Source organism: Halalkalicoccus sp. NIPERK01 (assembly GCF_030287405.1).
GTDB lineage: Archaea > Halobacteriota > Halobacteria > Halobacteriales > Halalkalicoccaceae > Halalkalicoccus.
The window spans coordinates 110583-331482 of the sequence record NZ_JASVVV010000001.1 but is presented as its reverse complement, the minus strand read 5'-3'; the positions used below and the strand labels follow the sequence as shown (position 1 = coordinate 331482).

General features: G+C 67.0%; 222 protein-coding genes, 2 tRNA genes and 3 pseudogenes (1 of these 227 running past the window's edge). 102 read left to right on the top strand and 125 right to left on the bottom strand.

What is annotated here, in order from left to right; genetic code table 11:
* The 3 genes from QRT08_RS01705 to QRT08_RS01695 form a co-directional block, all read right to left on the bottom strand.
* Positions 1-775: the 5' portion of an acyl-CoA dehydrogenase family protein gene (locus tag QRT08_RS01705; RefSeq protein ID WP_286043909.1), read on the bottom strand. It extends 371 nt beyond the left edge of the window; only the first 775 of its 1146 coding nucleotides appear in the window; it begins with the start codon at positions 773-775; its stop codon lies beyond the left edge, outside the window.
* Positions 776-894: 119 nt separating this feature from the next.
* Positions 895-1230 (bottom strand): hypothetical protein, encoded by a 336-nt coding sequence (locus QRT08_RS01700; RefSeq protein WP_286043908.1) that lies wholly within the window; start codon positions 1228-1230, stop codon positions 895-897.
* Positions 1231-1235: 5 nt separating this feature from the next.
* Positions 1236-1937 (bottom strand): O-methyltransferase, encoded by a 702-nt coding sequence (locus tag QRT08_RS01695; RefSeq protein ID WP_286043906.1) that lies wholly within the window; start codon positions 1935-1937, stop codon positions 1236-1238.
* 129 nt (positions 1938-2066) lie between these two features.
* Between QRT08_RS01695 and QRT08_RS01690 the strand changes: the two genes are divergently transcribed.
* Positions 2067-3047, top strand: a complete 981-nt coding sequence (locus QRT08_RS01690; protein WP_286043905.1) for an arsenic resistance protein — start codon at positions 2067-2069, stop codon at positions 3045-3047.
* An 11-nt stretch (positions 3048-3058) separates the two neighbouring features.
* On the opposite strand, the gene QRT08_RS01685 is transcribed toward QRT08_RS01690, so the two are convergent.
* Both QRT08_RS01685 and QRT08_RS01680 read right to left on the bottom strand, forming a co-directional pair.
* A complete protein-coding gene (locus QRT08_RS01685; protein ID WP_286043904.1) occupies positions 3059-4330 on the bottom strand; it encodes a Zn-dependent hydrolase in 1272 nt (423 codons plus the stop codon).
* Between the two features lie 37 nt (positions 4331-4367).
* Positions 4368-5405 carry an NAD(P)-dependent alcohol dehydrogenase gene (locus QRT08_RS01680; protein ID WP_286043902.1) on the bottom strand — a complete coding sequence of 346 codons (1038 nt, stop codon included), beginning with the start codon at positions 5403-5405 and terminating at the stop codon, positions 4368-4370.
* 109 nt (positions 5406-5514) lie between these two features.
* On the opposite strand from QRT08_RS01680, the gene QRT08_RS01675 reads away from it, so the two are divergent.
* Positions 5515-6573 carry an amidohydrolase family protein gene (locus QRT08_RS01675; protein ID WP_286043901.1) on the top strand — a complete coding sequence of 353 codons (1059 nt, stop codon included), beginning with the start codon at positions 5515-5517 and terminating at the stop codon, positions 6571-6573.
* 3 nt (positions 6574-6576) lie between these two features.
* Positions 6577-7338, top strand: coding sequence for a metal-sulfur cluster assembly factor (locus QRT08_RS01670; protein WP_286043899.1), 762 nt, complete (start codon positions 6577-6579; stop codon positions 7336-7338).
* On the opposite strand, the gene QRT08_RS01665 is transcribed toward QRT08_RS01670, so the two are convergent.
* Positions 7325-7507 (bottom strand): SIR2 family protein, encoded by a 183-nt coding sequence (locus QRT08_RS01665; protein WP_286043898.1) that lies wholly within the window; start codon positions 7505-7507, stop codon positions 7325-7327. The genes QRT08_RS01670 and QRT08_RS01665 overlap by 14 nt on opposite strands.
* 57 nt (positions 7508-7564) lie before the next feature.
* Positions 7565-8866: a hypothetical protein gene (locus QRT08_RS01660; RefSeq protein ID WP_286043897.1), complete on the bottom strand. Its 1302-nt coding sequence runs from the start codon at positions 8864-8866 to the stop codon at positions 7565-7567.
* A gap of 378 nt (positions 8867-9244) precedes the next feature.
* Here QRT08_RS01660 and QRT08_RS01655 point away from each other — a divergent pair, with 378 nt between their 5' ends.
* The gene (locus tag QRT08_RS01655) at positions 9245-9652 is read left to right on the top strand and encodes an SHOCT domain-containing protein (RefSeq protein WP_286043895.1); all 408 of its coding nucleotides are present in this window, start codon (positions 9245-9247) and stop codon (positions 9650-9652) included.
* A 30-nt stretch (positions 9653-9682) separates the two neighbouring features.
* Here QRT08_RS01655 and QRT08_RS01650 read toward each other — a convergent pair whose 3' ends face one another.
* The 8 genes from QRT08_RS01650 to pfkB form a co-directional block, all read right to left on the bottom strand.
* Complete coding sequence (locus QRT08_RS01650) at positions 9683-11284, bottom strand: Coenzyme F420 hydrogenase/dehydrogenase, beta subunit C-terminal domain (RefSeq protein WP_286043893.1); 1602 nt, start codon at positions 11282-11284, stop codon at positions 9683-9685.
* Positions 11277-12971: a nitrite/sulfite reductase gene (locus QRT08_RS01645; RefSeq protein WP_286043891.1), complete on the bottom strand. Its 1695-nt coding sequence runs from the start codon at positions 12969-12971 to the stop codon at positions 11277-11279. Before QRT08_RS01645 ends, QRT08_RS01650 begins: the two co-directional genes overlap by 8 nt.
* Before the next feature lie 487 nt (positions 12972-13458).
* The gene (locus QRT08_RS01640; RefSeq protein WP_286043889.1) at positions 13459-13905 is read right to left on the bottom strand and encodes a PTS fructose transporter subunit IIB; all 447 of its coding nucleotides are present in this window, start codon (positions 13903-13905) and stop codon (positions 13459-13461) included.
* Positions 13902-15596 (bottom strand): phosphoenolpyruvate--protein phosphotransferase, encoded by a 1695-nt coding sequence (ptsP, locus tag QRT08_RS01635; RefSeq protein WP_286043887.1) that lies wholly within the window; start codon positions 15594-15596, stop codon positions 13902-13904. Before ptsP ends, QRT08_RS01640 begins: the two co-directional genes overlap by 4 nt.
* On the bottom strand, positions 15593-15880 hold the full coding sequence (locus QRT08_RS01630) for an HPr family phosphocarrier protein (RefSeq protein ID WP_286043885.1): 288 nt from the start codon (positions 15878-15880) through the stop codon (positions 15593-15595). The genes ptsP and QRT08_RS01630 overlap by 4 nt, the downstream gene beginning before the upstream one ends.
* Positions 15881-16046: 166 nt before the next feature.
* Positions 16047-16523 carry a PTS sugar transporter subunit IIA gene (locus QRT08_RS01625; protein ID WP_286043883.1) on the bottom strand — a complete coding sequence of 159 codons (477 nt, stop codon included), beginning with the start codon at positions 16521-16523 and terminating at the stop codon, positions 16047-16049.
* A 7-nt stretch (positions 16524-16530) separates the two neighbouring features.
* Positions 16531-17670 carry a PTS fructose transporter subunit IIC gene (locus tag QRT08_RS01620; protein ID WP_286043881.1) on the bottom strand — a complete coding sequence of 380 codons (1140 nt, stop codon included), beginning with the start codon at positions 17668-17670 and terminating at the stop codon, positions 16531-16533.
* A gap of 108 nt (positions 17671-17778) precedes the next feature.
* The gene (gene pfkB / locus QRT08_RS01615; RefSeq protein WP_286043879.1) at positions 17779-18699 is read right to left on the bottom strand and encodes a 1-phosphofructokinase; all 921 of its coding nucleotides are present in this window, start codon (positions 18697-18699) and stop codon (positions 17779-17781) included.
* Between the two features lie 254 nt (positions 18700-18953).
* Here pfkB and glpR point away from each other — a divergent pair, with 254 nt between their 5' ends.
* From glpR to QRT08_RS01600, 3 genes are all read left to right on the top strand, one after another.
* A complete protein-coding gene (gene glpR, locus QRT08_RS01610) occupies positions 18954-19718 on the top strand; it encodes an HTH-type transcriptional regulator GlpR (RefSeq protein WP_286043877.1) in 765 nt (254 codons plus the stop codon).
* Positions 19719-20055: 337 nt separating this feature from the next.
* Positions 20056-20736 (top strand): CHRD domain-containing protein, encoded by a 681-nt coding sequence (locus QRT08_RS01605; RefSeq protein ID WP_286043875.1) that lies wholly within the window; start codon positions 20056-20058, stop codon positions 20734-20736.
* Positions 20737-21557: 821 nt separating this feature from the next.
* Complete coding sequence (locus QRT08_RS01600; protein ID WP_286043873.1) at positions 21558-22424, top strand: universal stress protein; 867 nt, start codon at positions 21558-21560, stop codon at positions 22422-22424.
* Between the two features lie 326 nt (positions 22425-22750).
* Here QRT08_RS01600 and solA read toward each other — a convergent pair whose 3' ends face one another.
* Both solA and QRT08_RS01590 read right to left on the bottom strand, forming a co-directional pair.
* Positions 22751-23881, bottom strand: a complete 1131-nt coding sequence (solA, locus tag QRT08_RS01595) for an N-methyl-L-tryptophan oxidase (RefSeq protein WP_286043871.1) — start codon at positions 23879-23881, stop codon at positions 22751-22753.
* 43 nt (positions 23882-23924) lie between these two features.
* On the bottom strand, positions 23925-24305 hold the full coding sequence (locus tag QRT08_RS01590; protein ID WP_286043869.1) for a Rid family detoxifying hydrolase: 381 nt from the start codon (positions 24303-24305) through the stop codon (positions 23925-23927).
* A gap of 120 nt (positions 24306-24425) precedes the next feature.
* On the opposite strand from QRT08_RS01590, the gene QRT08_RS01585 reads away from it, so the two are divergent.
* The gene (locus QRT08_RS01585; protein ID WP_286043867.1) at positions 24426-25676 is read left to right on the top strand and encodes a serine hydroxymethyltransferase; all 1251 of its coding nucleotides are present in this window, start codon (positions 24426-24428) and stop codon (positions 25674-25676) included.
* Positions 25677-25730: 54 nt separating this feature from the next.
* Positions 25731-26171 (top strand): universal stress protein, encoded by a 441-nt coding sequence (locus QRT08_RS01580; RefSeq protein ID WP_286043865.1) that lies wholly within the window; start codon positions 25731-25733, stop codon positions 26169-26171.
* Positions 26172-26177: 6 nt separating this feature from the next.
* Here the strand turns inward: QRT08_RS01580 and QRT08_RS01575 are convergent, their stop codons facing one another.
* The 4 genes from QRT08_RS01575 to QRT08_RS01560 all read right to left on the bottom strand — a co-directional run bounded on the left by QRT08_RS01575 (position 26178) and on the right by QRT08_RS01560 (position 32567).
* Positions 26178-27794 carry a BCCT family transporter gene (locus QRT08_RS01575; protein WP_286043863.1) on the bottom strand — a complete coding sequence of 539 codons (1617 nt, stop codon included), beginning with the start codon at positions 27792-27794 and terminating at the stop codon, positions 26178-26180.
* A 175-nt stretch (positions 27795-27969) separates the two neighbouring features.
* Positions 27970-29193 carry a threonine ammonia-lyase gene (gene ilvA / locus QRT08_RS01570; protein ID WP_286043861.1) on the bottom strand — a complete coding sequence of 408 codons (1224 nt, stop codon included), beginning with the start codon at positions 29191-29193 and terminating at the stop codon, positions 27970-27972.
* A gap of 2 nt (positions 29194-29195) precedes the next feature.
* Positions 29196-31697, bottom strand: coding sequence for a GcvT family protein (locus tag QRT08_RS01565; protein WP_286043859.1), 2502 nt, complete (start codon positions 31695-31697; stop codon positions 29196-29198).
* A gap of 54 nt (positions 31698-31751) precedes the next feature.
* On the bottom strand, positions 31752-32567 hold the full coding sequence (locus tag QRT08_RS01560; RefSeq protein WP_286043857.1) for an IclR family transcriptional regulator: 816 nt from the start codon (positions 32565-32567) through the stop codon (positions 31752-31754).
* Between the two features lie 405 nt (positions 32568-32972).
* On the opposite strand from QRT08_RS01560, the gene QRT08_RS01555 reads away from it, so the two are divergent.
* The 3 genes from QRT08_RS01555 to QRT08_RS01545 all read left to right on the top strand — a co-directional run bounded on the left by QRT08_RS01555 (position 32973) and on the right by QRT08_RS01545 (position 35362).
* Positions 32973-34109, top strand: coding sequence for an aromatic ring-hydroxylating oxygenase subunit alpha (locus QRT08_RS01555; protein WP_286043855.1), 1137 nt, complete (start codon positions 32973-32975; stop codon positions 34107-34109).
* Between the two features lie 4 nt (positions 34110-34113).
* The gene (locus tag QRT08_RS01550; protein ID WP_286043853.1) at positions 34114-34470 is read left to right on the top strand and encodes a hypothetical protein; all 357 of its coding nucleotides are present in this window, start codon (positions 34114-34116) and stop codon (positions 34468-34470) included.
* Between the two features lie 472 nt (positions 34471-34942).
* On the top strand, positions 34943-35362 hold the full coding sequence (locus tag QRT08_RS01545) for a universal stress protein (protein WP_286043851.1): 420 nt from the start codon (positions 34943-34945) through the stop codon (positions 35360-35362).
* A gap of 56 nt (positions 35363-35418) precedes the next feature.
* On the opposite strand, the gene QRT08_RS01540 is transcribed toward QRT08_RS01545, so the two are convergent.
* Positions 35419-35838: a universal stress protein gene (locus QRT08_RS01540; RefSeq protein ID WP_286043849.1), complete on the bottom strand. Its 420-nt coding sequence runs from the start codon at positions 35836-35838 to the stop codon at positions 35419-35421.
* A gap of 109 nt (positions 35839-35947) precedes the next feature.
* On the opposite strand from QRT08_RS01540, the gene QRT08_RS01535 reads away from it, so the two are divergent.
* From QRT08_RS01535 to QRT08_RS01525, 3 genes are all read left to right on the top strand, one after another.
* A complete protein-coding gene (locus QRT08_RS01535; protein ID WP_286043847.1) occupies positions 35948-36592 on the top strand; it encodes a DUF2238 domain-containing protein in 645 nt (214 codons plus the stop codon).
* Between the two features lie 66 nt (positions 36593-36658).
* A complete protein-coding gene (locus QRT08_RS01530) occupies positions 36659-37060 on the top strand; it encodes a universal stress protein (RefSeq protein WP_286043845.1) in 402 nt (133 codons plus the stop codon).
* A gap of 53 nt (positions 37061-37113) precedes the next feature.
* Positions 37114-37557: a pyridoxamine 5'-phosphate oxidase family protein gene (locus tag QRT08_RS01525; protein WP_286043843.1), complete on the top strand. Its 444-nt coding sequence runs from the start codon at positions 37114-37116 to the stop codon at positions 37555-37557.
* A gap of 69 nt (positions 37558-37626) precedes the next feature.
* On the opposite strand, the gene QRT08_RS01520 is transcribed toward QRT08_RS01525, so the two are convergent.
* Positions 37627-37869, bottom strand: a complete 243-nt coding sequence (locus QRT08_RS01520; RefSeq protein ID WP_286043841.1) for a helix-turn-helix domain-containing protein — start codon at positions 37867-37869, stop codon at positions 37627-37629.
* Between the two features lie 238 nt (positions 37870-38107).
* On the opposite strand from QRT08_RS01520, the gene QRT08_RS01515 reads away from it, so the two are divergent.
* Positions 38108-38602, top strand: coding sequence for an HTH domain-containing protein (locus tag QRT08_RS01515; RefSeq protein WP_286043839.1), 495 nt, complete (start codon positions 38108-38110; stop codon positions 38600-38602).
* Between the two features lie 42 nt (positions 38603-38644).
* Here QRT08_RS01515 and QRT08_RS01510 read toward each other — a convergent pair whose 3' ends face one another.
* Both QRT08_RS01510 and QRT08_RS01505 read right to left on the bottom strand, forming a co-directional pair.
* On the bottom strand, positions 38645-39127 hold the full coding sequence (locus QRT08_RS01510) for a hypothetical protein (RefSeq protein ID WP_286043837.1): 483 nt from the start codon (positions 39125-39127) through the stop codon (positions 38645-38647).
* The gene (locus QRT08_RS01505; RefSeq protein ID WP_286043835.1) at positions 39124-39624 is read right to left on the bottom strand and encodes a hypothetical protein; all 501 of its coding nucleotides are present in this window, start codon (positions 39622-39624) and stop codon (positions 39124-39126) included. Before QRT08_RS01505 ends, QRT08_RS01510 begins: the two co-directional genes overlap by 4 nt.
* 740 nt (positions 39625-40364) lie before the next feature.
* Here QRT08_RS01505 and QRT08_RS01500 point away from each other — a divergent pair.
* Positions 40365-41156, top strand: a complete 792-nt coding sequence (locus QRT08_RS01500; RefSeq protein WP_286043833.1) for a DUF7282 domain-containing protein — start codon at positions 40365-40367, stop codon at positions 41154-41156.
* 220 nt (positions 41157-41376) lie between these two features.
* Here the strand turns inward: QRT08_RS01500 and QRT08_RS01495 are convergent, their stop codons facing one another.
* Positions 41377-42543, bottom strand: coding sequence for a copper resistance D family protein (locus tag QRT08_RS01495; protein WP_286043831.1), 1167 nt, complete (start codon positions 42541-42543; stop codon positions 41377-41379).
* Positions 42544-43143: 600 nt separating this feature from the next.
* Between QRT08_RS01495 and QRT08_RS01490 the strand changes: the two genes are divergently transcribed.
* Complete coding sequence (locus tag QRT08_RS01490; RefSeq protein WP_286043829.1) at positions 43144-44208, top strand: polysaccharide deacetylase family protein; 1065 nt, start codon at positions 43144-43146, stop codon at positions 44206-44208.
* Here QRT08_RS01490 and QRT08_RS01485 read toward each other — a convergent pair.
* Complete coding sequence (locus QRT08_RS01485) at positions 44205-44819, bottom strand: metal-dependent hydrolase (protein ID WP_286043827.1); 615 nt, start codon at positions 44817-44819, stop codon at positions 44205-44207. The two genes, QRT08_RS01490 and QRT08_RS01485, sit on opposite strands and share 4 nt — an antisense overlap.
* A 40-nt stretch (positions 44820-44859) precedes the next feature.
* Positions 44860-45843, bottom strand: a complete 984-nt coding sequence (locus tag QRT08_RS01480) for a DUF1616 domain-containing protein (RefSeq protein WP_286043825.1) — start codon at positions 45841-45843, stop codon at positions 44860-44862.
* A 213-nt stretch (positions 45844-46056) separates the two neighbouring features.
* Between QRT08_RS01480 and gvpA the strand changes: the two genes are divergently transcribed.
* Positions 46057-46320, top strand: a complete 264-nt coding sequence (gene gvpA / locus QRT08_RS01475) for a gas vesicle protein GvpA (protein ID WP_286043823.1) — start codon at positions 46057-46059, stop codon at positions 46318-46320.
* Between the two features lie 38 nt (positions 46321-46358).
* Here the strand turns inward: gvpA and QRT08_RS01470 are convergent, their stop codons facing one another.
* The 3 genes from QRT08_RS01470 to QRT08_RS01460 all read right to left on the bottom strand — a co-directional run bounded on the left by QRT08_RS01470 (position 46359) and on the right by QRT08_RS01460 (position 49512).
* Positions 46359-47282 (bottom strand): alkaline phosphatase family protein, encoded by a 924-nt coding sequence (locus QRT08_RS01470; RefSeq protein ID WP_286043820.1) that lies wholly within the window; start codon positions 47280-47282, stop codon positions 46359-46361.
* Positions 47283-47602: 320 nt separating this feature from the next.
* Entirely contained in the window at positions 47603-48871 is a 1269-nt protein-coding gene (locus QRT08_RS01465) for a polysaccharide deacetylase family protein (protein ID WP_286043818.1), read from the bottom strand.
* Between the two features lie 176 nt (positions 48872-49047).
* Positions 49048-49512: a helix-turn-helix domain-containing protein gene (locus tag QRT08_RS01460; RefSeq protein ID WP_286043816.1), complete on the bottom strand. Its 465-nt coding sequence runs from the start codon at positions 49510-49512 to the stop codon at positions 49048-49050.
* Between the two features lie 376 nt (positions 49513-49888).
* Between QRT08_RS01460 and QRT08_RS01455 the strand changes: the two genes are divergently transcribed.
* Positions 49889-51502, top strand: coding sequence for an alkaline phosphatase family protein (locus QRT08_RS01455; protein WP_286043814.1), 1614 nt, complete (start codon positions 49889-49891; stop codon positions 51500-51502).
* Between the two features lie 7 nt (positions 51503-51509).
* On the opposite strand, the gene QRT08_RS01450 is transcribed toward QRT08_RS01455, so the two are convergent.
* The gene (locus tag QRT08_RS01450) at positions 51510-52244 is read right to left on the bottom strand and encodes a hypothetical protein (RefSeq protein WP_286043813.1); all 735 of its coding nucleotides are present in this window, start codon (positions 52242-52244) and stop codon (positions 51510-51512) included.
* Positions 52245-52519: 275 nt separating this feature from the next.
* Here QRT08_RS01450 and glmS point away from each other — a divergent pair, with 275 nt between their 5' ends.
* Together glmS and QRT08_RS01440 are read left to right on the top strand one after the other, a co-directional pair.
* Positions 52520-54301, top strand: coding sequence for a glutamine--fructose-6-phosphate transaminase (isomerizing) (gene glmS / locus QRT08_RS01445; RefSeq protein WP_286043811.1), 1782 nt, complete (start codon positions 52520-52522; stop codon positions 54299-54301).
* A 143-nt stretch (positions 54302-54444) separates the two neighbouring features.
* Positions 54445-56010 (top strand): CARDB domain-containing protein, encoded by a 1566-nt coding sequence (locus QRT08_RS01440; RefSeq protein WP_286043809.1) that lies wholly within the window; start codon positions 54445-54447, stop codon positions 56008-56010.
* Here the strand turns inward: QRT08_RS01440 and QRT08_RS01435 are convergent.
* Positions 55999-56997, bottom strand: coding sequence for a GNAT family N-acetyltransferase (locus tag QRT08_RS01435; protein ID WP_286043807.1), 999 nt, complete (start codon positions 56995-56997; stop codon positions 55999-56001). The two genes, QRT08_RS01440 and QRT08_RS01435, sit on opposite strands and share 12 nt — an antisense overlap.
* A 133-nt stretch (positions 56998-57130) precedes the next feature.
* Here QRT08_RS01435 and QRT08_RS01430 point away from each other — a divergent pair, with 133 nt between their 5' ends.
* Entirely contained in the window at positions 57131-57817 is a 687-nt protein-coding gene (locus QRT08_RS01430) for a CDGSH iron-sulfur domain-containing protein (protein WP_286043805.1), read from the top strand.
* A gap of 26 nt (positions 57818-57843) precedes the next feature.
* Here the strand turns inward: QRT08_RS01430 and QRT08_RS01425 are convergent, their stop codons facing one another.
* From QRT08_RS01425 to QRT08_RS01415, 3 genes are read right to left on the bottom strand one after another with little or no spacing between them, the layout of a single operon-like run.
* On the bottom strand, positions 57844-58707 hold the full coding sequence (locus QRT08_RS01425) for a polysaccharide deacetylase family protein (protein ID WP_286043803.1): 864 nt from the start codon (positions 58705-58707) through the stop codon (positions 57844-57846).
* Positions 58700-59770 carry a non-hydrolyzing UDP-N-acetylglucosamine 2-epimerase gene (gene wecB, locus QRT08_RS01420; RefSeq protein ID WP_286043802.1) on the bottom strand — a complete coding sequence of 357 codons (1071 nt, stop codon included), beginning with the start codon at positions 59768-59770 and terminating at the stop codon, positions 58700-58702. The genes QRT08_RS01425 and wecB overlap by 8 nt, the downstream gene beginning before the upstream one ends.
* 25 nt (positions 59771-59795) lie before the next feature.
* A complete protein-coding gene (locus QRT08_RS01415) occupies positions 59796-60800 on the bottom strand; it encodes a glycosyltransferase family 2 protein (protein WP_286043800.1) in 1005 nt (334 codons plus the stop codon).
* A gap of 231 nt (positions 60801-61031) precedes the next feature.
* Between QRT08_RS01415 and QRT08_RS01410 the strand changes: the two genes are divergently transcribed.
* Complete coding sequence (locus tag QRT08_RS01410; protein WP_286043798.1) at positions 61032-61628, top strand: DUF7344 domain-containing protein; 597 nt, start codon at positions 61032-61034, stop codon at positions 61626-61628.
* Here QRT08_RS01410 and QRT08_RS01405 read toward each other — a convergent pair whose 3' ends face one another.
* Positions 61629-62735: a hypothetical protein gene (locus QRT08_RS01405; RefSeq protein ID WP_286043796.1), complete on the bottom strand. Its 1107-nt coding sequence runs from the start codon at positions 62733-62735 to the stop codon at positions 61629-61631.
* 120 nt (positions 62736-62855) lie between these two features.
* On the opposite strand from QRT08_RS01405, the gene QRT08_RS01400 reads away from it, so the two are divergent.
* The 4 genes from QRT08_RS01400 to QRT08_RS01385 all read left to right on the top strand — a co-directional run bounded on the left by QRT08_RS01400 (position 62856) and on the right by QRT08_RS01385 (position 67932).
* Complete coding sequence (locus QRT08_RS01400) at positions 62856-64076, top strand: prenyltransferase/squalene oxidase repeat-containing protein (RefSeq protein ID WP_286043793.1); 1221 nt, start codon at positions 62856-62858, stop codon at positions 64074-64076.
* Positions 64073-65242, top strand: coding sequence for a beta propeller repeat protein (locus QRT08_RS01395; RefSeq protein ID WP_286043791.1), 1170 nt, complete (start codon positions 64073-64075; stop codon positions 65240-65242). Before QRT08_RS01400 ends, QRT08_RS01395 begins: the two co-directional genes overlap by 4 nt.
* Before the next feature lie 76 nt (positions 65243-65318).
* Positions 65319-66410, top strand: coding sequence for a Gfo/Idh/MocA family protein (locus tag QRT08_RS01390; protein WP_286043789.1), 1092 nt, complete (start codon positions 65319-65321; stop codon positions 66408-66410).
* 55 nt (positions 66411-66465) lie between these two features.
* Complete coding sequence (locus QRT08_RS01385; protein ID WP_286043788.1) at positions 66466-67932, top strand: flippase; 1467 nt, start codon at positions 66466-66468, stop codon at positions 67930-67932.
* An 81-nt stretch (positions 67933-68013) separates the two neighbouring features.
* Here the strand turns inward: QRT08_RS01385 and QRT08_RS01380 are convergent, their stop codons facing one another.
* Complete coding sequence (locus tag QRT08_RS01380; protein WP_286043787.1) at positions 68014-68955, bottom strand: polysaccharide deacetylase family protein; 942 nt, start codon at positions 68953-68955, stop codon at positions 68014-68016.
* 165 nt (positions 68956-69120) lie between these two features.
* Here QRT08_RS01380 and QRT08_RS01375 point away from each other — a divergent pair, with 165 nt between their 5' ends.
* The gene (locus QRT08_RS01375; protein WP_286043785.1) at positions 69121-70245 is read left to right on the top strand and encodes a GNAT family N-acetyltransferase; all 1125 of its coding nucleotides are present in this window, start codon (positions 69121-69123) and stop codon (positions 70243-70245) included.
* On the opposite strand, the gene QRT08_RS01370 is transcribed toward QRT08_RS01375, so the two are convergent.
* The gene (locus QRT08_RS01370) at positions 70242-70436 is read right to left on the bottom strand and encodes a hypothetical protein (protein WP_286043783.1); all 195 of its coding nucleotides are present in this window, start codon (positions 70434-70436) and stop codon (positions 70242-70244) included. The two genes, QRT08_RS01375 and QRT08_RS01370, sit on opposite strands and share 4 nt — an antisense overlap.
* 48 nt (positions 70437-70484) lie before the next feature.
* Entirely contained in the window at positions 70485-71321 is an 837-nt protein-coding gene (locus tag QRT08_RS01365) for a beta-keto acid cleavage family enzyme (RefSeq protein WP_286043781.1), read from the bottom strand.
* A 194-nt stretch (positions 71322-71515) separates the two neighbouring features.
* On the opposite strand from QRT08_RS01365, the gene QRT08_RS01360 reads away from it, so the two are divergent.
* Together QRT08_RS01360 and QRT08_RS18775 are read left to right on the top strand one after the other, a co-directional pair.
* Positions 71516-72097: an arsenate reductase/protein-tyrosine-phosphatase family protein gene (locus QRT08_RS01360; RefSeq protein WP_286043779.1), complete on the top strand. Its 582-nt coding sequence runs from the start codon at positions 71516-71518 to the stop codon at positions 72095-72097.
* Entirely contained in the window at positions 72094-73257 is a 1164-nt protein-coding gene (locus QRT08_RS18775; protein ID WP_286043777.1) for a carboxylate--amine ligase, read from the top strand. The genes QRT08_RS01360 and QRT08_RS18775 overlap by 4 nt, the downstream gene beginning before the upstream one ends.
* Positions 73258-73587: 330 nt before the next feature.
* Here the strand turns inward: QRT08_RS18775 and QRT08_RS01350 are convergent, their stop codons facing one another.
* The 4 genes from QRT08_RS01350 to QRT08_RS01335 all read right to left on the bottom strand — a co-directional run bounded on the left by QRT08_RS01350 (position 73588) and on the right by QRT08_RS01335 (position 78433).
* Positions 73588-74604 carry an FkbM family methyltransferase gene (locus tag QRT08_RS01350; RefSeq protein ID WP_286043776.1) on the bottom strand — a complete coding sequence of 339 codons (1017 nt, stop codon included), beginning with the start codon at positions 74602-74604 and terminating at the stop codon, positions 73588-73590.
* Positions 74601-75704: a DUF354 domain-containing protein gene (locus tag QRT08_RS01345; RefSeq protein ID WP_286043775.1), complete on the bottom strand. Its 1104-nt coding sequence runs from the start codon at positions 75702-75704 to the stop codon at positions 74601-74603. The genes QRT08_RS01350 and QRT08_RS01345 overlap by 4 nt, the downstream gene beginning before the upstream one ends.
* A gap of 29 nt (positions 75705-75733) precedes the next feature.
* Entirely contained in the window at positions 75734-76933 is a 1200-nt protein-coding gene (locus tag QRT08_RS01340; protein WP_286043774.1) for a hypothetical protein, read from the bottom strand.
* 432 nt (positions 76934-77365) lie between these two features.
* A complete protein-coding gene (locus QRT08_RS01335; protein WP_286043773.1) occupies positions 77366-78433 on the bottom strand; it encodes a glycosyltransferase in 1068 nt (355 codons plus the stop codon).
* 466 nt (positions 78434-78899) lie between these two features.
* Here QRT08_RS01335 and QRT08_RS01330 point away from each other — a divergent pair, with 466 nt between their 5' ends.
* Entirely contained in the window at positions 78900-79562 is a 663-nt protein-coding gene (locus QRT08_RS01330) for a DUF7344 domain-containing protein (RefSeq protein ID WP_286043771.1), read from the top strand.
* A gap of 304 nt (positions 79563-79866) precedes the next feature.
* Here the strand turns inward: QRT08_RS01330 and QRT08_RS01325 are convergent, their stop codons facing one another.
* The 3 genes from QRT08_RS01325 to QRT08_RS01315 form a co-directional block, all read right to left on the bottom strand.
* Positions 79867-80166 (bottom strand): PadR family transcriptional regulator, encoded by a 300-nt coding sequence (locus QRT08_RS01325; protein WP_286043770.1) that lies wholly within the window; start codon positions 80164-80166, stop codon positions 79867-79869.
* Between the two features lie 140 nt (positions 80167-80306).
* Positions 80307-80468 carry a hypothetical protein gene (locus QRT08_RS01320; RefSeq protein ID WP_286043769.1) on the bottom strand — a complete coding sequence of 54 codons (162 nt, stop codon included), beginning with the start codon at positions 80466-80468 and terminating at the stop codon, positions 80307-80309.
* Between the two features lie 91 nt (positions 80469-80559).
* Positions 80560-81801, bottom strand: coding sequence for a polysaccharide deacetylase family protein (locus QRT08_RS01315; protein WP_286043768.1), 1242 nt, complete (start codon positions 81799-81801; stop codon positions 80560-80562).
* Between the two features lie 268 nt (positions 81802-82069).
* On the opposite strand from QRT08_RS01315, the gene QRT08_RS01310 reads away from it, so the two are divergent.
* Positions 82070-82555, top strand: a complete 486-nt coding sequence (locus QRT08_RS01310) for a hypothetical protein (RefSeq protein ID WP_286043767.1) — start codon at positions 82070-82072, stop codon at positions 82553-82555.
* A 122-nt stretch (positions 82556-82677) separates the two neighbouring features.
* Here QRT08_RS01310 and QRT08_RS01305 read toward each other — a convergent pair whose 3' ends face one another.
* Positions 82678-82917, bottom strand: a complete 240-nt coding sequence (locus QRT08_RS01305) for a DUF8151 family protein (protein WP_286043766.1) — start codon at positions 82915-82917, stop codon at positions 82678-82680.
* A gap of 324 nt (positions 82918-83241) precedes the next feature.
* On the opposite strand from QRT08_RS01305, the gene QRT08_RS01300 reads away from it, so the two are divergent.
* Positions 83242-84705, top strand: a complete 1464-nt coding sequence (locus QRT08_RS01300) for a lipase maturation factor family protein (protein ID WP_286043765.1) — start codon at positions 83242-83244, stop codon at positions 84703-84705.
* Between the two features lie 30 nt (positions 84706-84735).
* On the opposite strand, the gene QRT08_RS01295 is transcribed toward QRT08_RS01300, so the two are convergent.
* Positions 84736-85125 (bottom strand): DCC1-like thiol-disulfide oxidoreductase family protein, encoded by a 390-nt coding sequence (locus QRT08_RS01295; RefSeq protein WP_286043764.1) that lies wholly within the window; start codon positions 85123-85125, stop codon positions 84736-84738.
* 114 nt (positions 85126-85239) lie between these two features.
* Between QRT08_RS01295 and QRT08_RS01290 the strand changes: the two genes are divergently transcribed.
* Positions 85240-85410 carry a hypothetical protein gene (locus QRT08_RS01290; protein ID WP_286043763.1) on the top strand — a complete coding sequence of 57 codons (171 nt, stop codon included), beginning with the start codon at positions 85240-85242 and terminating at the stop codon, positions 85408-85410.
* A 5-nt stretch (positions 85411-85415) separates the two neighbouring features.
* Here the strand turns inward: QRT08_RS01290 and QRT08_RS01285 are convergent, their stop codons facing one another.
* Complete coding sequence (locus QRT08_RS01285) at positions 85416-85703, bottom strand: PadR family transcriptional regulator (RefSeq protein WP_286043762.1); 288 nt, start codon at positions 85701-85703, stop codon at positions 85416-85418.
* A gap of 482 nt (positions 85704-86185) precedes the next feature.
* Between QRT08_RS01285 and QRT08_RS01280 the strand changes: the two genes are divergently transcribed.
* Entirely contained in the window at positions 86186-87583 is a 1398-nt protein-coding gene (locus QRT08_RS01280) for an FAD-binding oxidoreductase (RefSeq protein ID WP_286043761.1), read from the top strand.
* 20 nt (positions 87584-87603) lie between these two features.
* Here QRT08_RS01280 and QRT08_RS01275 read toward each other — a convergent pair whose 3' ends face one another.
* Positions 87604-88026: a universal stress protein gene (locus QRT08_RS01275; protein WP_286043760.1), complete on the bottom strand. Its 423-nt coding sequence runs from the start codon at positions 88024-88026 to the stop codon at positions 87604-87606.
* Between the two features lie 154 nt (positions 88027-88180).
* Between QRT08_RS01275 and QRT08_RS01270 the strand changes: the two genes are divergently transcribed.
* On the top strand, positions 88181-88480 hold the full coding sequence (locus QRT08_RS01270) for a DUF7577 domain-containing protein (protein ID WP_286043759.1): 300 nt from the start codon (positions 88181-88183) through the stop codon (positions 88478-88480).
* A 17-nt stretch (positions 88481-88497) separates the two neighbouring features.
* Here QRT08_RS01270 and QRT08_RS01265 read toward each other — a convergent pair whose 3' ends face one another.
* The 4 genes from QRT08_RS01265 to QRT08_RS01250 form a co-directional block, all read right to left on the bottom strand.
* Positions 88498-88797 carry a PadR family transcriptional regulator gene (locus QRT08_RS01265; RefSeq protein ID WP_286043758.1) on the bottom strand — a complete coding sequence of 100 codons (300 nt, stop codon included), beginning with the start codon at positions 88795-88797 and terminating at the stop codon, positions 88498-88500.
* A gap of 540 nt (positions 88798-89337) precedes the next feature.
* The gene (locus QRT08_RS01260; RefSeq protein WP_286043757.1) at positions 89338-91158 is read right to left on the bottom strand and encodes a hypothetical protein; all 1821 of its coding nucleotides are present in this window, start codon (positions 91156-91158) and stop codon (positions 89338-89340) included.
* Positions 91159-91284: 126 nt separating this feature from the next.
* Positions 91285-91860: a DUF7344 domain-containing protein gene (locus tag QRT08_RS01255; RefSeq protein ID WP_286043756.1), complete on the bottom strand. Its 576-nt coding sequence runs from the start codon at positions 91858-91860 to the stop codon at positions 91285-91287.
* Positions 91861-92233: 373 nt separating this feature from the next.
* Positions 92234-92968, bottom strand: a complete 735-nt coding sequence (locus tag QRT08_RS01250; protein ID WP_286043755.1) for a lamin tail domain-containing protein — start codon at positions 92966-92968, stop codon at positions 92234-92236.
* 248 nt (positions 92969-93216) lie between these two features.
* Here QRT08_RS01250 and QRT08_RS01245 point away from each other — a divergent pair, with 248 nt between their 5' ends.
* Positions 93217-94467, top strand: a complete 1251-nt coding sequence (locus tag QRT08_RS01245; protein WP_286043754.1) for an RNA-guided endonuclease InsQ/TnpB family protein — start codon at positions 93217-93219, stop codon at positions 94465-94467.
* 77 nt (positions 94468-94544) lie between these two features.
* Here the strand turns inward: QRT08_RS01245 and QRT08_RS01240 are convergent, their stop codons facing one another.
* Complete coding sequence (locus QRT08_RS01240; protein ID WP_286043753.1) at positions 94545-95543, bottom strand: lipid II:glycine glycyltransferase FemX; 999 nt, start codon at positions 95541-95543, stop codon at positions 94545-94547.
* Between the two features lie 593 nt (positions 95544-96136).
* Between QRT08_RS01240 and QRT08_RS01235 the strand changes: the two genes are divergently transcribed.
* Both QRT08_RS01235 and QRT08_RS01230 read left to right on the top strand, forming a co-directional pair.
* Positions 96137-96622 (top strand): winged helix-turn-helix domain-containing protein, encoded by a 486-nt coding sequence (locus QRT08_RS01235; RefSeq protein WP_286043752.1) that lies wholly within the window; start codon positions 96137-96139, stop codon positions 96620-96622.
* Positions 96623-97344: 722 nt separating this feature from the next.
* Positions 97345-101505, top strand: a complete 4161-nt coding sequence (locus QRT08_RS01230) for a multicopper oxidase domain-containing protein (RefSeq protein ID WP_286043751.1) — start codon at positions 97345-97347, stop codon at positions 101503-101505.
* 184 nt (positions 101506-101689) lie between these two features.
* Here QRT08_RS01230 and QRT08_RS01225 read toward each other — a convergent pair whose 3' ends face one another.
* The 8 genes from QRT08_RS01225 to QRT08_RS01190 all read right to left on the bottom strand — a co-directional run bounded on the left by QRT08_RS01225 (position 101690) and on the right by QRT08_RS01190 (position 110128).
* Positions 101690-102667, bottom strand: coding sequence for an isocitrate/isopropylmalate dehydrogenase family protein (locus QRT08_RS01225; RefSeq protein ID WP_286043750.1), 978 nt, complete (start codon positions 102665-102667; stop codon positions 101690-101692).
* Positions 102660-103289 carry a 3-isopropylmalate dehydratase small subunit gene (leuD, locus tag QRT08_RS01220; protein WP_286043749.1) on the bottom strand — a complete coding sequence of 210 codons (630 nt, stop codon included), beginning with the start codon at positions 103287-103289 and terminating at the stop codon, positions 102660-102662. Before leuD ends, QRT08_RS01225 begins: the two co-directional genes overlap by 8 nt.
* Before the next feature lie 97 nt (positions 103290-103386).
* Positions 103387-104808 (bottom strand): 3-isopropylmalate dehydratase large subunit, encoded by a 1422-nt coding sequence (gene leuC, locus QRT08_RS01215; RefSeq protein WP_286043748.1) that lies wholly within the window; start codon positions 104806-104808, stop codon positions 103387-103389.
* Entirely contained in the window at positions 104805-105068 is a 264-nt protein-coding gene (locus QRT08_RS01210; RefSeq protein WP_286043747.1) for a DUF7989 family protein, read from the bottom strand. Before QRT08_RS01210 ends, leuC begins: the two co-directional genes overlap by 4 nt.
* Positions 105061-106104 (bottom strand): ketol-acid reductoisomerase, encoded by a 1044-nt coding sequence (gene ilvC / locus QRT08_RS01205; RefSeq protein ID WP_286043746.1) that lies wholly within the window; start codon positions 106102-106104, stop codon positions 105061-105063. Before ilvC ends, QRT08_RS01210 begins: the two co-directional genes overlap by 8 nt.
* Positions 106101-106775, bottom strand: a complete 675-nt coding sequence (gene ilvN, locus QRT08_RS01200; protein ID WP_286043745.1) for an acetolactate synthase small subunit — start codon at positions 106773-106775, stop codon at positions 106101-106103. The genes ilvC and ilvN overlap by 4 nt, the downstream gene beginning before the upstream one ends.
* Complete coding sequence (gene ilvB, locus QRT08_RS01195) at positions 106772-108538, bottom strand: biosynthetic-type acetolactate synthase large subunit (RefSeq protein WP_286043744.1); 1767 nt, start codon at positions 108536-108538, stop codon at positions 106772-106774. The genes ilvN and ilvB overlap by 4 nt, the downstream gene beginning before the upstream one ends.
* A 315-nt stretch (positions 108539-108853) precedes the next feature.
* Positions 108854-110128 carry a LeuA family protein gene (locus QRT08_RS01190; protein ID WP_303650203.1) on the bottom strand — a complete coding sequence of 425 codons (1275 nt, stop codon included), beginning with the start codon at positions 110126-110128 and terminating at the stop codon, positions 108854-108856.
* Between the two features lie 259 nt (positions 110129-110387).
* On the opposite strand from QRT08_RS01190, the gene QRT08_RS01185 reads away from it, so the two are divergent.
* The 3 genes from QRT08_RS01185 (at position 110388) to QRT08_RS01175 (ending at position 112491) form a co-directional block, all read left to right on the top strand.
* Positions 110388-110840 (top strand): ferritin-like domain-containing protein, encoded by a 453-nt coding sequence (locus QRT08_RS01185; protein WP_286043743.1) that lies wholly within the window; start codon positions 110388-110390, stop codon positions 110838-110840.
* Between the two features lie 120 nt (positions 110841-110960).
* Complete coding sequence (locus tag QRT08_RS01180; protein WP_286043742.1) at positions 110961-111254, top strand: DUF5779 family protein; 294 nt, start codon at positions 110961-110963, stop codon at positions 111252-111254.
* A 61-nt stretch (positions 111255-111315) separates the two neighbouring features.
* Positions 111316-112491 carry a pyridoxal-phosphate-dependent aminotransferase family protein gene (locus QRT08_RS01175; protein ID WP_286043741.1) on the top strand — a complete coding sequence of 392 codons (1176 nt, stop codon included), beginning with the start codon at positions 111316-111318 and terminating at the stop codon, positions 112489-112491.
* An 18-nt stretch (positions 112492-112509) separates the two neighbouring features.
* Here the strand turns inward: QRT08_RS01175 and QRT08_RS01170 are convergent.
* Positions 112510-113786: pseudogene (locus QRT08_RS01170) on the bottom strand (MFS transporter).
* 128 nt (positions 113787-113914) lie between these two features.
* Between QRT08_RS01170 and QRT08_RS01165 the strand changes: the two are divergent.
* On the top strand, positions 113915-114259 hold the full coding sequence (locus tag QRT08_RS01165) for a MoaD-like domain-containing protein (protein ID WP_286043740.1): 345 nt from the start codon (positions 113915-113917) through the stop codon (positions 114257-114259).
* Between the two features lie 36 nt (positions 114260-114295).
* Here QRT08_RS01165 and QRT08_RS01160 read toward each other — a convergent pair whose 3' ends face one another.
* Positions 114296-114970 carry a VOC family protein gene (locus QRT08_RS01160; protein ID WP_286043739.1) on the bottom strand — a complete coding sequence of 225 codons (675 nt, stop codon included), beginning with the start codon at positions 114968-114970 and terminating at the stop codon, positions 114296-114298.
* A gap of 299 nt (positions 114971-115269) precedes the next feature.
* Positions 115270-116496 (bottom strand): MFS transporter, encoded by a 1227-nt coding sequence (locus tag QRT08_RS01155; RefSeq protein WP_286043738.1) that lies wholly within the window; start codon positions 116494-116496, stop codon positions 115270-115272.
* A 141-nt stretch (positions 116497-116637) separates the two neighbouring features.
* Here QRT08_RS01155 and QRT08_RS01150 point away from each other — a divergent pair, with 141 nt between their 5' ends.
* Genes QRT08_RS01150 through QRT08_RS01140 form a run of 3 tightly spaced genes read left to right on the top strand, consistent with a single transcriptional unit; the run spans position 116638 to position 118671 of the window.
* Positions 116638-117504, top strand: coding sequence for a helix-turn-helix transcriptional regulator (locus QRT08_RS01150; protein WP_286043737.1), 867 nt, complete (start codon positions 116638-116640; stop codon positions 117502-117504).
* Between the two features lie 33 nt (positions 117505-117537).
* A complete protein-coding gene (locus QRT08_RS01145) occupies positions 117538-118218 on the top strand; it encodes a hypothetical protein (protein WP_286043736.1) in 681 nt (226 codons plus the stop codon).
* 42 nt (positions 118219-118260) lie between these two features.
* Complete coding sequence (locus tag QRT08_RS01140) at positions 118261-118671, top strand: JAB/MPN domain protein-containing protein (RefSeq protein WP_286043735.1); 411 nt, start codon at positions 118261-118263, stop codon at positions 118669-118671.
* Here the strand turns inward: QRT08_RS01140 and QRT08_RS01135 are convergent, their stop codons facing one another.
* The 3 genes from QRT08_RS01135 to QRT08_RS01125 all read right to left on the bottom strand — a co-directional run bounded on the left by QRT08_RS01135 (position 118672) and on the right by QRT08_RS01125 (position 121451).
* Positions 118672-118881, bottom strand: a complete 210-nt coding sequence (locus QRT08_RS01135; protein ID WP_066383217.1) for a ribbon-helix-helix domain-containing protein — start codon at positions 118879-118881, stop codon at positions 118672-118674.
* A gap of 31 nt (positions 118882-118912) precedes the next feature.
* Positions 118913-119866: an S-layer glycoprotein N-glycosyltransferase AglJ gene (aglJ, locus tag QRT08_RS01130; RefSeq protein ID WP_286043734.1), complete on the bottom strand. Its 954-nt coding sequence runs from the start codon at positions 119864-119866 to the stop codon at positions 118913-118915.
* Positions 119867-120008: 142 nt separating this feature from the next.
* On the bottom strand, positions 120009-121451 hold the full coding sequence (locus QRT08_RS01125) for an oligosaccharide flippase family protein (RefSeq protein ID WP_286043733.1): 1443 nt from the start codon (positions 121449-121451) through the stop codon (positions 120009-120011).
* A 124-nt stretch (positions 121452-121575) separates the two neighbouring features.
* On the opposite strand from QRT08_RS01125, the gene QRT08_RS01120 reads away from it, so the two are divergent.
* On the top strand, positions 121576-122556 hold the full coding sequence (locus tag QRT08_RS01120) for an alkaline phosphatase family protein (RefSeq protein WP_286043732.1): 981 nt from the start codon (positions 121576-121578) through the stop codon (positions 122554-122556).
* A gap of 275 nt (positions 122557-122831) precedes the next feature.
* On the opposite strand, the gene QRT08_RS01115 is transcribed toward QRT08_RS01120, so the two are convergent.
* Both QRT08_RS01115 and QRT08_RS18770 read right to left on the bottom strand, forming a co-directional pair.
* Positions 122832-124172 (bottom strand): polysaccharide pyruvyl transferase family protein, encoded by a 1341-nt coding sequence (locus QRT08_RS01115; protein WP_286043731.1) that lies wholly within the window; start codon positions 124170-124172, stop codon positions 122832-122834.
* Positions 124173-124480: 308 nt separating this feature from the next.
* Entirely contained in the window at positions 124481-125671 is a 1191-nt protein-coding gene (locus QRT08_RS18770) for a glycosyltransferase (protein WP_286043730.1), read from the bottom strand.
* Positions 125672-125925: 254 nt separating this feature from the next.
* On the opposite strand from QRT08_RS18770, the gene QRT08_RS01105 reads away from it, so the two are divergent.
* The gene (locus QRT08_RS01105) at positions 125926-126816 is read left to right on the top strand and encodes a glycosyltransferase family 2 protein (protein WP_286043729.1); all 891 of its coding nucleotides are present in this window, start codon (positions 125926-125928) and stop codon (positions 126814-126816) included.
* Here QRT08_RS01105 and aglG read toward each other — a convergent pair.
* Entirely contained in the window at positions 126808-127767 is a 960-nt protein-coding gene (gene aglG / locus QRT08_RS01100; RefSeq protein ID WP_286043728.1) for a glucosyl-dolichyl phosphate glucuronosyltransferase, read from the bottom strand. The genes QRT08_RS01105 and aglG overlap by 9 nt on opposite strands.
* Positions 127768-127864: 97 nt before the next feature.
* On the opposite strand from aglG, the gene QRT08_RS01095 reads away from it, so the two are divergent.
* From QRT08_RS01095 to QRT08_RS01085, 3 genes are read left to right on the top strand one after another with little or no spacing between them, the layout of a single operon-like run.
* Positions 127865-130594, top strand: a complete 2730-nt coding sequence (locus tag QRT08_RS01095) for an oligosaccharyl transferase, archaeosortase A system-associated (protein ID WP_286043727.1) — start codon at positions 127865-127867, stop codon at positions 130592-130594.
* 38 nt (positions 130595-130632) lie between these two features.
* Complete coding sequence (locus QRT08_RS01090) at positions 130633-131577, top strand: DUF368 domain-containing protein (protein ID WP_286043726.1); 945 nt, start codon at positions 130633-130635, stop codon at positions 131575-131577.
* A gap of 53 nt (positions 131578-131630) precedes the next feature.
* A complete protein-coding gene (locus QRT08_RS01085) occupies positions 131631-131888 on the top strand; it encodes a hypothetical protein (RefSeq protein ID WP_286043725.1) in 258 nt (85 codons plus the stop codon).
* Here the strand turns inward: QRT08_RS01085 and QRT08_RS01080 are convergent.
* Genes QRT08_RS01080 through glpA form a run of 3 tightly spaced genes read right to left on the bottom strand, consistent with a single transcriptional unit; the run spans position 131885 to position 136171 of the window.
* The gene (locus QRT08_RS01080; protein WP_286043724.1) at positions 131885-133219 is read right to left on the bottom strand and encodes an anaerobic glycerol-3-phosphate dehydrogenase subunit C; all 1335 of its coding nucleotides are present in this window, start codon (positions 133217-133219) and stop codon (positions 131885-131887) included. The two genes, QRT08_RS01085 and QRT08_RS01080, sit on opposite strands and share 4 nt — an antisense overlap.
* Entirely contained in the window at positions 133216-134487 is a 1272-nt protein-coding gene (gene glpB / locus QRT08_RS01075) for a glycerol-3-phosphate dehydrogenase subunit GlpB (RefSeq protein ID WP_286043723.1), read from the bottom strand. Before glpB ends, QRT08_RS01080 begins: the two co-directional genes overlap by 4 nt.
* On the bottom strand, positions 134477-136171 hold the full coding sequence (gene glpA / locus QRT08_RS01070; protein ID WP_286043722.1) for an anaerobic glycerol-3-phosphate dehydrogenase subunit GlpA: 1695 nt from the start codon (positions 136169-136171) through the stop codon (positions 134477-134479). Before glpA ends, glpB begins: the two co-directional genes overlap by 11 nt.
* Before the next feature lie 92 nt (positions 136172-136263).
* Between glpA and QRT08_RS01065 the strand changes: the two genes are divergently transcribed.
* From QRT08_RS01065 to QRT08_RS01050, 4 genes are all read left to right on the top strand, one after another.
* Positions 136264-137610: an AAA family ATPase gene (locus QRT08_RS01065; RefSeq protein WP_286043721.1), complete on the top strand. Its 1347-nt coding sequence runs from the start codon at positions 136264-136266 to the stop codon at positions 137608-137610.
* Positions 137611-137712: 102 nt separating this feature from the next.
* The gene (gene glpK, locus QRT08_RS01060) at positions 137713-139248 is read left to right on the top strand and encodes a glycerol kinase GlpK (protein WP_286043720.1); all 1536 of its coding nucleotides are present in this window, start codon (positions 137713-137715) and stop codon (positions 139246-139248) included.
* A gap of 3 nt (positions 139249-139251) precedes the next feature.
* Positions 139252-140298 carry a DUF7973 family transport facilitator gene (locus QRT08_RS01055; protein ID WP_286043719.1) on the top strand — a complete coding sequence of 349 codons (1047 nt, stop codon included), beginning with the start codon at positions 139252-139254 and terminating at the stop codon, positions 140296-140298.
* 72 nt (positions 140299-140370) lie between these two features.
* On the top strand, positions 140371-140556 hold the full coding sequence (locus tag QRT08_RS01050; protein ID WP_286043718.1) for a hypothetical protein: 186 nt from the start codon (positions 140371-140373) through the stop codon (positions 140554-140556).
* A gap of 86 nt (positions 140557-140642) precedes the next feature.
* On the opposite strand, the gene QRT08_RS01045 is transcribed toward QRT08_RS01050, so the two are convergent.
* From QRT08_RS01045 to QRT08_RS01030, 4 genes are read right to left on the bottom strand one after another with little or no spacing between them, the layout of a single operon-like run.
* Positions 140643-142310: an AMP-binding protein gene (locus tag QRT08_RS01045; protein WP_286043717.1), complete on the bottom strand. Its 1668-nt coding sequence runs from the start codon at positions 142308-142310 to the stop codon at positions 140643-140645.
* Positions 142307-142747, bottom strand: a complete 441-nt coding sequence (locus QRT08_RS01040) for a hypothetical protein (RefSeq protein WP_286043716.1) — start codon at positions 142745-142747, stop codon at positions 142307-142309. Before QRT08_RS01040 ends, QRT08_RS01045 begins: the two co-directional genes overlap by 4 nt.
* Entirely contained in the window at positions 142744-144312 is a 1569-nt protein-coding gene (locus QRT08_RS01035) for a sodium/proline symporter (protein ID WP_286043715.1), read from the bottom strand. Before QRT08_RS01035 ends, QRT08_RS01040 begins: the two co-directional genes overlap by 4 nt.
* Positions 144305-144805: a hypothetical protein gene (locus QRT08_RS01030; protein WP_286043714.1), complete on the bottom strand. Its 501-nt coding sequence runs from the start codon at positions 144803-144805 to the stop codon at positions 144305-144307. Before QRT08_RS01030 ends, QRT08_RS01035 begins: the two co-directional genes overlap by 8 nt.
* A gap of 93 nt (positions 144806-144898) precedes the next feature.
* Between QRT08_RS01030 and QRT08_RS01025 the strand changes: the two genes are divergently transcribed.
* Positions 144899-145570 carry an HAD hydrolase family protein gene (locus QRT08_RS01025; protein ID WP_286043713.1) on the top strand — a complete coding sequence of 224 codons (672 nt, stop codon included), beginning with the start codon at positions 144899-144901 and terminating at the stop codon, positions 145568-145570.
* Here QRT08_RS01025 and cutA read toward each other — a convergent pair.
* Both cutA and QRT08_RS01015 read right to left on the bottom strand, forming a co-directional pair.
* Positions 145528-145866 carry a divalent-cation tolerance protein CutA gene (cutA, locus tag QRT08_RS01020; protein WP_286043712.1) on the bottom strand — a complete coding sequence of 113 codons (339 nt, stop codon included), beginning with the start codon at positions 145864-145866 and terminating at the stop codon, positions 145528-145530. The two genes, QRT08_RS01025 and cutA, sit on opposite strands and share 43 nt — an antisense overlap.
* Positions 145867-146055, bottom strand: coding sequence for an HEWD family protein (locus QRT08_RS01015; RefSeq protein ID WP_286043711.1), 189 nt, complete (start codon positions 146053-146055; stop codon positions 145867-145869).
* A gap of 79 nt (positions 146056-146134) precedes the next feature.
* On the opposite strand from QRT08_RS01015, the gene QRT08_RS01010 reads away from it, so the two are divergent.
* The gene (locus tag QRT08_RS01010) at positions 146135-146458 is read left to right on the top strand and encodes an EthD domain-containing protein (RefSeq protein WP_286043710.1); all 324 of its coding nucleotides are present in this window, start codon (positions 146135-146137) and stop codon (positions 146456-146458) included.
* On the opposite strand, the gene QRT08_RS01005 is transcribed toward QRT08_RS01010, so the two are convergent.
* The gene (locus tag QRT08_RS01005; protein WP_286043709.1) at positions 146446-146802 is read right to left on the bottom strand and encodes a cupin domain-containing protein; all 357 of its coding nucleotides are present in this window, start codon (positions 146800-146802) and stop codon (positions 146446-146448) included. The genes QRT08_RS01010 and QRT08_RS01005 overlap by 13 nt on opposite strands.
* A 101-nt stretch (positions 146803-146903) precedes the next feature.
* Here QRT08_RS01005 and QRT08_RS01000 point away from each other — a divergent pair, with 101 nt between their 5' ends.
* Positions 146904-147116: a hypothetical protein gene (locus tag QRT08_RS01000; RefSeq protein WP_286043708.1), complete on the top strand. Its 213-nt coding sequence runs from the start codon at positions 146904-146906 to the stop codon at positions 147114-147116.
* The gene (locus tag QRT08_RS00995; protein ID WP_286043707.1) at positions 147116-147460 is read left to right on the top strand and encodes a hypothetical protein; all 345 of its coding nucleotides are present in this window, start codon (positions 147116-147118) and stop codon (positions 147458-147460) included. Before QRT08_RS01000 ends, QRT08_RS00995 begins: the two co-directional genes overlap by 1 nt.
* Here QRT08_RS00995 and QRT08_RS00990 read toward each other — a convergent pair.
* Positions 147450-147935, bottom strand: a complete 486-nt coding sequence (locus QRT08_RS00990) for a GNAT family N-acetyltransferase (RefSeq protein ID WP_286043706.1) — start codon at positions 147933-147935, stop codon at positions 147450-147452. The genes QRT08_RS00995 and QRT08_RS00990 overlap by 11 nt on opposite strands.
* A gap of 128 nt (positions 147936-148063) precedes the next feature.
* Here QRT08_RS00990 and QRT08_RS00985 point away from each other — a divergent pair, with 128 nt between their 5' ends.
* The gene (locus QRT08_RS00985; protein ID WP_286045014.1) at positions 148064-148621 is read left to right on the top strand and encodes a class I SAM-dependent methyltransferase; all 558 of its coding nucleotides are present in this window, start codon (positions 148064-148066) and stop codon (positions 148619-148621) included.
* 61 nt (positions 148622-148682) lie between these two features.
* Positions 148683-148817: pseudogene (locus QRT08_RS19010) on the top strand (DUF7129 domain-containing putative zinc-binding protein); the annotation flags it as partial.
* 30 nt (positions 148818-148847) lie between these two features.
* Here the strand turns inward: QRT08_RS19010 and QRT08_RS00980 are convergent.
* Positions 148848-149303, bottom strand: coding sequence for a DUF7992 family protein (locus QRT08_RS00980; protein ID WP_286043705.1), 456 nt, complete (start codon positions 149301-149303; stop codon positions 148848-148850).
* Positions 149304-149391: 88 nt separating this feature from the next.
* Here QRT08_RS00980 and QRT08_RS00975 point away from each other — a divergent pair, with 88 nt between their 5' ends.
* The gene (locus QRT08_RS00975; RefSeq protein WP_286043704.1) at positions 149392-149835 is read left to right on the top strand and encodes an acyl-CoA thioesterase; all 444 of its coding nucleotides are present in this window, start codon (positions 149392-149394) and stop codon (positions 149833-149835) included.
* A gap of 112 nt (positions 149836-149947) precedes the next feature.
* Here the strand turns inward: QRT08_RS00975 and QRT08_RS00970 are convergent, their stop codons facing one another.
* Positions 149948-150931, bottom strand: coding sequence for a TackOD1 domain-containing metal-binding protein (locus tag QRT08_RS00970; RefSeq protein WP_286043703.1), 984 nt, complete (start codon positions 150929-150931; stop codon positions 149948-149950).
* A 113-nt stretch (positions 150932-151044) separates the two neighbouring features.
* Here QRT08_RS00970 and QRT08_RS00965 point away from each other — a divergent pair, with 113 nt between their 5' ends.
* Together QRT08_RS00965 and QRT08_RS00960 are read left to right on the top strand one after the other, a co-directional pair.
* Complete coding sequence (locus tag QRT08_RS00965; protein WP_286043702.1) at positions 151045-152334, top strand: TraB/GumN family protein; 1290 nt, start codon at positions 151045-151047, stop codon at positions 152332-152334.
* Positions 152331-152942: a zinc metalloprotease gene (locus QRT08_RS00960; RefSeq protein ID WP_286043701.1), complete on the top strand. Its 612-nt coding sequence runs from the start codon at positions 152331-152333 to the stop codon at positions 152940-152942. Before QRT08_RS00965 ends, QRT08_RS00960 begins: the two co-directional genes overlap by 4 nt.
* 18 nt (positions 152943-152960) lie before the next feature.
* Here QRT08_RS00960 and QRT08_RS00955 read toward each other — a convergent pair whose 3' ends face one another.
* Positions 152961-153869 carry a M48 family metallopeptidase gene (locus QRT08_RS00955; RefSeq protein ID WP_286043700.1) on the bottom strand — a complete coding sequence of 303 codons (909 nt, stop codon included), beginning with the start codon at positions 153867-153869 and terminating at the stop codon, positions 152961-152963.
* An 84-nt stretch (positions 153870-153953) separates the two neighbouring features.
* On the opposite strand from QRT08_RS00955, the gene purM reads away from it, so the two are divergent.
* Complete coding sequence (gene purM / locus QRT08_RS00950; RefSeq protein ID WP_286043699.1) at positions 153954-154940, top strand: phosphoribosylformylglycinamidine cyclo-ligase; 987 nt, start codon at positions 153954-153956, stop codon at positions 154938-154940.
* On the opposite strand, the gene QRT08_RS00945 is transcribed toward purM, so the two are convergent.
* Positions 154937-155113, bottom strand: coding sequence for a hypothetical protein (locus tag QRT08_RS00945; protein WP_286043698.1), 177 nt, complete (start codon positions 155111-155113; stop codon positions 154937-154939). The genes purM and QRT08_RS00945 overlap by 4 nt on opposite strands.
* 211 nt (positions 155114-155324) lie before the next feature.
* Between QRT08_RS00945 and QRT08_RS00940 the strand changes: the two genes are divergently transcribed.
* Entirely contained in the window at positions 155325-155906 is a 582-nt protein-coding gene (locus tag QRT08_RS00940; RefSeq protein ID WP_286043697.1) for a DUF2238 domain-containing protein, read from the top strand.
* Positions 155907-155977: 71 nt separating this feature from the next.
* On the opposite strand, the gene QRT08_RS00935 is transcribed toward QRT08_RS00940, so the two are convergent.
* Together QRT08_RS00935 and QRT08_RS00930 are read right to left on the bottom strand one after the other, a co-directional pair.
* The gene (locus QRT08_RS00935) at positions 155978-156406 is read right to left on the bottom strand and encodes an FAD synthase family protein (RefSeq protein ID WP_286043696.1); all 429 of its coding nucleotides are present in this window, start codon (positions 156404-156406) and stop codon (positions 155978-155980) included.
* Positions 156400-156912 (bottom strand): Mov34/MPN/PAD-1 family protein, encoded by a 513-nt coding sequence (locus QRT08_RS00930; RefSeq protein ID WP_286043695.1) that lies wholly within the window; start codon positions 156910-156912, stop codon positions 156400-156402. Before QRT08_RS00930 ends, QRT08_RS00935 begins: the two co-directional genes overlap by 7 nt.
* 90 nt (positions 156913-157002) lie before the next feature.
* Between QRT08_RS00930 and han the strand changes: the two genes are divergently transcribed.
* Entirely contained in the window at positions 157003-158892 is a 1890-nt protein-coding gene (gene han, locus QRT08_RS00925; RefSeq protein ID WP_286043694.1) for a Hef-associated nuclease, read from the top strand.
* Here han and QRT08_RS00920 read toward each other — a convergent pair.
* The 3 genes from QRT08_RS00920 to QRT08_RS00910 are packed head-to-tail and all read right to left on the bottom strand — an operon-like array spanning position 158879 to position 162748.
* Positions 158879-160477, bottom strand: a complete 1599-nt coding sequence (locus QRT08_RS00920; protein ID WP_286043693.1) for a phospholipase D-like domain-containing protein — start codon at positions 160475-160477, stop codon at positions 158879-158881. The two genes, han and QRT08_RS00920, sit on opposite strands and share 14 nt — an antisense overlap.
* 43 nt (positions 160478-160520) lie before the next feature.
* On the bottom strand, positions 160521-162017 hold the full coding sequence (locus tag QRT08_RS00915) for a HEAT repeat domain-containing protein (RefSeq protein WP_286043692.1): 1497 nt from the start codon (positions 162015-162017) through the stop codon (positions 160521-160523).
* A gap of 23 nt (positions 162018-162040) precedes the next feature.
* Complete coding sequence (locus QRT08_RS00910; protein ID WP_286043691.1) at positions 162041-162748, bottom strand: protein sorting system archaetidylserine synthase; 708 nt, start codon at positions 162746-162748, stop codon at positions 162041-162043.
* A 158-nt stretch (positions 162749-162906) separates the two neighbouring features.
* Between QRT08_RS00910 and QRT08_RS00905 the strand changes: the two genes are divergently transcribed.
* Positions 162907-163323, top strand: a complete 417-nt coding sequence (locus tag QRT08_RS00905) for a cupredoxin domain-containing protein (protein ID WP_286043690.1) — start codon at positions 162907-162909, stop codon at positions 163321-163323.
* 17 nt (positions 163324-163340) lie between these two features.
* Here QRT08_RS00905 and QRT08_RS00900 read toward each other — a convergent pair whose 3' ends face one another.
* The 4 genes from QRT08_RS00900 to QRT08_RS00885 are packed head-to-tail and all read right to left on the bottom strand — an operon-like array spanning position 163341 to position 165728.
* A complete protein-coding gene (locus QRT08_RS00900; RefSeq protein WP_286043689.1) occupies positions 163341-163991 on the bottom strand; it encodes a 30S ribosomal protein S3ae in 651 nt (216 codons plus the stop codon).
* Positions 163988-164224 carry a KEOPS complex subunit Pcc1 gene (locus QRT08_RS00895; RefSeq protein WP_286043688.1) on the bottom strand — a complete coding sequence of 79 codons (237 nt, stop codon included), beginning with the start codon at positions 164222-164224 and terminating at the stop codon, positions 163988-163990. Before QRT08_RS00895 ends, QRT08_RS00900 begins: the two co-directional genes overlap by 4 nt.
* On the bottom strand, positions 164221-165264 hold the full coding sequence (locus QRT08_RS00890) for an exonuclease RecJ (RefSeq protein ID WP_286043687.1): 1044 nt from the start codon (positions 165262-165264) through the stop codon (positions 164221-164223). The genes QRT08_RS00895 and QRT08_RS00890 overlap by 4 nt, the downstream gene beginning before the upstream one ends.
* Positions 165264-165728, bottom strand: coding sequence for a 30S ribosomal protein S15 (locus QRT08_RS00885; protein ID WP_286043686.1), 465 nt, complete (start codon positions 165726-165728; stop codon positions 165264-165266). Before QRT08_RS00885 ends, QRT08_RS00890 begins: the two co-directional genes overlap by 1 nt.
* A gap of 225 nt (positions 165729-165953) precedes the next feature.
* On the opposite strand from QRT08_RS00885, the gene QRT08_RS00880 reads away from it, so the two are divergent.
* From QRT08_RS00880 to QRT08_RS00870, 3 genes are all read left to right on the top strand, one after another.
* A tRNA-Ala gene (locus tag QRT08_RS00880) sits at positions 165954-166025 on the top strand.
* Positions 166026-166191: 166 nt separating this feature from the next.
* Entirely contained in the window at positions 166192-166539 is a 348-nt protein-coding gene (locus tag QRT08_RS00875) for a hypothetical protein (protein ID WP_286043685.1), read from the top strand.
* Positions 166540-166837: 298 nt separating this feature from the next.
* Entirely contained in the window at positions 166838-168370 is a 1533-nt protein-coding gene (locus QRT08_RS00870) for a TrkH family potassium uptake protein (protein WP_286045013.1), read from the top strand.
* A gap of 19 nt (positions 168371-168389) precedes the next feature.
* On the opposite strand, the gene QRT08_RS00865 is transcribed toward QRT08_RS00870, so the two are convergent.
* Positions 168390-168587 carry a hypothetical protein gene (locus QRT08_RS00865; RefSeq protein WP_286043684.1) on the bottom strand — a complete coding sequence of 66 codons (198 nt, stop codon included), beginning with the start codon at positions 168585-168587 and terminating at the stop codon, positions 168390-168392.
* 369 nt (positions 168588-168956) lie between these two features.
* On the opposite strand from QRT08_RS00865, the gene QRT08_RS00860 reads away from it, so the two are divergent.
* Both QRT08_RS00860 and QRT08_RS00855 read left to right on the top strand, forming a co-directional pair.
* Positions 168957-169361 (top strand): helix-turn-helix domain-containing protein, encoded by a 405-nt coding sequence (locus QRT08_RS00860; protein WP_286043683.1) that lies wholly within the window; start codon positions 168957-168959, stop codon positions 169359-169361.
* 87 nt (positions 169362-169448) lie between these two features.
* Positions 169449-170180, top strand: a complete 732-nt coding sequence (locus QRT08_RS00855; RefSeq protein ID WP_286043682.1) for a competence/damage-inducible protein A — start codon at positions 169449-169451, stop codon at positions 170178-170180.
* 1 nt (position 170181) lies between these two features.
* On the opposite strand, the gene QRT08_RS00850 is transcribed toward QRT08_RS00855, so the two are convergent.
* Positions 170182-170358, bottom strand: coding sequence for a hypothetical protein (locus tag QRT08_RS00850; protein ID WP_286043681.1), 177 nt, complete (start codon positions 170356-170358; stop codon positions 170182-170184).
* A gap of 712 nt (positions 170359-171070) precedes the next feature.
* Here QRT08_RS00850 and QRT08_RS00845 point away from each other — a divergent pair.
* From QRT08_RS00845 to QRT08_RS00830, 4 genes are read left to right on the top strand one after another with little or no spacing between them, the layout of a single operon-like run.
* Positions 171071-171571, top strand: coding sequence for a hypothetical protein (locus tag QRT08_RS00845; protein WP_286043680.1), 501 nt, complete (start codon positions 171071-171073; stop codon positions 171569-171571).
* Positions 171568-173064 carry a UbiD family decarboxylase gene (locus QRT08_RS00840; protein WP_286043679.1) on the top strand — a complete coding sequence of 499 codons (1497 nt, stop codon included), beginning with the start codon at positions 171568-171570 and terminating at the stop codon, positions 173062-173064. The genes QRT08_RS00845 and QRT08_RS00840 overlap by 4 nt, the downstream gene beginning before the upstream one ends.
* A complete protein-coding gene (locus QRT08_RS00835) occupies positions 173061-174452 on the top strand; it encodes a UbiD family decarboxylase (RefSeq protein WP_286043678.1) in 1392 nt (463 codons plus the stop codon). Before QRT08_RS00840 ends, QRT08_RS00835 begins: the two co-directional genes overlap by 4 nt.
* Positions 174445-175383: an MBL fold metallo-hydrolase gene (locus QRT08_RS00830; RefSeq protein WP_286043677.1), complete on the top strand. Its 939-nt coding sequence runs from the start codon at positions 174445-174447 to the stop codon at positions 175381-175383. The genes QRT08_RS00835 and QRT08_RS00830 overlap by 8 nt, the downstream gene beginning before the upstream one ends.
* Here QRT08_RS00830 and QRT08_RS00825 read toward each other — a convergent pair.
* The 3 genes from QRT08_RS00825 to QRT08_RS00815 form a co-directional block, all read right to left on the bottom strand.
* Entirely contained in the window at positions 175353-176759 is a 1407-nt protein-coding gene (locus tag QRT08_RS00825) for an OB-fold domain-containing protein (RefSeq protein ID WP_286043676.1), read from the bottom strand. The genes QRT08_RS00830 and QRT08_RS00825 overlap by 31 nt on opposite strands.
* Positions 176756-177925 carry a thiolase domain-containing protein gene (locus QRT08_RS00820; RefSeq protein ID WP_286043675.1) on the bottom strand — a complete coding sequence of 390 codons (1170 nt, stop codon included), beginning with the start codon at positions 177923-177925 and terminating at the stop codon, positions 176756-176758. Before QRT08_RS00820 ends, QRT08_RS00825 begins: the two co-directional genes overlap by 4 nt.
* A gap of 63 nt (positions 177926-177988) precedes the next feature.
* Positions 177989-179098, bottom strand: coding sequence for an NAD(P)-dependent alcohol dehydrogenase (locus QRT08_RS00815; protein WP_286043674.1), 1110 nt, complete (start codon positions 179096-179098; stop codon positions 177989-177991).
* Between the two features lie 140 nt (positions 179099-179238).
* Here QRT08_RS00815 and QRT08_RS00810 point away from each other — a divergent pair, with 140 nt between their 5' ends.
* Positions 179239-180690 carry an aldehyde dehydrogenase family protein gene (locus QRT08_RS00810; protein ID WP_286043673.1) on the top strand — a complete coding sequence of 484 codons (1452 nt, stop codon included), beginning with the start codon at positions 179239-179241 and terminating at the stop codon, positions 180688-180690.
* A gap of 76 nt (positions 180691-180766) precedes the next feature.
* Entirely contained in the window at positions 180767-181921 is a 1155-nt protein-coding gene (locus QRT08_RS00805; protein WP_286043672.1) for an acyl-CoA dehydrogenase family protein, read from the top strand.
* Here the strand turns inward: QRT08_RS00805 and QRT08_RS00800 are convergent.
* The 6 genes from QRT08_RS00800 to QRT08_RS00775 form a co-directional block, all read right to left on the bottom strand.
* Positions 181918-182760, bottom strand: a complete 843-nt coding sequence (locus QRT08_RS00800; protein ID WP_286043671.1) for an enoyl-CoA hydratase/isomerase family protein — start codon at positions 182758-182760, stop codon at positions 181918-181920. The genes QRT08_RS00805 and QRT08_RS00800 overlap by 4 nt on opposite strands.
* A 122-nt stretch (positions 182761-182882) precedes the next feature.
* Positions 182883-183056 (bottom strand): PaaD-like zinc ribbon domain-containing protein, encoded by a 174-nt coding sequence (locus QRT08_RS00795; protein WP_286043670.1) that lies wholly within the window; start codon positions 183054-183056, stop codon positions 182883-182885.
* A 5-nt stretch (positions 183057-183061) separates the two neighbouring features.
* The gene (locus QRT08_RS00790) at positions 183062-183826 is read right to left on the bottom strand and encodes a Phenylacetic acid catabolic protein (RefSeq protein ID WP_286043669.1); all 765 of its coding nucleotides are present in this window, start codon (positions 183824-183826) and stop codon (positions 183062-183064) included.
* Positions 183819-184028 carry a phenylacetic acid degradation PaaB family protein gene (locus tag QRT08_RS00785; RefSeq protein WP_286043668.1) on the bottom strand — a complete coding sequence of 70 codons (210 nt, stop codon included), beginning with the start codon at positions 184026-184028 and terminating at the stop codon, positions 183819-183821. The genes QRT08_RS00790 and QRT08_RS00785 overlap by 8 nt, the downstream gene beginning before the upstream one ends.
* 3 nt (positions 184029-184031) lie before the next feature.
* On the bottom strand, positions 184032-184427 hold the full coding sequence (locus QRT08_RS00780; RefSeq protein ID WP_286043667.1) for a metal-sulfur cluster assembly factor: 396 nt from the start codon (positions 184425-184427) through the stop codon (positions 184032-184034).
* 1 nt (position 184428) lies between these two features.
* Entirely contained in the window at positions 184429-185349 is a 921-nt protein-coding gene (locus QRT08_RS00775) for a Phenylacetic acid catabolic protein (protein WP_286043666.1), read from the bottom strand.
* Between the two features lie 252 nt (positions 185350-185601).
* On the opposite strand from QRT08_RS00775, the gene QRT08_RS00770 reads away from it, so the two are divergent.
* Complete coding sequence (locus QRT08_RS00770; RefSeq protein ID WP_286043665.1) at positions 185602-186096, top strand: GNAT family N-acetyltransferase; 495 nt, start codon at positions 185602-185604, stop codon at positions 186094-186096.
* A 5-nt stretch (positions 186097-186101) separates the two neighbouring features.
* Positions 186102-186383, top strand: a complete 282-nt coding sequence (locus tag QRT08_RS00765) for a 2Fe-2S iron-sulfur cluster-binding protein (RefSeq protein ID WP_286043664.1) — start codon at positions 186102-186104, stop codon at positions 186381-186383.
* Positions 186384-186970: 587 nt separating this feature from the next.
* On the opposite strand, the gene QRT08_RS00760 is transcribed toward QRT08_RS00765, so the two are convergent.
* The 4 genes from QRT08_RS00760 to QRT08_RS00745 all read right to left on the bottom strand — a co-directional run bounded on the left by QRT08_RS00760 (position 186971) and on the right by QRT08_RS00745 (position 190920).
* A complete protein-coding gene (locus QRT08_RS00760; protein WP_286043663.1) occupies positions 186971-188629 on the bottom strand; it encodes an acetate--CoA ligase in 1659 nt (552 codons plus the stop codon).
* A 143-nt stretch (positions 188630-188772) separates the two neighbouring features.
* A complete protein-coding gene (locus tag QRT08_RS00755; protein WP_286043662.1) occupies positions 188773-189126 on the bottom strand; it encodes a hypothetical protein in 354 nt (117 codons plus the stop codon).
* Between the two features lie 137 nt (positions 189127-189263).
* Positions 189264-190034 carry a CoA-transferase subunit beta gene (locus QRT08_RS00750; RefSeq protein ID WP_286043661.1) on the bottom strand — a complete coding sequence of 257 codons (771 nt, stop codon included), beginning with the start codon at positions 190032-190034 and terminating at the stop codon, positions 189264-189266.
* Positions 190024-190920 carry a CoA transferase subunit A gene (locus tag QRT08_RS00745; protein ID WP_286043660.1) on the bottom strand — a complete coding sequence of 299 codons (897 nt, stop codon included), beginning with the start codon at positions 190918-190920 and terminating at the stop codon, positions 190024-190026. The genes QRT08_RS00750 and QRT08_RS00745 overlap by 11 nt, the downstream gene beginning before the upstream one ends.
* Positions 190921-191036: 116 nt before the next feature.
* On the opposite strand from QRT08_RS00745, the gene QRT08_RS00740 reads away from it, so the two are divergent.
* From QRT08_RS00740 to QRT08_RS00705, 8 genes are all read left to right on the top strand, one after another.
* A complete protein-coding gene (locus tag QRT08_RS00740; protein ID WP_286043659.1) occupies positions 191037-192284 on the top strand; it encodes an ABC transporter substrate-binding protein in 1248 nt (415 codons plus the stop codon).
* 48 nt (positions 192285-192332) lie between these two features.
* Positions 192333-193202 (top strand): branched-chain amino acid ABC transporter permease, encoded by an 870-nt coding sequence (locus QRT08_RS00735; RefSeq protein ID WP_286043658.1) that lies wholly within the window; start codon positions 192333-192335, stop codon positions 193200-193202.
* Position 193203: 1 nt separating this feature from the next.
* Entirely contained in the window at positions 193204-194307 is a 1104-nt protein-coding gene (locus QRT08_RS00730) for a branched-chain amino acid ABC transporter permease (RefSeq protein WP_286043657.1), read from the top strand.
* The gene (locus tag QRT08_RS00725; RefSeq protein WP_286043656.1) at positions 194304-195104 is read left to right on the top strand and encodes an ABC transporter ATP-binding protein; all 801 of its coding nucleotides are present in this window, start codon (positions 194304-194306) and stop codon (positions 195102-195104) included. Before QRT08_RS00730 ends, QRT08_RS00725 begins: the two co-directional genes overlap by 4 nt.
* A gap of 1 nt (position 195105) precedes the next feature.
* A complete protein-coding gene (locus QRT08_RS00720) occupies positions 195106-195873 on the top strand; it encodes an ABC transporter ATP-binding protein (RefSeq protein WP_286043655.1) in 768 nt (255 codons plus the stop codon).
* Positions 195874-195950: 77 nt separating this feature from the next.
* On the top strand, positions 195951-196754 hold the full coding sequence (locus QRT08_RS00715) for an enoyl-CoA hydratase/isomerase family protein (RefSeq protein ID WP_286043654.1): 804 nt from the start codon (positions 195951-195953) through the stop codon (positions 196752-196754).
* A 30-nt stretch (positions 196755-196784) separates the two neighbouring features.
* Entirely contained in the window at positions 196785-197564 is a 780-nt protein-coding gene (locus tag QRT08_RS00710) for an enoyl-CoA hydratase/isomerase family protein (RefSeq protein WP_286043653.1), read from the top strand.
* A 92-nt stretch (positions 197565-197656) separates the two neighbouring features.
* The gene (locus QRT08_RS00705) at positions 197657-198502 is read left to right on the top strand and encodes an acyl-CoA thioesterase (RefSeq protein WP_286043652.1); all 846 of its coding nucleotides are present in this window, start codon (positions 197657-197659) and stop codon (positions 198500-198502) included.
* Positions 198503-198519: 17 nt separating this feature from the next.
* On the opposite strand, the gene QRT08_RS00700 is transcribed toward QRT08_RS00705, so the two are convergent.
* The 3 genes from QRT08_RS00700 to QRT08_RS00690 all read right to left on the bottom strand — a co-directional run bounded on the left by QRT08_RS00700 (position 198520) and on the right by QRT08_RS00690 (position 201105).
* Entirely contained in the window at positions 198520-199347 is an 828-nt protein-coding gene (locus QRT08_RS00700; protein WP_286043651.1) for an enoyl-CoA hydratase/isomerase family protein, read from the bottom strand.
* On the bottom strand, positions 199344-200231 hold the full coding sequence (locus tag QRT08_RS00695; protein ID WP_286043650.1) for a 3-hydroxyacyl-CoA dehydrogenase family protein: 888 nt from the start codon (positions 200229-200231) through the stop codon (positions 199344-199346). The genes QRT08_RS00700 and QRT08_RS00695 overlap by 4 nt, the downstream gene beginning before the upstream one ends.
* A gap of 241 nt (positions 200232-200472) precedes the next feature.
* The gene (locus QRT08_RS00690; protein WP_286045012.1) at positions 200473-201105 is read right to left on the bottom strand and encodes a trimeric intracellular cation channel family protein; all 633 of its coding nucleotides are present in this window, start codon (positions 201103-201105) and stop codon (positions 200473-200475) included.
* A 203-nt stretch (positions 201106-201308) separates the two neighbouring features.
* Between QRT08_RS00690 and QRT08_RS18765 the strand changes: the two are divergent.
* Together QRT08_RS18765 and QRT08_RS00685 are read left to right on the top strand one after the other, a co-directional pair.
* Positions 201309-201571, top strand: a pseudogene (locus tag QRT08_RS18765) (DUF5058 family protein).
* A gap of 77 nt (positions 201572-201648) precedes the next feature.
* Positions 201649-202107 (top strand): MaoC family dehydratase, encoded by a 459-nt coding sequence (locus QRT08_RS00685; RefSeq protein WP_286043649.1) that lies wholly within the window; start codon positions 201649-201651, stop codon positions 202105-202107.
* A gap of 87 nt (positions 202108-202194) precedes the next feature.
* Here QRT08_RS00685 and QRT08_RS00680 read toward each other — a convergent pair whose 3' ends face one another.
* From QRT08_RS00680 to QRT08_RS00670, 3 genes are all read right to left on the bottom strand, one after another.
* Positions 202195-202599: a universal stress protein gene (locus QRT08_RS00680; RefSeq protein WP_286043648.1), complete on the bottom strand. Its 405-nt coding sequence runs from the start codon at positions 202597-202599 to the stop codon at positions 202195-202197.
* Positions 202600-203022: 423 nt separating this feature from the next.
* A complete protein-coding gene (locus QRT08_RS00675) occupies positions 203023-204327 on the bottom strand; it encodes a PQQ-dependent sugar dehydrogenase (RefSeq protein WP_286043647.1) in 1305 nt (434 codons plus the stop codon).
* Positions 204328-204529: 202 nt separating this feature from the next.
* On the bottom strand, positions 204530-207298 hold the full coding sequence (locus QRT08_RS00670) for a PEP/pyruvate-binding domain-containing protein (RefSeq protein WP_286043646.1): 2769 nt from the start codon (positions 207296-207298) through the stop codon (positions 204530-204532).
* 298 nt (positions 207299-207596) lie between these two features.
* Here QRT08_RS00670 and QRT08_RS00665 point away from each other — a divergent pair, with 298 nt between their 5' ends.
* Positions 207597-207878: a DUF7545 family protein gene (locus QRT08_RS00665; RefSeq protein WP_286043645.1), complete on the top strand. Its 282-nt coding sequence runs from the start codon at positions 207597-207599 to the stop codon at positions 207876-207878.
* Between the two features lie 56 nt (positions 207879-207934).
* Entirely contained in the window at positions 207935-208777 is an 843-nt protein-coding gene (locus QRT08_RS00660) for a M55 family metallopeptidase (protein ID WP_286043644.1), read from the top strand.
* Positions 208778-208810: 33 nt separating this feature from the next.
* Here the strand turns inward: QRT08_RS00660 and QRT08_RS00655 are convergent, their stop codons facing one another.
* Positions 208811-209209 (bottom strand): hypothetical protein, encoded by a 399-nt coding sequence (locus QRT08_RS00655; RefSeq protein WP_286043643.1) that lies wholly within the window; start codon positions 209207-209209, stop codon positions 208811-208813.
* 241 nt (positions 209210-209450) lie between these two features.
* On the opposite strand from QRT08_RS00655, the gene QRT08_RS00650 reads away from it, so the two are divergent.
* From QRT08_RS00650 to QRT08_RS00640, 3 genes are all read left to right on the top strand, one after another.
* Positions 209451-209589, top strand: a tRNA-OTHER gene (locus QRT08_RS00650).
* Positions 209590-209755: 166 nt separating this feature from the next.
* Positions 209756-210499, top strand: coding sequence for an MBL fold metallo-hydrolase (locus QRT08_RS00645; RefSeq protein ID WP_286043642.1), 744 nt, complete (start codon positions 209756-209758; stop codon positions 210497-210499).
* 93 nt (positions 210500-210592) lie between these two features.
* Positions 210593-211834, top strand: coding sequence for a digeranylgeranylglycerophospholipid reductase (locus QRT08_RS00640; protein WP_286043641.1), 1242 nt, complete (start codon positions 210593-210595; stop codon positions 211832-211834).
* A gap of 294 nt (positions 211835-212128) precedes the next feature.
* Here the strand turns inward: QRT08_RS00640 and QRT08_RS00635 are convergent, their stop codons facing one another.
* The 6 genes from QRT08_RS00635 to QRT08_RS00610 form a co-directional block, all read right to left on the bottom strand.
* Complete coding sequence (locus QRT08_RS00635; RefSeq protein ID WP_286043640.1) at positions 212129-213253, bottom strand: MBL fold metallo-hydrolase; 1125 nt, start codon at positions 213251-213253, stop codon at positions 212129-212131.
* 176 nt (positions 213254-213429) lie between these two features.
* Complete coding sequence (locus QRT08_RS00630) at positions 213430-214395, bottom strand: sulfite exporter TauE/SafE family protein (RefSeq protein WP_286045011.1); 966 nt, start codon at positions 214393-214395, stop codon at positions 213430-213432.
* 29 nt (positions 214396-214424) lie between these two features.
* Entirely contained in the window at positions 214425-214574 is a 150-nt protein-coding gene (locus QRT08_RS00625) for a DUF7512 family protein (RefSeq protein WP_286043639.1), read from the bottom strand.
* Between the two features lie 89 nt (positions 214575-214663).
* The gene (locus tag QRT08_RS00620) at positions 214664-215134 is read right to left on the bottom strand and encodes a YeeE/YedE family protein (protein ID WP_286043638.1); all 471 of its coding nucleotides are present in this window, start codon (positions 215132-215134) and stop codon (positions 214664-214666) included.
* Positions 215131-215625, bottom strand: a complete 495-nt coding sequence (locus QRT08_RS00615; protein WP_286043637.1) for a YeeE/YedE family protein — start codon at positions 215623-215625, stop codon at positions 215131-215133. The genes QRT08_RS00620 and QRT08_RS00615 overlap by 4 nt, the downstream gene beginning before the upstream one ends.
* A gap of 1 nt (position 215626) precedes the next feature.
* Positions 215627-216796 carry an MBL fold metallo-hydrolase gene (locus tag QRT08_RS00610; protein WP_286043636.1) on the bottom strand — a complete coding sequence of 390 codons (1170 nt, stop codon included), beginning with the start codon at positions 216794-216796 and terminating at the stop codon, positions 215627-215629.
* Positions 216797-216998: 202 nt separating this feature from the next.
* On the opposite strand from QRT08_RS00610, the gene QRT08_RS00605 reads away from it, so the two are divergent.
* The 5 genes from QRT08_RS00605 to QRT08_RS00585 all read left to right on the top strand — a co-directional run bounded on the left by QRT08_RS00605 (position 216999) and on the right by QRT08_RS00585 (position 220894).
* The gene (locus QRT08_RS00605) at positions 216999-217241 is read left to right on the top strand and encodes a sulfurtransferase TusA family protein (RefSeq protein ID WP_286043635.1); all 243 of its coding nucleotides are present in this window, start codon (positions 216999-217001) and stop codon (positions 217239-217241) included.
* Positions 217242-217243: 2 nt separating this feature from the next.
* A complete protein-coding gene (locus QRT08_RS00600; protein WP_286043634.1) occupies positions 217244-217816 on the top strand; it encodes a DsrE/DsrF/DrsH-like family protein in 573 nt (190 codons plus the stop codon).
* Positions 217817-217898: 82 nt separating this feature from the next.
* The gene (locus tag QRT08_RS00595) at positions 217899-218597 is read left to right on the top strand and encodes a DUF2270 domain-containing protein (RefSeq protein WP_286043633.1); all 699 of its coding nucleotides are present in this window, start codon (positions 217899-217901) and stop codon (positions 218595-218597) included.
* Between the two features lie 44 nt (positions 218598-218641).
* Positions 218642-220051, top strand: coding sequence for an FAD-dependent oxidoreductase (locus QRT08_RS00590; protein ID WP_286043632.1), 1410 nt, complete (start codon positions 218642-218644; stop codon positions 220049-220051).
* Positions 220052-220123: 72 nt separating this feature from the next.
* The gene (locus tag QRT08_RS00585) at positions 220124-220894 is read left to right on the top strand and encodes a hypothetical protein (RefSeq protein WP_286043631.1); all 771 of its coding nucleotides are present in this window, start codon (positions 220124-220126) and stop codon (positions 220892-220894) included.
* Positions 220895-220900: the final 6 nt, after the last annotated feature.

Genomic DNA, 220900 nt, shown 5'->3' with positions numbered 1-220900 from the left:
CGGCCATCCCCAGTCCGTGGCCGCCGACGACGACCCGACCGTGGTTGAAGAAATCGGCGAGCATGAAGAAGCCGCCGTTCTCGTAGCCCACGAGGTTTTCCTCGGGGACGCGGACGTCCTCGAAGGTGATGTGGGCCTGTTTCGAGGCGCGCATCCCCATCTTCTCGGGGATGTGTTCGGCCTCGTAGCCCTCGGCGTCGGTGGGGACGATGATCAGCGAGTGGTTCGAGTAGCGGTCGTTCTCCTCGCTGGTCCGGACGAAGGCGGTGATCCAGTCGGCCTCGACGCCGTTGCCGATCCAGTACTTCTCGCCGTTGATGACGTACTCGTCGCCGTCCTTTTCTGCAGTCGTGGTCATCCCCGCGAGATCGCTTCCCGTGTCGGGTTCCGAGACCGCCAGCCCGGTGATCTGATCGCCCGCGGCGACGGGTCGGAGGTACTCCTCTCTCTGCTCTTCGCTCCCGTACTCGTAGACCATCTCCGCGCCGAAACTCGCCAGTTGGAGGGTCAGTGCGATACCGGCGTCCGCTCGGTAAAACTCCTCGGCGATGGCGAGCATCTCGACGAGATCGAGGCCGCGCCCGCCGAGTTCCTCGGGGATGTCCTGGGCGACCAGCCCCGCCTCCTGTCCGGCCTCGAGGATCTCCCACGGATACTCGCCCTCCCGGAAACACTCCTCAGCGTTCGGGGCGATGTGTTCTTCGGCGAAGTCACGAGCCTCCGCCTTCACCTCGCGAGCGTACTCGGGGACGACGTCCTCGGTGAGCAGTTCCATACCCCGTCATCGGATCCGGGGGACAAATACCTCGTGGAACTGTGATAACCGAAAAACAGTTTATCGTTTGTTTTCCGGAGCGCGATACGGCGTTCGGCAGTCGGGTCCGATGGCGGGGATCACCGCTGACGGTCGCCGGAAGCGACGATCCGATAGTAGATGACGATCTCGCCGTCGGCCTCGAAGGCGCGTTTCTCGGCCCGCCCCTCGTGGACCAGTCGTTCGAGGGAGGCCTCGACGACCGCCTTCGAGCGTTCGCGGGAGAACTGCCAGCGCACGGCGCCGGTGACCGCCTTCAGCAACCCCTCCTCCGTGGGATCGGTGTCGCCGGCGTCCCGGAGGAAGTCGTCCACGCGCAGCGCCTCGGGTGCGCTCTCTCTGAGCGTCCCCTCGATCACCGTGAGGAGATCCGTCTCGGGCCGTGCCGCCTCCCAGTCCGCCTCGCTCAGTGGCATACCGACTACCGACGGGACCCGAGGGCTTCAGTGTTGTCGGCCTTCCCCTCGAAGCGACTGACCGCGATCCCCTCGCCCAGCGGGAGCACCTGCGTCTCGAAGGCCGGATCGGAGCGGACGGCATCGAGGTAGTCGGCGATCCCGCGTGTCCCCTCGTTCATCTCTACGGACTGGCCCTCGACGTGGGCGAGCAGGTCCTCGAACACCACCACGTCCTCCGCGCTCATCGCGTTGTCCGCGATCACGACCGCGCCGGGCGCGAGTTTCCCGCGAACGGCTTCGAGAGCCTCGACGTAGCGCTCCTTCTGGTGGTCGATCAACACGGCGTCGAACGGGCCGTCGTAGCGCTCGATCGTGTCGAGGGCATCGCCCAGTTCGTAGCTCGCCAGTTCGTCGTACCCGCCGCGGGCGAGGTACTCGCGGGCCATCTCCAACTCGCCCTCGTCGACCTCGGTGAGGACGATCTCGCCGTTTTCAGGTAACGCCTCCGCGAACCAGTACGCCGAATAGCCGTAGCCCGAGCCGAACTCGAAAATCGAGCGCGCGCCCGAGAGGCGGGCAGTTAGTTGAAGAAAACCGCCGACCTCGGGGCCGACGTGGGGAAACCCGTTCTCCTCGGCGTAGGCGTCCATCTCCTCCAATAGTTCGTCGGGCCGTGGGCCGGTCGCTCGGACGAACCGGAGCACGTCGTCGGCGAGGTGTGCCATACCCGCTCTACAGAGGCCGGGAGCAAAAAGACACCCCGCTGGTCGAATGCTGTGCCGACACATGCCCCTTGGGACGGCCCCTTCGGAAAGCCACAGTCTTACTGTGGCTCGGAGACTACGTCCGCCCGGATGGATTTCGTCGAGAAGTACCAGACAGTGTTCGTTCTCGTCGCCATCGTCGGCGGGCTTGCGCTCGGACAGCTCTCCGGCGTTCCCGCCATTGCGGACCGACTCATCCTCCCCTTCCTAATGGTCATGCTCTTTGCCGCCTTCGCCGGGATCTCCTTTTCACGCCTCCGTGATTCGTTCGGAAACCGTCGGGTCGTCGGGTCGAGCCTCCTGATTAACTTCGTCTGGAGTCCGCTACTGGCGGTGTTCCTCGGCGCGGTCTTCCTCCGGGATCATCCCGCGCTCTGGGTCGGGCTGATCATGCTGATGGTCACGCCGTGTACCGACTGGTACCTCATTTTCACCGACATCGCCGACGGGGACGTCCCGCTTGCGACCTCGATCCTTCCCTACAATCTCGTCCTTCAGTTGGTTCTGCTCCCGGTGTATCTGTACGTGTTTGCGGGCGCGCTGGTCGACCTGCCGCTGGGCGTCCTGCTCGAAAGCGTGGTGCTCGTGCTCGTCGTCCCGCTCGTCCTCGGCGGGATCGCCCGCTGGGGACTGACCCGGATAAAGGGAGAACGGTGGTTTACTCACAGGTTTCTCCCGAAGCTGAGTCCGCTCCAGATCGTCTTTCTGAGCCTCGCCATCGGCGCGATGTTCGCCTCACAGGGCGAAGTGATCCTCGAGAACCCGGAACTGCTGGCCCTGCTCGCGATCCCGGTCATCGCCTTCTATGCGATCAACCTCGGTGTCGGGTTCGGCGTCGGCAGCGTGCTGTCCTTTTCCTACCGGGAGATGGTCTGCTTCAACAACACGATCCTCTCGCGTAACTCCCCGACGGCGCTGGCGATTGCCGTCGTCGCGTTCCCGAACGAACCACTCATTCCGCTGGCGCTGGTCATCGGCCCGCTGCTCGAACTCCCGTTGCTGGGGATCATCGCACAGGTCCACGTCGCGATCAGGGACCACGGCCGGTGGCCGTTCGATCTCGCCGGGTAGCTCGGCCGGAACTAGCGAGTCTCCTCCGAAATCGTCGTCCCCGCGAGCCGCGCCATTCCGCCCGCGAGCACCTGCGTCGCGGTCGCACAGTCGGCCCAGTCGGTCCACTCCTTCGGCGTGTGGGAGTAGCCGCCCCGCGAGGGCGCAAAGAGCAGGCCGGCGTCGGTCACGCGCGCGACCTGCATCGTGTCGTGGGCCGCCCCCGAGTGCATCGCCATCGTCGCGATCCCGGCCGCCTCGCCGGCCTCGCGGGCGGCCGTCCGACAGCGTTCGGCCATCGGGACGGGTTCGACGTCGAACTCCCGTTCGAGCGAGGTTTCGACCCCCCGATCGGCCTCGAGGCGCGCGAGGCTGGATCGCGCTCGTTTCACGAGTTCGTTCATCGAGTCGTACTCGACGTCGCGGATGTCGACGCCGCACTCCACGCGGCCGGGGACGACGTTGGTCGCGTTCGGCTCTACGGAGAGGCTTCCCACGGTGCCGACCGCCGTCTCGCTCTCGCTCGCGACCACCTCCCGTGCTGCGCGCTCGACGTCGAGGACGAACTCGCTGGCCGCGGCCAGCGCGTCGGTCCGGTCGTTCATGGGTGTGGCCCCCGCGTGGTTGGCCTCTCCGACGATGGTCACGTCACAGTGGGTGATCCCGGTGATGTCGGTGACGATCCCGACGGGGACGCCGACGGTCTCCAGTCGCTCGGACTGCTCGACGTGGAGTTCGAGCCACGCCTCCCAACCCGCGGCGTTGACCCGTCCCTCTCCCCTGAAACCGATCGATTCGAGCGCGTCTTCCAGGGAGGTTCCCTCCTCGTCTTCGAGTGCCAGCGCCTCCTCGACGCTTCGATCGCCCGCGGCAACCGAGGAACCGAGCATCCCCGACCCGAACCGGCCGCCCTCCTCCTCGGTGAAGCAGACGACGGCGATCGGGCGCTCGGGCCGTGCGCCCGCCTCCTTCATGGTGCGGACGGCTTCTAAGGCGGCGTAGGTCCCCAGTGGACCGTCGAAGATGCCGCCCTCGGGCACCGAGTCGAGGTGGCTGCCCGCGGCGACGGGGGGGCGGTCGGGATCGGCGCTCTCGGGGACCCATCGGCCGACGACGTTGCCGACGGCGTCGATCCTGACCTCCAGACCGGCGTCCTCGAGTCTCCCGACGAAGTACTCGCGGGCCTCGCCGTTTTCCTCGCTCGCCGCCCGAACCGTCCGCCCGCGTCCCTCCTCGCTCTCGATGCGTCCGAACTCGGCGGTCCGTTCGATGTCCTCGCGGAGCCGTTCCTGATCGACCTGCATGCCCCGACCCTCGGCCCCCCGGAAAAAGGTCGTTACGTTAGGGGACGATCACGGCCCGGCCCTCGATCTCGTTGTGTTCGAGCGCCTCGGCCACGTCGTTGATCTCCTCCAGGGGATACTGGGACGTCTCGAGGTGCATCTCGCCACCCTCGACCAGCGCGACGAGTTCCTGAAGCTCGGTGTACTTCCCGACGATGTTGCCGACGAACGAGAACTCGCCGTTGACCAGCGCCTGCGAGGGCTCGTGGATGTGCCCGCCGTAGCCGATGATGTGGTGGTCGCCGCCCGGCGCGACGACCTCGGGTGCGAGCGCGGTCGTCTCGTCGGCCCCGACGAAGTCGAGCACCTGTTCGGCGCCCGCGCCGTCGGTGATCGCCTCGACCGCCTCCGCGACGTCCTCCTCGCTGGAGTTGACCGTGTGGTCCGCGCCCAGACGATCGGCGAGCGAGAGCGCCTCGTCCTTGATGTCGACGGCGATGGTGGTCGTGGCGCTCATCGCCTCGAGCGCCTGCAGCCCGATGTGGCCGAGTCCGCCGATCCCGATCACGACCGCGTGGCTCCCCGGATGGAGGTGGGGCACCGCCTTCCGCGCGGCGTGGTAGGCGGTGATGCCGGCGTCGGCGTGGGGGGCGATCTCGACCGGGTCCACCGAATCGAGTTTGATGGTCGAGCGCTCGGAGGTCAGCAGGTACTCGGCGAACCCGCCGTCCGTGTTCAACCCCGGGAACTGTCCGTTCTCGCAGTGCATGTCCTCGCCGAGCCGACAGGCGCGACACTGCCCGCAGGTCATCAGCGGGTGACAGATCACCTTGTCGCCGACCTCCACGGTCGAGACCTCGTCGCCGATCTCTACCACCTCCCCGGCGTTCTCGTGGCCCAGCGTCATCGGGAGGTCCTGTTCGACGTAGTCGGTCCACATCCCCTCGATGATGTGGTTGTCCGTCTGACACCATCCCGCCCCCTCGACCTCGATGACGACGTGATCCGACCTCGACGGGGAGGGCCGATCCACCTCGTCGATCGAGAGCGCCTCGCCCATCTCCTCGGTGTACTCGTGGAGTCTCGCGGCGTCCATAATACGGCTCGGTAGACGACGGATACCGCCAAAAAGATTGTGTAGGAGACGGGGAGGACTGATCGATGTACGAAATTATAATTACAATCGGGGCGTAGCTTCCCACGAAATGTACCAGTACGAGGGCGAGGACGTGTTCGTGATCGACGGGCACGTCCACTGGTGGGACGCGAGCAAGGAGAACATCAAACACGAGGGTGGCGAGCAGTTCATCCGGTGTTTCTACGACTACCACACGGGGTTCACGCCCGAGGAGCGCCAGTGGAGCTTAGAGGAGTACCGCAAGTACGACAAAGAGCGGATGGTCCGGGACGTGTTCGGCGACGGCCACGCTGACATGGGGATCTTCCAGCCGACGTACCTCAACGAGTTCTACAAGGAGGGGTTCAACACGATCGACCGGTGTGCGGAACTCGCCGAGGAGCACCCCTCCCGGTTCATCGTCAACGGCCGGTTCGACCCGCGCGAGGGCGAGGCCGGGCTTCGGGAGCTCGAACGACAGAAGGAGGAGTACGACGTCGACGGCGTGAAGGTCTACACCGCCGAGTGGCGCGGCGACTCGAAGGGGTGGCGACTCGACTCCGACGAGGCGTTCGAGTACCTCGAGAAGTGCGTCGAACTCGGGATCAGGAACGTCCACCCGCACAAGGGGCCGACGATCAGGCCGCTGAACCGCGACGCCTTCGACGTGGCGGACGTCGACGACGCGGCCACCTCCTTCCCGGAACTCAACTTCGTCGTCGAGCACGTCGGCCTCCCCCGCCTCGACGACTTCTGCTGGATCGCCGCCCAGGAGCCGAACGTCTACGGCGGGCTGGCGGTCGCCGCTCCCCTCGCCAAAAGCAGGCCGCGGAAGTTCGGAGAGATCATGGGCGAACTGCTCTACTGGCTCGGCGAGGACCGGATCCTCTTCGGCAGCGACTACGCGCTCTGGGAGCCAGAGTGGCTGATCGAGGCGGTCATGGAGGCCGAGATGACGCCCGAACAGCGCGACGAGTACGGCGTCGAACTCGATCTCGAGGTCAAGAAGAAGATCATGGGCGAGAACGCCGCCCGCCTCTACGACATCGACATCGAGCGCCAGAAGGAGATCCTCCGCGACGACGGGGTCAGCGAGCAGTTCGGGCTGGCCGACCAGTACGGCGAGGGCGCGGCCGCGGACGACTGATCCATGAGCCAACATCGACCCCGGCGGATCGACCGGGAGGCCGTTCGCGAGCGGTTGGACCGCGTCACCGATCCCGAACTCGACCGCTCGATCGTCGACCTCGACTACGTCGAGGAGATCGAGATCGACGGCGAGCGCGTCGAGGTGTCGCTCACCCTTCCGACGGCGTGGTGTTCCCCGGCGTTCGCGTGGATGATGGTCGCCGACGCCCGCGACGCGCTCTTCGCCCACCCGGCGATCGCGGAGGCGACGGTCCGCCTCCGGGACCACATGCACGCGGACGAGATCAACGAGGGCGTGAACTCCGACGAACCGTTCGAGAGCGCCTTCGGGGACGCGGACGGCGACATCGAGGAGGTCCGACGGACCCTCGACGGGAAGGCCCGACTGGCCCGCCAGTACCGGGCGGTCTCGACCCTGCTCGACGGCGGGCTGACGTCGGAGCAGATCGTCGGACTCACCCGTGGCGACGTCGCCATCGGGGGCGATCTGGCGACCGTACGCATCGACGACACGCTGTCGGTCTGCGTCGAGGCCGATCCGATCCGGCGCTACCTCGAGAAGGCGACCGAGACGGGGGTGGTGGACGCCCCGGACGACGGGCTGTTTCGCACGCCCGAGGGCGGGGCGATTCCCCTCGCCGAGTTCGAGACGGTCCACCGCCGTGGCCGGCTGGCCCGGACCAACATGAGCAGCCAGGGCCACGTCTGCGAGCGCCTCGGCGATGCCCGCATCGGCGGTCCGACCAGGGTCACGACCGACTGAGACCGTAGCGGCCCCCGCGTACCCACTCGGACTTGTCCCAGCCACACTCCGGGCAGACCTCCTCGGTCCACTCGAACTCGGCGCCACAGCGCTGACAGAGCGCCGTGTGGGGCTCGGTCCCGTGGGCTAGCTTCGGTTCGTCCTCGTCGGATGTGCTCTCATCGCTCATGTGCGTTCCGTTGGCAGGGATCGATAGTAAATGATGGGGTCGTCGCGGAGGCCGGGTCTACAGATAGCCGAACAGCGCCATCGCGAGCCCGACGGTCCAGCCGAGGAGCCCGAGCGCGAGGAGGCCCCGACCCCGGGCGTCGCTGCGGGCCGCCCCCGCCGCGATCAGCCCGAGGGCGAACGTCAGCCCGAGCCGGTGGAGCAGCAGCTCGATCGGGACCGCGGCGACCCCGAGGCCGGCGAAGTCCATCACGAACGCCGTCCCGAGGCCGACGACGGCGAAACCGAAGGCGGGCAGGGGTTCGAGCGACCGCCCCAGCAGGTTCACGACCCACTGGAGGCGCACGAACCGGGTGGCGGCCTCGAACGGCTGTGCGAGGACGACCGCCACGATCGGCAGGCCGACGACCAGAACGGGATAGAGCACGGCGACGAACGCCTTCGGCGGGACCCAGGGGACCGTCGTTTCTAGAAAGAGCCCCGCGCTCCGAACCCCGAGGTACAGCGCCCCGAGCGCCGCCGCGAGGACGAACCCCCGCGTGTTCGCGAGCGTCCACCCGAGCAGGCGGCGGCTCTCGCGCCACACCGCCCGGTGGGTCTCCCGGGTGAGGATTCCGATCAGTCCGAGAACCGCCACGCCGGTGCCCGGCGGGACGCTCTCCAGTTCGATCACCGACAGCCAGCCGTCGTTGCCACCCTCGTCGACCCCGTGGTGCTCGCGGCGGACCTCCTCGACGAAGGGCTGGCCGATGAACTCCGATTCGAGGTCGTTGCGCGCGCCCTGCGTGCCGGTCACGGTGTGACGGAGGCGAAACCAGTCCCAGTACTCCTTGTGGGCCTGGATCGCGGTCCAGTCGTCCGTCGGCGTCGTGTACGCGCGGATGTGGTGGCGGCTGCCGAGGTAGGTCCCCGCGTGGAGCTGGTAGCTCTCGTCCATCCAGACGCCCCCGCCGCCGTGGGGCCCCGTGTCGACGTAGGTGTACCGGGTCGACCCATGGGCGTCGTCCCAGTCGACCCCGTTCTCCTCGACGCTCACCTCGTAGGTGTCGGCCTCGACCTCCTCCTCCTCCGGGTCGGTCTCCTCCCACTCGAGTTCGGTTCGGTCGTCGAGCGCCTGACGGACCTGCTCGTCGGAGCCGTGAACGATCAGGTTGATCGCCAGCGTCTGCCCGTCGGCGCTCCGCTCGCGGCTGGTGTACGGCCAGAGGTAGCTCCCCTCCTCCTCGGGCTGGACGAGCCGCTCGCGGTCGAGCGTGTCCCGGTCGGTCGGCCCGCCCGTCAGGGCCCCGAACCCGCCGGCCACGAGGTAGCTGGCGGCGAGCACGACCAGCCCGAGCAGAAGGAGCCGTCGCCGGTCCATTGACGCTCCGTCCAATATCCAACGGGACGTATAACCTTTGCGGCTCGTTTCCGTACGTCAATCCCGGTAAAGGCGGGCCACGACGTGCGAGCGAGGGTGCTCGGCGCTTCTCCGGGGTAGCACGGCTTCGGGGTATCGGGTCGGTGTAGAAGGGTTGACCAGGAGGCTGGAGGGCCGAGGAACGGCCAGAGACCGCTCCCCATCGCCTGCCAGCTGCCGGCGTCAGTACCTCGACGCACGACGATGGTGGGCCTTCCGGTAGATTATTTCGCTCAATGAAACAAGTGAATGATAACAGATCCACCGCGCTCCTCGCGGGCTGACGGCCCGTTCGACGGTGGCGACACCGCTATACCGGACGGGGCGCAATGGGTGTGCATGTCACTCGAATCGCGCATCGAGGCGGGCGGTCGACGCGCCCTGCGTTCGCCGCTGTGGGTCGGTCTGCTGATCACCGCCTTCCTCGTCGTCCCGACGTTCCTCGTCCCCGGGATACCGCTGTGGATCGCGCTCGTCTCGCTGGTCACCCTCGCACCGCTGGTCCTGCTCGGGACCTACGCGGTGTACCACCTCTACTGGTGGGTGACCGGGTCGAACGGCGAGGCCGGAGACGCCGGGGTCGTCGAACCGGACGGGGAGTCGCCGCTCGAACGACTCCGCTATCGGTACGCGACGGGCGAGATCGACGAGGCGACCTTCGAGCGGACGCTCGAACGCCTCCTCGAAACCGAGCCCCGAAAGGGGCGCACCGCCGCCTACAACGATCCCGACCTCCTGAGGGAGTGATCGCGTCGGTCGCGGACCGGCCGGCGGTTCTCAGTGGCCGCTCTCGTGGGGATTCAGTTCGACGCCGTAGTTCTCGGCGTGCTCGGTGTACTCGATGAACCGCGGCGCGTCGGGATCGAACGGCCGTTCGAGCGACTCGAAGGCGTTCTTCTTGTCCCAGCCCTGCAGTTTGCCGATCGCCGAGCGGTCCTCCAGGTCGTGGTAATCGAGGTCCGGTTCCGTGAGTTCCCAGGCGTCCATCCCGCGCTCGGTGCGGACGATCACGCTCGAGTACTCGTCGCTCGATCCCACGGAGCCGACGGTGAGATCGGCACAGTAGCCCGTGAAGTCCGCACACTCGTTGCAGCCCTTGAGGGTGGCGTCGTGGAACTCCGTGACGTCCTCGCGCAGGACCTCCTCGCCCTCGTGGTCGTAGACGATCATGTCGCCGTGGAGCACGTCCATCTTCCCGATTTCATCCGTGCTGATCCCACGCTTTTCCTCCAACTGCTCGCCGATGAGCCGGTGGTAGTTGAAGTTCTTCGTACACATGAGCGCGATCGTGTAGTCGATCGCGCGGACCCCCTCCTCCTGACCTCCGTACTCCCATTCGAAGTCCTGTAAGGCGCGGATCCCCTCGATCTCGCAGGGCGTCCCCACCACGGCGAGGCTGATATCTTCTGCGGGCTTGTCGGGGAGTTTGTGCTCCCACCGATCCAGATCGAGGTTGCCGAGCGCCATCGTCTGGTTGTAGAAACTGCCCGCGTTCGCGACCAGTTCCTCGTGGGTGGTCGCGAGGAAGCTCTCGGCCTTCCAGGGCTCCTCCTCCGACTCGGTCGCGATCAGCGCGCCGTCGATCTCGCCGGCCTCCAAGAGATGCGAGAGCACGCTCGTGACGACGCCACCGTCCTGTGCGTTTCGCTGCCAGGACTCGCCGACCCTCGCGGAGAACTCGGTGATCGGGTCGCCCGCGCCCTTGACGTTGTCCTCGCCGCCGGTGATCTTCCACTGGCGCTCGTATCGGAGCCCTCCGCGGGGACAGAAGTCCCAGCACAGCGAACAGCCGGTACACATCTTCACCAACTCGGGCAGATCGTCCTCGCCGATCCCGATCGAATCGGAGGGACACGCGGCGACGCAGGTCCCACACTGGATACATCGACCCTCGTCGATGACGGCGGTATCGAGTTCCATGAACCACGTCTTCTCGTCGGGCGTCTCGATGTCGTTCATCTCCGAGCGGATCTCGTAGGACGGGGTGTCGAGGTCGACGCCCTCCGGGACGTTCACGCGCTCGGCCGGATCGCTCTCTAGATTCTGGCTCGTCCCCTCGCTCGGCGTCGTGAACCGCAGGTCGCCGAGGCTTCCATCGGGTTCGACGTTGACCGCGCCGCCGCTGCCGTCGGCGGCGACGTTCGATCCCTCCGGTGCGGTATCACAGCCACAGCTCCCGCATCCGCAGTCCTCGCTCCCCGCGTCCGTAGTCGTCTCGTCCTCGCTCCCGTCGGCCCGCCGGTAGCGAATCGGCTTCGCGTCGGGGTCCACACCGCTGGGATCGCGCGCCCCGCTCGTCGGCGGGACGCCCGTTCCGTCCGCCCCGGAATCGGGGACGTGGGGGAGCGAACCGGTCGGGTCGCGTTCGCGATCAGTCATCGGCGGCGACCCCCTTCGAGACGGGCGCGTCGGCCCCCCGCATCACCGTCCGCAGGCGGGCGTTGTCGACCCGCCGGGTCCACTCGTAGAAGCGTTCGTCCTCCTGGCGCTCCTCGGCGTAGGTCCCGAAGAGCTGTTCGAGCGCCGGAATGACCGAATCGGCGGGGACCGCCGTCTCGACCCAGTCGAGAAACGCGTTGTCGGTCCCGAGGCTCCCGCCGAGGCCGAAGTCCATCCCCTCGACGATATCGTCCTCGGCGTTGCCCTCGGTCTCGACCTTCACAGTCTCGCCCCGGAAGCCGATGTCGGCGATCTGGGGCTGGGCACACGAGGCCGAACAGCCGCTCATGTGCATCCGGACCACTTCGAGGCCCTCGGGCGTCTCGATGCGCTCGTCGAGTTCGCGCGCCCACCGCTTCACTCGATCCTTCGTCTCGATGATCCCGTAGTTGCAGAACTCGCTGCCGGTGCAGCCGACCGCCCCCCGCGAGAAGGGACCGGGGTCGGGCTGGTAGTCGGCGGCGAAGGGCTCCGCGAGGAGGTCCTCGACGCGCCCTTCCGGAACGTGCGTGATCAGGAAGTTCTGGTCGGTCGCGAGCCGGATAGAACTCTCCTCGGTGCCGTACTCGCGGGCGGCGCGGGCGGCCTCGGCGAACTCCTCGCCGCCCATCCGGCCCGCGATCACGTTGAAGCCGACGTAGTTCAGCCCCTCCTCGCGCTGGTCGTGGACGCCGACGTGGTCGCCCCGGTAGCCCTCGGTGAGGCCCTCGCCGCGCGTCGGGAGGTCGACCGAACACCGGTCGCGGATGGCCTCCTCGAACGTTTCGGGGCCCAGTTGCTCGACGAGATACCGCATCCGGCAGACGCCGCGGTTGTGGCGGTCGCCCAACTCCTTGAACGTCTGTGCGATCGCCCGGCAGAACTCGACTGCGTCCTCCGGGGGGACGAAGACGTCGAGTTCGGAGGCCATCCGCGGGCCGTCCGAGAGGCCACCGCCGACGCGGGCGTGAAAGCCGTAGTGGGGCTCTCCCTCTAGCTCTTTTTCCGCGGGCACCAGTCCCACGTCGTTGATCTGCGACTGGGCGCAGTCGTGCTTGCAGCCCGTGATCGTCATCTTGAACTTTCTGGGTAAGTTCGCGTACTCGCGGTTGCCGGTGAAAAAGTCCGAGACCGCGTCGACGACGGGCTGGGCGTCGAAACACCCGTGGTCGTCGAGGCCGGCGGCCGGGCATCCGAGGACGTTTCGCGCGCCGTCGCCACAGCCCTGGATCGTCGTCAGCCCCACGTCGTCGTAGCGCTCCCAGATCTCGGGGACGTCCTCGATCTCGATCCAGTGGGTCTGGACGTCCTGGCGGGTCGTGATGTCGAGGAAGGCGTCGCCCCACAGTTCGTTCTGCTCGCTGCCACCGTACTCCTCGGGGGCGGTGGCGAAGTCGCGCGCGACCTCGCCGATCGTTTCTGCCTGGTCGGGCGTGAGATACCCGCCGGGGACCTTCGTGCGCATCATCAGGTAGCCCCGCTGGCGGCCGTGGGTGTACATCCCCGTCCACTTCATGCGTTCCCAGACGCCCTCGCCCGCGCGCTCCTCGATCTCGTCGAACGACAGGCCCTCGGCGGCGTACTCGTGGACGTCCTCGACGACGTCGAGCGGGTGTTTCTCCTGTTTCCACTGCTCGACTGTGTTCACGGCGACCACCTCCCGTGGTCGCCGTGAGCCAGACGAATCTTCGATTCGTCGCTGTTCACGCGAGGTCACCTCCGTGACCGAGCGTGAGCTCGTCGGAGCGTGCTCCGACGCTGGTCATGCGAGCCACCTCGTCGCGGGCGTCGGCTCTACAGATGTCGGCCTCCCGGCCACCGGATCCGATTTCGTCGGTCGTCTACGTGGTTGTGTCACGATCACATTACTCATAGAACGGTTAACGCTGCCGCTCACATAGGCGTCGTCGTTGGGGCGAACTCTGTTGGGGGTTGGCGCTACCGGCGAAATCTACGGCTATCGACGACGTACCGGTCCTCGATGCGTCCGAACCGTCGGCTCGCCGAGCGATACGTCCCGAACGGCGACTCTTTCCGTTAATTATTGCCGGTATCTGCGTGCGGGTAGGATCCGCGTTAGTCTTCCGCGATACGCCCCGTTCTGCGTACGGCCTCTCATCGGCGATCGGCGGGAACTACCCGAGGAACCGCTTGAGACGCGCGAACAGCCCCTTCGACGGGTCGCCGCCGAGTTGCTGTTGCTCGTCGGCCGCCTCCGGTTCGCTCTCGGGTGGCGTGTCCCCGCCGGTCTCGGCCTCGACGTCGGCGGTCGACCCGCTCCCGGCCAGTTCGACGGCCTGTCGGATCAGTCCCTCGGCGTCGTTCACGCCGTCCTTGACGGTCCCCTTCACGACGGGTGTGTCCTCGAATCGGTCCCGATTGACCGAGGTGTCGGCGGCGATGATCACCGCGTCGGCGGCCTCTATCTCGTCGGCCGTGAGTTCGTCCTGGGTCCCCATCGCCCCCTGCACCTCGACGGAGACGGTGTGGCCCAGTTCCTCGGCGGTGGTGCGGAGGTTCTCGGCGGCCATCTGGCTGTGTGCGATGCCTGTCGGACACGAGGTGATTGCGACGATGTTCATTGGTCGGTGAGTAGGTTCGTGACGTCGGTTCTTGTAGCTGTGGTCAGTGCTCGCGACGCGAGGTCGCCCGCGCTCTCGGTCTCGATCCCCTCGACGTTGGCCTTGACCGCGGGGATGGTGACCGCGCTCATGCTGAGTTCGTCGAGGCCCAGTCCGACCAACAGTTCGGTCAGGTCGGGGTCGCCGGCCATCTCGCCGCACATCCCGATCCACGCGTCGTTCTCGTGGGCGGCCTCGACGCTCCGACGGATCGCCCGCAACACGGGCGGGTGAAGCGGGTCGTGGAGGTCCGCCACCCGCTCGTTCTCGCGGGCGGCGGCCATGACGTACTGTGCGAGGTCGTTCGTCCCGATGCTGAGGAAGTCGACGCGGGAAGCGAGTTCCTCGGCCATGAACACTGCCCCCGGCGTCTCGATCATGACCCCGAGTTCGGGGGTCGCGTACTCCAGACCCTCCGCCTCCAGCGAGTCGGCGACTTCCTCGACCCGGTCGAGAGCGGCGTCGAGTTCCTCGACGGTCGAGACCAGCGGGAACATCACGGCCAGGTCGCCCTCTGCCGCTCCGGCCCGAAGCAGCGCACGGAGTTGGGTCTCGAAGAGTTCTTCATCCGAACTCAGCGACCGGCGGATCCCCCGCTCGCCGAGGAAGGGGTTCTCCTCGTCGGGCAGGTCGAGGTACGGGATCCGCTTGTCGCCGCCGATGTCGAGCGTTCGGACCACGACCCGACCATCCGGGAAGGCTTCGAGGGCCTCGACGTAGCGCTCGTACTGTTCTGCCTCCGCGGGGGGCTCCTCGCGGTCGAGAAAGAGGAACTCCGTCCGGTAGAGCCCGATCCCGTCGGCGCCCTGCGTGAGGGCCCCCTCCAGATCGGCGGCCCGGCCGACGTTCGCGGCGACCTCGATCCCCCGGCCGTCGACCGTCGCGACCCGCCCGTCGATCACCTCGTCGGCGGTGTCGCGACGGGCCGAAGCCACCCGTTCGTCGGTCGGGTCGGCGACGACGATACCCTCGTCGCCGTCGACGACGATCCGCTCGCCCTCATCGATCGATTCGAGGTCGGTGCCGACCCCGAGGACCGCCGGAATGGCGAGCGAACGGGCGAAGATGGCGGCGTGCGAGGTCCGGCCCCCAGTGCTGGTCGCGAAGCCGGCCACGCGCTCGGGGTCGAGTTGGGCGGTGTCGCTGGGCGTGAGCCGTTCGGCCAGCAGGATTGATCCTTCGGGGAGCTCGGCGAGGTCGACCCGCTCGCCGCCGACGAGCAGGCGGACGAGCCGGTCGCGCACGTCCCGCAGGTCGTCGGCGCGCTCGGCCATCCGCCCGTCCATCCCCTCGAACTGCGTGATGGGGTCGGCGAAGGCCTCCCGGACGGCACTCGCCGCAGGAGCCCCCTCCCCGATGGACTCGGTGACCTCCTCCTCGATCTGCGGGTCGTCGAGGAACTGGCGGTGGGCGTCGAAGACCGCCGCCTCCTCCTCGCCGACGCGTTCGGCGGTCCGCTCGCGCTCGGATTCGAGTTCCTCGCGGGCGCGCTCGCGGGCGGCCTCGAAGCGTTCTTGTTCCGACTCGCGGTCGGACTCCGGGACCGGCTCCTCGGATTCCTCGGCCCCGGTTTCGGCCGGCCGGTACCAGACGACGCTTCCCACGCCGGTTCGAGGGGTCGCGCCGATTCCCTCGATGACGCGCTCGCTCATGACTCGCCTTCGGGCGTCGAGAGCACCCTCTCGAGGGCGTCGAGGGCCTCCTCGCTATCCTCGCCCTCGGCGACGATCCGGAGGCGCTCGCCCTGCTTGACCCCGAGGCTCGTCACCGCGATCATGCTGCCGGCGTCGATGAGGTTATCGTCGTCGGCCCCGGCCTCCCCGATCCGTACCGTCGCGTCGTGTTCGTTCGCCGTCTCGACGAACTTCGCGGCGGGACGGGCGTGCAAGCCGGCCTCGGGGACGATCTCGACGGTCCGCTCGTGGGTCTCGCTCATGCGACTACCTCCGAAACTCCGTTCCGGCCTACTCGCATTCGCTCACTTCGTTCACTCATGCGACCACCTCCGAATCTTCGATCCGGCGTAGTCGCGCTCACTTCGTTCACGCGACCACCGCTGAATCGGAGTTTCAGCGTATTCGCATTCGTTCGCTTACGCTCACTCATGCGACCGCCTCCTCGAGGACCGATTGGACATCCGCGGGAGTCTCGGCGGCGTAGAGCCCGTCGCGGACCTCCTCGTGCATCAGCGCCCGCGAGAGCGCGCTCAGGATCTCGAGGTGGTCCTCGCCGCCCGAGGCGGGGACGAGAATCAGGAAGAGCAGTTTCGCGGGCTCGTCGTCCATCGACCCGAAGTCGACGCCGGCCGACGAGCGCGTGAAGGCCAGCGACGGGCGCTCGACGGCGTCGGTCTGGGCGTGGGGGATCCCGATCCCCATCCCGACGCCGGTCGTGGTCTGTTCCTCGCGGGCCAACAGCGCATCGAGCGCCCGTTCCCGATCCGAGACGCGGCCCGTCTCCACCACGAGATCGAGCAGGTACTCGATACAGTCGTCCTTCTCGGCGGGTGGCTCCTCGAGCGAGATCTGTTCCTCGGAGAGGAGGTCATCGACGTCCTCGCGTGTGATGGTCGAACTCATGATCGTGTTAGTCGGTGGTCCGGGTTACGGTTTGCGTCTCGGTCGATCCGACGGTCTTCTCGAAGTCCTCTTTCAGCAGCGTGGCGATCGTGGCGGTGACGACCGTCCCGAGGAGGATACAGGCCAGAAACAGGAGGACGCTGCTCGAGAGGAAGACGACGAATATCCCGCCGTGGGGGGCGGGCATCGTCACGCCCAGCGAGAGCGCGGCCGCCCCGGCGACTGCGCTGCCCGCGATGGCGCTCGGGATCACGCGAAGGGGATCGGCCGCGGCGTAGGGAATCGCCCCCTCGGTGATGAACGCCAGTCCCAGCGGGACGGCGGCCTTCGCGTTCTCGTACATCTCGGCGGGGTACTTCTGGGGGGCGATGAAGTTCGAGAGCGCCAGCCCCAGCGGCGGGGTCATGCCGGCGATCATCACCGCCGCCATCGGCCCGTAGATCTGATCGGCGACCAGCACCGTTCCGAAGACGTACGCCACCTTGTTGATCGGCCCGCCCATGTCGGTGGCCATCATCGCCCCGAGGATCGCCCCGAGCAACAGCGCGTTCGCACCCTCCAGCCCGGAGAGGAACGCCGTCAGCGCGCTGTCGACGAGCGCGATCGGAACCCCGAGGCCGACGATGACGACCGGCGCGAGCACGAGCGTCGTCACGACGGGGATGATCAACACCGGCATCATCGGCTCGATGAAGCCGGGGACGTTCCGCCCTTTCAGCCAGCGCGCGACGAAGCCCGCGAGCAAGCCGGCGACGATCGCGCCCAGGAAGCCGGCGACCGCGCCCTGGGCGTCGAAGCCGACGAGCTGGCCGGCGGCCGCGATGATCGGCTCCTGCTGGATCGCGTACGAGAGGACGAACCCCGGCGCGAGGCCGGGCCGATCCGCCATCGCGTACGCGATATACCCCCCTAGTACGGGGATCATCAGCGTCAGCCCGAGCGAGCCGATCTGTGCGAAGTACCACCCGACCGTCCCCGTCTGCTCGAACACCCGTTCGGTGTCGCCGAGCGCGAACCCGATCGCGAGGAAGATCCCGCCGATCGTCACGAACGGGATCATGAACGACACCCCCGTCATGAGGTGTTCCTTGACGGAGGTGAGGTGCGTCCGGGCACCCTCCTCCAGCGTTGCAGTATCCGTTGCCATATCCATCACCATCGTTCATACTAATGTTCAAAAGCGTTTTCGAATATGATCATTTCCGAGTATTAGTTAGGAAATAATTTCCTCGCGTGCAGACTGGCGTCGGATCGGCTACCCGGTCGGCCGGTAGACGGTGACGGGCCGGTCGTCGAGATCCGAGAGCACGCCGTCGAACGACGGAACGCCGGTTCCGGGGACGGCGACCACCCGCGTGGCGACCGCGACGCCGGCACAAAGGGCGTCCTCGTCGGATCCGCCGCGGTGGCGCTCGGAGAGCACGCCCGCCAGAAGCGCGTCGCCGGTGCCGACCGTGTCGGCCACGTCGACGTCGAGCGCCGGAACGTGGAGGCTTCGTTCCTCGGTCACCAGGATCGCACCGTCCGCGCCGAGCGAGGCGACGACGCGGTCGAACCCCCGCTCTCGAAGGTTTCGGGCGGCCGAGACGCAGTCCTCGACGGTCGTCGTCGCCTCGCCCGTCGCCGCCGCGAGCTCCGCACGGTTGGGTTTACAGAGGGCGTACTCGGCGTCGAGTTCGGACAGAAGGCGGCCCTCGACGTCAACGACGGTCCCCCACGGCCCCGCCGCCGCGACCTCGTCGATGGCCCCGGCGTCGAGCCCCGGCGGGAGGCTCCCCGCGACGACGACCGTCTTCGGGTCGTACCGGCGTATCGTCTCGACGATCGTTTCGATCGCGTCGTCGCCGACGGTCGGTCCACCGTGGTTGATCTTGTACTCGGCCTCGGGCGTCAGGATCGTCGTGTTGAGGCGGGTCCCGTCGCCGATCTCGACGAAGTCGTCCGGGATCCCCCGATCGGCCAGTTCGGCCGTCAGGAACCGGCCGAGAAAGCCGCCGACGAGGCCCGTCGCGAGCGTTTCGGTCCCCAGTCCGACGAGGTACTTCGAGACGTTGATCCCCTTCCCGCCGGGGTCGAACGTCGCGGCGTCCGTCCGGGCCACGGAGGCGGGGACGAGCGCCTCGTCGAGTTCGAGCGTGTGATCGACGGCCGGGTTGAGCGTGACTGTCAGGATCATGGGTGGTGTCCTCCCCGTCGGGATCGGCGGGGAGCGGTCCTCTCGATGGATGCCCCGGCCATTCGATCGACGAACCCTCTCCGCCACCGACAGCGGAGACCGCCGACCGCCCCGCGGGGTGCGTTCCTCCGTAGCAGCATCGATCGTATCTGTGCAGCAGTAGCGACTAAACGATTCCTAATACGATCGTTTTTGATTGTTATTCCTGAATTTATACGCAAACAGTTATCAATCATGCCGGTGTGTGGACGACCATGCTGCCTGCAGCCCGCCAGCGCCGCATCGTCGACGTCGTCTCCGAGCGCGGGGAGTGTTCGGTCGAGGAACTCGCGGAGGAGATGAACTGCTCGAAGGCGACCATCCGCCGGGACCTGCGCACGCTGTCGGACAAGCGGCTGATCGAACGCTCCCACGGCGGGGCCGTTCCCGCGAGCGCGATCGGTCGGGAGGAGACGTACGGACAAAAGGAGGTGCAGAACCTGGAGGCCAAGGAGGCGATCGCGGAGGCCGCAGTCGAGGAGATCCAGGCGAACCAGGTGGTCTTTTTCGACTCGGGATCCACGACGATGGAGGTCGTAAAGCGCGCACCGACCGACGAGCCGTTCGTCGCCGTCACGAACTCGCCGCTTCTGGCCCTCGAGATCGGCGAGGAGGACGTGGACGTGAAGCTCACCGGCGGCTCGCTTCGACGCCCGACGCGCGCGCTCGTCGGCCCCAGCGCCGAGCGGTTCATGGACCGGATGACGTTCGACCTCCTGTTTCTCGGGACGAACGCGATCGACACCGAGACGGGGCTGACGACGCCGAACGAGGACGAGGCGAGGCTGAAGGAGCTGATGATCGGGAAGGCACAGCGCACGGTGTTGGTCGCCGACGGCTCGAAACTCGGCGAACGGAGCTTCATCCGGTTCGCCCGCCTCGGGGACGTCGACGCGTTCTACACGGACGTGCGGGTCCCCTCCGAGAGCCGCGAACCGTTCGAGGCGGCCGGCGTGGAACTGGTCGACGGGCTAGGGTGAGACAGAACACGACGCGGTCCGAGATGGGGAGGACGCCGCTAGTACGGAACATCGAACCCTCATTGGCAGTATCAACCGTCGTCGTCCGCGAACCTCAACGACTCCTGTCGGTCGTGAGAAATATGAACGTCGGTCGCTTTGTTCGCCGGCAACAGCCCAATTTCCGTCCGTCCGTGCTACTGCCGATAGACGTATTCATGTAAAACAGCACAGAGCACCGGGAGGGAAAACGCGGAGTAGCCCGCTGTACGACTGATTTGAGGCCTTCATTTGTGGCTTCTTACAACCCATATGGACTCCATACTGATTGACACGTCCGACAATCATCTTGTTGGCTATGCCACACGACCCAGACCGGCACAGCACTCGGCGAACGTACCTCGCTCGTACTGGAGCCCTGCTCGGTACCACCGGCCTCGGCATGAGCGCGGTCGGAAGCGCGGGTGCGCACGACAGTACTGAAAAAGACCACGACATGAAAGAGAAGGAAGAGAACAAAGACGGCGACTACAACGAAGACGGAAAAAAGGAGAAAGACGGGAAAGACCACCTGTTCCTGACGCACTTCGCCCACCTCGACGGCAAGAACGAAGTCCCGTCGGTCAAGACCGACGCGAAGGGTGCAGTCGGCTTCGTCGTCGACAAGTGCGACGAGAAGGTCCGCTTCATCATCCACGTCAAGGACCTCTGCAACATCACGGCGGCCCACATCCACCTCGGGAAGAAAGGCGAGAACGGTCCGATCGTCGTCGGGCACGATCTGGAAGAGGAAAAAACGAAGAACGGGCGCTTTGATGGGGTGCTTGCCCAAGGCGTCGTGAAAAAGGAGGACTTCGCCGAGGATTTCAAGGAGAAGGACTTCAAGAAGTTCCTCAAGAAGATGGACAACAAGGAACTGTACGTAAACGTCCACACGAAGAAGAACCCCGATGGCGAGATTCGCGGGCAGATTAAGCGTGCGAAAAAAGAGGATATGAAGAAAGACGGAGAGGGTGGATTCGGAGGTCCCAGAATCTAACCGCTGACTGCACAGTAGCTCTCCTACTTTTATCGACGAGTCGTAGCAGATAGTGGGGTAGCGTGTACTGTTGTCCACTCCAGTAATCGCAAGACGGCGTCTACCTCAGTTGATCCCCAGTAGACTATATAAAGAATGTCCGGCCTTGTGCAACAATCGGTGAGGTTTACAGAACACGATGTCGGGTTGAGATGGAGAGAACAACGATAGCAGAGGACCGTCGATAGTTGTTGGCGGTATCGACCTCTGTAGTCCGTAAACCTCGAGGACGACGGAAAGACCGCTCGCGATCGCTCGGGGTGCACGGCCGACGTGACACGACAGCGGCCGTGACCGAGCGGCGGTTCGGGGGTACGGCCCACGGGACGTTTCATCCCCTTCATCGGTCGTTAGCGCCGTCGGGCGGCCCGTTCGATCCGTATTTCGGAACCCCGTCGGAGCCGGGCGGCGTTCCGGACGGACGGATAAGGCGTCGGTTACGGCTCGCGGTCGCCGAAAGCCGGCGACCGGGCTTCTTTTCCCCCAGCATAACAATGTCCCGTCTGGTCAACTGTAAGATAGCTGGTCGGCTTAAACCAGCGTCACCATCCATGTATGAATGCGATCGCTGCGGCAAACGGTTCCTCACCGCCCGGGCGGAACACGGCCACCGACCGATGTGTCCGGAGAACCCGGACAGAACCGTCCGTGAGCACTGGTCCGGCCCCGTCCACGGGCGGTGGGGGAGCGACGAACAGTGAGGGAACCATCCGTTTTCCGCGGGCGGAGCGGGTACGTCTTCGCACGAGAGCGATGGCAGTCGGCGCCGTAGGGGGGACGGGATGTTCGAAGACATACTCGTCCCGACGGACGGGAGCGAGAGCGCCCGCCGGGCCGAGGGCTACGCGATCGACATGGCGGGCGAGTACCGCTCGACCGTCCACGTCCTCCACGTCGTCGACCCCGCCGGCCTCGGGACGGCCTCGGGGATCGAACCACGCGGAGAGGAGGCCCGAGGGATCGTCGACGCGGCCGTCGAACGTATCGCCGACGGCGGCGTTCGGGCGATCCCGGTGGTTCGAACCGGCGTCGTTCCCGCCACCGTTCTGGAGTACGTCGACGAGGCCGCCATCGGCCTGATACTCATGGGAACACACGGGCGAAGCGGTCTCGAACGCTCCCTCCTCGGGAGCGTCACGAAGCGGATCGTCCGCGCCTCGCACGTACCGGTCGTCACGGTCGGGGACGACGAGGGGACCCCTGCTCGGTATCCGTACCGGCGTCTGCTGGTGGCGACCGACGGAAGCGAGGCGGCGGCCGGTGCTGCCGAGGTCGGCATCGACGTCGCACGGACGTACGGTGCCGGCGTCCACGTTCTCTCGGTCGTCCATAGCCGGGGGTCGAGGGACGCCGCCGAGCGGATCGCGGCGGCACACGCCGCGGTGGCCGACGTCGAGCGGATGGCCGCCGCCGCCGGCGTCGAGGACGTCTCTACGGCCGTCGAATACGGACTCCCCCACGCGGCCGTCCTCGCGTACGCCGGACGCAACGGAATCGACCTCGTCGTAATGGGTGCCTACGGCCGGACCGGTGTGCGCCGGTACGTCCTCGGGAGCGTGGCGGAACGGGTCGTTCGTACGTCCCCGATCCCCGTACTGACGGTTCGACCGCGGGATTCCACATCTAGACACAAGAGAAACAATAAATAATACCTATGTAGTTTTTACCTAAAATAAATTTCCAGGGAATTTACAACCATCCCGTTCGATGTGGGAAGTGCCGGCGGCCGGCGAGCGGGCGGATGAAACCCATCCGCGCCGCGCAGATGGGAGTCTATGGCCCCAGCGCGACCGTCTCCGAGATCGCCCCTGTAGCCCTCCCGGTTCGTTTTTCGCCCGGGGGATGCCGAGGAGGGATCCCCGCAACCACCACCCGCGGCGACAGCTCACCGTCCGACCGACACGATCCGACGGTAGCCGATCCGTACGTCCACATTCTCGGGAGGACGGACGTAGGAGAACCCTACCGACCGGCGCTACTCGAACCGGTCCAGGGCGAACGGTTCGATCGGGTGGTCGGTCCGCCCCTCGCTCGCGAGGTCGGCCAGTACCTCCCCGATGACGCTCGCGAACTTGTAGCCGTGGCCGGTGAACCCCGCGCCGAAGACGACCTGCGGGTACTCGGGGTGGCGATCGATGACGAAGTGGCCGTCGGGGGTGTTGGTGAACATGCAGGTCGCCAGCCCCATCGTCGGGCCGGTCCCCTCCGGGAAGTGGTTCTCCGCGAACTTCCGCAGCAGTCGCTCGTCGGCGGGTTCGGGTTCGCGGTTCATCGCGTCGGGGTCGACGTCCTCCTCTCGGTGCATGTAGCGGCCGAACTTGAATCCCGGCACCTTCACGACCGGCAGCCCGTAAAAGCGCCCCTCCTCGACCTGCAGGTTCCAGACGGGGAAGTTCTCGGGGACGAACCGCTCGGGCCGCTGGGGCTGGAGCCAGGCGAGCACCTGGCGCTGGGGGACCGCGATCCCGTCGAGCGCGTCGACGTGCTCCGCGGCCCACGCGCCCGAGGCGATCACGAGGTTCTCCCCGCGGTACTCGCCGCGGTCGGTCGTGACGCGCACCCCGTCGCCCTCCGGTTCCCAGCCGGTGACGCGCTCGCGCGCCTGAATGCGCGCGCCCTCCGCTTGGGCCTCCATCGCGTGGGCGACGATGGCGCGCTCGGAGAGGACGTACCCCCCGTTCGGCTGGTAGACCGCCATGTGGTCCTCGGGGATGTCGTAGCCGGGATACCGCTCGTTGACCTCGCTCCCCGTTAGCACCTCGTGGTTGATGTCGTGCTCCTCACAGGAGCGCCGCGATCCCTTGAAAAGAGGGTCCTCGGCGGGCGCGGCGTCGATCGAACCCGTCTCGAACAGCAACTGCTCGCCGTGGCGCGTCTGGATCTCGTCCCAGAGGTCGTAGGCGCGGCGAACGAGCGGCACGTAGGAGGGGTCCTCGTAGTACGCCAGCCGGATGATCCGCGAGACGCCGTGCGAGGAACCCATCGAGTGGGGCACGTCGAACCGTTCGAGTCCGAGGACATCCCGGCCCCGCTTTGCCAACTGGTAGCAGGTCGCACTTCCCATGCCGCCGACGCCGACGACGATGTCGTCGTACCGACGGGTCATTCCGCCCTCCCGTCGTGTGAACACACGTGATCCATCCCGGCGATCACCCGCTGGCGGCGATGGCCTCGATCTCAAGTGCCGCGCCCTTGGGGACGTGCCCGACCTCGAGGGCGCTTCTCGCCGGCGGCTCCTCGTCGAAGTAGCCCGAATACACCTCGTTCATCTCCTCGAAGTCCCCGATGTCGTCGAGGAAGACGCTCACCTTGAGCACGTCCGAAAGCGAGAGCCCCTCGCTCTCGAGGATCGCCCGGACGTTCTCGAGACACTGTTCGGTCTGTTCGGCGACCGGTCGGTCGTCGAGCAACTCCCCCTCCGGCGTCAGCGGTAACTGGCCCGCCGTGAAGACGAGGTCGCCGTTCGTCGTCGCCTGACTGTACGCGCCGACGGCCGCCGGCGCATCGCCCGTGCTAATCGTGCGGGGCATACGCGTACCGATTCGGGAGAGTACCATAACGCGTGTGGTACCGGCAGTTCTCGCCCGCCGTCGTGCTTCGTGTTGGACCACCCCAAGATTCATGTGGCCCTTCGACGAACTACGCCCGCCATGTCACGAGCGGATCCGCTCGCAGAGCGAGCGCCAGCGGTCGCCGACGCGATCGACGCCGAGCGCGACCGACAGGAATCGACGCTGGGGATGATCGCCTCGGAGAACCACGTCTCGGAGGCGGTCCTCGCCGCACAGGGGAGCTGTCTCACCAACAAGTACGCGGAGGGCTACTCCGGCAAGCGCTACTACGGCGGCTGTGAACACGTCGATCGCGTCGAGGAACTCGCCATCGAGCGCGCGAAGGAACTCTGGGGCGCCGAGCACGTCAACGTCCAGCCCCACTCGGGGACGCAGGCCAACCAGGCGGTCTACTACGCCGTGCTGGAGCCGGGCGATCGGATCCTCTCGCTGGATCTGACCCACGGCGGGCACCTCTCGCACGGGCACCACGTCAACTTCTCGGGTCAACTCTACGAGGTCGAGCAGTACGAGGTCGACCCCGAGACGGGCTACATCGACTACGAGGGGCTCGAAGAGCGGGCCGCGGAGTTCGACCCCGACGTGATCGTCAGCGGCTCCTCCGCGTACCCCCGCGAGTTCGACTGGGAGCGCGTCGGGGAGGTCGCCGACGAGGTCGGGGCCTATCACCTCGCGGACATCGCCCACATCACCGGCCTCGTCGCGGCGGGCGTTCACTCCTCGCCGGTCGACCACGCCGACTTCGTCACCGGTTCGACGCACAAGACCATCCGGGCGGGTCGGGGCGGGATCGTCATGTGCAGCGAGGAGCACGCCGAGGCGGTCGACAAGGCCGTCTTCCCGGGCGGGCAGGGCGGCCCGCTGATGCACAACGTCGCGGGCAAGGCCGCCGGCTTCGGCGAGGCGCTGACCGACGAGTTCGAAGAGTACGCGGAACAGGTCGTCGAGAACGCCAAGACGCTCGCGGACGTGTTCCGGGAGAACGGCCTCTCGCTGGTCTCGGGCGGCACCGACAAGCACCTCCTGCTCGTCGACCTCCGGGAGTCACACCCCGACCTCACCGGCAAGGACGCCGAGGCGGCCCTCGAAACGGTCGACGTGATCGTGAACAAGAACACCGTGCCGGGCGAGACGCGCTCGCCCTTTGTCACCAGCGGGATCCGGATCGGCACGCCCTGCGTGACCACACGGGGGTTCGAACGCGAGGAAATGGAGGCCGTCGGCGAGGGGATCGTCCGGGTGCTCGACGCGCCGGAGGACGAGGCCGTCCGCGAGGAGGTCGCAGACGACGTCGCCCGGCTCTGCGAGGACCACCCGGTCTATCGGTGAGTCGGGCGGAAGCTATTTTGCCGAACCGTGCGAACCGCTGAGGCGTGCTAACGCATGTACGACCGAATACTGATTCCGACCGACGGGAGCGAGGAGGCGCGCAAGGCGGTCGATCACGGGATCGACCTCGCGGCGGCGGTCAACGCGAGCGTTCACGCGCTGTTCGTCGTCGAATCGCGGCTCTCGGCGCTCCCCTCCGACTCGATGCGGCAGGTGACCGAGCGCGAGGAGTGGGTGCGATACGGCGAGGAGGTGACCGAGGAGGTGGTGGCCGACGCCGAGGCGCGCGGCGTCTCGGGCGTCGCCGCCGTCGAGCACGGGAAGGCCCACAAGGAGATCGTCGAGTACGCCGAGGAGAACGGCATCGACTGTATCGTCATGGGAACCCACGGCCGTGACGGGGTTCAGGACGTGATCCTCGGTAACGTGACCGAGCGGGTCGTCCGGACCGCGAACGTCCCCGTTCTCACCGTTCGTCGCGGGAAACTCGAATAGATCGGTTCAGTCGTCGTCCTGTGCCCCGCCCTCGATGACGTCCGCAGACGCCGGGACGTCGACCTCGTCCTCCTCGCGGAGGAACAGCGCGCGCTGCTTGCCGAACGTGAGGATCATCGACGCCACCGCCAGCAGCGTGACGAGCGCGAACGGCCCGCCCGTGATGATGGCGGCCGCCTGCAGCGCGTCGACCCCGCCGATGACCATCAGGAGCGAGGCCAGCGCGCCGATCAGGAAGCCCCAGATGACGCGGTTGATCGTCGAGGGGCGCTCCGCGCCGCCGGTGGTGAGCATGCCGAGCGCCAGCGTCGAGGAGTCCGCGGAGGTGACGAGAAACGTCGTCACGAGCACGAGAAACAGCACGGTCAACAGCCCGCCCAGCGGCAGGGCCTCGAACAGCGGGTAGCCCGAGGCGGCCTCGCCGAGATTGCTGACGACCGTGAGGATGTCCGCCCGGCCGTTCTCCTGCAGGAAGATGGCGGTCCCGCCCATCGTGGCGAACCACGGGATCGTGATGCCCGTCGAGGCGATCACGCCCGTGACGGCGACCTGTCTGACCGTCCGACCGCGGGAGATCCGGGCGATGAACAGGCCGACGAACGGCGTCCACGAGAACCACCACGCCCAGTAGAAGATCGTCCAACTCCCGACCCACTCGGCGACGCCCGCGCTTCCTGTGGCCGCCGCGCCCGTGTAGAAGCTCATCGTGATGAACTGGTTGATGTACCCCCCGAGGGCCTCGGTGCCGACCGCCATGATGTAGCCCGTCGGCCCGAGGACGAACGTCGCGACGGTGACGACCGCGAACAGCGCCATGTTGAAGTAGGAGATCCGTCGGATCCCCTTCTCGACGCCGAGCGCCACCGAGACCGTGAAGGCGACGGTCAGCCCGGTGATCACGAGAATCGTCCCGAGGTCGCCGACGCTCGCGCCGGTCATCCACTCGATCCCGACGAGGAACTGGCTGCCGACCAGCCCGAGCGTGGTCGCGACGCCGCCGATGGTCGCGAACACGGCGAGGATGTCGACGACCTTCGCCACCGCGCCGTCGAGGTTGTCGAGGCCGACCCACGGCGCGATCACCGTCGAGATGCGAAGCGGCGCGTCGTGGCGGTAGGCGAAGTAGGCGATCGGCAGCCCCATCACGACGTAGGCGGTCCACGCCGAGAGCCCCCAGTGGAAGAAGGTGTACTGGACGGCGCCGACCGCGGCGGCGGGCGACTGGGATTCGGCGCCGACGAACGGCGAGACGGCGTCGTAGTGGAAGATCGCCTCCGCGGGCCCCCAGAAGACGATGCCGGCGGCGATCCCCGCCGAGTACAGCATCGCGAAGTACGCGAGGAACGTGAACTCCGGTTCCTCGTCGTCGTCGCCGAGTTTGATGTTGCCCCACGGCCCGAAGATCAGAAAGAGGACGAACGCGACGAGGACGAACATCGCGAGCAGGTACGCCCACCCGAGGTTCGTCCAGAGGAACGTGTTGACGCCGGTCATCGCCTGGGTAGCCGCGTCCTCGGCCAGCACGAACGCGAGGACCGCGAGTCCGGCCACGCCCGCCCCGACGACGAACACGGGCACGTCGAGTTCCTCGCGGAACTCCGTCAGCGCCGATCGGCTACTCATCGCGCCCGTCCCCCCGTCGCGCCGGGGACGCCCCTCCGAACTCGCCCCCTATCGGCGACACCACGCCCCGCGTCCCCGTCGGCACGTCCGTCGGTCGGTCCGATGATGGATCGTATCATGACATCCGTTGACAATCATGGCGAATCGGACCATAAACGTTTCGCTGTTCGGACGGTCAGCGGGCGTTGACGATCTCGACGTCGTAGCCGCGGTCCTCGATCGCCTCCGTGATCGCCCGCGAGTGGCCCGACCCGCTGGTGACCAGCCGGAAGACGAGGTAGGCGTCGCCGACGCGGAGGCCCTCTACCGCCCGCTCGTGGCGCACGTCCCGGATGTTCGCGTCGTGGTCGGCGATCACCCGGGAGATCTCGGCCATCCGTCCGGGCTGGTCGTCGATGTGGACCCGCAGGTGCAACAGCTGCTCACGGTCGGTCATCGCGTGGACGAGCACCGTCTGGAGCATCGGCATGTCGAGGTTCCCGCCACAAAGCAGGGGCATGACGGACTCGCCACGCACGTCGAGGTCGTCGCTCAACAGCGCCGCAACCCCCGCCGCGCCCGCGCCCTCGACGAGCTGTTTCGCGCGTTCGAGCAACAGCAGTATCGCCCGGGCGATCTCGTCGTCCGAGACGGTGACGACCTCGTCGACGTGCTTCTCGATGATTCCCAGCGTGAGTTCGGAGACGCCGCCCGTGGCGATCCCGTCGGCGATCGTATCGACCGAATCGAGCGTCTGGGGAATCCCCTTGTCGAGGCTCTCGGGGACGGTCGCGGCCTCCTCGGCCTGGACGCCGACGACCCGGACCTCGGGGGCGAGTTCGGCGAAGGCGAGGGCGATCCCCGAGATGAGGCCGCCCCCGCCGATGGGAACGATCACGGTGTCGACCTCGGGGCAGTCCTCGACCATCTCCACTCCCAGCGTACCCTGCCCGGCGACGATGTCGGGGTCGTCGTAGGCGTGGACGAACGTCGTCTCACTCCCTCCCGCGAGCTCTTTCGCGTGGGCCATCGCCTCCTGGAAGTCCTTGCCGTGGAGTTCGACCGTCGCGCCGTACCCGCGGGTGGCGTCGATCTTCGTCTGGGGTGCGGTCCGGGGCATGACGATCGTCGAGTCCACCCCGAGGGTGGTGGCCGCGAGCGCGACCCCCTGGGCGTGGTTGCCCGCGCTCGCCGCCACCGCGTGTTCGACCCCGCCCTCGGCGACCGCCTGCGAGAGCTTGTTGTACGCGCCCCGCGTCTTGAACGAGCCCGTCCACTGGAGGTGCTCCATCTTCAGGCGGACGTCGGCGTCGACCATCGCACCCAGGGAGGTGCTTCGCTCGACGGGCGTGCGCTTGACGACGCTCTCGTCGTCGAGTCGTTTCCCGGCCGCCTCGATGTCGGCGAAGGTAACGGACATGGCTATCGGATGATCTTCTCCCGGTCGGGGTCGAACAGCGGCTCCTCGGCGACCGTGACCGGGTAGCGCTCGCCCTCGAACTCGATTTCGAGCGAGACGCCGGGTTCGGCGCGCTCCGTGTGAAGGTAGCCGTAGGCGATCCCCGCGTCGATGCTGTAGCCGTAGTCGGCGGCCTTCACGTGGCCGACGACCTCCTCGCCGTCGAGGATCGGCTTGCCGCCGTCGACGACGGCACCCGCGTCGTCAACGGTCATCGGAACGATCTCCCGATCGGGGCCCGACTCCTTCGCCTCCAGCAGTGCGTCCCGGCCGATGAACTCCTCTTTGTCGGTATCGACCGCGAAACCGATCCCCGCCTCGTAGGGGTCGTGCTCGGGCGTGAGGTCGGTCCCCCACAGCCGGTAGCCCTTCTCCAATCGAAGTGACCCGAGGAACGCGCCGTTGCCGAGCGCGATCATGTCGTGCTCTCGACCTTGCTCCCAGATCAGGTCCCAGAGCCGCCCGCCGTACTCCGTGGGCGCGTAGAGTTCCCAGCCGAGTTCGCCGACGTACGAGACTCGTAGTCCAAGAACCGGTATGGAGTCGAGGTAGAACTCCTTGGCGCGGAAATACCCGAAGGCATCGTTCGAGAGGTCCTCGTCGGTGAGCGGCTGGAGCACCTCCCTCGCCTTCGGCCCCCAGACGCCGAGCCCGCACTGATCGGAGACGTGGGCGTCGATCGTCACTCCCTGATCGGGCGCGTGATCGCGGATCCAGCGGGTGTGCTCGGTCGCCGAGGCGCCGCCGCCGGTGGTCGCGACGAATCGGTCTTCTCCGAGGCGGGTGACCGCCATGTCCGCCAGCACCCCGCCGTCCTCGTCGAGCATCGGGGTGTAGCGCACCTGTCCTATCGAGCTCTCGAGGTCGTTCGCGAACAGCCGCTGGACGAATTCGAGCGCCCCTTCTCCTTCGATCTCGATACCGGTGTAGCGCGAGAGGTCGTAGATCCCGACGTTCTCCCGCACCGCCTGATGCTCGGCCCCCTGAATCGGCGACCAGCCCTCCGCGAGCCAGCCCGACCGTTCGGGCACGTCGTACTCCTCGAGCAGGGACTCGTTGTCCTCGTACCACTGGGGTACCTCCCAGCCGCCCGACTCGTAGAACTCCGCACCGAGCTCCTTCTGGCGCTCGTAGAACGGGCTCCGTCTAAGCCCGCGCTGGTTCTGCGGTTGCTCGTTCGGATGGATCAGCTGGTAGACCTCCTGGTACTGTTGACCGCCGCGGGCGTACGAGAAGGCCCGGCTGCCCGAATGTGGCTGGAACCGCTCGACGTGCGCGCCGCTGACGTCGATCTTTTCGTTCTCGAGTCGGGGAACGCCCTCGTCCATCCACGAGGCGACGACGCTGCCGACGCCGCCCGACTGGGTCACCCAGACCGCCAGCGCCCACCACAGCCCGTCGATGTCCTCGGTCTCGCCGAGGATCGGCATTCCATCAGGAGTGAACGAGAACATCCCGTTGAACGCGCGCTCGAACCCGCAGTCCTCGAAGGCGGGGACGAGTTCGCGGGCGGCGTCGTAGGCGGACTTGTCGATGTCCGGGTGGGTTGGCTCGTAGAAGTGTTCCTCGGTGAACTCCCGGATCGAGGGCATCTCCTCCGACTCCTCGGGCGCGCGGATGTCCTCGGGGTCCACGAGCAGGGGTTCGTGGTCGTACGAGCCGATGCCGTACGAATCGTGATGCTGGCGGAAATAGAGGGAGTAGTCCTGGTGGCGCAGTATCGGCTGTTCGAGTTCCGCGCTCGCGCCCGCGAGTTCGTCGAGGGGTTCGCTCACGAGGTACTGGTGGGCGCAGGGGACGAGGGGAACGTCGACGTCGACCATCTCGCCGAACAGCGGCCCCCAGATGTTCGTCGCCACGAGTACCTCCTCGCACTCGATCCGCCCGTTGTCGGTGACGACCGCCCGGATCTCGCCGCCCTCCGTCTCGATGTCGGTGACGGTGGTGTGGCCGTGGAACTCCGCGGCCCCTCGATCCTCGGCCGCGTGGGCCATCGCCGCCGAGGCGTCGACCGCGTGAGCCTTGCCGTCGCTGGGAACGTGGTAGCCGCCGTGGATCACTGAGGAATCGATCTGGGGGATCCGCTCGGCGACCTCTGCGGGCGAGAGTAACTCACCTCCTTCGATCCCCCACGAGCGGCCGTACTCGCGCTTTCGTTGCAGGTAGTCCCAGCGATCCTCGGTGTAAGCGACCTCGATGCCGCCGCAGTCGGCGAAACTGTCGAACTCGCCGTAGAGGTCGACGGTGTACTGGGCGAGCCGGCTCATCAGTTCGTTCTCGGTCGTCTGAAAGACGAGCCCGGGGGCGTGGGAGGTCGACCCGCCCGTCTCGAAGAGCGGGCCCTGATCGACGACGACGATCTCCTCACGTCCCTGCTCGGCGAGGTGGTAGGCGGCGCTACAGCCGACACAGCCGGCCCCGACGACGACGGTCTCCGCTTCCTGTGGGAGTGTCTCGGCGCTCATGTGGTTCGTACTGGGGTCGTCGGACCAGCACATTAAGTGTCACGGTCACACGCGTCACGACTCCGCCTCGGCGCCCTCGCCCTCCCGGAGCGCGGCTTCGAGGTCGCGGGCGGCCTCCACGACGATCCCGGCGAGGTCCGTCTCGAAGGCGTCGCTCTCGCGGCGGTACGTCGGGACCGACATCCCCAGCGCGCCGAGCGTCGACCCGTCGGGGTTCGAGACGGCGACGCCCACCGCGCGCAGGCCGTCGACGTACTCCTCGTCGGCGACCGCGTACCCGCGCTCTCGCGTACGCGCGAGGTCGTCCCGAAGGGCGGCGCGGTCGGTGATCGTGTTCTCCGTGCGCGCGGGCAGCCCCCAGCGGTCGAGTATCGCCGCAACCCGCTCGTCGGGCAGTTCCGCCAGCAGCGCCTTCCCGGCGGCCGTACAGTGCATGTGGTAGTACGTCCCCGAGTGCGAGAGGTCGCTGGTGGTGGCGAAGAGGTCCTCGCGGTAGCTGTTCTGGGGGTGGTAGGACTCGTAGACCGTGATCGTCCGGCCGTCGTTCTCGACGACGAAGTCGGCCTCCTCGCTGGTCCGCTCGGCGAGGTCCCGGACCGTCCGTCCGGCGAGTCGATACCCCCGCTTTCTGAGGCGGGCGTACTCGCCGTGGTGGTGGAACTTCAGGCCGACGTGGTACTGCTCGCCCTCCTTTTCGAGGTAGCCGTGGGATTCGAGGGTGGAGAGATGCTTGTAGACGGTGCTCTTTGCGAGGCCGAACTCCGCGACGAGTTCCGAGAGCGTCGCCCCGTCCCGGCGCTGGATGTGCTCGACGAACGCGAACGACCGCTCGGTCGTCTTCACCCCACCCCGTGCGCGATCCGTTGGCATACTCCCCCTCTCTACGCCACGAGCATAAAACAGTTCGGACGCGCCGAACAGGTTCCAGGCGGGGGCCGACGGCACCGATCCGAACCCCGATCCGGTGGTCGGGTGCGCCGGACGCCCGCCTGTCGGTTCGGCATATCCGAACGATCCGGGGTTCCGCGACCGGCCCGCCCGATTCCGGCGTCGTGTGCCGTCGGTCCATTACAGGAATACCGATGTAATCCGGCTGTTCGATCACGAACTATCGCTCGGTATTCGCCGGGAGGGTCGGGCGATGTCAGTTCGACATATCGAAACCCAATTGGAGTCCGGACGCGTTCGCGGCCGACTACGGCGATCCCGGCTGCCCCTGGGAGGCGCTATCGTGCCACCAACTTTTTTATGGGTGGGTGATCTACTGGTGGCCGTATGACGCGGTGGAACGACGGGACAGACGCGACTGCATCGGTCAGCCCCGACATAACCGACGAGACGAACGCGCTGCCGGCGAAGTACTTCACGGACCCGGCGGTCCACGAGATGGAAAAGGAGAAGGTGTTCTCCCGGTACTGGGTGTACGCGGGCCACGCGAACGCCATCGAGGAGCCGGGGGAGTACTTCACCCGGACGATCGGGGACAGAAACGTCATCGTCCTCAGAGACAAGGACCGCGAGGTACGGGCGTTCTACAACGTCTGTGCCCACCGGGGCTCGAAGATGGTCGACGACACGCCGATGACGGACCCGGGCAGCGCGAACGGGATCCGGTGTCCGTACCACCTCTGGACGTACGACCTCGACGGGACGCTTCGCAGCACGCCCCGGAGCTTCGAGACCGCGGGGATGAACCCCGATCTGGAGGACGAGGACGTCCCGAAGCTCGATCGGGAGGACAACGGGTTGATGGAGATCCACCTCGACTCGATCGGCCCGCTGTTGTTCGTCAACTTCGACGCCGACCCAATGCCGCTCGAGGAGCAGGCCGGCACGCTCAAGGAGGAGCTCGAGTCGTTCCCCCTGGAGGAGTACGAACTCGCGCGCCGGTACGTCTCGGAGGTCGAGTGCAACTGGAAGACGTTTAGTGGAAATTACTCGGAGTGCGATCACTGTCAGGCCAACCACCAGGACTGGATCAAGGGGATCTCGCTTGCCGAATCGGAACTCGTCGTCGACGACCACTACTGGGTGCTCCACTACACCCACGACGAGGGCGTCGAGGCCGCCGAATCGCTCATCGAGGGCGAGGCGCGCTTCTACTACTTCTGGCCGAACTTCACGCTCAACATGTACGGCAACGCCGACGGCTACGGCACCTACATCATCGACCCCATCGACGAGGGCCGGTTCCAGCTCATCGCCGACTACTACTTCAAGGACTCGGAGTTGAGCGAGGAGGAACAGGAGTTCGTCAAACTGAGCCGGAAGCTCCAGGAGGAGGACTTCGAACTGGTCGAGCGCCAGTACCAGGGGATGAAGTCCGGCGCGCTCGCACAGGGCCAACTCGGGCCGAACGAACACACCGTCCACCGCCTCCACCGCCTCGCCCAGGAGGCCTACGAGGCCTGAGGGAATGAGCCAACGAGAACGGCGGTCGTTCGTCGTCTGCGAGGCGTGCGACGTCTCGAAGGAGGTCGATGACCCCAACGAGGCGGTCGCCTTCTATCGGCGACACCGCTCGATCACCGGCCACGACGTCGCGTGGGGCTGGGCGGACTTCGACGGTCTCGAATCCTCCTCGGAGGACGACCTCGCGTCGGTGATCGCCGGACTCGAGGATCGCTTCGAGGACGGCGTTCCCCTGGGGATCGTCAGCGCGGCGATGGCGGACGCGGGGCGGACGATCGGGGAGACCCTGGAGGCGATCCGATCGCTTCGAATGGACGGCGAACTGTACGAACCGCGCGACGATCACATCCGAGTCACGTGAGCCGGCGACCCCTACGGACCGACCCGGTTCGCGACTCTCCGATCGCCACGAATTATCAGGACGACTGTCGAATCGGCGGTCGCTCGGATTACCGACCAGTCGATTCGAGCCACGTTCCCGACCGCGGCCGGGCCGTCCGCTCGGAGCGGTTCGATGGTACGTTCACTAATGACGAGTAAATAAGTCATCCGTACAGGAATCACCGGAATATGAGCACGAGAGTCGATCACCGGCGGCGGACGCGGGTTCGCCCCGTTTCGACCCGTTCGGAGACGTGTCCATCGCGGATAATAGTTGGATACATGACTGCTTCTCCACGGTCCGCGAATCGGCACCGATTCGAACCATTCGATATCGTCCGGTCCGACGGACTCCCTCGAATCGACCGTGGAATCCGAAACCGGCCCCGGAAGCTATCGGTCGAGTAACTATTTGTCGATTCGAATCCGTGTAGTAGACGCGGAGGACACCGATGTACAAGACGATACTCGTACCGACGGACGGCAGCGAATCCGCCAATCGAGCGGTCGAACACGCGCTCGACCTCGCGGAGAACTACGGGGCGACGGTCCATACGCTCCACGTCGTGGACACGGCACGCTACGGGGAGCCGACGCTGAGCAGCGCCGAGGTGGTCCTCAACGAACTCGAAGAGCGCGGCTACGGCCTTCTGGAGGAGGTCGCGGACCTGGCGGACGATCGGGAGCTATCGGTCGAGACGAGGCTCTGTCGCGGTCGACCCCATCAGGAGATCATCGACTACGCCGACGCGATCGACGCGGACCTCATCGTTCTCGGGTGCCAGGGGCAGTCCCACCGGATAGACGGCCACGTGGGGAGCGTGGCCGATCGCGTCGTTCGAACCGCCGCGCGTCCCGTCCTCACCACGTAACGGGATCAGCCCGTCGGCCCACGGGTCGATACGGGACGAGAGTGGCGAGCGCCGCGTCATTCCAGTGTATCGGAGACGAGGAGCGTCGGCCGGAACGTCGTCGCGAGCACGCGTGCCGGGGTGCTCCCCAGCAGGCAGTCGCGCAGATCGCCCCCGTCGTGGCGGCCGATGACGATCAGGTCGGCGTCGACCTCGTCGGCGAACTCGACGATCCGCTCGGCGGGGCCGCCCCGGCGGAGCGCGCTGTGGACGGTCGCGTCCCCGTCGAACCGTTCCGAGACGATCCCGGCGAGGCGTTCCTCGGCGGCGTTGAGGTCGTCGACCTCCTCGATGCCGAACGAGAGCGGGTTGTCCACCCGGACGACGTGCAGGACGTAGACGACTGCGTCCGCCGACTCCGCGAGGGCGCGGGCGTGGCGGACGGCCTCCCTCGACGCCGGCCCGTCGTCGATCGCCACGAGGATGCGCTCGTACATACCGAGGTGGACGACGCGCGCGGATATACTTCCCTCGGGGACGGCGCCGATTTATCCCCGCGGGCCACCTAAGGTGGACACCGGGTCGCGTCCGTCCCGGCCCCGTCCGATGAGACACGCTCACCGACACCTCGACCGGTGCCTGCGCCTCGCCGTCGCCGCGGCGGTAGCGATCGGGCTCCATCGGCGGGACGCGAGCGTGGTCGCCAACGGGGTGGCGGCGCTCGCCATCGCACACGTGCCGGGCGGCCTCGAGCATCGGTACGCCCTCGACCTCCGCCCGTGGCAGCGGCTCTGGATCTCGGCGACGACGTTCACCCACGCGGTCGGGATGCTCGGCACGTACGACCGGGTCTGGTGGTGGGACCACGTCGCGCACGTCCTCTCGGCGAGTTCCGTCGGCGGGGTCGCCTACGTGGTCGCCCGGACGAACCCGGAGTGCGACCGGCGGTTCGCGCCGACGGGCCACGTCCCGGGGTTCGTCCTCGGGTCGACCCTGGGCCTGGGGCTGCTCTGGGAACTCCTCGAATACGTCGTCCACGCGCTCGGGGACCGCCTCGGGATCGCGCCGCTTCTCATCTCCTACGGCCGCCTCGACACGGCGCTGGACCTCGTCTTCGACGCCATCGGCGGCGGTCTCGTCGTCCTGTTGGGGCCGTACGCGCTGGAAAACGTCGTCCGGTCGGTCGACGCCGGTCGGTCGGGGGGCGCGTCGGCGTCCGACGAGCGAGGCGGCTCCCGACCCCGCTCGTGACGGCCTCGACGGGGTGATTTTTGGTGCTCCGGGCCGTCAGTAGGGGTACGCGCTTCGGGAGAGCAGATGTACCAGGACATACTCGTTCCGACAGACGGTCACGAGAACACGGAGCGGGCGATCGGGGAGGCCGTCGCGCTCGCGGACGAACACGGGGCGACGCTCCACGCGCTGTACGTGGTCAACTCCGCCGCGATCGCCCCCGGCGTCGATTTCGACGACCTCCGACGGGTCGGCCGACAGGCGGTCGACCACGTCGCCGACCTCGCGGGAGAGCGAGGCGTCGAGCGCGTCGAGCGGACGGTGACCCACGGGCTCCGACACGAGGCGATCCTGACGTACGCCGAGGAACACGGGATCGACCTGATCGTGATGGGGCGACACCGGGAACTCGATCACTTCCTCCGGGGCAGCGTCTCGGATCGCGTCTCGAAGGGGGCGTCCGCGCCGGTCCTGATCGTCGAGTGACCGTCGTCCGGCGGCGCCCGAGGCCTTTTTTACTGGCAAATCGTAAACGGGTCATGGGATCCCTACGCTGGGTGCAGATGACCGACGAGGAACTGAACGCGTTTCTCGGCCGGGGCGGGACGGGCGTGATCTCGTTTTCGACCGAGGCCGACGAACCGCCGTTCTCGATCCCGGTGTCGTACGGCTACACCGCCGACTCGATGGCCTTCTACTACCGGCTCGCGTTCCCGCCAGGGAGCGGCAAGGAGGCGGTTCTCGACGGCCCCGTCTCGTTCGTGACCCACGACCGGACCGACGAGGGGTGGCGGAGCGTGGTCGCCTCGGGCCGCCTCGAGGAGATCGAGGGACAGCCCTACGAGTCGGCCGCCGTCCAGGAGATGTGGGCGGTCCGGATCCCGTCGGTCGACATCTTCGACCGGCCGCCCGAGGACGTCACGTTCCGGCACTTCCGGCTCGTCCCCGAGACGCTCCAGGGCAGAAAGGAGTTCACGTCCTGACGGCGATCCGGCTCCGATCGCGTCGCCTCCCGCTAAAGCGAACTCCCGGTTCGCAGGCGTGGCCCCGACTCAGGTGTTTCGCGTCTCCGTACAGACGTATCTGGTGTCGACCTTCTCGACGAGGCCGTTGCGCGTCAGCGTCTGGAGGAGCGGGTACAGCGTGACCTTGCGCATCCCGAGGATCGCCTGCAGTTCGTCGATCGTCGCCTCGTTCTCGACGGCCAGATAGAGGTAGACGAGTTTCGCGCCGGCCGAGCGCAGTTCCTCCGGGAGTGCGGCGACTGGTCGGGGCTGGTCTGTCTGGGGATCCATTGGGGGACTAGTTGACGCGCTGTCACCTAAACGTACCGCCTGCGTTCCCAACCCCCGCTCGTGGCGACCCCGTCCGGATCGCGGTCGTAACGTGGACGCGACTCTAGACCGGCGTGGCATCCCCCCGAAATCCCGGCTCCATCGGGGGCGAGGGCAGGGATATCGTCCTGTTCTCGCCTCGACCTATCTAGTCAACTGGATCACGTTTAACTACGTCCCCGTCATCGGTGGGGTCGCTATGGAGAGCCACGAATCGCTTGAGGCGGTCTTACGGCTTCGCACGCTCGCACCCTACGGAATCGACCGGACACAGAAGGAGATAATCGATCGCCTCCGCGACCTCGTCAAGGACGGTCCGCTGACCGACCTCGACGTCGACGCGTGGGGCGCGTCGGTCAGGGCGACAGGCGGAAACGACGTCGCGGCGGTCCGGGAGACGGTCGACGAGTTCGCCCGCTGGGCGGGACGGAACGACTGTTCGCTCACGCCCGCCTTCGAGTGGCGGGCCACCGACTCGTTTCTCGACGAGGAATCCGAACGCGGAAGCGTCGTCGTCGTCCTCCCGCTGCTCTGTCTCGCCGTCTACGACGACGGGACGCTCGAAGCGGTCTACCCGCACCGCGACGACGACGAGGTCCACACGATCCACGACGGCGTCGAGGCGCTCGAATCGCTCCGATCGTCGCCCGAGGCCGCCGCGAAATCGGGCGAACCGCTCTCCTCTCGGCTGTAGTCGGGATACCGTCCCAGCCCGTGCGCTACCCGTCGGGCGCGCTCAGTCGTCCGCGCCGACCAGCCCGCCGACGGTCATCACGGCGCCCAGCAGCACCCAGTCCTTGATGATGTAGACGCCCTCGAACGACGGTCCGTACGGGAAGTACGAGAACGTCTGGGCCGGGAACACCGCAAGCGGCAGCATGACGACCGCCGCGTGGGACGCCAGCAGGATCACCGCGAGTCGGAGCGTCCGCCGGGACAACAGCGCGAGGCCGACCGCGACCTCCCAGCCGCCGAGCACCACCTGGAAGAGGGTCGGCGGCACGAACGGGAACATCTCGGCGATGAGCCCCGCGGTCGGGCTCGTGCCGGTCACCGTCAGCAGGCCGAACCAGACGTAGACGGCGACCAGCGCGTAGCGAAGCATCGTGAGGCTGTGGTCCTCGACGAACGCGAGGAACGTCCGTTCGATCCCCGCTCCGAACGCGGCCATGTTCCGTCGTGGCGTCCACTTCACGGGGTCGTCGGATCGCAGGCTCATCGGTCGTCCTCTAGATCGACTTTGGCTAACACGACGAGACCGCTACTCAACAGCACCCAGTTCTTGATGATGTACGCCCCGATCGCCGTCGGAATGAACGGGAACTGCGAGAACGTCATCGACGGGGCGCTGAACAGGGGGATCATCGTCCCGAGCATCTGGAACACCATCAGGTAGACGGCGAACCTGATGGTCCGTTTGAACAGGAGGCCGACGCCGACGACGGCCTCCCACCAGCCGAGGACGGGGAAGAAGATGTCGAACGGGAGGAAGAAGATCCCGGTCTCGACGACTGGGTTGGCGGGGCTGACGCCGAACGGCTTGACGATCCCGAACCAGAAGAACACCATCGCGAGTGCGTATCTGAGGAACGTGACGCCGTGGGCTGCGAGCCACGACTCCAGGGCACGATCCACGCTCCGGAGTTTGTTCTGTATCGACACGGCGAACGGCGCTCCGGCGTCCGCCGGTTGATCGGTCTTCACATCTGCGCTCATGGTCGAGTGGGAATCAGTCGATGGACGGATATAAACCCCGGGGCTGGATTTTTCGGCTCCACACCACCTAGTATAGGAAACCTGTTCTGTCGTAATCGCTGGAGAGCACCGTGATATCGGCGGAAATATAATTGCATGTCCGGTGACGAATGTGACGGTTCGAGAAGGAAAGCCCCCTCGAGAAGGCGTCAACGAGCCTGAACTGTCCCGTTACGGTCACTTTCGAGTCGTCCTCCCGGGGCTCAGCCGACTCACACTCCCGTTTATCGGTCCGGATCGCCCGTCGTCAAGACGCACGTTCCCTGCCGTGTCGAGGGCCGAGGAGGCGAGGCACTGGAGGCCGCGTCGGTCCACCGGGTCGAACGACACGGCCCCCGACCGTGACGGGCGAACGGCCCCGCGCGAACCCGCGAACGTCCCGTTCGAATGAAACGATACGAGGGAACGTGGCAGATAATCGTGGGGTTTTCGTCGGGCCCGATCGGAGCAGCGCCACGAGACCGGCCGGGTCGGGAGCCCTCCCCGGGGCCGACACCGTCGCCGTCACGCAGCGGTTTCGTCGCGTCCGGCGATCGGTAGGTACGGCTTGACGACACTTCGTGGAGGCCCGATCTCGCACGAACGCCGGTAAGCACCCGCTACGGACGCCGAGGCCGGGTGGCCCTGCTAGGCGACCAATTACAATCGGCCATCCCCGTGAGGGTACGAGCGCTGGAAGCGGTCCAGTATCGGAGGACACAATGTCAGACGACCCACAGAGGATCACGGCAAACGGAACAGAATCGCAGCGAACCACGACCCACTCGTCCTCGCGCCGACGCGTGCTGCAGGCCCTCGGCGGGACCGCCGCCGCCCTCGGGTTCGCGGGCAGCGTCAGCGCGTCCGTCGACGACGGCGACGTCGAGTACACGCCCAACGAGGACCAGCGCCCAGAAGGCCCGCTCGGCGAGGGCCGAGGGCTATCGTACAGTCGCTTCTCGGACCAGGTCACCGACGGCACGTACGTGATCGTTGACGAGGTCAACATCACCACCGAGGAGGGCGGGTTCATGTCCGTCCACATCGCGCGTCCCGAGGAGGGGATCGCGGACGTGGGCTTCATCAATCCCGAGGACGGCTCGGCGCAGAACGCCGCCGCGACGATCATCGGCTACTCGGAGCACCTCGAACAGGGCCTCCACCAGAACGTCAAGGTTCCGATCTTCCAAGTCAAGGAGCTGCAGGCGGTCCCGGACGACATGGACCGTCTCGAGGAGCCGACCGTGTTGGTCTCGCTGCCCCACATCGACAGCAACGAGAACGAGGAGTGGGACTTCTTCGACGATGACGACGAGGACCCCGCGTACGGCCCCGGGGTCGGCGAACCGACCGACGGGACGTTCGCCCCGCCCGGACCCGACCGTCCGACCGACATCGCGGCGGTCGTCCCGCTCGAGGAGAACGAGGAGGACTTCCACATCTTCCGGCGCGAGGACGGCCTCCACAACGGCGAGGTCGAGGACGACGACAACAAACACGACGACGACGACTGAACCCATACCACCGTTCGATCACTGCATTTTTCGGGCGGGTTCGGGTGGACGCCCGAGGTCCACCGGATCACGATCCGATTTCGATCCGTCGCCGAGACGGTCGTAATCCCGGTTCGCGGGTGGCGGTGGAGCGTGACACTGCCATTCTAACCGACCTACGGTGCGTCGCCCGTCGACGATCGCCGCACGCGGTCGGAGTCGCGAAGCGACCGCGGTTCGGTCACTCGCGAGCGGGATCGAACTTGCCCAGTTCGTAGCCCAGCGCGAGCGACCCGGCGAGACCGATACTGATCGCTCCGGATTTGAGGAGGGTCGCGAACCCGATGGGAACGACCCCCCAAACGATCCCACTGGACGCCCCCACCGCGGGTTCGAGCAGTTCGTACGACGGCGTCACGACGGTGGTGAGCGCGGCCGACAGCCCTATCGCGACGACCAGTACCGCCAGTTCTAGCCGGATCGACCGAGTGATCGTCGAGACGGCGTCCTCCACCGTGATCCGTGGCTCGACGACCGCCAACAGCCCCGGAAGGACGGCGGCGTCAGTCGACTCGCGTACGGAATAGGCGATCTGCTCGTGGAGGACGAGCCGATTGAACCCACCCATCGTGGCCGCGACCACGACCAGCCCCACCTTCGCCGAGAGGAGGACACCGTACGGGGTCGTGGCAAGCGCTGTGAGCGTCGGGACGTGCCACGCGGCGATGACGACGCCGGTAGCGAAGGCGACGGTGACTCCCGTAACGGCAACGATCGAGAACCGTCGGACGACCGCGAGAACGAGCCGTGCCATGTCGGTATCGGCGTCGGAGTCGACGTCACGCGGGACCAGTCTGGGGAGCACGGCGAGCACGGCGAGACCACCGACCCACAGCGCGGCACCCGTCATGTGCCCGAGCTTGACGAGGATGGCCACGGCAGGAATGTCGACGGCGGTCGAGAAGCGCGTCCAGCAGAACGTGACGAGCATCGCGAACGCGCCGAGGAACACCGTCCCGAGCCAGAGGCGCCACGATATGTTGCCGGGGATCACGTACCATCCTGTTGTCAGCCCACCCAAAACGACGGCGACGGCGACGAATACCAGCCACGCCTGGCCCGCCGAGGTTGACCCTGTCCACGCGAGAAACGAAGCGATATCGGCCGTCTGTGCGTTCTCGATAGCGAGCGCGGTCCCCGCGAAGGTCGCGCCGATGAGCGATACTCCCATGATGGGAAGGGGGACTTGGTGGGCTCGTGTCGTGTCAAGGCCGCGACGCTCCAGTTCGGGGAGGACGACGAACGAGAGGGTCGGTGGAGCGCCAATGAGGAGCATCAGCGCCCCCACCAGCACCCCTCGGAACGCTGGGTTCCCTAGCTCCATCAGTTGCATCAGTCCTGCGCTCATGGTCTGGCCAATAGCGATCAGCGGTCGCATTAACCGTTGTGATGGCTTATTCCGGGCGAGAACGGTGTTCCGACTTCGCTGGAGACAGGCCGCATCTAAGACAGATAGACACGACGATACTACCGGGAGGACGATGTGACTAGCGAGCGACTCGTCTTAGCGGTTTATTACCCCTAAAGAACCCACTGAGTCGATACGTCGAGAAGTATCCGCGTTCACCGGCGAGTCGGTCAATCGAGATATCTGTCCCCGTTCGGAACGGTACTCGAAACACGTCTGACACGGGATACCGGATGCGCGACCCTCGATCCGATGCGTCCGGGGATCGATCCGCCGCCGACCCGAATGCCCGGGATGATGCCCCCCGCCTCGGGACGGCCGAGGGATCGAACCCGCCGTTCGCGGCACGCGCCACGTCTCTCGTCCGATCGGGCGATTCCCGAACCGACGGGGTGATCCAGCGTGAGACGCCACGACGGCGGTCGATCGTTCGCCGATTCGCGGGGTAGCTCCGAACCCGACATCGACGAGAGCGCTCGGCGGTCGGGGGGCGACGTCAAGCGTCCCATACTAACGTCACATGACATGTTTTATGGACGTGTGTCGACCGACCCATCTATCAGCCGGCGGCGAATCCTCCGGTGTGGCGTCCTTGCGGGCGCGCTCTCGCTTGCGGGCTGTTTCGCCGACGAACGCGCGGGAGTGACGTCCGACGACGACCCGCCCGAGGAGTCGGCGGGCGGGAGTGGCGAGGAGAGGAGGGACGATGGCGAGAAACACCGATCCCCGGAACTTCCCGAGGGCGGGGCGGTGGTGTTCGTCTACGACGACGGCCCCCTCGAAGACTACACCCAGGCGTTCCCCGCCCATCAGGCGTTCGACGCCCCTGCGACCGTCGGCGTCGTCAGCGACTGGCTCGGCCGGCCGGACTATCAAACAAACGGGTGTATGGACGTCGCGCACCTCGAGGAGTTGGTCGAGGCGGGCTGGGAGGTCGCCTCGCACACCACCGAGCACACGACACTGGGCACGTTCGAACTGCTCGAGGACGCCTACCCCGGCGACGAGCGCATCTACCCCGAAGAGATTCGCCACGGCTATCATCGGGGGAAGACCCTGGAAATCGCCGACGACGAACACACGCTCCACCGGACGGTGGCCGACTACGGTAGCGACGGTATCGGCCGCTACATCGAGTTGGCCGAGCCGGTAGGCGAGGCCTGCGCGGCGGGCGAGACGAGAGTTAGGTATCCGGCCGAGCAGATGCGCGCCTCGCTTCGGGACTCGAAGCGTGCGCTCGAACGCGCGGGCTTTGCGGTCGACACCCTGCTGGCGCCGTACGACAACTTCGACGATTACTCCCGCGAGTTCGTCGCCGAGTACTACTCGGGGGTCGCGAACGCGCGCCACGGCTCGCGCGTGAACGATCCCGAGGGGTTCGATCCCTTTTATACCAGACGCGATTACTTCATCGAGTTCACCTCGCCTGAGAGGGTCAAGGCCGATCTCGACGAGATCGCCGAGCGGGGTGCGCTCGGGGTGATCGGCGCGCACACGTTCAAGGAGGAGGTGACCGAGGAGCGGATCCACGAGACGCTGTCGTGGGTTCACGAGCGGGGGATCAGCGTTCTGACGCTGCGCGACGCCATCGAACGGTGTGCCTAGTCCACGGTTCGCGCGGGGTCGGGCGCGAGGCGGGCGCGCAGTTTCAGGTAGCCCTCCCGGAGGACGGGCATGCCGTCGAGCAGCCAGAGGAAGACGGCGAGTCCGGCGATCCCGAACTGGAGCAGGGTGTACGCCGAGAACTCCATCGAGAGGAACTCCGTCCAGAACTCCTCGGAGTAGGGGACGAACAGTTCGAGAAATCGATCGAGAAAGCCCTGGCTGTGATCCGTCGTCGAGCGCTCGCCGAGCGGCCAGATGACCGGGTCGAGCGATAGCTCACCCTCCTCGGCGTAGATCGGGATCAGGTCGCCGACGAGGTGTGAGAGGTAGCCCACGCCGAAGGCGAGGCCGACGCCGGGTCGGCCGTAGCCCCACGCCAGGAGGCCGACGAACACCGCGAGGGGGACGGCGAAGAAGACGGAGTGACCGAGGGCGTACCCGCTCGAGAAGACCCCGAACTGCCACGCCAGGGGCTTGTCGATCAGGTCGGGACCGCTCGACGCGACGACCAGCACCAGCACCGGGAGCGCCGACGGCGTTCGGCGCAGCCAGATCCGGCTGATGACCGAGTACAGTATGTACGCGAAAAGCGCGTGTTCCCATGGCCACATACGCGGATCGTCGGCCGGTGTCGGGTTAGTTATCGAGCGCTTACGCCCCGGTCGGTTCGGTTCCCGGCTCGTAGACGTCGACCCAGAGGTGGAGTTCGCGGTACGGGTCGTCGATCGGCGACGCGTTCGTATAGAGCATGTACGCCAGCCTGAGGTTCTCCGCGACGATGTCGGGGGTGACCCCCTGTTCGAGGTAGGCCGACTCGCCGGGGGCGACCGAGACCGTTCGTTCGGTGCGGTCGCCGCGCTCGAGGAGTCGCGCCGAGTCGCCCTCGGTGTCGACCCGCTGGAGTTCGGCGACGACCGTGTAGGTGGTCCGGACGTGTTCGTGGTTCTCGATCCCGACGATCTGTGACTGGGGCTCGCCCGCCGTGAGGACCGTCCGGTAGTCGCCCGCGACGTACTCGCCGCCGCCCGTCCGCGAGAGGAGTTGGAACTCGGTGAAGCGCTCGCCGTCGCCGGGGTCGCTGATCGCGTACGCGAGGCTCCCGACGGCGGCCACGACCGCCCCTCCGAGGGCGATATCGGCGAGAAAGCCGCGCCGATCGGTTCGCCGGTCGGCCACCTCGGGTGCGATCGCCCCGCGTGCGGGCAGGTCGAACCGGCGCGCCGGGGACAGCTCCTTGCGTCGGACCACCCCGAGGAGCATGGCGAGGACGACGAAGCCGTTGAGCACGCCGAACAGCATGAGCGTCGAGGGCGGGTTCAGCCGACCGAACAGGTAGGCGATCAGGTAGAGCAGCGGCACCAGCGCGACGCTCAGCCCGAACGAGAGGGCGACCCGCTCCACCCCGTCGATCCCGCCGACGATCGAGTGGTCGGCGTCCGGTCGGCCCGGAAAGAGGACGGTCAAGAGGGCGTACCCCGGAACGAACAACAGGAGCACCAGGCCCGGAACGACGTGGAGGGCCTGCCACGGCGCGAACGCGATGATCCCGTTCGCGAGCAGGAGGAACGCCGCGACGATCGGCACGTCCGCCGGAACCCGGCGATCCGGAGGCCTCGCTCGCTTCGCGCGCGTCATGGTCGGATCGTCCCGCTCGTCGCTCGGACGGTTCGGTACATGGCCGGGAGCAGGCGACCGACGTGATTCGTTATTGATCCCTTACCGGTGGTATGCCCGCCGTACCACGCGGGTCGTCGGTACGAACCGCCACGAACGAACCGCCGACCACCTCCTTGCTAGGGATGGGCAAACAGTAAGGAGGGGAGCCGTCGTATCGGGTGGGGAGAAACCATGAGTTCGAACAGACCACACACGTCGAGTCTCGCGGAGGTGCTCGATCGCATCCTCGATAAGGGCGTCGTCATCGACATCTGGATACGGGTCTCGCTCGTCGGAATAGAGATCCTCACGATCGAGGCCCGCGTCGTGATCGCCTCCGTCGACACCTTCCTCCACTACGCGAGGGAGATATCGAAGATCGAACGAGCCGAGGAGGAGGGGACCCTCGAGGCCCTCGAGGAGATCGAGATCACGCCCCGCGAGGAGCAGGTGTAGCCGGGGTCGGCCCGGCGAGTCGGCCCGGCGAGCCGTGATCAGACGTAGCCGAGGGCTTCGAGGCGGCCCTCCATTACGTCCTCCGAGACGGTTCGGCCCTCCGAGACGGGGGCATCCGCGACGACCTCCTTTCGGTTTCCGGTCTCGTGGACCAGCCACGGCACCTTCACCAGGTCCTCGACGTGGATCCCCTTCGGGTGGCCCCAGACGCGCATGGGCAGCGGGAAGACGCGCTCGTCGAGCAGGTTCCCGTGATCCGAGGTGACGACCGTCCGGCCCTCGAACGCCTCCACGAGCGACTCGACGTGCGGGAGCGCGAGGTCGAGGTTCCTCGCGTAGGCGTCCCACACCGTCTCGCGGTCGACGTCGAGTCGCCCGTCCATGAGGCGGATCCAGAAGACGTCTTCGCCCCCGTCGGGGTCCTCGACGTGGCCCTTGTCGAAGGTCGTCTCCGAGCCGACGAACGGGTAGTGGGGCTGGAGGTAGTGGACGAGCAGTCGCTTATCGGGGTAGCGCTCGGCCGCCTCCAGCGCGTACCGCGTCGTCGTCTCGGGCAGGACGGTCCCGTACTCCTCGTCCCAGCCCTCCTCCATCCAGACGTGGATCACGTCGTGGAACGTCGCGTCGAGGTCCTCGCGGTACCGATACAGCTGCGGGTTCGCCGTCACGTACACCGTATCCAGGAGGTCGCGGCCGGCGACGTTTCCCCGGAGGAACTCGGCGGTGCCCGACCCGCGCGAGGTGCGCGATTCGAGCGTTCCGGGCAGCGTCGAGCGTCGCTCGAAGAGGTCGTACCGACACGCGTCGAGGAGGATCATCGAGTCCCAGTCCTCGGCGAAGACGTCCACGCCCGCGTGGTTGTACGCCCGCCGATAGCCCCGCCGGTGGTACAGTCGGTTGCACTCGAGGCCGATCCGCACCGGGTTCGCGAGCGCCCGGCGGATCTCGAAGCGGGAGTACATCAGCACGCCCCTCCGGTCGCGGCGATCGCGCCACCGCCACGGTCCCGGTCGATCGATACGTACCGGAGGTCGTATCCCCCCTCGGATCGTTCGGTCCGTTCCGTACCCGCGGCCAGTATGATCACTCCAGTCCCCACCGCGAGGAGGAGTGTCGCTGATCGGTATCTCATCTCGCCGTTCGCGGCTACGACGAACCGTGTTATAGCCCTTGCTAGGAGGGATATATATCTCGCGGCACCGGTATGCAGCCCGTCGTGTCGCTCGATAGCCGACTGGAGGGCGACCTCGTGCGCGAGCGACGATTCCGCGATCGGCGGGTCCTACTCGGCCATCAGCCGTTCGAGGTCGCCGAGCGTGATGACGTCGATCTCGCCCGCGGCCTCGCGGTCGTGGACGTGGCGCATGATCGCGTCGAACTCCTCGATCGGCGTCTCGTCCGGGATCGCGTGCCAGAACAGCCCGCCGAACCCGCCCCAGTGGGTGAGGTGATCGAGGTACGCGCGCACGCCCGCGAGGGTTCGCTCGGACGACCGGCCGACGTGCGCGCCGTTGACGGGAAGCCCGTATCCGGGTTCGCCGCCGACCATCGCGATCGTGTGGTGTTCGCTCACCAGTTCGTAGCTCGACTGGTCGTACTCGCCGTAGGGGTACGCGAGGTACTCCGCGCTCTCCTCGAAGCCGTTGTCGATCAACCACCGTTTCGCGCCGGTGATCTGGCGTTCCTGTTCGGCGGGGTCGGTCTCGGCGAGGTGGACGTGGTCCATCAGGTGGCTCCCGAACTCCCAGCCCGCCTCGCGCATCTCGTGCATCTGCTCGACGTCGAGCCGTTCGTCCGCCCCGATGCTGTTCGTGTTCACGAACGAGGTCGACGGGATCCCGTAGCGCGACTGGATCTCGAACGCCTCGGTGTACTGCGACTCGTGGCCGTCGTCCCACTGGATCACGAGCTTCGGCGTCTCGGGGAGCGCGAGCGCCTCCAGTCGGTCCAGCCAGAGCGTCGCCTCCGGTACCCTCTCGAACCCCGCCTGGATCCGGATGCGCTCGATCTCCCCCAGATCGGGGGCCTCGGCGGTGCGCAGGTCGTACGTGCCGGCGTGGAGCCGGTAGAACCCCGCCTCGGACCCGGTCTCGAACACCCGCGTGCGGAACCGGAGGCTGTGTTCGGCCGCGTCCTCCACGATGACGTCGACCGACTGGGAGGGCGCGCCCCCCGCGTCAACCCGACAGGTGATCGCGAGGCGGTGTTCCGAGAGGTCGAGTTCGAGCGGGCGCTCGATCCGGGCCCGCTCCTCGCCGGGACCGACGTCGATCCGCGCCGACCCCGACCCCGGTTCCGCCCCGGCGTCGGCAGACAGGTCGCCCGCGGTCGCCTCCCACGGGTCGAGGTCCTCGAACTCCAGCAGGGACTCCACACCCGAGTCGCGTTCGTCGTGGTCGTCGTCCGTGGGTCCGTCCCCCGGCGGCGACGACGGGTCGTCGTCCCCGCTCGGCTCGCCCTCGTCGGGTCCGATGTCGAAGAGGTGGCCCGTACAGCCCGCGAGACCGGCGACGCCGGACGCGACGAGGAACCGACGGCGGTTCACCCCCATCCGTGCTCGCCCCCGTCGCGTGCATCGTACCGCCGCCCTCGCTCGCCCGTGGGCCGGTGACGGTCGGATCGTCTCGCTGTTCGTTCGTCGCCACGTCGATGCGGTAGTCGGGACACGGTCGCGTTTCCAGCCCTGTCAGTATCGGTATATGTGTCTTGAACGGAACAATCGGTGCGTTACTCGGTCGCGTCGTCGCTGCTCGCCGTCTCGATCTCGAAGCGAACGTCCTTCCCGCTGAGCGCGATCTGGAGGACGGACTCGTCGAGCAGGAGTTCGTCGAACGGGGTGAGCGACCCGTCCGAACCGAGGCGCGCTTCGAGTCCGTTCTCGCCGACGTGGAGGGAGATCCAGTTACACGCCGTCCGGAACCGGCGCTGGCGCTTCCTGTCCTCGGTGAACGTGATGGACTCCTCGAGCAGGCCGAGTTCGACGAGTTCGTTGACCCGGCGGTAGATCGTCGTCCGGGAGACGTCACAGGCCGAGAGGAGGTCCTCGATGGTGACGGGCCCCCGGGCTCCCGCCCTGATGATCGCCCGCGCGGACTCGTCGCCCAGCGCGTCGAGGAGGTCCGAGCAGCCGGTCGGTGTCGCGGTGTTCGTCGACGATTCTGCCGATCCGTAGATGAGGTCGTTCTCGGTCATTGATGGTCTCGTTCGGCGGCGTGGTCACTGGGCGGTTCGTCCATCGGCCGCCGCCATCGCCGGGCAGCGACGACCGATACCGGGTGGTGGGAGTCGGTTCGCCGTGAACCGCGTCTCGCGGCCGGGTTCGTCACGGAACGCCGACGGCCGGTACCGTCGGAGCGGTCCGAGATCCGACCCATCACCGCGCGTCCACATAGCCCTATCACCAGTTGATTAATTAACTCTTTCCCCTCTCCATCGAAACCGACGTCCTTCGACGACGCCCCGTCCGGCGGATTCCGATCGCCCGGAGTATGTGCGATCTACCCCGCGTACACCGGCCATAACAATGCCCGCGGACCCCCCAGCGTGCGAGGAGAGTTGATCACAACGCATGAAGACGCTCGTCATCGGACTGGACGCCGCCTGCTCGCGGGTCGTCGACCCGCTGATCGAACGGGGGGCGCTTCCCCACCTCGCCGGACTGATCGGGGCGGGCGCGAGCGGGCCCCTCGAATCGCAGATCCCGCCGTGGACGCCCAGCGCGTGGCCCTCGCTGTACACCGGCGTGAACCCCGGCAAACACGGCGTCTTCGACTTCCTCGCGTTCGACGGCTACGACTGGGACGTGATCAACGCCACGCACGTCCGGTTTCCCGCGATCTGGGAGGTGCTCTCCGAGCGGGGCCTGCGCAGCGTCGTCGTGAACGTGCCGGTCACCCACCCGCCGGGCGAGATCGACGGCGCGATCGTGCCGGGCTACACCGCCCCCGAGGAGCCCGCGTGTCACCCCGAGGGGATCCTCGAGGAGATCCGCGAGGCGATCGGGGAGTACCGCGTCTACCCGCCCCACGGAAGCGGCGTCGACCCCGAGGAGGCGATCGCGAACTACCGCGACCTGATCGCCTCGCGCGGGGCCGCGTTCCGGTATCTCTGTCGGGAGTTCGACCCCGAGTTCGGCTTCGTCGAGTTCCAGTCGACCGACACGGTCTTCCACGAACTCGCGGGCGATTCCCGCGGTGTGGAGGCGGTCTACCGCGCGGTCGACCGGGAGGTCGGATCGGTCCTCGGGGCTACCGACCCCGATACCGTCTTCCTCGTCAGCGACCACGGGATGGGGCCCTACGAGGAGTACGAGTTCCGCGTCAACGAGTTCCTCCGCCGCGAGGGCTACGTCGAGGCCGTCTCGGGGCGCGAGGGCGGGATGCCCTCGTGGGGGACGATCCACGAGCACGAGCGGGCGCGAACGGAGTCCCCGGGGACCGGCGCGCTGGTGGAGAGCGCCCTCTCGCGGGCCGTGCTGGCGGGCGCGCGCGTCGGGTTGACCAGCCAGCGGGCCCATCGACTGCTCGACCGGGTGGGGCTCGCCGAGTCCGTCGCGCGGGTCGTCCCCGCCGACCTGATACGGGCCGCGACCGAGCAGGTCGACTTCGCCGGGTCGGCGGCGTACATGCGCTCGCGGACGGAACTGGGCGTCCGGATCAACCTCGCGGGACGGGAGCCGGAGGGGGTCGTCGCCCCCGAGGAGTACGAGTCGGTCCGGGAGGACCTCGTCGAGAAACTCTCGGCCGTGCGGACGCCAGACGGCGACCCCGTCTTCGAGACGGTCGCGCCCCGCGAGGAGGTCTTCTCGGGGCCCTATGTGGAACACGCCGTCGACGTCGTCGCCGTCCCGCAGGACTACGAACAGTTCATCTCGGCGCGCCTGCTGGGCGAGCCGTTCGGCGATCCCGAGGAGCCCTGGAACCACAAGCGCGACGGGCTGTTCGCCGCGACGGGCGAAGGGATCGATTCCGGCGCGGATCTCACGGACGCGCACCTGTTCGACGTCGCGCCGACCGTTCTGGCCTCGCTCGGGGTCCCCCGCGACGAGCGGATGGACGGGCGGGTCCTCCCCGTGGTCGAGGCCGTCGGCACCGAGCGGTACGCCGATATTGAAGGGGATCGCCGCCGGACGGACTCGCGGGCGGTCGAGGATCGCCTCTCGCAACTGGGATATCTGGAGTGAGGCGCGCTCAGGAGCGACACTCCTCCGTCTCGCCGGCGAGAACGACCCGACCGTCCGTGACCGTCGCCGGCGCGTCGAGGGTGCGGGTCAGAAACGCCGCCAGCGCGCGGCGAAACGCCGGCGAGTTTCGCTCGGGGGCCGGCGGCTCCGCCGACGACCGGCGGTTGTGCAGGTAGGTGTACGCGAACGCCCGCCGGAGTGGCTCGGGACACTCGGCGAGGTACGCCGGCAGCGTCGTCAGCGCGCTGGGCTCTTCGATTGGCACGCCGAGGGTGACGAGCACCCGTCCGAGCGTCGTCGCCGCCTCGCGGGGCCGGACGCGGGGTGTCGACGCCGACCCGCCGACCGCCTCGTAGTCACAGCCGATCCGCTCGAACGCACGATCCAGCCGTTCGTAGTCGACCCCGTGGCCCACCTCGAAGAAGGGCGTGTAGTCGGATTCGACGCCGCCCGCCGAGAGCGCCCACGCGACCAGCTTGTTGAGCCCCTGAAACGCCGGCGACTCGTACGGGAGGTCGACCCACCCCCGCCGTGCGGCCCGCTGTATCTCCGCGAGCATCGCGGCCGGGGCGATGGCGTCCGGTTCGTTCCTCCCGTCCGCCTCGGGTAGCGTGACCATCGACGCGATCGAGTCGGGATCGACGTCGGGGTGCGCGACGGCGAGTTCGATGCCCCGGCGGTAGCCCTCGGTTTCGAGCCAGACCGAAGCGCCGGTCCGGGTCGCGATGTCGACTGCCCTCACGGCCGGTGGTGACACGTCACACTCGTGAATCATACTCACCCTCAGGACCCCCCGCGGCCAAGTAATTCCCTTCTTTCCGCTCGGCCGTGGCCCGGTACGGCGGGCCTATTCGTTCTGCACCCCCTGTCGGCGTATAATCACACGATACCAATGGCCCCTCGACCGGAACCGGGGACGTATCGACCGATGAGACCCGCTAGTTCCCCGCAGACGATCGAGCCCTCCCGACCGCGAACCGAGCCACGGCCGACGTGGGTGTCAGGACGTGAGAACTGATGTGTGGAATCATCGCCCGCGTCGGGACCGGGAACGCCGTCCCGAGCCTCCTGAAGGGGCTCTCGAACCTCGAATACCGGGGCTACGACTCGGCCGGGATCGCGCTGTGTAACGGCCACGGGGTCGAGGTGGTGAAGCGCGAGGGCGAGATCGACCGACTCGTCGACCACGTCGCCCGCCGCGCACTCAGCGCCGGGGTCGGGATCGGCCACACCCGCTGGAGCACCCACGGCCCGCCGACCGACGTCAACGCCCACCCGCACACCGACTGTACGGGCTCGCTCGCGGTCGTCCACAACGGCATCATCGAGAACCACGACGAGCTGCGCGCGCGCCTGCAGGAGTCGGGCCACGAGTTCAGAAGCGACACCGACACCGAGGTCGTCCCGCACCTGATCGAGGAGTACCTCTCGACCGGCCGCTCGCCCGAGGAGGCCTTCCACGCGGCGGTCGACGACCTCTCGGGGAGCTACGCGCTCGCGATGGTCCACGAGGGGGAGCGGGCCATCTACGCCGCTCGAAACGGCTCCCCGATGGTGCTCGGGATCGCCGACGGCGCGCTGTTCGTCGCGAGCGACGTGCCCGCGTTCCTCGAGTTCACCGACCGCGTTGTCTACCTGGAGGACGGCCACGCCGTGCGGGCCACGCCCGACGGCTACACGATCACCGACGACGGCGAGGTCGTCCACCGGCCCGTCCGGACCGTCGACTGGACCGCGGAGGCCGCCGAGAAGGGCGGCTACGACCACTACATGCTCAAGGAGATCCACGAACAGCCCACCGCGATCCGCCAGATACTGGAGTGTCACGCCTCCGGCGACGGGTTGGCCGACCTCGACCCGGAACTCCTCGACGGGGTCGACGAGGTCCAGTTCGTCGCCTGTGGCACCTCGTATCACGCCGCGCTGTACGGCAGTTACGTCTTCGCCGAGCGCGGCATCCCCGCCTCGACGCACCTCGCGAGCGAGTACGCCACCCACGAGCGCCCGGTCGGCGAGGGGACGCTGGTGGTCGCGGTCACTCAGAGCGGCGAGACCGCCGACACCCTCGCGGCGATCGAGACCGCCCAGCGGGCGGGCGCGCGCACCCTCGCGGTGACGAACGTCGTGGGTTCGTCGGCCTCGCGGGTCTGTGACGACGCGCTGTACATCCGCGCGGGCCCGGAGATCGGCGTCGCCGCCACCAAGACGTTCTCCTCGCAGGTCGTCGCGCTCTCGCTGTTCGCGGATCACCTCGCGGGCGAGGACTCGCCCGGCGAGCCCGTCGCCTTCGACTCGCTTCCCGAGGGCATCCAGCGGATCCTCGACACCTCCCGGAGCCGCGACGTCGCCGAGCGCTACCGGGGTCGGGACGCCTTCTTCTTCATCGGGCGCGGCGTGGGCTATCCGGTCGCGCTCGAGGGCGCGCTGAAGTTCAAGGAGATCTCCTACGAGCACGCCGAGGGCTTCGCGGCGGGCGAGCTCAAACACGGCCCGCTCGCGCTGGTCACCCCGGCGAGCGTCGTCTTCGCGGTCTTCACCGGCCGAAACGACGAGAAGCTCCTTGGTAACGTCCGGGAGGCCCAGACCCGCGGCGCGACCGTCGTCGCGATCACCGACGGTTCGAACGAGGAGGTTCTCAGACAGGCCGACGACGTCCTCTTCGTTCCCGAGTCCTCGCCGATCGTCGCCGGCCTGCTCGCGAACGTCCAGCTCCAACTGGTCTCGTACCACGCGGCGGCGCTCCTGGGTCGTCCGATCGACAAGCCGCGCAACCTCGCGAAGAGCGTCACCGTCGAGTAGGCGGCGCTTGCACGCGCCCGCTCGGGCGGTAGGTGACGGATAACAATCCCCCGGCACGGATACGTCAGTACGATGACGTCAGAACCACCCTCGCGTATCGACAGGAGCGACGACCGCCGTGAGCGCCCCGCGTCGCGCTCGCCATGACCGCGAGACCGGTCGGCGCGACGCTGCTGGCGCTCGCGCTCGTCGCGACGGTCGTCCTCGCGGGGGCGGTGCCCGCGAGCCAGCCGGTCGCCGCCCAGCAGGGCTCGTACGTCGTCGAGCAGGGCGCACAGTGCGAGGTCATCACCCCGCTGTCGGGCGGGCAGACGGCCGCGGAACTGTACGACTACCGGAGCCACGCCAGCCACGACGCGGACTACGCCTACAGCTCCCACGGCACGACCGACCTCCAGCGAAACGACGTGAGCTCGATCTTCCTCTACGAGGGGCCGGACGGGCTGAGCCTCGTGATCGTCCACGACCGACTCGGCGGCGGCACCGACGGCGGCGCGGCCGAGTTCGAGATCGTCGGCCTGCCGGCGGGCGGCGAGTGGACCGTCGAGGACGACGACTACAGCGAGAACATCGACGACGTCTGGAACCACGGCGACGTCTGGAGCGAGGTCGCCTGGCTCTGGGGGCCCGACAGGACCGACGGCGGGGTCTACACCGGCCTCGGCGACGACTTCGAGGTGACGATCGACCCCGCGTTCAACGCCCAACAGAGCACCTTCCAGCCGGAGGGACGCGTCGCCGAGATGCACGTCCTCTCGGGGAACGCTGACCGGCCCGACAGGGTGGCGATGGGGAGCCTCGATCAGCCGCTCGTGATCCGGTCCGGTACCTGCGGGGACCCGACGGTCAGCTACGCCCTGACCGACGGCGGCATCCTCGCCACCGTCGAGGACACCGGCGGCGAGACGGTCTCGCTTCGCCCGCCCGCGAACGTCGGCAACGGCATCCAGTACGAGCGGTTGTCGCTCGCCGCGACCGGGCAGAACACGCTCACCGGCCCGTCGAACGTGGACGTCGAGATGAGCGCCGGCGAGGGCGGCCCCGAGATCGACGGGAACGCCACGGCGCTCTCGACGCTGACGGTCGACGACACCGGCTCGCAGGGGAGCGTGAGCGACCTCACGTTCTCGTTCAGCGTCGAGAAGGCGACGCTCGCGGGCCACGACGCCACCGCCAGCAACGTCACTGTCTACGAGCGAACCGGGGACGGCTGGGAGCGAACCGCCACCGAACCGGCCGGGGAGACGGAGGTCGCTCACTCCTTCGAGAGCACCACCGACGGCGGCGGGGAGTTCGCGGTCGTGCTCGACGAGTCGCCGATCCAGGCGACCGAACTCTCGCTCGATCGCGAGCGGATCGACGCCGGCGAGAACGTCGAGGTCACGGCGACCGTCGAGAACACCGCCGACGTCACCGAGACGCGGCCGGTCGAACTGCTGGTCTTCGGCGAGGTGACCGACTCACAGGAGGTGACGCTCGGACCCGGCGAGACGACGACCGTCACGTTCACCCAGCGCGTCGACTCGCCCGGCACCCACACCGTCGAGGTCGCCGGCGAGACCCAGCAGTTGGAGGTCGAGGGCGACGAATCCGCCGTGCCCGGCGGAGTCGGATCGGAAGGGAGTTCATCGAACGGCTACCTCGCCGTCGGGGTCGGCGTGATCGTCCTCGTCGGGCTGGCGCTGTGGTGGCGCCGGTCACCGGAGTAGCGAGTAGGCCGTCTTCGCGAGCGTCATGGCCGCCCCGTTCGACTCGACGACGTAGTAGGGAACGAGGTCCGCGGAGAACTTCGCCTTGTACCGACAGAGCCGCTCGGTGTTCGCGCCCATCAGGTCGTACTTCTTCACGCCGTCGAGGTCGGGATCGGTCGCGAGGTCCTCGACGATCCGCCAGTGGAGCGCGCTGTTGACGCTCACGCCGTCGTAGGTCGCGCGGGCACCCCCCTGCCAGAAGTACGCCATGTCGTTCGAGTAGAGGACGGTGATCCCGCTCAAAAACTCCCCGTCGGGATCGCGGGCGACGTAGACGCGCGCGCGCTCGTCCAGCGCCTCGACGAGGTCCCGGACGTAGGGCCACTCGAGGGGGAACGGCTCGTCCTGTTCGACGTAGCGCGCGCGGGTGTCCTCGTAGACCGCCCGTGCGCCCGCCGTCTCCTCGATGTCGATTTCGATCGGGAGGTCCATCGCGTCCCGAACCTCCCGGCGGAGGCTCTTGCTGAACGACGAGAGCAGCGCGTCGGAGTCGCCGTCGACTTCGAGGACGTAGGTGAAGGCGTTGCTCACCTCGAAGTCGGCCCAGAGATACGGTCGTGGGTCGTCGTAGCCCGCGGGGCACTCCATGCGAAACAGGGTTCGCGAGCCGTCGCCCACGAGCTGCTCGACGACCGCCGCGGTGAACTCTCGGTTGAGCTTCTCGCGTTTGCGGCGCTTGGGGCTGGTCGGCATGAGGATCGGGCCGAGGCGGGGGACGCCCATCCCGGGCGGCGGCGAGAACACCGTCGTCCCGAGCGCGTTCCGCCGGACGAAGGCGGCCAGAAGCGCCAGCGGTTGCTCGCCCTTTCTCGCGCCGAGCAGGTGGAGGTCGCCCTCGGCGTGGTCGTCGAGCACGGCGAGCGCCTCGGGTGTGTGAAAGACCTCGACCCCCTCGTTCGGGAGCATCGCCCCCCACTCCGATAGGTCGATACGTTCGACGTTCATCCTACCCGTATCTCCGCCGACCGGGGGATTGTTATCCGGGTCTTACCCCGTTTTCGCGGCGTTCTCGACCGAGGCGAGACTTCGGAACGCCGAACGGGTGGGTATATGTCGCTCCCCGTGGAACCCGTACCCGATGGAAGAGGACGTCCACCGATACGCCGGCGAGGAGGTCGACGTGACCTACGACGTGAACCGCTGTATCCACGTCAAGGCGTGCGTCGAGGGGCTCTCCGAGGTGTTCGACCCCGAGGAGCGCCCGTGGATCCAGCCCGACAACGCCGATTCCGAGGAGGTGGCGTCGGTGGTCTTCGACTGTCCGACCGGCGCGTTGCACGTCGAAACCGACGGCGTCGACGAGCCGATCCCGGAAGTAAACCGCATCGGCGTCGTTCCCGACGGCCCGCTCTACCTCCACGGGAAGATCGAGATCGAAACCCCCGAGGGCGAGCCCCTGCTTTCGGACACGCGGGTCGCGCTGTGTCGGTGCGGGGCCTCCGGAAACAAGCCGCTCTGTGACGACAGCCACGCGGAGATCGACTTCGCGGACGATGGCACGATCGACGACGGAGAGGCGGTGACCGACGAGGACGCGCCGAACGACACCCTCCGCCTGACGCCGGTCCCCTCGGGCCCGTGTACGGTCAGCGGGTCGTTCGAGATCGAGGGTGCCGACGGGGAGAGCCACACCGGCACCGAGACCGCGCTGTGTCGGTGCGGGTCCTCTAGCTCGAAGCCCTTCTGTGACGGCACCCACAGCGAGGTCGGTTTCACCGGCGAGGACACTGGCGAAGTGAACCGAACCGGCGAGGAGCGCCTCTGATTCCGATCCGCGCCTGCCGCCGCGGACTACGGCGCGGCCGTGTCGGCTCGCAACCGGTCGTAGTATTCACCCGGCGGGCCCACCCACGCGCCCATCTCTATGGCGCGCTCGACCAGTCGTTCGTAGAGCTCCCGGTAGCCGGGGAACTCCCGGTCGTCGAAGTACCGCGGGTGCCAGAGGACGGTCATCACGGCGTCGTTCTCGCGGGCCTCCTCGAGGAGGTATTCGCACTCGTCCCACGCCTCGTCCGTGTCCGCGGGCAGGCCGACCTCCATGATCGTCAGCGGGAAGACCAGAAAGTCGTCGTCGAACGGCCGGATCGGGCGGTACCCGTGTGAGAACCCGCAGGTGGTGCTCGATCCCAGACTCGTGTCGTAGGAGAGGCCCATCGCCGCGTGGATCCGCCACGTCTCGGGGGGGTCGAGCCGGAGGTGGTGCTGGCGCACCCCTCGAATCGGGTGGCCCAGCACGCCCTCCAACACGCCCTTCTCGTGGCGCAGACGCTCCTCGTCGCGTGCGGAGTCGTACGAGCCGTGGAGGCCGACCTCCCAGCCCCCCCGATCGAGCCGGCGGATCACCTCCCGAATTTCGGGAGCCGTGACGTCGTAGCGCCCGAGGTGTTCGAGCCACCGACTCGGGCCGGCCCACTGACGCGGGGGCTTTTCGAACAGCGAGGGCTCGTTCAGGAAGTAAAACGCCGAGCGAACGCCCAGACGTTCCTCGAGGCCCATCAGCTCCTCGAACTTCCAGTAGGGGTTCTCCCCGGCGAGCGCGCGTCCTACGTGGGAGGGGTCGCGCTCCGTGATCGCGTCGTGGAGCCACTGGTAGGTCTTGTACGGCCGGTCCACGTCGTGGGTGAGACAGACCGCGAACTCCCCCGGGTCAGTCATCGTCGAGGGCGGCGACGATGCGTTCCGCGGCCCGGCCGTCGCCGAAGGGGTCGGGCTGGGGCGGGCGCTCGCCGTTCTCCCTGAGCGCCTCGCGGATCAGGTCGGGGTCCGCGCCGACCAGTCGGTTCCAGCCACACTCGACGGTCTCGTCCCACTCGGTCTCCTCGCGCAGGGTGACACACGGCGTCTCGAGCATGAACGCCTCCTTCTGGGCGCCCCCCGAGTCCGTCGCGACCCGTTCGGCCCCGTCGAGCAGGCGGACGAAATCGAGGTAGCCGACGGGTTCGATGAGGTGGAAGTCCTCGCCCAACTCGGCGTCGAGACCCAGTTCGGCCATCCGCTTTCGGACCCGCGGGTGGGCCGGAAAGACGACCGGAAGCGGGTGTTCGTCGAGGGCCGCGAGGATTCGCCGGAGGCGCTCGCCGTCGTCGGTGTTCCGGGGTCGGTGGACCGTCGCGAGGACGAACCCGCCGGACTCTACGGGAAGGTCCGCGAGGACGCCCCGATCCGGGCGATCGGCGACGTACTCGCGGGCCCACCGGATCGCGTCGTACATCACGTCGCCGGTCAGCACGACGCCGTCGGTGATCCCCTCGTGCGCGAGGTTCTCGACGGCCTGTTCGGTCGGGGCGTAGAGCACGTCCGAGATGTGATCCGTCATCACCCGGTTGAGCTCCTCGGGCATCGACCGGTTGTAGCTTCGAGTTCCGGACTCGACGTGCGTGAGCCGTGGCGGGAGCTTCGCGGTGGCGATCGCCGCCGCGAGCGTCGAGTTCGTATCGCCGTAGACGATCACGGCGTCGGGCGATTCGGCCTCGACGATGTCCTCGATCTCGGCGAGCATTCGCCCCGTCTGCTCGCCGTGCGATCCCGAGCGAACGTCGAGGTCGTAGTCGACGCCGGGGATGTCGAGTTCCTCGAGGAACACGCCCGAGAGCGTCTCGTCGTAGTGCTGGCCGGTGTCGACGATGACGTTCTCGTAGCCGTTCCCCTTGAGCTCCCGACAGACGGGAAAGAGTTTGATGTACTGTGGCCGCGTTCCGATGACGTTGAGTACTTTCATTCGAAGTCGAATCCGTATTCGCGTCTCATTCGTGGATCTGTTCCTCGAGGTGCTCGTTCTCGCGCATGTCGACGGTCATCGCGGCGACGAGCATCGCCGCGCCGCCGAAGAACAACGACAGCGACGCGAGCAGGCGGTCGAACGCCCCGTCGCGTCGGGCGCTCCGGGCCGACTGGGCGAGCGCCGCGAGGCCGAGCGCGCTCGCGAGCGCCCCCAACCCGTACAGGAGGACGAACGGGTGGAAGTCGAAGACGAGGTACTTGACCTTGAGCCGCCAGAGGAAGCGATGGGCGAGGAGCTTCGAGAGGCGCGGAACGAACCGCGAGTAGACGATCGTGCTCCGCTCGTCGCCGTAGCGCGCCGGCATCGCCACGTCCGCGACGCGCATCCCCCGGACGTTGAGCGCGATCAGCATGTCGTTACAGAAGCCGTAGTCCTCGTAGAGGCGCTCGTACTCGATGGTCTCGAGCGTCTCCGCGGAGATGGCGGTGTAGCCGTTCTGGGGGTCCATCGTCTTCCAGTAGCCGCTGGCGACCTTCGTCAGCAGCGTGAGGATCGAGTTGCCGAAGAATCGCCAGCGCGACATCCCCTCGCGGAACTCCCGAAAGAGGAGGCGATTCCCCTTCGCGAAGTCCGCGCGCCCCTCGACGACCGGGTCGACGATCCGGTCGAGGATCGCCGGGTCCATCTGCCCGTCGCCGTTCATCACCGCCACCACGTCGATGTCGTCCTGGAGCGCGCGGGCGTAGCCGTGTTTGATGCTCCCGCCGACGCCGCGGTTCTTCTCGTTTCGCAGCGGGACGACCGGCCGCTCGAAGACGGCCGTCCCGCCGCTGGTCATCGCCCGGGTGTGGGCGTCGTTCTCCCGGCGGGCCGCCTCGCGGATCTCCCGCCAGGTGCCGTCGGTCGAGCCGTCGTCGATGACGTACACCCGGTCGACGAACGACGGCACCGTCTCGATCACCCCGCCGACGAACCCCTCCTCCTCGTAGGCCGGAACCACCACGCCGATCTTCTTTCCCTTGTACATGGTCACCTCCGCACAGCGAGCGGGGCGCGCTCGGTCGGCGGCCGGCGTCCTCCGCCGGAACCGCCGACAGTTCCCCTGTCGCATGCGCCTCGTTGCCGGCGACGGACCGTTGTTATCCACCCCTTGTCCGCGTGCCGGGGTCGGCGTCGAGCCCCGGCGGATCTAGCGCGGCGTTACTCCGCGTGTATCGGTGGCATAACAAGGTGTAGATCGGCTGTTACGTACGCCGAGATGATCGGGAAAACGCTCTCCTCGGAGGAGGAGTCGGACGAACGGATCGACGGCGAGGAGCGTCTCCCGTCGGTTCCGGCACCGCTGTCGCGGTTCCTGCTCTCGACGAACCGGCTGAGCGACGAGGACGTCTTCGAGATCCTCTACAACCCGCGGCGGCGCTACACGATGGAGTTCCTCCACCGCCGCGACCGACCCTGTTCGATGGAGGAACTCGTCGAGCACATCGCGGCGACGGAGAACGGCGTCCCGATCGGGGAACTCGACAACCAGCAGTGTCGCCGAGTGTACGTCTCGCTGTACCAGACGCACCTCCCGATGCTCGACGAGGCGGACGCGATCGAGTACGACCAGGAGGCCCAGCGGATCGCACCCGGCCCCGCCGCGACGGAGTTGCTGCCGTATCTCGACACGCCCACCGAACGGGAGGTCCCGTGGCGGACGTACTACCTCCGGCTGTTTCTCGCCTACGCCGCCGTCGGCGGGGCGGTCGCGGTGGGGCTGGTCCCCGCCCCGTCGTTGCTCTCGCTGACGTTTCTGGGCGCGGTCCTGTTTCTCGCGGTCGCGTTCCTCCACGGAACCCAGCGACGGACGTGATCAGCCGTTCGTCGGGTGTCGGGCCGTTTCCGAGAGCGATCCCGGTTTCGAGACCTGCCCCACCCGCGCGACGTTCCCCCCCTTTTCGGCCACGTCGACGATCACGTCCGTGAGGTTGACCTTCGTGGAGAGGTACTCGCGGCGGCGCTCGGCCATCCGCTCGGGGACGGCCGGATCGGAGAGCAGGTCGCGCGCCCGATCGAGGACCGCCTCGAACTCGGCGACGTTCTCGATCAGGCCGGCGCGTTCGAGCTCGATGAAGTTGCCCATGTCGTTCTCGCCGACGAAGGAGTTCGAACGGATCGCGGGCGTCCCGAGCAGGCCGGCCTCCGTGACGATGGTCTGGGAGTCCGCGACGAGCAGTCGCGCCTCCGCGAGCGCGTCGTGGAGCAGCGCGGGGTGGGCGTCGAACGGCCTGCCCGCCGTTCGATCGAGGTCGAGCGTGCCGCCCTCGTCGGAGACGAACACCGTCGCGTGCCTCGCGAGGCGGTCGATGAGTCGGTATCGCTCCCGCGGGGTGAACCCCGAGTGGCTCACGTCGTGGTGCGAGCCGAAGGCGTTGAACCGCAGGATGACGTAGGGTTCGTCCGCTTCGACGCCGAGTTCCTTTCTGATGGCCGGGTCCGGCGTGAACACGTCGGGGTGGAGGTACGCACACTCCTTGTAGCCCGCGAATCGGTAGTGGTTCTTCCCCAGTTCCTTCCGGAAGGCGTCGGGGGTGAGGATCGCCCGCGCGAACGGCCGGGAGATGAGGTGATCGAGCGACGTCGGCTCGGAGTCGAGCAGGAGGACGGTCGGCGTGCGCGAGAGCGCCCCGCTGTGGGCCGCATACGCCCCCATCCCAAAGATTAGGTCCGGGTCGAACCGCCGGACGAACGGGAGGATCCGCGCGTAGTGGCCCGGCAGGTTCCGCGCCAACGAGTACTTCGTCGTCCCGCAGGAGCCGTAGACCCGATACGGCAGGTCGTAGTACTCCAGCAGGTCGATGGTACAGCCGTAATCGCGCGCCAGCACGCGGACGCGATGGCCCGCCCGGGCGAGACGCTCGACGGCGTGTTTGTACAGGTGGACGTGGGCCGGCGTGTTGGTGAAGAAGACGTACTTCATGCCGTTCGGTCGTGATTTGGCGTCGGATCACCGTAATTAGAGCCACCTTTCCTCCCGGGAACGTTCCACCCCGGGAGTAGGGACGGCATAACAAGCCCGTTCGTCACCGAGTTCCCAGCCATGCTACAGGAAGGGACGTTGGAGCGTTCGCGCGGTCGGTCGACCGATCTCGGTTCGCAGTTGCTCGAGGAGACGCTCCGGTACTCGCGGGTCCGTGACTACCGGGGCTGGGACTACTGTGACGGGATGAGCAGTCTCGTCCTCCGTGGGATCCCCGTCGAGAACAAGTGGCTCAACCTCGCGGTCCAGGAGACGGTGAAGCGCGCGCCCGTGAACATCCGGCCGTACCTGCTGGTCGAACAGCGCCGTAACTACAAGGGGACGGCGCTGTTCGCGATGGCGAACCGCAACGCCGCCCGCCTGTTCGACGAGGAACGCTACGAGGCCGAGGCTATCGACCTGCTGGACTGGCTGATCGACAACCGGCTCGAGGGCTACAGCGGGTTTTGCGGCGGACACCGCCACTACATCCAGCACCTGGATCGGGTCGGCCGCCCCGAGGACCCCGACGTCGTCTCGACGAGCTACGCGGTCCAGGCGCTGCTCTCGGCGGCGGATCTCGACGAGCGGTACCCCGAGGCGGTGCGGACGACCCCCGAGTGGGTCCGAAACGAACTCGAATACACCACGCGCGAGGACGGCACCGCCCGCATGAAGTACGTCCCGACCCACGGCGACGACTACTACACGCTCAACGCGGTGGCGCTCGGCGCGCGGACGCTCACCGACCTGGGCGATCACTTCGGGGACGACGAGCTACTGGAGATGGCGCGGCGACTGTTCGACTACGTCGTGAGCTGTCAGGCGGAGATCGGCGGCTGGATGTACCGCGACCCGCCCGAGAGCTCGCACCTCTCGATGGACGGCCACCACAACGGGTTCATCATCGAGTGTCTGCTCCGGTACGCGGCGGCGACCGGGTCCGAGCGGTACCGGGAGTCGATCGACCGCTCGAGCGAGTTCTACCGCGAGGTCCTGTTCAACGAGGACGGCTCGCCCAACTGGGACGAGACCCGGACGTACCCACAGGACATCCACGCCGTCTCGCAGGGGATCCTCGTGTTCACCGCGCTCGACGACCTCGAGTTCGCCGGGCGGATCATCGACTGGGCGCTCGGAAACCTCTACGCCGGGGGCGGGCGCTTTTACTACCGGAAACAGCGCTTTTACACCCGGCGGATCACGCTGATGCGCTGGTGTCAGGCGTGGATGGCCTACGCCATCTCGTCGTACCTCCTGAAGCGCGAGGTCCCCGACAGTACGCCCGTCTGCGGGCTATGACCCGCGTCAAACTCGAGGGGATCTCCGACGGACGGATCGACGCCACCGCGAACGGGACGCTCCTGCGGGAGGGCTCGGAGGGGCGTGGGAAATTCGATCGAGTCGGTCGAATCCCGAACCCGGCGGCCGGAACGGAGCGCCTCCGACACGGACTCGTGAGCAGCGAGCCGTGGAAGCCGCTGCTCGAACGGGTCGTCGGGGCCTTTTCGGCCGGAAACGTCTGGCGGCTCTCGGAGACGGCACTGCTCTCGACGACCGGGCGGTGGCTGCTGGCCTCGCACGATGGAGGAAGGTCGTGGTCGGTTCGCCGAACGCTTCCCGACTCCTCGGGGCCGAAGGGCGTCCTCCCGACGGCCGTGTGTCGCCACGCGGGTGAGGTCTACCTCGGGGAGTACCCCCTCGATCACGGGACGGTTCCAAAACTACTTCGCTCGCGGGACGACGGCTGGACGTGGGAGATAGTAGGAGAATTTCCCGGCGTGCGCCACCTCCATTCCGTCCGGTCCGACCCCTACACCGACGACCTCTGGATCACGACCGGCGACCGCGACGAGGCGTGTCGAATCGGCCGCTTTCGCGAGGGGGTCTTCGAGGTCGTGGGCGGCGGCAGCCAGCGCTGGCGCGCGGTCGAACTGGCCTTCACTCCTACCCACGTCCTCTGGGGGATGGACAGCGTCTACTCGCCCGAGAACCACGTTCTGAGGCTCGATAGAACCGAGGTCGGGAGGTCGAACCCGGAGCCCGAAACTGTCCACACGCTCGGCGAGTCGGTGTTCTACAGCGCGGCGCTCGACGTCGACGACGAGCGCTGGGTCGTCCTCTCGACGAGCGTCGAACCGGGGAGCGACTCGACGGCTCCACCGGGGAGTCCGAGAAACGACGCCTCGGGACGCGCGCGGGTCGTCGCCGCGTCATCGGCGTCGAACTTTGCCGAGTGGCACGAACTCGCCGCCTACCGCCGTCGCCGGACCCTCGGCGAGTTCTGGAATCCCTGTGGTGTCTTCCCCCGGTCGAGCGCGTACGTCCACCTCGCGGCCGACCCCGAGCGCGGCGTGGTGCTGAACCCGTACAACACGGCCAGTGCGGACGGCTCGCTGGTCGTGATTCCGCCCTCGCGGTTCGCCGCGCTGTCGGCGGCGACGACCGACCCCGTCGTCGGCGAGTGAGAAACCGGGAGTCGACGCCCGGTGCGGGGTAAGTCGCCCATAACAATGCGCGAAACCGGTGATGGTGCGAGCGACCATGGCCGTCGACACAGCGGTGATCGGTGCGGGCGAAGTCTCGGACAGCCACCTCTCGGCGTTGAAGGGCAACCCCCGGACGAACCTCGTCGGGGTCTGTGACATCGACGAGGGACGGGCGAGGACCGCCGCGGAGAAGTACGACACGGACCCGTATTTCGACCTCGATGACCTCCTCGAATCGGTCGATCTCGACTGGGTCCACGTCTGTACGTCGGTCCAGACCCACCTCCCGCTCGCGGAGAAGGCGATCCGTGCCGGCGTTCCGGTGCTGGTCGAGAAACCGACCACCGAGACGGTCGCGGAACTCGACGAACTCGCGGCGCTCTCCGAGGAACACGGCGTCCCCGTCTCGCCGGTCCACCAGCACCTGTTCGACCCCGCGATGCGCGACGCCCGCGAGCGGATCCGGTCGGGCGAGATCGGCGCGGTCCGCGGCGTCGACCTCGTCTACACGGGCCACACCCGGCCCGATGAGGCGAACAGGGGGACGTGGGTGTTCGACCTCCCCGGTGGCGAGTTCGAGGAGGGGCTTCCCCACCCGCTGTACCTCACGCTCGGGGCCGGGGGCTACCCCCGCAGCGAGGACGACATCAGCGCGCAGACGAGCCTCTACGACGACTACGGGGGCCGATTCGACTACGACTCGGCGCAGGTCCAGTACGCCACCGAGGAGGGCGCGCTCTGTAGCGCGACGATGCTCGCCGGCGGCGCACCCAAGCGGATGATCCACGTCCACGGCGAGGACGCCTCGCTGATCGTCGACATGATCCTGCAGGTCGTCCACCAGGTCGAGGGCGAGTACAAGGACTCGACGGTCGGGAAGGTCAAACAGAGCCTGAAGTACGCCGGCGGCCAACTGGCGGGCCTCGCGAAGAACGCCGCGCTCGTCGCCCACGCGAACTACAGCGACGAGTGGGAGCCGAAAACGAGGATCGACCCCCACAAGTACCAGATCGACCGCACGGCCTACGCCCTCCAGCACGACCTCGCGATGCCCGTCCCCCTCTCGGAGGCCCGGTGGACCATCCGGCTGATGGAGGCGCTTCGCGAGGCCGCAGAGCAGCCCGCCCCGATCGCGATGACCGAATAAGCGGACCGCAGAGCCGCGAAAGCGCCGTCCTCGCTCCCGGCGACCCGCATCTCCAATGTCAGTATCACAGAAGATCATCGGCGGCTTGAAAGCGCAGCTCGTCTCCGAGGGCGTCCGCGTCGTCGCGAACGGGCTGGTCATCGTCCTGCTCGCCCGGGAGTTCCTCAGCCCCGAGGAGTACGGCCTGCTCTTTCTCGCCATCTCGGTGTTCGGGGTCGCGCTGCTGTTCAGCCAGTTCGGCATCGCCAAATCCGCCGCTCGCTACGTCGCCGAGTACCGCGAGAAGGATCCCGGACAAGTGCCCCACATCGTCCGCACCTCGCTTCTGTACCTCGTCGTCTCGATCCTGCTCGTGGGCGGGACGATCACGCTGTTTCACGATCGGATCGCCGCCCTCATCGGCGAGCCCGCGCTCGCATCCCTGCTGGTGTTCGGACTCGGCTACATCGCCTTCGAGACGCTGCGGACGTACCTCTCGCACGTCCTGCAGGGGTTCAACCGCATCGCGCTGAGCGCGGCCGTCGGCATCGTGGGCAACGTGGGCCTCATCACGTTCATCCTGCTGTTTCTCGCCCTCGGCGGCGGAGCCGTCGGCGCGTTGCTCGGCTACATCGTCGGCTACGGGCTGGCGTGTGCGGCGGGACTCGTGATCGTCTTCCGGCTCGTCGGCGGCTACGAGCGCGCGAGCGAGGTCGGCCACGACCTCCCGCGGCGCATCCTCGAGTACAGCGTCCCCCTCACGGCCACGGGCGGGGCGAACGTCCTCTACAAGCAGGCGGATACGATCCTGATCGGCGTCTTCCTCACGCCGGTCGCCGTGGGCTACTACACGCTCGCGAAACAGATCGCGGACTTCGTCATCGCGCCCGCGAGTTCGCTCGGCTTCACCGTCGCGCCGACCTACGGCGAGCACAAGGCGAGCGGCGATTCCGCGTCGGCCGCGCGCATCTACGAGACCACCTTCGAGTACGTCGTTCTCCTGTACATTCCCGCGGCCGCGGGCCTCGTCATCGTCGCCGAGCCGACGATCCGCTTCGTCTTCGGGGCCGACTACCTGGGCGCGGTCCCGGTCATGCAGGTCCTGAGCGGCTTCGTCGTCCTCCAGGCGATCGACAAGATCACCAACGACGGGCTGGACTTCCTCGGACGGGCGCGGGCGCGCGCGATCTCGAAGGGCTCGACGGCCGTTCTCAACTTCCTGCTCAACCTGCTCCTGATCCCGTGGATCGGCGTGGTCGGGGCGGCGATCTCGACCGTCTTCGGTTTCACGATCATGGTGCTGTTCAACGTCTACATCATCCACCGCGAACTCGGCCTCTCGATCCCCCGACTGGCGAGAAGCGTCGGCCTCGTCTGTCTCGTCACCGCCGGGATGTGCGGGGTCGTCCTATTCTTCCTGCCGTACATCACGAACGTCTTCTGGCTGTTCGCCATCGTCGGCCTCGGCGGGCTCGTCTGGCTGACCCTGTCGGCGCTCTGTGGCCTGCTCGACGTCCGGGAGGCGGTCTCGGCGCTGCGCTAGCGTATACCGTCGGCTGTACGTCGTTACGGAGCCTCCCGCTACGGGGTGGAAAGGATCTTCACGGAGTCATAGCCGACGGTATCACTGCACTGCCCGATACGCGTCCGGCAGGTCGACGCGCTCGCTCACCGTCCGCATGGTCTCGACCGCGAGCGACGAACGCTCGCGGCGCGCCGCGAGGTGCGACAGGACCGTCCGCAACCGGTCGGAGTCGCGTTCTGCCAGCAGGTTGTTCGGGTGGAGCCAGAGGTGACACACGCCCTCGGACTCGAGGGCGCGGTCGATCCCCGCCTTCGCCTGTCGAACGACGGGGTCGCCGACCGTCGGTTCGAGGAGCGAGCGCGCGATCCCCTCGAACCCGAACAGGTCGAGCGACGCGGGCAGGTTCACGAGGCCGTACTCGTCGACGGTCGGGGAGACCAGCGGCGGCGCGCTGCGGACGACCGCCGCGTCGAGGAGTTTACCCGTCCGACGCATCGGAACCGCGTCGAACCACTGGTCGGGTCGGACCCCCCGATAGCTCCGAAACCCGTAGGCGGCGAGGACGTCGCGGTGGCCGACCCTGTTGCGCGGAAAGACGAACGAGCGAAGCTCGACGCCCATCGAGGCGGCCGCCTCGATGCTGGCTTCGACCTCCGCGACCGCCGTCTCGCGGCTCGTCTCTCGATTCCCAAACTCGACGTGCGAAAAGCCGTGACAGGCGATCTCGTGGTCCACGTCGGCGTCCCGGACCGCCCGGACGAGGTCGGGACCGAACCAGTCGTCGTGCTCGCCCGCGCTCCCGCCGGGGTCGCGGGCGAACCAGTCGGGCGAACCGGGATGCTCGGCGTGGGTGCCGTCGCACTCCTCGAGAAAGAGGTGGCCGACGATCGCCCACGTCGCCGGGATCGAGAACTCCTCGAGGATCGAGAGGAGGCGTGACCATCCCGGTCTGGCGGCCGCGATCCGCTCTCGTGGCGGGTCCGGCCGGTCGTGAAACCCCCAGGCTAGCTCGGCGTCGATCGACAGGACGACTGTTCCCATTATACGACTCACATCGAACGAGGGGGGCTTTGTAATCCCGTCCCTATCGACGCGACGAGTCGTAAGGCGGGCCCGACCGACGCCGTCGCCCGCCCTGCGGGGACCGCAAGGACCGACTACCGCTAGGGGAGGGATAACAATCTGCCGGCGGTGTGTCTCGATCACATGGCCCGAGCAGCCGAGGCGGGAGGACGGGCGGACCGATACGCGTTCCGCCTCTTCGAGCCGTCCGACCAGGAGGCGTTCGTCTCGCTGTACGACGAGACGTTCGGCGACGGCAGCGAGGAGTGGTTCGAGTGGAAGTACACGGAGAACCCCGCGGCGGGTTACGTCCCGATCGTCGTCGCCACGCACGACGGCGAACTGGTCGGGGCGCGCCCGTGCGTCCCGTTCCGGATGCGCGTCGGCGACCGGACCGTCGAGGCGGTCCGGTTCGGCGATACGATGGTCCACCCGGACCACCGCCGCCGGGGGCTGTTCACGCGGATGTCCCAACGGACGATCGAGTACTACGCCGCGCTCGATACGGCCTTCGGGTTCAACCACCCCAACGAGAACTCGCTTCCGGGGTACCGGACGATGGGCGGACGCGTCGTCGGGCGGTTCCCGGTCGCCTACCGCGTCCAGAACCCCGCCGCCCTCGCCGGCGGACGGCTCGACGGCCCGGCCGCACTGGGCGTCTCGGCGGCGACGCCGCTGGCGCGGGCGTACCTCGACGGTCGCGCTCGCCTCTCGCCGTCCCCCGACTCGGGGACCGCCGTCACCCGCCACGCGTCGACGCCCGCCGAGACGCTCGCCGCGCTCTCCGAGGCCGGGCCGCCCGAGGGGATCCACGCCGAGCGGACCGCCGAGTTCTACGAGTGGCGGTTTCGGAACCCCCAGTGGCGCTACCGGACCTACGTCGCACACGACGAGGGGCCGGTCGCCGGCATCGTCACCGGCACGCGACGTGTCGGCGACGCGACGGTCACGACGCTCGCGGAGGCCGTCCCGATGGCCGGAAACGGGGCGCGTCGGGAGGCGTTCTCGACGCTGGTGGACCGGATCGTCGAGGACGCGGCCGACGCCGACCTGCTCGCGTACACCGGTCGGGCGATCCCCGGGGGCGTCCTCGCGGCCGCCGGTTTCCACCGCGACGATCGGCCGCCGCTGTCGTGGCTGGCGCGTCCGAACCTGCTGGTCGCCCACGAACTCGGCGGCGAGGCGTACCACGAGTGGAAGGTGGCGGGGGTGAACCTGCTGGATCCCTCGAACTGGTCGCTCTCGTTCTGCGAACAGGACGCCCGCTAGTCGTCCCCGCTCTCGGCGACGAGTCTCTGGTAGACGCTACAGTACCCGGCGTGATCGAAGCGGTCGCGGTCGTTACAGACGTCGGCGCGCATCGGCGAGACGAACTCCCCCGATGCCCCGCAGTACGCCCGCGGGTGGTCGAACTCGTGCGATTCGTCGTGCGTTCGGTATTCGAGGTACGGACACACCATACGCCGCCGTTGGACGGTGAGCGGGTTTGTTATGGCGGGGATACAGCCTCAGTCGATTCCGAGGATCGCGCGCGCCTCCTCGGGCGTCGCGATCTCGCGTCCGAGGCGCTCGATGACCTCGACGGAGCGCTCGACGAGCTGGGCGTTGCTCTCTGCGGGGCGGCCCCGCTCGAAGTAGAGGTTGTCCTCCATGCCGACCCGGACGTGGCCACCGAGGAGGACCGCCATCGTCGTCAGCGGGAGCTGGTGTCTGCCGGTCGCGAGCACGTTGAACTCCGAATTTTCGGGGAGGTTGTCCACGAGGTTCAGCAGGTTTCGGGGGCGTGGCATCGAGAACGTGCCGCTCCCGAAGATCAGGTTGATGTAGTAGGGCTCCTCGAGGAGGCCGAGGTCGATCAGCCGGTGGGACTCGTTCAGGTGGCCGTTGTTGAACGCCTCGAGTTCGGGTTTGATCCCCCGCTCGCGCATCTCGCGCGCGAGCGACTCGATGTTGTGGCGGGTGTGTTCGGTGATGATGTGCTGTCCGCGGTTGAACGGTCCCATGTCGAGGCTCGCCATCTCGGGGGGCGGGTCGGTCCTGATCCCCCGCACGCGCGACTCGTAGGCGCTCTGGCCGCCGGTCGTGTTCTGGATGATGACGTCCTCGCACTCATCGCGGATCGCGTCGTTCACGGCCTGGAGGTGCGCCGCGGAGTTCTCGCCGTACTCGTCGCGCCCGTGGACGTGGGCGATCGACGCGCCGAGTCGCTCGCAGTCGCGCACGTCGCGTGCGATCTCCTCGGGCTGTTCGGGGAGGTTCGGGTTGGCGTCCTTGCCGTGGACGCCGCCGGTCGTTGCTACCGTCAGGATGACTTTCTTGCCGGCGAGGTAGTCGTCGTACGTCATGATCGTGTCACGGAGGGACGCCGCCAGCGGGGGTACCTTCCTCTCGTCCCCGTATCGCTATCGTTATCGGGGACCTACGCCCGAAGCGTCGCCCTTCCCCTCCGGTCTCGCGCGTGGACACGGGAGCCGAGCCGCGCCCCCCGGCTAGCCCGGGGATAACTATGGGTCGGCGTTCTAGTCTATAGAACGATCCAATGGTCCGTTCGTACATCCGACAGGGACGAACCCGACTGGGTATCGAACGCCGCCGGCTGGCGTTTCGCGCCGGCCTCGAGACGCGTCCGGTCGACCCGGCCCGGATCCGGCGGGCGCTCGAACCCGACAGTCGCGTTCTCTTTTGCTGTACGGGCAACATCTGTCGGAGCCCGCTCGCGGAGCGCTACCTCCGGGCGCGGGCCGACGGGGCGGGGCTGAGCGCCGAGTCGGCGGGGTTCCTCGACCGGGAGGGGCGATCGAGCCCCGACCTCGCCGTGACGGCCGCAGCGGAACACGGGATCGACCTCTCGGCCCACCGCTCGGCGCACGTCACGCCCGCGCAGGTCGAGCGCAGCGATCTCGTGTTCGTCATGGACGCGCGCAACTACCACGCCTTCCTCTCCCGGTTCGGCGACTCGCGCTCGAAGGCTTACCTCCTCAAGCCCGTCCTCGAACGGGACGGTGATCCGAACCCGCTGGAGATCGAGGACCCACACCACACCGATGCCGAGACGTTCCGACGGGTGTTCGGAGAGGTGGTCGCCGCGGTCGACGAACTCGTCCGGGTGGCAGGGACGTGAGCGTCGTCGTCCCGGGCATCGACACGCCCAGCAGCACGGCCGCCGTCCGCTCGCTCGGCCGCCGCGGGGTCGAAACGGTCGTCGCCGAACGCCGCCCGACCCCCGCCGGCGCGTCGAAGTACTGCGGCCGCCGGGTACGGGTCCCCTCGCCGACCGAGGACCTCGCGGGCTACGGCGACGCGCTGCTCGCGCTCGCCGCCCGGCCGGAGACGCTGACGGTCGTCCCCCTCCGGGAGGCCGACGTCTACGTCCTCACGACGCGCCGCGGGGAGTTCGCTCCACACATCGCCACGCCGTGGCCGGACCGGGGGACGGTCGCGACGGCCCAGGACCGCCTCCGGCTGTTCGAGGTCGCGCGGGCGGCCGGCGTGTGCGTCCCGCGGACCGCGCGACTCGAGGAGTACGACGGGTGGACGACCCCGACCGTGGTCAAACCCCGCTACACCGTCCTCGAAACCGATGGGCGACTGCTCGAGCCGTCGGTTCGCCTCCTCGAACGGCCGACGGAACCCGACCGCGAGGCGCTGCGCGCGGAGATGCACCACAGCCCGCTCGTCCAGGAGTACGTCCCCGGCGCCGAGGAACTGGGGTTTTTCGCCCTGTTCGATCACGGCACGCCGCTCGCGACCTTCCAGCACCGCCGGCTCCGCAGCTACCACTACACCGGCGGCGCGAGCGTCTACCGGGAGTCCATCGACGACCCCGAAGTCGCGTCGGCGGGGCTGGCGGTGCTCCGGGCGCTCGGGTGGCACGGCCCGGCGATGGTCGAGTTCAAGCGCGACGCGCGCGACGGCTCGCTCGCGCTCATGGAGGTCAACCCCCGCTTTTGGGGCTCGCTCGCGCTCGCGATCCACGCCGGCGTCGACTTCCCGTATCACTACTACCGACTCGCGGCGGGCGATCCCGTCGGCGCACCTGACTACGAGGTCGGCGTCGCCTCGCACGTGCTGCGCGGTGAAGCGGTCTACCTCCTGAGCCTGCTCGGGGAGGCGGACGCGCCCGGCGAGCACCCGGCGCTCGGTCCCGAACTCGCGGCCGTCCTGCGCTCGCTCGTGACACAGCCCAACTTCGACTACGCCTCGCGCGACGACCCCCGACCGTTCCTCGTCGACCTGCGGAACACGGCGCGGGCGGCGCTCGATCGGGTACGGCGAGCCTAACCGCCGGCGACGCTCCCCCCGATGAGTGGTACGCAGTGACAAACCCGATACGCCGCCAATAACAATCCGCCGTACCCCCGTAGTGAGATGTGCCGTGGACGACCCCACGGCCGACGCCCAGACTCGGAACCCCGTCCCCGCTCCCGTTCGGGTGCGGGGCGGTGCCTCTGTCCGACCGACGAACCGCTCTCGAATCGAACCCACACGGCCCACGGACCCGGGGATCGACGTGCGACCCGGAACCCACACGCCGGAATCGGCGGCGCGCCGTCGATCCGCGGACCCGCCACTCCTGTTTTATCGCGTCGAGGAGGACGACTGAGCGGGGAACTAGCCGGACCGCTTGGCGACGAGTTTGTAGCCGCTCCGTTCGACGTCGAGGAGGTCGACGATCCGTTCGACGCCGAGGCTGCCGTCGAACGGGCGGGCGGTGATCCGTTCGGAGATCACGTCACACACCTCGAAGCCGGCGGCGTCGAGGGTCGTGACGAACCGACGGTACTCCGCGTCGCTCAGCAGGTGGGGGTGGATCTCGACGAACAAGACGAGCGGCCCGCTCGCGCGCAGCACCGATTTCATCCCCTCGACGATCTCCGTCTCGTAGCCCTCGACGTCCATCCTGACGACGTTGACCGACCCGGGCGCGATCCCGTTTTCCGCGAGGTAGTCGTCGACCGACCACACGTCGACGGGTCGGGTCTCGCCGGTCAGCGAGAGCGCCTCGGCGTAGGCCACGCCGCCGTCGGAAGCGAGTCGATTGCGGTTCGAGTGGGAGGAGCGCTGCAGGAGCGCGCGGCCGGTCGTCGGGCCGATCGCGGCCGGATCGACGCGAATCCGGTCGGCGTAGCCGTTTCGCGCGATGTTCTCGCGGAGCAACGGCAGGTTCCGCGCGTCGGGTTCGAAGGCGTGGATCTCCGCGCGCTCGCCCAGCGCGCGGGCCTCGGCCAGCGCGAAGTAGCCGATGTTGGCCCCGATCTCGAGGACGCGAACCGGGCCCTCGACCTCCGCCCGGAGCGCCCGGAGCTCGCGCTCGAAGCGTTCGACGGTGGTCTGCTCGCGGGTGCGATAGAGGAACAGCTCCCGCGAGATCCCGTCGTCGGTCAGGTCGAGCGCCATCTCGAGGCCGCCGATCGAGCAGACCGGCGGGTCGTCGGCGGTGCGGACCAGATACCGCAGGTAGTGGTCGTAGGGTCGCCACCCGGTCACCCCGGCGACGGCGTAGGCCGCGAGCGCGCCGATCCGTCGCTGGCGCGCGAGCAGCGTCGTCTCGCTGATCTTCCACTTCGCGAACTCCGACACCAACGCGGGGTCGGCGATCGCCTTGCGCACGCGCTCCAGCAGGATCATAGGTCGTCGATCAGTTCCGCGGTGAGTTCGGCGACCTCGGCCCGCACCGCGGTCGAACGACTGCGGTCGGGTTTCACGTCGTCGCCGTCGAGCGAGTCGACGTACGCGAGGATCGCGTCGGGCTCGCGCGAGTGGTAGAGCCGCCCCTCCTCGCGGAGCTGGCGGTCGACCGAGAGCAGCGGCCCCGGGAAGAAGGAGACGGCGGGTTTGTCCATGCAGGCCGCCTCGCGCGCCATCGTCCCCGAACCGGTCAGCACGCACTCGGCGTGCCACGCCAGATCCAACCCCGAAAGCGCCTCGTCGGGGACGAACACCCGGTCGTCTGGATAGCCCCGTGCGAGGCGCTCGTCGCCCCGGCCCCGCGGCAGGTAGACGACGTTGTACCCCCGTGCGATGGCCCCGTCGAGCAGGTCGAGGACGAGCGTCCCCTCGCGCTCGTCGACGTACGCCGCGGTCAGCGCCTCGGGCCTGACCACGATGTACTCCGAGAAGGGGAGGCGGTCGGGGAACCCCGGGTCGGGCTCGAAGCCGGCGACGGAGACGTCCTCCTTGTAGCCGTCGTAGGTGTGGATCCGGTCGGTGGTGATCCCCCACCGGGTCAGCTCCTCGGTTCGGAAGGCGTCCGGCACGATACTGTGGGTCGCGCTCGCCTCGATCCGGTTGTAGAGGCGCTCGGCGATCAGCCCGTCGGCGTAGGCCGTGACGTCGTTGTCCGTGAAGTGGATCGAGGGCACCCCTCGGAGGTGGGAGGCCAGCACGCACATCGCGTTGCGCGCCGACAGCGAGACGTCACACGCGGGCATCCCGAGCGCGAGTTCCGCCGTGCGGAGGCCGATCCCGGCCTTCCGCAGCGTCGCCGACTCGAAGTCCCGGCCGATCACCCGGCCGTCGAACCCCGCCGCCCGGCTGAGCGCGACGGTCTCGGTCTTCCTCCGGACCGTCGGCTCGACCGAGAGCCCCGAGAGTCCCGAGAGCAGGCCCTCGAAGAAGGAGGGATGAGCGGGACTGACGAGGTCGACCCACGCGACCCGTCCCCCGCCGACCGCGGCGGGCGTCGGTTCCTTCGTCGTCGCATATGAAGTAGTCACGGTCCTCACCATCGGCGGAGCGGCGCATTGTTATCCACGCCTTACCGGTGCTCGACAGGCGGCCGCCACGACTTCGCCGTCCGGCGGAGGTACGACGCCAGCGCGAGACACATCCAGCCCTGGCTCCAGCGGATGTAGGGCGTCCGGTCGGTCAGCAGCCGACCGCGTCGGCGGTAGAAGTAGCCCTGGGGGTCGTAGAGGTTCGACAGCGTCCACTCGAGGATTCGCTCGGCGAAATCCGCGCTCTCGGCGCGCGGGCGGACGAACGTGACGATCGCCTGGGCGGCGGCGTGGACGTCCCGCGGGTAGGGCGTGTCGTGTTCGAACCGCGGCGCGCCGTCGGACTCGAAGAGGGCATCGCGGTAGAACTCCAGTCCCCGATGATAGGCTCGTTCGACGCCCTCGACGGGCGAGCGGGCCGCCATGTACCGGTCGAGCGACTCGACCACGAAGCCGGTATGGAAGTTGTCGTGGGAGATGTGCGATCGCTCGGGCGGGCAGGCGTAGTACCACGCGCCGCCCTCGACCTGCTGGGCGCGGACGAACGCCACCAGTTCGTCCGCCCGGCGGCCGAGACTGGCGTCGTCGGTGTGGGACGCCACCTCGGCGAAAAAGCCCGCCGCCAGCGCGTTGACGTTGACCACCACGAACGAGTCGTAGGGCGTGTAGGCGTACACCCGATAGCCGTCGACGCGTTCCTGGCCGATCTCACACCGAACGAACCGACAGACCGAGTCGGCGATTTCGAGCGCCCGCTCGTTGCCGGTGACCTCGTAGTACCTGAGGAACGCCCGGCCACAGAAGACGCTCACGACGGTCGAGGGGTGGTACGCCGGGACGAAGAACTCCCGGCCGTTCTGCCAGTCGAAGTTGTAGCCCCAACTCGGCTCCGAGGACGCGGGGGAGGTGTTGCGGACCAGCCACCCGAGGAGGCGCGTCGCCTCCGAGAGGTGTGCGTCGTCGCCGGTCACCTCGTAGAGGTCGAGGTACGCCAGCGCGAACAGGGCGATCCCCTTCGGATTGCGCTCCTTGGGGATCCCGACCAGCGGCCGGAGGTTGATCGGTGCCCACTGCACGGCGTGGATGCTACAGAGGCGAAACAGCCAGTTGCTGTCGGGCAGGATCGGCGAGTTGAGGCCGTCGTAGGGGTCCCAGCCCGCGTAGTCGTTCTCCCGCGCCCACCCGAGCGCGGTCTCACACAGATCGGTGACGGTTCGGGGATCGATCCCCCGCTCGCTCACGTGTCCACCCCCGGCGGGGCGAACGCGGTACCGTGTGGGCTATCTGCGGGAACAGCTGTGGGGCGTACGTCGGACATGGGTAGCGTGGCGGCGCCGGACGGAGCACCCGGCGGCGACACCTCCCCGGTCGGGGGCTTCGGTCCTTGTTATCCACCCCCTACGACCGAGGGCGGTCGAGGCGCGCCCGGACGCGGCGGTCAGACGACCGTCGGACGTTATTTTTTAGAATATAATATGAGAATATATATGGGATGCTGTTTCCTAGTAGACAAGATGATTTACAAACATACTTTTGTTCTTGATCGGCCGTTATCCGGTCGGGAACCGGCCCCAGCGGTCGTTTCCGACGGTTCGACGGCTATTTCAAGTCGGAATTATTGGCACTTTATCGACATCAGAACCGTCCCGAATCGCCGCTCAAAGGTTGGATTTTCAATATCTTTCGACGAGTAGGCCGACGATACGCCGCCAGTCCTCGCGCGCGCTGGCGTACGAGAACTCCGAGCGGACCGCCGTCGCCCGCTCGCCGAGGCGGTCGGTTCGCCCCGGATCAGCCCGTAGCCCCCGCAGCGTCTCGGCGACGGTCTCCGGGTCGCGTTCGGCGAGCAGCACCGCGTTGTGGCCGTCCTCGACGACGTCCGGGATCGAACCGACCGGCGGCGCGACGCAGGCCAGCCCCGAGGACATCGCCTCGATCAGCGTCAGGGGCAGCGCGTCCCGCCGCGAGGTCGAGACGAACACCCGCGAGCGGTGGTAGTACTCGATCGGCGAGTCGACCCAGCCGGGCAGGTCGACCGACCCGGCGAGGCCGTACTCCTCGATCCGGTCGCGCAACTCGCCCTCGAGCCGACCCGACCCCAGCATCGCCGCGCGGAACCCCTCGCCCGCCCGGTCCAGCACCGCGAGCGCCTCCACGAACAACAGGGGGTCCTTCTCCGGGCTGAACCGCCCCACCCAGACGTAGTCGTACACCCGCTCCTCGTCGGCGGCCGGCACGTACGTCTCGACGTCGACGGCGTTGGTCAGCACGCAGACACGCTCGGGGGCGTGACCGAGGCCGTGGAGCTTCTCGACGTGCGTCGGGCCCGGCACGGAGAGCGTATCGAACAGGTGGAAGAGTCGCCGCGGGAGCGCCCCGTACCACGCGTCGGCGTGGTGGTCGAGGTCGATCCCGATGATCCCGAGGTGGGCGGGATAGCCGTAGAGCGCCTTCAGCGCCAGCGCGAGACAGCCGTAGGGGAACAGCGAGACGGAGACGACAGCGTCGTACTCGCCGCGATACCCCTCGTACAGCGCCCACGCCGACAGCAGGAACAGCCCGAGGTAGTGGTGGCCGAACGTCGGCACGACGGTCGTCTCGGCGTTCTCGACGCGCGCGTCGGCGTTCAGACAGAGCAGTCTCGTCCCGTGCGTCACGTCGGCTAACGGCCCGTAGTGGCGCTCGAACCGGCCCGCATCGGAGTGGTTGGCGAGTACGAGCACCGAGGTGTCCTTGGTCATGGTACGGTCGGATCGGCGCGCGAGGGGGCACGGCCGAACGTGACGGGTGATGTGGTCGGGCCGTCGTTGTTATGCCCGGACTAGCGGGATAGCGAGACGTTACCGCGGGTCACGAGTGTCGTTTGGTCGGTGAGAGCGGGAATCGTCCGTCGACCGGATATGTCACTGTTCCGAACGGCTGCCTGCCACTGCCGGCCTCGCCGACGGGTGCCGAAAGGGGAGCCGAACGCGGCGGCGCATCGGGACCCCTTCAGAACGGGCATATTCAGCCGATATGGGGGATTTCAGTGGTATCGACGACGACGGATGAAAGATCTTCCTCCGATCGTGAACAATATATTAGCGTTTTCGTTCCGTGAAAAACACCTGCCCGATCCACACGGAATGGATATGACAGTCATAGTTTATTGACCCTCCGCGAGAGTATGACTCAGCGGGGGAAGGTGACACTAGTCCACCGTATCACATGAGCTACGAAACGTACACGGATGGGAACGACGAACCGAACGCGGACGGATCGGCCGAATCGGACGCGATGCTCGACGGGATCAAGCAACTGCCGGGTTACGAGTCGCTTCAGGCGCGCCTCCGGCCCTCCCGATCCGGCCAGCGACCCACGAAGGACGACGTCTTCGACATCCTGCGGAACCGCCGCCGCCGGTACGTCCTCGAGTACCTGCACGACCACGAGGGGGTCGTCGAACTGAGCGAACTCGCCGAGGCGCTCGCGAACTGGGAGAGCGACGAAGACACCTACATCACACACCGGGACCGAAAGCGCGCGTACGTCTCGCTCTACCAGACGCACCTGCCGAAGCTCGATCGCGCGGGCATCGTCGAGTACAACCAGCCGAGGGGGACCGTCGAGCTCGGCCCCGACTACCGATATCTGGAGGGATACCTCCACCGCACCCACGGCGGGACGCTGCTGTGGCACCGGCTCTACCTGTTCGGGAGCGTCGCCGGGGTGGGCGTCCTCGGTCTGAATCACCTGGCGGTGTTTCCCTTCGCCGCCGTGCCCGACGTGGCGTGGTTCCTGCTGGTGCTCGTCGTGTTCGGGGCGATCCTGATCACTCACTCGCTCGTCGCCCGCTCCGCCGTAGCGATGGAACCGGACCTCCTCGACTGATCCGGAACGCGGGGTGGCCGTCCGGCCCGCCCATACGTATCGTCTACCGAACGATGGAGCCGTGGAGCCATCGCGTTTCCGCTAGTAAGTCGGGAGTACTGGTAGTGCTGGCCGTCCAAGCGGGCGTCGGGGCGGGCGACCCACGGCCCGGACCGAACGACCCCTTCCCTGACGAGTCCGGCCCACCCCGGTTCGCTCCGCCCCGACACCCGTGCCGTTCTTTTCGGAGCGAGGGGTTCTCCCGTGGCCGCCCGTTCCGAGGGCGGCGACGGTCGCTCCCGCGGGCGGTGGTTCCCGGGCCCGATCAGAGGTCGATCCGTCCCGACTCCTTCTCGCTGAACTGTTCGGACTCCCACTCGCGGCGCGCTTCGATCTCCCGGCACCCGCGTTTCGTGATCGAGTAGAAGTTCGCCCGGCGGTCCTGCTCGCCCTTCTCGATGAGCCCCTTGTCCGCGAGGGTGTCGAGGTTGGGGTAGAGACGGCTGTGGTGGATCTCCTGTTCGTAGTACTCCTCGAGATCCCGCTTTATCCCGAGTCCGTTGGGGTTTTCGTAGCCGGCGACGACGTACAGCAGATCGCGTTGGAACCCCGTCAGATCGTGCATGGAATCGCCATCAACCGCCAGCCATAGTAGTATATGGACGTTAGCGACGGGTGGTGTCCCTACCGATGACGCGGACGGACGGGCGAGCGTGTAGGCCGACGCTACGGGTCGACGACGGCCGCCGGGCGCGCGCATCCACGTCAGTAGTAGTAGATCTCGAAGTCGTTCTCACAGCCGCGGCAGTCGACGTACGTTCCCTTCAGCCTCGCCACACGGTCGGCCGAGAACCGCGAGGAGTCGCAGTCGACGACGGCCCTCGTGGTACAGTACGGACAGTACACGGGGAGTTCGCTCGGTCGCATACCTAGGAGGGAGGACGCCGCGTCCGATAGTTATTCGTCGCCTTTCGGGCCAGGGGCCGGCTTCCGGCCGCCGGTGCTCGATAGCCCCGGATTACCGGCCCTGGAGCGCGGCCAGATCGGAGAGCGTGATCACGTCGAGTTCGCCGGCCTCCCGTCGGTCGGTGATGTACTGCATGATCCCTTCGAACTCGGGAAGGGTCGTCTCGGCGGGGATTTCGTGCCAGAACAGCGCTCCGACCCCGCCCCACTGGACCAGCGTGTCGACGTACTCCCGGGCCGCTTCGAGCGAGCGGTGTGAGGCCCGGCCGACGTGGATCGGGTTCCGGGGGAGTCCGTACCCGGGGTCCCCGCCGACCATCGCGTAGGTGTGGTACTCCTCGACCAGCGCGTAGCCGGTCCGGTCGTACGAACCGTACGTGTACGCGAAGAACTCCGCGCCCTCCTCGAAGCCGTTGTCGATGAGCCACTCCTTCGCGCCGCGGATCTGGGCCTCCTGCTCCTGCTCGGAGAGGTCACGGAGGTTCGCGTGGGTCATCAGGTGGCTCCCCACCTCCCAGCCCGCCTCCTGCATCTCCGTGAGCTGTTCGACGGTCAGTCGACCGTCGCCGAGGTTGGCGGTGTTGACGAACGTCGTCGCGGGGATGTCGTACTCGGTCAGTATCGGCAGCCCGTTCGTGTACTGGGTCTCGAAGCCGTCGTCCCACTGGATCATGAGCTTCGGGGTCTCCGGCATCGGCTCCAGGTAGACCGAGTCGACCCAGAGCGTGCCGCCCGCGTTCTCGTCGAATCGCGTCTGGATCCGCAGGGTGTCTATCGCAGCGAGGTCGGGGGCCGTGTCGTCCCACTCGTAGATCCCCAGATCGAGCGGCATGAACTCCGTCTCGGGGTCCGTCTTGAAAAAGCGGGTCCGAAACCGCATCCGGTTCCCGTCGACGTCGGTGACGATGACGTCGACCGCCTGCGAGGGCTCTGGGGAGTGGACCCGGCCGACGATCGAGAGGCGCCGGTCGGTGAGGTCGAGGTCGAGCCCGGTCCGGTCGATCCTGAGGACGGGATCGCGTTCCCCGTCGAGGCGGGCGGAGACCTCGCCGGTGACGGCGGCCTCCCTGTCGGGCGAGAGGTTTCCCGCCGCGAGGTCCCACTCGTGAATATCCCGGAAATCGAACAGGAGTTCGCCGTCGGATCCCTCGTCCGCGTCGGACGGGGGCGCTCCGTCGTCCGCCTCGTCGGGCCCGTCGTCGTCGGAGCCGATCTGGTCGGGCAGGGTCGCAGTGCATCCCGCGACGCCCAGCGCCGCGACGGTAGCGAGAAACGTGCGTCGGTTTCGACTCATAGTGGTCGGTGAGGTATCGGACCTTCGGAGGATTGTTATCCGCCGCGTGCGACACAACGCGCGGGTGAAAGCCGGAACTACCGCCTCACGGGTGGCCCTCCGACGAGCCGTCGTTTCGTCGCTCGCGCGCCGGGGCCGGTGGCGATCGGTCGTTCGCGTCCGAACGGTCCCGTATCGAGGTGGAACGCGGGTCGTTCCCCCGCTCTAACCGACCGTTTCGCGACGTTCGAAGCCAGTTACTATGCTACTAGCCGCCGTACCGACCGGTATGGACCGTCCTACACGGCCGGCACCGCCGGAGAGCGTCGAGGAGGGGTTCCCGGCGGCGGTACACGAGGAGATTCTCGAAGGGGACGTCGGGACGCTCGAGGACCTCCGGGAGTGGATCGACGACCTGGTCGCGTACAAACGCCGACTGCTCACGGACGGGGACCTGTCGAAGGTGACGGTCACGAGGACGACCGGGGAGGCGGTGCTCGCGAACCTATCGGAAGAGGAACGCGCGAACGTGGAGATCGGTGGCCTGCTGGGGTCGTTCGCCTGGAAACTCGTCGCCTGTGGGAACGAGCGCTGTGAGTGTGCGAGCGGTCGCCCGACGGACCTCCACGGACCGTTCCTCCAGCGTCACTACCTCGACGGGTCCGGCCACCGAACGACGGAGTACGTCCCGCGAGGCGACCGACGCCAGGGGTTCGTGACGCGCGTCGCCCCGGAGCCGTCGGCCAGCGAACTGCACGAGGCGCTCGATACGTGAGCTATCAGGGTTAATACGGTATTACACCACCCTTCGGTGGCCGTAACGATCGGATAATTCGGTTCGACGGGTGACGGGTGTCGGCGGCCGGTGGCGGTCATCGCGATCGACCGGGCCTGTGGTTATCCGACGAGGTACCGGAACTCCGCTGCTGCCTTGTCGCGGAGGACGTAGTAGGCGAACACGAGAATGAGGAGGCCGACCAGCCCCATCCAGCCCCCGAGCAGGCCCTCGCCGGCGGTCAGGCTCAGGTAGCTGTTGTACTCGACGATCGTACTCGCGATGGCGAGGACGACCGCCACGCAACTGTATCCGACGAGGAGGGCGCCGTGGATCGCCGGTTCGAGCAGTTCTTCGTACATGACCGGGTCCAGGAGGTATCCACCAATAGCCCTTACGTTTCGGCGCGCTCGTCGGCTCGCCGAACCGGTCGCCGGATCGAAGCCGCCAAGAGAATGGAGACGGGTGCTCAGGCCGTCTCGGAGTCATCCACGTAGGAAGTGATCGTTACACTGTTCTCACAGCGCCAGAGGCACCTCCTACATCCCGGGATGGAACGCCCACCCACATAACCTTTGTGAATTGCTCGCACGATGTGAGCGGGGCGTACCACGGGGTGCCCCGACGGCGCGGGGCGGCGGGATTCGTCCGTCACCCCTTTGTCCCTCCATCGGTTCACCCCGCGTATGTGGCAGGGAGAAGGGTTCTGGGTCGCCCGCCTGCTCTTCCAGCGGGCCCTCGCGGTGATCTACCTGCTCGCGTTCCTCGTCGCGGCGAGGCAGTTCCGGCCACTGGCGGGCGAGGACGGCCTGTTACCGCTGGACCGGTACGTCGAGACCGTCTCGTTTCGCGATCGACCGAGCCTCTTCCATCTCGTCCCCAGCGACCGCGCGATCGGGATCGCCGCCTGGGCCGGCGTCCTCCTCTCGCTGGCGGCGCTGGTGGGCGTCCCGTACTGGTTTCCCGACCCCTACGCCACCCCCGCCTCGATGGCGCTGTGGGCGACGATGTGGCTGCTGTACCTCTCGTTCGTGAACGCGGGTCAGACCTTCTACGGCTACGGCTGGGAGTCGATGTTGCTCGAAACCGGCTTTCTCGCGGTCTTCCTCGGCGCCGGGAGCGTCGCCCCGCCGGTGGTCGTGATCGTGTTGCTCCAGTGGGTGCTCTTTCGAAACATGTTCGGGGCCGGCCTCATCAAGCTGCGCGGCGACGAGTGCTGGCGCGACCTGACCTGCATGGAGTACCACTACGAGACCCAGCCGATCCCCAACCCCGCGAGCTGGTTCGCCCACCACCGCTCGAAGGCGTTCCACCGGATCGAGACGTTCGGGAACCACGTGGTCGAACTCGCGGTGCCCTTCCTCTACTTCGCGCCCCAGCCCGTCGCGGCGCTCGCGGGCGCGGCGACGATCGGCTTTCAGGGCTGGCTGATGGTCACCGGCAACTTCGCGTGGCTGAACGCGCTCACGATCGTGCTCGCGATCAGCACGTTCGGCGACGGCGTTCTCGCGGCCGTCCTGCCGATTTCGGCCCCGGCCACCGCCGCGACGCCGCTGTACCTCCAGGTCGCGGCGATCCTCGTCGCGCTCCTCGTCCTCACGCGGAGCGTCGAACCGGTGCGGAACATGCTCTCGCGATCCCAGGTGATGAACACCTCCTTCGACCCGCTCCATCTCGTCAACACCTACGGCGCGTTCGGCTCGATCACGCGGGACCGATACGAGATCGTCGTCGAGGGAACGACCGACGGGGAACCCACCGACGAAACGGAGTGGCGCGAATACAGGTTCGAGGGCAAGCCGACGGATCCCGAACGGCGACCGCCCCAGATCGCCCCCTACCACCTCCGGCTCGACTGGCAGATGTGGTTCGCCGCCATGTCGCCGACGCCGTACCGGAGTCCGTGGTTCACGCGGCTGCTGGTCAGGCTGCTGGAGGGCGATGCGGCCACGCTTTCCCTGCTCGCGGAGGTCCCCTTCGACGACCCGCCGACGCACGTGCGCGCGACCCGGTATCGCTACCGCTTTACGACCCCGGAGGAACGCGCCGAGACCGGCCGGTGGTGGCACCGAGAGCGCGTCGGCAGCTACGTCGATCCCGTCTCCCTCGACGACGTCCGGGATCGGGGGAGGCGACGCGGGCGGCTGTGATCCGCCGTCGGCCCGCCTGACCGCCCGCGATCAGCCCTCGTCGTTCGACTTCCGCCTGACCGGCGGCGTCTTCGAGAGGAGCCGCCCCCAGAAGCTCCGGTTGTCCGCGACCCGCCGGTAGGACCGCTCGCGAAGGCGCTCGTAGTCCTCGAAGTTCCGGAGGAACTCCGCTACGGGACGGACGTTCCGCCCGATCCCGGTTCGCGTGAACGCCTCCTCGATCGACGCGCCACACGAGTAGACCCCGTCCTCGGTGACGAAGTGCGAGCAGTTCTCGTACTCGTCGGGGAGGCGCTCGCGGAGCTCCGGCGTGAGTTCCTCGTAGCCGACGACCCGGACGTCGGATCGGTCGGCGAAGAAGTCGGCCCACCACGTACAGAAGCCGCAGTCGTCGTCGTAGACGAGCGTCGCTCGAGCCATACCGGAGGGACGGCGCGGATCCAACTAACGCTTGCTCTTCGAGCGCGTGCTCGAAGGCCGATCATCCGGGGGACGACCGACAGGATACTACGGCTGGAACGGGTACGGGGACGCATGGAACGGTTCGTCCGTCGGATCGTCGGCGGTGGCGTCGGACTCCTCGCGGGCCTCTGGATCGCGACCCTCTCGGCCGGGTGGTCGGTCGGCTGGCTGGTCGGGACCGCACTCGCGGTGATCGGCCTCGGTGGCCTCCTCGCCGGAATCGTCGAGCCGCTCGACGTCTGAGCGGTTCAGGCTGTGAGTTCGGACGGGAGGTAGCGCGCCTCCCACTCGCGGCGGGCGTCGATCTCGCGGCGCCCGCGGTCCGTGAGCGCGTAGATGTTCGTCCGCTTGTCCGCGTGCCCCTTCTCGACGAGCCCCTTCTCGACGAGGGTGTCGAGGTTCGGGTAGAGGCGGCCGTGGTGGACCTCGCTGTCGTAGTACTCCTCGAGTTCGGCCTTGAGCGCGAGTCCGTGGGGCTCGTCGAGACCGGCGATGATGTAGAGGAGGTCACGCTGGAAGCCTGTCAGATCGTGCATGCCACGTCCATACGACCGCACCGGTTATCAATCTCTCTCCTTACGAAGATGTCACGTCTCGGAGCCCACGACGACCGGGATCACGGAGCGCCGAGAAGTGGGTCGTCGACGCCGAAAACGCCGACGAGGCCACGCGGTCCCCGTCACCGGGGTCGATGACCAAGTCGTACGTGGCCCGGGCCAGCCCGCGGAATCACGTAGCCTGAGGTTCTCGCTGGCCCATGATAGCATACATCACGAGCCCTTATCAACGTATCGGTGATCGGAGACGGATGGCGCCGGAGGCGTGTGCCGCTCTTCGTCGGTAGAGCCGTCCCCGTACGGGGCGTAAACGGGCAGGACCGGTAATCGTGGTTCGTTGTGAGTTTCTTTCTATGAGTAGATATTCATGACCTCTTGTTCATATCCGTTGCGGCTATCGGGAGTATTGTCCGCTAAATATCAACAAACTACATGTTTCGAGGAGTCGCACTAGATTCGGGATGGCTACAGGAGAGACGCGCGTAGACGAGCGGACCGTTACCGAACTGAGCGGGCATCTCCGTGGGGAGTTGCTCGGACCGGACGATCCGGGCTACGACGAGAGCCGATCGATCTGGAACGGCATGATCGACAGGACTCCCGACTACATCGCCCGGTGTCGGGGCGTCGCGGACGTGATGGGGGCCGTGGAGTTCGCCCGCGAGAACGACCTGTTGGTCGCCGTCAAGGGCGGTGGCCACAACATCGCCGGCAAGGCGGTCTGTGACGGCGGCCTCGTGATCGACCTCTCGGCGATGGACGCCGTCCGGGTCGATCCGGACTCACGGACCGCCCGCGTCGAACCCGGCGCGACGCTGGCCGATTTCGACCACGAGGCCCAGGCGTTCGGCCTCGCGACGCCGTTGGGCATCAACTCGACGACCGGCGTCGCGGGGCTCACCCTCGGCGGCGGCTTCGGGTGGCTCACCCGCAAGTACGGGATGACGGTCGACAACCTGCGCTCGGCCGACGTCGTCACCGCCGAGGGCGACCTCCTCCACGCGAGCGAGGAGGAAAACGAGGACCTCTTCTGGGGGATACGCGGCGGCGGCGGGAACTTCGGCGTCGTTACCTCCTTCGAGTTCGACCTCCACGAGGTCGGCCCCGAGGTGCTCTGTGGCCCGATCGTCTACCGGGGCGAGGACGCGCCCGAGGTACTGCGACACCTCCGTGATTTCAACGCCGACGCGCCCGACGAAGCGTCCGTCTGGGGCATCCTTCGGGGGGCCCCGCCGCTGCCGTTCCTCCCGGAGGACGTCCACGGGGTCGGCGTGGCCATCGTGGTCGCGTTCTACGCGGGGGATATGGAGGAGGGCGAGGAGGTGCTGGCCCCGATCAGGGAGTTCGGCGATCCGATCGCCGACGCCGTCAGCCCCCACCAGTACGCGGCGTTCCAGCAGGCGTTCGACCCGCTGCTCACCGAGGGGGCCCGCAACTACTGGAAGTCCCACAACTTCCACGAACTCCCGGACGAGGCCATCGACACCGCCGTCGAGTACGCGGCCGCCCTCCCCTCGCCGCTCTCGGAGATCTTCTTCGGGCAGGTCGGCGGCGCGATGGCGCGCGTCCCCGCCGACGCGACCGCCTATCCCCACCGGGACGCCGAGTACGCGATGAACGTCCACACCCGGTGGGAGGACCCCGCGGACGACGAGAAGTGCATCGCGTGGGCCCGCGAGTTCTACGACGCCATGGCGCCGTACGCGACCGGCGGCGTGTACGTGAACTTCATCAGCGAGGAGGCCGGACAGGAGGAACTCGCCTACGGCGAGAACTACGACCGGCTGGTCGAATGCAAGAACGAGTACGACCCGACCAACCTGTTCCGGGTGAACCAGAACGTCGAGCCGACCGCGTGAACGGTCGTCTCCCGGTCCGGTCAGCGGACGATCGTCACGGGGACGGGCGAGCGTCGTGCGACGGTCTCGGCGACGCTTCCGAGCAGGACGCGCGAGACCCCCGAGCGGCCGTGGCTCCCGATCACGATCTGGTCGATCTCGTTCTCCCGGGCGGATTCGACGATCACGCGGGACGGGTCGCCGTGTTCGATCACGGTCGTCACGGTGCCGTCGGCGCGTTCCGCCTCTCCCCGAAGCTCCTCGAGCAGTTCCGCGGCGCGTTCACGCCGCCGATCGATCATCTCGTCGTCCCAGACGCTCGGCTCCGAGACGTAGATCGCGGTGATCGGGTCGAGGACGTGCAACAGGACGATGTCGTCCCCGGCGTGTTCCGAGAGCACGAACTCCAGCGCGTCGCGGGCGCGCGGCGAATCGTCCACCGGAACCAGGATGCGTCGTGTCATGGATGGCCATACGACACGGAGGGGTAAGTATGTATCTCGTTTTACACACCAGTGAGACGCGGTTCGTCGGGACGGCCGAACCTATCGTCTACCTAACGAGTACGACCCGACCGAAGCACTCTATAGGCTGTGATAACAAGTATCACGATAGAGCATGGCTTCCATCGGACAGCTGCTCGGTATCCTGCTCGTCTGTACGCTGTTTTACGTCGTGGGGAGCTACTGTCTCGGCCAGTTTCGACGCGGAGCCGACGACGAGTCGGGCACCCCTCCGGCCCCGCTCGCCCGGAGTCGAAACCCGCTCCCCGACGTGGATCGAGCGGACCCGTCACCCTCGTCAGTGACGTGTCGGACGTGCCAGACCGAGAACGACCCAGCGTACACCTACTGCAAGCACTGTATCAGCGAACTCCACGCTCACCGGGACCAACCACACCGGCACCGGGAGCCGTAATCCGGGATCGACTGCCGTTAGCGTCGAACCGATCCGTCGTTCCCCTTCTCGGGGTCGAAGTACTTCGATTCCCACGCCCGGCGCGCGTCGATCTCGCGGCGCCCGCGGTCCGTGAGCGCGTAGCTCGGGTCGGCGCGACCGACCCGCTCGACGAACCCCTGCTCGCGAAGGGTGTCCAGGTTGGCGGACAGGCGATCGTGGCGGATCTCGGTCCGGTAGTACGCCTCGAGGGTCCGCCTGAGCGCGGGACCAGTCGCCCCCTCGTGTCCGGCGATCACGTACAGGAGGTCGCGTTGGAGTTTCGTCGATACGTTCATGACCGATCATTGGGAGGAAACTACCTTACTACAGAGGCGTTAAGGATCGATTGGATACCCCCTATCGATCACGGCCCGACGCCGCGAACGGAACGAGGCGCACACCGCCGTGATCGGTCTCGGCCGATTGGAGGGCCTCTGCGGCGATCGAAGTCGGATCAGGCACAGCATCGGAGGTGCGCTTACGCACCACACGCGGGGACCCGAGCCTCGATCCCCGCGCGCGTGCAGACGAACACCCCTCGGTGAAACGCCGGCCGTGGGATGTGCTGTAATCGCCCACGGCGTCCGTCCGTAGGGAGGCGGGGGGGATTGTTATCCGGTGCGTGCGCGGTTCACTGGATCCTACTCCGGGAAGCGCCGGCGTAGTACGGCCCTACGGGCGTGTCGTGGCGAGGAGGCTCATCCCGACCGCCAGCGCTCCGGGACGACGGCGTATACTCTCGGTCATGGACCATCGGACGGCGCGTGCCCGCTGTGACGGGCCGCCGTGCGAGTGGGTCCCGTCTGCGATCGATTCACGGGGGATGACCGACGGTATCAGGCGGGCGGGTCGTCCGGGTTCCGTTGCTCGGGAACCATGTAGAGGTCGAACTCGCCGTTCGACTGGACGTTGTGGACGCCTTGCTGGGATTCGATGGCGGCGAAGTCCTCCTCGGCGTACCGGAGTTCTCGATACGCCTCGACCTCGCGTTGCTCGTCTATCTCCGTGACCACCACGTACCGATCGCCCTCGAAGTACGCCGGCAAGCCGTCGTGCATGCGCTCGGCAGGGACCTGCTCGCTGTGTTCGCTGGTCCGGCCGCCGCCCTCGATGGCGTCGACGTACCGGTAGGGCCCCTGTCGCACCCCCGCGAACTGGGTATCGCCCTGCTGGTTCTCGAAGGCCAGCGCGTGGCCGTGCATCTGCTGGTGGGTGACGTGGGGCGACTGCTGGTAGACGTACGGCGAGGGGAAGGCGGCCACGAGCGCGAGGACGAGCAGGACGACGAACAGGCCGGCCACGACCGGTCTGACCGACCGCCTCGAGAAGCGCCCCGCGAGCCCTTGCGCTCCGACGGTGATCGCGACCGCCCCGAGGATCGTCACGAACAGCATCATCAGCCCGAACACCCGGAAGTACATCTCCGAGAGCGTCCCGATGAAGTAGAAGACGAACACCGGAAAGAGCGCCGCGAGGCCCGCGGAGAGGTACTGGATCTGCGTCGAGGTGTAGCCGGCGCGCCGGCCCCACGAACTGAACGTCGCGAGGAACAGCCCCGCGCTGAGGAAACAGAACACCAGGCTCACGAAGAAGAGTTTGAAGAAGACGATCTCGATGCTCCCGCCGATCGCGAGCAGCGACGACCCCTGCGAGGCGATCGACGACCCGGCCTCCTGGGTGCCCGTCCCGAGGACGAACGCGATCGCGCTGGTGATCGCCTGCGTGGCGATCCCCGAAAAGAGGTCGTGGTTGGCCGACCAGAGGACGAACACCCCGAGGAGGAACACGGTGTGGCTGTAGACCGTCGGGTAGGTGTGCAGCGGGCGGTCGGACGTGACGACCCGGTAGAGCAACTGGAAGGCGCAGATCCCGACGAGCGCGACCAGCAGGTGAACCGCGAGTTGGGGGTGGAACACGACGACAACGCCGGCGACGAGCGCCAGGAGAAGCGAGAGCGGTCGCAGCGCCGGGCTGTCCCGTGGCGTCGCGAGGAAGCGCACGAGCAGGAACACGAGCAGCGTCGAGAACAGGATCGCCTGCGACATCGTGTGGGCGCTCGGGTGCGTGCTCATCTGGGTGATCGGCAACAGCAAGAGCGCCGAGAACGCGCCCACGACCAGCGCGGGCCGCGACGGGACGATCGCCCGCACGCACAGCGGGACGAACACGAGGAACACCGCGAACATACAGGCGACCATCAGCAACATCGCCGTCGACGTGTCGAACCCCGTGACGGCGGCGACGAACAACGAGACGATGTGGATGCCGGGGTACATCAGCCCGGTCGGTGCGAGCGCGCCGCTCGCGATGTCGTTGGCCCAGCCCAGGTGGGTCAGCGAGTCGTACAGCCCGTAGAAGAAGTACCCGCGGATCACCGGGAGCGAGCCGAACGCCACGCCGCTCAGGACGGCGAGGGCGACCGCGAGCGACCGGAACCGGTCGCTTCGAGCGTACAGCGACACCAGCAGCGCGATCACCAGCGCCAGCGCCATGCCGACCCAGAAACCCGGCGGGGTCGCCGTGTAGATCGATACCTCGTGGCCCGTCGCCGGGGCGCGGCGGGCGACGAGGATCGCGACGGCCAGCGCCGCGTAGCCGACCGCGAGCGTCACTTCGGTCTTCCGGCGCCGACCGTCGGAGCGGTCGGTCAGCGCCATCGGTGTCCCTCCGGTCTCATCGTCGGGGAATCGCCACAGATCGGCCTTGTTATCCATCGCTTACGGCTCGACGCGGCGCTCCCCATCGACGCGAACGCCGGGAAAACCGGGATGGGGCGACGGGCGCTAGTAGGACCCCTGAACGAGCGCGAGCGCGAGAAACAGGACCGTCGTCACCAGCGCGAGCGTCGACAGCGAGAGCGCGCCGACCAGCCCCCCGAGGACGACCGCGCCGAGGCAGGCGTACCCGGCCAGCACCCGCCCGTAGTACGTCCGCCACGGGACCCGCGTCGTGCCGGGGACGTCGAGGTACGGGAGGAGTTCCTCCAGACACGCCCCCGGTGCGACCGCCTTGGTCTCGGGATCGTACTCGATCGCGTCGACGCTGTCGAGCAGCGGGAGGTGGGTCTGGTAGAGCGAGACGTGGACGCGCCGGCGCTGCTGGCGCTCTAGTTCGTCGATCGGGACGTCGTTCTCCTCGGCCGCGATCCGATCGACGAGGTCGTCCATCGTGCGGGGCCGGTCGCGCCGGGCGAGCAACTGCAGCGTGGCGCGCCGCCGCGGGTTGTAGAGGAGGTCGAAGACCTCCTCCTTCTCCAGACGGTGTTCCGAACGGACGAACGCGCGAAGCGAGTCGGGAACGCGGCCGACGAGGTCGCGCGTTCCGGTCGAACGGGTCGGTGTGAGTGGCTCGGCGGACATTCCGACATACACGATAGCTCGTTTACATCTTGTTATGCCGTGGGTACGACGAGTAGCGCAGCTCTACCCACCGTAGGGCCGCCCTACAACCGTTTCGGAGGAGGAGATCGTCGCGTCCTCTTTCTCGGCACGATCGATCCGCGCGATGACGACGACCTCGAGCCGTCCGTCCACCCGAGCGGGTTCGACTCGCTCGCCGACTGGTGGAGGCGATCGCGGATCTGAACGGCGACCTCACCGAGCACGGATACCTGTCTCGCGTCGAAACGCCGCTCTACTCCGTTCCGAGACGCGACTGCGAAATCGAAAACGGGAGCTGAGCACTGCCTCGAAGACACACGCGGACGTGTGAATCGGAGACTGGCTCGTTCAGCTACTGGATCTTCGCGCAGTCATCGTCAGCATCCTCGCTTGCAACCACGCCGTCGCCGTCAGCATCCGTCTCATCGGGGCACTCGTCTCCACCAGCCGACTCAGTGTCGCTGGTGCGACTCCCATCGCCGTCACCGGACTGCTCATCTCCATCATCCCCTGTGGACTCCTCATCGCCTGTAGACGAGTCCTCATCGGGCGCCTCGTCGCCGCCCCCGTCATTCGAATCAGAGTCCCCATCATCCGTGCCCGACTCGTTCCCTCCCGAATCGGAGCCCCCGCTACTGGCGCCATCCGAGCGGGCCACTTCGTCGCCCCCGGGCGTCAGGATCGCCACCACGTCGGATCCGTCGTTGTTCAGCACCTCCCCGTCGTAGGGCTCGGTCAGCGAGAAGTCGCCGGACTCGCCGGCGCCCGTCGCGAGCGTTGCGGACTCGCCCGCCCCGATGACGGCGCCGTCCGCGATCGTGCGGATCTGATCCACGTTGCTGTCCTCGCCCGCCTCGAAGTTGACCTGATACCCGCTCAGGTCGGCCTCCGAGTCGCCGTTGTTGGTGATCGTCACCAACTCGGCCTCCGCATCCACGTCGAGTGAGAGGTCGAGCTCCGATTGGGCCGCCCCGATACCTGTTGCTGAAACGCCAACTGCCGCCGCGGAGACCGCCAGCCCGGTCTTCAGAACCGTCCGCCGTGTCGCGATCCCCCTCGTTGTTTTGCCTGTAGAGTGTTGTGTCATAGAGATACCAGTCGGACGAACAAAGACCACGTGATTAAACGTTGCCGTTGCTGTCACGACAATATCATGATAGCGGGGCGACGAGAGCCAACGGTATCAGCATAATTCGAGGTGGAGCCTCCGACCTCAAGGAGCGACCGAAGGGAGCGAGTAGGTCGGAGAGGAAACCGACGAAGGACGACGCAACCGCACGACGGTAGCTACCCGACTCCTGAACGTATAAGTACCGTTGGGCAGTAATCTGAAACATGGAGGTGCGTCGAACCGCGCCGGTCAAACTCATCGTCCCCGATGAGCGCCTCGACGACCTCCACGAATCCGCCCGACAGTTCCTTCACTGCGCGAACCGTGCCGCCGAGTTCTGTTGGAACGACGAATCCTACACGAACTGCGTTACGGCGAATACGACCGCACGGGACGCGCTCTACAAGGACCTCCGGGCGGAAACCGACCTCACCGCAAACCTCGTTCAAGAGGCCATCCGACGCGCCGTGCAAGCGACGAAAGGGTGCGTCGAACGGTGGAAACAGGGCAAGCGTGTGAGCCAGCCGGAGTTCACATCATGGAGCATGGTCTACGACAAGCGGAGCGCGACCTTCTACCGCGACCGTGTGTCCCTCTCGACCGTCAACGGGCGCGTTGAGTGCGACTTCGAACTTCCGGCGGATAGCCCAACTCCCTACGAACGGTACGTTCTCTCGGAGGAGTACGAGTTCCGGGCGAGTACACTACAATACGACATGGCGACTGACGAGTTCTACTTTCACATCACGACGCGAAAGTACGACAACGACGAATCCGGGGTTTCGGAAGATACCGAGCACCAAAAACAAACAGTCCTCGGTATCGACCTCGGCGTCAACAGCCTCGCAGTGGCTTCGACCGGAACGTTCTGGCAGGGCGACGAGTACGACCACTGGTGTGGCGAGTTCGAGAAGCGACGGGGAGAGATGCAACAGCGCGGGACGCAAGCCGCGCACAACGCGCTCCTTCGCCTCGGAAAGCGAGAAGAAGCGTGGCGAAAGCAGTACATCCACACGGTCGCCAACGAGATCGTCTCGGAAGCCGTCGAACGCGACTGCAACGTTATCGTGTTCGAGGACTTGACCGACATTCGTGAGCGACTTCCACAGGCGAAGTGGCACCACGTATGGGCGTTCCGACGCCTGTTCGAGTACGTCTCCTACAAAGCGCCCGAGAGAGGCGTCACCGTCGAACAAGTTGAGCCGAACCATACGTCCCAACGCTGTTCTCGGACGGACTGTGGGTTCACTCACGAGAACAACCGCCACGGAGAACACTTCAAGTGCCAAAAGTGTGGGTACGAAGTGAACGCGGACTACAACGGTGCGAAGAACATCGGGCTACGGTACGCCCGGAAGCGGCACCACAGACTCCGTTCCTCGCCCACGTCGGGGGGCGGAGACGCACCAGTAAACGTGCGTTTGAATGGTGGGATGTTGAACGGCAAGAGTCACCGGTCTATTGCCGGGGACTGATTGCCGGGAGTCCACATCAAAGCCCTACCCTCAACGAGCGAATCCCGTATGGGGTGAGCGAAGTAGGGTAGGGTAGTTTACCGGAACTGCTTGTAGATCCCGGCCACCATCCGCATCGGGCGGCTCCCGCGCTCGGTGCTGTAGTAGGTCCGAAGCGCCGGGTTGAACTTCGCCTTGTAGCCGTTCAGGCGCTCGGTGTCGGCCCCGACGAGGTCGTACTCGCGCCGTCCCGCGTCGATGGCCTCGCGCATGATGCGCCAGTCGAGCAGGTCGTTGACCGGGAGGCCGCCGGTCGATTTCGCGCCGCCCTGCCAGCGGTAGACCCGTTCGTCGTCCGCGAGCGCGATCATCCCGCCGACGAACTCGCCGCCGACCCGACAGACGTACGGCTTGACGTGGTCGGGGCCGAGGCGGTCGTACAGGTCGGTGACGAACCCCGCGTCGAGGAGGTAGGACTCGTCCTGCTCGCCGTACCGGCGCTCGAGCTGGTCGACGATCCGCTCGATCGCCCCGCGCCCGCCGAGGTCGATCTCGTAGTCGTCGTCCTCGGCGTTGCGGACGTTGCTCCGCGCGTCGCTGCTGAAGCGCATCAGCAGTCCCTCCTCGTCGTCGCCGAGTTCGACCGCGTAGGTGTGTTGCGGGGTGACGTCGAACCCGTTCCACGCGAGCGGGCGCACGTCCGCGTAGCCGCAGGCGGTCCGGACGTGCGTGTACTTGGGCGCGTATCGGCCCTCGATCCACTCCAGACAGCCCTCGACGAATCGGTGGTGGCGCTTCTCGGCCTTGCGCTGTTTGAGGCTCCCGTTCGAGAGGAGCGCCGGCCCGAGATACGGGATCAGAAAGCCCGGCGGCGGCGAGAACGCGGTCGTGATCCTCGCCCTCGAGATCGCCGTCACCGGGAAGACCCCGACGGGTTCCTGGCCCTTGTAGCCGACCAGCAGGTGCGCCCGGCCGTCGGCGTGGTCGGCCAGCACCGAGACGCACTCCGCGCGGTGGAACACCGTCCCCTGCGGCGAGCGCTCGACGTACCCGTTCCACTCCGCCGGATCGCTCGCCTCGCGGATCTCGATGCTCATCGGCTCACCCCGAGAAGGCGTGGGCGCCGTCGAGGCGCCCCTCGCGGGCCGTTCGGCGTGTCGCGCGCCCCCGTAACCGGGGTCTCGTAGCCGTCGCTGTCCGTCGCACGGTCCGTGTTCGCCCGGGCCGGCGGGGCGACCCGCCGCGAGCGAGGAGTGGTGAATCCGAAACCGGGTGTACTCATGCGCTGTGATCAGAGCTCTGGACGGGGGGTCCACCGCAGACGACCATTGTTATAGACGGGGATCCCCGATCCGACGTGTCCGATACCGGACACGTACCGGATAAACGGGCGGTTTATCGGCGTGTGATCCCACTCGCTGGGAACGAATAGTTATTTATCCAACCAGTCACGAGGGAAGCGTGAAAGGACGGATTACCGCGATCGCGCGGCGAACGCGCGGCCGGGACGGTGCGGTAGCCGCCGCATTACTTCCCGGCAGGCCGCTCATAGTCGTGTGTCGCCGTGCCACACCGTCTGGAAGGTGGCGGACGCTCGGCTCCCGGGAGCCGGGATGGATCGGGACGCCGTTCGGGACCCGACCCGCCGAACGGCAGAGACAGACACGCTCGACGACGGACCGATACGACAATGATAGGCAACAACGCACACGAACCTGACGAACCGACGACGTACGCCGTGATCTCGACGGACTGTTCCACGCTTCTGGACACGCTCGGCAACCGATCCGCGCGCACGATCCTCACGGAGGCGGCCGGCGAGCCGGTGGGTATCGACGACCTCCTCGAGGCCTGCGAGGTGTCGAGAACGACGATCTACCGGCGGGTGAACGACCTCGTCGACCTCGGGTTGCTCGAGGAGTCGATGACGCTCGCGGAGGGGAACCAGCAGCGACGGCGCTTTCGAACCACGGGCCGCGAGATCACGCTCCAGATCGGCCCGAACGGGTTCGAAGCGCGGATCCGATCGAACGATTCGGGGACGCTCTCGGACGACCTGCTCCTCGACGACGCCTCGCTCGAACGGTTCCGGATCGCGCTCAGCGGCAAGGACCTGCGCTTTCGGATCGAGACGAACGGCGACGAGGCGGTCGACGAGACCGACCCCCTGCAGTGACCTCCTCGCCCTGACCCTGATTTCGCGCACGACCACGAGCGCCCCGGTAACGAGTACTCGTCGGGGTTATCGTAGACGTTCAGCGATTTCCTCTCCACGAATCGAACGACGGCCCCGGTCGAGACGCGCCCCGTCTCCGGCTGGCTACGATACGTCCTATTTCCCCGAGCGGGGAACCGTCCCCGTCGTCACGGTCCGCATTCCGCCGGGGTCGTCCCCGGTATCGACCGTCGAGGCCGCGGGCTCGCACTCGCGCTCCGATCCCATCGCCCGCGCCGGCCACACCCGTGAGCGGCTCCGAGCGACCGGACGGCCGTTCGTCGACCAGTGACGGCCAACGGAATATCGGTTCGGCTGCCACGATGGACGGCGAACGGCGAATAGGGGACGACATCCACGAAAGATTACATGATTTCCACCCGCGGTAGGCCGAGGATAGCTGGCGGTACGACCCGGATACAGACGTTCTCAGATCGGAGACACGTTCCGATCCAGTCCGATTCGTGGACTATCCAAATCGGGCGTATCGGACCTCTACACCGGTATTTCGATGGAAAGGTGACGATATACTAGCGAAAACGGTAATAATTTTATCCCGTCATTTACGGTTTATCGCCCGCTTACGATCGCTCGTTCACCGCTCAGATCCTATTCCTATCTTATCACATATGATTTCCGCATAACAGTATCGGTCCCGTCGGTACGGCTCCTGTGTCGAAGACATGAGACACGAGCCATCGACCGTCCGTCAACACGACGGCGAGAACGGAGAACAGTCGTTCGACCGGCCGGCCACCACGCGGCGGGAGTTCATGATCGGTGCCGGCGCTGCGGCCACGACGCTGAGCGGCGCTGCCAAGAATTTTGACCTCGATGAGATGGTCCCGGAGACGCCCGACGAGGGCGGCAAAGTGCGCCACTTCGACGTCCACGCGATCAGCGTCGACATCGTCTACAACGCGTTCGGCCAACACCAGCCCAACGGCGTGATCTACGTCCTCGAGGAGAACCTCGAGGCCGCCCGCCGGGCCTCGGGCTGTGCGCCCGGCGGCGACGTCGACACCTCGGTGCTCGAACCGCTCGTGATCCGCGCGAACGAGGGCGACGTCGTCGAGATCGACTTCCACAACCACCTCGACTGCCGGGCCTCGATCCACCAGTACGGCCTCCCCTACGAGGTCGACGAGAGCGACGGCCTCGCGGTCGGGTTCAACGAGGACACGACCGTCGCGCCGGGCGAGTCGATCACGTACCGCTGGTACGCGAACCACCAGGGAACGCACTTCTTCGGCGACGGCGCCAGCCCCGCGATGCTGAGCGACCCCGAGGAGGAGTTCGACGACAACAACCTCCAGTCGCGCGGCCTCTTCGGCGCGCTCTCGGTCGAGTCGCCCGGGGCCACGTGGACCGACCCGAAGACCGGCGAGGAACTGCCGAGCGGGGTCAAAGCCGACATCCACGAGCCCGACGGGGTGAGCCACCGCGAGTTCGTCGTCTGCTATCACGACGCGATCGACGTCGTCAACGCCGACGGCAGCGACCCCGTCTGGCCCGGCACCGACACGCCACAGAGCATTCACGGCATCAACTACCGCGCGGCGACGACGAGCGCGCGGCTCGGCGGTCAGCAGGAGATGGAGGAAGAGGAGACGTTCTACAGCTCGTGGGTCCACGGCGACCCCGGCGGCGGCGACCTCGTCTTCCCCTGCTATACGGGCGATCCCGTCAAGATGTGCGTCGTCGGCGCCCAACACGAGGAGAACCACGTTCACCACCTGCACGGCCACCGCTGGAAGGGCATTACCGGCGAATCGGAGTCGGACACCATCGACTCCCAGACGATCGGCCCGACCGCGAGCTTCGAGGCCCGCCTGACCGTCGCTCACGGCCCGGGTTCGCTCTCGCCCGACCTGGGGTCCGACGAGGCCTTCGAGGTCGGCGCGGGCGACGACGAGCACACGGGCGACTACCTGTTCCACTGCCACATGTTCCCCCACTACGGCGAGGGGATGAACGGGATGATGCGCGTGCTCGACAAGGAACGCGGTGACCTCCAACTGTTGGAGAACAACGACCCGCCGCTCGACGCGAACTCCGAGATCGAGGGCTTCCCGGACTTCATCCCCGGCGAGGACGGCGAACTCCCGCCCAAACCGCCGGGATCCCAAGAGCGCGAAGCGGAGGAGCCCGACGAGGCGGCGGCGCTCGGCGACGTCGTCCCCGGCGCGCCGTACCACGACCCCTGCGATCCGGAGGGGATCGACCCCGAGGTGCTCGGCGAGACCCGCGAGTACACGATCGTCGCGCTGCCGGCGAACGTCGTCTACAACGACGCGGGCGACCACGATCCCGAGGGGAAGGTCTACGTCCTCGAGGAGGACGCCGAGGCGGTGCGCAACGGCGAGATGAACCCCGAGCCGCTGGTGATCCGCGCGAACGTCGGCGACTGCGTCGAGGTCACGATGAAGAACGAACTCGAACTCGGCAAATCGGTCCACCCCCACTTCGTCAGGTTCGATCCGCTCGCGTCGGACTCGGCGATCGTCGGGTACAACTACGACCAAGGGACCGACACGGGCGAGACGATGCAGTACCGCTGGTTCGCCAACGAGGAGGGGACGATCTTCTTCCACGATCACATCACCGGCATTCCGGAGGCCCAGAGCGGCACGTTCGCGGCGATCGTCATCGAGCCCGAGGACTCGACGTGGCACGACCCCCACACGGGCGAGGAGATCCGGAGCGGGACCCAGGCGATCATCGACCCCGGCGACGGGGACCCCTTCCGCGAGTTCGCGCTGCTCTACCACGACTTCGCGCCGCTGAAGGACTGCGACGGCGAGTTCATCAACCAGCAGATGGAGCACAACCAGAACGCGGGTTCGGGCGCGATCAACTACCGCACCGCGCCGTACTTCCGGCGCAACCACGACGATCCCGCCTACCTCCACAGCTCGCGGCTCCACGGCGACCCGCCGACGCCCACCCTCGAGGCCTACACGGGCGACCCGGTCCGGATCCGGTTGCTCCAGGGCCCCTACGAGGAGCAGCACAACTTCACGATCCACGGCGTCCGGGGCCAGCCCGACGGCCTCCAGCGCGCGGAGACGACCTCCCAGATCATCGGTCCCTCCGAGGCCTTTACCTTCGAACTCACGATGGAGGATACGCTGATCGACCCGCTGCACGAACAGCCGAATCCGGACGGGCTGCCGATCTGGGACCACGTCTACGGCTCGGAGATGGTGCAGGACCTCTGGGAGGGGATGTGGGGGCTCTTCCGGCTGTTCGGCGCCGAGGTCGACCACCTCCAGGCGCTACCCGACCGCGACGCCCCCAGCGGAAGGATCAGCACCGAGGAGCTCCGCGAGATGGGCCACCCCGCCCCGTTCAGCGACTTCGACTGGACGGAGTTCGGTCAGAAGGCGAAGTTACTCTACGGCGAGAACGACGACCGCCGGTTCGTCCCCGACAAGGACGAACGCCGGAACGACAGCGTCGGCGAGCGCCCGCCCGAGGCGGTCGATCCCGGCAACCCCTGTCCCGAGGGGACGCCGACCCAGACGTACGACGTCACCGCGATCCAGACGGAGATCGAGTACAACGACTACGGCGATCACGACCCCCACGGGATCGTCTACGTGCTCGACGACGAGGTCGAGGCGGTTCAGAACGGGGAGAACCCCGAACCGCTCGTGATCCGGGCGAACGCCGGCGACTGCGTCGAGATCAACCTCACCAACGCGCTGGGCGACCTCGACGACGACCACGCCCACCCGACGTTCGACATCGAGCCGGACGCCGACTGGGAGCGCTCGAAGCGGATCTCGCTGACGCCCCAGAACCTGCTGTTCGACGACCAGGGATCGTCCGGCATGGCGGCCGGATTCAACTTCGACTCGACGGTCGCGCCGGGCGAGACGCGCACCTACCGCTGGTTCGCGGACCCGGCGCCGATGCCGACCACCGCCACCGAGGACGGGGAGACCAACGGGCCCGAGCCCCGGTCGATCGGGACGGGCGTCCTCTCGGACTTCGCGGACGTGCGCAGCAATCGCCACCACGGTGCCTTTGGCAACCTGATCGTCGAGCCCGAGGGCTCGGAGTGGCTCGACCCTGAGACGGGCGAGCCCGTCGAGAACGGCACGCAGGCGATGATCACGGGTCACGACGGCGAGGACTTCCGCGAGTTCGCCTTACTGTTCACCGAGGGGATGTACATCGTCAACGACGACGGGAGCTGTCCGATCCCGCGGGTCGGACTCGGGGAAGACGTCGACCTCGAGGAGGTCATGGATGCCCCCTGCAACCAGATCGGCGAGCAGGAGGACCAGGGGTTCCAGGGGATCAACTACCGCTCGGAACCGTTTGCCCGTCGGTTCGCGAACGACGAGCGCCAGTACAAGGTCTACAGCTCCGAGGTCCACGGCGATCCGAACACGCCGCTCCTCCGGGCCTACGCGGACGACCCGGTGACGCTGCGCGTGAGCCAGCCTGCGGATCGGGCCAACGGGATCTCGTTCCACTGCGCCGGTCACCAGTGGCGGCGGAACAACGTTCCGGAGGCGCGGCTGGTCGGCACGCAGGACGACATCTCGACGGGCGCGGCCCGCGAACTCGTGCTCGACGGCGGTGCCAACGGTGCCGGCGACTACGTCTACCAGGAGCGAAAGACCAAGTACTACCTCGAGGGCGGCCTCTGGGGGATCATGCGCGTCCGAAACGACGCCGACGGGTTCGACCGAGCGCCCCTCGCGCTCCCCGACCGCGAGCGCGAGATGCACGGGCGAGGCAAAGCCGACGGGAAGAAGGAGGAATCGACCAACCGTGACGACTCGAAGGACTCGACGGGCGGTCTGGAGTGGATCGAACCGGAAGGCTAGGATCGACACCTCGACCGGACCGGATCCGCCACCCGTCACGCTCCCGTCGATTGCCGACCCCGCGTGCGTCGTCGGCCGTCGGATCCGACCGGCGGTTCGACGGCCCCGTAACCACCCGCTGACGTAGAACGACCCTCCACCTCTCCACCGACGGGCGATCGAGCCCTCACCCGGTCCGAAGGGGTCAGAGCCGCTCGACGACCGCGCTCGTGACGTCCTCCGTGCTCGCCTCGCCACCGAGATCGGCGGTTCTGGGACCCGCTTCGAGCACGCCCGTCACCGCCTCCTCGACCCGTGTACTCTCCTCGTCGTAGCCCAGATGGTCGAGCAGCATCGCCGCCGAGAGGATCGCCGCGGTCGGGTTGGCGACCCCCTCGCCCGCGATGTCCGGGGCGGTGCCGTGAACCGGTTCGAACAGCGCGTTTTCCGTACCTATGTTCGCGCTGGGCAGCAGGCCGAGCCCGCCGACGAGGCCGGCGGCCAAATCGGACAGCACGTCGCCCGCGAGGTTCGGACAGACGATCACCTCGAACTGTTCAGGGTCGAGACAGACGTGGGTCGCGAAGGCGTCCATCAGCACTTCGTCGGCGTCGACGCCGCGTTCGTCGGCGACCCGCAGTACGTCCTCGCGAAAGCGTCCGTCCGTCTCGCGCATCACGTTGGCCTTGTGGGCGACGGTGAAGCCGTCGTGTTCACCGTCAGAAACGTACTCGCAGGCGAACTCGGCGAGACGTTCGGAGGCCGAACTCGTCACCACGCGGGTCAGCGTCGAGAGGTCCTCGTTCAACCTGTTCTCGTGGCCCGAGTAGACGCCCTCGGTGTTCTCCCGCAGGAAGACGAGGTCGGTTTCGGGGCGCAGCGCGTCCACGCCGGGATAGGCGCGGGCGGGCCGGACGTTGACGAACGAGCCGACCGCTTCCCTGAGAGGAAGGATCACGTCCGCTGCGCTCTCGCCCGCGGCCCCGAACAACGTCGCGTCCGCGCTCGCGACCAACTCGTAGGTCTCGGCGGGCAGGGCCTCGCCGGTCTCCTCCTTCACACGGTCGCCCGCTTCGGCCTCGACGAACTCGAACTCGCCGACCGTTTCGAGGACCTCGAGGGCCGCCGGCGTCACCTCCTTTCCGATCCCGTCGCCGGGGATGACGGCGATCTCCTCAGTCATCGCTCATGTACGGCAGGGAGTCGGCGGTCTCGCGCACGGCGGCCTCGTTTGCCTTCATGAGCGCCGTGGTGTCCCAGACGCCCTCGACGAGCGCCTTGTGCTGGGCGTCCGCGACGTCGGCGTCGATGGCCTTCTCCTCGTCGCCCGAGCCGTACGTGACGATCTCTCGCTCGACGTCGACGGTGATCTCGGCGTCGGGGTTCTCCTCGACGTACGCCTGCAGCGCGCCGATCTCCTCGGTGCTCGCGGTCACCGTGGGAATGCCGAGCGCGAGGCAGTTGCCCGCGAAGATCTCCGCGAAGGACTCGCCGACGATGGCGTCGATCCCCCAGCGCTGGAGCGCCTGCGGGGCGTGCTCGCGCGAGGAACCGCAGCCGAAGTTGGCGTTGACGACCAGCACGTTCGCCTCCTGATACTGCTCCTCGTTGAATGGGTGCTCTTTCTCGTCGTCCTCGCCGGTGAATCGCTGGTCGAAGAAGGCGAACTCGCCCAGCCCGTCGAAGGTGACGACCTTCATGAACCGTGCGGGGATGATCTGGTCGGTGTCGATGTCGTTGCCGCGGACCGGGATGCCGGTCCCCGAGACCGATTCGATCGTCTCGACCGGCGCGTCCTCGCTCATGCGACCACCTCCGGAGCCGCGCTCCGGCGTGCTCGCATTCGCCCGCTCACGGTCGACAACCGTTCGCGTTTTCGAGGCCCGTTGCGCCTCGTTTGGCTCATGCCGAGACCACCTCCTCCAGTTCCCGCACGTCGGTGACTTCCCCGGTGATCGCGGCGGCCGCGACCATCTCGGGGCTCATCAGCACCGTCCGACCGTCCTTCGATCCTTGGCGACCGACGAAGTTCCGGTTCGACGACGACGCCGAGGCCTGATCGCCCTCTAACTGATCCTCGTTCATCCCGAGACACATCGAACAGCCGGCGTTTCGCCACTCGAATCCGGCCTCGCGGAAGACGTCCGCGACCCCCTCCTCCTCGGCCGCCTGCTGGACGCGCTGGCTGCCGGGCACGACGAGCCCGCGCACGTCTGGGTCGACCGCTCGCCCCCGTACGATCTCCGCGGCCGCCCGGAGGTCGGGCAGTCGGGCGTTCGTACACGATCCCAGAAAGGCCACGTCGATCCCGTAGCCCGCCATCGTCTCGCCGGGTGAAACGCGCATGTGTTCCTGCGCGCGCCGGGCGGTGTCCTGCTTGTCCGCGGGCAACTCCTCGGGATGGGGGATCGGTTCGGTAATCCCGATCCCCTGACCGGGCGTGGTTCCCCACGTGACGGTGGGTTCGATCTCGCTGCCGTCGATCGTGACGACGTCGTCGTACTCGGCGTCCTCGTCGCTGCGAACCGACTCCCAGTAGGGTTTCAACTTCTCGAATCGTTCCTCGTCATCGCGGAACGCGTCCGTCTCCCGCAGCCACTCGTAGGTGGTCTCGTCGGGGTTGACGTAGCCCGCACGGGCCCCGCCCTCGATCGACATGTTGCAGATCGACATGCGACCCTCCATCCCCAGCGACTCGATGGCCTCGCCGGCGTACTCGTAGACGTAGCCGACGCCGCCCTCGGTTCCTAACTTCCTGATGATCGTCAGGACGACGTCCTTCGCGGTGACGCCGGGCCCGAGTTCGCCCGTGACCTCGATCTTTCTGACCTTCTGTTTCTCCATCGCTACCGTACCGGTGGCGAGCACGTCGCGGATCTGGCTGGTGCCGATCCCGAACGCGAGCGCGCCGAACGCTCCATGAGTGCTGGTGTGCGAATCGCCACAGACGATCGTCATCCCCGGCTGGGTGATCCCCTGCTCGGGGCCGATGACGTGGACGATCCCCTGATCGCCGGTATCCGGACTATCGAACTCGATGCCCGCCTCGCGGACGTTCGCCTCGAGTTCGCGCATCATCTCCTCGGCGGCGTCGTCGCCGTACGGCCGTGACTGGTCGGCGGTGGGGACGATGTGATCGACGGTCGCGTGCGTTCGCTCGGGATAGGCGACCTCGAGGTCGCGCTCCTTGAGCATGCCGAAGGCCTGCGGGCTGGTCACCTCGTGGATGAGGTGAAGCCCCACGAACAGCTGGGTCTGGCCCGTCGGCAGTTCGGTCACCGCGTGTCTGTCCCAGACCTTGTCGTAGAGGGTTCCTTCGCTCATTCCTCTACTACCAGTTCCTCATCCTCGTCGTACTCCTCGCCGCGCTCGAAGACGCGCTTCGCGCCCTCGTCGTCGTGCGGCGGGGTGTGATCGACGTCCCTCATTCGATCTCGACGCTCGGTCCCGGCATTTCTCTCACCCCCATCCGCGACCACGATCGGCCCGCGCGCGAACAGCGCGCCCGCACTGCGGTCGTCGTGGGGGTGGGTGTGGTCGACGTCCTTCATCCGCTGGGTGTTGGTATCGTTGTCGTCAGTCATCCGCGGTCACTCTCTCCTGTTCGTCCTCGTCTTCGGTTTCCTCGTCGGCCCACGCGAACAGCGCCCGTAGCTCCGCGCCGACCTCCTCGATGTCGTGGTTCTTCTCGGCCTGCCGGAGCTGGGTGTAGCTCGGCCGGCCGGCCTGGTTCTCCGCGATCCACTCGCGGGCGAACGTGCCGTCCTGGACCGCTTCGAGCACCTGCTCCATGTTCTCGCGGGCGTGCTCGTCGACGACCACGTCGCCCTTCGTGAGCCCGCCGTACTCGGCGGTGTCGCTCACGGAGTCCCACATCGCGCCGAGGCCGTCCTCGTACATCAGGTCGACGATCAGCTTCATCTCGTTGAGACACTCGAAGTAGGCCATCTGCGGGCTGTAGCCCGCGTCCACGAGCGTCTCGTACCCCTGCTTGATCAGGCTCGTGATCCCGCCACACAGGACGGCCTGCTCGCCGAACAGGTCGGTCTCGGTCTCCTCCCTAAAGGAGGTCTCGACGACGCCGGCGCGCGTACAGCCCAGCGCCTGGGCGTACGCGAGCGCCTCCTCTTTGGCCTCGCCGGTCGCGTCCTGATACACTGCGAGCAGGGCTGGCGTGCCCTGGTCGTTCTCGTAGTTGCGCCGGAGGAGGTGGCCGGGCGTCTTGGGCGCGATCATCGTCACGTCCACGTCCTCGGGGGGCTGGATCTGGTTGTAGTGGATGTTGAACCCGTGGGCGAACTGCAGCGTGTTACCCGGTTCGAGTTCCTCTTTGATGTCGTCGTAAACCATCGGCTGGACGGTGTCGGGCACCAGTACGCTGACGATGTCGGCCGCCGCGGCGACCTCTTTCGGCGTCCCGACCTCGAGGCCGTCCTCGCGGGCGGCCTCGCGCGAGGCGGAGTCCTCCTTCAGGCCGACCAGCACCTCGATCCCGCTGTCGGCGAGGTTCTGTGCGTGGGCGTGGCCCTGGCTGCCGTAGCCGAGTACGGCGACGGTCTTGTCCTCGATCTGGCTGCGCTGTGCGTCCTCGTCGTAGTAGATGGATGCGTCGTCTGTCATTGTTGGTCGTGTTTCCGCCACTCCTCGTGCATTCGTTCGTACCGTTCCTCCTCGATGTCGGTCGTCCAGACGTCGCCCCGAGCCATCGCGGTTTGGCCCGTCCGGGCGAGTTCGCGGATGCCGAACTGCTGGAAGGCGTCGATCGCGTCGTCGATCTTCCCCTCGTCGCCGGTGATCTCGATCGAGATCGTTCTCGGACCCGCATCCAGCACGGTCCCGTCGTACATCTCCGTGACCGCCTGGACCTTGTCGGGCTCGTCGCCGTGAACCTTCAGCACCACCAGCTCCCGGCGGATCGCGTCGCTGCTCAACTCCTGGACCGAGATCACGGGCAGGAGCTTCGCCAACTGCTTTTCGACCTGCCGGATCCCCGGTTCGGGCTCCTCGATGACGAGCGTGATCCGCGAGGTCTCGGGGTTCGTCGTCGTTCCCACCGTGAGGCTCTCGATGTTGAACTGCCGTCGGGAGACTAGGCCAGAGGCCTTCGCGAGCACGCCGGGTTCGTTCTCGACCAGCGCCGAGATGACCGTCCGTCTCGGAACGGGCTCGGCCTCGACCTCGGGATCGATCCGGATTCCTTGGCTATTGCGCCGGCCCGACGGCCGCGGTCGGTCCTCTGGGGCGGGTCCCTGTAACCGGTTGACCTGCTGCTGTTCGTTCTGCTGACTCATAGCTGGTCCTCCGAGAGGGCGAACTGGCCGTTGTCGCCACCACTGGGAACCATCGGGTAGACGTTCGCGCCGGGGTCGATGTGGAAGTCGATCACCGACGGGCCCTCGAAGGCCAGCGCGGCCTCGACGGTGTCGGCGACCTCGTCGTACTCGTGGACCGAGAATCCCTGCGCGCCGAACGCCTCGGCGAGCTTGTCGAACGCCGGAACCCACGGGTACTGCGAGGCCGAGTGACGGCCCTCAAAGAAGGCGTCCTGCCACTGGCGGACCATCCCGACCGCGGCGTTGTTCAACACCGCGACGGTGATGTCGAGGTTCTCCCTGACGGCGACGGCCAGCTCCTGACACGTCATCAAAAAGGAGCCGTCGCCCTCGAAGCAGACCACTTCCCGGTCCGGTTTCGCGACCTTTGCGCCGATCGCGGCGGGAAGCCCGTAGCCCATCGTCCCCAGCCCGTGGGAGGAGACCCACGTCCGCGGGTGGCGGTAGGTCCAGTACTGACACGCCCACATCTGGTGTTGGCCAACACCAGTAGTGACGATCGCGTCCTCGGGCGTGGCCTCGTCCAAGGCCTCGACGACGAACTCCGGGCGCAGCGGCCGGTCCTCGGGCGCGGCGTAGTCCATCGGGTACTCCGCCTTCCACGTCAGACACTGCTCGCGCCACTCGGGAACGTCGGGCGCGCGGGCCATCTCGTCGTCCAACTGTTCGAGCACCGATCCGGCGTCGCCGACCAGCGCGACATCGGCCTCGATGTTCTTCGAGATCTCCGCGGGATCGATGTCGACGTGCAGGATCTCGGCGTCGGGCGCGAACGTCTCGACGCCACCAGTAAGACGGTCGTCGAACCGACAGCCCACCGCGAGCATCGCGTCACAGTGGGTGATCGCCATGTTCGCGTAGCCGGTGCCGTGCATCCCGGCCATCTCCATCGACAGTTCGTGATCCTCGGGGAACGCCCCCAGCGCCGGCATCGTCGTCACGACGGGGATCCCGTACTCGGTGGCGAATTTTCGGAGTTCCTCGCTGGCCTCGCCCTTGATCACGCCGCCGCCCGCCAGGATGACGGGCTTCTCGGCGCGTTCTATGGTTCGGGCCGCCCGCTCGACGGCCTCCGAATCGGCCGTGGTCGGCGGGTCGTACGTGCTCGGCGTTCGGGGTTCGCCCGGTTCGTTTTCAGTGGGGCCGTTGGTCACGTCCTTCGGCAGGTCGACGACCGTGGGGCCGGGTCGCCCCGACCCCGAGACGGCGAAGGCCTCGCCGACGGTGTCTCCCACCGAGTCCGAATCGGTTGCGAAGTAGTTCGTCTTCGTGATGGGGGTGGTGATCCCCGTGGTGTCGGTCTCCTGGAAGGCGTCGTTGCCGACGAACGCGGTCGGCACCTGCCCGGTGAGCGCGACCACCGGGTCCGAGTCCATCGAGGCGTCGGCGAGCCCGGTCACGAGGTTGGTCGCGCCCGGTCCCGAGGTCGCGAGACAGACGCCCGGCTCCCCGGAGACGATCCCGTAGGCGTCGGCGGCGTGGGCCGCGCCCTGTTCGTGGGCCATCGTGATGTGGCGGATCTCCGAATCGTACAGCGCGTCGTAGACGGGCATGATCGCCCCGCCCTGGACGCCGAAACAGGTCTCGACGCCCGCGCCCTCGAGCGCGCGGATCACCGACCCCGCGCCGGTCGAGACCGGCGTCGCGACGGACGTCTCGCTTTCGACCCCATCGAGCGGTTCGCCTTCCTCCTCGAACGTGGCGGGTGGTTGTTCGCTCATCGGTGGCTCGATTCGTGGGTGGTTCGTGGGCGATACGGCGGTCGACAGCGGCTGCGTGGTGTGTACATGGGTAGCGCGCGTGCTGGAACTCTCGAAGGCGATTCGAACGGGTCAGGAAGGGTGGATGGTGTAGGGGCTAGACCCCTACAATAATGAGCGCGCGCGCTACGACCGCGTCGCTGTCGGTCCCTGCGGATCCGAAAGCGGTGGTCGCGTGCATCTATCTCGCGAATCGGCAGGCGGGGATAATAACCCTTGCGAGTCGGACAAGCGTTGCCGCGGCGTCGCTGGGCGGCGGGCTCTCGAGGGGGCATCTTACGCTCTGACCTCCTCGTGGCGCGCGACGTCGATCTCGCGGGCGAAGCGCTCGACGTCGCTGCGGGTGACGCGGTTCTTCTCCGCGCCGTAGTCCTTCACCCGGCGGGTGATCTCCCGGACCTCGCTCTCGGTCGGGTCGAACCCGGCCTCGGTCAAGAACTCCCGCACGGAGTGGGTTCCCGTGTGTTTGCCCAACACGAGTTCGCGCTTCGCACCGACCATCTCGGGGGTCATGATCCCCGGTTCGAACGTGTCGGAGTTCTCGATGACGCCCGCGGCGTGGATGCCGCTCTCGTGGCTGAAGGCGTTGGCCCCGACGATCGGTTTATTGGCAGGGACCGGGACGTCGCTTTTCTCCTCGATCATCCGCGAGAGTTCGGTGATCCGGGTCGTGTCGATCCCGGTATCCACTCCATAAATCGACTCGGCGGCCATCACGACCTCCTCGTAGGCGGCGTTGCCCGCGCGCTCGCCGATTCCGTTGACGCTGACCTGGGCCTGTTCGGCGCCGGCCTCGAAGCCGGCGATGGCGTTCGCGCTCGCCATCCCGAAGTCGTCGTGGGCGTGGACGTCGACGCGCGCGTCGGTGTGTTCTCGGACCAGTTCAACCAAGGCCCCCATCCGGCTGGGGGTCGCGACCCCGCAGGTGTCGGGGATGTTGACCCAGTCGACGCCGACCTCGTCGACGGCCTCGAGGATCTCGATCAGGAACTCGCTGTCGGTGCGCGTGGCGTCCATCGGCGAGAACATCACCTCGACGCCCGCGTCGTTCACTCGCTCGATGGACTCGACGGCCCGCCGCTTTACGTCCTCGCGGGTGGCGTGCATCGAGTCCTCGATCTGGACGTCGCTCGTCGAGACGAAGACGTGGACCATCCCCACGCCCGAGTCGATCGCGCTCTCGACGTCCTTCTCGACGACGCGAGCCAGCCCGCAGACCGTCGAGGTCGTCGAGGCGGCGATGTCGCTGACCGCCTCGAACTCCGCGTCGGAGTTGACGGGAAAGCCCGCCTCGATGACGTGGGTTCCCATCTCGTCGAGCACCGCCGCTATCTCGCGCTTGTCGTCGTAGCTGAACGACGTGCGTGGCGTCTGCTCACCATCGCGCAGCGTGGTGTCGAAAATCCGTACCGTCTCTATCTCGTCACTGGAGGCTAACGTGCCCTGGAAGAACTCGACCCCCCCGACTGGTGTCGGAGGCGTCCATGTTGTTATTGGACATGGTACTCGGGTCCAGAGCCGTCGGAGTACATAAACCCACCGCTGTGACAGCCCGCCGCGATCCCGCGAACCAGTTGGTCGACCGTTACGTTCCGCGAAACCGCACGAGGGAACGCCCATATAATGACCTTAATCCCATTAGTCACCTCGATACGGTATCGAGATCGATCACGTCCCTGAACCGACAGGCGAAATATTTTCGTGCTATTTTTTACGAAATATACACTCGAGACGGCGCGCGCGCATCGAAACTGGACACCCGTTGTCGCAGCGTGTACACTGAAGGGGCTGGCACTCGAACGGCGAGTGTATGACGAACGATCAGGTCATTGACCTCCTGCGGGAGGCGTACAACGACGAACTCGAGACGGTGATGAACTACCTGACGAACTCGATCGTCCTCGACGGGGTCCACGCCGAGGGGATCAAGGAGAGCCTCGATCTCGACGTCGACGAGGAGCTGAACCACGCCCGGATGCTCGGCCAGCGCCTGAAACAGCTCGACGCCCGCCCGCCGGCGTCGTTCGACTTCGAGGCGGCCCAGGAGGGCCTCCAGCCCCCCGAGGACAGCACGGACATCCTCAGCGTGATCGACGGCGTCATCGAGGCCGAGGACGACGCCATCTCGACGTATCGCTCGCTGATCGACGCCGCCGAGGAGGCCAACGACCCCGTCACCGAGGACCTCGCGGTCGAACTGCTGGGCGACGAGGAGGCCCACCGCGCGGAGTTCCGCGGCTTCCGACGGGAGTACAAGGACTGATACCGTCGGCTGTACTTACAGATCTTCCCCGCTACGAGGCGGGGGGGATCGTCACACAAGTCCGACGGTACGAGCACCGGGCGACGCTAGGTTTTTTGCGAGCGGGAACCAGCCCCGTGTATGGCCGACTTCAACCTCGACCTCAGATCGGTCGAGGAACACATCGACGACGGGGACGACGAGGAGGAGACGACGATCACGCTGGGCGTGCTCGACGGCACCACGCCCCCCGAGGAGTGGATCGCCGCGACCGAACGGGGCGAGGTGCTCGTGCTGGCGGTCGACGGCGACCTGAACGAACTGGCGAGCGGGTTCGCCCGCGAGATCAGCGAATCGGGCGGCGAACTCGTCCACTTCCGGGAGTTCCTCGTCGTCACTCCCGAGGGCGTGACGGTCGACACCGACCGCCTCTAAGGCGACGTGAACCGCCGCTAAGCCGAGGATACTTTTGGAGGCCCGTCGCCTCCGACGGGCCATGGAGCGACCCGCCGTCCCGGAACTCACGGTGCCCGACCGAACGCTGATGGGGCCCGGCCCCAGCGACGTCCACCCCCGCGTCCTGCGCGCGATGAGCACGCCGCTCGTCGGGCACCTCGACCCCTCGTTTCTCGAGATCATGGACGAGACCCAGGCCCTCCTTCGGTACACGTTTCGGACCGACAACGAGTGGACCCTTCCCGTCTCCGGAACGGGATCGGCGGCGATGGAGGCCGCCTTCTCGAACCTCGTCGAACCCGGCGAGACCGTCCTCGTGCCCGACAACGGCTACTTCGGCGCGCGGATGGCGAGCATGGCCGAGCGTGCCGGCGGCGACGTCGTCCGTGTGAGCGCGCCGTGGGGCCGGCCGCTCGATCCCGCCGACGTCGAGCGGGCGTTCGCCGAGCACTCCCCCGCGGTCTTCGCGTTCGTCCACGGCGAGACCTCGACGGGCGTGCGCCAGCCCGACGTCGCGCGACTGACCGACATCGCCCACGCGAACGACGCGCTCGTGATCGTCGACGCCGTCACCACGCTCGGCGGGGTCGAACTCCGGGTCGACGAGTGGGGGATCGACGTCGCCTATTCGGGCTCCCAGAAGTGTCTCTCCTGCCCGCCCGGCGCGAGCCCGCTGACGCTCAACGACCGGGCGATGGCGAAGGTGCTCGGTCGGGAGGACGAACCGCGGTCGTGGTACCTCGATCTCTCGCTGCTGGAGGGGTACTGGGGCGAACGGCGGGCGTATCACCACACCGCCCCGATCACGAACGTCTACGCGCTGCGCGAGGCGCTCAGGCTCGTGGGCGAGGAGGGGATCGAGGCGCGGTGGGACCGCCACCGCGAGGTCGCGGGCGCGCTGAGGGCGGGCCTCCGGGGGATGGGGCTCGCGACGAACGCCGACGAGGCGTGCTGGCTGCCGAGTCTCACTGCCGTCCGGGTGCCCGAGACCGTCGACGACGGCGCGGTGATCGAGCGCCTGCTCGTCGAGTACGACGTCGAGATCGCCGCCGGCCTGGGCGATCTGGCCGGCGAGATCTGGCGGATCGGCTGTATGGGCCACTCCGCACGGGAGAAGAACGTCAGCCACCTGCTGTCGGCGCTCGGTGCCGTCCTCGAAGCCGAGGGCTACGAGGCGGGGCGGATCGAGGCCGACACGCCGGTCGCGGACGACTGACGGCGCGCTCGCCGGGACTCACCACTCGGCGAGCGCGCCGGCCCCGTGATCGTGCAGGAGGACGGCGAGCATGGTGAGCACGCCCGTGATGGCGAACGCGCCGCCGACGTAGAACACCGACGCCATGCCGACGGCGGTCATGAGCCACCCTCCGAGAAGCGGCGCGATCACGCTGCCGGGGCGCCAGACGAGTTCGCGGAGGCCGAAACTGGAGGCGACCCCGCCCTCGCTGGACCCCTCGTCGGCGAACAGCGCCATGCTCGCGGGTTCGCGGAGGCTGTCGACGACCCCGAGCAGCCCCGAGAGCGCGAGTAGCGGGAGGAACGCCGGCGAGACGCGCCGACGAGGGGGTAGCTTCCAGGGAGGGAGAGGGTCGCGCCGATCGCGGGCGAGAAGGGGACCGCGAGAGCGATTATCCCATATAGACCGCCGCCGACGAAGACGAACGCGGCCCGGCCGTACGAGTCCGAGAGCCGGCCGGTGAAGGGCTGACACAGCATGTTGGTGAACTTCTCGGCGACGACGGTGAGGCTGACCGCGAGCGCGCCGTATGCCAGCCCGCCCTGTGCGGCGGTCACGCCGGCGTAGATCGGCACCCACGTGCGCACGAGCGTGACGGCGAAGGCGTACTGCATCCGGAAGGAGGTCACGGTGAGGATCCGGCGATTGAGCGCGAGGTCGGTGAATGGAAAGCCCGGAACGCGGGTCTCGTCGGGGTTCAGGTAGCGAAACCCGCCGAACCAGGCTACCGTGGTGAGGACGACGATGATCGCGAAGACGGGGGTGAAGCCGAACGCCTCGTAGAGCGCGCCCGCCGAGAGGCTTCCCAGAATGGAGGCGGCGAAACTGGCGGCGTTCGCCTTCCCGATGTAGTTCGCCCGGGTTCCGGCGGTGGCGATCTGGCCGACCAGCGAGAGGCTCATCAGCGCCGCGCCGGTGACCGCGATCCCCTGAAGCCCGCGTGCGAGGACGAACGAGGCGCTCGAATCGACCAGCGGGAACAGGGCGTAGGCGACGATCCCGACCCCGAGCGAGACCAGCAGGACCAGCCGTTTGTCGAAGCGGTCGCCGGCCCACGCGATCGGCACCACGGCGACGGTCTGGGCGAGCGTGAAGCCGCTGGTGTACATCCCGATGACGAAGCCGGCGCCGACGGTCACGCCGAGGACGGTCGTCGCGGAGGGGTCGAGTTCGTTGATGTAGTACGGCAGCAGCGTGATCAGCGTGATGAACCCGAACCCCTCGGCGAATCGCGTGGTGTAGAGGGTGAGAAACTGCAACCGGTCGTGGTTCACACCGGACCTCCCGAGGGCCGCGAGATAGCTATTTCGAAACGTAGCTACCGGCATCCGGAGTCGTCCTCAAATGTGGGAATCCGGAGCATAGTTATCCCATTAGAAATACAACTATTGGATGGCCATACATGTCATCGGAACTCGATCCAGGACTGCGACACCTGAAAGCGGGGCTGTACGCGTTGCCACCAATAGAACGCTCGGTCGAAGGCAGGGTTCTACGCGAGACCCGGCAGTTCCGCGGTGTGACGCTCGAACAGTCCGTGGGGTATCTCGAAGCCCTCGGCGGCGAGCGCGTCGGCGAGAACGACGTCGAAGGTGACGGATGGCAAGCTCACCTCTCGGCCCGGAAAGTCCCCGTCGGGCCGTCCTACCGACTCACCGAGGTCACGATAACGTGGTCCGGTGAGGAGGACGTTCTCGAACCGGTCATCCTCCGGTTCCGGCTCAAAACGTTCCGGGCACCGGGATGACTCGTATCAGACTTCGATGGAGCCGATCCCGCACCACTATCCCTCGAACGTCAGATAGTGGCCGTCGGGATCGAGGACTCGCACGCCGTCCTCGAGCGACTCGACCGCGCAGGCGCGGTCAGCGACCCTATCGGCGGCCCCCTCCGGGTCAGGGGTCCCGAAGCCCAGATCGACGTGGACGCCGCCGCGGGCGTCCGCGAGGCCTAGTTGGGGCTCCCAGAGTTCGAGGTCCATCGGTCCCGCGAGACGAATCCGCCGACGGTCGCTCCCCCGGTCCGTGGCCTCGAAGCCGAGGTCGGCGTAGAAGTCCTCGGCGCGATCGAGGTCCGCGACCTCCAGTACCACCTCGAAGATCCCGGTGATTCCCGAGCCCCCGCCGACCTCACCGATCTCGACGCAGTGGTCGTCGGGGTCGTCGACGTACAGCGAGCGCGAGGAGCCGAAGACGTGTTCGTCGGGATCGAGGTCCTCGAGGCGGTCCCACCACCCGTCGTACTCCTCGGCCGGCGCGGAGAAGGCGTAGTGGGTGTGCAGGCCGCCGCGCGGGACGCGCGTGGGTCGGCGCAGGATCAACTCCGTCTCACCTGCCCCGAGGGCGACCTCGGTGTCGCTCTCGCGTTCGACGGGCAGGTCGAGACGGGTCGTGTAGAAGTCACGGGCGCGATCGAGGTACTTGACCTCGAGGGCGAGCCACCGAAGGGAGTCGAGCATGGCCGAGAATGCACGCGGATCGGCATAAATCGTGAACAAGACGGAGCAGAAGCGCCGGAATAGCGGTCGTCCCGTACCGGAGGTCCGGATCGAACGGCGACGGATCGAGCGACGCGAACCGGTAAACCACCCTTCCGACGCGAATCGCCCGCGGACGGCGGCCGGTTCGGATCGCGTACCGTCCGGCCTCCTACTGTCGGTCATAGGTACGTGGATCCGAGACGATCGGGGCGGGAACGAATCGGGCTACTGTCTGTCGAATCGTGCCACCGACGGTGATCGTCCCACGGCTGACAGTATCAGGCACGGTCGGCGACCACGCGAACGAGGCGGACGTTCCCCACGCCCGCGGCGATCAGGGCCGCGAGGACCGCGACGAGGCTGGACGCGAGCAGGAGCGAGTCGTACCCGTACCCGACCGAGATCGCCAGACCGGCGAACGCGATCGGGCCGGCGGTCCGTCCGAGGAACGTGGTGCTGTTGCGGAGGCTCATCGCGCCGGCGAGGTACTCGGTGTCGACCCGGTCGCTCACGGCGGCGTCGACGACCGGCATCAACAGGCCGACGCCCGCGCCGATGACCAGAACCGCGCCGAGCATCGCCGGCGTCCCGGGTGCGATCCACGCGGCCGCGAAGCCGACCGCGTAGCAGGCGAACCCGAGCGCGATCAGCCACTCGTTCGAGAGGAGGCGTGCCAGCCGCCCGCTCGCGGTCGCGACGACCATCGACGACGCCTCCCCCGCCAGGATCACCGCGCCGATCAGCACCGGCGTCAGCGCCGTCGCCAGCAGGAACGGCAGCGCGGTGAAGATCACGCCGAACGCGAGGAACTCCGTCACGAACGCGACGGCGAACAGCGCCACGAGCGGGGGCGTGAGGACCGTCCGCGCGGCGTCCACGAGGTACGCCGTTCCGCGTCCGCCCGCGGGGCGGTCGGGTTCGTCGAGCGCGACCTGTGCGAACGCGGCGACCGGAAGCGCCGCGAGGTACGCGAGAAACGGGGCGTTCCACGCGATACCGACGAGCATCCCGCCGAGCACCGGGAACAGGGCGGCGGTGGCCGAGAGGACGGCGACGTTGACGCCGAGGACGGCGTTGCGCTGGGCGCCGTCGAACGTGTCGCCGACCAGCGTGACCGTGGTGATGAAGATCGCCGCGGCGGCGGTCCCCTGGGCGACACGGAGCGCGAGCAGGGCCTCGAAGCTCGGCGCGAGCGCCATCGCGCCGCCCAGCACCCCGAACGTCGCCAGCCCAGCGACGAGCACCCGCTTGCGGCCGATCCGATCGGCGAGGAGGCCGATGAACGGCGAGAGGACGATTCCCACGACGAAGTACGTGCTCACGAGGAGGCTCGCCTGTGCGTCGGAGATCCCGAACACGTCCCGGAACACCGGGAGCGCGGGGCTGATGAGGGGCACGCCCAGCGGCGCGAGCGCCGTGCTCGTCAGCACGATCTGGACCGTCCGCGAGCGCCACGGGACGGCCGGTTCGTCGGTCTGTACCTCGATTTTGGTCGTTCCATCCATGTTCGAACGGAGGACGCCACGGGCCGTATAGTCATTCCTCGAAACTGATATCTCCGCCGGAGCGGTATCTCACCGCCTGCGACAGGGCTAATACCGTGACACGCCAACGTTCGGTAGTCGGTCGGCGGCGACGTGATCCGCATGCCAGACACCGTACTCGACGAGATACTGGAGACCACCCGCGAGTTGGACGCCAATCCGGTCGCGGCGCACGAACTCGGATCGCGGATGGACACCGACGAACTCCTCGACGTCGTTCGCCACCGCGACCTCCTCGAAGCGCTGGTCGACGGCCCCCTCGACCGGCCCGACCTCCAGGCTCGATTGGGCGTCTCCCGGGCGACGAGCCACCGGTTCACGCGGTGGCTACGGGAGCGCGATCTCGCGAACCGCGTCGACAACCGGTTCGTTCTGACGGGAAAGGGCGAGGCGTACGCGGACGCCGTCTTCCACCTCGAACGCGACCTCAGGGCGGCGACGGTGCTCGCCCCGCTGCTCGAGTCGATCTGTGAGGCCCACCGGGAGTTCGTCGTCGCGCCGTTCGCGGACGGAACCGTGACCACCGCGACGCCCGAGGACCCCCACGCGCCGCTCTCGCGATTCGTCCACCTCCTCCGGGGGAGCGACGGCTTCCGCGGGTTCAACACGACCCACGTGTTCCCCCCGGGGCTCGAGGACGCGTACGAACACCTCTTCGACGGCACGGAGGTAGAACTCATCTACCTCCCGAGCGCCGTCGAACGCCTCCTCGATCGGGACCCCGAGCGCCTCCGCGAAGCCATCGACGAGGGGTATCTGACGCTTCGAACGCGCGAGGCGCTCCCGTACGGACTCGCCATCTTCGACGACCGCGTCGGCGTCGCGGGCTACGACGAGGAGACCGGTACGATGCGCGTGTTCGTCGACTCGGAGTCCGCGATCGCCCGCGGCTGGGCCGAGCGGGTCTTCGAGACCTACCGGGACCGCTCGGACCCGATCCGGACGCCGACCGATCGATCGGCCGACTGAGGATATATGCGTCCGTAGCCCCTACCCTCGCCCATGCCGATGAAACGAGGCGGCGAGGCGGGCGACGCACGCCGGATCGACCGTTTCGAGGGCGGGTTCGGCTGGATCGCCTTCCCCGACGAGGAGATGCAACGCGCGAGCCACGCGCTCGTCTCCGGCGGGGAGGTCTGGCTGGTCGACCCGGTCGATACGCCCGATCTGGACGACTGGATCGCCGAGGAGGGCGACCTCGCGGGCGTCGTCGTGTTGCTCGATCGCCACACGCGCGACGCCGCCGCCATCGCGGCCCGACACGGCGCGTCGGTGTACGTCCCGGAGGCGCTCGCCGACGCCCGACGGGAGATCGACGCGCCCGTCGAGACGTTCTCGAAGACGCTCCCCGGGACCGGCTATCGGGCCTTCACGGTCCTCGATACGCCCCTCTGGACCGAGGTCGGACTGTACGACGACGAGAACGGGACCCTCGTGGTCGCCGAGAGCGTCGGGACCGCCGGGTTCTTCCGCGCGCCGGGCGAGCGCCTCGGGGTCCACCCCGCCCGGAGGCTGTTCCCGCCGACCGCGCTTCGGGGGTTCGTCCCCGAGCGGATCCTCGTCGGCCACGGGGAGGCGGTTACGGACGAGGCGCCGGAGGCGCTCCGGGAGGCGCTCTCGGGGTCGCGACGAAACACCCCTCGGCTGTACGCGAAGAGCCTCAAGACGTTCCTCCCGCTGTAACTGGCAGAATAGTTATATTTGTTGGACGCGTACGGGGAGCGAGTGGTCCACATCACGCGCGGACTGGCGACGGCCCTCCTGGGGTTCGCCGAGGAGGCCGAACCCGAGTCCTTCAGCACGGGCCTCGGCACGACGCCCGCCCGCGAGTTCGAGGTCGACCTCGGCTGTCCGCCCGAGACGCCGATCTTCACGCACTTCTACCACCCCGACGCGGGCGGGTCGGTGAGCGCGGTCTTCGGGATGGACTTCTCCACCCCGGCGGGGCGCACGCACGGGCGGTTCGTCTCGCACCCACAGGGGCGACTGGCGGTAGCGATCACCGACGACCTGCACGCGACGATGCTCGTCGCGGTGCCGCCATGGGGGATCGACGAACTGGCCGCCTTCGACCGGCGGGGGGCACGCCAGCCCCTCGAGATCGTCGAGGCCGAACCGCCGCTCGAAACGCTGTGACTATTTGAGATAGCCCAGATCGCGGAGCTGGTCGGCGATCTCCTCGAACTCCGCCTCGGTCAGTTCGCCCCGTTTCTGGTGCTGGATGACGATGCTCCGAAGCAGGAACCGCACGAGGTCGCTCGTGGACTGGAAGCTCGTGCCCTCGATGGTCTCCTCGACGCGTTCCGCGAGATCCTTCGGGATCGAGACGGTGGTGTACTCGGTCACGTTAGGGCGTGAGAACCGCGGCCCAAAGCCGTTATCGCTCCCCGTCGAGCCGGCGCATCTGTTCGCGGTGGAGGGTGACGATCAGGTCAGAGAGCAGGCCGAACATCACGAGTTGCATCCCGAAGAGGACGGCCGAGGCCGAGACGAGCGCCATGACCTCGTGGCCGGTGCTGTGGACGACCCACCGATAGCCGACCCAGCCCGCGACCGCGACCCCCAGGAGCATCGACGCGATGCCGACGCTCCCGAAGTAGAACAGCGGGTTGTGGGTGCGCGCGAGCCGGTAGAGCGTGAGGACGATGAGCCCCCCGTCGCGAAACGGCCGGAGGTTGGTGTCGGAGCTCTCGGGGCGTGGCTCGTAGCGGATCGGCACCACCGCCGTCGGAACGTTCCGGCGCATACACTCGACTGCGAGTTCGGTCTCGATACCGAATCCGTCCTCGGCCAGCGCCATCCGCTCCGCTGATTCGCGGGTAAATGCTCGATAGCCGCTCAGGATGTCCCCCAGATCACGCCCGTGGATGTAGGCGAACGCGCGGTTGATCAGGCCGTTGCCCGCGCGGTTCAGCCGCCCCATCGCGTCGTCGGCCATGTCCGCGAAGCGGTCGCCGATGACGTGTTCGGCCTCGCCCGACCGGAGGGGTTCGAGCATCGCGTCGGCGTCCTCGGGCCGGTAGGTGCCGTCGCCGTCGGCCATCAGGACATAAGGGGTGTCGACGTGCGAGAGGGCTTCCCGGACGGCCTGGCCCTTGCCCTCGCCCGACTGGATGACGACGCGCGCGCCGTGGATCGCGGCGATCTCTCTGGTGGCGTCCTCGGAGTTGCCGTCGACGACGAGGACCTCGGAGAACCCCTGCGCACGAAAGCCATCGACTACCGAGCCGATGGTTTCGGCCTCGTCGAGCGTCGGAAGGACGACGGAGACGTCGTCGTACTGCGGTGGTGGGGTCGTTATCTCCGCGGAACTGGTGGTCGACGATTGCATGCTGATTAGCGAACCAGATCCGGGAGTCGTTCGATGGGCGAGGGGATCGGACGGTATGAGGACGCTTGCATGAATAAATACGAGTTAGTCCTTATGTAAATATCTTCTGTCGTGGAGGACATATAGTTGATACGGACACCCGTTAGTTAGACGTAAAGGGGACATCGAACGGGAGGTTGTTCGAAACGGTGGTGCGGAAGGTCCTCGAGATAGCGAAGTACGTAACGAAATACACGAACGCGCCGATAGACACGAGAATGACGAGTGTAGCGAAATCGTGCTCTAGTAGTCGATTGTTGCGTTCAATTTCGCGTCCGATGTAGACGATCCCCCCCATGAGCATCGCTGCAATCCATTGATAAGAGACCTCCCGGTACGGAAACGCGAATTCGAGTAAGCGTGAGAGATACCAGTACGCGACGGAAAGCCCGATTATGGCCGAAATCCCCGTCGCGATTGCGGCTCCAGTCCAACCGTAGTGATACACGAGAACGACGTTGAGAACGACGTTCGATACGACAAACGCCCCGTTCACACGAAACGCGAGATCGGGACGATCGATCGCGTTTAGCGTCATGAGTAGTGGCTTCTGATAGCTATAGACGAGTACCGCTGCGATCAACAGAACGAGCACAGCATTACCAGTAGTGAACTCGTCACCGTAGATACGCAGTACGGACTCTGCGAGAAGTGAACTACCTACGAGTCCCGGAATCAATAACACACCAGTATAGGTCGATGCATCAGTAACTATATTGGAGATCTGCTTTCGTTCTCCCTCAGTGGCAATCCGACTGATTTCGGGGAATATGCTGGCACTGATGGAGTGACTGAACTGGAGGAAGAATATCGCGACGCTCCAAGCAACCGAATAGATCCCGATCAGTCCCGAAGGGACGAAGAAGCCGAGCACGACGACGTCGATCCAGTTGAAGGTCTTCGACTGAACGCTCCCGAGCCACGAGTATTTCGCGTACTCGAGCAGGCTCACGAAATGGCGTTTTCGTGGTCGAACAATCGCCGGGACGGCCACGACCAGTGCGATGAGCGCGGCCGAAAACCAGCCCGCCGCATATCCGACGAGCATCCCTGTCAGTCCCAAGCCCACGAACACCGCACCGATCTGAAGGAGGCTCCTCGTCGCGATCCGAAGCGGTGCGAGCATCCCAGCGACGTGAACGAGATGCTTTCCACTGAGAACCGAGGTGAAAAACGAGTACACCAGCACCGAGAACAACAAAAGTACGATGTATTCCGTGATCTCAACACCTATATATCGATCGACTAGCCCTCGGAAGAGGAGCAAACCGGCAGCCATCACCACAAAGAGTGTGGCGATGAGTATTCCTCCTGCTACGATATATTGGTCCTGTTCTCGTTTCTCGCTCACGCGCTTGACGATCGCAGAACCAATTCCTAACTTTCCTGCAATTTTGAGCCAGGCGAGCAAAGCAATGACGAGGTAATACTGGCCGAGTATATCTGCGCCGACTTCTCGTGCGAAGTAAATGACCGCGATGAATGAAATCGCCGACGCGAGAATGTTAGAAACGAAGTGAATTGCAGATGTCTGTCCGATTCTCATTCGTAGATCAGTATTCTTTGGTGTAATGGATTTGTTCGATCTTGTCGGAGGATTAAATCCGTATTTTGTATCGTTGTTTCTTCCAATCCAACTAGCTTATAATATAGTATTCTGTAACTCGTTTATGGCCATCGGTTTCGATCTGCCGTCCCTCTCGAGCGCTCGACTACTGTACGAAGACCCGAAACGAGCAATGAAAGAAACGCTCATCCGACCGTATCAGGGACTCTGGTATACGATTACCTCTCGGTATCCAATCGGAACGAACGTTTTCGAACGCGACTGGGATCTGCTCGTCGTACTCGACGCGTGCCGCGTAGACGCGATGCGTGAGGTTGCTGATGAGTACGAGTACATCACTGAAGTCGAGAGTATGCTATCAGTGGGAAGCAATTCGCACGAATGGCTCGCACAAACGTTCTCGGAGAAATGGTCTCATGAGATCGCGAAGACGACGTACGTCACAGCCAATTTTCACTCCGGGTTCGTGTTCCGTGATCAAAAGCTTCCTCCGGATCGGATCGACGTTCCGTTCTACTGGACCGACTGGAACGTCGTCGATGGAGACGGATTTTACGAGATTGTCGACGTCTGGGACACCCACCGTGACGATACGTTCGGCGTGACGCCACCCCACGCCGTGACCGGCCACGCGATCGACCGGGGGCGCTCGAACGAGGACTCGAGGATCATCGCCCACTACATGCAACCCCATGGCCCCTACATCGCTAATGCCGTGAAGAACGGTGAGGAGCCGAGCGAGATCGAAACCGGCGCATGGCGGAGTCTCCGGGACGGTGATGCCACGCGGGCGGAGATCTGGGAGCTATATCTGGACAATCTACGGGTCGTCCTAGACCAGATCGATGTCTTACTCGAGAACGTCGACGCCGAAACCGTTGCGATCACGTCCGATCACGGCGAAGCGTTCGGAGAGTTTGGTGCGTACGGCCATCCCGAGGGATTCCCTCATCCCGTCGTGAAGAAGGTGCCGTGGATCGAGACGACGGCCGAGGATCTGGAAACGAGGAAACCGGATCTCGAGGCACAGTCTGACACCGACGTCGACATTGAGGAGCGGTTAGAAGCACTCGGTTACGTGTGAACTCGCCTTGAGGAAGGGGTGGCAGCAAAAATAAATAATTGTTCTAGTCTCTTTCACTATGACGGTCAGTTCCTCAAAATAGATTTCGGAAAGGCTCTCTAGCTCATTTGTATCCCAACGCTCTCAGATGCTCGACTACCGTACTATTATCGACATTGTTCGTCGAAACTGGTTTTTCTGAGGTGATATCTCGCCTATTCTCTGATTCGATTATTAACCAGGGAACGATTCGCAACTCTGGCATCCAGACGTATCTAGGATGCTCATACCGCGTATTACAAATCTAAACACTCTGAAACTAGGTTGGCTGTTCTTTGAGATCTTGCTCGGATGCGATCAAGGTTAGACTTGATTCGGCTTTCAATCGAATCTATATCTTCGAACGCGCGTTCCACGGTCCCGATAAGCATTGGAGCGGTAACATGGTCGATATCGACGACGTAGTCTTCTAGTTCAAACTGATACATCAATTCTGACATTTTAAACTCGTATTCGATTCCAATGACCGGCGTCGCCTGTAACAATGCGAGAATATTCGAGTGCATCCGAGTCCCTACATGGAGATCAACTGATCCGTAGAACTCCGATAGTTCTGTCGGAGTGTATTCACCCGTGAGAATCTGCGGTTTCTCTGCTGTAGCCTTTCCCATTCGGTTGATAATCGCATTGGCAGTCGCCCGATCGTCAGTGTGATAGCCGTCGAATCCGGTACATGTCGAGATAAAGACTACTGTCGCGTCCTGTTCCGTGAGTAACCAGTCCGCAAAGGCGGCAACAGACAGTTCGTACTCGTTTTGGCCGCCCTCCTCTCCGAAATACGACCACTCTCGCGCAGAGATACTCACAAGTGGTCCAGATGATTCGAGCGATGGTATCGATTCGATCCGCCGTCGCTGGAGTGGTGTTCCGTCCGAATTATCAAGGTTCATAGAAAACGCCGCATCAGCAGTTACGTAGATCGGCGTTTCAGATACATCAAGTGATTCAAGGACCGATTTTGATCGTTCGTCTCGAACGGTAATGAGGTCAATTCGGTCTAGTACATACCGTCCGATAGACGCATATGGCTGTTCTTTGAGTGGACCGATACTTTGCGCATAAAGGACAACTGGCTTCCCAAGTAATTTACAGAGTAATAGCTCCCAGAATGCGCCGATCTTGCTCGGCATATAGTTATCCGTGAGATATTGGCCGCCAGTTGCGACAATAAGGTCCGACTCAAGATAAGGCACGAGGTTAAGCTTAGATGCGATCTGAGACGATACTGGGATGTCTGAGAATATCCGGCTCGCGAGTGCATTAGCTGTAACTAATCCGAGGAGAGGGTTTTTCCGGACATGGTATGGTTTGAAGGGAACCGTCCGCTGCTCAATCGCATCGACACCGTTGATAGCCTCGGCAGCCTTCGGGTATTCAGTTGCGACAGTAAACGTTGCATCCGGATATTCGGTCCGAAGCCCGTCAATAACTCCCTTCAGAATTGCTGCGTCGCCGCGGTTTGATGCACAGTGATAGTCGGTAATGAGGATATTTATCGAACTCATCGGAAAATAAATATTAGCTCCGTGGTTGGTGACTTCTTCGCGAATTCTGGTACGCGGACGGGTTGCTATCATATGAATGATGAATAACTCTCGCAAAAGTGAATTCAAATGGTTCAGATAATACAATGAGGCAAGTTCTAAGGTCGATTTCGGATATATCTCCTATCATATCAGATCAACTGTCGAGAATCATGAAAAAGATTATGAACACAATCGGACACGGTCGAATTATGTTTACAGGGAGAAAGTAAACTCTCCTAAGGCTCCTTCCTGCCACGACTACTAAAAAATTCACTCGCCTCTCTTTTCATGCTCAACTACATATGACAGATACGGACCTTTCTAACGTCCGAAAATGCACCAAACGAAACGAGAGAGTATCATTGACCGGTTCTAAGATTGCGTTGAAAAACAGATTCAAGCGACTTCCCGACTACATCAGTATGATGTTTGGACTTCACGGTTTCACGAGCTTTCTTACCCATTGCATCAGCTACTTTTCGGTCCCTGAGACAGACTCGAATTGATCTTACGAGGCCTTCCACTGACCGCTCGAAGCAGAGGAAACCACTCTCTTTACCATCTATAAGCTCTGGAATTCCAGAGACATTTGTTGTCACCACAGGTGTCTCCATCGCCATCGCTTCCATAATCGCAACTGGAATTCCATCGCGATCACCGTCCTTTGCAACGACACACGGAAGAACGAATGCTCTGGCCTGATCGAGTTCTCGAATCAATTTTTCGTCATCCACGGATCCGAGAAATGTCACGTTATCGCCTATCCCCAGTCGATCGATGATGCACTCGTATTTCTCTCGACGAGGTCCCGACCCAATGAGTCGATAATCCAGTTCGGGATACTCGTCGACGCACTGTGCGAAAGCGTAAAGTGCGTATTCGATTCCCTTCTTCTCTACGAACCTTGAGATCGTCAAAAATTGAGGATCAGTCGGAGTTGACGTTGGCTGGAACTTCTCCGTTCGAATCCCCATTCTGACAACTTCAATGTCGGCGTCAGGTTCCACTTCTACATTCAGAAATCGCTTATTGTACTCCGAAATCGTGAGAACCGTATCGAAGGCATTGCACGTTGTCACCAACGTCTTTTCGTCAGGAGACGCGTATAGATCGTACGCGTGTGTAGTCAGGCTTGAGGAGATATTGAGTTCGTTCGCGATGGTTGCTGCCGGAATTTTATTCCATCGGAGGAAGTGAGCATTAATATGATCTAGATCGTAGGTTAATGTGTCGATGAAGTCCCAACACTGCTCGGTCAAAAATCGAACTCCAAGTTGGCGGCGTGGATCCGTGAAGTACGACTGGCGCGGCGATCGGTTGTTAACCATACCACCCACTATATTACGAGGGATGGACATTGGCGACGGCCTGTCTGCATACGCGAGATCAATGTCGATCTCGTTCAGTTCGTCATGTTCGACGTCCGAATTTGGTTCGTTGAGTGAAAAAACGGCCACGTTGTGGCCCTGCTTAGAGAGATAGTAGATCTCATTGAGAATAAAGCTCTGCGAGAGTTTTGGGAACCAATCGAGATAGTATAGTATGTTCACGTGAGACGTCTCACAGTAGCCCGAAAAAACGATTTCGGGTTAGAGAGAGTGTGTCTATAATACTGATCGAGCCATCAATTATCTTTTCTACTATGGCTGGAATAAGAATGTATGCGGGATAATCAGGTTCTCGTAACAGGAAGTGCTGGACATATCGGCTCTCATCTCATTGAACGTGTCGTACTCACCGACGGAGAACGATCAGCAGTTGATTGGTTACGTGAAATCTGATAGACAAATTCCATTGATAACCCATGACCGATTCTACAGTGACCATTATCGTCCCAGTTTACAACGATCCGAAAGGAGTTAGGACGACTATTGAGTCAATCCGCTCAGAATTCACCGAATTCCAGGCTCGTCTGTGCATCGTCGATAACGGCTCCACGGACGAGACGCCGACCGTGATCGACGAGTACGTCGACGACCGGATCACCCACCTTACCGAAACCGACATTCGGTCCTCCTATGCAGCCCGAAACACCGGCATCCGAAATGCCGACTCCGACATACTCGCCTTCGTCGACGCCGACATGACCGTTTCCGAGGACTGGCTCGAATCCGCCCTCGAAACCTTCCGCACGAGCGACGCCGACTACATGGGCTGCAACGTCGAACTCACGCTTCCTGACGAACCCACGCTATCGGCCCGCTACGACCACCACACAGGCTTTCCGGTCAAGCAGTACTTAGAACACCAGCACTTCGCACCCACGTGCTGTCTCTTCGTCCGCCGCGAGGTCTTCGAGGACGTCGGCCTCTTCGACCACCGTCTGACCTCCGGCGGCGACAAGGAATTCGGCAACCGCGTTCACGAGGCGGGCTACGAGATGCACTTCGCCGAGGACGTCACGATGTATCACCCGACGCGGAACTCGCTGCGCGAACTCGTCAAGAAGGACCTCCGCGTCGGTCGTGGTCACTGTCAGCTCCAGCGCTACCACCCCGATCGGTACGGCAAACCGGGAATCCCGCCCCGGCCCTCCGGAGTGAAATCGCCGGACAGCGACCTCCCGCGACGTGATCGGATCGCGTTCGGTGCCCTCTCGAAAATCCTGACGAGCGTCCGTGCCGCGGGGTACGCCGCCGAGGCCGTACGGACCGGCTTCGAAACGGACCCGACAGAACCGCCGCAGCTAGACTGACGCCTGCTTGGATGACGTCGTCTTCTCCCGTAACACGTCTCGCCGGAAGAGGCCGTATAAATATCCCAGCCCGACGGCTCCGGTGAACGCCAGAATAGCGACGATCCGTTTGACCTCCGTCAGCGACGGTCCCAGAACCGCCCTCTTCGCGCGCTCGGGAAGGTATCGAACGAACAGGTCCGTCAGGAAATCCCCTTCGTCTCCGTACGTCTCTTCGTAGAGCAGGTCCATCACGCGTTTCGAGTAACCCTGCCAGAACGACCGGAACACCAGCCACCGGAAGTCACCACGGTAGTCGAACAGCTTGTGGTGAACTAGCGCGTCCGTGACGTAGATCATCCCCCTCCCGTACTGCTCGCGGATGCGGATTCCGACGGGCGCTTCGTGCGCCTGAACGTGCCGGTCGCCCTTCCGCCCCGTATTGGGGTCGTACCCGCCGACATCCAGAAATACGTCCCTTTTGAACGAGATGTTCGAACCGTACGTGTTCCGCACCTCCTCGCCGTCCTTCGCAAACCCCTTCTCCGTACATCCCACCAGCCAGTAGAACTCCTCGGGGAAGAAGTCGGGTTTCTCGGTCACCCAGTCGGGTGCGACGTGCCCGCCGACCGCTACCGCGTCGGTCCCCTCGTACACCCGTACCAGCTTCTCGATCCAGTTGGGCTCCGCGACCGCGTCGTCGTCGATGAACGCGACGATCTCTCCGGAGGCGAGTTCCGCACCCTTCGTCCGGCTGTAGGAGATCCCGCGGTTCTCGTCGTTGTCGTACACGACGACGTCCGGTCGTCCGCCGAAATCCTCACACACGCGTTCGAACACCGTCTCGTTCCCGTCGACGACGAGCACTACCTCCAGCGGTTCGTGCGTCTGGTCCAGAACGCTCTCGACACACTCGGAGAACGCGTCGTAGCGCTCCATCGAGTACGTGCAGACGACGACGGAGACCTTCATTACCGGACGAAACCCGTCGGAGGGGTAAGGCCTTTGTGTTCAGTATAAATCATCGATAACACAAGGTTTATGCAGTTATTGAAAAGTCTGTAGCGAGATGAGCGAGCGTACGGAGTGGGCACACGCGAACTACGACACGGACGCGATGATCGAGACGATGAAGCGATGGTATCACGTCCCTGTCCTCTCCGTCCTCGTGGCGTTCATGCTCTGGGTGCGGGTACAGGCCTACGAGGCGTTCGTGGGCGACGGGGGGATCACGCTCTCGGGCGTCGACCCGTGGTACCACTATCGCACCACGACGTACACCGTCGAGAACTGGCCGCGAACGATGCCCTACGAGACGTTCACCAACTTCCCCTACGGCGCGAGCGTCGGCCACTTCGGCACCCTCTTCGACCAGCTGATCGCCACGGCCGCACTGCTGGTCGGCCTCGGCGACCCCTCGGTCGAGACCGTCAACGCGGTGTTCGTCCTCGCGCCCGCGGTCATGGGTGCGCTCGTGGCGGTCCCAACCTACCTCCTCGGCGCGCGCCTGGGCGGGCGCTTCGGGGGCCTCTCGGGCGTCCTGCTCCTCGCGCTGTTCCCCGGGACGTTCCTCCGGCGTAGCACCGTCGGCTTCACCGACCACCACGTCGCCGAGACGCTGTTCATGGCGCTCGCCGTCCTCGCGCTCGGGATCGCCCTCCGGATCGCCGAGCGCGACAAACCCGTCTACGAACAGCTCGAAACGCGCGATTTCGTCGGTCTCCGGTCCGTCCTCCTCTCCTCGGCGCTCGCGGGGTTCGCCGTCGCCGCCTACGTCTGGGTCTGGCCCTCGGGCGTGTTGCTGATCGCCATTCTCGGGGTGTTCTTCGTCGTCGCGGTGAGCCTCGACTACGCCTTCGGCGAGAGCCCGGACCACGTCGCCTTCGTCGGTGCGACGGGGCTCTCGATCGCGGGCGTCCTGCTCCTGTTCTCGGTCGACGTCCGGGGGTTCGCCGGCTCGACGACCTACAGCCTGCTCCAGCCCGCGCTCGCGTTTGCGGTCGCGGGTGGCTGCGTGTTCCTGGCGTGGCTCGCCCGCCGGTGGGAGCGCCGCGCGCTCGACGACCGGCTCTATCCCGCCGCCGTTGGCGCGCTCGTTCTGGTCGGGCTGGGCGTCGTCGCGGTGGCGCTGCCGGGACTGTTCGACCAGCTCACGACCAACCTGGCGCGGGTCGTCCCGATCGGCGCGACCGACACGACGCTGACCATCGCGGAGGCCCAGCCGCCCGAGAACGCCACCGCGCACATGTTCTCGGAGTACGGCCTCGCCTTTTTCACCGCGATGGCGGCGCTCGCCTACATGGCGGCGGCACAGTTGCTCGGACGCGACCGGCGCGCCGATCACCTGCTGATCGTCGTCTGGTCGGCCTTTCTGGTCTCGTCGTCGCTGGCGCAGGTTCGGTTCAACTACTACCTCGCGGTCGCGGTCGCGGTGCTCAACGCCTACCTCGTCGGCCGGGCGGTCGGGTGGGCCGGCCTCTCGGCCGGGTCCGCGTCCGTCCTCGACCGCGCGCGCGGCCTCGAGGGCTATCAGGCGATGGTGCTCGTCGCCGTCGCGCTGGTGCTTCTCGGGCCGCTCGTCCCGCCGCTCGCGAGCGGCACCGTCGTCGCCGCCGCGAGCCAGAGCGGCCCGGGCGACGACGCGCTGACCTGGGAGGGGTCGAACGAGTGGCTTTCGGAGCACACCCCCCCACAGGGCACCTACGGCGGCGCTGGCGACGAGATGGCGCTGTACGGTGCCTACGAGCCGCCCGAGGACGGGGACTACGACTACCCCGAGGGGGCCTACGGCGTGCTGTCGTGGTGGGACTACGGCCACCTCATCGCGGTCCAGGGCGAGCGCGCGTCGGTCGCCAACCCGTTCCAGCAGAACGCCCGCGCCGCAGCCGCGTTCTTCCTCGCGGACGACGAGCGCCGCAGCGAACTGCTCCTCGAGGCGCTGCCGGCGGAGCGGGCGGTCCACGACCACAGCGACGAGGAGCTTCGAGGCATCGTCGACGGGCGGACCGCCCAGCAGGGAGGCGAGGAGGTGCGCTACGTCATGATCGACGACGCGATGGCCGGCGGGAAGTTCTCCGCGATGACCCGGTGGTCCGGCCCCGAGTACGCGATGTACCTCGACGAGCGCGAGGTCCGCGTCGCCGAGGGCGAGACCGCCACGCTCCGGGGGCTCGGCGAGAACTACGAGGCGACGACCCTCTCGCGGCTGTACTACGACGACGCCTCGGGAATGGAGGGCTACCGGCTCGTACACGAGAGCCCCGAGACCACCCAGTTCGTGACCGTCGCCGTCCAGAACGGCGACGGCGAGTGGAGGACGGTGTTCGTCAACCGGGAGTACACGCTCGCGCTCCAGTACCGGCTCCAGCAGTTGGTCGAGAACCCGAACCTCGACGTCGTCGACACCGCGGTCTTCGACGTCCGCGAGGAGAGCGCGGTCAAGACCTACGAGCGCGTCGAGGGCGCGACCCTCGTGGGCGAGGCCGGACCGGGCGAGACGGTCACGGCGCAGGTCGAACTCACCGCCGAGTCCTCGGATCGGACGTTCACCTACACGCAGGAGACGACCGCGTCCGAGGACGGCAGCTACGAGCTGACGGTGCCCTACCCGACCGAGGAGGGCCTCGGACCCGAGGAGGGCTACACCGACAGCGACGTGGTCGCCGAGGGCGAGTACACGGTCACCGCCGGGGAGGAGACGACGACCGCCGAGGTGCCCGAGGAGGCGGTCTACGCGGGCGAGACGGTCGAGGTCGAGGGCGGGACGCCCGACGAGGACGGACCGGCCGACGGCGAGTGATCGGTGCGGTTTTGGCCCTCTGCGGGGAACGAACGACAATGCGCGAGTGGCTCTCGATCTACCTGAAAGGCGTCTGCATGGGTTCGGCCGACATCGTCCCCGGCGTATCGGGCGGGACGATCGCGCTCATCGCGGGGATCTACGACCGGCTGATCGCCGCCATCGCCGCGCTCGACCCGCGAATCCTCGCCTCGATTCCCGGGCTGACGAGCGCTGCGGGCCGGGCCGAGTTCCGCGCCGACCTCGTCGAGATGGACGTGCCCTTCCTGCTCGTGCTCGGTCTGGGGGTCGGGACCGCGTTCGTCCTGATGTCTCGCGTGATCCACGCGGCCTTCGAGGCCTATCCAGCAGTGTTGAACGGCTTCTTCTTCGGGCTGATCGCCGCCTCGGCCGTCGTGATCTACCGGGTGACGGACGTGGACACGCCCGCTCGGATCGGCGCGCTCCTGGCCGGGGCGGTGCTGGCCTTTCTCGTCAGCGGCGCGGCCGAATCCAGCGGGCAGGCCAGCCTCCTGCTCGTCTTCCTCGCCGGGGCGATCGCCATCTCGGCGATGGTCCTCCCGGGGATCTCGGGGGCGGCCTTCCTCTACATCCTCGGCCAGTACCAGTTCATGCTCGACGCGCTCACCCGGTTCACCGACGCGCTCGTCGCGCTCCCGAGTGGCGGTTCGCTCGACGCGGTGGTGACGCCCGGCGTCCCAGTCGTCGTGTTCATGAGCGGCGCGTTCGTCGGCCTGTTGACGATGGCGCGCGTCGTCGAGCGCGCGCTGGAACGCAACCGGATGGCGACGCTGGGATTCCTCGTCGGGTTGATGATCGGGGCGTTGCGCCTGCCCGTCGAGGAGGCCGCCGCCGCGACCGAGGTCTGGACGGCCGGACTGATCGCCGCGATCGCGGCCGCGGTCGTCCTCGGTGCCGCGGTCGTCCTCGGGTTCGACCGCTACACCCACTCGCTGGACTACACCGAGGACGCCGCGGTCTGAGCCCTCCGAGCGCCGGAGGAAACTACAGGAGGCTTCGGTTCCGTACACCGGGTATGAGCGACGCCGACACGAAAGAACGGAAGGAGAAGTCGACCACGTGGCTCGACACCGCGGATTCGGTCATCGACCGGAACCTCTCGAGAAACGAGACGATCGAGTTCACCGCGGAGGACCTCGCGATCGACGTTCCCACCGAGTTCGGCGACGGCCCGCGGGCGACGGTTCGGTTCGACGGGACCGTCCGCGTCAGCGCCGACGGGCTCTCGGGCCCGCTGTTCGCGTGGCTGGACTGGTGGGACGAGCGCGACTAGTCGACCAGCGCCTCCTCCATCACTTCGAGCGGGTGGCGGATCTCGTAGCCCGTCCCGTGTTCCATCTGCATCGCACACGTGGGACACTCGGTCATGCCCGCGTCGGGTTCGGCGTCCTCCATGTGGTGGAACATCTCCGCGCCGATCTTCATCGAGGTGTCGTACTTCTCTTCCTTCCAGCCGTAGGTTCCCGAGATGCCCGAACACGAGTCGCCCACGTCCTCCGCCTCGGCACCCTCGATGCCGTCGAGCAGTTCGATGGCCTGCCCGGCGAGCCCCTGGTTTCGCGCGTGACACGGCGCGTGGTAGGCGAACTTTCGAGAATCGATCTCGCTTTCTTCGAGCGCGCCAGAGAGGTCCTCGTGGATGCGGAGGTACTCGAGCGCCTCGTAGGTGTGTGCCGAGACGTCCTCGATCCCGTCGAGGTCGAACAGCTCGGGATACTCCTGGCGAAGCGAGAGCGAACAGGAGGTACACGAAGCGATGATGTCCGCACCGTCCTCGATGGCCGCCGAGAGTTCGGCGACGTTGGTCTCGGCCGCACGCCGGGCGTCGGGCAACATTCCGTTCGCGAACATGGGCGTGCCCGAGCACTTCTGGGGCGGTACCATGACCTCGTAGCCGAACGACTCGAAGACCCGCACCATCGCCTTGCCGACCTCGGGCGTGTTGTAGTTCGAGTAGCAGCCGTGGAAGTACGCGACGCGCTTCTCGTCGCTTTCGACCTCGGCTCCCCCTCGCCCCGTCTGCTCGCGGGCTTCGCTGGCTCGCTTTTTCGAGGTGGCGTTGCCACCTCGCTCCTCCCACCACTCCCGGAACGTCTGCTGGGCGAACTCGGGGAACTCGCGCTCGGACGTGATCCCCATGACCCGCTCGTTGACCGTCTGGACTACTGAACTACTCATCAGGAAGTTCGTCAGCCGGGGGACCTTCGAGCCGAACCACGCGAGCGTGCCGTAGTTCGAGAGGATCCTGTTCCGGATGTACTCCCGGGAGAGCTTGTCCATCCCGTTCTCGACGTAGCTCCCCCGCGCAGTGTTGTGCATCTGGCTCAGGGGGACCCCCGAGGGACACGCCGAGTCACAGCGCATGCAGTTCGAGCAGGACATGACCGAGTCGTCGATCTCGGCGTCGTCCTTGCGTTTCAGTCGCCACTGTTCGGGCCCCTGGAACTTCGGGCCCGGAAAGTCGTCGTCGACGGCCGCGACCGGACACTCGCTGTCGCAGGTCGAGCACTTGTAGCAGTCGTCGGCCCCCGGTCGGAGGTCCATCTCGGTGGTCGGAAACACCTGTACTGGCTCGAACTCGTCGGTATGGTCTGCGTCACTCATTGTATGTCCTCGCTTGCCCGTCTGCCCGCGACCAGCCCCGTCGAAAGCGAGACGCCGCTTCCCGACTTCTCGCGGGCCATGTCGTAGCCGCCCAGTACCGCGCCCGCCGCCCGGAGGTTCGAGAACTCCGGTCTTCCTTCGGGGTCGAGCGGCCGGAGGCCGCCGTCGACCGCCACGCCGAACCGCGCGTAGGGCTGGTCGTCGAAGGCCTCGTCGTGAAACCACTCGTAGCGCTCTGCGGGCTGGGGGACGTGACAGCCGAACACGGGTTCGAATACGCCCTCCCGCGAGGAGTCGATCCCCTTTCCGACGAGGCCGCCGGTCGCTAAAACGAACTGGTCTGCGTGGTAGGGAATCTCGCGTCGGCCCCGGTCGACCGAGACGGCGGTGATCCGCCCGCCTTCCTCCGTATAGCCCACGACCGGGTTGCCTGACTCGACGCGCACACCTTCCTCGTCGAGCGCCTCGTACAGCCCGTCCTCGAGGCGCATCCCCGGGAGGCTCGGCGGCCCCATCGGCACCTCGAAGACCGGCACGCCGAGTTCGCCCCCGAGGCTCGCGCGCACCTCGTGGTGCTCCTCGTCGCCGAGGACCGCGGGAAACCCCACGCGCTCGGCATCACCGAGGTGCTCTGCCACCCGCTCTGCGAGCGCCTCGCGGGTGCCGACTCGCCTCCCGCGCTCTGTGAGTTCGTCCGCGTCGAGCGCCCGGGCCAGCCGGGTGATACGGGCATCACTCCGGAGATCGCCGGGGAACGCGATCGTGACGCCCCGCACCTCGAAGGGCACGGAGGGATCGAGGCGCTCGGCCGCGAGCGGCGCGTCGAAGGCCGTCACCGTCTCGAAGCCCACGAGGAGGGTGTCTCCTTCCTTGCTCGCCAGCCCCGCCGCGGCGCTCGTGGGGTACCTGCTCGTGGGTTTGATCCGCCCGCCGTAGGTCGGCGACAGGGCGTTTCGCTCCGTGTGTCCGCCCTCGTAGAGCTCCCCGACTACCTCGTCGAACAGCGCCAGCGCCTCCCGCACCGCATCGACACCGACCTTCCGATAGGGGTGCTCGTCCGGGAGGTCGGGGATCGCCTCGAACGGCTCGGCGATGGGCTCGTCGCTCCCGTGGTAGCCCAGCACGTCGATCAGCCCGCTGGCGTTTCTCAGCGTGTTCTCCTTGTGCGTGACGAGCCGGACGCTCGCCCCGCCGCGGGCGGCACCGAGGGCGGCGCTCGCGCCGGCGAGTCCACCCCCGATCACGAGCACGTCGTCCTCAATCGCCATCGCTCTTGCCCCCGCCCGTCGCCGTCTCCGCCCCCGAATCGAACGCCGCGAACTCCGCCACCTCGGGCGCGCGGTCCAGGCTCATGGTCGTCCCGTGGAGCTGGTAGTTGAGCGCCGCTTGCGAGAGCCCCTCTCCCCACAGCGCGTGGCGCTCGCCCTTCCAGCGTTCCTGGACCAACTCGTCCCACGCCGCGCTGACGGTCTCGGCGTCGTACTCCGGGTGTAGTTCGCTCGCCATCCGGTGACAGCAGAAGCCGCCCTGGCAGTTGCCCATCGAGGCGCGCGTTCGAATGCGGACGGCGTTGAGGTCGCTTCCCGCGCCCTCGATGGCGTCCCGGATCTCAGCGCGCGTGACCGCCTCGCAGTCACACACGACCGGGTTCGGGTCCATCGTTTTGAGCACCTCGTCGGCCCGCGAGCCGAGACGCTGGACGCTCCGGCGGCCGATCGGGGAGCGAAGCCCGAACTCGTCCATGTAGTCGCGCAGGATCGAGAAATCCTCGCTGCCCGGCAGGGGCTCCTCGGCGGTGCGACACTCGGCCGAAACGTCGAGTTTCCCACACACGTGGTCGCTTATCTTCTCGGCCATCATCCGGTAGGTGGTGAACTTCCCGCCGACGATGCTGGTCATCCCCGGGAGCGAGTCACGATCCTCGTGATCCAGCAGGAAGAAGTCCCGGGTGATGTCGGTGGGGTCCGTGGTACCGGTCCCCGGCGGTTCGTACAGCGGTCGGACGCCCCAGAAGGAGCGGATGGTCCGGGCCTCGGCGAGGATCGGCACGAGTTCCGAGAGCGTCTCGATCATCAGATCGACCTCCCAGCGCTCCTCGGGGTAGTCCTCGGGGTCCTCGACCTCGACGTCCGTCGTCCCCAGAATGGCCGTCGTCTCGTGGGGGACGACGATGTCGGCGTCGCCCTTCTTCCGACAGCGGTTCACTACCGTATCGACCTGCCGGACGTTCATGATCACCATCACGCCCTTCGAGGGACGGACCTCGACGTCGACGCCCGCCATCTCGCCCACCCGCCCGGCCCACGCGCCCGTCGCGTTGATCACGTGCTCGGCGCGGATCTCCTCGGTCGTCCCCGGCTCTTTGTGAACGCGCTTTCCGGGCCCCGACTCGTGTTCGACCTCGACACCGACGACCTCGCCGCCCTCCACGAGGACGTCCGTCACCGGCGCGTGGGTCTCGATCCGCGCGCCGTGTTCGACCGCGTCGGCGGCGTTCGCCACGCAGAGCCGGAAGGGGTCGACCGCGCCGTCGGGCACCGCGATCGCGCGTTTCACGTCGCGGGTGAGGTACGGTTCGCGTTCGCGGGCCTCCTCGGCGGTCAGGACCTCCGCCGGGATGTCGCACTCCCGACACCCCTCCAGTTTCCGCTCGAAGTACTCGTCGGGGTCGTCCTCGAGTTGGACGAACAGCCCGCCGGTCATCTCGACGCAGTGGCCCGCGATCTCGCGTAACACCCGGTTCTCCTCGATGCACTCGCGCGCGCTCGCCTTATCGGAGACGGCGTACCGCCCGCCGCTGTGGAGCAGGCCGTGCATCCGCCCCGTCGTACCGTGCGTGAGGTTGCCCTGTTCGACGAGCGTCACCGAGAGCCCGCGCATCGCCAGGTCGCGGGCGATCCCACAGCCCGTCGACCCACCGCCGACGACGAGGGCGTCGACCCTGTCTGTCATCGTCTCCTCGTTGGTTCCCGTCCACTTTACTTTACCCCTCATCGCTGATCATGAGTAAACTATTTCTCACACGACTGATTGTTAGGTTCATAGTGGCCGAACGGAACCGATCACCCGCCGGACCGAACGGCGTCACGAGCACGCTCGCTCGGGGGGCGACCGAGGCCGGGGTCGCGTTCGTCGCGTTCGCGACCCGCGGTCGAGCCCTTCCCATCGGGAATGCGCCGGCGGGCCGTCGATCGGTTCGGCCCCCGATTCGTGATACGATGAACATCGAAGAACGCGTCGCGAGGCGACGACGATCCGACGACGGCCCGCACCTGATCAGGAGTTACGACGCACTCAGTCCGGCCGCCCACGTCCGGGACCCCGACGGGCGAGGCTCCACGTTGGAGCGGCTGCTCGACCACCTCGAACCGGCGTTCGACGGCGATCTCCCGTCGAACGCCTACGTCTGGGGGCCGAAAGGATCGGGGAAGTCGGCGCTCGTCACGGCGCTGTTCTCGGAACTCGGTCGGGTGAGCCGTGACGTCCGATCGAGCATCCACACGACCACGCGCGTCGACGACACCGACGCGACGGGGTTCGCGTACGTCGACGCCCGGGGGACGCGAACCGAGTTCGGCCTCCAGCACGCAATCCTCGACGCGCTGCTCGACGAGCGCGTCCCGAAACAGGGGGTCGGCGGCGACCGCTTCGTCGAGCTGTTAGAGGAGCGGTTCGCGGAGTCGGGCCGAACGGCGGTCGTGGCGATCGACCACCTCGGCGAACCCGAGACGTTCCCCGTCGGGACCGTCGAGTCGTTTCTCGGGCGGATTCCCGAGTCGATCGCGTGGCTCGCGATCGGTCGGACGCCGCCCGAGGATCGGGAGGTGCAGGCCGAATCGACGGTCCACCTGCCGGCCTATCAGGAGTACGTCCTCGTGGACGTCCTGACGAGTCGGGCCTCGCAGGGACTGGCCCACGGGGCGATCTCACACGAGGAACTCCGCCGGATCGCCACCTGGTCGGGCGGGGACGCCCACGACGCGCTGGCCGCGCTGTTCGGTGCGGCGGTGCTGGCGAGCGAGGCCGAAAAGCGGACGATCGACCCCGAGACCGTCACCGCCGGGATGGAGGCGGTCCCCCGACCGAGCGCCGCGATCGGGCAGGTGCTCGCGCTCCCCGAGAACAGACAGCGGGTGCTCAGACGGCTGCTCGACCTCGACGTCACGGATCACTCGATCGGAACGAGCGCCGAGACGATCGCGGCGGACGAGTCGCTCGACCTCTCGGCGACGACGGTCAAACGCTTCCTCTACGAACTGGCCGAGTCAGGCGTCCTCCGCCGGACGCGGGCCGAACGGACCGACGGACTCGGGCGGCCTCCGAGCCGCGTCGAACCCCGATTCCCGACGCTCGTCTTCCGGCGGGTGTTCGACGCCGCCTACGGCCGGTAGGAAGGTTTATCACGAACGTCAGTATTGGTTATCGGTAGTACGGCACTGTCTGATAAAGAATACGGTGCCGTCCGACCGGGTACTCCGGGAACGACACCAACCATGACAACCGAACACTTCGTCGGTGCGATCGACCAGGGGACGACAGGAACGCGGTTCATGGTGTTCGATCACGGCGGGCAGGTGATCGCGAACGCCTACGAGACGCACGAGCAGATCTACCCCGAACCGGGCTGGGTCGAACACGACCCCAACGAGATCTGGCGCAACACCCAGTCGGTGATGACCGACGCGCTCTCGAACGCGGGGCTCGACGCGAACCAGTTGGAGGCGATCGGCGTCACCAACCAGCGCGAGACGACGCTGTTGTGGGACGCCGATACGGGCCAGCCGATCCACAACGCGCTGGTCTGGCAGGACCGCCGGACCACGGATCGGGTAGAGGAACTCCAGGAGGCGGGGATGGCCGGAACCATTCGGGAAAAGACCGGGCTGGAGGTCGACGCCTACTTCTCGGCGACGAAAGCCGAGTGGATCCTCGACAACGCCGACCCGATCAAGACCCAGCGAGCGCGCCCCGCGGACCTGCGCGAGCGCGCCGAGGACGGCGAGATCCGATTCGGAACGATCGACACCTGGCTCATCGGGAAGCTGACCGGCAACCACATCACGGACGTCACGAACGCTTCGCGGACGATGCTCTACGACATCCACGAGGCCGACTGGGACGACGAGTTGCTGGCGGAGTTCGGCATCGCCCGGGAGATGCTCCCGGAGGTACGACCATCGAGCGACGAGGACTACTACGGGACGACCGATCCCGACGGCTTCCTCGGCGCGGCGGTGCCCGTCGCGGGCGCGCTGGGCGACCAGCAGGCCGCGCTGTTCGGCCAGACGTGTTTCGACCCCGGCGACGCGAAGAACACCTACGGGACCGGCTCCTTCTTCCTGATGAACACCGGCGAGGAGGCCGTCGAGAGCGAACACGGCCTGCTCACCACGATCGGCTTCCAGCGCTCGGGCGAGCCGATCCAGTACGCGTTGGAGGGGTCGATCTTCGTCACCGGCGCGGCCATCGAGTGGCTCGTCGACGTCGAACTGATCGAGGACCCCGCCGAGACCGAGTCGCTCGCCCGGAGCGTCGACTCGACCGACGGCGTCTACCTCGTGCCCGCCTTCACCGGACTCGGCGCGCCCCACTGGGACGGGCGCGCTCGCGGGACCATCGTCGGGATGACCCGCGGGACGAGGAAGGAACACATCGTGCGTGCGACCCTCGAATCGATCGCCTACCAGACCCGCGACGTCGCGGAGGCGATGGAGGCCGACTCGGGGATCGAGATGGGATCCCTCCGTGTGGACGGCGGCGCGGTGAAGAACAACTTCCTCTGTCAGCTCCAGGCCGACAGCATCGGCTCGGAGATCGTCCGGCCCGTTGTCGACGAGACGACGGCGCTGGGCTCGGCGTACGCCGCCGGCCTCGCCGTGGGCTACTGGGAGAGCGCGGACGAACTCCGGGACAACTGGCAGGTCGACCGGGAGTTCGCCCCGGAGATGGACGCCGAGACGGCGGATCGCAAGCACCGACGCTGGCAGGAGGCCGTCGAGCGCTCGCTCGACTGGGCACAGGAGGAGTGACGGATGCAAGAGATCGTCCTCCAGGTGCCGATCCTCGGCCTCGAGTACGAGCGCTTCTTCGCGCTGGTCATCGCCGCGTTCGCGGGCGGCGCGTTCGGCGCTGCCCTCGGTGCGCTGCCGTCGTTCGTCTTCACGGGCTTCGTCGTCCTCCTCGGTGAGGGCGTGGGCGCGCTCCAGACGGAACTCGGCGAGGCCGGGGCCGGCCAACTGGCACTCGACATAACTGGTACTATCGGCTTCGGGCCGGTCGTCGGCCCGCACGTCGCCTTCGCGGGCGGGGTCGCGGCGACCGCCTACGCCGGCAAGCGCTACCCCGAGATGGAACCGGCGGGCTGGGACTACCACTTCGGCAAGGACATCCTCTACGCGTTCGGGACCAAACCCGACATCCTCCTCGTGGGCGCCCTGTTCGGCGTCCTCGGGATGTTGCTCAACCAGGTCGGCGCGGGAATCGGCCTCCCGGTCGACACGATCGCGCTGTCGGTCTTCCTCACGGCGGTCCTCGCGCGCGTCGCATTCGACTACCCGGTCCTCGGATCGCCCGCCGGGAGCGGCTACCTCGACATGTCGCCGTTCGAGCGGGGGGACACGCGCGCGGGGAGCGACCGACTGGCGGTCGAACCGTGGCTCCCCCACCAGTACACGTGGTCGGGCGTCGCGACGATCGGCCTCGTCGGCGGCATCCTCGGCGGGTGGACCTGGCTTTTGACCGGGAGCATGTTCATGGCCTACGGGATCTCCGCGGCGAGCCTGCTCTTCTTGAACCTCGGCGTCGAGAAGATCCCCGTCACCCACCACATGACGCTGCTCGGGTCGGCGGGCGCGATGATCGCGCTCCCGGTCGTGGGCAGCGAACCCGCCGTTCTGGTCGTCGCCGGCCTCTTCGGCGTCGTCACGGCGCTCGTCGGCGAACTCACCCAGCGGGTCTTCTACTCGCACTCGGGAACGCACGTCGACCCGCCCGCGATGGCGATCACGGTCATGATGCTGCTCGTCGGCGTCCTCTACCTGCTCGGACTCCTGCCCAACGCGGCGTACCTCGGGCTCTAACCCCCGAGTTCTCCGCTCGAATTCGTTTCTGCAGGCCGCAGGTTGATGAGCAGAGGGAGCGACACGATACCTATGAGCACCCGAGACGACGATCTCCTCGTCGGCGATTCAGATGGCGTTGGCGTCAGGAGTTCCGAGGACGGAAACGAACCGTTCGACTACTACCTCGTCGGCCCGGAGCGGGGTGAGTTCGGCTTCGACGCCGCCGAGATCCAGGAGATCCGCGAGCTACTCGACAACACACTCGGGGACGGTTGATACTGTCAGTCATACCGCCGGGACTCGTGCTGGTACCCGTCGACTCAGGCCACCGCAGGTCATCCGCCCATGACCGACAGTATGAATCACTCCTCCGCGAGGTCCTTCCGTCTAATCTTCCCGGTCGTGGTCTGGGGGAGTTCGTCGCGGAACTCGATCTCGCGGGGGTACTCGTATTTGGCGAGTCGCTCGCGCACGAGGTCCTGTAGTTCCTCGCGCAGCGCCTCCGAACCCTCGTCGACCGGCTGGACGAACGCCTTGACGATCTCGCCGCGGGTTTCGTCGGGGACGCCGACCACGCCGACCTGCGCGACCGCCTCGTGGTCCAACAGCACCTCCTCGACCTCGCGGGGGCCCACGCGATACCCGCTGGTGATGATCAGGTCGTCGTCGCGGGACTTAAACCAGAGATACCCCTCCTCGTCGGCGGAGCCCAGATCGCCGGTGAGGTGCCAGCTCACGGCGTCACCGTTCGCTTTCGAGGTGCTTTGCGCCTCGCTCGCGCCGACCGTCGCCGATTCCGTCTTCTCGGGTCGGTTCCAGTACTCGCGGAAGACGACCGGATCGCCCGCCCGACGGACCGCGATCTCGCCGACCTCTCCTACGGGTAGTTCCTCGCTCGTCTCCGGATCGATCACCCGCACGTCGTGGCCCGGCACCGGTTTGCCCATGCTACCCGCCCGCGCGGGGAACCACTCGCGGCAGTTGGTCACAAGCAGGTTGGCCTCGGTCTGGCCGTAGAGTTCGTTGACCGGAACGCCGCCCAACTCGTCGTCGGCCCACGCGAGGATCTCGGGGGTCAGGGGCTCGCCGCCCGAGCAGATCGCCTCGATCGAGAGGTCGTACCTACTGGAATCGACGTCCATCATCATGCGGATCGCGGTCGGCGGGAGGAACGCCCCCGTGACGTCGAACTCCTCCATGATCGAGTACGCTTCCCGGGAGTCGAACGTTCCCATCGGGTAGCCGACGACCGCCTGTCCGTAGTGCCACGCCGGGAAGACGAGATCGCCGAGCGCGCCGATCCACGCCCAGTCGGCGGGCGTCCAGTAGGTCCCCTCGGGATCGAGTTCGAAGTACATCGAGAAGGCCGGACAGTGTCCGACCCACACCCCGTGGGAGTGGAGCACGCCCTTCGGCGGGCCGGTCGACCCGCTCGTGTACATGATGATCGCGGGCGTCTCGGCGTCCGTTTCGGCGATCGCGTACTCCTCGGAACCCTCGTCGAGAAGCGACTCGAACGAGTCGTCGTCCTCGGAGTCGTCAACGACGACGGTGTGTTCGAGCGCCGAGTCGTCCTCGACCTCCTCGACGGTCTCCCGCACCGAGGCGTCGGCGACCACCGCCCGAGCGTCGCTGTCGCGCAGGCGGTGGCCCAGCGCCTCGGGACCGAACAGGACCGAGAGCGGAAGCGAGATCGCGCCGATCTTCCAGCACGCGAGGTGCATCAGGACGTTTTCGGGCTTCTGCGGGACGACCACGCCCACGCGATCGCCGCGTTCGATCCCACGGGCGTCGAGCGCGTTCGCGACGCGGTTCGAGAGGCGATCGAGGTCACGAAAGGTGTAGGTCTCCCGGCGGCCGTCGGGGTAGGCCTGAAAGAGGGCCGGCCGGTCGGGGTCCGGGTGTTTTCGGAGCAGGTCGTGTGCGAGATTGTAGTCGTCGGGCAAATCCCACTCGAACTTCTCGCAGGCTTCCTCGTAGCTGTCGTACGCGAGGTCACAGTACCACGGGTCGGTGTCGGTTCGGGTCATGATCTGTCGAACAGCGAGGAGGGGTCGCGGATCCCGACTGTGGCGTCGAGGCGGGGGTCTTCGGCGAGCGATTCGAGGAGCGACTCCTGGGAGTCGCCGGCCTTGGTGTCGTACAGCGCCAGTTCCCCGCCGTCCCACGCGAGGGTCAGGCGGGCCCGACGAAAGCGCGTTCTCCGGACGAGGGTGATCGATTCGAGGTCCGCGAGGGGCACCTCGAAGTTGCGTTCGTTGTGGGCGACGAGGCCCTCCGGGGCGAGTGCGGCGAGTTCCTCGCGGGCGCGTTCGCCCATGTCCGCGCGCAACAGCGCCGACGAGAACGACTCGCCGGCGAAACAGCAGACGAGGCGCTCGGTCGTGAGGAACGCCTCCCAGAACTCGATCGAGTTGGGGCGCTTTCTGGCCCACTCGGTGAGGTGTGCGAGGCGCTGTTCGCTCATCGCTCGATGAGCGCCTGCAGGTCCGCCGGGACGTAACTACGCTCCCGTGTGGCGAGCGAGACGCCGACGAACAGCGCGACGGCGACCAGCATCGCGACCGCGCCGACGGGGAACGCCTCGGGGAACGGGTAGGCCGCGCCGATCGCGGCGGCAAGCCCCGCGAACCCGGCAACCTCGGCGGCCATCGGGACCGCGCTGTAGACGACGTTGATCGCGAGGCCCGCGACGGTGGCGACGATCGCTCCTTCGGCGGTGGCGCCCTTCCAGTTCATCCCCAGGACGACCATCGGGACGAACGCGGCGGCGAAGAAGCCCCAGCCGATCGTGCCCAGAATACCGACGAGCGCGTCCGAGTAGTAGACGACGCCCGTCGAGAGCACCGTGAGACCGGCGAGCGCGCCCTGCGTCACCCGGAGTTCGGTCCTGTCGTCGTCGATCGGCCGGCCGAACGCCCGGGGGATGTCCCGGGAGATGGCTGCCGCGCCGATGTTCAAGAAGGAGTCGCTCGTGGACATGATCGCCGCGAGCAACGCCGCGAGGATCAACCCGGCGACGACGCTCGGGGTGAACTCGAGGACGAACACGGGCGCGACCTCGCTCGCGCTGAACGTCTCCTGGATCGTGCCGCCCTCGACCATCGACCGCATCGAGAGGCCCGCCGAGAACGCGATCATGCTGGAGATCGCATAGGAGATCGCGGCGATCGGCGCGCCCCACTTCAGGATCTCGAGGCTCTTGCTCATGTAGAACTTCGTCACGAGGTGGGGCTGGCCGGCCGCGCCGACCGAGAACAGCACCCACCACGCGAGCGCGGCGAAGATCGCCGCCGTCTCCCCGCCCATCGTGCCGAACGGCGAGATCAGGTCCGGGTCCGCGCTCGCGAGGTTGCGCGAGATCCCCTCCATCCCGCCGCCGAAGGAGAGCGCGTACGCGAGGACGAACACCGCGCCGACGATCATCGTGATCGCCTGCAGGAAGTCGGTCCAGACGCCCGCGATCATCCCGCCGAGCATGCTGTAGGCCAGCAGGATCGCCGCCCCGCCGACCAGCCCCCAGATCACGGGGATCCCGAAGATCGCCCGCATGACGTACTGCAGGGCAGCGAGGTTGGTCGCGAGATACGCGATCACCCCGACCGCCACCGCGAGCCCGGTCAGTCCGCGGACCGCGTCGCTCTCGTAGCGGACGTACATCCCGTCCGCGAGCGTGAGGACGTTGCGGATGTCCGCCAGCAGGCGCATCCGTTTCGCCAGCAGGACCCACGTGATGAGGAAGCCGAGCGGCGCGCTGAAGAAGATCCACATGCCGGTCATGCCGAACTCGTAGACGAGTTCGGGCCCGCCGACGAAGCCGAACCCCGACTGGATCACCGAGAAGGCGGTCATCGCGAGCACCCACGTGCCGACGCTCTTGCCGGTGATGAGGAAGTCGCCCGTCGTCTTCGTTCGGAGATAGCCCCAGACGCCGATCAGGACGACCACCAGCAGGTAGACCGCCCCGAACAGCAGGATCACGGGGTCGTCGGCGACGGGGATCCCCTCCTGAAGCGGGAGGAGGTCAGTCATCGGTCGGCTCACCCCGTTCGCTCCGCTCGGGCGGGGAGTCTACCCGCCGGGGGACCAGCGGGAACGACCCGTCCGACTGGGCCTCGCGGGCGTCCGCGATGATCGACTCGACGACGTCCTCGCCCCCGATCCGGTCGAAGAGCAGCGAGTAGTAGATCGCCCCCGCGAGCGGCAGCGCCCAGATGAACAGCACGTAGAAGAACGTCGAGGTCGGGAGGCCCAGCAGGTAGGTAAACTCGGTCGTCCCGGGCGCCCACGTCAGCCAGATCCCGGTCAGCCCGATCAGGAACAACGCGCCGAGGCCGGCGATCAGTCCCGTGTACGGTGCGAGGTCCAACTCCCCCCCGGCGCGCTCTATCGACGCCGACGCGACCGTCGCCAGGATGAACAGCGCGGCGAGATACGAGAAGACCCGATACGTTCCGAGCGCCGCCGCCACCAACAGCGCGACCGAGAGCCCCCCGATGGCTAGCATGATCGTATTCCGTGTCATCTGTCCCCACGACATGGTGGAGAACCATAACCGTTGATGTTGATATGAGAACGGATCGCCGCCAGTTTATCCGCGGGCGTTCGAAGGGAGGGTATGACCCCACCGATCGTCGTCGACATCGACGGCACGATCACCCGAGGGGACGGATCGAGCGCGGTCGATCCCCGCGCCTTCGAGGAACTCCGAGGATGGCCCGCGCCGGTCGTGATCGCCACCGGGAAGGCGTTTCCCTACCCCGTCGCGCTGTGTCAGTTCGTCGGCATCCCGACCCTCGTCATCGCCGAGAACGGCGGCATCGTCCTCGCGGGCGACGAGATCCGCATCACCGGTGACGCCAGCGCCCCCCGTGAGGTCGCCCGCGAGTACCGCGAGGCGGGCTACGATCTGGGCTGGGGCGAGAGCGACCTCGTCAACCGGTGGCGCGAGACCGAGGTCGCCGTCAACCGCGCCTCGCCGCTCGCCCCCCTCGAAGCGCTCGCCGAGGATCACGGGTTGGAAGTCGTCGATACGGGCTACGCCTACCACGTCAAGGACCCCGCGATCACGAAGGGCGAGGGCCTGCGCGCGGTCTGTCGGGCGCTCGGTCGCCCAGTCGAGCAGTTCGTCGCCATCGGGGACTCCGAGAACGACGTCTCGACGTTCTCGGTCGTTGGCCGGTCGTTCGCGGTGGCGAACGCCGACGAGGCGGCGCTCGCGGCCGCCGACGAGGTCACGGCGGAGGGCTACTCGTCGGGCGCGCTGTCGGTGCTCTCGGAACTGCGCTGAGTCGCGTCCGCGACCCACTCGGCGAACGCGGGGAGGACGTCCGCCTCCTCGAAGCGCTCGATGCAGGGCACCTCGTGGGGGTGGTCCGACTCGACGCGCTCACGGAGGTCGGGATAGCGCTCGTCGGTGGTCTTCGCGAGCAGGAGGACCTCCTCCTCGGCGACGACCTCGCCGTCCCAGCGGTACTTCGAAGTGATGGGAAGGCGGTTGACGCAGGCGGCGAGGCGCTCCTCGACGAGGGTGCGGGCGAGCGAGGGTGCGGCGTCGGGCGGGGCCGTGATGTAGGCCGTCGGCATCTACTCGTAGGGGCGGAAGGTGCCGTCGATGTCCCACTCGTGGATACAGTGGCGGGTGCCGGTCAGTCGCTCGCCGTCATCGTCGGTGGCGATCCGCCAGCAGCCGTGGTTCGCGTCCCATACCTCGTGTCGGTTACAGCATTCGCACTCCCGCCGTTGTGGCGTTCGAAGCTCGGTACGTGCCAACATAGGCGTGGCAACGGAGCGCACACTGATAACCGTAGCGGAAACCGACAGGCCGAAACCGGCGGCGCGTGAGGGTTCGTGTATGATCAAGATGGTACAGCTCCTGTTGCGCGCCGACGATATCACCCACGATGAGTTCAAAGAGCGCTGGAGCGGCGAACACGCGGAGCTTGCGAAACGGCTCCCGAACCTCGAGAAGTACGTCACCTCGGTGCCCCGCGACCCCGAGAAGGCGGGCTACGACGGGATCGTCGAGCTCTACTTCGAGTCGACCGAGGACCTCGCGGCGGCGTTCGAGTCCCCCGAGGGCGAGCGCGTGCAGGCCGACGCACGGGAGTTCGTCGACCTCGAAGCCTCGCCGACGCTGGTCGTCGAGGAGACGGTCCGGCTCGATCACTCCTCGTAGACGATCCCGTCGTCCGGGACGTTGGGCGCGCCGACGACGAGCAGTCGGGAGTCCTCGCGGGCGGTGAGCCGTCGCCACGCGTCGGGTTCGACGACGATCACGTCGCCCTCGGCCAGGTCGATCCGCTCGCCCTCGATCTCCATCTCGAAACTGCCCGAGAGGACGACGTACAGCTCCTCCTGTTCGCCCTGTCGGTGCCGGTTGTTCGACTCGCCCGCGGCGTACTCCCAGACGCTCGGGCGCATCTCGTCGGGGCGGAGTTCGTAGCCGATCGCCCGCAAACGGGGTTCGATCCCCTCGATCTCCTGTGGGTCGACGTCGTCGATGGTGCGGTGGGTGTACACGGTTCGTTCTCGCCGGACGGGGGTAAAAAACCGCGGCGTCCTGTTGGATCGTCGAGCAGATCCGAACTATAACGTGGCTTCCGGTCGTATCGAGTATGCCCATGAGCACCGACGACCCGGACATGGAGGAGACACAGACGTGGCCCGAACTCGCGATCGGCCTCTACGACCGCCTGACCGGGCGGGGCGCGGAGATCACCTACGAGTTCGAGGACATGGAGGTGGACGTCCCGAGCAAGACCGGCGACGACGCCGATTACGCCCACTGGCGGGTCGACGGCACGCTGCGGATCAGGACCCGGGACCGCGAGTGATGGAACCGGCGCTCGTCGTCGAGGCCGACCTCGAACTGGACGTCGAGGGCCACCCGGTCTCGATCAGCGGCGCCGGCGAGCACCTCACGGTCGCCACGCCCACCGTCGAGGGGGCGATGGCCGTCCTCCGGGGCCTCGGGACGCTCTCGGACCTGATCGGGCCGGTCGGATCGCGGTTCGCCGCCGCCGACCTCTCGGCCGACGTCGAGGCCTGCGGGGTCGTGATCGCGCGGATCGGCCCATACGTCGAGCCCACCGTTCTCTCACGAGTGCTCGGGGTCGCCCCCGCGCGGGTGTGGCCCGGCGCGGTCTGCCGAGCGCTCCTCCGCGGACTCAGAGCGTGAGCGCGTAGACGACCTCGTCGTGGGTCTCGTCGCCGATCGTCGTCTCTCCCTCCCGTTCGGGCTCGAACCCGAATCCGCGGTAGAAGGCGTTTCCGGGCCCGTTCTCCGCGAGGACCATCGCTTCCACGTCCGTACAGCCCACCCCCGCGAGGCGATCGCACGTCGCCGAGAGCAGCCGCGTCCCGACCCCCGCACCCCTGTGATCGGGGTCGACGTAGAGCCGCAACAGCGTCCCCGTCCCCGACTCGCCGACGGCGTGTGCGAAGCCGATCACGCTCCCGTCCACGCTCGCGACGAGCACGTGTGCGTCGTCGCTTCCGATGTCGAACGCGAGTCGGTCGGGCGTGTACCACTCCTCGACCGTCTCGGCGATCGTCTCGCGGCTCAGGATGTCGGGGTAGTCCGTCTCCCAGGACCGCCGGGCGACGCCGCGGATCCCCGCGATATCCCCCTCGTCCGCCTCTCGTAGTTCCATGATAGTAGATGGCACGCACGGCAGGTAGCCGTTTCGGCGCCACGGGGAGCGGGCAGGGCCGTCTCGAACCCGAACCGGCCCGCGCATCGTGGACGGAAGCTAAGTCACGGCGGGACCTCCCCATCGATATGGGCTTTCACACCTACCCGGTCGAGCGCGCCGCGGAACTCGACGACCCCTCGCGCTATCGCTACTGTTCGCGCGAGGAACTCCTGGGGATGCTCGCGCTCTCGGGCGCCGAAACCGTCGTCGATCTGGGAAGCGGGACCGGTTTCTATACGGACGACGTCGCCCCCTTCGCCGAGCGCGTGTACGCCGTCGACATCCAGGAGGAGATGCATGACCTGTACCGCGAGAAGGGGCTCCCGGAGAACGTCTCGCTCGTGACCGCCGACGTGGCCGACCTCCCGTTCGAGGACGGCGAGTGTGACGCCGCCGTGACGACGATGACCTACCACGAGTTCTACAGCGAGGCGGCGCTCGCGGAGGTCCGGCGCGTGCTTCGCTCGGGCGGCCGGTTCGTCGTCGTCGACTGGTCCGCGGCCGGCACCGGGGAGGAGGGACCGTCGACCGAGGAACGATACGACCTCGAAACAGCCGTATCGCAACTCGAAGAGTCCGGATTCGACGTCGTATTTTCTAACGAACGCCCGGAGACATTCGCTATCGTCGCCAGTATGCGCTAGTAATATATCGATTCTGCCCGTCTCCATCGGGAGAAGGGCCATTCCCTGACGGCCGTTATCGATGGACGGTCGCAGTCACGACCCGTACACGCCGACAGAACCGTACTACGAACGTCTCGACCGTCAGCACCGTACCACGAGCGCGGGCCACGTCGGGAGCCGTCCCGAGTGCGGCGGGACGGTGTGCAACCTCGCGGTCGCACGCGAACAGCCAATCGGAAGGGCTTCAGAAATCGGGGAGGTCGTCGGGCGCCTCGTAACTGGCCTCCCAGTCGACGTACTCCTCTTTGAGCACGTCGCTCACGACCTGACCGAGTTCCGTCAGCGAGGCGTTGATCGAGGAGACGGTGCTCCAGGAGTCCAGATCGGGGTGCAGGTCGCGCTCGCGCCAGTCCTCGGGGAGGCCGGGGGCGTGGTAGCCGACTCGGTCGGCGAAGTCGTCCCAGAAGAAGTCGAACTCGCGGATGAGGCCGAGGTCCTCGGCGACCGCGTACTCCTCCTCGGTGAGGTCGGTGTGGGCGGCCCACTCCTCGAAGGCGTCGGCCCACGCCCCGTCCTCGAGGAACGCCTCCAGTTCCTCGCGGCGGTAGTCCTCGACGCCCACGCTGTCGACGTCGTCGTACTCCGCGGGGTTCTGTGCGCCGAGTGCCGGCGGATCGGGGATCTCGACGGAGAGACTCATGGGTCGAGGGAGGGCCGGTGGGCCGATAAACGTGGCCCCTCGCTGGCCGAGTCAGCAGGCTCATTTCTCCCCGCGTGAAAGGCGGGTCATGGAACTGCTCGAGACCTACATCGAGAACCGCGAGATGGTCCAGCCCAACCACGCCAACAGCCTCCAGACCGCCCACGGGGGGAACGTCCTGAAGTGGATGGACGAGATCGGCGCGATGAGCGCGATGCGCTTCGCCGGCGAGTCCTGCGTCACCGCCCACATCAACGGGGTCGACTTCGAGCGCCCGATCCAGGTCGGCGACGTCGCGCTGATCAAGGCGTACGTCTACGAGGCCGGGAAATCGAGCGTGAAGGTCCGCCTCCAGACGTTCCGCGAGGACCTCCGCACGGGGGACGCCGAGAAGACCACCGAGTCCTACTTCGTCTACGTCGCGATCGACGAGAACAGGCGGCCGACGCCGGTGCCCGACCTCGCGGTCGAGAGCGAGCGCGGCGAGCGCCTGCGCGAGGAGGCGCTGGCCGGCGAGAACGGGAGACGCTGACTCGGGCTGTCGGTCATACCTCCGGAACTCGGCCGCTGGCAGAACGGGACCCACTCGCGCTGTGGCCCGTCACAGCGGGCACACGCCGTTGTATGGCAAATGACCGACAGTATCACTGGGTCTTCCACGCGGGCATGTCGACCGCCGCGGTGAGTCGCTGGAAGAGCGACTGGCCGCGGGGCGCGCCCTCGCCCACGCGGTACTCGCTGTCGAGGGTCCCGTCGGGACGGGCCGAAAGCAGCGTCAACTCCGCGGCGTCGGCCCGCTCGGCGACGTCCTCCGAGACCGCCCCGGTCGTGGTGATGACGATCGGGTGGGCGCCGACCTCGCGGGCGATCTCGCAGAAGGCCTCGACGCGCTCGCCCGTCGGGCGTTCGGCGACCGAGACGACGCGGCGCTCGCCCATGAGCGGGTCCTCGGCGAAGACGTGGACCGGGTGGGACGTCCCCTCGCCCTCGACGGTCGTGTCGACGCTCACCTCGAAGCGACGTTCCTCCAGGGAGTCGGCGGCCGTCTCGCGGGCGACGCGGTGGCGCTCGGTCCACTCGCGGCCGTCGTCGGTGAGCCGGTAGCGATAGAGCGCGCGCTCGATGGTCTCCTCGGGCGGGAACATGTACAGACACTCGCGACACCACAGGCGGTGTTCGGGCGTCTCGAAGACCTCCTCGCACTCCTTGCAGACGTACTGCTCCCGGCGGTCGAGGTCGTCGGTTCGGAGCGAGGTCTCGCACTCGGGGCAGACGAGCCCGTCCTCGCGCTCGAAGTACGACTCGGGGGCGGCGAGCCCGCAGGCGCGGTGTTCGGCGACGGTCGTCTCGACGGCGTGGGCCGACTCGCAGGCCGGACAGGCCGTGGTGTACTGCATGCCCTGCTCGGAACACTCCGGACAGCTGTAGACCTTCGAGACGAACTCGCCCTCGAGAACCCCCCGGGTCGCGAATCGTTCGAGCACGTCGAGCACCTCGCCGTCGCGCTCGTCGAGGAGTCGCGCCGCCGTCGGGTACTCGACCGCGCCGCCGGGTCCCGTCTCGGGCGTGAACTCGTCCTCTCCTTCCGAAAGCTCGATCAGCAGTCGAAGCTCGCCTGGCGAAACCATGATCGTACCGAGTAGCTTCGCACGGATACGTATAGAACCCACGTATCTGTCCGGTCTCGTGGAACGATCGGTCGTTCGACACGGCTAAAAGCGGTGGCCGACAAGGGACGGCAATGACCGACCGGCAGGTGCCACGGGAGACGGGAGGCTCGGTCCGCCTCGTCGGCACCGCCCACATCTCCACGGACAGCGTCGCCGAGGTCGAGGAGACGATCGAGCGCGAACGGCCCGACGTCGTCGCCGTCGAACTCGACGAGGGGCGATACCGCCAGCTCCAGGGCGAACTCCCCGACGACCTCGACGCCGGCGACCTGCTGCGGGGCAACACCGTCTTCCAGTTCCTCGCCTACTGGATGCTCTCGTACGTCCAGACCCGGCTGGGCGAACGCTTCGACATCGAACCCGGCGCGGACATGCGTGCCGCCGTCGAGACCGCCCAGTCGCTCGGGCTGGGGGTCGCGCTCGTCGACCGCGAGATCCAGACGACGATCCAGCGGTTCTGGGCGCGGATGACCCTCGTCGAGAAGCTCAAGCTCGTCGGCGGCCTCTTTCTCGGGATGTTCGGCTACGGCTCCGGGGAGGAGGAGATCGACGTGGAGGAGCTGACCGACGCGGACGTCGTGACCGCGATGATGGCCGAGTTTCGCCGATTTTCCCCAGGTGGCGCCGAGGCACTGATCGACGAGCGCGACGCCTACATCGCGCACAAACTGCTCGCCCTCCGAAACGAGGGCCACGACGTGATCGCGGTCGTCGGGGCGGGCCACCGCGAGGGGATCGAGCGCTACCTCGCGGACCCCGCGAGCCTCCCGCCGATGGCGTCGCTCGTCGGCACCCAGAAGGGGCGACGGTTCTCGATCTACAAGGCCGTCGGCTACCTGATCGCGCTGGCCTTCCTCGCGTTCTTCTTCCTGCTCGTGATGGCCGGCGCACAGAACGACTTCCTCCTCAGGGTGTTCGCGGCGTGGTTCCTCTTCAACGGCGTCTTCGCCTTCTCGCTCGCGAAACTCGCGGGCGCACACTGGCCGAGCGCGACCGTCGGCGGCGCGATCGCGTGGATGACGAGCATCAACCCGCTTCTGGCCCCGGGCTGGTTCGCCGGCTACGTCGAACTGCGCTACCAGCGGGTGAACGTCGCCGACATCGGGACGTTGAACGAGATCCTCGCCGACGAGGAGAGCCCGATCCGCGACCTCCTCAAACGGATGCTCGACGTCCCCCTCTTTCGGCTGATCGCGGTCGTCGCCGCGACGAACATCGGAAGCATCATCGCGACGGTCCTCTTCCCGCTGGTCGTCCTCCCGTGGCTCGCGGCGGACATCGGCGGGGTCGGCGCGGTCGGCGACCTGATGATCGAGGGTGCGAGAAACAGCGCCGAACTCGTCTGGAGGGCGCTGGCATGAGCGCGATCCGCGGGATCCGCTTCGGCGAACGGGAGATCCGGGACCTGCTGGCCGCGTGGGTCGCCCTCGGGGTCGCCTTCGCCCTCTTTTTCGCGGGCGGGGCGGCGGGCGTCCAGCGCGGGGGCTTTCTCCCCCTCCTGCTCATCAGCATGCTCACCGCGGGCGTCGGCTTCCTGCTTCACGAACTCGCCCACAAGGTGGTCGCCGTCCGGTTCGGCCAGCGGGCGGCGTTCAGGGCCGACTACGGGATGCTCGGCCTCGCGGTCGTGAGCGCGATGGCCGGGTTCATCTTCGCCGCCCCCGGCGCGGTCTACCACCGCGGGCGGATCACGAACCGGCAGAACGGCCTGATCGCCGTCGCCGGCCCCGTGACGAACCTCGCGCTCGCCCTCCTGTTCGCCCCGCTACTGCTCGTCCCGGTCGAGTTCGTCGCCCGACTCGGCCTCTACGGCGTCGGGATCAACCTCCTGCTGGCGGCGTTCAACATGATCCCGTTCGGCCCCCTAGATGGAAGAACGGTCCTCTCGTGGAGTCTCCCGGCCTTCCTGCTCGCGTTCGGCGTGAGCGTGGGACTCGCCGTCGGAGCGGCCGCCTTCTTCTTCCTGTAGGCGGCATTGTCGAGGGACTCACTCGACCCTGACGCGCCGACCCGTCGCCCGCTCGGCCAGTCGCTCGACGCGCTCGTCGGTCGCCGGATGCGTCGAGAGCACCCGCTCCAGCGGGCCCTCCTCGCGCTCGATCGGGACGCGAAACGGGCCGATTCGGGGCTGGGAGGCGCGTTCGATCCGCCTGAGCGCCCGCGCGAGCGCGAGCGGGTCGCCCGTGACCGCCGCCGCGCGGTCGTCGGCGGCGAACTCCCGGCGACGCGAGCGGGCCCGGGCGAGCGCCGTCACCGCGAAGACGGCGAGGCCGACCCCCGCGCCGAGGGCCGCGCGAACCCGGAGCGCGAGGTTGTCCCGACGGCCGGTGATCAGGGCGAGCCCGTAGCCGATTCCCGTGAGCGCGAGGGCCAGCGGGGCCGCGACGACGAGGGCCACGCCCAGCAGGGTCTGGACCGACGCGGAGGCCAGCGCCCGGACGAGGCCGTCGTCGTTCTCGAGGTGGGCGAGTTCGTGGGCGAGGATCGCGGTCAGTTCGTCGGCCGAGAGCAGGCGGAACAGTCCCACGTCGAGGACGAGCGAACCCCGCCGCGAACTACCCATCGCGAGGGCGTTGGGCGCGCCGAGCGACGCCACGAACACCGACGGCGATTCGAGGTCCATCGACCCGGCGAGCGCGTCGATCCGGCGGTGGAGCCCGGGAGCCCGGTCGCGTTCGAGCGGGCGGGCGTCGAGGCTCCGCAACAGCCCGGCCGGGCCGAGCCGGTAGCTCAGGTACCCCGAGAGGAGGGTGCCGCCGACCAGCGCCGCGACGAGCGCGAGCGGGTCGAACCCGCCGACGACGACGATCAGACCACGATAGACGAGGGAGGCGGCCCCGAGGTAGCCCCCGAGGACGAGGAAACCGAGCAGGACGGCGAGCGTGCGGCGTCCCATGGCCGGACGGACGGGTTCGAGGACGAAACCCCTGTCGGGGACCGAAACGGTGGGCTTTTGCCCGCACCGTGCACGGACTCTGCCATGAGCGATGACGCGGACCGGGAACTCACCTACGCGGGGTCGGGCGTCGACATCGCCGACAGCGAGGCCGCGACCGCGGCGCTGATCTCGGCGGTGGGCGGGGACGACGCGGGTACGGGCGGCGATTACGCCGGGTTGCTCGACATAGGCGACCGCTATCTGGCGCTCGCGACCGACGGCGTCGGCACCAAACTGCTCGTCGCGGAAGCGCTGGGCGACTACTCGACGATCGGCATCGACTGCATCGCGATGAACGCCAACGACCTAGTCGCGGCGGGGGTCGACCCGGTCGCGTTCGTCGACTACCTCGCGGTCGAAGCGCCTGACGAGGACGTGGCCGCGCAGGTCGGCGAAGGGCTTTCGGCGGGGGCCGAGAGAGCGGGCCTCGCGCTGGTCGGCGGCGAGACGGCGGTGATGCCCGAGGTGATCTCGGGACTGGATCTCGCGGGCACCTGTGCGGGGCTGGCTCGTAAAGAGGACGTCTTCGATGGGCGCGCGGAGCCGGGCGACGCGCTCGTCGGGTGGCCCTCCTCTGGGATCCACTCCAACGGCCTGACGCTCGCCCGCGAGGCCGCGACCCGCGAGGGGGACTACGACGACGGGTTTCCCCACGAGGGCTACGACACCGTGGGCGAGGCGCTTTTGGAACCCACCCGGATATACACCGACCTCTTAGAGCCGATGCGATCCCACGGCGTCCGTGGCGCGGCCCACGTCACCGGCGGCGGGTGGACCAACCTCGACCGCCTCGGCGAGCACAGGTATGAAATCGAGGACCCCTGTCCCGTCCACCCGGTCTTCGAGTTCGTCCAGAACGCGGGGATCACGGACGAGGAGATGCACCGCACCTTCAACATGGGGACGGGCTTCGTCGCGGCGGTCCCCGACGCCGAGGACGCCGAGGCGCTCGCCGGGGAGACCGACGGCCGGGTGATCGGCCGGGTCGAGGAGGGCGAGCGAGTCGCGATCCGCGGCCTGTCGCTCTAGAGGATCGAGCGGTCGTCGACGGAATCGACGTCCTCGTTGAGGATCGCGACGAGGTTCGCGTACGGGACGAACGCGATCAGTTCGTCCTCCTCGGTGTAGAGTTCGACGCCGTTGTCGGTCTGCTCGTAGCTCGCACAGTCGAAATCGCCCTCGGGAAGGATCGCGCGGTACATGGTAGCAGTAAGGTTCGGCACGCACTTCAATTTACCACTGCGCCTCCGCCACGGCGATCCCGGGAGGCTACTCGACCCGACGACCGGGGAGCGAGTCGATGCCGACGGGCACCGCGTCGGACACCGCGTTCACCGGCGTTCGAAGACGGCCCGGAGGCCGGGCGAGCGAACCGGTTTTCCGGTCGGCCCCGCTACCTCCGACGACGCGCTCATGGTAGGGATCACTCGGACTTCGATCGCGCGACGGATTCGACACGGCATCAGGGGTGCGATCGTCGCCGTGGTCATGGCGGGGTTGCGCCGGCGGAACGCGGGTGCGGTGGTAAACGGCGTGATCACGCTCGCGGCGGCCTTCCTGCCCCGCGTCGTCGAACGGCGGTTCGACGTCGAGTTCCGGCCGTGGCAGCGCGTCTACGTGGAGGTCGCGATGCTCGCCCACGCCGTCGGGATGCTCGGTCCGTACGACGACACGTGGTGGTGGGACCACCTCACGCACGCCCACTCCGCGACGCTCCTCGGCGGGGCGATCCACGTCCTCGCTCGCCGCCGCGGCCGCGACCCCGAACCCCGCGTTCTCGTCGCTACCGTCGGCGGCGGCGTCCTCTGGGAGCTACTGGAGTACGGCGTCCACGCCGTCGCCAACCGACTCGGCACCGAACCCGTGCTCGTCCCCTACGGCGTCCACGACACCCTCCTCGACCTCCTGTTCGACCTCGTCGGCGCGCTCGTCGTCCTCGGGTTCGGCGACCGCCTCCTCCGGAACTTCACCCGGGAGGCAGAGCGCCGATCGTAGCCCGTAGGACCGGTCGCGTCCCGGGCGGGACGACCGAGGTGGCTCCGGGAGACAACGGCGAGGACGTGGACCTAACACCGCCGCTCGCAGATCCGCTCGATGATCCGGCCCGTCGAGAGGAGTTCGCCCTCGTAGGCGGGGTCCCGTGGCGAGGCACGCCGCACGGCACAGTCGATCCCCCGGTCGTCGAGCGCGCGCTCGATGGCCGCCTCGTCGTGGTGCTGGTCGTGGCCCAGCACGATCACGTCGGGGTCGATCTCCGCGACGGGGACGAAGATGTCCGACTCGTGACCCAACAGCGCCTGATCGACGACCTCGAGGGCGGCGATCATGTCCCGGCGCTGGCGGCCGTCGAGGATCGGCGGCCGTTTGTGGGTGACGTTCGCGCTCCGGGCGACGATGACGGACAGTTCGTCGCCCATCCGGGCGGCCTCCTCCAGGTAGTGGAGGTGACCCGGATGCAGGACGTCGAAGGTGCCCTGGGCCAGTGCCCTCACCATCGTCGGCGGCCCTCCTCCTGGAGTTCGCGGTCGATGTCCTGCTGATCGAAGTCGAAAAAGCGCTCCTCGGGGAGCGCCACGTCGAGGACGTCGAGTTCGCGGGGTTCGCCGCGGGAGTCGAACGCGCGCCACGAGTCCCGTCGGTAGGGCGCGCCGACGATGACGTGGACGGATCCCCGGCCGAACGTCCGAAGGTCGGCGTCGCTCGGTTCGAGCACGCCGTTGGGGTGCGAGTGGATCGAGCCGATTCCACGAACGTCGTTGGGGATCATGTTCGTCTTGACGGTCGCGCTCACGGGATTGGACTCCGTTCCGGGGATCACGAGCACGTCGGTGACGACGGTGCCCTCGCGGTCCAGACCGAGCGTCCGGGCGTCCTCGCCCCGAAGCATTCCCATGTACTCGTCGGGGTGGGTCTCCTCGGAGGCCGAGAGGGCGAACTCGAGGGTGTCGGCCGCGATGCCGATGATCTCGCCGGATCGGAACAGCGACCGGAACAGTCCCATACCCCACCTCGCCGCCGGCGCGTACTAACGGTTGCGGATGCCCGAGCGCGCTTGACAACCGTTAAACCGGGCGCTCTCGAAGGGGGCACAATGACAGCAGAACCCGAGCTCGACGGCGACCCCGTCGTCTACGAGCTCAACGCGGCGTGTACGGTCGAGGAGCTCGACTCCGATACACCCTATCTGGCGACGGTCAACGGCGTCGTCGAGTACGGCGTCTTCGTCGACCTCTCCGAGGAGGTATCGGGCCTCGTCCACGAGTCCGCCCTCGAGACCGACTACGCCGTCGGCGACCGGCTGGTCGTCAGTCTCGAGCAGGTCCGGGAGAACGGCGACATCGCGTTCGAACCCGTGGGGATCGACCCCGAGTCGGCGACGGTCGAGACGGTCGAGCACAGCTACGAGATCACCCGGACGACGGACCTCGCCGTCGGCGAGTCGGTCCACCTCGAGGGCGAGGTCGTGCAGGTCAAACAGACCGGCGGCCCGACGGTCTTCCAGGTCCGCGACGGGGCCGGCGTCGTCCCGTGCACCGCATTCGAGGCCGCGGGCGTGCGCGCCCACCCCGGGATCGGGGTCGGCGACCTCGTCCACGTCTCGGGTCGCGTCGAGCGCCGCGACGGGGCCCGCCAGATCGAGGTCGAGGGGATCGAGACGCTCGACGGCGAGCGCGCGAGCGACGCCCGCGAGCGCCTCGACGCCGCGCTCGACGAGCGCGCCCAGCCCCACGAGGTCGATCCGCTGATCGAGTGGCCCGCGCTCGACCCGCTGATCGAGGACCTGGAGGAGGTCGCCCGACTGATTCGCCGGACGGTCCTCGAGGGCCGGCCGATCCGGATGCGCCACCACGCCGACGGCGACGGGATGTGCGCCGCGGTGCCCGTCGCGCTCGCGATCGAGCGCTTCATCGAGGAGACCCACGAGGACTCCGACGCCGCCCAGCACCTGCTGAAGCGCCTCCCGAGCAAGGCCCCGTTCTACGAGATGGAGGACGCCACGCGCGACCTCAACTACGCGCTGGGCGACCGGGCGCGCCACGGCCAGAAGCTCCCCCTCCTGTTGATGCTCGACAACGGCAGCACGGAGGAGGACGTGCCGGCCTACGAGACGCTCGCGCACTACGACATCCCGATCGCGGCCGTCGATCACCACCACCCCGACCCCGAGGCGGTCGACGACCTGCTCGCGGCCCACGTCAACCCCTACCTCCACGGCGAGGACTACCGCATCACCACGGGGATGCTCTGTGCCGAACTCGCGCGGATGATTGACCCGACGATCACCGACGAACTCCGGCACGTCCCCGCGGTCGCGGGGATCGCGGATCGCTCGAAGGCCGACGCGATGGAGCGGTATCTCGAACTCGCCCGCGAAGAGGGCTACGACGAGGCCGACCTCGAGGACGTCAGCGAGGCGCTCGATTACGCCGCCCACTGGCTGCGCTACAGCGCCGGTCGAGCGCTCATCGCGGACGTGCTCGACGTCGGCGGCGACACCGAGCGCCACGCCGACGTCGTCGAGTTCCTCGCCGAGCGCGCCCAGCGCGACATCGACGAGCAACTGGCGGCGGCGATGCCCCACGTCGAGCGCGAACGCCTCGACAGCGGCGTCCACCTCTGTCGGATCGACGTCGAGAACCACGCCCACCGTTTCACGTTTCCCGCGCCCGGCACCACCACCGGCGAGATCCACGACCGGATCGTCGAGGAGACCGGCGACCCCGTCATCACGATCGGCTACGGGCCCGACTTCGCCGTCCTCCGGAGCGACGGCGTGCGCCTCGACATCCCCCGGATGGTGAGCGAACTCGTAGACGAGATCGACGGCGGCGGCGTTTCGGGCGGCGGCCACCTCGTCGTGGGGTCGATCAAGTTCGTCAAGGGGATGCGCGAGGAGGTCCTCGACGCGCTGGTCGAGAAGATGGGCGAGGCGGAACTCGACGAGGCGCTGTCGAGCGCCGAGACCGTCACGGACCGGTAGAGCCGAACCGGAGCAGGCGGGATCCCACGAGGACGGCGCCGCCGGCCGCACCCGCGACGCCGAGACCGACCTCGACGGGGATCGACCACCCCTCCTCGCCGGCCCAGTCGGCGTCGAACACCGCCGCGAAGTACGCCGCGATCGGCTCGCTCTCGACGATCAGCGCCACCTCGCGGTTGTTCTCGACCGAGTTCGCGTTCCAGTTGACGCTCCCGACCATCGTGCGGCGGTCGTCGACGACCACGCCCTTGGCGTGGAGCTTCGCGAAGTCGTCGCTGTCGACCGTTCGGGCCTCGATCGGCAGGTCACCGGCCTCGGACTGATCCTCGAGCCACCGGACGACCTCCTCGTTTTCGTCCTCGACGTACCACGACGAGTCGAGCAGGATCCGCACCTCGACGCCGCGCTCGGCGGCGGCGAGCGCCTCCCGCAGGAAGACGTGGTCGTGGGCGATCGTCGCCTGCTCGATCCGGATCGACTCCTCGGCGCTTCGGATGAGCGCGATCGTCTCCTCTTCTGCGTTGTCGGGCGCGGTCACGACACGGACCGAGTCGACCCCGCCCGTAGTCGGACTGAACTCGCTCGGGAACGTCCCCTCGGGTGGTTCCTTGTCGACGAGCGTGCCCGCGAGCGAGCGGTCCCAGCGTGCGGTGTCCTCCCAGTCGGCGTCGGCCTCGAAGACGGCCGCGAGGTCCTCGGCGACCGCCTCGCTTTCGACGACGACCCCCCAGCCGCGGCTCGCCCTCCCGCCGGTTCCGGCGGGTTTCCAGTTCTCCGTGAGGACGAGCGCGCGGTCGTCGGCGACGGCGTACTTCGGGTGGTGGTACCGATAGCGGGTCGCGGCCCCATCGAAGACGCGGACCTCGATCCCGCCCGCGGCGAGTCGATCGAGCGCCCGCGCCTCCGCCTCGGTCTGCCCGCCGACCGGCGTGCCGTCGACCAGCACGCGCACCTCGACGCCCCGTTCGTGGGCCGCGAGGAGCGCCTCGGTCGCGCGCTCGGAGTGAAAGGAGTAGCCCGCGAGGTAGAGGCGCTCGTCCGCTTCTCGGAGCGTCTCGATCGGGACCCCGGGGGAGTCGGGCAGGCTAAAGGCCGTCGCGCGCTCCGCGGGGAGGTCGCGCGCCTCGAAGTCCGTCGCGCCCCGGGGGCGCCACTCCCATCCTCCGTCCGCGAGGAGCCACCGCTCGCCCTCCGGGGCGCGCTCGTAGGTCGTCTCGTCGACGAGTTCGGCTCCCCGATACAGCCCGATGGTCTCGCCGGTCTGGGCCATCGCGAAGTGTTCGGGCAGTTCGCGGACGGGGTACGCGACCTTCTCGTGGGTTATCCTTGGCTCGCGGCTGAACGCCACGGGCCCCGAGACGGTCCCGTTTCCGAGCGGCGTGGTCGTCTTCCCGTCGGTCAACGAGAACGCCGAGAGGTCGCTCTCGGGGGCGAACTCGACGACGACGTACTCGCCGGCGTTGCCCGCGTGGTTGGTGTTGGGATACACCTCGACGATCGTCGCGTCGGCGGGTGTGGCGCTCGCGCCGCTCGCGACGGCGAGGACGAACAGGCAGGCGACCAGCGCGGCGCGCGACCGGGACACGCCCCCGTTGGTCCCCCGCCAGTACAAGAAGGTTCGGCCGTGTTCAGGCGACCTTCTGGGCCTCGGACTGGACGAGGAAGGCCCGGTCGTCGGCGTAGGGTTCGACCGCGTCGAGGGCCTCCTGCGTGCCGATCTGGTTGAGCGCCCACGCGGCGCTGGCCCTGACGGTGTCGGAGCCGTCGTCCTCGAGGACGTCCGACAGCGGTTCGATCGCACGCGTGTCGCCGAGCAGGCCCAGCGAGCGGGCCGCGCCGCTTCGCACCTCGGGGTTCTCGGAGGTCAGGCGGTCGGCGACCCCCTGCGTGGCCTCCTCGCTCCCGATCTCGCCGAGCGCCTTCAGCGTCACGAGTTGGAGCTTCGGGTCGCTGTCGGCCTCGGCGTACTCCAGAAGCATCTCGACGGGGTCGTCGCTCCCGATCTTCCCGAGGGCCTTGATCGCGGCCTTGTCGCGCTTCTGTGCGCGCTGGGTCATCGCGTCGAGCGCCTCCTCGGCGCCCATCCGCGTGAGTGATTCGAGGCAGTGGCGTTCCATGAACTCCGAGCCGAACTGTTCGAGCGCGAGCAGGATCGGTTCGGGCTCGCCGCGTTTCTCGTAGACCTTGATCGCGTGCCACTCCGGCGGGTAGTCCTTGCGGTGGTCGAGCACGTCGTAAAAGCCGTGGGCCGCGAGTTTTTCGCGTGTCGTGAGGTCGTCCCACTCCTCCGCGGCGTCGAGACCCGCCTGGAGATCCTCGACCGCCTCCAGCAACGCGGCGATGGTCTCTGCGTCCTCGTCGGGATCGAGCGAGGCGTCGCCGACCTCTCGAGCGGCGGCTTCGAGCGTCGTCACGAGATCCGCGGGCTCCTCGCCCTCCAGCGTCAGGTCGGTTCCGAGGACCTCGTTTTCGGCCTCGACGAACTCCTCGACGGGTGCGGCGAGTTCGCCCTCGCCCTTCCCCGTCCAGCGCGTCTCCTCGATCGTGGTTCCGGCCTCCTCGATCCCCTCGATGACGTCCTCGCTGTAGGGCCCGCGCTGGGATTCGAGGTCGTCCTGCAGATCCGAGAGGCGTTCTTCGAGACGTTCGCGGGGGTCCTCCGCGTCCTCGTCGTCCTCGTCGGGTTCGGGGAGGTCCGCCTCCTCTAGGTCGTCGCCGATACTGACGAGCGTCGCCGAGACGTCGTCGAGGTCCGATTCGGTCTCGGCCTCCTCCAAGGCGGCCTCCGCACCGTCGAGACGCTCGTCGAGCGCCTCCTCGGTGAGCGGTTCGGTCGGCAGGTCCGCGCTCTCCTGTTCCGCTTCGTCCTCGTCGCTTCCCTCCGTTTCGTCCTGCTCAGTTTCGTCTGCGTTCTCGGCGCCTTCGTCTTCCGTCGCTTCGTCTCCGTTCTCCTCCTCACTTTCCGCCGCTTCGCCCTCGGCGTCCCCCGTTTCGGTGTCCGACGCCGATTCCTCCTCGGCGTTCTCGGGTTCGTCCGGCGTCTCGGCGTCGGACGCCTCGGTGCCCTCCTCGGGCGGTGCCTCGGATTCCTCGTTCTCGTCGGACGGGGCCTCGTCCTCGCTCATACAGTGGGGTCCGGCCGAACGGCCTATGAGCGTTTCCCTTCCCCCTCGCGCTCGGCCTCGCCCCAGTAGAGCCACGGCCCCAACAGGAGGTACGCGAGCGAGAGCGTCAACAGCGCGACGGGGAACATCCCGCCCTGGAAGCCCGGGATCAGGACGGCGAGGACGTGAATGATCCCCATCAACAGGGCGTCGCGCGCGAGCAGGTCGGGGTACTCGATCGGCGAGACCATCAGGTAGCAGAACGCGGCGGTGATCGCGAGGACGGCCGCGGGCGCCTCGATCCCCGCGAGAACCGCCGCCCCGAGGGTCGTCGCGGCGAGCGTGCTCGGCGCACCCAGCGTCGTCGTGTGGGCCGCGTCGTAGGCCGTATACAGCCCCAGTCGGACGACCGCCATCGCGACGAACAGCGCCGGGATCCCGAAGGCGGCGACCGCGATGAGGTCGCTGACCGCCGCGTCCTCCGCGAGCGCGATAACCAGCATCGCGGGAGCGACCCCGAAGGAAGCGACGTCCGCGAGCGAGTCGAGGTACGGCCCCACCCGGGTGCCGCCGTAGCGCCGGGCGAGCACGCCGTCGAGTCCGTCCAACACCGCCGCCAGCAGGACGAACTGCGCCGCGACCGCCACGTCGACCATCGCGACCGCCGCCGCCAGAAACCCCAGGGCGGCGTTGCCGACGGTGACCGCGTCTGCGATCCCCAGTCGGCCGACGAAGCGGGGCGCGAACTCCATACCCCCCGCTCGCACAGCGCCCCTTTATCGATTGTGGATCCGCGGAGCGTCAACGGAGCAGTACGATCGACCGTGACTCCCGCGTCCGGTTCGAAGCCCCGAACCGGGACCGGGAGTCGACCGACAGCCTATAGGCTCGCCGGTTCCGAGTCGACCGCATGCAACGGCGTGCGTTCCTCGCTGCCGTCGGGGGTGGCCTCCTCGCGAGCGCGGGCGGCTGTACCGCCATCGCGAGCCTGACCGAGAGCCACGACATCGGCATGAGCGCCCACGAGTTCCTCCCCGACGCCTACACCGTCGAGGTCGGCGACACCGTGAGCTGGGAGAACACCGGCTCGCGCGCACACACCGTCACCGCCTACGACGGCGGCCAGCCCGAGGGTGCGGCCTTCTTCTCGACCGGGGAGTTCGAGAGCGAGAGCCGGGCTAGAGAGGCGTGGCGCGACGACCGCGAGGGATCGATCTACACCGGCGACCGCTTCGAACACACGTTCGAGACGCCGGGCGAACACGACTACTTCTGCATCCCCCACGAGCGCGGCGGGATGATCGGACGAATCGTCGTCGAAGGATAGCGGTTCGCGTCCGCGGCCTACGCCTCGTTTTCGTCGACCGCGACGTCGGTCTCCTCGACGTCGACCGCGGTCTCCTCCTCCTCCGCGACCTCCTCGGGTCGGGCCTCGAGGGTGAGCTTCTGGATCTCGACGCGACGGAGCGGGTAGATCGTCTTCGCCTCGCCGTAGATCGCACTCGAGAGGCGGCCCTCGACGACGCTGTCGACGAGCCCCTCAAAGGTGCGCTCCTCGCCGGCCTCCTCGACCATCTCGATCATTCGCTTTCGGATGGCGTGTTCCTGGCTGTGGTCGGCCTTCTTCGTCGTGAAGGCGACGGGCTGGACCTGCACGCGGTAGTCGTCGGTCGTCAGGACGGTGACGTAGGCGTCGATCTTCGAGGCGCCCCGGCGCACGAGGCTGCGCACGTAATCGCGCGTGAGTTCGTGTTTGACGAACTCCGTGTAGGCGGCGTCGCTGCCCACGTCGTTGATCTTGAACGTGAGCTTGATGTTGTTCTCGCTGGCGTTGTTCGTCAGCTCGCCGAGCGTCGTCTCGAGGGTACGCCCGAGGAGCTGGTCCGGTTCGTTCGCGGGTGACTGGCCGAGTTCGGCCCGGTCGAACTGCTCGGGCGCGAGCACGGTGTACCACCGCTTCTGTCGTTGCTGTCGGGAAACTGATCGTTCACTCATGATTGGGTTGTCGTCCGTTGATCTGCTAGCTGTACCACTTCGTCGGCCACCGTGAGGTTTACGACGTAGTCGTCCGCGGTCGTCCGCAGGCCGCCCGTCGACTCGCGGGTGATCGTCGTCACCACCCACCCACCCTCCGTTCGGGTCTCGATCTCGGGCGTGTTGTCCGGCGAGACCGCTCGCGCGACGAGGTCGGGGTCCGCGTGGGTCGTTCGGATCTCGATGCGTTTCATGCCATCGCCCCCCTGAAGGCCTCGAGAAACGCCTCGGGCGGGCAGTCGAAGCGGGCGACACCCCGAGAGGGAGTGCCACCACCCATGCCGTCGACCGCCACGCCCGCCTCGGCCATCGCCTCGCCGACGCCATCGAACCCCGCCGCACCCGCCTCGTCGTCGGCGACGACGAGGACGACGGGTTCGGGCGAGCGGAAGTCCCTGAGGAGGCGCGCGACCGTCGCGACCGGTCCCTCGTTGATACGCGCGACGAACAGGCCGTCGTAGCGGCCGGTGTCTGCCCCGCGGATCGCGTCGTGGGCCGCCGTCGCGTGGGTGCGCCACGCGTCGAGCGCTTCGAGTCGTGTGTCGTGTCCCATCGCGAGCGCGAGGGCGACCCCCGGCGCGTCGCGCGCGAGGCAGTCGAGCACGTCCGCGAGCCCTTCGGCGGTCTCGAACGGTCCCTCGGGCGTGGCGTGCGGGCGAAGCGCCCGCTCGATCGCGGTCGCGGCCCGGTCGCTCGCGGCCTCGGAGCCGACGGCGTCGAGCGCGGCGAGCGAGGCCACCGCCCGATCGTCGTCCGCGAGTTCGGCGAGGTGCGCGCCGACGGCCGTCTCGTCGCCCGAGAAATCGGCGTGAAACAGCGTCGAGTGGGCGAGGCCGTCCGCCAGATCCGCCGTGGGGATCCCGACCCCGGATCGGCGGTCGAGGTCGACGCCGGCCGCCTCGGGGTCGCCCCCGAGCAGGCAGCCCGCGAGCGCCAGCCCGGGATCGGGCTCGCAGTCGAGTTCGCGGACGAGGTCGGCCGCGGCCGCGCTGGCCGGTCGATCGTCGGGTGCGAATTCCTCGGGAAAGCCGATCGGGACGGTCGCGTCGGCGGGCAGGTCGTCCGTGAGCGGGACGACGCGGGCCTGAAACGGGGTCGATCGGGCCGCGAGCGCGCGCAGGAGCAACCCGGCGGCGGCGATCGAATCGCCGTCCGCACGCGGGGCTACCCGAACGAATCCGGCATCCGTGAGCGTGGCGGCGAGATCGCGTTCCGATCGACCCGTGACGGCCATTACTCGAGGAGTTCCTGGGCGTTCCGGTAGGTGTAGCGGAAGTCCGCGGGGAGCTCGTCGCCGCGGTAGTAGTTGACGAGCCGGCGGACCTTCGCCTCCGTGTTCTGCAGCGCGCGCTTGTTCTGGGCGTCCTGTCCGTTCTCGGCGACGTGCTCGCGCAGGCGGATCGCCCGCTCCATCAGGTTCCGGAGGTCCTCCGGAACGTCGGGCGAGGCGTCGTTCTCTTCGAGGATCTCGCCGAGTTTCTTGCCGGTGGCGAGTTTGACGTTCGGGACGGGCGTGCCCTTGACGCCCTCGTCGCGCAGTTTCATGCCGATCTGGCTGGGGTCGAGGCCCTCCTCTGCGAGTTCGACGACGCGCGATTCGATCTCGTCGGCGTCGACGTCGCTCCACTCCGGTGGTTCGTCTGCCGTCGGCCTGTCCGATCCGGACGAGCCGCGACGGCGTGTATGCATTCGTGCCATGGTCGAGGATAGGAACCGCACAGACCGCAGACGGCACGTTACGTGCACTACCGCAATCTCGAAGTCGCCTTTCCACGAGCGTGGATGTGCGACGGGTCAGATTTGCGGCCGTGCTGTTCCCACCGCCACTCGTCCGTCGACGGGCTAAAGGATTGCGACTCACTGTCGGGCGCTCGAAAGAGGGTTCGAAGCGTTTATCATTCCACCCCGGGTACGGACGGTCGAGGGCTCGTAGATCAGTGGTAGATCACTCCCTTGGCATGGGAGAGGCCCCGGGTTCAAATCCCGGCGAGTCCATCACCGTCCCGCACGGTCCCTACTCGCCCGATAGCGAAGTTGTGATTTATTTCTAAGGGCGTTCTCGATGGCAGTCAGTCGTCCAGACAGAAACTTCGGGAGCTACCTCGATCCTGATAGATGTCTGACGAACCTTCATATGCGTGCTACACAAACCCACGCGATAGTGAAGCCCGGACAGCTCCCGGATCGGCCGCCGCGGAGGCGCGAGCGACCGCGATGGCCGAAGCTCCTGTTGATCGCGGGGGTCACGCTGACCGTCGTCGGATTCGTCCTCACGGTCGGGCCACTCGCCCCCGAACTCGGGGGAACCGGCTCGCCCCCGTTCGACGAGCCAGCGAGCGAGCCGTCCGAGGCCGGCGCTAGCGAAAGCGATGGGAGTAGCGATACCGGCGTGAGCAGCGACGAGGCGACCGCAGCCGAGGACGACGACCACGAGGGTACCGGCATACGAGGGATGATCGGCGAAACGACCTCGAAGGACGAAACGCGGGAGGAGTGCGTCGTCGAATAGGATCGGCGGTGAGGTGATCGAGCGCGGTTCCGATCTCGCCGACCCACTGTCCTCGTCAGGTTCATCGCGTCCGCTCCGCAGGTAGGAGCATACGGCGGGGCGGGTTCGACTGACACGCACCCGCCGCGCCCCCTCATCCTGTCGGCCGTAACCGTGTGACGATTCTCCCCCACCCCGTAGCGGCGAGGATCCGTAACGACGTACAGCCGACAGTATCGGTTCCGTCCGAGCGCTTTCGATGAGTTCTTGGCTAGCGGCCATCGTACGGAAGGACACGCATGACCCGGAGCCGATACGCGTGACGTGGCACGTCGACTGGCGGGCGAGCGTGGGCCTCGTGGGGACGGTCGTGAAGTACCTCTCGTTGACGATGCTCGTGCCGTTGTTCGTCGCCATCGTCTACCGCGAGGACGTCTGGGTGTTCGCCGTCTCCATCGTGATCACGATCAGTATCGGACTGGTGCTCGAACGGGTGGACCCCGACCCGGATCTGGGCCCCGAGGAGGCGTTGTTGTTGGTCACCCTCGCGTGGCTCGCGGCCGCGCTCATCGGCACGATCCCGTACCTGCTCGCGGGCTACGGGACGGCCTCGACGCTCGCTCACCCCGTGAACGCCCTGTTCGAGTCGATGAGCGGATTTACGACGACCGGCGCGACCGTCATGGGCGAGATCAGCGTCGAGCGCCACTCCCACGCGGTGATGATGTGGCGCCAGCTCACCCAGTGGCTCGGCGGGATGGGGATCATCGTGCTGATGATCGCCATCCTCCCGGAACTGGCCGTCAACGGGGCCCAGTTGATGGGATCGGAGTCCCCCGGCCCGACGCTCCAGAAGCTGACCCCGAAGATCGCACAGACGGCACGCGCCCTCTGGATGGTGTATTTCGGGTTCACCCTGCTTCTCATCGTCCTCCTCTACGGTCTGCACGTGATCGGCCTCGCGCCGAACATGGACCTCTACAACGCCGTCGCGCACGGCTTTTCGACCCTCCCCACGGGGGGGTTCTCCCCGCAGGCGGACAGCATCGCGGCGTTCTCGGCGGCGGTCCAGTGGGCCTTCATCCCCTTTATGGTGATCGCAGGGGTGAACTTCGCGCTGTTCTGGCAGGTGCTTCGGGGCGAGACCCGCGCGCTCGTCGACGACACCGAGTTCCGGGCGTACACCGGCGCGATCGCGGTGTTCGTCGCGGTGCTCGCCGTGGTGTTGTTTCGGGGCGGCGCTCCGGCGATCCCGCTCGGCGGGGCAACGGAGGGCGTGACCGAGAACGCGCTCCGACAGGCCGCCTTCCAGATCGGCTCGCTGTTGAACTCGACCGGCTACGCGACGAGCGACTTCGCCCAGTGGGACCCACACGCCCAGATGGTCCTCCTGTTCGCGATGTTCGTCGGCGGTTCGGCGGGATCAACGGGGGGCGGGATCAAGGTCATCCGGTGGATCGTGATCCTCAAAACCCTCCACCGGGAGCTGTTCGTGGTGGCACACCCGAGGGCGGTCCGCCCGGTTCGGTTGGCCGGTCGCGTCGTCGACGAGGACGTGATCCGCGGGCTGGTCGCCTTCACCTTCCTGTACATGATCCTCTTCGCGGTCAGCGCCGTGTTCATCTCGCTCGATTCGGCGCGGATCGGCTACGAGTTGACTCCGATAGAGGCCATCAGCGCGTCGCTGGCCGCCATCGGGAACATCGGACCGGGGTTCGGTGTCTTCGGGCCGTTCGGGGGCTATCTAGCGCTCTCGAACGCATCGAAGCTCCTCATGACGTTCCTGATGTGGGTCGGCCGCCTCGAGATCGTCCCCGTCCTCGCGCTGTTCGTCCTCTCGGTCGAGGAGTGAGTCCCGACGCGCACCGCTTTTACGTGTGAAGCGAGAGGATCCGGAGAAACGCCCACATCGTCCAGAGCACGACGGCGATCCCGACGACGACGAGTTCCTGTTCGACGAGTAACGCGCCGGTGGCCTGGAGTACGACGTACTCGAGGGCGACGTACGTCAACAGGACGGCAAGGATGTCCCACATCGAGCGAGGTTCGGTGATGCTGGGTCGTCTCATGACGGGGTTCTGCACCCGTTTCGGACCGGGTCGCCGTCCCCCGATCCGTCCGGTCGGACGGCGGAGCCGTATCCGCCCGTCGGGTGCTAGGGCGACGGATAGCCGAGCCGTGGCGGGGGTTGGACGGCCGCTCTAATAAGCGACCCGACGGCCCGTGCGCGAGTGGGGAGCGATCACCGGCCCGCTCCCCGCGTTTCGTCGGGAGTGATCGCGATCGGCGCCACCCCCGGGTGGCCGGTTCGTCGCGACGGCAAGGCGGTCGCATCCCCTCCGTGAAATCGGGGTACGACTCCCCGCGTCGGAGATGGGGACAGTATTGTACCGATTGCGCAACCGTTTTGAGCGTGAATCGCGTAGTAGTTCCAACGAATGGCCAACTCGATGAGTGAAATGCTCCGGCAGGACATGGAATGTGAGGGGCTGCTGGAGTGTTTCCACGGTCTCAAGGAGATCGACAAGGACGTGTTCAAGCTACTGAGCGGGAGCGACGAGCCGTTTACGGTCGACGAAATAGCCGAGCGGATCGACCGCGAGCGATCGACCGCCTACCGATCGGTCCAGCGCCTGCTGCAGGCGGGGTTCATCCAGAAGGAGCAGGTCAACTACGAGCAGGGCGGGTACTACCACGTCTATCGACCGCGCAATCCCGACGAGATAACGCGGGAGATGCAACGAACGCTCAACGACTGGTACGCCAAGATGGGGCAGTTGATCGGGGAGTTCGGCGACAAGTACGCCGACACGGCCGGCCGGTCGCCGTCCGTCGAAAGCTAGCCCGGTACTCCGGCCCGTCGTCCTGATCGGGAGGGGCCAAGCGCCCCGACCACAGGTTTTTGTCCGCGAACGACCTCGGTGGGATCGATGGAGGTCGTCGTTCTCACCGTGGGTGACGAGGTACTCGCGGGGGACATCACGAACTCGAACGCGACGTGGCTGGCCGGCCGGCTGACCGAGAGCGGCGCGGCCGTCTCCCGGATCCTGACCGTCCCCGACGACCGCGACCTCGTCGCCGAGACGATCCGCGAGTGGGCCGCGCGCTTCGACGCCGTGATCGTCACCGGGGGACTCGGCGGGACCCACGACGATGTCACCGCCGGGGCGCTCGCCGACGCGTTCGGCCGCGACCTCGTCGTCGACGAGGCCGTCCGCGAGGACGTCATCGAGACGGTCGCGGCCTACCGGGAGGCAAACCCCGAGACGGTGGCCGCCCACGACGTGGAGATCGACGTCGACGCGTGGGCGGCCCTCCCCGAGGGGAGTCGCGCCCTCCCGAACCCCGAGGGGCTCTGTCCCGGCTGTGTGATCGAGAACGTCTACGCCTTTCCGGGCGTCCCCGCCGAGATGAAGGCCCTGTTCGAGCGGGTCGCCGCGGAGTTCGGGGGCGAAACGGTCGCGAAAACCCTCTATACGCCACGGCCGGAGGGAGCGATGCTCGACGCGCTGTCGGGCGTCCGCGAGCGCTTCGACGTGGCGGTCGGGAGCTACCCCGCCGCCGAGGGACGAAACCGGATCAAGCTAACGGGCACCGACCCCGACGTGCTCGCCGACGCCGTCGAGTGGCTCCGCGGGAGGATCGAGGTCAGCGAGGAATAGGTCACTCGAACGCCGCGGCCGACTCCCCGTCCTCGAGGATTCGGTAGTCGGCGTCCGCACAGCAGCCGCCCTCGGAGCCGATCGGGTGGACCGACTCGTCGGGCCAGACGCGCACCGGAACCACCTCGCCACAGCCGTCACAGACCGCGACCGCCTTCGTCTTCTGGCCTTTCGTCATTGACACGACGGACCTACTACGCGCTGCAGTATCAGGGTATCCATTCGACGTCACGCCCGTTCGTGTACCAGCGGAGACGAAAGCGGGACGTCGGAGGACCACGGCGTGGGTCCACACCGACGACGGGGTACAACAAGTTGATAACGATAGGTCACGATCACTGTTCAGGTGTTCCACCGATGGGAAGTTCCGAGCGGCTGACCCCGGCGGGAATCGATGGCAGTCGTCGGTCCAGCATACCACCAACGAACGACGACGGGGCGTTGATCTGTGGGCGGGCCTGTGGTGATGGAAGCCGCTGTGAGACGCCGGTCTCGTTGCCGTTCCTGTCGTGCTATCAGCATCGCCAGGATACGCCGATCGTCTGTTCCGATAGCGATCGGTAGACCCGCCCTCCGTCAGATCGATACCACCAGCACGACGTCCGAGATCGGAGATGAAAACAAATAGCAGATACTGTACACTATCCAATTAGTAGTAAGACGCCGAGAGTAATAAACCTGCGGGATGATGATGGCCCGTCGACCGGGGAGAGCGGAGCGTTCCCCGACCCGGGTGGAGCCTTCCCCGACGAGAAACGCGTTTTCGTGGTCCGACACGGAAACGCCGGCCGAGACGGCGGGGAAGCGAGGATCACAGCAGCCTCGCGGGCGAGGGTGGTACGCCACACCAAGAGCTTATCTATTCGGCTCGGAAAGGGGTACTACGGCGTATGTCCGACGAATACGTGACGTCCGAAACCAACCTCCCGCCGGATCCCGAGGGCGAGGAGATCACGCTCCAGATCAGCGACAAGGACACGAGGGAGATATTCACCACGCGAGCACGGGTCAGTCGGAACCCGGACAGGCTCACCGATCCCACCCCGCTGACGGTCGTCAAAGGCCCCCACGAGAACACGGAAGAACAGTGGTACATCGACGTCCTCACGGCCGACGTCGAATCCGAGAGCGTCGACCGGGACCTCCTCCGGGACGTCATGGACGAGGTGCGGGACGACGCGAACGTCATCAATACGCGCTCGGACGAAGTGAAGACGCTGCTCCGGTATCTGGTCGAAACGGGACGATACAGCTCCGTCTCGCAGGCGAGTCGAACGATAATGTTCGAGTACCTCGCGAACACGCATCCGGAGCTCGTCGACGAGTACGTCGATCTCAAAGTGCGGTTCGAACGGCGGGAACTGCTGGACGACGAGCGAGGGGGTGCATGACGGTCGATACGCTGCGCGACTACCTGCGAACGCTCGACGGGGAGGACGACCTCGTCCGCCTCGACGACCCGATATCGTGGAATCTAGAGGCCAGCGCGGTCACGATGCTGGCGAACGAGCGGGACGGCGCCGTACCGTTGTTCGAGGACGTCGACGGCGCACGGCTCGTCGGGGATCCGTACCGCGGTACGCAGCGGCGGCCGTGGGACCGTATCGCGCTGGGGATCGATCTCCCGCGGGACGTCCCCCGGGAGGAGTTCTACGAGGAGACGATCTCGCGACTGCAGCGACCGCACGAACCGGTAACGGTCTCGCCGGCGGACGCTCCGTGCAAGGAGGTCAGGTATACTGGAGCGGACGTCGACTTGCTCGAGTTCCCGTGGCCCTACATCCACGCCGGGGACGGCGGTCGCTACTCCAACCTGCACACGCTCGTCGTGCCCGACCGGGATTCCGAGTGGATCGACTGGTCGTACCACCGGGCGATGATACACGACGACGAGACGGCGAGCGTGCTGCTGTTGGCCGGCGAACAGGCGCCGAACCTCTACTACTACGAGTACGAACGCGAGGACGAGCCGATGCCGGTCGCCATCGCCGTCGGCGTCGAACCCGCCGTCCAGTACACGTCGGTGATGTGGATCCCCACCGGCAGGAGCGAGGCGGCCTTCGCGGGCGGGCTGAAGGGGGCGCCGATCGAACTCGTCGCCTGTGAGACGAACGACCTCCTGGTTCCGGCGACGGCCGAACTGGTCATCGAGGGGGAGGTCCTGCCGAACGTCCGCCGGGACGAGGGGCCGTTCGGGGATTACTTCGGCTACATGCACGGCCCGCGCCGCTCGATGCCGACCCTGCGGGTCACGGGGATCACCCACCGAGAGGACCCGATCATCCCCTTTTGCGTCGAGGGGACGGGCGTCGGGTACACCGAGAACTCGACGAGTTCGATGGAGGTCGGCTGCGTCGGGCCGGACGCGACCCTCGGCCTGCAGGCCGGCGGGTTCGAGATCGAGCAGTGTGTCCCCTGGCAGTCGACGCCACGGAGCGTGTACGTGATCTCGACGGCGAACACCGACCCGGGCTATCTCCACGAACTCGCGAACTTCATCTTCACGACGTGGGGGATGCTCCACGTCGACTTCTTCGTGTTCGTCGACGCCGATATCGACCCGTTCGACCAGCGCGAAGTACTCGAAGCGCTCGTCCTCCACGCGGACCCCGACAGCGACTTCCACCAGTTCGGCGTCGAGACGATGCCGAAGGTCCCGTTGAACATCTACCAGACGCCCAGCGAGAAGGGCAACGTCCAGACGGGCACCTCGAAGGCCAAGACGGCCAAGGCGTACATCGACGCGACCAGAGGGGATGACGCCCTCGATGACGATCCCGACGACGACCTGCACGAGTGGGCACGATCCGTGCTCGTGGACGCGGGAGCGGATCCCGATACGATCCCGTTCGCCGATTCGACGGGAGGGGGTCGATCCCGATGACGACGTTCCGGGGGCACCTGCGGAGCCTCGAAGACGACGGTGACCTGCTGACGGTGAGCGAACGGGTCCACTGGGACGGGGAGGCGACAGCCGTCGCGACCGAAGCGCTCGAAGGCGACTGTGGCGCGCTCAGGTTCGCGTCCACCGCCGGCGGGGTCGACCTCGCAAGCGGCGTGTACGCGGGCCGTGCCCAGATCACCAGCCGCCATCACCGGCCGTGGCGCCGCATCGAACGCTCGCTGGGATGCGAGAACGAAGAGTACGGTCGCCTCCTCGAGACGCTCTCCCGACGGGAGACACGCGACCTCGACGATACCCCGTTCGAAGAACCGGCTGCAACGGTCGACTCCGGCGCCGATCTGTACTCGTTGGGGCTCCCGACCGTGGAGCCCGACGGGCGACAGTTACTCACCCTCGGGCTGATCGCCGTCGAACGCGACGGGGTGACGTCGTGGGCACCGGTTCGGGGAACGATCCGCCGGCGGTCACGGCTCCGTCTCTCGATCCCCCGGCCGTTCGTCGAGTGGTGTAGCGACGAGCGCTCGGCGAGCGTCTCGCTCGGCGTCGGCGCGGCCCCGCACATCGCCGCGCTACAGGGCTGGACGCTGGATCGAACGACGACGGCCGTACCCGAACTGGCGACCGCCATCGACGACGTGGCCATCGCAGCGGTCGATGGACGCACCGTCCCCGCGAACGCGGAAGTGCGCATCGACGGTTCGATGACGAGCGTCGACGACGAGGTCGCCGGGCCGGTCGAGATCTGGGAGCGGGGGTGCGAGACGACGGGGGTGACCGTCGAGGTCGATGCCATCGCGATGCGCGACTCGCCCGTCGTCCCGTTCGTCCCCCTCGGGGCGCCGCTGACCGACGATCTGCACCTGACCGCGCTCGTCGAGGCCGCGGCGCTGTACCGGCGCATCAACGGCTACTGGGGCGTCTCGCCGGTCTCCTGGATTCGGTTGCCCGTCGAGGGCTGGCTCGGGCTCTGTCTCGTCTCCAGCGAGATCCTCTACTCGGGGTTCGAGTGGCAACTGGCGAACGCCCTGTTCTCGTTCTCCTCCTTTTTCGACAAGGTGCTGATACTGGACGACTACAACGAACCGACCGACCTCGCGCGGGCGCTCGACGACATGTGGGTGAAGGCCCACCCGAGCAACGACTGGACCTTCAGCGACGCGGACGCACCCGCCGCCAGCGCGCCGCTGTACCGCCGGGACGGCGAGACCGGCTCCCGGCTCTACATCAACGCGACCTGGGACCCCCGGTGGGACGAGGAGTACATCGCTCCGCGCGTGACGTTCGACTCGACGTATCCCGAGGGGATCCGAGAGCGGGCCCTCGATCACTGGGATCGGCTCGAATCGGGAGGGGAATCCAATGACTGACCCGGTTCGGGTCCCCGTGGGTGCGGGCACACCGGAAGGGGTCAACAGCGCCTACTACCTCCCCGAGCGCGGCGTCGTCGTCGATCCGGGGCCGCCGACCGAACCCGCGTGGAACGCGCTCGTCGACGCGATCGGTTCCCTCGGGACCGTCGAGCACGTGTTCGCGACCCACTGGCATTCGGATCACGCCGGTCTCGCGTGCCGACTGGCCGAGGCGGCGGGCGCGACGATCCACATGCACTCCGCCGATGCGCCCCTCGTCGGCGACTACGCGGCCGCGCGCGAGCGCCGTCTGGAGCGGGACCTCGCGACGCTCCGACGCTGGGGCGTCCCCGAAAACCGTCGCGAGACGCTGCGCGATGCGGACTCGCCGTCGGCGATGCCCGAGACGTACCCCGTTACGACCCACGAAGAGGGCGAGACGGTCGCCGGTCTGGAGGTCCTGCATACGCCCGGCCACACGCTGGGGCACGCCTCGTTCGCCTGCGAGGGGACGCTGTTGCTCGGCGACCTCCTCCTCCCGACGTACACGCCGAACGTCGGGGGCAGCGACACGCGCACCGACGACCCGCTCGCGGCGTACCTCGCCTCGATCGATCAGGTAAACGCCCGCTTCGAAACGGGCGAACCGGGCCACGGGACGACGATGGACGTGACGAGGGCCGTCGAGGAGGTCAGAACGCACCACCGCGAGCGCGCCCGGGCGGCCTTCCGGGCGCTGCGGACGGTCGAGGAGCCCACGCCGTGGGCCGTCGCGCGCGCCCTCTTCGGCGAGATGGACGGCATCCACGTCAAGTTCGGCGCCGGCGAGGCCGCCGCGCACCTCGACCGGCTGGCCGCACTCGACATCGTCGAACGAACGGGTGAGAATCCGATCCGCTATCGACCGCGCGTCGAGGACTATCCTTCCGATCTGAACTTGACGCCGTAGCGCGGGACGCCCTCCTGCGTGTAGATCCGTCGGATCGTCGCCCGGACCTCGTCGCCGACCGCGACCGCCTCGGGATCGACGTCGGTCAACTGTGCGGGGAGCGTCGCCTCGCCGTCGCCGGCCTCGAGGGCGACGATGGCGACCGCGTACGCGCCCTCGCGCTGTTGTAGCTCGGCGAACTCCGGCGGGGCGCCGCCCTGGCCGATGACCGTCAGCGCCCGGATCGTCCCCGTCCGCGACGCCTCGACCCCCTCGAACTCGACCCGCGAGTGACACTCCTGGCAGGCCCCCCGCGGCGGAAACGTGATCCCGCCGCAGTCGGGACACTCGCCCGCGATCAGGCGGTAGCGTTGGTCGAGTGAGCCCTGCCAGTTCGGGAGGCTCACGTTCGCGCCGCCGCCCGCGACCTCGCCCTCAACGACGTAGCCACGCTTGCGGAGGTACTCGGTGTACCCGATCGCCTCGCCGCCGTCGAGGTCGTCGATCCCCGCGACCGGGAGGTTTCCTTCGAGTTCGACCGCGACCGCGCTCCCGCCGCCGAAGAAGCCGCCGATCGTTGTCTCTCCCTCGTCGCCCTCGGCAAGCGCCGCGAGCAGGCCGATCGGCACGGTCGCCGCGCCGGCGTCGCCGACCCGATCCGCGACGGTTCCGGCCGCCACGACCTCGTTCGAGATCGGCAGGTCGCCGGCAACGCGGTACGGGAACTTCCCGTCGCGCTGGTGGAGCGCCGCGGCGGCCGCCTCGCTCGCGTCGACCGCCAGAGCCGTCACCGCCGCGGTCACGGCCTCGCGGACGGCCGTCCGCTCGTAGGTCGTGACCCCGAGCGAGTCGACCTCGCGTTCGCCCCGCGGCCGGAAGCGGATCCCCGGGGTTTCGTCGCTGTACCAGGAGATATCCCGAATCGGGACGGCCGCGTCCTCGTCGATCACGAACGCCGCCGCGCCGGCGCCGAGGGGGTGGTCGGCGTCGGCGGGCGCTCCCTCGGGACAGTCGGCGGCGACGACCAGCGCCGGTCCGTCGGCATCGAGCGCCCGCGCGAGCGCCTCCCCGCCGGCGGCGGTGTGCTGGGTCGAAACGGAGCAGGCGACGTCCTCGGGCAGCGCGAGCATCCGGACGAGACGCGAGACGAAGTCGCCCTCGGCCATCGGCGGGGTCGTCGTCGCGACGGCAACGAGGTCGATCGCCGAGCGCTCGACCGACGCGCTGAGGGCGCGTTCGGCCGCCGCGACGGCCATCGTCAGCGCGTCCTCGTCGGCCGCGGGGACCGCCTTCCGGTCGATCCCGCCCGCGTCGGCGTGGCCCCACGCCGCGGTCGTCTCCTCGGTCGAAAGCCGGAACCGGGGGAGGTAGATCCCGCCGGCGTCGATCCCCCTCATGCCGCCTCCTCCCGCTCGAAGACGTGAACGGTCACCCCGCCGCCCGACCCGCCGACGTTGTGCGTCAGGCCGTAGCGCGGCTTCTCGACCTGGACGTGGGCCTCGCCGCGGAACTGCTCGAAGGCCTCGACGATCTGTCCCGTCCCGGTGGCACCGATCGGGTGGCCCTTGGATTTGAGCCCGCCGCTCGTGTTCGTCGGCAACTCCCCATCGGGGTCGGTGACGCCCTCCCGGAGGAGGCGGCCGGCCTCGCCGCGCTCGCAGAAGCCGAGATCCTCGTAGGCCAGCAGTTCGGCGATGGCGAAGCAGTCGTGGACCTCGGCGAAGTCGAGGTCCTCCGGAGCGATCCCGGCCTCCTCGTAGGCGGCCTCGCCGGCCCGAACACTGGCGGGAATGCTCGTCAACGTGCCCCGCTGGAAGAGGCCCACCCGGCCGCTCGCGGCGCCCGCGCCCGCGACGCGGATCAGCTCGTCGCCGTACTCCGTTGCGACCTCCTCGCTCGCGACCAGCACCGCGCTCGCGCCGTCGGTGGTCGGACAGCAGTGATAGAGGTTGAGCGGGTCGGCGACGGAGGGCGCCGAGACGGCGTCCTCGAGCGAGCACTCGAAGCCGAGGTGGGCCTTCGGGTTCCTCGCGCCGTTTTTGTGGTTCTTGACCGCGACCCGCGAGAGGTCCTCGACGGTCGTGTCGTACTCCTCCATGTGGGCGCTCGCCATCTGGGCGTAGACGCCGGCGAAGGTGGTCCCGCTGATACGCTCCCACTCGGTCTCGCCGCTGACGCCGAGCCACCACTTGGTCTGGTCGGCGCTCGTGTCGGTCATCACCTCGTAGCCGCCCGCAAGCGCCACGTCGACCATGCCCGAGCGAACGGCGGTGACGGCCTGTCGGAAGGCGTAGCCGCTGGCCGCACAGGCGTTTTCCACACGGGTCGTCGGGACACCATGAAGACCGACGTGTTCGGTCACCGCCGGCCCCGAGAGGCCGATCTGCCGGCCCCCAACGCCGAGCGTTCCCAGATACGCCTCGTCGATCGCCTCTGTCGGGAAGTCGCCCTCGACGCCCTCGAGCGCGGTTTCGAACGCGCTCTCGAACAGCGAGAGGTAGGTCTCCTCGGGAAAGGAGCCGAACGACGACTGTCCGGCTCCGATCACGTATGCGTCTCGCATACCCCCGTGTTCCCGCTCGTGTGACTTATAGGATTGGTTCAAGTGCGAGGGCGCGCAGCGGGGTTAGGGCTCGCTCACCCGGAGGACCGGCTTGACCACCTCGCCGGCTTCCTGCTCCTCGACGGCTTCCTCAATATCCTCGAAGTCGTAGTACGTGACGAGTTCGTCGAACGGGAACTTCCCGGCGCGGTAGAGGTCGATCAGATCGGGGATGAACAGGTCCGGCGTGGAATTGCCCTCGATGACCCCCTTGACGTTCCGGCCGAACAGGACGTTGTTCACGTCGAGTTCGACCTCGGTTCCGAGCGGCGGGGCGCCGACGACCGCGCAGTCGGCGTTCTGGCGCAGGCAGTCGACCGCCTGCCGGAGGACGGTCGTGTTCGCCGTCGTCTCGACGCTGTAGTCGGCCCCGCCGCCGAGGTGGTCGTGGATGGCGTCGACCGTGTCGTCGACACGCTCGGGATCGATGGCGTGGGTCGCGCCCAACTCGAGCGCCTTCTCGCGTCGGGACTCCATGAGGTCGACGGCGACGACGTCGGTACAGCCCTTCAGGTCCGCGGCCATGACCGCGCTCAGCCCGACCGACCCGGTCCCGAAGACGACGATCGAGGAGGCCGCCTGCGGGTCGAGCGTGTTGATGACGGCGCCCGCACCCGTCTGGATCCCGCATCCGAGCGGCCCCAGGAGTTCGAGGGGCACGTCGTCCGCGACCGGGACGACGTTCCGCTCTGTGGCCAGCGCGTGGGTCGTAAAGGAGGACTGGCCGAAGAACATGCCGCTCACCTCCTCGCCGTCGTCGCGGATCGGCGTCGACCCGTCCGCGACCCGCCGGCCGGCGAAGTTGTGCTCGAAGAACTCCTCGCAGTAGGCGACGTCGCCCTCCCGGCAGTTCCGACAGCTTCCATCGGAGTCGAACGTGAGCACGACTCTGTCGCCCGGTTCGACCTTCGTGACGCCCTCCCCGACCGCCTCGACGACGCCCGAACCCTCGTGGCCGAGCACCGCCGGCAGCGGGGTCGGGTAGTACCGCTCCCTGACCGCGACGTCGGTGTGACACAGCCCCGCGCCGACGACGCGAACGAGCACTTCCCCGGGCTGGGGGTCGTCCAACTCCAGCGTCTCGATCTCGAACGGTCCCGACTCCTCGCGTACGACCGCGGCTTCGATCTTCATAGATCCGTGTTAACATTGATAGAGATATTCATAAGCGGTCCTGTTATTGAGTTTCAATTAGCTGTTCCCAGCAGACGTGACGAACTCTCAGCCGGCGTGAGCCACATATTTTTAACTGTCCTCCGAAAAGACCTCTCTGGATGAGCCATTCCGGTCCGACAGACCTGTATATCGACGGCGAGTGGACGAGTTCGGAGAGCGGCGGGACGTTCGTCACCGAGGATCCGGCGACGGAGAAACCCTACGCCGAGGTCGCGGAGGGCACGGCGGAGGACGTCGACCGCGCCGTCTCGGCGGCGAAGAGGGCGGTCGAGCGCGGGGCTGAGTGGCGGTCGCTCGCCCCCCGCGAGCGCGGCGCACGGCTGTACGCCATGGCCGACGCGATCGAGGGGCGAAGGGACGAGATCGTCCGCGTCGAGTCCCGGGACAACGGAAAGACGCCCTTCGAGGCGACCCTGGACGTCGACATGGTGATCGACACCTTCCGGTACTACGCCGGCTGGACCGACAAGATCCAGGGTGACGAGGTCCCCGTCCCCGGCGACCGGTTGAACTACACCGTCCGGGAGCCTCTCGGCGTCACCGGCCACGTGAGCCCGTGGAACTACCCCTTCCAGCTCGCCGGCCGAAGCCTCGCGCCGGCGCTCGCCTGCGGGAACACGACGATACTGAAACCCTCCAGTACGACGCCACTGTCGGCGCTGTACTACGCGATCGCCGCCGAAGAGGCGGGCCTGCCCGCCGGCGTCCTGAACGTCGTCCCCGGCCGGGGCAGCACCGCCGGGAACCGGCTGGCCGAACACCCCGACGTCGATCACGTCGCGTTCACGGGTAGTACGGGCGTCGGCAAGGGCGTCATGGAGTACGCCTCGCGAAACGTCACGGGCGTTACGCTCGAACTCGGGGGGAAGGGGCCGAACCTCGTCTTCCCGGACGCCGACCTCGACGCCGCCGCCAGCGGGGTTCACTACGGCATCTTCATGAACGCCGGACAGATGTGCTGGGCGGGGTCACGCCTGCTCGTCCACGAGGACGTCCACGACGAGGTGGTCGACCGGGTCGTCGAACGGGCCGAATCGACGCCGCTGGGAGGCGGGATCGACGACGACGGCCGGATGGGACCGACCGTCAGCGAGAGCCAACAACAGGAGGTACTCGACTACATCAAGACGGGCAAAAACGAGGGCGCGACGGTCGCGACCGGTGGCGGCGTTCCCGCCGGGAAGGATGTCGGCCACTTCGTCGAGCCGACCGTGTTCACCGACGTCACCAACGACATGACGATCGCCCGAGAGGAGATCTTCGGACCCGTGCTGTCGGTGATCGAGTTCGCCGACCGCGAGGAGGCCATCGAGATCGCCAACGATTCGCCCTACGGCCTGATGGCCGGGATCTGGACCACGGATCTGAAAACGGCCCACTCGGTCGCCGATCACCTCGATTACGGGATGGTGAGCGTCAACGAGTTCCCGGTCACCCAGCCCCAGACGCCCTTCGGCGGGGTCAAGCAGAGCGGCCTCGGACGCGAGCAGGGCACCGAGGCGATCCACGAATACACCCAGACGAAAAACGTCAACGTCAGCCTCGAGTAGCGTCGAGGCACCCTCGGAGCGCGTTGCGTCGTCCTCCGAGAACCTTTATGGTGGCGTGTCCCGCGTGTCACACTGTATGAGCCTCATCGAGAGCGCGCTTTCCGAGGAGCACCGCGATATCCGGGACCGGGCGGCGGACTTCGCCGCCGGGGTCGTCGCACCCGAAGCCGAGCGCATCGAGCGAGCGGACGAGTTCCCCCGTGGGGTGATCGAGGAGGCGGGCGAGTACGGCCTGCTCGGGATCATGGTTCCCGAGGAGTACGGCGGCGAGGGGTCGGACTTCCTCTCGTACTGTCTGGCGGTCGAGCGAGTCGCCGAGGCCAGCGGCGCGGTCGCCGAGACGATCCAGGGCCACACGTTCGCGACGCTCCCGATCCTGAACTTCGGCACCGACGAACAGAGAGAGGAGTACCTCGAAGCGATGGTCCGCGGCGAGCGCGTCGGCGCGATGTTACTGACGGAACCCGGCGCGGGCAGTTCGCCGACGGAACTGGAGACGGTCGCCGAAGCCGACGACGGGGGCTACTCGATCGGCGGCGAGAAGTCCTTCGGGACGAACGCCGGCGTCGCCGACGTCCACCTCGTCGTCGCACGCAAACGCCCGGCCCCGGAGGAGGGCCACGGCGTGAGCGTCTTCCTCGTTCCGGGCGTCGACGACCGCGAGGGCTTCACGTTCGAGCGCGAGGAGTTCATGGGGATGCGCGGACACGTCACCGGGGACTCGACGTTCGAGGACGTCCGCGTCGGCGAGTCGGCGCTGCTCGGCGAGGTCGGCGGGGGCTTTCGGATCGCGATGGGGACCATCGACATGGCCCGGACGGGGTTAGGAGCCATCGGGACGGGTATCGCCCGCGCCGCGTTCGACGAGGCGATCGACTACGCGGGCGCGCGCGAGCAGGGCGGGCAGGCGGTCGGCCAGTACCAGGCGGTACAGGTGCTCGTCGCCGACATGGACGCCCGACTTGACGGAGCGCGCCACCTCGTCTACGACTCCGCGAAGTCGATTGCCGATGGGGAGGGTGACACGCGCAAGTCGAGCAAGGCGAAGTACGTCGCGAGCGAGGCCGCGGAGTTCGTCACCCGCAACGCGATCCAGGTCCACGGCGGAAAGGGGTACGGAAAGGACCTGCCGCTCGAACGGTTCTACCGGGACGCGAAGATCCTGAGCATCATCGGCGGGACGAACGAGATACAGAAGACGACGGTCGCTGGCGAGGCGCTGGACCTCTAGTCGTCGCTCGGCTCGCCCGGTTCCTTCTCGCCGAGTTCGACGCCCAGGAAGTCGGGATCGTGATCGCCGAGGAACGCGTCGACGCCCTCCTTCGCCACGTCGGAGCCGAGGAGACGGTTCTGAAGCTCGCGTTCGTGGGACAGCGCATCCCACAGCGGCATCTCCAGACCCTCGTTGACGGCCAGCTTGTTGTGGCCGACGGCCATGTGGGACTTCTGGGCGATCTGTTTGGCGAACTCGCGGGCGGCGTCCTCGACCTCCTCGGGCGCGTGGAGTTCGTCGAAGATGCCCCGATCGAGCGCCTCCTCGGGCGTGATCGTCTCGCCGGTGATCATCATCTTGAGCGCGGTCGAGCGGTCGATGTACCGGGGAAGCAGTTGGGTCCCCGCCTCGCCCGCGATGAGGCCGAGGTGGATCTCCGGCATGCCGACGTTGTAGTCGTCGTCGTCGCCGGCGTACCGGAAGTCACAGGCGAGCGCGAGTTCCAGCCCGCCGCCCATGCAGTGGCCGTTGACCATGGCGATGAAGATGGTGTCGGTCGTCCGCATCTTCATGATGATCTCCTTGCTCGTCTGGCTCGCGTAGCCGACCTGTTTGCCCGACTCCTGCTGGAGCGCCTTGATGTCGAAGCCCGTCGAGAAGAACTTCTCGTTGGCGCTCCCGAACAGCACGGCCCGGACGTCCTCGTCGAACCGGACCGTCTCGACGGCCCGCTGCAGTTCGAGGAGCACGTCGATGTTGTGGGCGTTAGCCGGCGGCCGGTCGATGCGGATGGTTCCGATGTGATCCTCCAGCTCGGTCTGGAAGAACTCCAGATCTAGCTCGCTAAACGATTGCATACACACCGTTCATCATCGGTACCGCATAAGTAATTTTCTATCACAAGCGATCGAGAACGCTTCACCGCCGTCGCTACTCGGAGGGCGGCTGATTCGTGGAACCACGAAACGTGCGGGAACGGCTACCGCGTGTCGGGCTGTTTGCCGTCGAACTTGATCCGCTCGAAGACGGTGTGACAGCCGTTACAGTAGTACTGCATCTTGGAGATCTCGCTCCCGAACGCGGATTCACGCTCGGTGTCCGTGGAGCCACAAAAGGGGCAGACGACCTCCGGGTCCGATGCTCGATCGTCCATGACGGTCAGTCCATTGCGAACAGTTCGTTCTCGGTGCCCCGGAGCTGTCGGGCGTCGGCGTCGCCGATCGATCCGCCGCCGACGCGGCGTCTGACCTCGTTCCACTCTTCGAGCGCCGGCGCGTCCCAGTCGACGCCGTCGAGCGAAACTGCCGTGTCGGCGAACAGGTTCCGGTAGTGCTCTTCGAACGCCTCGCGGATCTCCGTGACCGAACGGTCGGTGAACCCGGCCTGAATCAGGGGGTCCGCCTCGTCGTCGTACTCGGCGGGTCCGATGAACGCGAGCGCCTGGGGGAGCGTCGTCTCCAGCGTCGACTGGATCCCCTCGGGGTCGTCCTCCGCCAACGTCTCCAGGCGGGCGTCGTGGTACTCGAGGTGGAAGTACTCGTCCTCGCCCATCTTCGTGATCAGCCCGTCGAGGTCGTCGACGGCGATGGCGTCGATCATGTACCACGCCGCCCGGTCGGCGGGGGCGATCGAGGCGACGTACGCCGGCCAGTCGCCGTCGATCCGGTCGAGGCAGGCGGCGTTGTTGAACTCCTCGGCGTCGCGTTTGCCGTTTAGCCAGTCCTTCTCCCGGCCCTGTGAGGCCAGTTCGTTGACGAACTGTCGGAAGTGGCCGATCTCCTCCTGGGCGGCGCTGGCCCCGCCGATGTCGTCCTCGAGGGATGGCCCCGCGAGGCTCCACTGGGCGTTCCGGTGCCCGAGGACGAGCTTCGTGTCCGCGATGGCCTGGACGTAGTCGACCGCCTGCTCCGGCCAGTCACTCATCGGCACGCACCCCCGCCGTGGGTCGCTCGCCGGTGACCTCGATCAGGTCCTCGGCGCGAACGACCGCGAGGTAGTCCCAGTCCTCCTCGTCGAACGTGTTGTGTGCGTACATCCGCGCGAGGCGATCGTTCTGCGCCCGCACGTTGCCGATGTGTATCGTCTCGTCGCCCTGCTTGATTCGTGCGAATACTTCGTACTTCATGGCTCAGAGGCTGATCCCCGATTTTCGCATCTTCTCTCTGACCTCCGCGGTGAGCATCTCCTTCGACCAGACCGGGTCCCAGACGACCTCGACGTCGACGGTGTCGACGCCGTCGAGGACGGTGAGACAGCTCTCGATGTCGTTCTGGATCATGTCGTAGGCCGGACAGCCCATACACGGGTAGGTCATCTCGACGGCGACCGCCCCGTCGTCGGCCTCGATGTCGTAGATCATCGCCATCTCGACCAGGCTGACGGGGATGTGCGGGTCCGGGATCTCGTCGACGACGTCCCACAGGTACCCCTCGAAGGGGGTCGCGTCGGCGCGGCGCCGTTCGACGAACTCGCTTGCGTGTGCGGGACCGGACGCGCCGTCGGCCCGCTGTCGTGCGCTGGACATCTCAGACCCCGACCTCGACGGTACCCGACTGGATGAGTTCGACGTACTTCTCGTTGGCCGGCCCGCGCGAGCGCCAGCGGTCCATGACGTCGCCCCACGAGATTGGTTCGTCGTAGCGCCACTCCTTGTTTGCCGCATCGAACGCGATCGGCATGTCGTACTCGATGACGTACTCGTCGGCCTCCTCGTCGTAGTGGGCCGGCACGTCGAGGTCGAGTTCGTTCATGAGCGGCATCGACCGCGCGAGCCAGTCCTGGCGGAGTTCGTCGTTGGACTTGCCCTTGATCCGGTACTCGAGCTGGTCGTCGTGTTTCTTCTTGTCGTCGGGCAGCCCGAACCACTCGATTCCGATCGGGAACATCCAGTCGACGGCCTCCTGGAGCTTCGCGCGGGTCTTGTCGTTCTTGTTCGCGAGCCGGCGCATCCACGTCTCGCCGTGGCGGAGGTGGAACTGCTCCTCCTTGTTGACCTTCGTCAGCGCGCGCTTCCAGGGCGCGTAGGAGGTGTTCTCGTGGATGTCGCCGAGCAGGACGATCCCCGCTCGGTCGAACAGACCGTGGGCCGTCACGAGTTCGGCGAAGTTCTCGATGTGCTGGTCGAAGCCGTAGGTGTTGCGGAACTCGTGGGGCTCGCGCCCGTAGATGAGTTCCTCGCGGTCCTCGCCGAGGTCCTCCAGTAACCGGTAGGCGATGTGACCGTGGCCGAGTTCGTCCTGGATCACGCTGATGCAGGACGCACGCGCGTTGGGCGACGGGGCGTTCAGCGACTGGTCGTAGTACGCCGGGGCGCTCATCAGCTCCGTATCGCCCGAGACCGTCAGGATCTGCTTCAGGGCCTTCTCGTAGCCCTCTGTCATCTCGTCGGTCGATTCGATCATCTTCCCGTTCTGGACCTGCTGTTTGAGTTGCTTCTCGGTTGGCATGGTTCGCCTCTGTCTCCGGGTTGTCGGGCCAGCACTATAATTGTTTTCTGTATACGATTCCCGTATCCAGCCCCCCGATTTCGGTGGCTCACCCGTTGCGGACGGTACTCCGTCGCCGTCGATCCGGCGGGTTCACGACTCCGCGGCGATTCGAGACCGATCGCGCGGGCTCGAACGATCGTCTCCTCGACGGTCGAGTCCCGCTCGCGCGTTACACGACCTTTTTTGGTAGTCGGGAGCGCAGGGACTGACATGACGTACGACCTGCGACACGGCACGACCGAAGACGGCGAAGAGATCCTCGAACTCTGGCACGGGTTCACCGAGCACCTCTCGCAGTACGACGACCGCTACCAGCACAAGGAGGACGCGGACGACCGGTGGCTCCGATACTTCGAGAACCAGCTCGTCGACTCGAAGTACGGGACGGTGATCGTCGCCGAACACGAGGAGACCGGCGAACTGATCGGCGTTCTCGAGGCCCGCGTGATGGGGGATCACCCCATCTTCCGGCTCAAGGACCACGGCTACATCAACGGCCACTACGTCCGGGAGGACCACTGGAACGAGGGCGTCGGAACGGCGCTGATCGAGGAGGCCCACGAGTGGTTCGCCGACTCGCCGCGCGACATCGACTTCTACCGGATCGACGTGGTCGAGGGCGACGAGAAGGCCGCCGAAGTGTACGAGAAACTCGGCTTCGAACCCGTCGAACACGTCTTCGAACGCTCCATCGAGGAGCAGTAGAACCCATGGTCGAGACACACACCATCGAGTTCGTCGACGAAGGGGTGACGCTCGAGGTGGCCGAGAACGAGTCGATCCTCGAGGCGGCCGAGGAGGCCGGACTCGACCTCCCGTACCAGTGTCGGATGGGCGTCTGTGGCGTCTGTAGCGCCATGTGCGAGGACGGCGAGGCCGACCAGATGGAGGGGATGTTCCTCTCCGAGAGCGAGAAGGACGAGGGGTACGTCCTGACCTGCATCGGGAAGCCCCGATCGGACATGCGAATTCGGACCAACGAGAGCCCCTGACGCCGGGAATTCGACCCCGCGTGATCGAGGAGAGTCCGCTTTTGGATGTCGTTCGACACGATTGAGACGGTACCGGACCGAGCGGTCGGCGCCGACGAGGGTGTCGAGGAAGTCGGTCCATCGAACGATGCGCCTCCGCCGGAAACGGTAACGATTCCCGGTTCAGCGGTCGGACCCTCCTCCCGGGATCGCGTATACGTTTCGCGTATACGAAGTATTAGAGGCCATACGACGTCTCTATAGCCGGTATCGCTGTTTGGTCTCGAAAACGTCGAAACTGGCATTACATTCGTATGCGTGTTATTCGATAGAATCCGGAGAACGGCCACGTTCCCGAACGTCCGTTACAAGAATACGGTTGTCATAACTTCGATGAAAAAATAATGATATATACGCCGGATCCGTTCGTTCTTACAGTTCGGGTCCCGGAGCGTCGAACGAAACGATGCACTGCGGCCGGCGCTACCGTTCTGTATACGATTTCGTATACTGAATTCGAATACGAATGCAAGGGTCGAAGCGCCGCTCTCGGATGCGAGCGACATCCGATGGAGAGCCGCGAATACGGGACGGGGATCGGCGGGCCGCTATGCTTTCTTCTTTTCTTCCCGTTCGCGGAGTTCGATACGGCGGATCTTTCCGGTCTCGGTCCGCGGGAGTTCCCGCACGAACTCGACCTCGCGGGGATACTTGTAGGGCGCGAGCGTGTCCTTGACGTGGTTCTGGATCTCCTCGACCAGGTCGTCGCCCGCCGAGACGCCGTCCGCAGCCACGACGTACGCCTTGACGACCGCGCCTCGCTCCTCGTCCGGGCTACCGACGACGGCGACCTCGCCGACGGTATCGAGTTCCTCGATGACGGCCTCGACCTCCGGGCCGGGGATGTTGTAGCCGCTGGAGATGATGAGGTCGTCGTTCCGGGACTTGTACTCGAAGCGGCCGTCCTCGCGCTGGACGAAGATGTCGCCGGGATACGACCAGTTGTCCTTCACCGCCTCGGCCTGTTTTTCCGGCCGGTTCCAGTACTCGATGCCGGTCGGGCCGCGAACGGCGAGCAGCCCCGCCTCGCCCCGGTCGCACTCCTCGCCGGTCTCGGGATCGACGATCTTACACTCGTAGCCGGGGACCGGAAAGCCGGTCGCGCTCGGGTCGATCTCCTCGTCGTGGCGGTGGCTGATGAAGATGTGGAGCATCTCCGTCGTCCCGATGCCGTCGAGGAGATCGATCCCGTACTCCTCTTTGAACGACTCGAACGTCGTCGGCGTCAACGGCTCGCCGGCGCTCGCGCCCACGCGGAGCGAGGAGACGTCGTACTCCTCGGGACCGTCGGGATGTTTCGAGAGGATCTGGTTGAACGCGGTCGGGATCGAACAGAGCACCGAGATCCCGTGCGAATCGATCGTCTCCAACAGATCGACCGGCGTGGCGTCCTCGACGAGGCTCGTGCTGGCGCCGAAGCGCAGCGGGAACGTGACGAGGTCGCCGTAGCCGTAGGCGAAGGGCAGCGGCGGGTTCCCGCCGAAGACGTCCTCCTCGGTCGGCTCGAGACAGTACCGGGCGTAGGTGTCCGCGCTCGCGAGCAGGTTCCGGTGGGTGTGGATCGCGCCCTTGGGTTCGCCCGTCGTTCCGCTCGTGTACAACATCAGCGCCAGGTCGTCGCGTTCCGTCTCGTACGCGTCGAGATCGGCGCTCGCATCCTCGATCAATTCGTCGTAGTCGTGGTGGTCGTGATCGACGCCGTTGCGGTCGGCGACGACGACGTCCTCGACGGTTTCGAGGTCCGGCAGCGCGTTCTCGATCTCCTCGAGGAGGTCGTCGTAGACGACGACCGTCGTCGCCTCGGCGTTGTTGATTATGTGTTCGAGTTCCGCCGCCCGAAGGAGCTTCATCGAGGGAAGCGCGACGGCGCCGATCTTCTGTGCGGCGAGACAGGAGACGACCGCCTCGGGTCGGTTGGGGAATCTGACAACGACCCGATCGCCGGGCTCGACCCCGAGATCGAGGAGTGCGTTCCCCATTCGGTTGACGGACTCCTGTAACTCCGCGTAGGAGACGGTTCGATCCTCGAAGTAGATGGCGACGTTGTCCCCCCGCCCCTCGCGGACGTGCCTGTCGACCAGTTCCTCTGTTACGTTGATCTGCCGAGGGTAGTGTACCTCCGGGACGGCGTGGACGTAGTCCGGTCCGTCCGCCTCGTCCGGCAGGTACTCCGATGGTATACTGGACTGCATCTCCGAATAGGTCATCATAGTTTCGAGAGAAATACTTAACGGTTCCTCTCGTATGGGCTGATACGGCGATCGAAGCCGTTTTGCCGATCTCGGTTCCGCCGTCGAACGCTGACCGTGTGCTCCGATCCGTCCCACCGCGTGACCGCCAGGTATCGGCATCACTCGCTCGTATTCGATGCCGGCCGCTCCCCGGACAGATCGTCGTACAGCCGTCTGATGTCGTCGACGGCGTCGCTTTCCTCGTCGAGTTGGTACGTGTCTTCGCCGTCGAGATCGTCCGTTTCGACGACGATTCCGTAGGCGAGAAGATCCTCGACGTGCTCCTCGACCATCTCCGGATCGACGCCGGAAATCCGGCTGATCTCGTTCACGGTGAAGGGGGTCACCGGATCCGCCGTCTCGGTGAGCAGTGCGGCGATGAGTTTCGTCTTCGGATGCGACCCGAAGACGTCCGTCAGCGGGACGTCCGATGCGAACGCTTCGGAGTCATCCGGGTCGGTGGAATCGGCCATACGCCGTATATCGGTCGAAGAACACTTAAATGAAGGGGCGCCGGCCGTACGGCTGGAACTCGGCTGTACCGATGTCTCGGTAGGATCGGACCCGCCAGCGCGTAGTCCGTCTCGATGTCGTCGGTACCTCGGGGCAGTCAGGTCCAGAACCCGTCGGGATCGAACGTTCGAGTCAGCGCTAACTCCTCGTCCGTGGGCTCGGGCGTCGTCGTCACCTCGTCGTCGACGATGTCTTCGGCGGTGTTCATCTCCCACGGGAAATCAGCGAGCACGTCCGACGGTTCGACGCCGGGGTGAACGCTCCGAAGGTACATCTCGCCGCTATCGTCGAACCCGAACGTGGCCTTCGACGTGACGAGCGCGCTGGGACCGCCGCCGGGCGCGGGATGGTTTTCCCGACCGCTCCCGTCGTTGGCGTAGCCGGGGCTCGTGACGTAGTTGACCTCCTCTGCGAACCGGCGCGGTTCGTGGGGCATGAGCAGCACGGTCCGGTCGGCCATGCAGGCGATGTCACACGCGCCGCCGCTGCCGGGGAGGCGTATCTCGTCGTCGCCGGCACGGACCCACGTCGTGTTGAGGTTGCCGTACCGATCGATCTCCGCGCCGCCGAGAAAGCCCACGTCGACGTCGCCGCGCTGGAGGCGGCTCATGATGTCGATCATCCCGGTGGTCGAGACCGCGCGGTTCAGGTTCGGCAGGTCGCACATCGTGTGGATGAAGCCGTCGGCGGGCGAGTCCCGCACGACGCCGCTCTCGTAGACGGCCATCGAGTTCGGCGCGTGGGTGCTGACGGCGACCTGGAACGCGATGAGCGGCAGTCGCATCCCGACGAACGCGGTGTCGCCGTCCTCGATCTCCGCGGCCGCGGCGCTGACCATCAGCTCCCGGGGGGTGTACTCACTGGCCATAGCGCACCTCCGCGGCGACCGTCGACTCGGCGATCGAGAGGTCGGCGTCGACGCGCTCTGCGTACTCGTTTCGGTTCGAAACGCCGTACACCCACTCGTCGGCCCACTCGTCGAACGCCGCCTGCGTTTTCGTTCGCCGGTGATACTCCAGGTAGTACTCGTTGTCGCGGTTGTAGTGGCCCGCGAGCGGCGACGGGTGGGCGCCGAACGGACACTCCACGACCGCCGTCACCTGTTCGCGCGTGATCGCGACCCGACTGGGATCGCTCGTGATCACCTCGGGGTCGACGACCTCCTCGGCGGTGACCAGCACGTTCTCGGCCGCACCGACGGCCGGGTCGACGATGCCGGTGTTGCCCCAGAGGTGGACGTCGCCGGCGGGGCTCGCCCGCTGTGCGTGGACGATCGCCCAGTCGGGTTCGATTGCCGGCACGAGGGCGATCCGCTCGCCCGAGAACGGATCGGTCGCCTCGCGGAACAGCTCGCTTCGCTCGAAGACATCGCTTCCCAGCAGCGATCGGGTCGGGAGATACGGAACGCCCATCGCCCCCGCCTGTAACGCGAGCGCGATGCTGAAGTTCGAGTGGTCCCCGATCCCGATCTCGCCGCTCTCGACGGCCTCGCGGAACCGATAGCCCGTGCCGGCGCTGACGTTGCCGACCCACGCCGCGCGGATCCGCGAGACCGCCCCGCCGCCGACCAACTGATCGAACAGAAGGTCACTGATCGGCCCGATCAGCGTGAGATCGTCGATCCCCTGCCGGAGCAGTTCGTGGCCCGCCGCGAAGGGGATCGCGTGTTCGAGCGCGAGGCCCGTCGCGATCGAACTCCCGGGCTCGATCCGGGATACCGCCTCTCCTACTGTGGTCGCGGTCTGGTCCGTCATACACTACTCTCTGTTGAATCATGATATATAAACTCGCCCTTCGCACGATTCGCCAACATCTCGCGTGAAACGAATGAATGGAAAATTATAAATAGTTTAGTATGCCTCGGACGAGTATGTCTCGCAGAGACGTGGATGAAGTTGCCACACGGGGACGAGGATCCGCGGCGGTGTCGTCGGGGATATCGAGACGGCGATATCTACGGACGAGTGCCCTGCTCGGTGCGACCGGGGGGCTAGCGGGTTGCCTCGGTGGGGCCGACGACGCCCTCACCGTCGGGTTCATCCTCCCGTTTACGGGCGTCTACTCGCTGCTGGGCGAGAGCATCGTCAACGGGTTCGAGATGTACGTCGACGAACAGGGGGGTGAGATCGCGGGTCAGGAGGTGGAGACGGTCTCCCGGGACACGGAGGCGGACACCAACACCGGCGTCTCCGCCGCCCGCGAACTGCTCGTCGAGTCCGGGGCGGACGTGCTGGTCGGGCCCGTCTCGAGCGCCGTCGCGATCGCGATGATGCAGACGGTCGAGAACGAGTCGAGCGCGATCTGGCTCAACGCGAACGCGGGCGATTACCGGATCGTCCAGGACGGGTGTCTGCCGTATCACTTCCGCACCTCCTTCAACGACTGGCAGACGAGCGCACCGTTAGCGCCGTGGGTCTACGAGAACGTCGCCGACAACGTCGTCATCACCTACGCGGACTACGCGTTCGGCGACAACTCCCGGCGGTTCTTCGGCGAAGCGTTCGAGGAGGCGGGCGGCACGGTGGTCGACGAGATCCCCGTCCCGCTCGGTACCGACGACTTCTCGCCGTACATGGGCGACATAGAGGGCAGCGGCGCCGAGGCCGTCTACTCGTTTTTCGCCGGCAGCGACGCGGTCAACTACGTCACGCAGTTCCACGAGTTCGGCCTCGATCAGAGCATGACGCAGACCGGAAGCGGGTTCCTGCTCTCGGAGGACACGCTCCCCGCACAGGGACAGGCCGCCCTCGGGAAGTTCTCGCTCCTCCACTACACCTCCACGGACGAGTCCGAGCGGAACCAGGAGTTCGCCCGGAGCTACGCCGACGCCCACGACACCCGTCCGAACGTCTACGCCTGCCAGGGCTACGATTCGGCACAGGCGTTCGAACTGGCCGTCGAGGAGGGTGACACCGATCCCGACGCCATGGCGGAGGCGCTTCGGGGCGCGGAGATCGACAGCCCGCGCGGGAGCTTCCAGTTCCACCCGGAGACGAATGACCCGGTCCAGAACATGTACGTCCGCGAGGTCGTCGAGGGGAGCGACGGCCCCGAAAACCGGGTCGTCGAGACGCTGGACGACGTCGAACTGCCGACGTGGGGTTGCAGTGTCAACTGACGATGACGACGCGACAGCCACTCGACCGGCGGTCGAACCGAGGGCGGCATGATTGAGTCGGTACTCCGGGCGACGCTTCTGGGCCTCCAACTCGGCGTAACGTTGGCGCTCGTCGCCGCCGGCCTCACGCTGATCTTCGGGATGATGGACGTGATCAACTTCGCCCACGGGGCGCTGTACATGTTCGGCGCGTACTTCGGCCTGCTCGTCGCCGAGACCCTCGGAAGCTTCTGGCTCGCGCTGGTGATCGCGCCGCTGATCGTCGGGCTGATCGGGGCCGGCATCGAGGTGCTGTCGTTGCGTCCGCTGTACGGCCGCAACCCCCTGTATCACATCCTCCTCACGTTCGGAATCGCGATCATGGTTCAGGGGATCGTCGTTCAGGTGTGGGGCGCGCGCTCGCGCCGGATTCCGGCGCCCGAACTGCTCACGGGATCGGTCTCGATCGGCCCGGTCACGTACCCGATCTACTGGCTGTTCGTGCTCGTACTCAGTACCGTGTTGATCGGGGCGATCTGGATCGCGATCGAACGCAGCGACCTCGGGATCCTCATGCGGGCGAGCGCCCACGACACGGAGATGGTCGACGCGCTCGGCATCGACGTCAAGCGGGTGTTCACCGGGGTGTTCGTCTTCGGGGCGGTTCTCGCGGCGGTCGCCGGCGTGCTGCTCGGGGCGTCGCGCTCGGTCCACCCCGGCATGGGGTTCGGCGTCATCATCGAGGCGTTCGTCATCGTCGTCATCGGCGGACTCGGCAGCTTCAAGGGCGCGATATACGCGGCGCTGTTGATCGGGCTCGTCATCGCCTACGGCGCCCTGATCGCGCCGGCGCTGACCGACCTGTTCATCTTCGGGCTGATGGCGGCGGTGTTGATCGTGAAACCGAGCGGCCTGTTCGGCGCGACGGAGGCGGCCTGAGATGAAGTCCGTCACGACCCTCGCGGCCGACCTGAAGACGGCGATCGGACTCGGGGAGACGACGGGGCCGGTCGGCGAACAGGTCCTCTCCTCCCAGGGCCGGCTCGCGGCGCTGGTCGTCGCCGGCGTCCTGGCCGCGTTCGCTCCCGTCGCGGAGGCGTTCGAACCGTTCTGGTTGAACATCCTGACGCGGATGCTCGTCTTCGCGCTGCTCGCGCTGAGCCTGGATTTCGTTTTCGGCTACGCCGGCCTCCTGTCGTTCGGGCACGCGGCCATGTTCGGGGCCGGCGGCTATACGGCCGCGCTCGCGATACGCGAAGTGACGACGAACGCGCTGGTCGTCCTGCCGGCGTCGATGCTCGTGGGAGTCGTCGTCGCGGCGTTCGTCGGCTGGTTCAGCGTCCGCGCGAAGGGGATCTACTTCGCGATGCTGACGCTGGCGTTCGCCCAGATGTTCTACGTGATCGTGTTCACGGACCTCCCGGCGACGGCGCTGGGCGTCGAAACGATCACCGGCGGCGACGACGGCCTGTTCGGCATCCCGCTGTACGACGTCGTGGGGATCGACTTCGGATCGCGGCTGCTGTACTTCTACCTGACGCTCGCGGTCGTGTTGGCGTCGTTCGCCGTCCTCGTTCGGGTGGCGAACTCGCCGTTCGGCCGCACGATGCAGGGGATCCGCGAGAACGAGGAGCGAATGCGGTTCATCGGCTACGACATCCAGCGCTACAAACTCCTCGCCTTCTCGATCAGCGGCGGGTTCGCAGGACTCGCAGGGGGACTGTACGTGCCGTTCCAGAGCGTCGCCCAGCCCGGGCTGCTTCACTGGACGATCAGCGGCGAACTCGTCGTGATGGTGTTGCTCGGCGGGATGGGGACCCTCTGGGGACCGATGCTGGGCGGCGCGCTCGTCATCTACCTCGAGGAACGCCTCGCCGGCTTCGCGACGTGGGAGATCATCCTCGGGAGCGTGTTCGTCGTCGTCGTGATCTTCGCGCCCCGAGGACTCGCCGGGACGCTCGTCTCCGTCAAGAACGATCCCCGCAACGCGATCGACAACGCGAAGGGAGCGCTTCGGAACTACGCCGAGAAGGTGAGGGGATGATCATGAGCGATACCACAGATACCACGGCGAAATCGACGGACGGAAGACCGGAATCGATCCTGTCAACCGACGGCCTGACGAAGAAGTTCGGGACGTTGACGGCGGTCGACGGCGTCTCGCTGGAGATCCCGGCCGGCCGAATCACCTCGATAATCGGCCCGAACGGGGCGGGCAAGACCACGCTGTTCAACCTCTTTACGGGCAAGTACGAGCCGACGTCGGGTCGGATAGCGCTCCGCGGCGACCGGATCGACGGCGAGGAACCCCACCGTCTCGTCGAGCGCGGGCTGGTTCGCTCGTTCCAGATAACCAACTTCTTCGCGGACCTCACCGCCCGCGAGAACGTCAGGCTGGCGACGCAAGCCCCCCACACGGGGTTCCGGCCGCGGGACTTCCTCGCGCACCACCGCGACCTCGACGTGGCGACCGAGTCGGCCGATCGAATCCTGAAGCGCGTCCATTTGTCGGACGTGGCCGACGAGACGGCCTCAAACCTCTCGTACGGACAGCGTCGCCACCTGGAGATCGCGATCTCGCTGGCGGCCGATCCCGACCTCTTCCTGATGGACGAACCGACGGCCGGGATGAGCCCGGAGGAGACCACGGACACCGTCGAACTGATCGAGGAGATCGCGTCGGACATCACGCTGGTACTCATCGAACACGACATGCACATCGTCATGGACATCTCCGATCACATCGCGGTCATGAACGAAGGGCAGGTATTGGCGCGAGGGACGCCCGACCGCATCCGAAACGACGAACGGGTCCAGAAGGCCTACCTGGGGGGCGAGTGAGATGAGCGAACGCGCCGCCGTCGACGACCGGGACGACGCACGTCCGCATCCCGAAAACGATCGACGGTTGGTCGTCGACTCGATCGACACCTACTACGGGGACAGCCACGTGCTGTTCGACGTCTCGCTCTCCGTCGACGACGGGGAGATCGTCGCGCTCGTCGGCCGCAACGGGGCCGGCAAGACGACGACGCTCCGCAGTATCATGGGTTTGACGCCGGCGAAATCGGGTCGAATCGAGAAGGACGGCGAGTCGATCCACGGGTTGGACCCCCACCAGATTCGAGGGCGGGGGGTCTCGTGGGTCCCCGAGGAACGACGCGTCTTCGGCGGGCTGACCGTCGAGGAGAACCTCCGGCTGGCGGCACACAGCGCCGCTACCGACCAACGAGAGCGGATCGAGGGGGTCTACGAGCGGTTCCCGCGGCTCGACGAGCGTCGCACCCAGAAGGCAGGCACGATGAGCGGGGGCGAACAGCAGATGCTCGCGATCGCACGGGCGCTGCTGGGCCCGGAGACCGACCTCCTGTTGCTCGACGAACCGAGCGAGGGACTCGCCCCGCAGATCGTCGAGGACGTCGCGTCGATCGTCCGCGAACTCAACGAGGAGGGCGTGACGATTCTGCTGGTCGAACAGAACGCCGAGATGGCGCTCGGGCTCGCCGACAGGGCGTACGTCCTCGAGACGGGCGAAATCGTTCACGAATCGGCGGCCGACGAACTGCTCGCGGATCGGTCGGCGATGGAGCGGTATCTGGGAGTACGGTGAATGGATGGAACGCGTTTCGACTATCGTGAGAGGAGACCACTACGCACGAACCATGGCGAGTCACGAGGAGGGTACTGATGTCGCGTACTGAGTACGTTCACGACGAGGTCCGTGTCGAGTACGTCGAGGACGGACGAGTCGCTCGACTGGTGATGGAGTCGGGAGAGAGCGCCGTGAACACGTTCCAGCCACGGAAAGTCGAGGCGATGGCGGCCGCCATCGGGGATCTCGACCCCGTCGGCTGTCTCGTGCTCTACGGGGAATCGGGCTTTTCGGCGGGTGCCGACCTCGGGGCGATCGAGCGGACGCCACAGGAGATGCGCCCCGCGAAGATCGATACGATCGCGGCGGCGTCGAACCGCTTCATCCGAGCAGTCCGGGACTTCCCCGCACCCGTCATCGCGGCCGTCTCGGAGGTCGCCGCCGGCGGCGGGCTCGGGTTCGTCCTCGCATCCGACCTCGTCTTCATGCACGCCGAGGCCGTGCTCAACACCGCGTACGCGCGCGTCGGACTGACCCCCGACAACGCGACGCCGTTCTTCCTCGTCAACACCGTCGGACCCTACAAGGCCAGAGAGCTGCTGTTCGAGCCGAAGCCGATCACGGCCGCCGAGGCGGTCGACCTCGGTCTCGCGAACGACGCCTACGACGTCCCCGAACCGGAGTTCCTCGACGCCGTCACGGACCGGGCGGCGACGCTCGCCGCCGGTCCGACCGAGGTGTACGCGAAGACCAAGGCGCTGGTCGAGACGGCGTTCGAGGGGTCGCTCGACCAGCACCTCGAACGAGAACGGGTCGCGATCAAGGACGTGAGCGGTTCTGACGCGTTCGACGAGGGGCTGTCGGCGTTCCTCGAGAAACGGGCACCCGAGTGGGATTGAACTATGGTCCCGGACCACGACGACCGAGGCATGCAGTTCGACACGCTCGATCTGACGATGGAGGAAAACGGGATCGCGACGCTTCGACTCGCGAACGACCCGGTCAACGCGATCAGCCAGCGGATGCGCCACGAACTGGCCGAGGCGCTCGACGCGCTGCGCGAGGACCGCGTCCGCGTCGTGGTCGTCACGGGCACCGAGGAGGTGTTCTCGGTCGGCGCCGACGTCGCCCTCTTCGAGGAGGCCCGCGAGTGGACGAGCGCGGAGTTCCGGGCGAACTCCCGGGTGCTGGGGCGGGTCTTCGACGGTCTCGAGGAGATGGAGAAACCCGTCCTCGCCGCGATCGACGGGACCTGCGTCGGCGGCGGCCTCGAACTCGCGCTGGCGTGTGACGTCCGGATCGCCGCGCCCGACGCGACGCTCGGCTTCCCCGAGCACAACATCGGGCTGCTCCCCGGTCTCGGGGGCTGTTCGCGGTTCGTCCACCTCGTGGGCCCCGGCCGGGCCAAGGACATGATCTTTAGCAAGGAACTAGTCGACGGCGAGCGCGCGGGCGACATCGGGCTGGTCGAGCGCGTTGAGGACGACCCCGAGGCTGCCGCCAGGGAGTACGCCGAATCGCTGCTCGAAGAGCCCCCGCAGGCGCTGGGGTTGGCGAAACGGGTCGTCAACGCGGCGCGCGATGCAGACACCCGGTCGGCCGGCCTGCTCGAATCGCTCGCACAGAGCACGCTCTTGGAGACCGACGACCACCGCGAGGGTATCGAGGCCTTCCGCGAGAAGCGCGATCCGGAGTTCACGGGGGAGTGACCTACTGGCGGGGGTTCGGACGCCGTTTCGTGTCCATCTCGGAGTTTGCCGGTTCCTGTACGATAGTAATGATCGGCGATAGATGGAACCGCGTGCAAGCGATTACCTCCCATCGGGTGCAGTTCGGCGAGCTCGCGGGACCCCTGATACACGGCGCGACGGTCTTCGACTGGCAACTGGTCGCCACCCAGAAAGTAGCGGCGGCCGTCGAGTACCCCTTCGGCGAGATCCTCTACGACGGCGGGATCCCCTTCGCGCCGGTCGTCGTCGGCACCACTATCGATCGATACCCCACCATCGAGGACCGCGTCGACGTCGAGGTCGTCCCCCTGAACGTCGGGACTTCGAGCGTCGAACTCCTCTACGAGATGACCGACGACGGGGGCGACTCGCTGGCGAGCGCGCGAATGACCCACGTGACGATCGGCCCGGACGGCACCGCCCTCCCGCTTCCCGACCGGGTGCGCTCGGCGTTCGCCGACCGACTGGTCGACCGGAACCCCGCGGTCGGCCCGGACGAGGCGGCCTCCGGCGACGGGAGGGACCTCCCGACGTTCGAGTCGTCGGTCCCGATCCGGAGTCCGCACATCGAGGGGGCGGAGCTGGCGTACTTCGAGGAGTACCCCCGGTTCGCCGGGATCGCCCTCGAGGAGTTCCTCCGCGAGCGGGGAACGAGCCTCGGGGAACTGAGCGGCGAGAAACAGCCGTTCCGCCTGCGCGACTGGCGCTGGGAACACCGGGCGCCGGTCCCCTTCGAGTCGACCCTGCGCGTCGAGTGCGACGTGATCGGCGTCGATTACGGGACGATCCGCGTCGAACACACCCTGCTCGCGGACGGTCGGGTCAGTATCAAGGGAATCACCGAGTACGGCTGTTTCGATCGGTCCGGGGCGCCCGTGTCGTTCGACGAGCCGATGCTCGCGCCCTTCGAGTCCTGATCCCGCGAGACGACGGGTCAGCGTCCCCGCCACGCGGGGTCGCGGTCCTCGAAGAAGGCGTCGATCCCCTCGTTTTTGTCCTCGGTCGCGAACAGTTGCGAGAACAGTTCGGCCTCGTAGTCGATGCCCGACGACAGGTCCATCTCCGCGCTCGCCTGCACCGCGGTCTTCGCGAACTCCAGGGCGACCGGGCTCTTTGCGGCCATCGACCCCGCGAGGTCGTAGACGCGCTCGTCGAAGTTCTCGGGAACCTCCTCGACGAGGCCGATCTCGGCGGCCTCCTCGGCGTCGATGAGTTCGCCCGAGAGGATCAGCCGCATCGCCTGTCCCTGCCCGACGAGACGGGGCAGGCGCTGGGTGCCCCCGCCGCCGGGGACGATTCCGAGGTTGATCTCCGGCTGGCCGAGCTTCGCCCGCTCGTGGGCGATGCGGACGTCACACGCCTGTGCGAGCTCGCATCCCCCGCCCAGCGCGTGGCCGTTGATCCGGGCGATCACCGGCTTCGGGAGGTCGGCGATCCGCTCGTAGATCCGCGGTCGTTTGCTGACCTCGCGCTGCTCGATCGCGTCGCGCTCGCGGAGTTCGCTCACGTCGGCCCCGGCGACGAACGCCTTCCCCTCGTCGTCGCCGGTCAGGACGACCACCCTGACGCGGTCGTCGGCCTCGATCGCCTCGAGCACGTCCGAGAGCTCCGCTCGCAACTGTGCGTCGAGCGCGTTTCTCGACTCGGGCCGCGAGAGCGTGACGGTCGCGACGCCGTCGACCCGGTCGCCGACGGCCACCGAAACCGTCTCGCACTCCGCCCCGACGGCCTCCGTATCGGGACCCGGATCACCGTCGCTCATCGACCCCCCTCCAGGTCACCGCTGACGCCGACGACCTCGCCCTCGTCCCAGACGTAAAATCCCTCGCCGGTCTTCTTGCCGAGTTTACCGGCGCGGACCTTCTGGCGCAGCAACTGGGGCGGGCGGAACCGCTCGCCGAGTTCCTCCTGGAGGTACTCGAGAATGTCGAGGCGGACGTCGAGGCCGACGACGTCGGTGAGTTCGATCGGTCCCATCGGGTGGTTGTAGCCGAGTTCCATCGCGCGGTCGATCGCGCGCGGCCCGGCGACGCCGGTTTCGAGCATCCGGATCGCCTCGACCCCGAGGGCGACGCCGAGCCGCGAGGAGGCGAAGCCCGCCGAGTCCCGGACCGTGACGGGTTCCTTTTCGATGTCGTCGACGAACCTCTCGGCGAACGCGACGGTCTCCTCGTCGGTCTGCTCGGCGACGACGATCTCGACGAGACCCATGATGTGAACCGGGTTGAAGAAGTGAAGCCCGATCGCTCTCGAGGGATCGTCGAGCACGCTCGCGATCTCCGTGACCGACAGCGAGGAGGTGTTCGACGCCAGCACTGCCCCGTTGGGCGCGGCGGCCTCGACCGCCTCGAAGGTGTCGTGTTTGATCCCGAGGTCCTCGGGCACCGCCTCGACGACTAGGTCCGCCTCGGCGACGGCCGCCTCAAGATCGGTCGTCGTCCCGATCCGATCGAGCGTCGCCGCCTTCTCCTCCTCGCTGACCTTCCCCCGATCGACGCCCCCCTGGAGGTTCGATTCGATCGCCCCGACGCCGTCCTTGAGGATAGCGTCGTCGATGTCCCGTATCGTGACGTCGTTTCCGGCCATCGCTGTCACCTGTGCGATCCCGTGTCCCATGGTGCCGGCACCGAGTACTGTGACGCGCATCGTCTACCACAGCGATCCAGCGCCTATTCAACGTTGGTATACTCCGGCGGGATCGGCTGGACGTCCCGGCGCGGCTCAGACCCGACCAACGGAACTCGATTCGAACGCCGCTTGGCGCCCACTGATCGCATACGAATCGTCGACCGGGTCCCGTATCGCTCGGACCAGTCGGTATCACCGCATCATCGCGTGAGAACGATCGCCGAGGAGGCCCCACCGCTGGAATCGCGGTGACCCGCCGCTAGCGCCCTCGTTCCGTCCGCGGCCACGTCAGGGCCTGCCCGACCCGCTGTGCGGTCGGCAGCTCCCAGCCGTAGGCGACCGCGGCCAATCGGGTTCCGACCGTGACCGCGGCACACAACGCGGTGGCGATGCTTTCGGCGCCACCGACGGCCGTGACCGTCCAGAAGACCCCGCCACCCAACACGGCACAGCTCGCGTAGAAGTCGGTGAGGAGAATGAACGGCGGCCGATCCAGCAGGACGTCCGCACACGCGCCTCCACCGACCGCGTTGATCGTCGCGACGACGACGATCCCGAAGCCCGGCAGCCCCGCATCCGCCGCGACGATCGACCCGGCCGTGGCGAACGCGCCGAGGCCGACGGCGTCCGAAACGAGCGTCACGGGGTGGTCGTCCGGCGACTCGAGCGCGGCGCTCAACCCGACCGCGAGGGACACGCCGAACAGTCCGAGCGCGATCTCGCCGGGCGAACTCAACACTAGCGGGGCCCGGTTCACGAGGACATCGCGCGTCGCGCCGCCAGCGAAGGCCGTCGCGAGTCCGACGACGACGACGCCGAACAGGTCGAACCGTTCGCGTATCGCCTTCGCAGCGCCCACGAGCGCGAACGCGACCAGCCCGATGGCGTTCATCAGCGCGAACGGGTCGGTGAGGACGCTCTGGATGGCTGCTTGCACTACTAGTGCCGTCCTCGGGATCCGGGGTGTTGAACGCTGCGGTTCGGATCCGAAAAACCCGCATCTATTTATATGTGCCTTGAAATACCGATAGCTGTCACCATGTGGTATGAGGCCTTTTCGCTCGTTCCGGCGTACATGGACATCGCGAACAGCCGGTGGTTGTGGCTCTGGGGCTGTCCGACGAACAGCTTTGCTCCGGGTTCAAGACCGGGTTCATCTCGGCGATCGGCCCCGCATTCGCGGTGCTGGCCGGGATGCTGGCCCTGATCGCGCGGTCGGGGGGCCGGTCGCGTGGATGCGGCTGTCCGTGATCGGATCGGTCGCCTTCGAACTCCCCGCCGCCGAGATCGGCGTCAGCCAGTTCGGATATAGCTTGGTGACGGGGATATCACCGACCACTATTCCGGGCCGTGAGTGAGTTCGGAGCGGGGTCGTAGCCTACCTTATGCTGGCGGGATCGGAAACGGCTTTGATGGGCGTCGAGGTAGCGTTCGTATGCGTCGATCAGGCGACCCCGTCCGATTCGAGGGAATCGAACCCGGAACCACTACCCACTGCGGCTCGACGACCGTCACCGAGAACGAAATCGTCGAGTTCGCCGAGCGCTACGACCCGCTCGCGATCCACACGGACCCGGCGGCCGCGGCCGAGAGCCGGTTCGGCGGTCTCATCGCGAGCGGCTACCACACGCTCTGTCTCTCGGTTCGGCTCCTCGTCGAGGGCGTCAGAAACGAGCGTGCGGTCGTCGGCGGGCTCGGGATCGACGACGTGCGCTGGCACCGGCCGGTGGAACCCGGCGACGCGATCACCGTCCGGACCGAGATCCTCGACACTCGCCCCTCCGAGAGCGACCCGAACACGGGGATCGTCCACGAGGCGATCACGGTAACGAACCAGCGCGAGGAGACCGTGCTGTCCTACGAGAACTACGAACTCCTCGCACGCCGGGAGTGACCGGCCGATTCGCGGGGCGGTGCGAAGGGATCGAGTCGCCGTTCGCCGTCGGCTCCCGGTTCCTCGCGCCCGCAACCGGACCCCTGCTCAGCCCTCGACGCGCTTTTGGCCGCAGACGACCACCGGCTTTTCCGTCCCGAAGATGACCTCCTGTGTGACGCTTCCGAACAGCGCCTTGCCCGCCGGCGAGCGCTTTCGTCCGCCGAGACAGACGAGGTCGACGTCGTGTTCTGCTGCGTATCCGAGTATCATCTGCGCGGGATCACCGCTGGTCTCGTCCAGGGTCACGTCCACGCCCGCCTCCGACAGCAGGTTCTCGGCCGCCCGTACCGACCCAATCTGCCCGACCGACGCGCCGGCCGTGTTCTCGGTGAACACGTGAAGGAGACGAACCTCCGCGTCCCCGTCGGTCCCCGGCATCTCCTCGATCGTGCGAGCCTGCGCGCGGGCGCGGTCGACGTCGTCGTCCACCGCGATCAGTATCCTGTACATGGTATCCGTTTCGACGCACACCCATATCAACCTCCGTGGGCCGACGGTCGGTAGCCCCGGTCCGGTGGCGGTCGAAAGGCCGCGTGCCGGGATCCGGACCGACCTCGACCCTTCGTGTACGCTCCTCGTCCGCTGCCGGAATCCGTCGTATCGGTCACGAACCATCCGAACGTCGTAGAGAAACCGGACGATTGTCAATATGGTATAAAACCACGGTCATATAGAAAACACCAAAAAATGATCCATACATATTCTATTTTCCATACAAATACTCTTTATTACTAATTATATGGGTAAAATTTCTATTTATTAGCTTTTTCTTGCCTCCTATTCGTAGTCGATAATTCATAATACGTGTAGATATTCGCTTGTTTATAAACGTACTCCGGTGACCGAATACTCGTATTCGCCCGTCGAGTCGACTTAGGTGGGCGTCACCCCGACGAGGACGTCGTCGCGTTCGCGTGGAAACCCGTCGTACTCGACGCCCAGTCCGTCCCGGTTCGAGGAGGACGCCAGGAGCGATCCGTCCGGTGCCTGGGCCACGTTTCGAACCCGCCCCATCGCGTCGTTCAGGACGTGGTGGGCCGTCGCGGTGTACGTCCCGTCGAGCCACTCGGCGTCGTACCGCCTCGCGTCGCCGTCGACCGGGGGTTGATCCGCGTCGGGCGGAAGGAGGGTGACGACGGTGAGGTCCCGCCCCTGGAGGGTGGCAACGATCAGGCGGTCGCGCCACGCCGGGATCGCATCGCCGGTGTAGAACAGACAGTTCGCGGGCGCCCACGTCTCGTCCCGGCCGGTGTTGAGCAGGGGTCGGTCGAACTCGGGGCGGTCCCGGTAGTCGTTCGCGTCGCGGGCGTCCGGCCAGCCGTGATCGGCGCCGGGCGAGAGGCGTTCGATCTCGTCGCGCCCAGTGGGGCCGTGGTCGGTGACGACCGGAACGGACGATGGGAGCCAGTCGATACCCTGCGGGTTGCGGTGCCCGTAGGTGAACACCCGCGCGTCGGCGTCGGCCCCGAGCGAGGGGTTCGCCGGCGCCGGACCGCCGTCGGGCGTGAGTCTGAGGACGCTTCCGCCGAGCGATGCGGGGTCCCCTGCCCGCTCCTCGTCCTTCGTTCCGATCGGGACCCAGAGGTCCCCGTCCGGGCCGAACGCGAGTCGGCCGCCGATCGTCCGATCGCCGTCGATGCGGTCGACGAGCACCTCGACGGTCTCCTCCGGGGCCTCCGCGTGCGGGTCGTATCGCAGGACCCGGTTGTACGGGTCCGTCCCGTCGTCGACGTTCGCGTAGACGTACAGCAACGACGGGTCCGGAAAGTCCGGGTGCGGTGCGACGCCGAGGAGGTGATCCCCGAGCCCACGGTGGCGATCGGTTTCGGGGACGGCGGTGGCATCGATCGGCGGCGTCCCGCCGCCGACCGCCATCACCTCGTCGACGTCGAACCGCAGTAGACTCCCCGCTCGTTCGGTCACGAAGAGGTCGTTCGTGGACGTGAACGCGAGATCCCAGGGGATATCCAGGTTGACGACGAGTTCCGTCGTCTCCACGGGCGTCTCCAGTGGCGATCCGGACGTGGGTGCCCGGTCGTCGCTCCCTGCCGACTCGGAGTCCCCTTCGGGGGCCCCCGTTGGCTCGTCCGACGGCCTCAGTTGGGTGCAGCCACCCCAGCCGATACAGCCCATCGCCGCGAGCACTCCCCGTCTCGTCGACGTTCGGTCCCGTCCCATTTCTCGGTGGAGTAGGCCCGCGTTGAAAAGGGTATCAGTATCGAGTACGCCGCGAGTTTTCGACTGCCCGCTCGTGCCGTGATCGTGGGTTCAATATCGTCGGTCACGAGGAGTTCACCGGCGCGTGCCTGCGGTGACGGGCCACAGCGAGGGCGATACTCGGCCTACCGGTAGCCGATGTACGTAGTTGTGACCGACAGCATCAGCCCTCGTCGACGATCTCGATCGTTCCGCGCGTGCCGTCGAGGCGAACCCGCTGGCCGGTCTCGATGCGTCGCGTCGCCCCGGGAACCGACACGACCGCCGGAAGGCCGTACTCGCGTGCGACGATCGCGCCGTGGCTCATCCGCGTCCCGACCTCCACGACCATGCCCGCCGCGTTCAGAAACAGCGGCGTCCACCCGGGGTCCGAGGAGGGCGCGACGAGGATCTCCCCCCGCTCGATCGTCTCCTCGGCGGGATCGCGAACGACGCGGGCGATCCCCTCGACGACGCCGCCCGAGACGCCCGTGCCCACGAGCACCCCGTCGGGGACGTCCGGATCGGTCCGACCGCTCGGAATCTCGCCCTCGCTCGTCACCACCGCCGGCGCGTCCATCGCCGCGTGGCGCTCGAACTCGGCGCGTCGGGCGGCGACGTCGACCTCGAGGGGCGCGCCCTCCAGCGCGGCGAACAGTTCCTCCCTCCGGAGGAACCAGACGTCGTCGGCATCGGCCAACCGCCCGTCGGCGACGAGCGTCGCGCCCGCCTCCAGGAGGACCTCGCGCCACGCGCTGAAGGCGTGTGCGAGCCCGTGTTTCGGGTACTCGCGCGTCTGGATGTAGCCGCGATACGTCCGGATCACCCGTCGAACGATCCGTCTCCGAACCGGACCCGAGAACCCGCGATCGGCCCGGCGTTCGAGGCGCTCGGCCGCCGCGTGCGCCTCGCGCTCCAGCCGACGGAGGTGTTCCCGGTGTTCCCCCCGCTCGCCGTGTTCGAGGTTCGCACGAACCGCCGCGAGCAGTCCCGAGGGGTCCTCGCGCCACCGGGGGCGACTGACGTCGATCTCGCCGGTCGCTCGGTGGCCGAACTCGTCGAGGTAGGCGTCGAACGCGGATCGGAACGCCGTCCCGCCCTCGACCGACTCGATCTCCTCGATCGGCGCCCCCTCCCGGAGCGCCTCGACGACGGCGGGGTGGTCGCGGGCGACGTCGGCCAGATCGCCCAATCCGAGGTTGATCCGCGTCACCAGTTCGTGCGGGAAGCCCCGCCCGACGGCGTTGACGTCGTCGGAACCGTCGAACGGTTCCGACTGGCCCACGGGGACTTCGGTCCCGTGGACAGCGTCGGACTCGTCCGGGAACCGCCACCCGAGCCACCCGCCGGCGAGGAGGGCCGCGTACAGCGGGCCGATGGCGGGGAAGTCGGTCGTCCCGGCGGAGAACGCGAAGACCGCGCGGACGCGCGCGTCGAGCGTGTCGGGGGCACGTACCTCGGCGGCGACGGTCCGCCCCCACGCGGTCCACCTCGCCTCCTCGTACTCGGGTGGGTTCGGTGCGCCGACGAACGCCCCGAGCAAGCCGTCGACCATCGACGACGTGACCGGAAAGCCCATCCGTGCGCCCGTCGATACGGTCCTCGTGAGCCGAAGCGCCGTCGCGAGCGTCTCGCCGGCCGTCCGCTCGCGTTCGAACTCCTCGCCGCGCCGCTCCAGCACGTCCGCGACGGCGGCCCCGACCGCCTCGCTCATCGAGGCCAGTTGGGTCGGAAGGCGACGCCGGAGCGGGCCGACCCGCAACAGCGGCGTCAGGTCGATGTAGATCCGCCCGCCGGCCTCTGTGGCCCAGTTCGCGTCGGGAGCGAGGCCCCACTCCGCCATCGAGGTCCGGATGTACGCCAGCCAGACGTCCCGCACGAGTGGGGGCATCGCCTCGCCGAACGCCTGGGCGTGGCCCATGCTGTAGTAGACGTGCAGGCGGTCGTCCGCCGGCGGGGGCGACGGCACGGGGAACAGCGACGTGATCGGCCGGGCCTGCACGACGGAGAACTCGCCGTCGGCCAGACACCACTCGACGTCCTGCGGGCACCCGAACAGGGCCTCGATCCGTGTCCCCAACCCGACGAGAGAACGCACCTGCTCGTCGGTGAGGACCCGTTCCGCGCGGTCGGCCGGCGCGAGTTCGATCGTCTCGGTCCCGCCCTCCGGCAGCGATCTGACCGCGACCCGCTGGTCGCCGACCTCGTACTCGAGTATCTCGCCGGTCCGCGTGTCGACGCGAACCTCGTCGCCGGCGGCGAGGCCCGAGACCAGTGCCTCGCCGAGTCCGCGACCGGCGTCGATCGACGCGACGAAGCGGTTGCCCGTCGTCGGATCGGCCGTAAAGAGGATTCCGGAGACGTCGGGCGAGACCATCCGCTGGACGACGACCCCGATCGCGACGTCCTCGTGGGGGACGCCGTTCCTCGCGCGATAGGCGATCGCGCGGTCGGTAAAGAGGCTCGCCATGCAGTCGCGCACCCGCTCGACGACCTCGTCCGCGCCGCGGACGTTGAGGTACGTCTCCTGCTGGCCCGCGAACGACGCCTCGGGGCGGTCCTCGGCCGTCGCACTGGAGCGGACGGCGTACGCCCGTTCGGAACCGCTCGCCGTCGCGTCGAGTGCGGTCTCGATCGCCCCTCGCACCTCCGTGGGGATCTCGGCGCCCTCGACTCGGGCCCGGAGGGCGGCCCCCGCGTCCGCGAGGGCCGTCGTGTCGGCCGGGTCGATGGCCGAGAGGTCGTGGATTCGCTCCCGGATCGCGGGATCGTCGATCAGTCGCTCGTAGACGCGCGTCGTCACGCAGAATCCCGGGGGGACCGGCAGTCCCGCTGCGACGAGGCGCGCCACGTTCGCGCCCTTTCCCCCGACGAGCGAGCGATCCGTCGCGCGCTCGTCGTCGAACGGGACGACGTATCTCGGCGTCGTTTCGGTGTGTTCGATCTCGCTCATGCGTACCCGCTATGCGATTGCCTCCCATCGGCGGACGCCGGTCGTCGGTCCACTCATCCCGGATGTGTTGGACGTCACCACACCTATGTGTTCCGACAACTCGCTCGGGGGACGGCCCCCCGTCGGACCGATCGTCGACGTTTCGCCACACGGGTCGGACGAACCCCTCTACGACTCGCGACCGACGGAATACGGTGGCCGAACCGTGACGGACGACCCGCACCGTCGTCCGGGGCGCCGACGACAGGGGCGGTGACCGACAGACGTTTTCCCCCTCCCCGAACAAGGGCGTATCGTGGTGACCACGACTACATTCACGATCGACGGCGACGACGGATCGACGGACGAGATAGCGGTTCCGGCGCCGCTGCTGGAGTTGCTCGCGGACGGCGACGAATCACCCGCCGAGACCCTCGGCGATCTCGCGGTGCTCTCGTGTGCACAGCAGGTCCACGCGATCAGCCACCACTCGCAGGGCGACCCCGACGAGGGGATCGAGACGATCGAGGAGGAGACGATGGCGCTGTTCGAGGAGCGCTTCGGTGCCTCGTTCGCGGAGATGACCGGCCATTCCCACTAGCCCCGACGCGAGCGGCTAGCGGTCCTTATTACCGAGGATCCGATACCCCACACAGCGTGCACGTACTCGTGATCACGGACCTCGAAGGGCCCGTCGGGGTCGACTCCTTTCGCCAGACACGGACGGGACGGACCGATCGGAAACGCGCCGCGATGGACCACCTCGCCCGCGAGGTGAACGCGGCCATCGAGGGCGTCCGAGCGGTCGCACCCGACGCGGCGGTCGACGTCTGGGACGGCCACGGCAGCGGCGGCCTCCGGGAGGCGGACCTCGTCGGCGGCCGATACCTCGACGGCGGTCGCCCGTACTTCCACCTGCACGACTGCGACGCCGTGCTGTTCGTCGGCCAGCACGCGATGGCCGGCACGCCGAACGCGCCGCTGTGTCACACCTACTCCTCGCTCTCGGTCGATTACTACAAGCTCAACGGGGTGTTCGTCGGCGAGTTCGCCTGTCGAGCGCTGATCGCGGGTCGGCAGGGCGTTCCGACCGTGTTCCTGGCCGGCGACGACAAGGCGACCCTCGAGGCCCGCCAGTTCGTCCCCGAGATCGAGACGGTCGTCACGAAGTACGGGCGAGGTCGCGAATCGGCCCGCCATCGCGACCGGGACGAGGTCCGCGCGGAGATCCGTGACGGCGTCGCTACCGCGATGGATCGGGTGGAGGAGATCCCGCCGTACACGGGCCTGGAACCGCCGTACACGCTGGAGATACGGTATCTCGATCCCTCGAACATCTCGAAGATCGATCGGGTCGGGGGGTGGGTACGCAAGTACCTCCCGTTTCTCGGGCCCGTCCTTCCGATCGCGACGGGCGTGACGCGGGTCGACTCCCGGACGATTCGCGTGAGGGCCGATACGCTGCTCGATCCGGAGTCGGGTCTCTATCACCGACTGTAGAGCGCGAGCGTTGTTCTCGTCGACAACGGCTACTCAGTCGCTACCCGTCTGGAAGCGAGCGGCCGAAGCGCCAGTGTACGAATCGAACCGGACGTGGTTTCGATGCCGTCTCTGCTCCAGCCAGCGACGCGCGTCCGCGACGAAGAGTCCGACCCGCTCGTCGTAGCTTCCGATGGCGTTCGACCGGTTGTAGGGCGACCGGGGCGCACGAAACAGGCTAATGAGCGTCCACATCACGCAGGTCGCGAGCGCTCCCGCGGCGGAGAACGTCATCCCGAGGGTCGTGAACGTGAACGCGTAGACCGCGCCGATGGCCATCGACGGGAAACTCGTCGCCAGCGGGACCCGCGCGGTGGCGTCCCGCAGCGTCGGGGCGAGAAACACGATCGACAGACTGCTGCCCACCATGAAGACGACGTCCTGCCAGATCACGGTCGGACCTCGCTGGCGGGAAGGGGTGGTTCAGGGCTCATCAAATCTTACTCAGTTCGTAGTAAATAAATATCTTCCGGCTTCATCCGAATGGATATTAGTACGGATCGTGATACGTGTCCCGGATACGAGCGAACGCCGAGCCGTAGTGAATCCCGCTCGTCGGTCCGCTCGTGTAGACGTATCAACAGTTCTAAAGACGAGGCACTTATTATAATCGAGTATCGATACGGTTTTCGACGGGTGTGTAGTTCAGCCTGGCAGAACACCTACACCGGGGGTCGAGTCGGGGGAGGTGGATCCGCGCGGCATCTCCCAGTTTCGTACTGAATTCGGCGTGTGGGAACAGGAGGCCCGGGGTTCGAATCCTCGCGCACCCACTCCGGCAGCGGAGGGATCACTCGCGGGTCGGTGTGTCGTCGCATCGATGGGCGGACGGTACCCGTCTCGAACACGAGCGAATGGCCACGGCTATATCCTGACACGGTGTAGCGGGTGTAATGTTCGTATTCCGCGGGCGTTCGCCGCGCGAACGGGGAGGCCGGAATGGGTGAGGTGACGTTCACGTTCGTCGGGACGGGCGATCCGCTCGGCAGCGGCGGGCGATTGCACACCTGTTTCCACGTGGCCGCCCCGTCCGGCCGTTTCCTCGTCGACTGTGGCGCGACCACCATGACGGGCCTGAAGCGCGAGGGGATCGATCGAAACGCGATCGAGGCGATACTCGTCACGCACCTCCACGGCGATCACATCGGCGGGATCCCGTACTTCGTTCTCGACGCACAGCTCGTCGCGAAGCGGACGGCCCCGCTGGTCATCGCCGGCCCCCCGGGTCTCGCGGACCGCCTCCGGCGAGCGATGGACGTCATGTTCCCGGGGCTGTCGGACGTCGAGCAGCGCTTCGAGATCCGGATCGTCGAACTGGAGGCGGGTCGACGGACCGCGGTCGGGCCGGTCGACGTGACCCCGTTCGAGGTCGTCCACGCCTGCGGCGACCCGCCGTACGCGCTTCGACTCGAGGTCGACGGGAGGACGCTCGCGTACTCCGGCGACACGGAGTGGACGGATGCCCTGATCGACGTCGCACGCGACGCGAACCTGTTCGTCTGCGAATCGTACTTCTACGAGAAGGAGATACCCAACCACCTCGACTACCGGACGCTGTGGGCACATCGGGACGAGCTGGAGTGTGATCGCCTCGTGATCACGCACATGAGCGAGGACATGCTCTCTCGCCTCTCGGAGGTCGAGCTAGAGCCCGCAGCGGACGGTAAACGGATCGTCGTGTGACCGGGTCACGGGTCGTACCCCCGGCCCGTGCGTGAGTAGCGCACGGGAACGACGAGTATCAAGCTTCATAACAGGTAGCTGTATTGATCCATTATGAACGAACAGTTCGACGTGGTCGTCGCCGGCGCCGGTCCCGCGGGCGCACAGTGTGCTCGCGACCTCGCGGCGCGGGGGTACGACGTGGTCGTCCTCGAGACCGAACAGGAAGACGAGTTCCCGCGCCAGAGCAACAAGTCGACCGGCGGGACGTTCCCCTCGATGCTGAGCGCGTTCGGGATTCCGGACGACGTCGTGATGCACTTCACCGACAGCGTCGTCATCGAATCGCCCAACGAACACTTCGTCCGGGAGCAGGCCGGCGGCGTGCTGGATTTCGGCGCGTTCAAGACGTTCCTCGTCGAGGACGGCACGGAGAAGGGGGCCGAGTACCGGTTCGACGCCCGCGTCTCGAACCCGATCACCGAGGGCGGCGAGATCGTCGGGGTGCAGTATAACGGCTCACGGGAGGTGTACGGGGACATCGTCGTCGACGCCACCGGGCCGGCCGCCCCGCTCGCGAAGGCGCTCGACGTGAGCGATCTCAAGCGGGAGAACCAGGCGATCGGCATCGAGTACGAATTCGAGGGGGTCGACCTCGACGCGGCGGGCCACGCGGATTTGACCGACGCGATGATGCTCCGACTCGATCACACGTACGCCCCGGGCGGCTACGCCTGGATCTTCCACACCGGTGAGGACACGGCGAAGGTCGGCCTCTGTTACATCCAGAACGAGAGCTACCAGCGCTACGCCGAGACGCGCCGGACGGTCGACGGCTACCTCGAACACTGGTTGGACACCGACCCCCGGTTCGCCGACGCCGAGCGGATCGAGGGGCGACAGCACCGGGGATCCGCCCACATCCAGCCCCCCGGCGCCCTGAGCACGGACAACTTCATGGCGATCGGCGACACGGTGCCGACGATCGACCCGCTGTGGGGTGAGGGGATCAACAAGGGGATGCGATCCGGGCGAGCGGCCGCGATCACCGCCGATCAGTGTCTCATCCCCGACGAGCGCGATACCTCGGCCGAGAACGTCTCGCTGTACGACGACCTCTGGCACGGCGAGGTCGCGCCGGGGGCGGACGCGCGGCTGTTCATGACGGAACTGCTGTATCTCGTCCCCAACGAGCGGTACGATAGCCTGCTCCGGGACCTCCGGAACCTCGATCGGGACACCCTGAGCGGGATCAACAACGGGAACAAGCTGGCGATCGCGAAACTCCTCCAGTTCGACGACCTCCCGTTGCTCGCGCAGTTCGCGAAACAGCGCCTCAAGGCCTATCGGAGCTAGCCGGCTATACAAGGTCGCGGATTCATCCGTACGGAGGCGCTAGCGACCGGTAGTGTACTACTTCGAAAACCACTGTACGACGTGTGGGTGGAGGGCGAGTACGGAGGAGCGCGAATCACGGACCGCGATCGGGAGGGATGCGATCGATCACCACGTCCGGTCCGGCCACTCGATCGAGTCGCTGTCGCTCAGCTACCCCGTCCCGACCGGGTCCACGCCATCCACGTAGCCCTCGGGTCCCGCTCGAGGGCCGGTCACGGAACACGGACGGAGGAGCGCGTCGGTTCGGCCGCGTCAGTTCGCGGCGCAGTTGTTCGGGCCGAGTTCGAGCGCCTCGGTGTCGCCGTCGGGCTGCTGTCTGCCCCAGTTTATCCGCTTGATCTCGTTGTAGTTCGCCGGCTCGTCGGCGAGGCTCTCGACGATGGTCTCGACGAACGCCGTCTCGTCGTCGTCCTCGACGTAACTCAGGAGCTCGTTCGTCGTCTCCTCACGAAGCTCGCCGAGTTCGGTAGCGAGCGGGCGGATCTCATCGTCGCTGAAGTGGCCGGGCAGAACGACCGTTCCGTCCTCCAGGTCCGTCAGCCGGTCGAGGCTGTCGAACAACTGGTTCGCGGCTTCTCGGACCGCCTCCTCGTCGCCGTCCTCCAGATCCGGTCGACCGACGCTGCGCAGGAACAACGTGTCCCCGGAGACGAGTGCGTCGCCGAAGCGCAACGAGACGCTCCCGGGTGTGTGGCCCGGCGTGTGGAGGACCTCGAGGTCGCGGTTTCCGACGGCGATGTCGTCGCCCTCCTCGAGTTCCGTGACGCCGTCGAGGTCGCCGACATCGTCCCCGTGAAGGTAGTACGGCACGTCGAGTTCGCCGGCGAGCCGGCGGGCGCCCGAGACGTGGTCGGCGTGTGCGTGCGTATCCACGACGCCGACGATCTTGAGACCGTACTCGTCGGCCGCGTTCAGATACCGATCGACGTACTGGCTCGGGTCGACGACGACGGCCTCGCCGTCGTCGGAAGCGATGTACGAGACACAGCCCGTACCGGGGCGGACGATCTGGACGACCCCGCCGACGCCCTCGACGTCGTACCGGCGGTGGACGCGACCCCAGCCGTTCATCCCGTCGTCGATGGACCTCGCGTCGAACCCGTGTTCCCGAAGGAACTCGGCGGCGCGCGCCGACGTGACGCCGGCGACGCAGACGACCGCGATCTCCTCGTCCTTCGGCAGCTCGTCGAGGCGGGCCTCCAGCGTGGAGTAGTCGTGTTCCAGTAGCTCGTCGTAGGCCGGGACGTTCGTACTCCCCGGGATTCGCCACTCCTCGTAGTCGTCCTCGTTTCGAACGTCGAGGACGAAGAGATCCTCGTAGTCGTCCTCTTTGACGCGTCGAGCGGCCTCCGACGGATCGAACTTAGTATTGCTCATTACATCCAATACTATGAAACAGAGCGTCTTAAATCCGTTGGTCGTGAGGGGGACGGCATCACCGGTTCGAGGTGGAGACGGAGGCCCCATCGGCGCTCGAACCGGAGGAACGGACCGGGCTTCGATGGCGACGGACGCCCGGAACCGGTGACAAACCGATCCGATTCGGCGCTCGGTTACGACGACACCAACCGACACAACGGGCCGGTTCCGTCGTGACGGAGCGCACAGATGGCGGCGAGGACGATCGCCGTACTGACGAGGACCGTCGCGCCGAAGACGAGCGCGATGCTCACCGCACCGAGCGCCTCGATGCCGAGTCGACCGCCCAGTTCGTTCGCGCCGACCGAGAGGCTCCCCGCGAGCAACATCGCGGCGAAGTAGCCCTTGATGGCGTCCTCGGCGACCAGCTTCGTCGCGCCGGCCCCGATCCGTGCGCCGAGAGCGCTCCCGGCGAGGAGGGACCCGACGACCGGGAGCGCGACCGAACCGGCCTGTGCGTAGACGAACGCGCCGTACGCACCGGAGACGGTGATCTGGACGATGTCGGTGCCGACGGCGACGGCGGCGGGCACGCCGAGGCCGTACACCATCGCCGGCATCAGCAGGAAGCCGCCCCCGACGCCGAGGAACCCCGACAGGACGCCGATAACCCCGCCGACCGCGAGGACGATCCAGACCGAGATCCTGTTCCCGCCGACCAGCGAAACCGTCGGCGGGAGTCGGATCGACTGCACCCGATCGGCGAGACAACCGTCCGATTCGTCGGCCTCGGTACGTGCGTCCCGGATTGTGAACAGGCCGACGGCGGCGAGCAGGCCGACGTAGGCGACGCTGACCACGAGATCCGCCGAGCCGAGCGCTTCGAGCAGGAAGACGACCCGTTTGCCCAGTTCGATGCCGAGCGTCATCCCGACGGTCATCAGCGCGGCGAGTCGGTAGTCGACCTGTCCGTGATCGCGGTGTTTGAGCGCGCCGATGACGCTGGTTCCGAAGACGAACGCGAGGCCGCTTCCGACCGCGACGTTCGCCGGATACCCCAACACCAGCAGCGCCGGCGTCACGAGGAACGACCCGCCCATCCCGAAGAAGCCGAACAGAATCCCGATCAGGAACCCGAACCCGACGAAGAAGGCGATCATCGCGACGCTCAGACCGAACACGTCCACGGCTACTCGCCTCCGAGCAGTTCGATCGCGGCCGGGCTAGCGATCCGCGTCACGGCACCGTAGCCGACGTACAGCGTGATCGCCTCGGCGAGGACGACGCCGATGGTAGCGACGGCCTGCGCGGAGCCGCTCAGCGTTTCGAGGCCGATCATCTCACACCTCTAGTATCGAGTGGCCGGTCCATGAGTATACAATATCGCTGCCGTGGGGACGGTGACGAATGTTGTTGGAACACGAGCGGTCAGTCCGAGGGTGTTTCGGTGACGGGCTCCGTATCGGTCGAACGAAGCGAGCGCCAGTAGCCCTGGGCGTACGCGCCGAGGAACATCCCGGCGACGGCCCACAGGATCGGGTAGTTGCCGATCCCGACGCTCGCGTAGGCCGCGCCCGGACAGATGCCCGAGAGGCCCCAGCCGACGCCGAAGATCGACCCGCCGAGGACGACGTTCCGATCGAGAGCCTTCACTCGGCGCGTGTACGAACTACCGGTCAGCGGCGCGACGTGGTCGCCGCGCGTGGCGACGGCGAAGGTGATCCCCGTCACGACGGCGGCCCCGCCCATGACGAACAGGAGGCCGAGGTCCTCGAACTGGAGGAAGTCCAGGACGACCTCGGGGCGAGCCATCCCGCTGATGGCGAGTCCGAACCCGAAGATCGACCCCCCGACGTAGATCAGCGGGAGGAACAACGGGCTTCGGCGGGCCCCGTTCATGGCACTACCCCCACGGCCTGCACCAGTTGGGCGGTGCCGATGGCGACGGCGAGGAACGTCGCGACGCTCACGAACGACGTGTTCGACAGCGAGCCGACGCCACAGACCCCGTGGCCCGACGTACAGCCCTTCCCGAGACGGGTGCCGACGCCGACCAGGAACCCGCCGCCGAGCAGTCGCCACCACTGGACGTCCGTCGTCCAGATTCCGCTTCCCGAGACCAGCACGTAGACGGCCGCGCCGCTGACGATACCCGCCGTAAAGACGAGCCGCCAGCCCCGCGAGTCGACGTACTTGAAGCGGTTGAACCGCTCGACCGAGGAGACGTACGACAGCGTCGATTCGAGGAACGTGCTCGCGCCGGCGATGATCCCCGTCGCCAGGTAGATGACGGCGGCTCCGAGCCCGACGAGCAGGCCGCCAATGAGGTACGGGAGGACCCCTCGCGGGAAGAGGTCGCCGAGCGCGAGCAGCGAGACGAACGCGTTCATCTCAGTTCGTCAGCGCCTCCTCGCTGGCCGCACAGTTGTTCGGGCCGAGTTCGAGCGCGAACGCCTCCTCGTCGTCGGGCGTTTCGTGCCCGAGGTTGGCCGCGATGATCGCCTCGTAGTTCGCCGGTCGGGGCGGCATCCCCGAGACGATAAAGTCGACGAACGACTCCTCATCCATCGAGAGCGCGTCCATACGTTCCTTGAGATCGCCGAGTTCGGCCGTGTAGGTGCCGTTTTCCTGTGGTATCGCCGCATCGCTGAAGTGCGCGGGCGCGACGACCGTCTCGTCGGGCAGCGTCAGGATCCTCTCGGTGAGGCTCTCGTAGAGGGTGCGCGCGGCGTCCCTCGCCTTCTCCGGGTCCTCGAGGTCCGGGCGGGCGACGCTCTCGGTGAACAGCCCGTCGCCGGTGAACAGTACGTCCCCTACCTTGTAGGCGGTCATACCAGTGGTGTGGCCGGGCGCGTGGATGACCTCGATTTCGACGTCGCCGACCGCGAGGGCGTCGCCGTCCGCGACGGTCTCGTAGGGGAGGTCGTACTCGACGCCGCGTGCCGCGGCGGGTTCGGGCAGTACGGGGGTTACGTTCGTTTCCGCGGCGAGGGTGCGAACCCCGGAGACGTGATCCGCGTGGACGTGCGTATCGAGCGCGTACGCGATGTCGGCCCCGAGCGTACGGGCGTCTTGGACGTACTCCTCGGTGAACGCCCGCAGCGGGTCGATCACGGCCGCCTCGCCGTCGGAGACGACGAGATAGGCGAGACAGCCGCTCGATGGGCGCTGGTACTGGGCGATCGTCGCGTTCTCCTCGACGTCGAGTTCGGCGTACTCGTAGATGCGCGCCCAGCCGTTCATCCCGCGTTCGAGGTGGTCGACGTCGTAGCCCTCCTCTTCGAGGTGCCCGGCGATCATCTCGCTGGAGCCACCTTTCGCACAGAGGACGGTGATTCTCCGGTCCTTGGGGAGTTCGTCGAGGAGGTCCTCGGGGATCCCGTCCAGCAACTGGAAGTAGGGGTAGTTGACGACGTCGACGGTCTCGCCCTCGATGCGCCACTCGCCGAAGTCCCCCTCCGAGCGCACGTCGAGCAGGAACACGTCCTCGTCGTCGATGCGCCCTTTCAGCTCCTCGGGGGAGACCGATGCGACCGCGGTTCTCGGGTCACTTCCGTTCATCAACCCGTTCTACAGCGCCCCCTCCAATAAGCCTTTGCATAGTATTTCTATGCTTGAGCAATACTATAACAGCCATATACGGATTAGGAGGGGTATCATGACGCTTTCACCGCTAATTGGGTTCGTAGTAATGTGCGTGAATGGGTTTTCGACCGACATACTTTTACGCCCGGCACCGGTATTGGGTGGTGAAGGCAATACCATGATCGAACACGAAGCCACCGAGACGCTCGACGTGACGGGACAGAACTGCCCGATGCCGGTCGTCAAGACCAAACAGCGGATCGACGATCTCGACCCCGGCGAGGTCCTCGAGGTCCTCGCGACGGACCCCGGGAGCATGAGCGACGTCGCGGGCTGGGCGGACACGACCGACGGCGTCGAACTGCTCGGACAGGAGGAGGGCGAGGACGTCTTCACGCACTACGTGCGCAAAACGGAGTGAGAATGAGCACCGAGACATCACCGCCGACGGACGAGGAGCCGACCCGGTCGGCCCTCGAAGCACGGGTCGCGGAGCTGGAAAGGCGACTCGCCGACGTGGAGTCCGAAGACGACGATACCCCGAAGATGTCGATCATCGCCACGAAGGGGACACTGGACATGGCGTACCCCCCGTTGATCCTCGCGAGCACCGCCGCCGCGTTCGGCTACGAGGTGACCGTGTTCCACACGTTCTGGGGGCTCGACGTCCTCCACGAGGAGCGCTCGAAGGACCTCAAACTGAGTTCGGTCGGCAACCCCAACATGCCGGTGCCCAACGCGATCGGCGCGCTGCCCGGCATGGACCGTGTGACCACGCGGATGATGGAAAAGCGGATCGCGGACAACGACACCGCGACCATCGAGGAACTCGTCGAGACGTCCCTCGACATGGGCGTCGAGTTCCAGGCCTGTCAGATGACGATCGATCTGATGGGCTACGACGAGTCGGACTTCTACGACGGCGTCACCGTCGGCGTCGGCGCCGCGACGGCCATCCAAGACATGGCCGAGTCGGACATCCAACTGCTGATTTGATCGACTCGCCGTCCCACTGCGGCCGTGATCAACGAACGGAGACCGTAGAGTCGACACGACACACACGCGCGAGAGACCAACAATGACACCACCATCGACGAAGGAGATCGATCCGAGCGATCCGGACCACAGGGACGTGGGAGCGGGGCTATTGGGGGAGGAGATGGGGCCCGGTTCCGCGATGGCCCACCTCTATCGCGGCGAAATCCACCGCATGAAGTTCTGGCGCGAACGCCTCGACCGGACCACCAACTGGGCGGTCATCGTGATCTCCGCGATCCTGACGTGGTCGTTCTCGAGAGCCGAGACGCCACACTACGTCATCCTGCTCGGGATGGCGACGCTCTCGGTCTTCCTGGTGATCGAGGCGCGCCGGTATCGGGGATACGACATCTGGCGAAGCAGGGTCCGGACGCTCCAGGAGAACGTCTTCGCCTACGGGCTCGACCCCTCCGCGGGGGTCGTCGACCCGGACTGGCGCGAGAACCTGAGCCGGGATTACCGAACGCCGACGCTGAAGATCACCGCCGAGGAGGCCATCGCACACCGGTTGCGGCGGGTGTACCTCCCACTGATCACGGTGCTGCTCGCCGCGTGGCTCGTGCGCATCACGGCCTTCGCCCCCGGATCGTGGACCTCGAGCGCCGCGATCGGTCGGATCCCCGGCGAAGCGGTCGTCGTCGTCGTCGCCCTATTCTACCTCGCGGCCACCGTCACCGCCGTACGCCCCCGGACGTGGTACGCGAAGGGCGAACTCCGCTCACTGGACCTCCGCGACTGACGCCCGGGGGTAACTCATAACCCGTCTCGAACGCTGGGTAGCGTATGTCGACCTTCGTCGTCGTCGGCGGCGATGCCGCCGGGATGAGCGCCGCGAGCAAGGCCAAACGGGACGATCCCGACCTCGACGTCGTCGTCTTCGAGAGGGGCGAGTGGGTCTCCTACGGGGCCTGCGGTCTGCCCTACTACGTCAAGGGCGAGATCCAGTCGCTCGAGGACCTCGTCTCCGTAACCCCGGAGGAGTTCCGCGAGGAGCGCGACATCGACCTCCGGACGGGCCACGAGGTCGTCTCGATCGACCCCGACGGGCGGCGCGTGACCGCCGAAGGCGCGAACGGGGAGGTGACGCGGAGCTACGACCACCTGCTGATCGCGACCGGTGCGGAGGCGACGGTCCCGCCCATCGCGGGAACCGATCTGGAGGGGGTCTACACCCTCGGGTCGATGACCGACGGACGGGACCTCCGGGAGTTCGTGAGTCGATCCCGTTCGGCGGGGACGTTCGAACAGCCCGATCGCGGGCCGGCGTGCCGGTTTCTCGAGACGTGTACGGCGCCGGTCGGCATCGTCGGCGGCGGCTACGTCGGCATCGAGATGGCCGAAGCGCTCGCCGCGAACGACTTCGAGGTCCACCTCTTCCAGCGCGGCGACCGACTGCTGAAGTCGTTCAGCGAGGCGACCAGCGAGGCGGTCGCCGACCACCTCCGCCGGCAGGACGTCGCCCTGTACCTCGACAGCGAGGTCGAGGCGATCGCGGGGGAGGATCGAGCCGAGGGCGTCGTCACGTCCGACGAGGAGGTGCCCGTCGGGATGGTGCTGGTCGGGACCGGCGTCCGCCCGCGGACCCGGCTGGTCGAGGACACCGACATCGAACTCGGGCCGACCGGCGCGATCGCCACGGACGCCTACCGGGAGACGACCGTCCCCGACGTCTACGCGGCGGGTGACTGCGCCGAAACGGAGCACGTCGTCACCGGCGAACCGGCCTACGTCCCGCTCGCGCTCACGGCCAACCGCCACGGGCGGGCGGTCGGCCAGACGGTCGCGGGCGACCCGGCCGAGGGCGGGCCGATCGCGGGGACCGCCGCGGTCAAGGCGTTCGACGTGGAGGCCGCCCGGACGGGGCTGGTCGGGGACGAGGCGGCGCGGGCCGCCGGGTTCGAACCGGTCACGGAGACGATCGAGGCCCGCTCGCGGGCGGGCTACTACCCCGAGGGCGGGACCGTGACCGTCACGCTGACGGCGGATCGACCGTCGGGACGGCTGTTGGGGGCGAGCCTCGTGAGCGAGTACGGCGAGGGGGCGGTCCACCGGAGCCATGCGGTCGTCGCCGCGCTCTCCGAGGGAGCGACCGTCGCGGATCTCGAGAACTACGACCTCGCGTACGCGCCGCCGTTCAACACGACGTGGGACCCGGTGTTGACCGCCGCGAAGGTCCTGGGTGGGAAGCTCTGACGCCGCCGGATAGATCCGCTCGCCGCGCGATTCCGGAGAAACGGTGATCGTCTACGGGGTGGTGTGGGATCCATGGACGAGCGATCCGAACGCGAAACCCACGACTCGCCGTCGACTGCGACGGGCTACGGTCCGGCGGGGCACGCCACGCCCGGCGGCCTCTCGATCGCGGCGAACGGACTTCGGTTCGTGCCCTCCGAGACCCGGTTCGAGCAGGGGGAACGAACGGACTGGACGTTCCGGATCGTCGACGACGACGGCGATACCGTCACGGGGTTCGAGGAGGCCCACGGCGAACCGGCGCACCTGATTCTGGTCCGCCGCGATCTCACCGCGTTCGATCACCGTCACCCGACCCTGGAGGACGACGGGACCTGGCGAACGGCGGGCCTCACGTTCGACGACCCGGGCGTCTATCGCGCGTTCGTCGACGTCGTGGTCGACGGGCGTCCGACGACGCTCGGCCACGACGTGTTCGTTCCGGGGGAGATGACGATCGAACCGTCGCCGGAGACCTCTCACCGAACGACCGCCGGGGGCTACGCGGTCGAACTCCTCGCGGGCGGGATCGCCGCCGGCGAGCGGACACGGCTGGCGTTCGAGATCCGCGATGGCGACGGCCGCGCCACGCGGCTCGAGCCGTATCTCGGCGCCCTCGGTCACCTCGTCGCGTTACGGGAGGGCGACCTCGCGTACCTGCACGTCCACCCCGAGGGGACCGACCCGGAGAGCGGCCGCGTCGCGTTCGGTACCCGCTTTCCGACGCCGGGGCGATACCGGTCGTTCCTCCAGGCGAAACCGGACGGGGAGCTGATCACGGCCCGATTCGATATCGTCCTCTGAGGTGTA

Bases quoted from the DNA above. Each gene is read 5' to 3' on its own strand.
- QRT08_RS01700 (WP_286043908.1), bottom strand. From the start codon at position 1,230: ATGCCACTGAGCGAGGCGGACTGGGAGGCGGCACGGCCCGAGACGGAT.
- QRT08_RS01695 (WP_286043906.1), bottom strand. From the start codon at position 1,937: ATGGCACACCTCGCCGACGACGTGCTCCGGTTCGTCCGAGCGACCGGC.
- QRT08_RS01690 (WP_286043905.1), top strand. From the start codon at position 2,067: ATGGATTTCGTCGAGAAGTACCAGACAGTGTTCGTTCTCGTCGCCATC.
- QRT08_RS01685 (WP_286043904.1), bottom strand. From the start codon at position 4,330: ATGCAGGTCGATCAGGAACGGCTCCGCGAGGACATCGAACGGACCGCC.
- QRT08_RS01680 (WP_286043902.1), bottom strand. From the start codon at position 5,405: ATGGACGCCGCGAGACTCCACGAGTACACCGAGGAGATGGGCGAGGCG.
- QRT08_RS01675 (WP_286043901.1), top strand. From the start codon at position 5,515: ATGTACCAGTACGAGGGCGAGGACGTGTTCGTGATCGACGGGCACGTC.
- QRT08_RS01670 (WP_286043899.1), top strand. From the start codon at position 6,577: ATGAGCCAACATCGACCCCGGCGGATCGACCGGGAGGCCGTTCGCGAG.
- QRT08_RS01665 (WP_286043898.1), bottom strand. From the start codon at position 7,507: ATGAGCGATGAGAGCACATCCGACGAGGACGAACCGAAGCTAGCCCAC.
- QRT08_RS01660 (WP_286043897.1), bottom strand. From the start codon at position 8,866: ATGGACCGGCGACGGCTCCTTCTGCTCGGGCTGGTCGTGCTCGCCGCC.
- QRT08_RS01655 (WP_286043895.1), top strand. From the start codon at position 9,245: ATGTCACTCGAATCGCGCATCGAGGCGGGCGGTCGACGCGCCCTGCGT.
- QRT08_RS01650 (WP_286043893.1), bottom strand. From the start codon at position 11,284: ATGACTGATCGCGAACGCGACCCGACCGGTTCGCTCCCCCACGTCCCC.
- QRT08_RS01640 (WP_286043889.1), bottom strand. From the start codon at position 13,905: ATGAACATCGTCGCAATCACCTCGTGTCCGACAGGCATCGCACACAGC.
- ptsP (WP_286043887.1), bottom strand. From the start codon at position 15,596: ATGAGCGAGCGCGTCATCGAGGGAATCGGCGCGACCCCTCGAACCGGC.
- QRT08_RS01630 (WP_286043885.1), bottom strand. From the start codon at position 15,880: ATGAGCGAGACCCACGAGCGGACCGTCGAGATCGTCCCCGAGGCCGGC.
- QRT08_RS01625 (WP_286043883.1), bottom strand. From the start codon at position 16,523: ATGAGTTCGACCATCACACGCGAGGACGTCGATGACCTCCTCTCCGAG.
- QRT08_RS01620 (WP_286043881.1), bottom strand. From the start codon at position 17,670: ATGGCAACGGATACTGCAACGCTGGAGGAGGGTGCCCGGACGCACCTC.
- pfkB (WP_286043879.1), bottom strand. From the start codon at position 18,699: ATGATCCTGACAGTCACGCTCAACCCGGCCGTCGATCACACGCTCGAA.
- glpR (WP_286043877.1), top strand. From the start codon at position 18,954: ATGCTGCCTGCAGCCCGCCAGCGCCGCATCGTCGACGTCGTCTCCGAG.
- QRT08_RS01605 (WP_286043875.1), top strand. From the start codon at position 20,056: ATGCCACACGACCCAGACCGGCACAGCACTCGGCGAACGTACCTCGCT.
- QRT08_RS01600 (WP_286043873.1), top strand. From the start codon at position 21,558: ATGTTCGAAGACATACTCGTCCCGACGGACGGGAGCGAGAGCGCCCGC.
- solA (WP_286043871.1), bottom strand. From the start codon at position 23,881: ATGACCCGTCGGTACGACGACATCGTCGTCGGCGTCGGCGGCATGGGA.
- QRT08_RS01590 (WP_286043869.1), bottom strand. From the start codon at position 24,305: ATGCCCCGCACGATTAGCACGGGCGATGCGCCGGCGGCCGTCGGCGCG.
- QRT08_RS01585 (WP_286043867.1), top strand. From the start codon at position 24,426: ATGTCACGAGCGGATCCGCTCGCAGAGCGAGCGCCAGCGGTCGCCGAC.
- QRT08_RS01580 (WP_286043865.1), top strand. From the start codon at position 25,731: ATGTACGACCGAATACTGATTCCGACCGACGGGAGCGAGGAGGCGCGC.
- QRT08_RS01575 (WP_286043863.1), bottom strand. From the start codon at position 27,794: ATGAGTAGCCGATCGGCGCTGACGGAGTTCCGCGAGGAACTCGACGTG.
- ilvA (WP_286043861.1), bottom strand. From the start codon at position 29,193: ATGTCCGTTACCTTCGCCGACATCGAGGCGGCCGGGAAACGACTCGAC.
- QRT08_RS01565 (WP_286043859.1), bottom strand. From the start codon at position 31,697: ATGAGCGCCGAGACACTCCCACAGGAAGCGGAGACCGTCGTCGTCGGG.
- QRT08_RS01560 (WP_286043857.1), bottom strand. From the start codon at position 32,567: ATGCCAACGGATCGCGCACGGGGTGGGGTGAAGACGACCGAGCGGTCG.
- QRT08_RS01555 (WP_286043855.1), top strand. From the start codon at position 32,973: ATGACGCGGTGGAACGACGGGACAGACGCGACTGCATCGGTCAGCCCC.
- QRT08_RS01550 (WP_286043853.1), top strand. From the start codon at position 34,114: ATGAGCCAACGAGAACGGCGGTCGTTCGTCGTCTGCGAGGCGTGCGAC.
- QRT08_RS01545 (WP_286043851.1), top strand. From the start codon at position 34,943: ATGTACAAGACGATACTCGTACCGACGGACGGCAGCGAATCCGCCAAT.
- QRT08_RS01540 (WP_286043849.1), bottom strand. From the start codon at position 35,838: ATGTACGAGCGCATCCTCGTGGCGATCGACGACGGGCCGGCGTCGAGG.
- QRT08_RS01535 (WP_286043847.1), top strand. From the start codon at position 35,948: ATGAGACACGCTCACCGACACCTCGACCGGTGCCTGCGCCTCGCCGTC.
- QRT08_RS01530 (WP_286043845.1), top strand. From the start codon at position 36,659: ATGTACCAGGACATACTCGTTCCGACAGACGGTCACGAGAACACGGAG.
- QRT08_RS01525 (WP_286043843.1), top strand. From the start codon at position 37,114: ATGGGATCCCTACGCTGGGTGCAGATGACCGACGAGGAACTGAACGCG.
- QRT08_RS01520 (WP_286043841.1), bottom strand. From the start codon at position 37,869: ATGGATCCCCAGACAGACCAGCCCCGACCAGTCGCCGCACTCCCGGAG.
- QRT08_RS01515 (WP_286043839.1), top strand. From the start codon at position 38,108: ATGGAGAGCCACGAATCGCTTGAGGCGGTCTTACGGCTTCGCACGCTC.
- QRT08_RS01510 (WP_286043837.1), bottom strand. From the start codon at position 39,127: ATGAGCCTGCGATCCGACGACCCCGTGAAGTGGACGCCACGACGGAAC.
- QRT08_RS01505 (WP_286043835.1), bottom strand. From the start codon at position 39,624: ATGAGCGCAGATGTGAAGACCGATCAACCGGCGGACGCCGGAGCGCCG.
- QRT08_RS01500 (WP_286043833.1), top strand. From the start codon at position 40,365: ATGTCAGACGACCCACAGAGGATCACGGCAAACGGAACAGAATCGCAG.
- QRT08_RS01495 (WP_286043831.1), bottom strand. From the start codon at position 42,543: ATGAGCGCAGGACTGATGCAACTGATGGAGCTAGGGAACCCAGCGTTC.
- QRT08_RS01485 (WP_286043827.1), bottom strand. From the start codon at position 44,819: ATGTGGCCATGGGAACACGCGCTTTTCGCGTACATACTGTACTCGGTC.
- QRT08_RS01480 (WP_286043825.1), bottom strand. From the start codon at position 45,843: ATGACGCGCGCGAAGCGAGCGAGGCCTCCGGATCGCCGGGTTCCGGCG.
- gvpA (WP_286043823.1), top strand. From the start codon at position 46,057: ATGAGTTCGAACAGACCACACACGTCGAGTCTCGCGGAGGTGCTCGAT.
- QRT08_RS01470 (WP_286043820.1), bottom strand. From the start codon at position 47,282: ATGTACTCCCGCTTCGAGATCCGCCGGGCGCTCGCGAACCCGGTGCGG.
- QRT08_RS01465 (WP_286043818.1), bottom strand. From the start codon at position 48,871: ATGGGGGTGAACCGCCGTCGGTTCCTCGTCGCGTCCGGCGTCGCCGGT.
- QRT08_RS01460 (WP_286043816.1), bottom strand. From the start codon at position 49,512: ATGACCGAGAACGACCTCATCTACGGATCGGCAGAATCGTCGACGAAC.
- QRT08_RS01455 (WP_286043814.1), top strand. From the start codon at position 49,889: ATGAAGACGCTCGTCATCGGACTGGACGCCGCCTGCTCGCGGGTCGTC.
- glmS (WP_286043811.1), top strand. From the start codon at position 52,520: ATGTGTGGAATCATCGCCCGCGTCGGGACCGGGAACGCCGTCCCGAGC.
- QRT08_RS01440 (WP_286043809.1), top strand. From the start codon at position 54,445: ATGACCGCGAGACCGGTCGGCGCGACGCTGCTGGCGCTCGCGCTCGTC.
- QRT08_RS01435 (WP_286043807.1), bottom strand. From the start codon at position 56,997: ATGAACGTCGAACGTATCGACCTATCGGAGTGGGGGGCGATGCTCCCG.
- QRT08_RS01430 (WP_286043805.1), top strand. From the start codon at position 57,131: ATGGAAGAGGACGTCCACCGATACGCCGGCGAGGAGGTCGACGTGACC.
- QRT08_RS01425 (WP_286043803.1), bottom strand. From the start codon at position 58,707: ATGACTGACCCGGGGGAGTTCGCGGTCTGTCTCACCCACGACGTGGAC.
- wecB (WP_286043802.1), bottom strand. From the start codon at position 59,770: ATGAAAGTACTCAACGTCATCGGAACGCGGCCACAGTACATCAAACTC.
- QRT08_RS01415 (WP_286043800.1), bottom strand. From the start codon at position 60,800: ATGTACAAGGGAAAGAAGATCGGCGTGGTGGTTCCGGCCTACGAGGAG.
- QRT08_RS01410 (WP_286043798.1), top strand. From the start codon at position 61,032: ATGATCGGGAAAACGCTCTCCTCGGAGGAGGAGTCGGACGAACGGATC.
- QRT08_RS01405 (WP_286043796.1), bottom strand. From the start codon at position 62,735: ATGAAGTACGTCTTCTTCACCAACACGCCGGCCCACGTCCACCTGTAC.
- QRT08_RS01400 (WP_286043793.1), top strand. From the start codon at position 62,856: ATGCTACAGGAAGGGACGTTGGAGCGTTCGCGCGGTCGGTCGACCGAT.
- QRT08_RS01395 (WP_286043791.1), top strand. From the start codon at position 64,073: ATGACCCGCGTCAAACTCGAGGGGATCTCCGACGGACGGATCGACGCC.
- QRT08_RS01390 (WP_286043789.1), top strand. From the start codon at position 65,319: ATGGCCGTCGACACAGCGGTGATCGGTGCGGGCGAAGTCTCGGACAGC.
- QRT08_RS01385 (WP_286043788.1), top strand. From the start codon at position 66,466: ATGTCAGTATCACAGAAGATCATCGGCGGCTTGAAAGCGCAGCTCGTC.
- QRT08_RS01380 (WP_286043787.1), bottom strand. From the start codon at position 68,955: ATGGGAACAGTCGTCCTGTCGATCGACGCCGAGCTAGCCTGGGGGTTT.
- QRT08_RS01375 (WP_286043785.1), top strand. From the start codon at position 69,121: ATGGCCCGAGCAGCCGAGGCGGGAGGACGGGCGGACCGATACGCGTTC.
- QRT08_RS01370 (WP_286043783.1), bottom strand. From the start codon at position 70,436: ATGGTGTGTCCGTACCTCGAATACCGAACGCACGACGAATCGCACGAG.
- QRT08_RS01365 (WP_286043781.1), bottom strand. From the start codon at position 71,321: ATGACGTACGACGACTACCTCGCCGGCAAGAAAGTCATCCTGACGGTA.
- QRT08_RS01360 (WP_286043779.1), top strand. From the start codon at position 71,516: ATGGTCCGTTCGTACATCCGACAGGGACGAACCCGACTGGGTATCGAA.
- QRT08_RS01350 (WP_286043776.1), bottom strand. From the start codon at position 74,604: ATGATCCTGCTGGAGCGCGTGCGCAAGGCGATCGCCGACCCCGCGTTG.
- QRT08_RS01345 (WP_286043775.1), bottom strand. From the start codon at position 75,704: ATGGTGAGGACCGTGACTACTTCATATGCGACGACGAAGGAACCGACG.
- QRT08_RS01335 (WP_286043773.1), bottom strand. From the start codon at position 78,433: ATGACCAAGGACACCTCGGTGCTCGTACTCGCCAACCACTCCGATGCG.
- QRT08_RS01330 (WP_286043771.1), top strand. From the start codon at position 78,900: ATGAGCTACGAAACGTACACGGATGGGAACGACGAACCGAACGCGGAC.
- QRT08_RS01325 (WP_286043770.1), bottom strand. From the start codon at position 80,166: ATGCACGATCTGACGGGGTTCCAACGCGATCTGCTGTACGTCGTCGCC.
- QRT08_RS01320 (WP_286043769.1), bottom strand. From the start codon at position 80,468: ATGCGACCGAGCGAACTCCCCGTGTACTGTCCGTACTGTACCACGAGG.
- QRT08_RS01315 (WP_286043768.1), bottom strand. From the start codon at position 81,801: ATGAGTCGAAACCGACGCACGTTTCTCGCTACCGTCGCGGCGCTGGGC.
- QRT08_RS01310 (WP_286043767.1), top strand. From the start codon at position 82,070: ATGGACCGTCCTACACGGCCGGCACCGCCGGAGAGCGTCGAGGAGGGG.
- QRT08_RS01305 (WP_286043766.1), bottom strand. From the start codon at position 82,917: ATGTACGAAGAACTGCTCGAACCGGCGATCCACGGCGCCCTCCTCGTC.
- QRT08_RS01300 (WP_286043765.1), top strand. From the start codon at position 83,242: ATGTGGCAGGGAGAAGGGTTCTGGGTCGCCCGCCTGCTCTTCCAGCGG.
- QRT08_RS01295 (WP_286043764.1), bottom strand. From the start codon at position 85,125: ATGGCTCGAGCGACGCTCGTCTACGACGACGACTGCGGCTTCTGTACG.
- QRT08_RS01290 (WP_286043763.1), top strand. From the start codon at position 85,240: ATGGAACGGTTCGTCCGTCGGATCGTCGGCGGTGGCGTCGGACTCCTC.
- QRT08_RS01285 (WP_286043762.1), bottom strand. From the start codon at position 85,703: ATGCACGATCTGACAGGCTTCCAGCGTGACCTCCTCTACATCATCGCC.
- QRT08_RS01280 (WP_286043761.1), top strand. From the start codon at position 86,186: ATGGCTACAGGAGAGACGCGCGTAGACGAGCGGACCGTTACCGAACTG.
- QRT08_RS01275 (WP_286043760.1), bottom strand. From the start codon at position 88,026: ATGACACGACGCATCCTGGTTCCGGTGGACGATTCGCCGCGCGCCCGC.
- QRT08_RS01270 (WP_286043759.1), top strand. From the start codon at position 88,181: ATGGCTTCCATCGGACAGCTGCTCGGTATCCTGCTCGTCTGTACGCTG.
- QRT08_RS01265 (WP_286043758.1), bottom strand. From the start codon at position 88,797: ATGAACGTATCGACGAAACTCCAACGCGACCTCCTGTACGTGATCGCC.
- QRT08_RS01260 (WP_286043757.1), bottom strand. From the start codon at position 91,158: ATGGCGCTGACCGACCGCTCCGACGGTCGGCGCCGGAAGACCGAAGTG.
- QRT08_RS01255 (WP_286043756.1), bottom strand. From the start codon at position 91,860: ATGTCCGCCGAGCCACTCACACCGACCCGTTCGACCGGAACGCGCGAC.
- QRT08_RS01250 (WP_286043755.1), bottom strand. From the start codon at position 92,968: ATGACACAACACTCTACAGGCAAAACAACGAGGGGGATCGCGACACGG.
- QRT08_RS01245 (WP_286043754.1), top strand. From the start codon at position 93,217: ATGGAGGTGCGTCGAACCGCGCCGGTCAAACTCATCGTCCCCGATGAG.
- QRT08_RS01240 (WP_286043753.1), bottom strand. From the start codon at position 95,543: ATGAGCATCGAGATCCGCGAGGCGAGCGATCCGGCGGAGTGGAACGGG.
- QRT08_RS01235 (WP_286043752.1), top strand. From the start codon at position 96,137: ATGATAGGCAACAACGCACACGAACCTGACGAACCGACGACGTACGCC.
- QRT08_RS01230 (WP_286043751.1), top strand. From the start codon at position 97,345: ATGAGACACGAGCCATCGACCGTCCGTCAACACGACGGCGAGAACGGA.
- QRT08_RS01225 (WP_286043750.1), bottom strand. From the start codon at position 102,667: ATGACTGAGGAGATCGCCGTCATCCCCGGCGACGGGATCGGAAAGGAG.
- leuD (WP_286043749.1), bottom strand. From the start codon at position 103,289: ATGAGCGAGGACGCGCCGGTCGAGACGATCGAATCGGTCTCGGGGACC.
- leuC (WP_286043748.1), bottom strand. From the start codon at position 104,808: ATGAGCGAAGGAACCCTCTACGACAAGGTCTGGGACAGACACGCGGTG.
- QRT08_RS01210 (WP_286043747.1), bottom strand. From the start codon at position 105,068: ATGACTGACGACAACGATACCAACACCCAGCGGATGAAGGACGTCGAC.
- ilvC (WP_286043746.1), bottom strand. From the start codon at position 106,104: ATGACAGACGACGCATCCATCTACTACGACGAGGACGCACAGCGCAGC.
- ilvN (WP_286043745.1), bottom strand. From the start codon at position 106,775: ATGAGTCAGCAGAACGAACAGCAGCAGGTCAACCGGTTACAGGGACCC.
- ilvB (WP_286043744.1), bottom strand. From the start codon at position 108,538: ATGAGCGAACAACCACCCGCCACGTTCGAGGAGGAAGGCGAACCGCTC.
- QRT08_RS01185 (WP_286043743.1), top strand. From the start codon at position 110,388: ATGACGAACGATCAGGTCATTGACCTCCTGCGGGAGGCGTACAACGAC.
- QRT08_RS01180 (WP_286043742.1), top strand. From the start codon at position 110,961: ATGGCCGACTTCAACCTCGACCTCAGATCGGTCGAGGAACACATCGAC.
- QRT08_RS01175 (WP_286043741.1), top strand. From the start codon at position 111,316: ATGGAGCGACCCGCCGTCCCGGAACTCACGGTGCCCGACCGAACGCTG.
- QRT08_RS01165 (WP_286043740.1), top strand. From the start codon at position 113,915: ATGTCATCGGAACTCGATCCAGGACTGCGACACCTGAAAGCGGGGCTG.
- QRT08_RS01160 (WP_286043739.1), bottom strand. From the start codon at position 114,970: ATGCTCGACTCCCTTCGGTGGCTCGCCCTCGAGGTCAAGTACCTCGAT.
- QRT08_RS01155 (WP_286043738.1), bottom strand. From the start codon at position 116,496: ATGGATGGAACGACCAAAATCGAGGTACAGACCGACGAACCGGCCGTC.
- QRT08_RS01150 (WP_286043737.1), top strand. From the start codon at position 116,638: ATGCCAGACACCGTACTCGACGAGATACTGGAGACCACCCGCGAGTTG.
- QRT08_RS01145 (WP_286043736.1), top strand. From the start codon at position 117,538: ATGCCGATGAAACGAGGCGGCGAGGCGGGCGACGCACGCCGGATCGAC.
- aglJ (WP_286043734.1), bottom strand. From the start codon at position 119,866: ATGCAATCGTCGACCACCAGTTCCGCGGAGATAACGACCCCACCACCG.
- QRT08_RS01125 (WP_286043733.1), bottom strand. From the start codon at position 121,451: ATGAGAATCGGACAGACATCTGCAATTCACTTCGTTTCTAACATTCTC.
- QRT08_RS01120 (WP_286043732.1), top strand. From the start codon at position 121,576: ATGGCCATCGGTTTCGATCTGCCGTCCCTCTCGAGCGCTCGACTACTG.
- QRT08_RS01115 (WP_286043731.1), bottom strand. From the start codon at position 124,172: ATGATAGCAACCCGTCCGCGTACCAGAATTCGCGAAGAAGTCACCAAC.
- QRT08_RS01105 (WP_286043729.1), top strand. From the start codon at position 125,926: ATGACCGATTCTACAGTGACCATTATCGTCCCAGTTTACAACGATCCG.
- aglG (WP_286043728.1), bottom strand. From the start codon at position 127,767: ATGAAGGTCTCCGTCGTCGTCTGCACGTACTCGATGGAGCGCTACGAC.
- QRT08_RS01095 (WP_286043727.1), top strand. From the start codon at position 127,865: ATGAGCGAGCGTACGGAGTGGGCACACGCGAACTACGACACGGACGCG.
- QRT08_RS01090 (WP_286043726.1), top strand. From the start codon at position 130,633: ATGCGCGAGTGGCTCTCGATCTACCTGAAAGGCGTCTGCATGGGTTCG.
- QRT08_RS01085 (WP_286043725.1), top strand. From the start codon at position 131,631: ATGAGCGACGCCGACACGAAAGAACGGAAGGAGAAGTCGACCACGTGG.
- QRT08_RS01080 (WP_286043724.1), bottom strand. From the start codon at position 133,219: ATGAGTGACGCAGACCATACCGACGAGTTCGAGCCAGTACAGGTGTTT.
- glpB (WP_286043723.1), bottom strand. From the start codon at position 134,487: ATGGCGATTGAGGACGACGTGCTCGTGATCGGGGGTGGACTCGCCGGC.
- glpA (WP_286043722.1), bottom strand. From the start codon at position 136,171: ATGACAGACAGGGTCGACGCCCTCGTCGTCGGCGGTGGGTCGACGGGC.
- glpK (WP_286043720.1), top strand. From the start codon at position 137,713: ATGACAACCGAACACTTCGTCGGTGCGATCGACCAGGGGACGACAGGA.
- QRT08_RS01055 (WP_286043719.1), top strand. From the start codon at position 139,252: ATGCAAGAGATCGTCCTCCAGGTGCCGATCCTCGGCCTCGAGTACGAG.
- QRT08_RS01050 (WP_286043718.1), top strand. From the start codon at position 140,371: ATGAGCACCCGAGACGACGATCTCCTCGTCGGCGATTCAGATGGCGTT.
- QRT08_RS01045 (WP_286043717.1), bottom strand. From the start codon at position 142,310: ATGACCCGAACCGACACCGACCCGTGGTACTGTGACCTCGCGTACGAC.
- QRT08_RS01040 (WP_286043716.1), bottom strand. From the start codon at position 142,747: ATGAGCGAACAGCGCCTCGCACACCTCACCGAGTGGGCCAGAAAGCGC.
- QRT08_RS01035 (WP_286043715.1), bottom strand. From the start codon at position 144,312: ATGACTGACCTCCTCCCGCTTCAGGAGGGGATCCCCGTCGCCGACGAC.
- QRT08_RS01030 (WP_286043714.1), bottom strand. From the start codon at position 144,805: ATGACACGGAATACGATCATGCTAGCCATCGGGGGGCTCTCGGTCGCG.
- QRT08_RS01025 (WP_286043713.1), top strand. From the start codon at position 144,899: ATGACCCCACCGATCGTCGTCGACATCGACGGCACGATCACCCGAGGG.
- cutA (WP_286043712.1), bottom strand. From the start codon at position 145,866: ATGCCGACGGCCTACATCACGGCCCCGCCCGACGCCGCACCCTCGCTC.
- QRT08_RS01015 (WP_286043711.1), bottom strand. From the start codon at position 146,055: ATGTTGGCACGTACCGAGCTTCGAACGCCACAACGGCGGGAGTGCGAA.
- QRT08_RS01010 (WP_286043710.1), top strand. From the start codon at position 146,135: ATGATCAAGATGGTACAGCTCCTGTTGCGCGCCGACGATATCACCCAC.
- QRT08_RS01000 (WP_286043708.1), top strand. From the start codon at position 146,904: ATGAGCACCGACGACCCGGACATGGAGGAGACACAGACGTGGCCCGAA.
- QRT08_RS00995 (WP_286043707.1), top strand. From the start codon at position 147,116: ATGGAACCGGCGCTCGTCGTCGAGGCCGACCTCGAACTGGACGTCGAG.
- QRT08_RS00990 (WP_286043706.1), bottom strand. From the start codon at position 147,935: ATGGAACTACGAGAGGCGGACGAGGGGGATATCGCGGGGATCCGCGGC.
- QRT08_RS00985 (WP_286045014.1), top strand. From the start codon at position 148,064: ATGGGCTTTCACACCTACCCGGTCGAGCGCGCCGCGGAACTCGACGAC.
- QRT08_RS00980 (WP_286043705.1), bottom strand. From the start codon at position 149,303: ATGAGTCTCTCCGTCGAGATCCCCGATCCGCCGGCACTCGGCGCACAG.
- QRT08_RS00975 (WP_286043704.1), top strand. From the start codon at position 149,392: ATGGAACTGCTCGAGACCTACATCGAGAACCGCGAGATGGTCCAGCCC.
- QRT08_RS00970 (WP_286043703.1), bottom strand. From the start codon at position 150,931: ATGGTTTCGCCAGGCGAGCTTCGACTGCTGATCGAGCTTTCGGAAGGA.
- QRT08_RS00965 (WP_286043702.1), top strand. From the start codon at position 151,045: ATGACCGACCGGCAGGTGCCACGGGAGACGGGAGGCTCGGTCCGCCTC.
- QRT08_RS00960 (WP_286043701.1), top strand. From the start codon at position 152,331: ATGAGCGCGATCCGCGGGATCCGCTTCGGCGAACGGGAGATCCGGGAC.
- QRT08_RS00955 (WP_286043700.1), bottom strand. From the start codon at position 153,869: ATGGGACGCCGCACGCTCGCCGTCCTGCTCGGTTTCCTCGTCCTCGGG.
- purM (WP_286043699.1), top strand. From the start codon at position 153,954: ATGAGCGATGACGCGGACCGGGAACTCACCTACGCGGGGTCGGGCGTC.
- QRT08_RS00945 (WP_286043698.1), bottom strand. From the start codon at position 155,113: ATGTACCGCGCGATCCTTCCCGAGGGCGATTTCGACTGTGCGAGCTAC.
- QRT08_RS00940 (WP_286043697.1), top strand. From the start codon at position 155,325: ATGGTAGGGATCACTCGGACTTCGATCGCGCGACGGATTCGACACGGC.
- QRT08_RS00935 (WP_286043696.1), bottom strand. From the start codon at position 156,406: ATGGTGAGGGCACTGGCCCAGGGCACCTTCGACGTCCTGCATCCGGGT.
- QRT08_RS00930 (WP_286043695.1), bottom strand. From the start codon at position 156,912: ATGGGACTGTTCCGGTCGCTGTTCCGATCCGGCGAGATCATCGGCATC.
- han (WP_286043694.1), top strand. From the start codon at position 157,003: ATGACAGCAGAACCCGAGCTCGACGGCGACCCCGTCGTCTACGAGCTC.
- QRT08_RS00915 (WP_286043692.1), bottom strand. From the start codon at position 162,017: ATGAGCGAGGACGAGGCCCCGTCCGACGAGAACGAGGAATCCGAGGCA.
- QRT08_RS00910 (WP_286043691.1), bottom strand. From the start codon at position 162,748: ATGGAGTTCGCGCCCCGCTTCGTCGGCCGACTGGGGATCGCAGACGCG.
- QRT08_RS00905 (WP_286043690.1), top strand. From the start codon at position 162,907: ATGCAACGGCGTGCGTTCCTCGCTGCCGTCGGGGGTGGCCTCCTCGCG.
- QRT08_RS00900 (WP_286043689.1), bottom strand. From the start codon at position 163,991: ATGAGTGAACGATCAGTTTCCCGACAGCAACGACAGAAGCGGTGGTAC.
- QRT08_RS00895 (WP_286043688.1), bottom strand. From the start codon at position 164,224: ATGAAACGCATCGAGATCCGAACGACCCACGCGGACCCCGACCTCGTC.
- QRT08_RS00890 (WP_286043687.1), bottom strand. From the start codon at position 165,264: ATGGCCGTCACGGGTCGATCGGAACGCGATCTCGCCGCCACGCTCACG.
- QRT08_RS00885 (WP_286043686.1), bottom strand. From the start codon at position 165,728: ATGGCACGAATGCATACACGCCGTCGCGGCTCGTCCGGATCGGACAGG.
- QRT08_RS00865 (WP_286043684.1), bottom strand. From the start codon at position 168,587: ATGAGACGACCCAGCATCACCGAACCTCGCTCGATGTGGGACATCCTT.
- QRT08_RS00860 (WP_286043683.1), top strand. From the start codon at position 168,957: ATGGCCAACTCGATGAGTGAAATGCTCCGGCAGGACATGGAATGTGAG.
- QRT08_RS00855 (WP_286043682.1), top strand. From the start codon at position 169,449: ATGGAGGTCGTCGTTCTCACCGTGGGTGACGAGGTACTCGCGGGGGAC.
- QRT08_RS00850 (WP_286043681.1), bottom strand. From the start codon at position 170,358: ATGACGAAAGGCCAGAAGACGAAGGCGGTCGCGGTCTGTGACGGCTGT.
- QRT08_RS00845 (WP_286043680.1), top strand. From the start codon at position 171,071: ATGTCCGACGAATACGTGACGTCCGAAACCAACCTCCCGCCGGATCCC.
- QRT08_RS00840 (WP_286043679.1), top strand. From the start codon at position 171,568: ATGACGGTCGATACGCTGCGCGACTACCTGCGAACGCTCGACGGGGAG.
- QRT08_RS00835 (WP_286043678.1), top strand. From the start codon at position 173,061: ATGACGACGTTCCGGGGGCACCTGCGGAGCCTCGAAGACGACGGTGAC.
- QRT08_RS00830 (WP_286043677.1), top strand. From the start codon at position 174,445: ATGACTGACCCGGTTCGGGTCCCCGTGGGTGCGGGCACACCGGAAGGG.
- QRT08_RS00825 (WP_286043676.1), bottom strand. From the start codon at position 176,759: ATGAGGGGGATCGACGCCGGCGGGATCTACCTCCCCCGGTTCCGGCTT.
- QRT08_RS00820 (WP_286043675.1), bottom strand. From the start codon at position 177,925: ATGCGAGACGCATACGTGATCGGAGCCGGACAGTCGTCGTTCGGCTCC.
- QRT08_RS00815 (WP_286043674.1), bottom strand. From the start codon at position 179,098: ATGAAGATCGAAGCCGCGGTCGTACGCGAGGAGTCGGGACCGTTCGAG.
- QRT08_RS00810 (WP_286043673.1), top strand. From the start codon at position 179,239: ATGAGCCATTCCGGTCCGACAGACCTGTATATCGACGGCGAGTGGACG.
- QRT08_RS00805 (WP_286043672.1), top strand. From the start codon at position 180,767: ATGAGCCTCATCGAGAGCGCGCTTTCCGAGGAGCACCGCGATATCCGG.
- QRT08_RS00800 (WP_286043671.1), bottom strand. From the start codon at position 182,760: ATGCAATCGTTTAGCGAGCTAGATCTGGAGTTCTTCCAGACCGAGCTG.
- QRT08_RS00795 (WP_286043670.1), bottom strand. From the start codon at position 183,056: ATGGACGATCGAGCATCGGACCCGGAGGTCGTCTGCCCCTTTTGTGGC.
- QRT08_RS00790 (WP_286043669.1), bottom strand. From the start codon at position 183,826: ATGAGTGACTGGCCGGAGCAGGCGGTCGACTACGTCCAGGCCATCGCG.
- QRT08_RS00785 (WP_286043668.1), bottom strand. From the start codon at position 184,028: ATGAAGTACGAAGTATTCGCACGAATCAAGCAGGGCGACGAGACGATA.
- QRT08_RS00780 (WP_286043667.1), bottom strand. From the start codon at position 184,427: ATGTCCAGCGCACGACAGCGGGCCGACGGCGCGTCCGGTCCCGCACAC.
- QRT08_RS00775 (WP_286043666.1), bottom strand. From the start codon at position 185,349: ATGCCAACCGAGAAGCAACTCAAACAGCAGGTCCAGAACGGGAAGATG.
- QRT08_RS00770 (WP_286043665.1), top strand. From the start codon at position 185,602: ATGACGTACGACCTGCGACACGGCACGACCGAAGACGGCGAAGAGATC.
- QRT08_RS00765 (WP_286043664.1), top strand. From the start codon at position 186,102: ATGGTCGAGACACACACCATCGAGTTCGTCGACGAAGGGGTGACGCTC.
- QRT08_RS00760 (WP_286043663.1), bottom strand. From the start codon at position 188,629: ATGACCTATTCGGAGATGCAGTCCAGTATACCATCGGAGTACCTGCCG.
- QRT08_RS00755 (WP_286043662.1), bottom strand. From the start codon at position 189,126: ATGGCCGATTCCACCGACCCGGATGACTCCGAAGCGTTCGCATCGGAC.
- QRT08_RS00750 (WP_286043661.1), bottom strand. From the start codon at position 190,034: ATGGCCAGTGAGTACACCCCCCGGGAGCTGATGGTCAGCGCCGCGGCC.
- QRT08_RS00745 (WP_286043660.1), bottom strand. From the start codon at position 190,920: ATGACGGACCAGACCGCGACCACAGTAGGAGAGGCGGTATCCCGGATC.
- QRT08_RS00740 (WP_286043659.1), top strand. From the start codon at position 191,037: ATGTCTCGCAGAGACGTGGATGAAGTTGCCACACGGGGACGAGGATCC.
- QRT08_RS00735 (WP_286043658.1), top strand. From the start codon at position 192,333: ATGATTGAGTCGGTACTCCGGGCGACGCTTCTGGGCCTCCAACTCGGC.
- QRT08_RS00730 (WP_286043657.1), top strand. From the start codon at position 193,204: ATGAAGTCCGTCACGACCCTCGCGGCCGACCTGAAGACGGCGATCGGA.
- QRT08_RS00725 (WP_286043656.1), top strand. From the start codon at position 194,304: ATGATCATGAGCGATACCACAGATACCACGGCGAAATCGACGGACGGA.
- QRT08_RS00720 (WP_286043655.1), top strand. From the start codon at position 195,106: ATGAGCGAACGCGCCGCCGTCGACGACCGGGACGACGCACGTCCGCAT.
- QRT08_RS00715 (WP_286043654.1), top strand. From the start codon at position 195,951: ATGTCGCGTACTGAGTACGTTCACGACGAGGTCCGTGTCGAGTACGTC.
- QRT08_RS00710 (WP_286043653.1), top strand. From the start codon at position 196,785: ATGCAGTTCGACACGCTCGATCTGACGATGGAGGAAAACGGGATCGCG.
- QRT08_RS00700 (WP_286043651.1), bottom strand. From the start codon at position 199,347: ATGAGCGACGGTGATCCGGGTCCCGATACGGAGGCCGTCGGGGCGGAG.
- QRT08_RS00695 (WP_286043650.1), bottom strand. From the start codon at position 200,231: ATGCGCGTCACAGTACTCGGTGCCGGCACCATGGGACACGGGATCGCA.
- QRT08_RS00690 (WP_286045012.1), bottom strand. From the start codon at position 201,105: ATGAACGCCATCGGGCTGGTCGCGTTCGCGCTCGTGGGCGCTGCGAAG.
- QRT08_RS00685 (WP_286043649.1), top strand. From the start codon at position 201,649: ATGCGTCGATCAGGCGACCCCGTCCGATTCGAGGGAATCGAACCCGGA.
- QRT08_RS00680 (WP_286043648.1), bottom strand. From the start codon at position 202,599: ATGTACAGGATACTGATCGCGGTGGACGACGACGTCGACCGCGCCCGC.
- QRT08_RS00675 (WP_286043647.1), bottom strand. From the start codon at position 204,327: ATGGGACGGGACCGAACGTCGACGAGACGGGGAGTGCTCGCGGCGATG.
- QRT08_RS00670 (WP_286043646.1), bottom strand. From the start codon at position 207,298: ATGAGCGAGATCGAACACACCGAAACGACGCCGAGATACGTCGTCCCG.
- QRT08_RS00645 (WP_286043642.1), top strand. From the start codon at position 209,756: ATGGGTGAGGTGACGTTCACGTTCGTCGGGACGGGCGATCCGCTCGGC.
- QRT08_RS00640 (WP_286043641.1), top strand. From the start codon at position 210,593: ATGAACGAACAGTTCGACGTGGTCGTCGCCGGCGCCGGTCCCGCGGGC.
- QRT08_RS00635 (WP_286043640.1), bottom strand. From the start codon at position 213,253: ATGAGCAATACTAAGTTCGATCCGTCGGAGGCCGCTCGACGCGTCAAA.
- QRT08_RS00630 (WP_286045011.1), bottom strand. From the start codon at position 214,395: ATGATCGCCTTCTTCGTCGGGTTCGGGTTCCTGATCGGGATTCTGTTC.
- QRT08_RS00625 (WP_286043639.1), bottom strand. From the start codon at position 214,574: ATGATCGGCCTCGAAACGCTGAGCGGCTCCGCGCAGGCCGTCGCTACC.
- QRT08_RS00620 (WP_286043638.1), bottom strand. From the start codon at position 215,134: ATGAACGGGGCCCGCCGAAGCCCGTTGTTCCTCCCGCTGATCTACGTC.
- QRT08_RS00615 (WP_286043637.1), bottom strand. From the start codon at position 215,625: ATGAACGCGTTCGTCTCGCTGCTCGCGCTCGGCGACCTCTTCCCGCGA.
- QRT08_RS00610 (WP_286043636.1), bottom strand. From the start codon at position 216,796: ATGAACGGAAGTGACCCGAGAACCGCGGTCGCATCGGTCTCCCCCGAG.
- QRT08_RS00605 (WP_286043635.1), top strand. From the start codon at position 216,999: ATGATCGAACACGAAGCCACCGAGACGCTCGACGTGACGGGACAGAAC.
- QRT08_RS00600 (WP_286043634.1), top strand. From the start codon at position 217,244: ATGAGCACCGAGACATCACCGCCGACGGACGAGGAGCCGACCCGGTCG.
- QRT08_RS00595 (WP_286043633.1), top strand. From the start codon at position 217,899: ATGACACCACCATCGACGAAGGAGATCGATCCGAGCGATCCGGACCAC.
- QRT08_RS00590 (WP_286043632.1), top strand. From the start codon at position 218,642: ATGTCGACCTTCGTCGTCGTCGGCGGCGATGCCGCCGGGATGAGCGCC.
- QRT08_RS00585 (WP_286043631.1), top strand. From the start codon at position 220,124: ATGGACGAGCGATCCGAACGCGAAACCCACGACTCGCCGTCGACTGCG.